The sequence below is a fragment of the Streptomyces iranensis genome (genome assembly GCF_017874715.1).
Classification (GTDB): Bacteria; Actinomycetota; Actinomycetes; order Streptomycetales; family Streptomycetaceae; genus Streptomyces; species Streptomyces iranensis.
The window spans coordinates 285,832-481,338 of record NZ_JAGGLR010000005.1 but is presented as its reverse complement, the minus strand read 5'-3'; the positions used below and the strand labels follow the sequence as shown (position 1 = coordinate 481,338).

At 72.0% G+C, this 195,507-nt stretch carries 168 protein-coding genes and 2 pseudogenes (1 of these 170 only partly in view); 53 read left to right on the top strand and 117 right to left on the bottom strand.

From position 1 onward, the window contains the following. Nucleotides 1–369: 369 nt before the first annotated feature. Nucleotides 370–1,830, bottom strand: a complete 1,461-nt coding sequence (locus J2Z30_RS12090) for an aminotransferase-like domain-containing protein (protein WP_044568669.1) — start codon at nt 1,828–1,830, stop codon at nt 370–372. On the opposite strand from J2Z30_RS12090, the gene J2Z30_RS12085 reads away from it, so the two are divergent. Both J2Z30_RS12085 and J2Z30_RS12080 read left to right on the top strand, forming a co-directional pair. Beyond that, nucleotides 1,829–2,950 (top strand): DMT family transporter, encoded by a 1,122-nt coding sequence (locus J2Z30_RS12085; protein WP_078956532.1) that lies wholly within the window; start codon nt 1,829–1,831, stop codon nt 2,948–2,950. The genes J2Z30_RS12090 and J2Z30_RS12085 overlap by 2 nt on opposite strands. A 49-nt stretch (nt 2,951–2,999) precedes the next feature. Continuing rightward, on the top strand, nt 3,000–3,206 hold the full coding sequence (locus J2Z30_RS12080; protein ID WP_044568670.1) for a DUF1918 domain-containing protein: 207 nt from the start codon (nt 3,000–3,002) through the stop codon (nt 3,204–3,206). Between the two features lie 154 nt (nt 3,207–3,360). Here J2Z30_RS12080 and J2Z30_RS12075 read toward each other — a convergent pair whose 3' ends face one another. Next, nucleotides 3,361–4,593, bottom strand: a complete 1,233-nt coding sequence (locus J2Z30_RS12075) for a glycoside hydrolase family 10-like protein (RefSeq protein WP_044568672.1) — start codon at nt 4,591–4,593, stop codon at nt 3,361–3,363. 258 nt (nt 4,594–4,851) lie between these two features. Between J2Z30_RS12075 and J2Z30_RS12070 the strand changes: the two genes are divergently transcribed. Both J2Z30_RS12070 and J2Z30_RS12065 read left to right on the top strand, forming a co-directional pair. Continuing rightward, nucleotides 4,852–7,170, top strand: a complete 2,319-nt coding sequence (locus J2Z30_RS12070; RefSeq protein WP_345659968.1) for a xyloglucanase — start codon at nt 4,852–4,854, stop codon at nt 7,168–7,170. A 123-nt stretch (nt 7,171–7,293) separates the two neighbouring features. Then, a complete protein-coding gene (locus tag J2Z30_RS12065; protein ID WP_044568673.1) occupies nt 7,294–8,151 on the top strand; it encodes a 3-hydroxybutyryl-CoA dehydrogenase in 858 nt (285 codons plus the stop codon). A 97-nt stretch (nt 8,152–8,248) separates the two neighbouring features. Here the strand turns inward: J2Z30_RS12065 and J2Z30_RS12060 are convergent, their stop codons facing one another. After that, a complete protein-coding gene (locus tag J2Z30_RS12060) occupies nt 8,249–9,043 on the bottom strand; it encodes an MgtC/SapB family protein (protein WP_044568674.1) in 795 nt (264 codons plus the stop codon). 252 nt (nt 9,044–9,295) lie between these two features. On the opposite strand from J2Z30_RS12060, the gene J2Z30_RS12055 reads away from it, so the two are divergent. Beyond that, nucleotides 9,296–9,553 carry a hypothetical protein gene (locus tag J2Z30_RS12055; RefSeq protein WP_044568676.1) on the top strand — a complete coding sequence of 86 codons (258 nt, stop codon included), beginning with the start codon at nt 9,296–9,298 and terminating at the stop codon, nt 9,551–9,553. A 22-nt stretch (nt 9,554–9,575) separates the two neighbouring features. Here J2Z30_RS12055 and J2Z30_RS12050 read toward each other — a convergent pair whose 3' ends face one another. The 3 genes from J2Z30_RS12050 to J2Z30_RS12040 form a co-directional block, all read right to left on the bottom strand. Continuing rightward, entirely contained in the window at nt 9,576–10,106 is a 531-nt protein-coding gene (locus tag J2Z30_RS12050; protein WP_044568677.1) for an NUDIX hydrolase, read from the bottom strand. An 80-nt stretch (nt 10,107–10,186) separates the two neighbouring features. After that, nucleotides 10,187–11,524, bottom strand: coding sequence for an NsdA family TPR-like regulatory protein (locus J2Z30_RS12045; protein ID WP_044568678.1), 1,338 nt, complete (start codon nt 11,522–11,524; stop codon nt 10,187–10,189). A gap of 524 nt (nt 11,525–12,048) precedes the next feature. Then, complete coding sequence (locus J2Z30_RS12040; protein WP_044568679.1) at nt 12,049–13,266, bottom strand: PP2C family protein-serine/threonine phosphatase; 1,218 nt, start codon at nt 13,264–13,266, stop codon at nt 12,049–12,051. A gap of 317 nt (nt 13,267–13,583) precedes the next feature. Between J2Z30_RS12040 and J2Z30_RS12035 the strand changes: the two genes are divergently transcribed. Together J2Z30_RS12035 and J2Z30_RS12030 are read left to right on the top strand one after the other, a co-directional pair. Next, a complete protein-coding gene (locus tag J2Z30_RS12035; protein WP_044568680.1) occupies nt 13,584–17,189 on the top strand; it encodes an nSTAND1 domain-containing NTPase in 3,606 nt (1,201 codons plus the stop codon). Nucleotides 17,190–17,195: 6 nt separating this feature from the next. Further along, nucleotides 17,196–17,552 carry a CU044_2847 family protein gene (locus J2Z30_RS12030; RefSeq protein WP_052701283.1) on the top strand — a complete coding sequence of 119 codons (357 nt, stop codon included), beginning with the start codon at nt 17,196–17,198 and terminating at the stop codon, nt 17,550–17,552. Nucleotides 17,553–17,648: 96 nt separating this feature from the next. Here the strand turns inward: J2Z30_RS12030 and pheT are convergent, their stop codons facing one another. The 7 genes from pheT to infC form a co-directional block, all read right to left on the bottom strand. Then, the gene (pheT, locus tag J2Z30_RS12025) at nt 17,649–20,207 is read right to left on the bottom strand and encodes a phenylalanine--tRNA ligase subunit beta (protein ID WP_044568682.1); all 2,559 of its coding nucleotides are present in this window, start codon (nt 20,205–20,207) and stop codon (nt 17,649–17,651) included. Continuing rightward, nucleotides 20,207–21,337 (bottom strand): phenylalanine--tRNA ligase subunit alpha, encoded by a 1,131-nt coding sequence (gene pheS, locus J2Z30_RS12020; protein ID WP_044568683.1) that lies wholly within the window; start codon nt 21,335–21,337, stop codon nt 20,207–20,209. Before pheS ends, pheT begins: the two co-directional genes overlap by 1 nt. 222 nt (nt 21,338–21,559) lie before the next feature. Then, nucleotides 21,560–22,738, bottom strand: coding sequence for a sensor histidine kinase (locus J2Z30_RS12015; RefSeq protein ID WP_044568684.1), 1,179 nt, complete (start codon nt 22,736–22,738; stop codon nt 21,560–21,562). A 44-nt stretch (nt 22,739–22,782) separates the two neighbouring features. Beyond that, a complete protein-coding gene (locus J2Z30_RS12010; RefSeq protein ID WP_044568685.1) occupies nt 22,783–23,616 on the bottom strand; it encodes a TrmH family RNA methyltransferase in 834 nt (277 codons plus the stop codon). 478 nt (nt 23,617–24,094) lie between these two features. Further along, nucleotides 24,095–24,478, bottom strand: a complete 384-nt coding sequence (rplT, locus tag J2Z30_RS12005) for a 50S ribosomal protein L20 (RefSeq protein ID WP_009713826.1) — start codon at nt 24,476–24,478, stop codon at nt 24,095–24,097. Nucleotides 24,479–24,591: 113 nt separating this feature from the next. Then, the gene (gene rpmI, locus J2Z30_RS12000) at nt 24,592–24,786 is read right to left on the bottom strand and encodes a 50S ribosomal protein L35 (RefSeq protein WP_044568688.1); all 195 of its coding nucleotides are present in this window, start codon (nt 24,784–24,786) and stop codon (nt 24,592–24,594) included. A 144-nt stretch (nt 24,787–24,930) separates the two neighbouring features. Then, entirely contained in the window at nt 24,931–25,572 is a 642-nt protein-coding gene (gene infC / locus J2Z30_RS11995; RefSeq protein ID WP_078957272.1) for a translation initiation factor IF-3, read from the bottom strand. A 438-nt stretch (nt 25,573–26,010) separates the two neighbouring features. On the opposite strand from infC, the gene J2Z30_RS11990 reads away from it, so the two are divergent. Further along, nucleotides 26,011–26,376 (top strand): DUF1844 domain-containing protein, encoded by a 366-nt coding sequence (locus J2Z30_RS11990; protein WP_044568691.1) that lies wholly within the window; start codon nt 26,011–26,013, stop codon nt 26,374–26,376. 127 nt (nt 26,377–26,503) lie between these two features. On the opposite strand, the gene J2Z30_RS11985 is transcribed toward J2Z30_RS11990, so the two are convergent. Together J2Z30_RS11985 and J2Z30_RS11980 are read right to left on the bottom strand one after the other, a co-directional pair. Continuing rightward, complete coding sequence (locus tag J2Z30_RS11985; protein WP_044568692.1) at nt 26,504–27,304, bottom strand: aquaporin; 801 nt, start codon at nt 27,302–27,304, stop codon at nt 26,504–26,506. A 104-nt stretch (nt 27,305–27,408) separates the two neighbouring features. Beyond that, nucleotides 27,409–28,188: an SseB family protein gene (locus J2Z30_RS11980; RefSeq protein WP_044568693.1), complete on the bottom strand. Its 780-nt coding sequence runs from the start codon at nt 28,186–28,188 to the stop codon at nt 27,409–27,411. 84 nt (nt 28,189–28,272) lie between these two features. On the opposite strand from J2Z30_RS11980, the gene J2Z30_RS11975 reads away from it, so the two are divergent. Continuing rightward, nucleotides 28,273–29,094, top strand: coding sequence for a serine hydrolase (locus tag J2Z30_RS11975; RefSeq protein ID WP_308279913.1), 822 nt, complete (start codon nt 28,273–28,275; stop codon nt 29,092–29,094). 205 nt (nt 29,095–29,299) lie between these two features. Here the strand turns inward: J2Z30_RS11975 and mycP are convergent, their stop codons facing one another. Together mycP and J2Z30_RS11965 are read right to left on the bottom strand one after the other, a co-directional pair. After that, complete coding sequence (mycP, locus tag J2Z30_RS11970; protein WP_044568694.1) at nt 29,300–30,517, bottom strand: type VII secretion-associated serine protease mycosin; 1,218 nt, start codon at nt 30,515–30,517, stop codon at nt 29,300–29,302. Continuing rightward, nucleotides 30,514–31,572, bottom strand: a complete 1,059-nt coding sequence (locus J2Z30_RS11965; RefSeq protein WP_245387867.1) for a hypothetical protein — start codon at nt 31,570–31,572, stop codon at nt 30,514–30,516. Before J2Z30_RS11965 ends, mycP begins: the two co-directional genes overlap by 4 nt. A gap of 213 nt (nt 31,573–31,785) precedes the next feature. Here J2Z30_RS11965 and J2Z30_RS11960 point away from each other — a divergent pair, with 213 nt between their 5' ends. Continuing rightward, nucleotides 31,786–32,982, top strand: coding sequence for an alanine racemase (locus tag J2Z30_RS11960; RefSeq protein ID WP_044568696.1), 1,197 nt, complete (start codon nt 31,786–31,788; stop codon nt 32,980–32,982). A gap of 37 nt (nt 32,983–33,019) precedes the next feature. Here the strand turns inward: J2Z30_RS11960 and J2Z30_RS11955 are convergent, their stop codons facing one another. From J2Z30_RS11955 to J2Z30_RS11940, 4 genes are all read right to left on the bottom strand, one after another. Then, nucleotides 33,020–33,985, bottom strand: a complete 966-nt coding sequence (locus J2Z30_RS11955; RefSeq protein ID WP_044568697.1) for a DUF2510 domain-containing protein — start codon at nt 33,983–33,985, stop codon at nt 33,020–33,022. A 68-nt stretch (nt 33,986–34,053) separates the two neighbouring features. Further along, a complete protein-coding gene (locus tag J2Z30_RS11950) occupies nt 34,054–34,836 on the bottom strand; it encodes a 3-oxoacyl-ACP reductase (protein ID WP_107073259.1) in 783 nt (260 codons plus the stop codon). A 1-nt stretch (nt 34,837) separates the two neighbouring features. Next, complete coding sequence (locus tag J2Z30_RS11945; RefSeq protein WP_044568701.1) at nt 34,838–36,220, bottom strand: aldehyde dehydrogenase family protein; 1,383 nt, start codon at nt 36,218–36,220, stop codon at nt 34,838–34,840. Nucleotides 36,221–36,231: 11 nt separating this feature from the next. Further along, nucleotides 36,232–37,599 carry a glutamine synthetase family protein gene (locus J2Z30_RS11940; protein ID WP_044568703.1) on the bottom strand — a complete coding sequence of 456 codons (1,368 nt, stop codon included), beginning with the start codon at nt 37,597–37,599 and terminating at the stop codon, nt 36,232–36,234. Nucleotides 37,600–37,722: 123 nt separating this feature from the next. Between J2Z30_RS11940 and J2Z30_RS11935 the strand changes: the two genes are divergently transcribed. From J2Z30_RS11935 to J2Z30_RS11925, 3 genes are all read left to right on the top strand, one after another. Next, the gene (locus J2Z30_RS11935) at nt 37,723–38,475 is read left to right on the top strand and encodes a FadR/GntR family transcriptional regulator (protein WP_044568705.1); all 753 of its coding nucleotides are present in this window, start codon (nt 37,723–37,725) and stop codon (nt 38,473–38,475) included. Nucleotides 38,476–38,623: 148 nt separating this feature from the next. Further along, nucleotides 38,624–40,120: an ethanolamine permease gene (gene eat / locus J2Z30_RS11930; RefSeq protein ID WP_044568707.1), complete on the top strand. Its 1,497-nt coding sequence runs from the start codon at nt 38,624–38,626 to the stop codon at nt 40,118–40,120. Between the two features lie 145 nt (nt 40,121–40,265). Continuing rightward, on the top strand, nt 40,266–40,958 hold the full coding sequence (locus J2Z30_RS11925) for a gamma-glutamyl-gamma-aminobutyrate hydrolase family protein (RefSeq protein WP_044568708.1): 693 nt from the start codon (nt 40,266–40,268) through the stop codon (nt 40,956–40,958). Nucleotides 40,959–40,978: 20 nt separating this feature from the next. On the opposite strand, the gene J2Z30_RS11920 is transcribed toward J2Z30_RS11925, so the two are convergent. The 7 genes from J2Z30_RS11920 to J2Z30_RS11890 form a co-directional block, all read right to left on the bottom strand. Then, on the bottom strand, nt 40,979–41,695 hold the full coding sequence (locus tag J2Z30_RS11920) for an alpha/beta hydrolase (protein ID WP_044568709.1): 717 nt from the start codon (nt 41,693–41,695) through the stop codon (nt 40,979–40,981). Nucleotides 41,696–41,792: 97 nt separating this feature from the next. After that, nucleotides 41,793–42,659 carry a chitosanase gene (locus tag J2Z30_RS11915; protein WP_107073260.1) on the bottom strand — a complete coding sequence of 289 codons (867 nt, stop codon included), beginning with the start codon at nt 42,657–42,659 and terminating at the stop codon, nt 41,793–41,795. 219 nt (nt 42,660–42,878) lie between these two features. Beyond that, the gene (locus tag J2Z30_RS11910; protein WP_044568710.1) at nt 42,879–44,138 is read right to left on the bottom strand and encodes an MBL fold metallo-hydrolase; all 1,260 of its coding nucleotides are present in this window, start codon (nt 44,136–44,138) and stop codon (nt 42,879–42,881) included. Between the two features lie 69 nt (nt 44,139–44,207). Next, the gene (locus J2Z30_RS11905) at nt 44,208–45,080 is read right to left on the bottom strand and encodes a GNAT family N-acetyltransferase (protein WP_044568711.1); all 873 of its coding nucleotides are present in this window, start codon (nt 45,078–45,080) and stop codon (nt 44,208–44,210) included. Nucleotides 45,081–45,183: 103 nt separating this feature from the next. Next, on the bottom strand, nt 45,184–45,999 hold the full coding sequence (locus tag J2Z30_RS11900) for a chitinase (protein WP_063790878.1): 816 nt from the start codon (nt 45,997–45,999) through the stop codon (nt 45,184–45,186). Nucleotides 46,000–46,171: 172 nt separating this feature from the next. Further along, nucleotides 46,172–47,296, bottom strand: a complete 1,125-nt coding sequence (locus tag J2Z30_RS11895) for a DUF6745 domain-containing protein (RefSeq protein ID WP_044568712.1) — start codon at nt 47,294–47,296, stop codon at nt 46,172–46,174. 53 nt (nt 47,297–47,349) lie between these two features. After that, a complete protein-coding gene (locus J2Z30_RS11890; protein WP_044568713.1) occupies nt 47,350–47,676 on the bottom strand; it encodes a DUF8820 family protein in 327 nt (108 codons plus the stop codon). A gap of 201 nt (nt 47,677–47,877) precedes the next feature. Between J2Z30_RS11890 and J2Z30_RS11885 the strand changes: the two genes are divergently transcribed. The 5 genes from J2Z30_RS11885 to J2Z30_RS11865 are packed head-to-tail and all read left to right on the top strand — an operon-like array spanning nt 47,878 to nt 53,135. Next, on the top strand, nt 47,878–48,816 hold the full coding sequence (locus J2Z30_RS11885; RefSeq protein WP_044568714.1) for an STM4015 family protein: 939 nt from the start codon (nt 47,878–47,880) through the stop codon (nt 48,814–48,816). Nucleotides 48,817–48,834: 18 nt separating this feature from the next. After that, on the top strand, nt 48,835–49,962 hold the full coding sequence (locus J2Z30_RS11880) for an STM4014 family protein (RefSeq protein ID WP_044568715.1): 1,128 nt from the start codon (nt 48,835–48,837) through the stop codon (nt 49,960–49,962). Nucleotides 49,963–49,969: 7 nt separating this feature from the next. Then, nucleotides 49,970–50,773: an STM4013/SEN3800 family hydrolase gene (locus tag J2Z30_RS11875; RefSeq protein WP_044568717.1), complete on the top strand. Its 804-nt coding sequence runs from the start codon at nt 49,970–49,972 to the stop codon at nt 50,771–50,773. Then, on the top strand, nt 50,770–52,140 hold the full coding sequence (locus J2Z30_RS11870) for an STM4012 family radical SAM protein (RefSeq protein WP_044568719.1): 1,371 nt from the start codon (nt 50,770–50,772) through the stop codon (nt 52,138–52,140). Before J2Z30_RS11875 ends, J2Z30_RS11870 begins: the two co-directional genes overlap by 4 nt. 11 nt (nt 52,141–52,151) lie before the next feature. Next, nucleotides 52,152–53,135, top strand: coding sequence for an STM4011 family radical SAM protein (locus tag J2Z30_RS11865; RefSeq protein ID WP_044581165.1), 984 nt, complete (start codon nt 52,152–52,154; stop codon nt 53,133–53,135). On the opposite strand, the gene J2Z30_RS11860 is transcribed toward J2Z30_RS11865, so the two are convergent. Next, nucleotides 53,089–53,340: a DUF397 domain-containing protein gene (locus J2Z30_RS11860; protein WP_078956534.1), complete on the bottom strand. Its 252-nt coding sequence runs from the start codon at nt 53,338–53,340 to the stop codon at nt 53,089–53,091. The two genes, J2Z30_RS11865 and J2Z30_RS11860, sit on opposite strands and share 47 nt — an antisense overlap. 3 nt (nt 53,341–53,343) lie before the next feature. Beyond that, the gene (locus tag J2Z30_RS11855) at nt 53,344–54,210 is read right to left on the bottom strand and encodes a Sco1979 family transcriptional regulator (protein WP_044568720.1); all 867 of its coding nucleotides are present in this window, start codon (nt 54,208–54,210) and stop codon (nt 53,344–53,346) included. A gap of 136 nt (nt 54,211–54,346) precedes the next feature. On the opposite strand from J2Z30_RS11855, the gene J2Z30_RS11850 reads away from it, so the two are divergent. Next, nucleotides 54,347–54,790 carry an ATP-binding protein gene (locus tag J2Z30_RS11850; protein ID WP_243146363.1) on the top strand — a complete coding sequence of 148 codons (444 nt, stop codon included), beginning with the start codon at nt 54,347–54,349 and terminating at the stop codon, nt 54,788–54,790. 151 nt (nt 54,791–54,941) lie between these two features. Here the strand turns inward: J2Z30_RS11850 and J2Z30_RS11845 are convergent, their stop codons facing one another. After that, the gene (locus tag J2Z30_RS11845) at nt 54,942–55,739 is read right to left on the bottom strand and encodes an SGNH/GDSL hydrolase family protein (RefSeq protein WP_044568721.1); all 798 of its coding nucleotides are present in this window, start codon (nt 55,737–55,739) and stop codon (nt 54,942–54,944) included. A 79-nt stretch (nt 55,740–55,818) separates the two neighbouring features. Continuing rightward, entirely contained in the window at nt 55,819–57,930 is a 2,112-nt protein-coding gene (locus tag J2Z30_RS11840; RefSeq protein WP_044568722.1) for an alpha-galactosidase, read from the bottom strand. 166 nt (nt 57,931–58,096) lie between these two features. On the opposite strand from J2Z30_RS11840, the gene J2Z30_RS11835 reads away from it, so the two are divergent. Further along, the gene (locus tag J2Z30_RS11835; RefSeq protein ID WP_044568723.1) at nt 58,097–58,921 is read left to right on the top strand and encodes a tyrosine-protein phosphatase; all 825 of its coding nucleotides are present in this window, start codon (nt 58,097–58,099) and stop codon (nt 58,919–58,921) included. Between the two features lie 91 nt (nt 58,922–59,012). On the opposite strand, the gene J2Z30_RS11830 is transcribed toward J2Z30_RS11835, so the two are convergent. The 29 genes from J2Z30_RS11830 to J2Z30_RS11690 all read right to left on the bottom strand — a co-directional run bounded on the left by J2Z30_RS11830 (nt 59,013) and on the right by J2Z30_RS11690 (nt 99,911). After that, nucleotides 59,013–60,206, bottom strand: a complete 1,194-nt coding sequence (locus J2Z30_RS11830) for a serpin family protein (protein ID WP_044568724.1) — start codon at nt 60,204–60,206, stop codon at nt 59,013–59,015. A gap of 17 nt (nt 60,207–60,223) precedes the next feature. Next, complete coding sequence (locus J2Z30_RS11825; RefSeq protein ID WP_044568725.1) at nt 60,224–61,633, bottom strand: aspartate aminotransferase family protein; 1,410 nt, start codon at nt 61,631–61,633, stop codon at nt 60,224–60,226. After that, nucleotides 61,630–63,597: a 1-deoxy-D-xylulose-5-phosphate synthase gene (gene dxs / locus J2Z30_RS11820; RefSeq protein ID WP_044568726.1), complete on the bottom strand. Its 1,968-nt coding sequence runs from the start codon at nt 63,595–63,597 to the stop codon at nt 61,630–61,632. The genes J2Z30_RS11825 and dxs overlap by 4 nt, the downstream gene beginning before the upstream one ends. 23 nt (nt 63,598–63,620) lie before the next feature. Continuing rightward, nucleotides 63,621–64,811, bottom strand: a complete 1,191-nt coding sequence (gene ispG / locus J2Z30_RS11815; RefSeq protein WP_209468645.1) for a flavodoxin-dependent (E)-4-hydroxy-3-methylbut-2-enyl-diphosphate synthase — start codon at nt 64,809–64,811, stop codon at nt 63,621–63,623. A gap of 4 nt (nt 64,812–64,815) precedes the next feature. Continuing rightward, the gene (hpnH, locus tag J2Z30_RS11810; protein ID WP_044568727.1) at nt 64,816–65,841 is read right to left on the bottom strand and encodes an adenosyl-hopene transferase HpnH; all 1,026 of its coding nucleotides are present in this window, start codon (nt 65,839–65,841) and stop codon (nt 64,816–64,818) included. Then, nucleotides 65,792–66,532, bottom strand: a complete 741-nt coding sequence (locus J2Z30_RS11805) for a phosphorylase family protein (protein ID WP_044568728.1) — start codon at nt 66,530–66,532, stop codon at nt 65,792–65,794. Before J2Z30_RS11805 ends, hpnH begins: the two co-directional genes overlap by 50 nt. After that, entirely contained in the window at nt 66,532–68,478 is a 1,947-nt protein-coding gene (shc, locus tag J2Z30_RS11800) for a squalene--hopene cyclase (RefSeq protein ID WP_044568729.1), read from the bottom strand. Before shc ends, J2Z30_RS11805 begins: the two co-directional genes overlap by 1 nt. Nucleotides 68,479–68,582: 104 nt before the next feature. Next, on the bottom strand, nt 68,583–69,680 hold the full coding sequence (locus tag J2Z30_RS11795) for a polyprenyl synthetase family protein (protein WP_044568730.1): 1,098 nt from the start codon (nt 69,678–69,680) through the stop codon (nt 68,583–68,585). Then, a complete protein-coding gene (gene hpnE / locus J2Z30_RS11790; RefSeq protein WP_078956537.1) occupies nt 69,677–71,161 on the bottom strand; it encodes a hydroxysqualene dehydroxylase HpnE in 1,485 nt (494 codons plus the stop codon). The genes J2Z30_RS11795 and hpnE overlap by 4 nt, the downstream gene beginning before the upstream one ends. Then, nucleotides 71,158–72,120, bottom strand: a complete 963-nt coding sequence (gene hpnD / locus J2Z30_RS11785) for a presqualene diphosphate synthase HpnD (RefSeq protein WP_372453262.1) — start codon at nt 72,118–72,120, stop codon at nt 71,158–71,160. Before hpnD ends, hpnE begins: the two co-directional genes overlap by 4 nt. Then, the gene (hpnC, locus tag J2Z30_RS11780) at nt 72,117–72,980 is read right to left on the bottom strand and encodes a squalene synthase HpnC (protein WP_044568731.1); all 864 of its coding nucleotides are present in this window, start codon (nt 72,978–72,980) and stop codon (nt 72,117–72,119) included. The genes hpnD and hpnC overlap by 4 nt, the downstream gene beginning before the upstream one ends. Nucleotides 72,981–73,419: 439 nt before the next feature. Further along, nucleotides 73,420–74,160, bottom strand: coding sequence for a TetR/AcrR family transcriptional regulator (locus J2Z30_RS11775; protein ID WP_044568732.1), 741 nt, complete (start codon nt 74,158–74,160; stop codon nt 73,420–73,422). A 730-nt stretch (nt 74,161–74,890) separates the two neighbouring features. Continuing rightward, the gene (locus J2Z30_RS11770) at nt 74,891–76,324 is read right to left on the bottom strand and encodes a cytochrome P450 (RefSeq protein WP_052701284.1); all 1,434 of its coding nucleotides are present in this window, start codon (nt 76,322–76,324) and stop codon (nt 74,891–74,893) included. After that, nucleotides 76,321–77,247 carry an SDR family NAD(P)-dependent oxidoreductase gene (locus J2Z30_RS11765; RefSeq protein ID WP_044568733.1) on the bottom strand — a complete coding sequence of 309 codons (927 nt, stop codon included), beginning with the start codon at nt 77,245–77,247 and terminating at the stop codon, nt 76,321–76,323. The genes J2Z30_RS11770 and J2Z30_RS11765 overlap by 4 nt, the downstream gene beginning before the upstream one ends. Next, the gene (locus tag J2Z30_RS11760; RefSeq protein WP_044568735.1) at nt 77,244–77,681 is read right to left on the bottom strand and encodes an ester cyclase; all 438 of its coding nucleotides are present in this window, start codon (nt 77,679–77,681) and stop codon (nt 77,244–77,246) included. Before J2Z30_RS11760 ends, J2Z30_RS11765 begins: the two co-directional genes overlap by 4 nt. 28 nt (nt 77,682–77,709) lie before the next feature. Beyond that, entirely contained in the window at nt 77,710–80,112 is a 2,403-nt protein-coding gene (locus tag J2Z30_RS11755; protein ID WP_052701285.1) for an SDR family NAD(P)-dependent oxidoreductase, read from the bottom strand. Next, on the bottom strand, nt 80,109–86,141 hold the full coding sequence (locus tag J2Z30_RS11750; protein WP_044568736.1) for an SDR family oxidoreductase: 6,033 nt from the start codon (nt 86,139–86,141) through the stop codon (nt 80,109–80,111). The genes J2Z30_RS11755 and J2Z30_RS11750 overlap by 4 nt, the downstream gene beginning before the upstream one ends. Nucleotides 86,142–86,177: 36 nt before the next feature. After that, the gene (locus tag J2Z30_RS11745) at nt 86,178–87,731 is read right to left on the bottom strand and encodes an acyltransferase domain-containing protein (RefSeq protein WP_044568737.1); all 1,554 of its coding nucleotides are present in this window, start codon (nt 87,729–87,731) and stop codon (nt 86,178–86,180) included. 390 nt (nt 87,732–88,121) lie between these two features. After that, nucleotides 88,122–89,495 (bottom strand): NAD(P)/FAD-dependent oxidoreductase, encoded by a 1,374-nt coding sequence (locus tag J2Z30_RS11740; protein ID WP_209468644.1) that lies wholly within the window; start codon nt 89,493–89,495, stop codon nt 88,122–88,124. Between the two features lie 81 nt (nt 89,496–89,576). After that, nucleotides 89,577–91,040 (bottom strand): MFS transporter, encoded by a 1,464-nt coding sequence (locus J2Z30_RS11735; protein ID WP_044568738.1) that lies wholly within the window; start codon nt 91,038–91,040, stop codon nt 89,577–89,579. Nucleotides 91,041–91,131: 91 nt separating this feature from the next. Then, nucleotides 91,132–91,434, bottom strand: a complete 303-nt coding sequence (locus J2Z30_RS11730; RefSeq protein WP_078956540.1) for a response regulator transcription factor — start codon at nt 91,432–91,434, stop codon at nt 91,132–91,134. Nucleotides 91,435–91,624: 190 nt separating this feature from the next. After that, the gene (locus J2Z30_RS50875; RefSeq protein ID WP_308279912.1) at nt 91,625–92,434 is read right to left on the bottom strand and encodes an IclR family transcriptional regulator; all 810 of its coding nucleotides are present in this window, start codon (nt 92,432–92,434) and stop codon (nt 91,625–91,627) included. Between the two features lie 178 nt (nt 92,435–92,612). After that, complete coding sequence (locus J2Z30_RS11720) at nt 92,613–93,446, bottom strand: ABC transporter ATP-binding protein (protein WP_209468643.1); 834 nt, start codon at nt 93,444–93,446, stop codon at nt 92,613–92,615. Further along, on the bottom strand, nt 93,439–94,374 hold the full coding sequence (locus J2Z30_RS11715; protein WP_044568741.1) for an ABC transporter permease: 936 nt from the start codon (nt 94,372–94,374) through the stop codon (nt 93,439–93,441). The genes J2Z30_RS11720 and J2Z30_RS11715 overlap by 8 nt, the downstream gene beginning before the upstream one ends. 79 nt (nt 94,375–94,453) lie before the next feature. Beyond that, nucleotides 94,454–95,326 carry a glycosyltransferase family 2 protein gene (locus tag J2Z30_RS11710; protein ID WP_044581179.1) on the bottom strand — a complete coding sequence of 291 codons (873 nt, stop codon included), beginning with the start codon at nt 95,324–95,326 and terminating at the stop codon, nt 94,454–94,456. Between the two features lie 11 nt (nt 95,327–95,337). Beyond that, nucleotides 95,338–96,129 (bottom strand): CDP-alcohol phosphatidyltransferase family protein, encoded by a 792-nt coding sequence (locus J2Z30_RS11705; RefSeq protein ID WP_078956541.1) that lies wholly within the window; start codon nt 96,127–96,129, stop codon nt 95,338–95,340. Continuing rightward, nucleotides 96,095–97,168 carry an iron-containing alcohol dehydrogenase family protein gene (locus tag J2Z30_RS11700; RefSeq protein WP_044568743.1) on the bottom strand — a complete coding sequence of 358 codons (1,074 nt, stop codon included), beginning with the start codon at nt 97,166–97,168 and terminating at the stop codon, nt 96,095–96,097. The genes J2Z30_RS11705 and J2Z30_RS11700 overlap by 35 nt, the downstream gene beginning before the upstream one ends. Further along, nucleotides 97,156–97,893, bottom strand: coding sequence for a phosphocholine cytidylyltransferase family protein (locus J2Z30_RS11695; protein WP_044568744.1), 738 nt, complete (start codon nt 97,891–97,893; stop codon nt 97,156–97,158). Before J2Z30_RS11695 ends, J2Z30_RS11700 begins: the two co-directional genes overlap by 13 nt. Further along, entirely contained in the window at nt 97,890–99,911 is a 2,022-nt protein-coding gene (locus J2Z30_RS11690) for a DUF5941 domain-containing protein (RefSeq protein ID WP_044568745.1), read from the bottom strand. The genes J2Z30_RS11695 and J2Z30_RS11690 overlap by 4 nt, the downstream gene beginning before the upstream one ends. A 347-nt stretch (nt 99,912–100,258) precedes the next feature. On the opposite strand from J2Z30_RS11690, the gene galE reads away from it, so the two are divergent. The 3 genes from galE to idi all read left to right on the top strand — a co-directional run bounded on the left by galE (nt 100,259) and on the right by idi (nt 103,012). Then, entirely contained in the window at nt 100,259–101,245 is a 987-nt protein-coding gene (gene galE, locus J2Z30_RS11685; RefSeq protein WP_044568747.1) for a UDP-glucose 4-epimerase GalE, read from the top strand. Between the two features lie 167 nt (nt 101,246–101,412). Next, nucleotides 101,413–102,336 carry a cation diffusion facilitator family transporter gene (locus tag J2Z30_RS11680; protein WP_044568749.1) on the top strand — a complete coding sequence of 308 codons (924 nt, stop codon included), beginning with the start codon at nt 101,413–101,415 and terminating at the stop codon, nt 102,334–102,336. A 64-nt stretch (nt 102,337–102,400) separates the two neighbouring features. Next, the gene (gene idi / locus J2Z30_RS11675; protein WP_044568750.1) at nt 102,401–103,012 is read left to right on the top strand and encodes an isopentenyl-diphosphate Delta-isomerase; all 612 of its coding nucleotides are present in this window, start codon (nt 102,401–102,403) and stop codon (nt 103,010–103,012) included. On the opposite strand, the gene J2Z30_RS11670 is transcribed toward idi, so the two are convergent. Then, on the bottom strand, nt 102,987–103,493 hold the full coding sequence (locus tag J2Z30_RS11670; protein ID WP_044568752.1) for an ATP-binding protein: 507 nt from the start codon (nt 103,491–103,493) through the stop codon (nt 102,987–102,989). The two genes, idi and J2Z30_RS11670, sit on opposite strands and share 26 nt — an antisense overlap. A gap of 273 nt (nt 103,494–103,766) precedes the next feature. Here J2Z30_RS11670 and J2Z30_RS11665 point away from each other — a divergent pair, with 273 nt between their 5' ends. The 4 genes from J2Z30_RS11665 to J2Z30_RS11650 all read left to right on the top strand — a co-directional run bounded on the left by J2Z30_RS11665 (nt 103,767) and on the right by J2Z30_RS11650 (nt 108,550). Next, nucleotides 103,767–104,525, top strand: coding sequence for an enoyl-CoA hydratase/isomerase family protein (locus tag J2Z30_RS11665; protein WP_044568754.1), 759 nt, complete (start codon nt 103,767–103,769; stop codon nt 104,523–104,525). Nucleotides 104,526–104,730: 205 nt separating this feature from the next. Then, nucleotides 104,731–105,594 (top strand): SCO6745 family protein, encoded by an 864-nt coding sequence (locus tag J2Z30_RS11660; RefSeq protein ID WP_044568756.1) that lies wholly within the window; start codon nt 104,731–104,733, stop codon nt 105,592–105,594. 274 nt (nt 105,595–105,868) lie between these two features. After that, the gene (locus J2Z30_RS11655) at nt 105,869–106,009 is read left to right on the top strand and encodes an LPFR motif small protein (protein WP_157857073.1); all 141 of its coding nucleotides are present in this window, start codon (nt 105,869–105,871) and stop codon (nt 106,007–106,009) included. A gap of 141 nt (nt 106,010–106,150) precedes the next feature. Continuing rightward, the gene (locus J2Z30_RS11650) at nt 106,151–108,550 is read left to right on the top strand and encodes a Tex family protein (RefSeq protein ID WP_044581180.1); all 2,400 of its coding nucleotides are present in this window, start codon (nt 106,151–106,153) and stop codon (nt 108,548–108,550) included. A gap of 133 nt (nt 108,551–108,683) precedes the next feature. On the opposite strand, the gene J2Z30_RS11645 is transcribed toward J2Z30_RS11650, so the two are convergent. After that, entirely contained in the window at nt 108,684–110,321 is a 1,638-nt protein-coding gene (locus J2Z30_RS11645) for an ABC-F family ATP-binding cassette domain-containing protein (RefSeq protein ID WP_044568758.1), read from the bottom strand. Between the two features lie 185 nt (nt 110,322–110,506). Beyond that, nucleotides 110,507–111,538, bottom strand: a complete 1,032-nt coding sequence (locus J2Z30_RS11640) for a hypothetical protein (protein WP_044568761.1) — start codon at nt 111,536–111,538, stop codon at nt 110,507–110,509. Between the two features lie 153 nt (nt 111,539–111,691). Here J2Z30_RS11640 and J2Z30_RS11635 point away from each other — a divergent pair, with 153 nt between their 5' ends. Then, the gene (locus J2Z30_RS11635) at nt 111,692–112,648 is read left to right on the top strand and encodes an FAD-dependent oxidoreductase (protein ID WP_044568763.1); all 957 of its coding nucleotides are present in this window, start codon (nt 111,692–111,694) and stop codon (nt 112,646–112,648) included. 48 nt (nt 112,649–112,696) lie between these two features. Here the strand turns inward: J2Z30_RS11635 and J2Z30_RS11630 are convergent, their stop codons facing one another. From J2Z30_RS11630 to J2Z30_RS11620, 3 genes are all read right to left on the bottom strand, one after another. Next, nucleotides 112,697–114,475, bottom strand: a complete 1,779-nt coding sequence (locus J2Z30_RS11630) for a BCCT family transporter (RefSeq protein WP_044568765.1) — start codon at nt 114,473–114,475, stop codon at nt 112,697–112,699. Nucleotides 114,476–114,589: 114 nt separating this feature from the next. After that, on the bottom strand, nt 114,590–115,912 hold the full coding sequence (locus J2Z30_RS11625; protein WP_044568766.1) for a M14 family metallopeptidase: 1,323 nt from the start codon (nt 115,910–115,912) through the stop codon (nt 114,590–114,592). Nucleotides 115,913–116,020: 108 nt separating this feature from the next. Then, a complete protein-coding gene (locus J2Z30_RS11620) occupies nt 116,021–118,039 on the bottom strand; it encodes a Xaa-Pro dipeptidyl-peptidase (protein ID WP_308279911.1) in 2,019 nt (672 codons plus the stop codon). Nucleotides 118,040–118,224: 185 nt separating this feature from the next. Here J2Z30_RS11620 and J2Z30_RS11615 point away from each other — a divergent pair, with 185 nt between their 5' ends. Then, nucleotides 118,225–119,715, top strand: coding sequence for a M1 family metallopeptidase (locus J2Z30_RS11615; RefSeq protein ID WP_044568768.1), 1,491 nt, complete (start codon nt 118,225–118,227; stop codon nt 119,713–119,715). Between the two features lie 138 nt (nt 119,716–119,853). On the opposite strand, the gene J2Z30_RS11610 is transcribed toward J2Z30_RS11615, so the two are convergent. The 6 genes from J2Z30_RS11610 to J2Z30_RS11585 all read right to left on the bottom strand — a co-directional run bounded on the left by J2Z30_RS11610 (nt 119,854) and on the right by J2Z30_RS11585 (nt 128,017). Next, complete coding sequence (locus J2Z30_RS11610) at nt 119,854–120,663, bottom strand: ABC transporter permease (protein WP_044568769.1); 810 nt, start codon at nt 120,661–120,663, stop codon at nt 119,854–119,856. Continuing rightward, on the bottom strand, nt 120,660–121,649 hold the full coding sequence (locus J2Z30_RS11605; RefSeq protein WP_044568770.1) for a daunorubicin resistance protein DrrA family ABC transporter ATP-binding protein: 990 nt from the start codon (nt 121,647–121,649) through the stop codon (nt 120,660–120,662). Before J2Z30_RS11605 ends, J2Z30_RS11610 begins: the two co-directional genes overlap by 4 nt. A 72-nt stretch (nt 121,650–121,721) precedes the next feature. Further along, nucleotides 121,722–122,558, bottom strand: a complete 837-nt coding sequence (locus J2Z30_RS11600) for a DUF4097 family beta strand repeat-containing protein (RefSeq protein ID WP_044568771.1) — start codon at nt 122,556–122,558, stop codon at nt 121,722–121,724. Nucleotides 122,559–122,641: 83 nt separating this feature from the next. Continuing rightward, nucleotides 122,642–123,187 carry a toxin-antitoxin system HicB family antitoxin gene (locus J2Z30_RS11595; protein WP_044568772.1) on the bottom strand — a complete coding sequence of 182 codons (546 nt, stop codon included), beginning with the start codon at nt 123,185–123,187 and terminating at the stop codon, nt 122,642–122,644. Nucleotides 123,188–123,366: 179 nt separating this feature from the next. Beyond that, nucleotides 123,367–124,227: an oxygenase MpaB family protein gene (locus J2Z30_RS11590; protein WP_044568774.1), complete on the bottom strand. Its 861-nt coding sequence runs from the start codon at nt 124,225–124,227 to the stop codon at nt 123,367–123,369. A gap of 19 nt (nt 124,228–124,246) precedes the next feature. Continuing rightward, nucleotides 124,247–128,017: a glycoside hydrolase family 2 TIM barrel-domain containing protein gene (locus J2Z30_RS11585; RefSeq protein WP_245387864.1), complete on the bottom strand. Its 3,771-nt coding sequence runs from the start codon at nt 128,015–128,017 to the stop codon at nt 124,247–124,249. 243 nt (nt 128,018–128,260) lie between these two features. Between J2Z30_RS11585 and J2Z30_RS11580 the strand changes: the two genes are divergently transcribed. Beyond that, on the top strand, nt 128,261–129,004 hold the full coding sequence (locus J2Z30_RS11580; protein ID WP_044568775.1) for a MerR family transcriptional regulator: 744 nt from the start codon (nt 128,261–128,263) through the stop codon (nt 129,002–129,004). Nucleotides 129,005–129,177: 173 nt separating this feature from the next. On the opposite strand, the gene J2Z30_RS11575 is transcribed toward J2Z30_RS11580, so the two are convergent. Then, nucleotides 129,178–130,071 (bottom strand): alpha/beta hydrolase, encoded by an 894-nt coding sequence (locus J2Z30_RS11575; RefSeq protein ID WP_044568776.1) that lies wholly within the window; start codon nt 130,069–130,071, stop codon nt 129,178–129,180. A gap of 99 nt (nt 130,072–130,170) precedes the next feature. Between J2Z30_RS11575 and J2Z30_RS11570 the strand changes: the two genes are divergently transcribed. Beyond that, nucleotides 130,171–131,109: a LysR family transcriptional regulator gene (locus J2Z30_RS11570; protein ID WP_044568777.1), complete on the top strand. Its 939-nt coding sequence runs from the start codon at nt 130,171–130,173 to the stop codon at nt 131,107–131,109. A gap of 89 nt (nt 131,110–131,198) precedes the next feature. Here J2Z30_RS11570 and J2Z30_RS11565 read toward each other — a convergent pair whose 3' ends face one another. From J2Z30_RS11565 to J2Z30_RS11535, 7 genes are all read right to left on the bottom strand, one after another. Continuing rightward, complete coding sequence (locus tag J2Z30_RS11565; RefSeq protein ID WP_044568779.1) at nt 131,199–132,563, bottom strand: LLM class flavin-dependent oxidoreductase; 1,365 nt, start codon at nt 132,561–132,563, stop codon at nt 131,199–131,201. Continuing rightward, a complete protein-coding gene (locus J2Z30_RS11560) occupies nt 132,560–132,889 on the bottom strand; it encodes an LLM class oxidoreductase (protein WP_044568780.1) in 330 nt (109 codons plus the stop codon). Before J2Z30_RS11560 ends, J2Z30_RS11565 begins: the two co-directional genes overlap by 4 nt. A gap of 164 nt (nt 132,890–133,053) precedes the next feature. Then, entirely contained in the window at nt 133,054–135,270 is a 2,217-nt protein-coding gene (locus J2Z30_RS11555; RefSeq protein ID WP_044568782.1) for a 3-hydroxyacyl-CoA dehydrogenase NAD-binding domain-containing protein, read from the bottom strand. A gap of 113 nt (nt 135,271–135,383) precedes the next feature. Next, complete coding sequence (locus tag J2Z30_RS11550) at nt 135,384–136,598, bottom strand: acetyl-CoA C-acetyltransferase (RefSeq protein ID WP_044568783.1); 1,215 nt, start codon at nt 136,596–136,598, stop codon at nt 135,384–135,386. Between the two features lie 72 nt (nt 136,599–136,670). Continuing rightward, nucleotides 136,671–137,816: a CaiB/BaiF CoA transferase family protein gene (locus J2Z30_RS11545; RefSeq protein ID WP_044568784.1), complete on the bottom strand. Its 1,146-nt coding sequence runs from the start codon at nt 137,814–137,816 to the stop codon at nt 136,671–136,673. Nucleotides 137,817–137,991: 175 nt separating this feature from the next. Then, on the bottom strand, nt 137,992–139,449 hold the full coding sequence (locus J2Z30_RS11540; RefSeq protein WP_044568785.1) for a sialate:H+ symport family MFS transporter: 1,458 nt from the start codon (nt 139,447–139,449) through the stop codon (nt 137,992–137,994). Next, entirely contained in the window at nt 139,446–140,384 is a 939-nt protein-coding gene (locus J2Z30_RS11535; RefSeq protein WP_044568786.1) for a dihydrodipicolinate synthase family protein, read from the bottom strand. Before J2Z30_RS11535 ends, J2Z30_RS11540 begins: the two co-directional genes overlap by 4 nt. Before the next feature lie 163 nt (nt 140,385–140,547). On the opposite strand from J2Z30_RS11535, the gene J2Z30_RS11530 reads away from it, so the two are divergent. Further along, on the top strand, nt 140,548–141,039 hold the full coding sequence (locus J2Z30_RS11530; protein WP_044568787.1) for a DUF1203 domain-containing protein: 492 nt from the start codon (nt 140,548–140,550) through the stop codon (nt 141,037–141,039). A 118-nt stretch (nt 141,040–141,157) separates the two neighbouring features. Here the strand turns inward: J2Z30_RS11530 and J2Z30_RS11525 are convergent. The 4 genes and pseudogenes from J2Z30_RS11525 to J2Z30_RS11510 all read right to left on the bottom strand — a co-directional run. Further along, nucleotides 141,158–141,319: pseudogene (locus tag J2Z30_RS11525) on the bottom strand (endonuclease V); the annotation flags it as partial. A gap of 90 nt (nt 141,320–141,409) precedes the next feature. Then, on the bottom strand, nt 141,410–141,607 hold the full coding sequence (locus tag J2Z30_RS11520) for a DUF397 domain-containing protein (RefSeq protein ID WP_044568788.1): 198 nt from the start codon (nt 141,605–141,607) through the stop codon (nt 141,410–141,412). Next, nucleotides 141,546–142,436 (bottom strand): helix-turn-helix domain-containing protein, encoded by an 891-nt coding sequence (locus tag J2Z30_RS11515; protein ID WP_044568789.1) that lies wholly within the window; start codon nt 142,434–142,436, stop codon nt 141,546–141,548. Before J2Z30_RS11515 ends, J2Z30_RS11520 begins: the two co-directional genes overlap by 62 nt. 151 nt (nt 142,437–142,587) lie before the next feature. Beyond that, a complete protein-coding gene (locus tag J2Z30_RS11510; RefSeq protein ID WP_044568790.1) occupies nt 142,588–143,502 on the bottom strand; it encodes a LysR family transcriptional regulator in 915 nt (304 codons plus the stop codon). 891 nt (nt 143,503–144,393) lie between these two features. Here J2Z30_RS11510 and J2Z30_RS11505 point away from each other — a divergent pair. Continuing rightward, on the top strand, nt 144,394–144,615 hold the full coding sequence (locus tag J2Z30_RS11505) for a hypothetical protein (protein WP_020867293.1): 222 nt from the start codon (nt 144,394–144,396) through the stop codon (nt 144,613–144,615). A 166-nt stretch (nt 144,616–144,781) separates the two neighbouring features. On the opposite strand, the gene J2Z30_RS11500 is transcribed toward J2Z30_RS11505, so the two are convergent. Beyond that, entirely contained in the window at nt 144,782–146,245 is a 1,464-nt protein-coding gene (locus tag J2Z30_RS11500; RefSeq protein WP_052701287.1) for a hypothetical protein, read from the bottom strand. A 228-nt stretch (nt 146,246–146,473) separates the two neighbouring features. Here J2Z30_RS11500 and ssgD point away from each other — a divergent pair, with 228 nt between their 5' ends. After that, nucleotides 146,474–146,887 carry a spore wall synthesis regulator SsgD gene (gene ssgD / locus J2Z30_RS11495; protein WP_044568791.1) on the top strand — a complete coding sequence of 138 codons (414 nt, stop codon included), beginning with the start codon at nt 146,474–146,476 and terminating at the stop codon, nt 146,885–146,887. 124 nt (nt 146,888–147,011) lie between these two features. Here ssgD and J2Z30_RS11490 read toward each other — a convergent pair whose 3' ends face one another. Further along, nucleotides 147,012–147,692: a GOLPH3/VPS74 family protein gene (locus tag J2Z30_RS11490; protein ID WP_044568793.1), complete on the bottom strand. Its 681-nt coding sequence runs from the start codon at nt 147,690–147,692 to the stop codon at nt 147,012–147,014. Between the two features lie 550 nt (nt 147,693–148,242). Beyond that, complete coding sequence (locus tag J2Z30_RS11485; protein WP_044568794.1) at nt 148,243–148,932, bottom strand: hypothetical protein; 690 nt, start codon at nt 148,930–148,932, stop codon at nt 148,243–148,245. Nucleotides 148,933–149,177: 245 nt separating this feature from the next. Between J2Z30_RS11485 and J2Z30_RS50870 the strand changes: the two genes are divergently transcribed. After that, entirely contained in the window at nt 149,178–150,959 is a 1,782-nt protein-coding gene (locus J2Z30_RS50870) for a helix-turn-helix domain-containing protein (protein ID WP_044581184.1), read from the top strand. Between the two features lie 107 nt (nt 150,960–151,066). Here the strand turns inward: J2Z30_RS50870 and J2Z30_RS50865 are convergent, their stop codons facing one another. Next, nucleotides 151,067–154,795, bottom strand: coding sequence for a hypothetical protein (locus J2Z30_RS50865; RefSeq protein WP_281062686.1), 3,729 nt, complete (start codon nt 154,793–154,795; stop codon nt 151,067–151,069). 273 nt (nt 154,796–155,068) lie between these two features. Here J2Z30_RS50865 and J2Z30_RS11465 point away from each other — a divergent pair, with 273 nt between their 5' ends. The 3 genes from J2Z30_RS11465 (at nt 155,069) to J2Z30_RS11455 (ending at nt 159,703) form a co-directional block, all read left to right on the top strand. Then, nucleotides 155,069–156,538, top strand: coding sequence for an aldehyde dehydrogenase family protein (locus J2Z30_RS11465; protein ID WP_044568795.1), 1,470 nt, complete (start codon nt 155,069–155,071; stop codon nt 156,536–156,538). After that, nucleotides 156,535–158,085 carry an APC family permease gene (locus tag J2Z30_RS11460; RefSeq protein WP_044568796.1) on the top strand — a complete coding sequence of 517 codons (1,551 nt, stop codon included), beginning with the start codon at nt 156,535–156,537 and terminating at the stop codon, nt 158,083–158,085. The genes J2Z30_RS11465 and J2Z30_RS11460 overlap by 4 nt, the downstream gene beginning before the upstream one ends. A 61-nt stretch (nt 158,086–158,146) precedes the next feature. Then, entirely contained in the window at nt 158,147–159,703 is a 1,557-nt protein-coding gene (locus J2Z30_RS11455) for a GMC family oxidoreductase (RefSeq protein WP_078956544.1), read from the top strand. Nucleotides 159,704–159,711: 8 nt separating this feature from the next. Here the strand turns inward: J2Z30_RS11455 and J2Z30_RS11450 are convergent, their stop codons facing one another. Next, nucleotides 159,712–160,059: a VOC family protein gene (locus J2Z30_RS11450; protein WP_044581187.1), complete on the bottom strand. Its 348-nt coding sequence runs from the start codon at nt 160,057–160,059 to the stop codon at nt 159,712–159,714. Nucleotides 160,060–160,217: 158 nt separating this feature from the next. Next, a complete protein-coding gene (locus J2Z30_RS11445) occupies nt 160,218–161,012 on the bottom strand; it encodes an IclR family transcriptional regulator (RefSeq protein ID WP_044568798.1) in 795 nt (264 codons plus the stop codon). A 114-nt stretch (nt 161,013–161,126) separates the two neighbouring features. On the opposite strand from J2Z30_RS11445, the gene J2Z30_RS11440 reads away from it, so the two are divergent. Beyond that, a complete protein-coding gene (locus J2Z30_RS11440; protein WP_044568799.1) occupies nt 161,127–162,092 on the top strand; it encodes an LLM class F420-dependent oxidoreductase in 966 nt (321 codons plus the stop codon). On the opposite strand, the gene J2Z30_RS11435 is transcribed toward J2Z30_RS11440, so the two are convergent. Further along, nucleotides 162,079–163,008: a LysR family transcriptional regulator gene (locus tag J2Z30_RS11435; RefSeq protein ID WP_044568800.1), complete on the bottom strand. Its 930-nt coding sequence runs from the start codon at nt 163,006–163,008 to the stop codon at nt 162,079–162,081. The genes J2Z30_RS11440 and J2Z30_RS11435 overlap by 14 nt on opposite strands. 659 nt (nt 163,009–163,667) lie before the next feature. On the opposite strand from J2Z30_RS11435, the gene ssuE reads away from it, so the two are divergent. Genes ssuE through J2Z30_RS11420 form a run of 3 tightly spaced genes read left to right on the top strand, consistent with a single transcriptional unit; the run spans nt 163,668 to nt 166,566 of the window. Beyond that, entirely contained in the window at nt 163,668–164,222 is a 555-nt protein-coding gene (gene ssuE, locus J2Z30_RS11430) for an NADPH-dependent FMN reductase (protein WP_044568802.1), read from the top strand. 2 nt (nt 164,223–164,224) lie between these two features. Continuing rightward, the gene (locus J2Z30_RS11425; protein ID WP_044568803.1) at nt 164,225–165,424 is read left to right on the top strand and encodes an SfnB family sulfur acquisition oxidoreductase; all 1,200 of its coding nucleotides are present in this window, start codon (nt 164,225–164,227) and stop codon (nt 165,422–165,424) included. Nucleotides 165,425–165,456: 32 nt separating this feature from the next. Next, nucleotides 165,457–166,566 carry an LLM class flavin-dependent oxidoreductase gene (locus J2Z30_RS11420; RefSeq protein WP_044568804.1) on the top strand — a complete coding sequence of 370 codons (1,110 nt, stop codon included), beginning with the start codon at nt 165,457–165,459 and terminating at the stop codon, nt 166,564–166,566. Between the two features lie 21 nt (nt 166,567–166,587). Here the strand turns inward: J2Z30_RS11420 and J2Z30_RS11415 are convergent, their stop codons facing one another. Both J2Z30_RS11415 and J2Z30_RS11410 read right to left on the bottom strand, forming a co-directional pair. After that, on the bottom strand, nt 166,588–166,773 hold the full coding sequence (locus J2Z30_RS11415) for a DUF397 domain-containing protein (protein WP_044568806.1): 186 nt from the start codon (nt 166,771–166,773) through the stop codon (nt 166,588–166,590). After that, nucleotides 166,770–167,627, bottom strand: a complete 858-nt coding sequence (locus J2Z30_RS11410) for a helix-turn-helix domain-containing protein (protein ID WP_044568808.1) — start codon at nt 167,625–167,627, stop codon at nt 166,770–166,772. Before J2Z30_RS11410 ends, J2Z30_RS11415 begins: the two co-directional genes overlap by 4 nt. A 162-nt stretch (nt 167,628–167,789) precedes the next feature. Between J2Z30_RS11410 and J2Z30_RS11405 the strand changes: the two genes are divergently transcribed. Continuing rightward, nucleotides 167,790–168,293, top strand: coding sequence for an ATP-binding protein (locus J2Z30_RS11405; RefSeq protein ID WP_245387863.1), 504 nt, complete (start codon nt 167,790–167,792; stop codon nt 168,291–168,293). Nucleotides 168,294–168,542: 249 nt separating this feature from the next. Here J2Z30_RS11405 and J2Z30_RS50860 read toward each other — a convergent pair whose 3' ends face one another. Next, the gene (locus J2Z30_RS50860) at nt 168,543–168,671 is read right to left on the bottom strand and encodes a hypothetical protein (RefSeq protein ID WP_281062685.1); all 129 of its coding nucleotides are present in this window, start codon (nt 168,669–168,671) and stop codon (nt 168,543–168,545) included. A gap of 760 nt (nt 168,672–169,431) precedes the next feature. On the opposite strand from J2Z30_RS50860, the pseudogene J2Z30_RS11400 reads away from it, so the two are divergent. Next, nucleotides 169,432–169,810 (top strand): annotated as a pseudogene (locus tag J2Z30_RS11400) (radical SAM protein); the annotation flags it as partial. A gap of 42 nt (nt 169,811–169,852) precedes the next feature. Here the strand turns inward: J2Z30_RS11400 and J2Z30_RS11395 are convergent. The 6 genes from J2Z30_RS11395 to J2Z30_RS11370 are packed head-to-tail and all read right to left on the bottom strand — an operon-like array spanning nt 169,853 to nt 176,410. Next, a complete protein-coding gene (locus tag J2Z30_RS11395) occupies nt 169,853–170,710 on the bottom strand; it encodes an ABC transporter ATP-binding protein (RefSeq protein ID WP_044568810.1) in 858 nt (285 codons plus the stop codon). Continuing rightward, entirely contained in the window at nt 170,707–171,714 is a 1,008-nt protein-coding gene (locus J2Z30_RS11390; RefSeq protein WP_044568811.1) for an ABC transporter ATP-binding protein, read from the bottom strand. The genes J2Z30_RS11395 and J2Z30_RS11390 overlap by 4 nt, the downstream gene beginning before the upstream one ends. 6 nt (nt 171,715–171,720) lie before the next feature. After that, nucleotides 171,721–172,572, bottom strand: a complete 852-nt coding sequence (locus J2Z30_RS11385) for an ABC transporter permease (protein ID WP_107073262.1) — start codon at nt 172,570–172,572, stop codon at nt 171,721–171,723. Then, a complete protein-coding gene (locus tag J2Z30_RS11380) occupies nt 172,569–173,543 on the bottom strand; it encodes an ABC transporter permease (RefSeq protein WP_044568812.1) in 975 nt (324 codons plus the stop codon). The genes J2Z30_RS11385 and J2Z30_RS11380 overlap by 4 nt, the downstream gene beginning before the upstream one ends. Nucleotides 173,544–173,547: 4 nt before the next feature. Beyond that, the gene (locus J2Z30_RS11375) at nt 173,548–175,197 is read right to left on the bottom strand and encodes an ABC transporter substrate-binding protein (RefSeq protein WP_044568813.1); all 1,650 of its coding nucleotides are present in this window, start codon (nt 175,195–175,197) and stop codon (nt 173,548–173,550) included. 40 nt (nt 175,198–175,237) lie between these two features. Next, nucleotides 175,238–176,410 (bottom strand): acyl-CoA--6-aminopenicillanic acid acyltransferase, encoded by a 1,173-nt coding sequence (locus tag J2Z30_RS11370; RefSeq protein WP_044568814.1) that lies wholly within the window; start codon nt 176,408–176,410, stop codon nt 175,238–175,240. 121 nt (nt 176,411–176,531) lie between these two features. Here J2Z30_RS11370 and J2Z30_RS11365 point away from each other — a divergent pair, with 121 nt between their 5' ends. Next, entirely contained in the window at nt 176,532–177,434 is a 903-nt protein-coding gene (locus J2Z30_RS11365; protein WP_044568816.1) for a MurR/RpiR family transcriptional regulator, read from the top strand. 16 nt (nt 177,435–177,450) lie between these two features. Here J2Z30_RS11365 and J2Z30_RS11360 read toward each other — a convergent pair whose 3' ends face one another. The 8 genes from J2Z30_RS11360 to J2Z30_RS11325 form a co-directional block, all read right to left on the bottom strand. Next, nucleotides 177,451–177,834 (bottom strand): gas vesicle protein K, encoded by a 384-nt coding sequence (locus J2Z30_RS11360; protein WP_245387898.1) that lies wholly within the window; start codon nt 177,832–177,834, stop codon nt 177,451–177,453. A 9-nt stretch (nt 177,835–177,843) separates the two neighbouring features. Further along, on the bottom strand, nt 177,844–178,053 hold the full coding sequence (locus tag J2Z30_RS11355; protein WP_044568826.1) for a gas vesicle protein: 210 nt from the start codon (nt 178,051–178,053) through the stop codon (nt 177,844–177,846). Next, nucleotides 178,050–178,961 carry a GvpL/GvpF family gas vesicle protein gene (locus J2Z30_RS11350; RefSeq protein WP_245387862.1) on the bottom strand — a complete coding sequence of 304 codons (912 nt, stop codon included), beginning with the start codon at nt 178,959–178,961 and terminating at the stop codon, nt 178,050–178,052. The genes J2Z30_RS11355 and J2Z30_RS11350 overlap by 4 nt, the downstream gene beginning before the upstream one ends. Continuing rightward, nucleotides 178,958–179,350, bottom strand: a complete 393-nt coding sequence (locus J2Z30_RS11345) for a gas vesicle protein (protein WP_052701289.1) — start codon at nt 179,348–179,350, stop codon at nt 178,958–178,960. Before J2Z30_RS11345 ends, J2Z30_RS11350 begins: the two co-directional genes overlap by 4 nt. Continuing rightward, nucleotides 179,347–179,610 (bottom strand): gas vesicle protein GvpG, encoded by a 264-nt coding sequence (locus J2Z30_RS11340; protein WP_044568828.1) that lies wholly within the window; start codon nt 179,608–179,610, stop codon nt 179,347–179,349. The genes J2Z30_RS11345 and J2Z30_RS11340 overlap by 4 nt, the downstream gene beginning before the upstream one ends. A 13-nt stretch (nt 179,611–179,623) precedes the next feature. Further along, nucleotides 179,624–180,373, bottom strand: coding sequence for a GvpL/GvpF family gas vesicle protein (locus tag J2Z30_RS11335; protein ID WP_044568829.1), 750 nt, complete (start codon nt 180,371–180,373; stop codon nt 179,624–179,626). Nucleotides 180,374–180,375: 2 nt separating this feature from the next. Further along, the gene (gvpJ, locus tag J2Z30_RS11330) at nt 180,376–180,747 is read right to left on the bottom strand and encodes a gas vesicle protein GvpJ (RefSeq protein WP_078957276.1); all 372 of its coding nucleotides are present in this window, start codon (nt 180,745–180,747) and stop codon (nt 180,376–180,378) included. 207 nt (nt 180,748–180,954) lie between these two features. Continuing rightward, nucleotides 180,955–181,278: a gas vesicle protein GvpO gene (locus tag J2Z30_RS11325; RefSeq protein WP_052701291.1), complete on the bottom strand. Its 324-nt coding sequence runs from the start codon at nt 181,276–181,278 to the stop codon at nt 180,955–180,957. Between the two features lie 806 nt (nt 181,279–182,084). Here J2Z30_RS11325 and J2Z30_RS11320 point away from each other — a divergent pair. Next, nucleotides 182,085–182,489 (top strand): SAV_915 family protein, encoded by a 405-nt coding sequence (locus tag J2Z30_RS11320; RefSeq protein ID WP_044568830.1) that lies wholly within the window; start codon nt 182,085–182,087, stop codon nt 182,487–182,489. 11 nt (nt 182,490–182,500) lie between these two features. Further along, on the top strand, nt 182,501–183,856 hold the full coding sequence (lysA, locus tag J2Z30_RS11315) for a diaminopimelate decarboxylase (RefSeq protein ID WP_245387861.1): 1,356 nt from the start codon (nt 182,501–182,503) through the stop codon (nt 183,854–183,856). 99 nt (nt 183,857–183,955) lie between these two features. Here the strand turns inward: lysA and J2Z30_RS11310 are convergent, their stop codons facing one another. Continuing rightward, on the bottom strand, nt 183,956–184,363 hold the full coding sequence (locus J2Z30_RS11310; RefSeq protein ID WP_044568831.1) for a tautomerase family protein: 408 nt from the start codon (nt 184,361–184,363) through the stop codon (nt 183,956–183,958). A 114-nt stretch (nt 184,364–184,477) separates the two neighbouring features. On the opposite strand from J2Z30_RS11310, the gene J2Z30_RS11305 reads away from it, so the two are divergent. After that, complete coding sequence (locus J2Z30_RS11305; RefSeq protein ID WP_044581195.1) at nt 184,478–185,395, top strand: LysR family transcriptional regulator; 918 nt, start codon at nt 184,478–184,480, stop codon at nt 185,393–185,395. Nucleotides 185,396–185,550: 155 nt separating this feature from the next. After that, nucleotides 185,551–185,922, top strand: a complete 372-nt coding sequence (locus J2Z30_RS11300) for a hypothetical protein (RefSeq protein WP_209468642.1) — start codon at nt 185,551–185,553, stop codon at nt 185,920–185,922. An 80-nt stretch (nt 185,923–186,002) separates the two neighbouring features. Here J2Z30_RS11300 and J2Z30_RS11295 read toward each other — a convergent pair whose 3' ends face one another. The 4 genes from J2Z30_RS11295 to J2Z30_RS51325 all read right to left on the bottom strand — a co-directional run bounded on the left by J2Z30_RS11295 (nt 186,003) and on the right by J2Z30_RS51325 (nt 189,952). Next, nucleotides 186,003–186,965 (bottom strand): hypothetical protein, encoded by a 963-nt coding sequence (locus tag J2Z30_RS11295; RefSeq protein WP_044568833.1) that lies wholly within the window; start codon nt 186,963–186,965, stop codon nt 186,003–186,005. Nucleotides 186,966–186,985: 20 nt separating this feature from the next. Continuing rightward, nucleotides 186,986–187,558 (bottom strand): carboxymuconolactone decarboxylase family protein, encoded by a 573-nt coding sequence (locus J2Z30_RS11290; protein ID WP_044568834.1) that lies wholly within the window; start codon nt 187,556–187,558, stop codon nt 186,986–186,988. Nucleotides 187,559–187,580: 22 nt separating this feature from the next. Next, on the bottom strand, nt 187,581–188,015 hold the full coding sequence (locus tag J2Z30_RS11285) for a carboxymuconolactone decarboxylase family protein (protein ID WP_209468641.1): 435 nt from the start codon (nt 188,013–188,015) through the stop codon (nt 187,581–187,583). Nucleotides 188,016–188,215: 200 nt separating this feature from the next. Further along, nucleotides 188,216–189,952 carry a thiamine pyrophosphate-binding protein gene (locus tag J2Z30_RS51325; RefSeq protein WP_078956546.1) on the bottom strand — a complete coding sequence of 579 codons (1,737 nt, stop codon included), beginning with the start codon at nt 189,950–189,952 and terminating at the stop codon, nt 188,216–188,218. 120 nt (nt 189,953–190,072) lie between these two features. On the opposite strand from J2Z30_RS51325, the gene J2Z30_RS11275 reads away from it, so the two are divergent. The 3 genes from J2Z30_RS11275 to J2Z30_RS11265 all read left to right on the top strand — a co-directional run bounded on the left by J2Z30_RS11275 (nt 190,073) and on the right by J2Z30_RS11265 (nt 192,221). Next, nucleotides 190,073–190,675, top strand: a complete 603-nt coding sequence (locus J2Z30_RS11275) for a TetR/AcrR family transcriptional regulator (protein ID WP_044568839.1) — start codon at nt 190,073–190,075, stop codon at nt 190,673–190,675. 33 nt (nt 190,676–190,708) lie between these two features. Continuing rightward, nucleotides 190,709–191,311 (top strand): TetR/AcrR family transcriptional regulator, encoded by a 603-nt coding sequence (locus J2Z30_RS11270; RefSeq protein WP_044568840.1) that lies wholly within the window; start codon nt 190,709–190,711, stop codon nt 191,309–191,311. Nucleotides 191,312–191,456: 145 nt separating this feature from the next. Then, nucleotides 191,457–192,221 (top strand): SDR family NAD(P)-dependent oxidoreductase, encoded by a 765-nt coding sequence (locus J2Z30_RS11265; RefSeq protein WP_044568841.1) that lies wholly within the window; start codon nt 191,457–191,459, stop codon nt 192,219–192,221. A gap of 76 nt (nt 192,222–192,297) precedes the next feature. Here the strand turns inward: J2Z30_RS11265 and J2Z30_RS11260 are convergent, their stop codons facing one another. Together J2Z30_RS11260 and J2Z30_RS11255 are read right to left on the bottom strand one after the other, a co-directional pair. Next, a complete protein-coding gene (locus J2Z30_RS11260) occupies nt 192,298–193,272 on the bottom strand; it encodes a zinc-binding alcohol dehydrogenase family protein (protein ID WP_044568842.1) in 975 nt (324 codons plus the stop codon). A 114-nt stretch (nt 193,273–193,386) separates the two neighbouring features. After that, nucleotides 193,387–194,214 carry an alpha/beta fold hydrolase gene (locus J2Z30_RS11255; RefSeq protein ID WP_044568844.1) on the bottom strand — a complete coding sequence of 276 codons (828 nt, stop codon included), beginning with the start codon at nt 194,212–194,214 and terminating at the stop codon, nt 193,387–193,389. 71 nt (nt 194,215–194,285) lie between these two features. On the opposite strand from J2Z30_RS11255, the gene J2Z30_RS11250 reads away from it, so the two are divergent. Next, on the top strand, nt 194,286–195,239 hold the full coding sequence (locus J2Z30_RS11250) for a GlxA family transcriptional regulator (RefSeq protein ID WP_044568846.1): 954 nt from the start codon (nt 194,286–194,288) through the stop codon (nt 195,237–195,239). Nucleotides 195,240–195,355: 116 nt separating this feature from the next. Here J2Z30_RS11250 and J2Z30_RS11245 read toward each other — a convergent pair whose 3' ends face one another. Further along, nucleotides 195,356–195,507, bottom strand: the final stretch of a protein-coding gene (locus tag J2Z30_RS11245) for a DNA-3-methyladenine glycosylase I (protein WP_044568848.1). Its footprint extends 409 nt past the window's final position; the window shows 152 of its 561 coding nt (coding positions 410–561); its start codon lies off the right edge, out of view; the stop codon is at nt 195,356–195,358.

Below are 195,507 nucleotides of genomic sequence, written 5' to 3'. Positions count from 1 at the left end.
AACCCCAGCCCGAGACCTGAGGCGCAACCCCGGGCCGGGATCTGGGGCGCAGCCCCGGTTTCGGGGTCTGGGGCGCAGCCCCGGACTGGGGTCTGAGGCGCAGCCCCGGTTTCGGGGTCTGAGGCCCAACCCCAGCCCGAGACCTGAGGCGCAACCCCGGGCCGGGATCTGGGGCGCAGCCCCGGTTTCGGGGTCTGGGGCGCAGCCCCGGACTGGGGTCTGGGGCGCAGCCCCGGACTGGGGTCTGGGGCGCAGCCCCGGGCCGAGACCTGAGGCGCAGCCCCGGGCCGGGGCCCGGGGTGGAGACCCGGTTTCGGGGAGGGGCGGGGAAGGGGGCAGCCCGCCGCAGGCGTTACGTGCCGTCGGACATCACACCTGGGGCCCCGCCAGCACCTCCTCGCACGCGGTGCGCAACCGCCGCGCCCCCTCGGCCAGTTCGCCGGTGCCCGCCACCGACGCGAAGCTCAGCCGCACATGGGGCGCGGGCGGTTCGGCGCAGAAGTACGGGCGGCCGGGGGCGACGGCGACTCCGGCCCGCAGCGCGGCGGAGGCCAGGGCGGCCTCGTCGGTGCCCTGGGGCAGCCGCAGCCACAGGTGGTAGCCGCCGGGTGGGACATGGCGCAGCTCAAGCGCGGGCAGCTCCCGCCGTACGGCGGTGACGAGCGCCTCGCGGCGGGTGTGCAATTCGGCGGCCACGGTGCGCAGATGGCGGGGCCAGGAGGGCGCGCCGACGAGTTCCAGGGCGGTCTCCTGGAGCGGGCGGGGCACGAAGAAGCTGTCGACCACCTGGATCGCGCGCAGCCGCTCCAGTACGGGGCCACGGGCGGCGAGCGCGGCCACTCGCAGACTGGGCGAGGTGGCCTTGGTGAGCGAGCAGACGTGGACCACCACCCCGTCGGGGTCGTCGGCGGCGAGGGTGGCGGGCAGCAGGGGCGCATCCTCGTGGACGAGCCGGCGCGCGAAGTCGTCCTCCACCACGAACGCGCCCGCCGCACGGGCGATCGCGAGCACCTCGCGGCGCCGTTCGGCGGAGAGCGTCGCACCGGTGGGGTTCTGGAACAGCGGCTGGCAGACGAAGACCCGGGCGCCGGTCGCCCGCAGCGCCTCGGCGAGCAGATCGGGGCGCACCCCGTCGGCGTCCACCGGGACGGGGACGGGGCGCTGCCCGGAGGCGCGGGCGGCGGCGAGTATCCCGGGATAGGTCGGGGATTCGACGAGGACGGGCGCGCCGGGCGGGGCGAGGGCGCGCAGCGCGCTGGTGAGCGCGGACTGGCCGCCCGCGGTGACCAGGACGTCGGCGGCGCCGAGGGCCCCGGCCGGGCCGCCGATCTCCCGGGCGAACCAGGCGCGCAGTTCGGGGAGCCCCTCCACCGGCGGGCGGCCCCAGGCCCCCGGCCGCCGCCCGGCGCGGGCCAGGGCGGCGGCCAGCGCCCGCTCGGGCTGGAGCGAGGAGTGCAGATAGCCGTTGTTGAACTCCAGGATCCCGGGCGGTGGGGCGGCGAGCGTGGCCAGGACGCCGGAGGCGTCCACCGAGCGCGGCACCGACTCACCGGCCGTCTCCACGCTGAGCGCGACCTCCTGCCAGGAGGTGTCCCCGGGCCGGGGCGCCCCGGCCCGGGGACGCTCGGCGCGGAAGGCACCGGCGCCCGGACGGGTGACCACCAGCCCTTCGGCGGCCAGTGCGGCGAGGGCGCGGGAGACGGTCACCGGGCTCACCCGGTGGCGCTCGACCAGGGCCCGGCTGGACGGCAGCTTCTCTCCGGGTGAGTAGCGGTTCAGATCCTTCCGCAGCGATTCCGCGAGATCGACCACACTGCTACGCTGTTGCATGAGAGCACAGGATAGCGCTACTGACAGCAGTGCGATAGCGGTGAGCGGCGGCCCCACCCCGGGCCGGGACGACACCCCAGCGGCCCCGACCTCCTCGGCCCCGGCCTCCCCGACCTCCGCCTCCCCGGCGCCGTCCGCCACCGGCACCGTGCTCGCCGCGCTCGGCGTGGCCGCCTTCTCCCTCACCTTCCCCGCCACCGCCTGGGCGCTCACCGGCCTCGGCCCCTGGTCGGTGACCACCTGCCGAGTGGTGCTCGCCGCGCTGATCGCGGGCGGGGCGCTGGCCGCCCTGCGGGTCCCGGTGCCGGACCGCCGCCACTGGCCGGGGCTGCTGGTGGTCACGGCCGGGGTCGTCGTGGGCTTCCCGCTGCTGACCACGCTCGCCCTTCAGACCTCCACCACCGCACACGCGGCCGTGGTGGTCGGTCTGCTGCCGCTCACCACCGCCGCCTTCTCGACCGTACGCACCGGGGTGCGGCCCTCACGGCTGTTCTGGGCCGCGGCGCTGGCCGGGGCGGCCGTGGTGATCGCCTTCGCGGTGCAGCAGAGCGGCGGCGCGCCCACCACCGGCGATCTGTATCTGTTCGGCGCGCTGCTGATGTGCGCCGCGGGCTACACCGAGGGCGGCCGGCTGGCCGGCCATATGCCGGGCTGGCAGGTGATCGGCTGGGCGCTGGTGGGCTGTCTGCCGCTGTCGGTGCCGGGCGCGGTGCTCGCGCTGTCGGCCGAGGACGTCCATCTCGGCGGCCGCGCGGTGGCCGGACTGCTGTGGCTGGCGGTGGGTTCGCAGTTCGTGGGCATGGTCGTCTGGTACCGGGGGATGGCCGCCATCGGGGTGACCAGGGCCAGTCAGCTCCAACTGGCCCAGCCGCTGCTCACCCTGGTGTGGTCGGTCCTGCTGCTCGGCGAGACGCTGACCCCTGCCGCCCCGATCGCCGCCGTCGCGGTGCTGGTGTGCATCGGGGTGACACAGCGGGCCCGGGTCCCGGCGGGCGTGGTACGGGCTTCCAGCCCCGGCCGGACGCGTAAGTCCGAAACCCCCGAAGGGGCCGACCGGCTCGCCGAAGCGGTGGACCGGAATCACTCCCCGGCGGGGGCAAACCAGGACAACCAGCCATAGACTGGCCTCAGGGATCGCATTGCCCTCCAGCGGACGGGAGGTCACGCACATGGAGGCGACCGTAGGCGACAAGCTGCTGGTGCACGGCAGGGTTGTCGGAATTCACGATCGTGTAGCGGAGATCATCGAAGTGCTCGGGGACAGCGGGGAACCGCCCTACCGCGTGCGTTACGAGGACGACGGACACGAGTGCCTGTTCTCCCCCGGGCCCGACTCGGTCGTCCGCCACCTGGCCGCCGGACCCGGGCAGCGTTAGGGAGTGTCCGACGGATCTTGACGCCCGCGGCGGATCTTTCCCCTCCCCACCCCTTCCCCCGGCATCAATACGCGGCTCCGCCGCTCGGCCCGCAGGGCACCCCGCGGCCGTCCCCGCGGGGCAGGGACCCGGGTCAGCGGGGCAGGGGCCCAGGTCAGCGGGGCGGACGTACGCGATACGGATAGTGGTCGGCGACCACACGCGCCATGGCGCCGTTGCGGTCGGCGGCCACTTCCTTCGCCGAGAAGTACACATTGCCGCGCACCTGGGGAAAGCCCCGGTCGAAGGTGAGGTGCCGGGACAGCTCCGCCGGGTCCTGCCAGGGCGCCGGCTGCGCCGGATCGCCCGCCTTGTAGAGCGCCTCGCCGATGTAGAGGTTCACCCCGGTGCCCCGGACCGCCTCCGACCACCAGGGGACGAGCGCGGCGTAGTCGGCGGCGGCGAAGCCGATGTTCCAGTAGACCTGCGGGACGATGTAATCCAGCCATCCCCGCCGCACCCAGCCACGGGTGTCCGCGTAGAGGTCGTCGTAGGTCTGCACCCCGGCCGTGGTGGCGGAGCCAAGCGGGTCGGTGGCCTGGTTGCGCCAGACGCCGAAGGGGCTGATGCCGAACCGTACCCGCCGCCCCCGCCGTTTGACCCGCACGGCCGTCTCGTACACCAGGCGGTCGATGTTGTTCCGCCGCCAGGCCGCGCGGTCCGGGAAGCCCGCGCCGTAGCGCTCGTACGCCGCGTCGTCGTCGAAGACCTGACCGGCCACCGGATACGGGTAGAAGTAGTCGTCCCAGTGGACGGCGTCGATGTCATAGCGCGCGACCGCGTCCAGCATGGCGTCCTGGACGAAGCGGCGGACCTCGGGCAGCCCGGGGTTGTAGTAGAGCTTCCCGCCGTACGGCACCACCCACTCGGGGTGCACCCGGGCCGGATGGGTGGGGATCAGCCGTGAGGGGTCGGTGTGGTTGGCGATCCGGTACGGGTTGAACCAGGCGTGCAGCTCCAGACCGCGCCGGTGCGCCTCGCGCACGGCGGTGCCCAGCGGATCCCAGCCCGGGTCCTTGCCCTGGACGCCGGTGAGGCACTCCGCCCACGGCTCGTACGGTGAGGGCCACAGCGCGTCCGCCGTCGGCCGCACCTGGAAGACCACCGCGTTGAGCCGGCGGCTCACGGCGGTGTCGAGGAAGCCAAGCAGCTCGGCCCGCTGCTGCTCCGCGGGGAGACCGGGCCTGGACGGCCAGTCGCGGTTGGCCACGGTGGCCAGCCACATCCCGCGGAACTCGGGCCGGTGCCCGCCGCCCCGCCCCTCCGCCAGCGCGTCGCCCGCCGTGACGGTGGCGGCCAGGGCTCCGGCGGCCGCCACCGTGAGACTTCTGCGCGTGATCCGACCCATGAAACTCAACTCCTCGCCCCAGGGACCTGCACGGCAACTCCCGCTGATGATGGGGCCCTTGTGGGGCGCCCGGCAATGCTTACCGCGAATCCGGGACGGTCAGGCCCAACCCCCCCTCCAGGACCCCTTGACTTCACCCTTCTCGCACGGCCATACGGCCGCTAGCATCGGATGACGCACGCATGGGAGCGCTCCCAAATACCCTCGCCCGCATGGCCCTCACGCCTCACTACCCCCACGTCCGGAGAGGAAGTTCCCGTGCGCAGCAACGGCAGAAGACCGGTCGGCGCGCTCATGGCCGCGCTGGCACTCGTCGGCGGCTTACTCACCGCGGCGGCCTCCCCCGCCGCGGCCCGCCCCGAAGCCGCCCCCGCCCGGAGCACCGCCCAGGCCGACGCCTACACCTGGAAGAACGTCCGCGTGGACGGCGGCGGCTTCGTCCCCGGCATCGTCTTCAACCGCAAGGAGAGGAATCTCGCCTACGCCCGCACCGACATCGGCGGGGCGTACCGCTGGGACCAGTCCGGCAAGCGGTGGGTGCCGCTGCTGGACTCGCTGGACTGGGACCACTGGGGCTGGACCGGGGTGGTGAGCCTGGCCAGCGACTCGGTGGATCCCGACAAGGTCTATGTGGCGGCCGGTACGTACACCAACAGCTGGGACCCGGGCAACGGCGCGATCCTGCGCTCGTCCAACCGGGGCGCCACCTGGCAGTCCACCACCCTCCCCTTCAAGCTCGGCGGCAACATGCCCGGCCGCGGCATGGGTGAGCGGCTGGCCGTGGACCCCAACCGGAACAGCGTGCTCTACCTCGGCGCGCCGAGCGGCAACGGACTATGGCGCTCCACCGACTCCGGTGTCACCTGGTCGAAGGTGACGTCCTTCCCCAACCCCGGCACATACGTCCAGGACGCGAGCGACACCAGCGGCTATCTGAGCGACAACCAGGGCGTGGTGTGGGTGACCTTCGACGAGCGCACCGGCTCCTCCGGCAGCGCCACGAAGACCATCTACGTGGGCGTGGCCGACAAGGACAACACCGTCTACCGCTCGACGGACGCGGGCGCCACCTGGTCGCGGGTGGCCGGGCAGCCCACCGGCTATCTCTCCCACAAGGGTGTCCTGGACGCCAAGAACGGCTATCTGTACCTGACCACCAGCGACAAGGGCGGCCCGTACGACGGGGAGAAGGGCCAGGTGTGGCGGTACACCACGGCCACCGGGGAGTGGAAGAACATCAGCCCCATGGCGGACGCCGACACCTACTTCGGCTACAGCGGACTCACGGTGGACCGCCAGAAGCCGGGCACGCTGATGGTGACCGGCTACAGCTCCTGGTGGCCGGACACCCAGATCTTCCGCTCCACCGACTCGGGTGCCACCTGGACCCGGGCCTGGGACTTCACCAGCTATCCGAACCGGTCCTTCCGCTACACCCAGGACGTCAGTGCCGTCCCCTGGCTGACCTTCGGCACCAACCCCACCCCGCCCGAAGTCACCCCGAAGCTGGGCTGGATGACCGAGGCGCTGGAGATCGACCCCTTCGACTCCAACCGGATGATGTACGGCACGGGGGCGACGGTCTACGGCACGGAGAACCTCGGAAACTGGGACACGGGCGGTAAAATCGCCATCACGCCCATGGTCAGGGGCCTGGAGGAGACGGCGGTCAACGATCTGGCCAGCCCGCCCACCGGTGCCCCGCTGCTCAGCGCGCTCGGTGACATCGGGGGCTTCCGCCACACCGATCTCGACGCGGTGCCCGCGAGGATGTACACCTCGCCCACGTTCACCACGACCACCAGCCTGGACTACGCCGAGACCAACCCGAACACCGTGGTCCGGGTGGGCAACAACGACTCCGCGCCGCGGATCGCCTTCTCGACCGACAACGGCGCCAACTGGTTCCAGGGCAGCGAGCCGTCCGGGGTGACCGGCGGCGGCACGGTGGCCGCGGCGGCGGACGGCGGCGGCTTCGTCTGGGCCCCGGAGGGCACCCCGGCCGTCTACCACACCACCGGTTTCGGCAACTCGTGGTCCGCGTCGAGCGGCATCCCCGCCGGAGCGGCCGTGGAATCCGACCGCAAGAACCCCAAGAAGTTCTACGGCTTCAAGGCGGGCACCTTCTACGTCTCCACCGACGGCGGCGCCACCTTCACCGCCAGGGCGTCCGCCGGGCTGCCGGCCGACGGCCCGGTGCGGTTCAAGGCGCTGCCGGGCGCCGAGGGCGACATCTGGCTCGCGGGCGGCAGCACGGGCGGGGCGTACGGGCTGTGGCACTCCACGGACTCCGGCGCGACCTTCACCAAGCTGAGCGGTGTCCAGCAGGCGGACACCATCGGCTTCGGCAAGGCGGCGCCGGGCGCCTCGTACCAGACGCTCTACACCAGCGCGAGAATCGGCGGCGTACGCGGCGTCTTCCGCTCCACCGACGCCGGGGCGAGCTGGACCCGGATCAACGACGACGCCCACCAGTGGGGCTGGACGGGCGCCTCGATCACCGGCGACCCACGGGTCTACGGACGGGTCTACATGGCCACCAACGGGCGCGGCATCCTGCGCGGCGACATCTCCTGACGGCGGGGGCGGGCCGGGGCCGGATTCCCGGACCCGGCCCGCCCCCCACCGATAACCGGAAGGTAACGTCTGCGGCGACAGGGGGACGGCACAACGGACAGTTGGACCAGCGAAAGGCACGATGTGACCGACATCGAACGCGTCGGAGTGGTGGGCTGTGGCCAGATGGGTGCGGGCATCGCGGAAGTGTGCGCCCGATCCGGCCTGGACGTCATGGTCGCGGAGACCACGGGCGAGGCCCTGGAGATAGGGCGTACCCGGCTGACCAACTCCCTCGGGAAGGCCGCGGAGCGCGGCAAGATCACCGAGGAGCAGCGCGACGCGACGCTGGACCGGCTGAGCTTCACCACCGATCTGGGGGAATTCTCCGACCGTGATCTGGTGATCGAGGCGGTCGTCGAGAACGAGCAGATCAAGACGGAGATCTTCCAGGTCCTCGACCAGGTGGTGACCCGCCCGGACGCGATCCTGGCCTCCAACACCTCCTCCATCCCGCTGGTCAAGCTGGCCGTCGCCACCTCCCGGCCGGACCAGGTGATCGGCATCCACTTCTTCAACCCGGCGCCGGTGCAGGCGCTGGTGGAGCTGATCCCGGCGCTCACCACCGGTGACGAGACCATCAAGCGCTCCGAGGCGCTGGTCGGCGACATCCTGGGCAAGCACGCCATCCGCGCCCAGGACCGCGCGGGGTTCGTGGTCAACGCGCTGCTCATTCCGTATCTGCTGTCCGCCATCCGGATGTTCGAGTCCGGGATCGCCAGCCGCGAGGACATCGACAACGGCATGGAGCTGGGCTGCGCCCATCCGATGGGCCCGCTGAAGCTGTCCGATCTGATCGGCCTGGACACCATCGTGGCGATCGCCGAATCGATGTACGAGGAGTACAAGGAGCCGCTGTACGCCGCTCCCCCGCTGCTGCTGCGGATGGTGGACGCGGGCCGTATGGGACGCAAGACGGGATCGGGCTTCTACTCGTACTGAGCCTCTCCTCGCACTGAGCCGCACTCGCGCCAGGTGACGGCGAGCCCGGAACATGGGCGTCCACGTCCGCCGCAACGGCGATGGCAACGCGAGGCCGTCAGTCCGAGCCGTCGAGGTCGTGGCCCGCGTCGGCGCCGAGGACGCCGTCCAGCTCGGAGATCTCCCCGACCAGCCGGAGGACGTCCCCGGTGCCCTCGAGTGCGAGCACCACCTCGGCGACCCCCGTATCGGCGGGCCGGGCCTCCTCCTCGGCCCGGACGACCCGGGTGGTGCGGTCCCGGCCCTTCCACGGCGCCCGGTCCACCCGGACCCGGCCCACCTTGTACCCGGCGGCCGTGCACAGCTCCAGCACGCGCGGCAGCAGCCCGGCGCCCACCCGGTACGAGAGCTGCAACTCCACCCGTTCGGCCGACCAGAGGGTCGGCAGCCGGCGGGTGAGCAGCGGATAGCCACGGATCACCAGGAAGTGCACCGCGGTGGCGGCGGTGGCCAGCAGGGCCAGACCACCGCCGCAGGCCATGCCCACCGCACAGGTCAGCCAGACGGTCGCGGCGGTGGTCAGTCCGCGGACGGCGTCCCGCCGGACGAAGATCAGGCCACCGCCGATGAAGCCGATACCGGAGACGATCTGCGCTGCCACCCGCGAGGGGTCAAGGCCGACGTGGTCGCGGAACAGCACATCGCTGAAGCCGTACTGGGAGACCTGCATGAACAGCGCGCTGCCCACACCCACCAGGGTGTGGGTGCGCAGCCCGGCGCTCTTCTGCTGCACCGCCCTCTCGAGCCCGATCAGGGTGGACAGCACCAGCGCGACGCCGAGCTCGGCGAACTGCCGCACTCCCTGGTCGGCGCCGAATGCCCACATCGGAGCGGCGATCAGTGCCACATCCATCCCTTCCGTCCGGTCTGTCCGGCCTGTGGATGGACGCGATCCATCCGGTCCGCCCGCCCCTCGCGGTCCCTTTCCCTCGACCGCCGTCCCCCATGAGTACCCGCTGAGTACCCGCTGAGTACCGCCTTTCGCACGGGGTGTGCGCCGGTGACTCACACACCATCCCCACACACGCTCCCGCACCACCTGGGCATGCGCTTGACTCGGAGCGTCACCACTGCATGGACGTTACATCCGGAAGGGGATCAACCCGTGACCACCGAGCCCGAGCAAGCCGCGTTAGCCGTGGAGCTCGCGGAACTGCGCCGGACCGTCGAAGTGGGCTTCACCCGCGTCGACGGCCGGCTCGCCCTGCTCGACCACCGCGGAGAGCAGGCTGAGGAGGACGTGAACCAACTGGGCGGGCGGATGCGGATACTGGAGCACGGACGCTGGCCGCTACCCTCCATCGCCGCCCTGACCGGGCTGTCCGCCCTGGCCGTCGCGGTATGGCAGGCGGCGGGACACTAGTCCGGACGGCCGGCGGCCCGGCCTAGCCGAGCCTGATGTGGTGGAGCAGCAGCAGCGCGGCCGCCATGTTGGCCGCGGGCACCTCACCCCGCGCCACCAGGTCGGGCACCAGCTTCAGCGGCACCCACTCGCGGCGGTCCGACTCGAAGTCGTCCTCCGGGTGTCCGACGTACGACGCCTCCTCGGCCCAGTAGATGTGGTGCCGTGCGTCGGTGAGCCCGTTGGACGGCTCGACGGAGAGCAGATGGCGCAGCGGGCCGGGCCGCCAGCCGGTCTCCTCCTCCATCTCCCGGGCCGCGGCGTCGGCGATGTCCTCACCGTCCTCGACGACGCCCGCGGCCAGCTCCCAGCCCCAGGCGTCGGTGATGAACCGGTGCCGCCACAGCAGCAGCACCTCGTTGGCCGCGTTCACCGCGGTGGCCACGGCCACCGGGCGCAACCGGATCAGATAGTGATCGAGTTGACGTCCGTCCGGGAGCCGGACATCGGCGAGGTTGACCCGGAACCATCGGTTCTCGTACACGGTCCGCTCCCTGAGGTTCTTCCAGCGCACTGTCAGCCACCTTTCGTCGCACGGGAGGCCATCCTGGGCCACCCGCTGACGAGAGTGCGGACCCGCGAGCGGAACCGCGGTCACAGAGGAACGCGCAGTGCCCCGTCGATGAGTTCGGCGGCCTCGGCCGTCGCGGCGCTTCCGCTGGCCGCGAGGTGTTCCCGTACCGCCCGCAGCCGGTCGCGTAACCGCTGGGACTCCATGCCCCGCGCCCGCTCGGTCATCTCCACCGCGGTGGCGCCCGCCCGGTCCGCCTCGCCCTGGCGCAGCTCGATATGGGTGAGCATGGCGAGCCGGTGCACCCGGCCCCGGTCGTGGGCGGGGGTGCCGACCGCGGCGGCGGCGTGCTCGCGGGCGCCACCGAGGTCGCCGAGGCTCAACAGCGCCTCGGCCACCTGGACGTTCACCAGACCGGGCTGGACATAGCCGGTCTCGTCGGGCTCCTGGCCCGGTCTGATCCGGTCGGCGGCGGTCTCGGCACGCCGGATGCAGGACAGCGCCCCGGCGCCGTCGCCGAGCCGGGCGTACGCCTTGGCCTGCATGGCGTAGAGGTCGGCGGCGAGCGCGGGGGTGATCTGGGAACCCGCCGCGCGCAGCGCCGACTCGGCGAAGGCGACCGCCTGCCGGTACTCCTTCATGAAGAGGGACTGGTTGACCAGCAGCGCTATCACATACGCGCCCAGGCCCCGGTCGCCGCTGGCCTTGGCGAGCCGCAGCGCCTGGTGGAAGTAGCGCTGGGCCAGGCCGTGCGCGTTGGAGTCGTACGCGCAGATCCCGGCGATGGCCACCAGGCCGCCGGTCGTCCGGTGCAGCTGGCGGCCAGTGTCGTCGGCGTACGCGCCGCGCAGCAGCGGCGCGGCCTCGGAGTTGAGGAACCCCACCACCCGGGTCCGGGTCGCGACACCGCCGGCCTTGCGGTACATCTGCTCGTAGTGGGCGCGGGCGGCGCGCAGCGTCTCGATGTCGGTCATGCTGACGCGGGTCAGCCCGCGCCGGGAGACATCGGAGTCCTCGGGAGGGTTCTCCCACTCCCACACCGGGATGACGGCGGGGGTGCCGGTGACCGCCGGGGCCTCGACGACATGCGGGCGCTGCTGTTCGTCCGAGCGCCACAGCGCGGTGGCGCGCTCGACGAATCCGGAGAGCGGGGTGGCGGGGCCGCGGACGCTGCCGGGGGTGCCGAGGCCGATGTCGTCCAGGGTGAGGGCGCGGTGCAGCCGCTCGCCCAGCACCTCGCAGATGAGGTCGGGCACCTGGCCGCGCGGCCGCTGGCCCTTCAGCCACCGGGCCACCGCGGTGTGTTCGTACCGCAGCTTCATCCCCCGGGCCCGGCCCGCCTCGTTGACATGCGCGGCCAGCCCCGCGTGGGAGACTCCGGCCTCGTCGAGCACGGAGTCGAGCAGTGTGTTGGGCTCCATCTCGCCCTCCCGAAGCGCTCGGTGGCGCCAGCGTAATGGAGGGCGATTCGCACGGGGTGTGAATCGGGACGGGGTGGGGCCCAGCGGGGCCGTTCCCCCTTCCCACAACCTCAATATGCCGCTCCGCCACCACCACGTGGCAGGGGTCCCGCCCCTGGCCCCCTGGTGCTTGGGGCGCAGCCCCCGGTCTCGGGAAGGGGCGAAGCCCCGGTTTCGGGGCCTGGGGCAGAGCCCCGGTTTCGGGGCCTGGGGCAGAGCCCCGGTCTCGGGGCCTGGGGCAGAGCCCCGGTCTCGCGAAGGGGCGAAGCCCCAGTATCGGGGCCTGGGGCAGAGCCCCGGTATCGCGAAGGCGCGAAGCCCCAGTATCGGGGCCTGGGGCAGAGCCCCGGTATCGGGAAGGCGCGAAGCCCCAGTATCGGGGCCTGGGGCAGAGCCCCGGTATCGGGGCCTGGGGCAGAGCCCCGGGTATCGGGAAGGGGCGGGGAGGGGAACAGCCCGCCGCAGGCGTTACGACGGGCTCCCCCTCACGCCCGGTGGGCGTCGGCGGCGGGGCGGGTGAGGGCGGTGGGGCTCGAGAGCGGGCAGTGGTCGTAGCGCAGGGCGAGCAGTGCGACGTCGTCGGCGAGCCGGCCGCCGGTGTGGCGCAGCAGCGCCGAGCGCACCCCCGCGACGACCGCCGCGGGCACGAGCGGTCCGGCGCCCGCGGCCTCTGACAGGGCGCGGCGCAGCGGGAAGAACGTGCCGTGGGCGTCGCGGGCGTCCTCGGCGCCGTCGGTGTGCAGCACCAGCGTGTCGCCGGTCCCCAGGGAGCCCCAGCGGACGGTGGGAAGCTCGGCGGGGAGCGGGAAGAGACCGAGCGGCGGCAGCACCTCGCCGGGCGCGGTCTGCCGGGCCAGGGCCGGGCCCACGGGCTGTTCGCGGAGGCGGTGCGGCCAGGGGTGGCCGCAGTTGAGCGTGGTGACCTCGCCGTCCCGGCCCACCTCCAGCAGCAGGACGGTCACGAACTCCTCGTCCACATGGCTGTCCAGCGGGCACTCCCCGTCGGCGGGGGCGCGCAGATGGCGCTCCAGGGCGCGGTCGAGCCGGCGCAGTACCCCGGTGAGCCGGGGTTCCTCATGGGCGGCCTCGCGGAAGCTGCCGAGGACGGCGGCCACGGTGCCGATCGCGGCGAGGCCGTGCCCGCGCACATCGCCGATGACGACGCGGACGCCGTACGGGGTGGCCAGCGCCTCGTAGAGATCGCCGCCGACGGCGGCGCCCCGGCTGGCCGACAGATGGCCGCCCGCCAGCTCGATGCCGTCCAGCCGGGCCGGGAGCGGCCGCAGCACCACGTCCTGCGCCGCGGCGGCCACCGCCCGGAGCTCCTCCAGCTCGCGGACCAGCCGCACCTTGCGGCCCGCCGTGAGATAGCCGCCGAGGGCCACGCCGACGATGGCGCAGCAGGTGACCAGCGGGGCGTGCGGCTCCGTCACCTCGCCGTCGGGCTCCAGGGCGGTCGCGGGGGCGAGGGCGAACAGCAGACCGGCGCCGCCGAGCAACAGAACGCATCCGCGGCGGCCGCCGCTCGCGCAGGCGATGGCGGGTGCCGCGGCGATGAGGGGGACGACCTCGGTGTGGTGCGGGGTCAGCAGCTCCCAGCAGATGACGCCGAGCACCCACAGGCAGGGGACGGCGCGGGCGGCCGCCCGCAGACTCCGTGCCCTCCGTACGAACGCGCCGCCGACTGCCGATGTCCCGATCATGTGTCGCCCCCAAGGCCGGCCAATGAGGCGGTCGGCCGGGCCCGGAGGACGGTCGGTCCCGCATGGGCCGTACGACCGGCACGATTCTTGCGACAGCTTCTGCCAATTGGACCAGTCGCCTCCGCATCTCACCTGATCGGGTGACCGCGCCCCGGGCGCCCACCCGAACACGCCGCCGTACCGCGGACGCGGTGTCGGCTGTTGCCAATTGGATTGCCGTACGGGGTGAGGGGGGTCACACTTGTGTCATTCATCGCTTGGGGGAGGCGGTGCCTACGCGACTGCCCCTCAGCTGTTGACCGAGTGTGGGGGGCCTCGTGAAACAGGACACAGCCGCGCCGAGTGACGCCTCGGTGGTGAGGATTCTGGGCGCCGACGGGCGGCCCGAGGGAGCCGGGTTCCTCAGCGGATACCGTGAAGTGATCACCTGTGCCCATGTCGTGGCCAGAGCGCTGGGCGTCCCGTCCGACACGCTCGCTGAGCCACCGGCCGGGCGATTATGGGTCGACTTCCCGCTGGCGGAGGCCGGTCGGCGCATGGAGGTGGGGATCGCCTCCTGGGCCCCGGTCCGGGCCGATGGGTCCGGAGACGTCGCCGTCCTGCGCCTGCTCACCGATCCGCCCGCCAAGGCGACCGTGGCCCGGCTCGTGGAAGACGTGGCCGAACCGGACCGTCGCGTGCGCACCTTCGGCTTTCCCACCGCCTACGACGACGGCGCGTGGAGCGTCGGCTGGCTGCGCGGGCGGACCGGTGCCGGCTGGTTGCAGTACGACACGGATTCGTCCAGCGAGCACCGCGTACAAACCGGCTTCTCGGGGGCCCCGGTCTGGGATGTGGCCGAGGGCGGCGTGGTCGGTATGGTCGTCGCCGCCGACGACAGGCCGGATGTGCGCACGGCCTACCTCATCCCGACGCAGACGCTGCGCGAGAGCTCCTCGGCGCTGGGCGAAACGGCGCTGCCCGCTTGTCCGTTCCGGGCTCTGGAGCCCTTCGAGGAGCGCGACGCCCGGCTGTTCCACGGCCGGGAGGAGCCGGCCCGGCGCATCGTCGACCTGCTCGGCTACGCACCGGCGATCAGCCTGGTCGGCCCGTCCGGCTGCGGCAAGTCCTCCTTGCTGCACGCCGGGGCGCTGCCGCGGCTGCGCGACCGCCGGGACCTGGAAATCGTCGCCTTCCGCCCCGGACAGCTCGGCCGGAGCCCGCTCACCGCCCTGGCCCTGGCCCTGCTTCCGCGCCTCGAGCCGGACCTGACCGAGACCGCGCGCCTGACCGGGCTGCCCGGACTGACGGACCTGGTGCGCACGGGCCAACTGCCCGCGGTCGTGGACCGGCTGCTGGAACGTCAGGGCAAGGACCGGCTGCTCGTGGTGGCCGACCAGTTCGAAGAAGCGCTCATCGGTACGGAGCAGGCGGAGCTGGACGCCCTGGCGGCCGCGCTCGGGCACGCTCTGCACCCCGGGTCCCGGCTGCGGGTCGTCACGACCCTGCGCGCCGACTTCCTCACCCCCGCCCTCCACCACCCCGGGCTGGCCCCGCTGTTCGCGGGCGACCGGCTGTTCACCGTGGGAGCGATGTCCGACGCGGAACTGCGCGCGGCCATCGAGCGTCCGCTGCACCACACCGGCGTCCGCTACGAACCGGGGCTGGTGGACCGGATCCTGGCCGATCTCGGGAGCGATCCGGGCCGGCTGCCCCTGCTGGAGTTCACCCTCACCAAGCTGTGGGAGCGCCAGCGGCGAGGCGTCATGGGACACGCCGCGTACGAGTCCCTGGGCCGCGTCAACGACGCGCTGGTGACCCACGCGGAACAGATCTGGACCGGCGCCCTCACCGAGGAGGAGCACCGGGCCGCCCGCACGCTGCTCGTCCAGCTCGCCCACCCGGGCGACGGCCGGGTCGAGCCCACCCGCCGCACCCTGACCCGCTCCGAACTGCCGCCTGAGCAATGGCGGATCGCCCAGCGGCTGATGACCACGCGCCTGGTCGTGCCCGGCGAGGAGTACCGCCCCGGCGACGGGCCGCCCGAGGAGACCGTCGAGCTGGCCCACGAGACGCTGCTGACGCACTGGAGCCGGCTGCGCGCGTTCTTCGAGGCCGACCGCGGCTTCCGGGTGTGGCAGGAGGACCTGCGCCGACGCATCTCCCCGTGGGCCGCCGACAGGCGCTCCCGGGGCCGGCTGCTGCGAGGGGCGGATCTGCGGGACGCCCGGGAATGGCACGCGCGACGCCAGGACGAGCTGCTCCCCGCGGAGAAGGAATACATCGAGGCGAGCGTCCGCGGCGCCCAGCGCCGCCGTACCGCGATCGTCGCCCTCGTCGTCGTGCTCTGCCTCATCGGAGGGGCCTTGGGGCTGGCGGTCCGCTCCTGGCAACAGGACGTCACCACGGACTCGGCCACCCGGGCGTCCCGGGTCCTGCTCCAGCAGTCCCGCGACGCCGAGACCGGCGCCACCGACACCGGGGCCGCATACACGGCACTGCTGCTGGCCCTGCGCGCCTACCGCACGCAGGACACCGAGCAGACCCGGGCGCGCCTCGGTGAGATGTACGCACGGTACGGCTTCGCCGACCTGCTCGCCCCTCGGTACCCGTCGGTGAGCGCGCTCCTCACGGACATGACGGGCCCCCTGCCGAGCTCCTCCTTCATCGATTCCGAGGGGCAGGTGATCGCCGCGCGGAACGCCGCCGGCAAGGTGGTCGTGCTGGAACGCACCGACGGCGGGGTACGGCGCCGGCTGCCCGCCGGTCGCGACGCGGACGTCGCGGCGGTCAGCCCGGACGGCTCCCTGGTGGCCATGGCCAAGGCACCACTCTTCTCGGACCCCAGTGGCGGGCAGTCGGCTCCGTCGAACGACCCGCGCGGGCTTCCTGTGCACCTGTACAACGCGCGTACCGGGCAGGACCGGACGCTGGCGCGTCCCGAGAAAGGCGATCCGTTCCCGGACACGTCGCGGGAGATACCGGGCTTCCCCGACCTGGAGTTCCCCGATCTGGAACTCCCCGATATCCCCGGCCTCGCGATGCCGACGACGTACGCGCGGTTGACCTTCTCCCCCGATGGCTCGGTGCTGCTGGGCCAGACCGGCCTCTTCGGCGAAGACGGCCGACTCGTGCTCTGGGACACCGTCACCGGCCGGATCGAGAAGACCATGCCCGGCCTGCCGGAGCCGGTCACCGCACTATGGCTGGACGCCGGTGGGAAACGCCTGATCACGCTGAACGAGACGACGGCGAAGGGGGCGTCTTTGGAGGCGACCCTCTCGGTGAAGCGGTGGGACCTGAGCGGGTCGTCACCACGCGGGCACCAGCTGTTCGCCTTCAAGGTCTCGACCAAGAACGCCGTGGTGGCGGACGTGAGCCCGGACCTCACCCGGGTGGCCGTCACGGAGACCCGGATCGTCGATCTGAAGGCCGACCACCGGCTGTCCGTCTACCAACTGCCGAGCGGACGACTCCTCCGGCAGAAGCGCTCCTCCCAGCAGGACACGGTGACCGGGGTCACCGTGTCCACCGGCGGCTCACGGATCCTGGTCTACGGAGGAATCCCCGACACCCCCGTCCCGTCCTCCTCGTCCACCGCATCCGGCGGCTCCGCGGACGACGGCTTCCTCACCAGAGTGGACAGCCGATGGCAGGTCGACCTCCTCGGCACGGGCGACGCCCCGTCGGCGGTCCTGTCGGAGCGCGGCCTGCTCGCCGTCGTCGGCCCCGGCAAGGGCGATCCGCTGCGCCGGCTGCCCGCACCCGCCACCGGCACCGGCCGCCCCACCGCGACACCGACCACACGCCCGTCGGCTCCCGAGGCCAAGCGGTGGATGGCGCACCTGTGCGACATCCTCGGCGACGAGACGCTGCCGCCGGCCGTCGGCGGGAAGCTGCCCCCCGGTGCGTACCGGGGAGCGTTGTGCACGAGGAAGGGGTAGGGACGCGTGGCCGAGACACAGCTCATCCGGGTGCCGCTGAACGGCTCGGAGGACTCCGACGGCGCCGGAGCGGTGGTGATGGAGGTCGAGCACACCAGCTCCGGCATCGTGCGCGCCGCCCGGCCGGGCGAGGTCGCGGGAACCGCCGCACGGACGCTGAGCGAGAGCTTCGACCAGGTGCGCGCCGCGGCCGCGGCGCTCCTGGACCGGCTGACCACGCTCCCCAGCCCGCCGAGCACGGTCGAGGTCGAACTCGGGGTGAAGATCAACGCTGAGGCCGGAGCGGTGATCGCCAAGACGGCGGCCGAGGGGAACTTCACGGTCAGACTGGTCTGGCAGCGGGACGACGGCCACGGTCCGTAACGGCCATCGTGGAAGCCGACACGGCGATGGGGCGCGTCCCGATGCGGGACGCGCCCCATCGCCGTGTTCACGGCGAGCGGCGGGAGCCGGTCGCCGTCAGGCTCCGCGCAGGCCGGCGCCCGTGCGGTCGGCGGCCGCCGACACCGCGGCGTCGCGGGACGCGGCGATCTCCTCGGCGGTCAGCGTGCGGTCCGGGGCGCGGAAGCGCAGCGCGTAGGCCAGCGACTTCCTGCCCTCGCCGAGCTGCTCACCGGTGAAGACGTCGAACAGGCGGAGGGATTCGAGCAGTTCCCCCGCGCCCTCGCGCAGCGCCGTCTCGACCTCGGCCGCGGGCACGGACGCGTCCACGACCAGCGCGACGTCCTGGGTGGCCACCGGGAAGGTGGAGACGTGGGGCGCCTCCACGCGGCCGGCGCCGGCCTGCTCAAGACGGTCGAGCTCGATCTCCATCGCACAGGTGCGCTCGGGCAGGCCCAGGGCCTTGGTGACCCGGGGGTGGAGCTCACCGGCGTTGCCGACGAGGATCTCCTCGCCGTCGACGACGGCCAGCAGCGCGGCGCAGCGGCCCGGGTGCCACGGGTCCTGCTGGTCCTGGCGGACGATCAGCTCGGCGCCCGCCTCGCGGGCCACGACCCGGCCCGCCTCGACGGCGTCGGCCCAGCTCACCGGGGTGCCCTTGCCCCACCAGCCGGCCTGCTCGCGGTCGCCCGCGAGGACGACGGCGGCGCGGCGCGGCTGGTGCGGCAGCGCCGCGTCGAGCCCGGCGATCTGCTCGTCGGTGGGACGGCGGTCGACGGGCAGGATGGCCGCGGGCGGCTCGTCACCGGTGGCGCGGAAGACCAGACCCGTCTCGAAGAGCGCGAGGTCGTGCTCGCCGCGGCCGGCGTTGCGGCGCAGCGCGCCGAGCAGTCCGGGCAGCAGTGTCGTACGGAGCGCGGGCTCGGTGTCCGACAGCGGGTTGACCAGCCGGACCAGATCGCGCCGCGGGTCGTCGGCGGCCAGCCCGAACTGGTCGAGGACCTCCTCGCCGAGGAACGGGTAGTTCAGCGCCTCGACGTATCCGGCCCCGGCCAGCGCCCGGCCGACCCGGCGGTGCAGCCGCTGACGCTCGGTCAGCCCGCGCCCGGCGGGGGGCTGGGGCAGCGTCGAGGGGAGGTTCTCGTACCCCTCGAGCCGGATGACCTCCTCGGCCAGGTCGTTGGGGTCGGTGAGGTCGGGCCGCCAGCTGGGGACCGTGACGGTGAGGTCGTCGGCGCCGTAGACATCACAGCCGATCTGCTGCAGCCGGCGCACCACGGTCTCGCGGCCGTAGGAGACTCCCGCGACCTTGTCCGGGTGGTCGGCGGGCAGCGTGATGGTGTGCGGGGCGCTGGGCGCGATGATCTCGGTGACGCCCACCTCGGCGGTGCCGCCCGCGAGCAGCACCAGCAGATCGACGGTGCGCTGCGCGGCCGCCGAGGTGGCCTCGGGGTCGACACCGCGCTCGAACCGGCGGGACGCCTCGGAGGACAGCTTGTGGCGGCGGGCGGTGCGGGCGACCGGGACGGGGGCGAAATGGGCTGCCTCGATGACGACCTCGGTGGTGCCCGCCACCTGGCCGGACTCGGGGTCGGCGGCGGTGTCCGCGATCTCGGTGTTGGCACCGCCCATGACACCGGCGAGGCCGATGGGGCCGCTCTCGTCGGTGATGACGAGATCCTCCGCGTCCAGGACGCGCTGGGTGCCGTCGAGGGTGGTGAGCTTCTCGCCCGGCGCCGCGCGGCGCACCCCGATCGCCCCGGTGATCCGGGAGCGGTCGTAGGCGTGCAGCGGCTGGCCCAGTTCGAGCATCACGTAGTTGGTGACGTCAACGGCGAGCGAGACCGGGCGCATCCCGGCCTTCTGGAGCCGGCGCTGCAGCCAGATCGGGGAGTGCGCCTCGGGGTCGAGCCCGGTGACGGTGCGGGCGGTGAAGCGGTCGCAGCCGACCGGGTCGGCGACCTTGACCGGGTAGCCGTGGCTGTTGGGCGCGGGCACGTCGAGGAGGGCCGGGTCGCGCAGCGGCAGCTCGTAGGCGGTCGCGGTCTCGCGGGCGACCCCGCGCATCGACAGGCAGTAGCCCCGGTCCGGGGTGACGGCGATGTCGAGGACCTCGTCGACCAGCTGGAGCAGCTCGATCGCGTCGGTGCCGACCTCGTACTCCGGCGGCAGCACGATGATGCCGTGCGTGCCGTCGTCGCCCATGCCCAGCTCGTCGCTGGAGCAGATCATGCCGTGCGAGACCTTGCCGTAGGTCTTGCGCGCGGAGATCGCGAAGCCGCCGGGCAGCTCGGCTCCGGGCAGCACGACCACGACCTTGTCGCCGACCGCGAAGTTCCGGGCGCCGCAGACGATCTCCTGCGGCTCACCGGTTCCTCCCCCAGAGCCTTCGGCCTGGGAGGTGCCCCCCGCCTGGCCCACGTCCACGGTGCAGAAGCGGATCGGCTTCTTGAAGCCCTCCAGCTCCTCGATGGTCAGCACCTGCCCGACGACCAGGGGGCCCTTGAGCCCGGCGCCGAGCTGCTCGACGGTCTCGACCTCGAGCCCGGCCGAGACGAGTTTGGCCTGTACGTCACGGCCGGTCTCACCGGCGGGCAGGTCGACGTACTCCCGCAGCCAAGAAAGCGGGACCCGCATCAGATCTCCATCCCGAAGGGCCGGGTGAAGCGCACATCACCCTCGACCATGTCTCGCATGTCTTCCACGTTGTGCCGGAACATCAGCATCCGCTCGATGCCGAAGCCGAAGGCGAAGCCGCTGTACCTGTCCGGGTCGACACCGCAGGCGATGAGCACCCGCGGGTTGACCATCCCGCAGCCGCCCAGCTCGATCCAGCCCTCGCTGGAGCAGGTGCGGCAGGGCCGGTCCGGGTTGCCCACGGACTCGCCGCGGCACACGTAGCACAGCATGTCCATCTCGGCGGACGGCTCGGTGAACGGGAAGAAGTTCGGCCGCAGCCGGGTGGACATGCCCTCGCCGAACAGCGCCCGCACCATGTGGTCGAGCGTGCCCTTGAGGTCGGCCATGGTCAGGCCCTCGTCGATGGCGAGCAGCTCGACCTGGTTGAAGACGGGGGTGTGGGTGGCGTCCAGCTCATCGGTGCGGTAGGTGCGCCCCGGGCAGATCACATAGATGGGCGGCTCGCGGTCGATCATCGACCGGATCTGCACCGGCGAGGTGTGGGTGCGCAGCACCACACCGGACCCCTCGCCGTCCTTGTCGCCCTTCACGCCGCGCACGAAGAAGGTGTCCTGCATCTCGCGGGCGGGGTGGTCGGGCGGGAAGTTGAGCGCGTCGAAGTTGAACCACTCGGCCTCCGCCTCGGGGCCCTCGGCCACCTCGTAGCCCATCGCCACGAAGACGTCCTCGATGCGCTCGGAGAACGTGGTGATCGGGTGGCGGGCGCCGGCCGGGGTGCGGTCGTACGGCAGGGTGACGTCCACCGCCTCCTCGACCAGCACCCGGGCGTCACGCTCCGCCTCCAGCTCCTCCTGCCGGGTCTTCAGCGCCTGGTTGACCTGGCCGCGGGCCTGACCGACACGCTTGCCCGCGTCCGCCTTGGCGTGCGGCGGCAGGGCGCCGATCTCGCGGTTGGCGAGTGCCAGCGGCGAGCGGTCACCGGTGTGGGCGACCTTCACCTCGCGCAGCGCCTCGAGGTCCCCGGCAGCGGCGATGGCGGCGAGCGCCTCGTCCCGCCTGCGGGCGATCTCTTCCGGTTTCAGTGCCTCGACCTCGACAGGGTCGTACGACTTATTGGGTGCCGACATCTCTTCCCGTGCTTCCGTTTGTCTCCCAGCTACCGCTGGGAGGTGCCCCCCGGCTGCGCGACCCCGGCTCGACCGGCTGCGACCGCTGCGCCCCATGCAGGGGACGCCAAAGGTGCCAAAGCCCGAGTCTAAGGGGCGCGAGAGGGGTGCTGTTCCGGGGGACGCCGCGCGACGGCCGCCGCGCTCGGGGTCCGCCCCGTGCTGGAGAAGCCCGCGGGTGGATCAGGCCAGATAGGCCGGGGTGCCCACGGGCAGGGTAAATCGGAACTCCGCGCCGCCGCCGCGGGCCCGGTCGACGGTGATCGCGCCGCCGTGGGCCTCGACGATGCCCTTGACGATGTAGAGCCCCAGGCCGGTGCCGCCGCGCTTGCTGCCCCGCCAGAAGCGGGTGAAGACGCGGCTCATCGACTCCTCCGGGATACCGGGGCCCTCGTCGCTCACGGTGACGGCCGTCCTTTCGACAGTGGGGCCTTCAGTGGGGCCTTCCGCGACCGGCTTGGCCGGTGCGGGCGCTATGTCAATGGTGACCGTTCCCTCGCCGTGGCGCACCGCGTTTTCCAGCAGGTTGCCCAGCACCTGATCGATCTTGTCCGGATCTGCCCACAGCCTGGGCAGCGGCCCCCTGACCCTGATCAGGAACCGCTCGGCGGTGTGCCCGGCCGCGGTGAGCGCCTGCACATGGCGGCGGACGGCGGCGGCGAGATCCACCGGCTGGCGGCGCACCTCCAGCCGGCCGGAGTCGATCCGGGAGATGTCCAGCAGCTCGGCGATCAGCCGGGTGACCCGGTTGGCGTCGGCGTCCACGGTCTCCAGCATCAGCCGCTTCTGGTCGTCGGTGAACCGCTCCCACTTGGCCAGCAGCGTGGCCGTGAACCCCTTCACTGACGTCAGCGGCGAACGCAGCTCATGGGCGACGGTCGCGATCAGCTCGGCATGGCTGCGCTCGGTACGGCGGCGCGCCTCGGTGCCGCGCAGACAGACCACCACCCGGCGCACCGGCCCGGTCGGCCGCTCGCGCACATAGCGGGCCGAGACCAGCACCTCGCGGCCGCCCGGCAGCAGCAGGTTCCGCTCGGGCTGACCGGCCCGGATGGCCAGCCCACCATAGGGATCGGTCAGCGCCCACCAGCGCCGGCCGTCCAGGTCCTCTAACGGCAGGGCCACCTCGAGCCGACGGCCGATCGCGTCCGCGGGGTCGGTGGCGGTGATGCGGGCCGCCGCCGCGTTGAAGCAGGTGACCAGGCCGGTCTCGTCGGCCACGACCAGGCCGTCGGGCAGATCGTCGGGGTGCGGTCCGAGCGCGTCCGGCGCGCCGCCGGGGTCCTCCCCGGTGGACGGGCGGCCGTGCCCGCCGGACGCATGGGCTTCGGCCGCCCTGGCGCCGGAAGTCCTGACGTCCATCCCCACACCCCCTCTCGGGTCCCCTCCCAGAGGGGGCAACCCTACTAGGTCGATGTGACGGAGCGGCACCCTGCGGGAGCGCGCTGCGCACGAGCGGAGGCATAGAGGCACACGGCGGCGGCCGTGGCGAGGTTGAGGCTCTCGGCCCTGCCGTGAATCGGAACGCGCACCACCTCGTCCGCGAGTGCGCGGGTAGCCTCCGGCAGGCCCCATGCCTCATTGCCGAAGATCCAGGCGGTGGGGGCACCCAGCAGACCGTCGTCCAGCTCCGAGTCCAGGTCCCGCTCCCCCGCCCCGTCCGCGGCCAGCACCCGCGCCCCGGCCTCCCGCAGCCCGCTCACCGCGCGCTCGACGGGCACGCCGACGGCGACGGGAAGATGGAAGAGGGAGCCGACGGAGGCGCGTACGGCCTTGGGGTTGTACGGGTCCACGGAGGCGTCCGTCAGCACGACCGCGTCCGCCCCGGCGGCGTCGGCGCACCGCAGCACGGTGCCGGCGTTGCCGGGGTCGCGGACGTTCGCGAGCACGGCGACAAGCTTCGGCCGGGCGGCCAGGATCTCCTCGAACGGCGAGTCCAGGAAGCGGCACAGCCCGACGATGCCCTGCGGGGTGACCGTGTCGGACATCTCCGCGACGACGTCATCGGTCGCGGAGAACACGGGGATGCCCGCTGCGCGGGCGGCGTCGAGGATCTCCTGGTGCCGCCCGGCGGCCTCGGGGGTGGCGTACACCTCCACGAGATGCGCGATGGCCTCCCGTACGGCCTGCGGCCCCTCGACGATGAACCGCCGCTCCTTGCCGCGGAAGCTGCGCTTGGCCAGTCGGCGGGCCGCGGTGACGCGTGGCGATCGCAGGGACGTCAATTCGGGGGTCGCCATGGGGTGCGTGCGCTTTCTCGTGTGGTGTGTTGGTTGCGCGGGCCGGTCTTCCCCCACCCCGCCCCTCCCCGAAACCGGGAGCAAGCCCCCGGACCCCCGGGAGGAGCGGCGGCGCGGCGCCGCGAGCCCCGCAGGGGCAGCGCCGCCCCCGCCTGCGGGCGGCCGCCCCGCAGGGCAGAACGCACCCCGTTGTGGGCAATCGTCCCGCAGGGCGGCTCGCACCCTGTTGTGGGCAATCGTCCCGCGGGGCGGGACGGGTGGGCACAACCCGGCCACCGACCCGCACCCGGAAACGAGACCCCAGGGGGCACAACCCAGCCACCAGCCCGCGCCCGGAAGCAAGACCCCAGGGGGCACAACCCAGCCACCGGGCCGCGCCCGGAAGCAAGAGCCCAGCGGGCACAACCCGGCCCACATGCGCGGACCCGCAGGTGATGCGTTCACCTGCGGGTCCACCCGGCAATGCTCAGCGCAGCGCTTACGCGGCCTTCGGCGCGTTCACATCGCTCGGCAGCGCCTTCTGCGCGGCCTCCACCAGCGCCGCGAACGCGTTCGCGTCGTTGACCGCGAGGTCCGCCAGAATCTTGCGGTCGACCTCGATGTTCGCCGCCTTCAGACCCTGGATGAAGCGGTTGTACGTCATGCCATTGGCGCGGGCAGCGGCGTTGATGCGCTGGATCCACAGCTGGCGGAAGTCGCCCTTGCGCTTCTTGCGGTCGTTGTAGTTGTAGACCAGAGAGTGGGTGACCTGCTCCTTGGCCTTGCGGTACAGGCGGGAGCGCTGGCCCCGGTAGCCGCTGGCCTGCTCGAGGATCGCCCGGCGCTTCTTGTGGGCGTTGACTGCCCGCTTGACGCGTGCCACTTGTTTAACTCCTTGTACGGGGCCGCGGGTGACTCACGCGGCCCGGAAACGAATAGGTCCCGGTGGGTCCCGGTCTGGCGCTCGCCTCACCCCGCCGGAGCGGGGCAGGGGCGTCACTTGCCGAGAAGCTTCTTGATCTTCTTGGCGTCGGACGGGGCCATCTCGACCTTTCCGGCCAGGCGGCGCGTCAGCGTGGACGGCTTGTGCTCGAGAAGGTGGCGGCGACCGGCGCGCTGGCGCACCACCTTGCCGGAGCCGGTGAGCTTGAAGCGCTTGCTGGCACCGCTGTGCGTCTTGTTCTTCGGCATGTCGCCGTTCTCTCCTCGTCGGGGCGCTTCCGCCCCATCCGGGCGTGGCGCGATCGGGCCGCGGCCGGTGTGCGCGGAAGCGTCTGTTATGTCGGTCTGGGTCGGGACCAGGGTCCCGGGGGTCGAGGCTGGCGCCTCGAAACATCAGGCCTCGGCGGGCTCCTCGGCCGGCTGCTCCGCGGACGCGTCCGGAGACTGGTCCAGGTGGGGAGCGCCCTGACGCTCCGCCTTGCGGGCTGCCTGCGCCTCGCGGGCTTCGGCCATCGCCTCGGTCTTCTTCTTGTGCGGACCGAGAACCATGATCATGTTTCGGCCGTCCTGCTTGGGGTTGGACTCCACGAAGCCCAGCTCCTGGACGTCCTCAGCGAGCCGCTGTAGCAGCCGGTAGCCGAGCTCGGGCCGGGACTGCTCACGGCCACGGAACATGATCGTAATCTTGACCTTGTCGCCCTGCTTGAGGAACCGGACGACGTGACCCTTCTTGGTGTCATAGTCGTGCGGGTCGATCTTCGGCCGGAGCTTCATCTCCTTGATGACCGTGTGCGCCTGGTTCTTGCGCGCCTCACGGGCCTTCATGGCCGACTCGTATTTGAACTTTCCGTAGTCCATGAGCTTGCAGACCGGCGGACGGGCGGTCGCCGCCACCTCGACCAGGTCGAGGTCGTACTCCTGCGCAAGCTCCAGGGCCTTGGCAAGCGGCACAATGCCGACCTGCTCGCCACTGGGACCGACGAGTCGCACCTCGGGGACGCGAATCCGGTCGTTGATGCGGGGCTCGGCGCTGATGGATCCTCCTCGGTTACACCACGCGACCGCCTGGCGGACTGCCGCGTAAGTCTGTTTCGGTTGAGACCACCGCGCCGTGACGCACAAAACGCCCCGGACGGTACACAGGCGGGGCTCCTCATTGACCGGGAGCACCGCCGCGATATCACCGCGGGGCGCAGCCTGACCGATGACCTGCCAACCCCGGGGGTCGGAAGGTGGGAGCTGGGGAGCCTCCACTTGTGGGCCGGACACACACGTGACCGGCCGGTCGTTTATCTACGATACCAGCACCCGCACGGGATGCTCACCCACCGCGTCCCCGGCATCCGCCGTTCCCGCCGTCCCTCGTCCTCTCACTTCTCCTGTTCCTGTGAACTCGCCCGCCCCGTGCGTACGGTGCCGGGCGGACGCCTAGGCTGGGGCACACCGTCCATCAGGAAGTGAGCCCCGACCACCATGAGTGACGCCAACGCCGGGCAGCCGCCGGCCCCCGACTTCGACCGGATGACCCGGGACATCGCGGATGTGCCCGCCGTCGAGGTGATCACCACGGTCGCGGTGCACCTGATGAGCGCCGCCGCGGTCAATCTGGGCCTGGCCGAGGAGGGCCCCCAGCACAAGGACCTGGACGAGGCGCGGAAGCTGATCAACGCCCTGGCGGGGCTGGTCACGGCCAGCGCCACGGAGATCAGCTCCTTCCACGCGGCTCCGCTGCGGGACGGTCTGAAGTCGCTCCAGCTCGCCTTCCGTGAGGCTTCGGTGGTGCCGGACGAGCCGGGGCAGGGGCCCGGCGAGAAGTTCACCGGCCCGATCTTCGGCTGACCGGCCGCCGTCTTCGGCTGACCGGCCGCCCCCTTACGGCCGGGCCCCGGCATCGGCATCGGCATCGGCATCGGCTCGGGCCGTCCGGGCCCCTTGTCGCTCGGACCGCCTCCGCACCCCTTGTCGCTCAGGCCGCCTCCGGGCCCTTGGACTCCGGGCCGCCCGCCTCGGGGCGGTGGCCGCCACGCATGCGTCCCCACGGCCCGGTCGCCGGGGGCGGATGCGCCTCCTCCCGTTCGGCCTGGCCCGCCGGATGGAGATGGGTGAACCGGTGCACCGCCGCGGCGAGCACGCCGCCGACCAGCGGCGCCACGATGAACAGCCACAGCTGGCCCAGCGCATCGCCGCCCGCGAAGATCGCGGGGCCGAAGCTGCGCGCCGGATTGACCGAGGCCCAGGTCAGCGGGATGCCGATCAGATTGACCGCGGCGAGGGCGAGGCCCACCGGGACCGGTTCGGCGCCGACCATCGGCACCGCGTGGGTCACCGTGAGGAAGACGAAGACCAGCAGGAAGGTCAGCAGCACCTCGGCGAGGAAGGCCCCGCCCGCGCCCATGCCCACCGGTGAGCGGCCGCCGTAGCCATTGCTGCCGAAGGCGCCGGCCGTCTGGAGCCGGGGCACCTGGTTGGCGAGCAGGAAGAGTATCGCCGCGCCCACGATCGCGCCGACGAACTGCGCGACCCAGTACTGGACGGCCGTACGGATGTCGATGCGCCTGGCCAGCAGCACACCGAGGGTCACCGCCGGGTTGATGTGGCAGCCCGAGATGCGTCCGAGCGCAAAGGCGATCGCGATCAGCGTGAAGCCGAAGGCGAGCGAGATCCCGAGGGCGTTGATGTAGTCGCCCGCCAGGACCAGCGAACCGACTCCGAAGAGGACCAGCATCGCGGTCCCGATGAACTCCGCTACGACCGTTCTCGTCTCCATGGCGCTCTCCTCACACAGATTCCGACCGCCAGTCGCCTAAGCATTGTGGGCGGAATCGGGAGGATTCGCCTGTTGGTCCGAATGGGAAGGGCCGGGCCCGGCCCTCAGCGGGTGAAGAGCGGCTCGCCGGGGACCTGCGCGTCCGGCGGCAGCAGTGCCAGGGTCAGCCCGCGCACCAGCCGCGCCCGCAGCACCTCGTCGGCGGCCAGGGCGCCCGCCACCCGGTGCGCCGTCTCGCGCGCGGGCGCCTCCGGCGCCAGGGCGAGCGCGAGCATCCCGTCAGCGTCCGCCGCCGGGGCCAGATGAGCCCGGAGCACCTCCGGCTCGGCGGCCAGCACGGTACACACCGCCTCGGTCACGGCCGGGTCGGCGAGCGGATCGGCGCTGGTCCGCCCCTCGGCGAGGGCCAGCAGCGCGGGCCCGGTCAGCTGGTACGGCACCGGGCCCGCGAGGTCCAGGACCAGGGTGTCCGCCTTCTCATGGGCGGTGGCCTCCAGCGCCTGGCGCAGCGGTACGGCCACGGGCCGGGCGTCCGGGCGCCAGCGGGCCAGCGTCTCGAGCGAGGTGAACGCGGGCAGCGCGCGTCGGCCGTCGGGGGCCTGAAGCGTGGGCACCGCCATATCGCTGGTCTTGTCACGGCGCAGCCCGCCCGCCCGTCTCCCACCACCCTCAACGGACGCTTCGCGCGGCTCGGATTCCACCACTTCCGCCTCGCCGAGGATCGCCACCACGGGGACGAGCAGACGGGCGTCGGTGAGCGCGGCGAGCACCTCCGGTTCGGCCGAGCGGTCATCGGCCCAGGCGGCGAGCGCCGCGGTCAGCCGGGGGTCGGCGGAGCCGTCGTCGCCGGAGAAGCCGGGGTCGGGAATGTTCTTGAGCGCCACGCCATGAGGGTACCGACAGCGAGGAGACCGAGATCCCCGCACCCCCACCCGCCCCGGGGCAGGGGCGGCAGTGAAGGAGACGGCGTGGAACGCGTGAACGACGGCGGCCCGGCACCGTCCGCCCTGTCCGGTGCGGGCGGGCCGAGGGGGTTGAGCGGGCCGAGGGGGCTGAGCGGGCTGGGCGGCGCGCTCGCCGACGCGCTCGCGCCCGTGGCCGCGGGCTCCACCGCGGACTTCTCGGTCGCCGTCCTGGAGCCCGGGTCGGGGGCGACCGGGTCCCACGGCGACGGCTCGTACGCCACGGCGAGCGTCGTCAAGGTCGGCATCCTCGCGGCGCTGCTGCTCGGGGCGCAGGACGAGGGGCGGCGGCTGACGGCTCAGGAGCGCTCGTACGCGGGCGTGATGATCGAGCGGAGCGACAACGACGCGGCGACGGCGCTGTGGGGGCCGATCGGCGGGGCGAAGGGCCTCGAGGCCGCGCTCGGACGGCTCGGGCTGACCGATACCCACGCCGACGACCGCGGACGCTGGGGTCTGACGCACACCACCGCGTCCGACCAGTTGGCCCTGCTGCGCGCGGTCTTCCTGGACGGCTCCCCCCTGGGCGCGCCCGCCCAGGCGTATCTGCGGACGCTGATGGGCCGCGTCATCGCCGGTCAGACGTGGGGCATCTCGGCCGCCGCGGACGGCACCGGCGCCGGAACGCGGCTCAAGAACGGCTGGATGCCCCGCGATGCCACCGGACTGTGGGTCGTCAACAGCATCGGCGAGGTGACGGCAAACGGTCGGCCCTGTCTGATCGCGGTGCTGTCCGAGGGCAGCACGGACCGGGAGGGCGGGGTGGCGCTGGTGGAAGAGGTGGCACGGACGGCCGTGGCGGCGACCGCCGCGCACGCATCGGGGTGAGCGGCCCGCTCCGGAGCGCCAACGCCCCCCAGCCGACGATCGCCGCGGTGCCCCGGGCCCGCCCGGCACCCCGCGAGCCCCGGCGACCGGCGCGCCCAGCGCGCCGCCCCGACAACCGCCGTCGTGCTTCTGCGCGTACGGCGTACGGATCCCCACGAACGGGCGCACACACCGGGCCCGGACCGACGCGGCGGCCGGGCGCCGCTCAGCGCGTACGCATCCCCGTCAGCAGTGACCGCAGTCGCGGGGGCACCCGTAGGGGGCCCGAGCCGCGCCATAGGGATATCGCGGCGACGACCAGGGCCGTGCCGGCGAGGCCGGCGAGGAGGGCCATCTGATTGGGGCCGGAGTCGTCGTGGGCGCCCTGGGTGTGGCCGGGGCCGTTGCCGAAGTAGCGGTTCGGGGAGGCCGCCGCGGCGGGCGGCTGCGCCCCGGGCTTCAGCTTGTCGCCCGCGGTGATCGCGGCCGCCGGGTTCACCAGGCCCGCGCCGAGGTCGTCGCTGCGGCCGCCCTGGGGGACGTCCTGGGCGGTCCGGGTGAGGAGCCCGCGGATCTGGCGCGGGCTCAGGTCGGGGTGGGCGGCGCGGACGAGGGCGACGGAGCCGGAGACGAAGGCGGCGGCCGCGCTGGTGCCCCAGCCCTCGTAGTAGCGCTTGTCGGGGTCGGCGATGACCACGTCCACGCCGGGTGCGCAGACGGTGGCGTACCAGCGGCGGGTGGAGAAGGCGGCGCGGGAGCCGTAGCGGTCCACGGCGGTCACGGCGATCACCCCGGGGTAGGCGGCCGGGTAGGAGACCCGGTCGCCCTTCTCGCCGCCGTTGCCCGCGGAGGCGACCACGACCGCGCCCTTGCGCAGCGCGTACTGCACGGCGGCGTCCTCGGCGGCCTCGGGGTGGGCGGAGGCGCTGTCGTCGCCGAGCGAGAGGTTGATGACGTCGGCGCCGTGGTCGGCCGCCCAGCGGATCCCGGCGGCGAGCGCGCCGCCACGGGTCGAGCGGGCCTTCTTACGGTCGGGATCGGAGTCCTCGAGGATCACCCGCACCGGCAGGATCCGGGCCTTCGGGGCGACACCCAGCACGCCCTCGCCGCCGGAGGCGCCATGGCCGTGCCCGGCGATGATCCCGGCCATGGCGGTGCCGTGGCGGGCCCAGGCGCGTTCGCCGCGCCGGGCGCCGAAGCCGATGAGGTCCTTCCCCGGCAGCACCTGGCCTTCGAGGTCCGGGTGGCCGTCGTCGACGCCGGTGTCGAGGACGGCGACGGTGATCCCGGAGCCCTTGGTGGTCTGCCATGCCTCGCGGGCGTGGAGGGTGTCCAGCGCCCATTCCTGGGCCTGTATGCCGTCGGCGTATCCGGGCGCGGCGGGCACCAGGGTCAGCCCGGCGGCGGCGAGGGCCACGGCGAGGCGCCGCCCGATCCCGGTCATGACGTGGTCTCCGTGAACGTGGCCAGGGCCCGGCGGAATCCGGTCTCGATCGCGTCGGCGATGCCCCGGGCGTCGTTGCCGAGGCCGGACTGCGCGGGGGCCGAGGTGGCGCCGCGCTGGGTCGCCTCGCCCGCCGACTGCGGGTCGGTGACCTCACGTCCGTCGGCGAAGCCGGTGACGGTGTAGATGACGGCGGGTGCGTCGGTGAGGATCCGGATCCGCCAGCTGGCGCGCTGGTCGTCGCCGAATCCGGCCGCGGCGGTGTCCTTGGCGGCGTATGTGCGGGGCATCAGATCGGTGCGCTCGTCCAGCTTCTCGGTGACGAAGCGCTGCTGCAGCGCCCGCATTCCGGTGGGTCCTGAGGTGGTGATCAGCACTCCGACGGTGGTGACGCTGGTGCTGGTGGCGTCGGTGTACGTGGCGCGCACCAGCCGTTTGCAGCCCACCGGGGCCAGCGCCTTGGCGAGCAGCGGATCGAATCCGCCGCCGCAGCTGCTGTCGGGGGCGACGGCTATCCGGGTCCAGACGCGGTCGGCGCCGCCGGGGCCCTCGCCCTTGCCGCGCAGGGTGCGCGGGAAGAGGTCGTCCACGGGGATGCTGTGCCAGGCGGAGCGGGCGTGGGCGTAGGTGTCGGCGGTGGACGGCGGGGCGCCGGGGTCGTCGCCCAGCCAGCTTCCGGCCGCCGCCCCGCCGAGCAGCCCGAGCCCGAGGACGAGACTCGCGGCGGCGGCCGCCGTACGGCTGGGGGGACGGCGCCGGCCGCCCGGCCCGCCGGACGCGAAGAGCCCGCCGGTGCGCGGAGGCACGGACGGGCGCGGCGGTGTCGAGGGCTGCGGGGGCACCCGGGTGCCGGACGCCCCGGCGGTGCCCGGGGAGAACGGGGCCTTCGCCCGTACGCCGAGGACGGGCGTCTCCGGATCGGGGATGAACCCGGGCGCGTTGGTGGGGCGCGGTGGGGGCGCGGAAGGCCGCTCGGGCGCCGTGCGCGGGGGTTGTGCGGGGCGTGGTGGGGGCGTGCCGTGGGGTGAGTGCGCCTGTTCCGCGTCGGTGCTCACCTGCACCCCCTCGCACCCGTCGAGACCTGCTTCACCTGGCTCCGTCCGGTTCGCCGCGCCACCGCACCGCCTTTCGGGCAGCCGGGCCCGTATACGGACAACCCGCCGCTGACCTGCCGGTCGTGGCGTGCGCGACACTCTACGGCCAGCCGGGGGCCCTGCGCACCGGCCGCCCTCTACCCAGTGGTAATGGCGGTCTGGCAAGCTTCGTCCATGTCCGCTGCCGCCGCTGACCGGGCCCGGTACGACCGGGCCACCGCCCATCTCGAAGCGCCCGTGGCGATTGTCGATCTGGGAGCCTTCGACGACAACGCACGGGATCTGGTCCGCCGGGCGGGAGGCAAACCGATCCGCGTGGCCAGCAAATCGGTGCGCTGCCGCGCGATGTTGGAGCGGGTGCTCGCGTACGACGGCTTCGCGGGGATCATGAGCTTCACCCTCCCGGAGTCGCTGTGGCTGGCCCGCGAGGGGTTCGACGACGTCCTGCTCGCCTATCCCTCCGCCGACCGGGAGGGCTTCGCCACCCTGACCGGCGACCCCAAGCTGGCCGAGGCCGTGACCGTCATGGTGGACGACCTCTCCCAGCTCGATCTGATCGACAGCGTTCGCGCCGGGACCGAAGAGGTCCGGGTCTGCCTGGAATTGGACACCTCGCTGCGGATGCTCGGGGGACGGGTGCGAGTCGGGGCGCTGCGCTCACCGCTGCGCGAACCGGAGCAACTGGCCGCCCTGGCGCGGGCGATCGCCGACCGCCCCGGCTTCCGGCTGGTCGGGCTGATGGCGTACGAGGGGCATGTGGCGGGCGTGGGCGACGCGGTGCCCGGGAGCCCGCTGCGCTCGCGCGCCATCCGGCTGATGCAGTCCGTGGCGCGCCGGGAGCTCGCGGCGCGCCGGGCCGCGGCCGTACGGGCGGTACGGGCCGTGGCGGACCTGGAGTTCGTCAACGGCGGCGGTACGGGCAGTGTGCAGCACACCGCCGCGGAAGACGCGGTGACCGAGATCGCCGCCGGGTCCGGGCTCTACCAGCCGCGCCTGTTCGACCACTACACCTCCTTCCACGGCCGCCCGGCGGCCCTGTTCGCCCAGCCGGTGGTGCGCCGCCCCGGGGTCGGCGTGGTGACGGTGCTCGGCGGCGGCTATCCGGCGTCGGGCGCGGCGGGCCGGGACCGGCTGCCGGTGCCGTATCTGCCGGAGGGGCTCGGGTACGACTCGATGGAGGGGCCGGGCGAGGTGCAGACCCCGCTGCTGGGCACGGCCGCCGACGATCTGCTGATCGGCGACAAGGTGTGGTTCCGGCATGCCAAGGCCGGTGAGCTGTGCGAGCGGTTCGACACGCTGCGGCTGATCGAGGGGGACCGGGTGGTGGCCGAGGTGCCGACGTACCGGGGCGAGGGCAGGACGTTCCTCTGACGGCTGGGAACGTGTCTATCCGACGGCTGGAACGCGCCTAGATGGACCGGCCGTCGCCCGCCAGCCCCTCGATGCCCTTGACGATCTTGTCCATGTCGCTGAGCGGCGGCGCCTTGTCGCTCTCGTCGAACCCGAAGCGCACCACGACCATCGTGTCCGGCATGGTGGGCGAGGGGAACGCCACCGACTGCACGACGCCGTCGTCGCCCTTCTTCGTCACCACCTTCCAGCGGACCAGATAGCCCTTCTTGCCCGCGACCTCGACCGCCGAAGCCTTCAGCTGCTTGTGGGAGGTGATCCCCCCGTACGCCTTGCGGTCGGTGTCCTTGTCGGTGCCGTAGGACTCCTCGGCGTTCTGCGCGATGTCCTCCTTGGCTATGCCCTTGGCGGAGGTGGCCTTGTAGCCCTCGGCGGTCCGGGAGAAGGCACCGCCGCGCACACAGTCGGTGGACGGGTCACCCGGGCAGGGGTAGCGGGAGGTGGTGACGCCCGCGCCGCCGGAGCTGCTACGCCCCGCCTGCCAGCCGGAGAGCACCGGCAGGCTGATGCCGTTGCCCTGGTCCGGGGCGGTGTCCGGGTCGTAGCTGGGCGGTGCGCCGGGGCTCTCGGTGGGCCCCTCCGAGGGGTCGTCCGGGGTGGGGAGGTCCGGGGCCGGGTTGCCGCCGTCGTCCGGCGCGGAGGTGCTGGGGGCGGGCCCGGTCTGGGCGTTCCCACCGCCGTCGCCGCCGTCGCCCAGCAGCACGATGCCACCGGCTATCGCGGCGACGACGACGGCCACGGCGACGGAGAGCGCCGCGATCCTCGGCCCGCGGCCCCGGCTGTGACCGTGTCCCCCCTGCCGCCCTGGCAGGTAGGGGGGTGGCGGCGGGCCGAAGGCCGGGTCCGCGGCCCCCGAGGCATCACGGGTGTACTCGGTCCAGGCCGAGCCGTCCCACCACCGTTCCATGGCGGGGCCGTTACCTGCGTAGCCGGGATCGGGGTACCAGCCGGGGGGCGTGTTCATGGTCACACGGTCAGCCTATGGCCAGGGGTGGGGTCCGTACACCGCGGATGGCGGGACTGCGCACGGGACTACAACGGCGTGACATATGCCCCGGCGATCCCGCCGTCCACGAGGAACTCGGCGGCGTTGACGAAGGACGCGTCATCGCTGGCCAGGAAGGCCACGGCGGAGGCGATCTCCTCCGGCTCGGCGAACCGGCCCACCGGTACGTGCACCAGCCGGCGCTGGGCCCGCTCCGGGTCCTTGGCGAACAGCTCCTTCAGCAGCGGGGTGTTGACCGGCCCCGGGCACAGCGCGTTGACCCGGATGCCCTCGCGGGCGAACTGCACGCCCAGCTCCCGGGACATGGCCAGCACCCCGCCCTTGGAGGCGGTGTAGCTGATCTGGGAGGTGGCGGCGCCCATCACGGCCACGAACGAGGCGGTGTTGATGATGGAGCCCCGGCCCTGCTGCCGCATGTACGGCAGCGCGGCCTTGCAGCACAGATAGACGGAGGTGAGGTTGACCTCCTGGACCCGCTTCCAGGCGTCGAGCCCGGTGGTGAGGATCGAGTCGTCGTCGGGCGGGGAGATCCCGGCGTTGTTGAAGGCGATGTCCACCGAACCGTAGGTGTCGAAGGCGGTCTTGAAGAGCGCCTCGACCTCGTCGGGATCGGTCACGTCCACCCGGACGAAGAGTCCGCCGACCTCGTCGGCGGCGGCCTTGCCCGCGCTCTCGTCGATATCGGCGCAGACGACCTGCGCGCCCTCGGAGGCCAGGCGGCGCGCGGTGGCCAGGCCGATGCCGCTGCCCGCTCCGGTGACGACGGCGGTACGGCCCACCAGGCGGCGGCACACGGGGGTCTCGGTCACGTCACTGCTCCTCGGTGCTGATGAAGACGTTCTTGGTCTCGGTGAAGGCGGCAAGGGCGTCGGGGCCCAGCTCCCGGCCCAGGCCGGACTGCTTGTAGCCGCCGAAGGGGGTGGCGTACCGCACGCTGCTGTGCGAGTTGACGGACAGGTTCCCGGCGGCGACGGCGCGCGAGACCCGGACCGCGCGGCCCACGTCGCGGGTCCAGATCGAACCGGACAGGCCGTAGTCGGTGGCGTTGGCCAGCCGTACGGCGTCGGCCTCGTCCTCGAAGGGGAGGACGACCGCGACGGGGCCGAAGATCTCCTCCACGGCGGTGCGGTCACCGGGGCCGGTCGCCTCCAGCACGGTGGCCGGGTACCAGAACCCCTTGCCCTCCGGGGCCTCGCCGCGGATCGCGGCGGGCGCGTCCTCGGGTACGTAGGACCGTACGCGCTCCCGCTGGGCGGCCGAGATCAGCGGGCCCATGGCGGTGGCGGGGTCGGCCGGGTCGCCGACCGCGAAGGAGGTCACGGCGGGCGCCAGCAGCTCCATGAACCGGTCGTAGACGCTTCGCTGCACCAGGATGCGGCTGCGGGCGCAGCAGTCCTGTCCGGTGTTGTCCAGGAAGGAGCCGGGCGCGGCGGCCGCAGCGCGCTCCAGGTCGGCGTCGGCGAAGACGACGTTCGGGCTCTTGCCGCCGAGTTCGAGGGTCACCCGCTTCACGCCCGCGGCGCATTTGGCCATGATCTCCTTGCCGACCGCGGTGGAGCCGGTGAAGACGACCTTGGCGACGCCGGGGTGCTCGACCAGCGCGGCGCCCGCGACCGGCCCGGCCCCGGGCAGCACCTGGAAGAGCCCCTCCGGCAGGCCCGCCTCCAGGGCGAGCCCGGCCAGCCGGAGCGCGGTGAGCGGGGTGGTCTCGGCCGGTTTGAGGACGACGGCGTTTCCGGCGGCCAGGGCGGGCGCGGTGCCCCAGGCGGCGATCGGCATGGGGAAGTTCCACGGCGCGATGACCGCGACCACGCCCAGCGGCTCATGGAAGGTGACGTTCAGACCGCCGGCCACCGGGATCTGGGCGCCGCTCAGCCGTTCCGCTCCCCCGGCCGCGTAGTCCAGCAGATCGCGCACGTTTCCCGCCTCCCAGCGGGCGTTGCCGATCGGATGGCCCGCCTCGCGGACCTCGAGGGCGGCGAGCTCCTCGAGGTGCCCGTCCACGGCGGCGGCGAAGCGGCGCAGCAGCCGGGCGCGGTCGGCGGGCGCGAGCGCCGCCCAGCCGCGCTGCGCCTCGGTGGCGCGGGCCACGGCGGCGGCCACCTCGTCCGGGGTGGCGGCGGGGACGGTGGCGATGACCTCCTCGGTGGCCGGGTTGAGGATGTGGTGTTCGTGGGGGTGTTCGGTGCTCACTCGCTGGTTCCTCACATGCGCTCGAAGGACCGGAAGCGCTCCCAGTCCGTGACGGCGGTGTCATAGGCGTCCTGCTCGACGCGCGCCATGTTGAGGTAGTGCTCGACCACCTCGTCGCCGAAGGCGGCCCGCGCTATGGGGCTGTTCCGCCACAGCTCGGCGGCGTCGCGCAGCGAGGTCGGGACGTGCTCGGCGTCTCCGGTGTAGGCGTTGCCGGTACAGACCTCGGGGAGCTCCAGCTCCTGCTCCACGCCGTGAAGCCCGGCGGCCACCATCCCGGCCACGGCCAGGTACGGGTTGACGTCGCCGCCGGGGAGCCGGTTCTCCAGCCGGTGGGATGGGCCGTGGCCGATGATCCGCAGCGCGCAGGTGCGGTTGTCCGGGCCCCAGGCGACGGCGGTGGGCGCGAAGGAGCCGGGGCGGAACCGTTTGTAGGAGTTGATGTTCGGGGCGTAGAGCAGGGTGAAGTCGCGCATCGCCGCGATCTGTCCGGCGAGGAAGTGGCGCATGGTCTTCGACATGCCGTACGGGCCGTCGTCGTCGGCGAGCACAGGGTGCCCGGCCTCGTCGCGCAGCGAGAGGTGGATATGGCAGGAGTTGCCCTCGCGCTCGTCGTACTTGGCCATGAAGGTCAGCGCCATGCCCTCCTGGGCGGCGATCTCCTTGGCTCCGGTCTTGTAGACCGCGTGCTGGTCACAGGTGGTCAGGGCGTCGGCGTAGCGGAAGGCGATCTCGTGCTGGCCGAGGTTGCACTCCCCCTTGGCCGACTCGACGGTCATCCCGGCGGCGCCCATCTCGTTGCGGATGCGGCGCAGCAGGGGCTCGACCCGGCCGGTGCCGAGGACGGAGTAGTCGACGTTGTACTGGTTGGCGGGGGTCAGCCCGCGGTAGCCGGTGTTCCACGCCTGCTCGTAGCTGTCCCTGAAGACCATGAACTCCAGCTCGGTGCCGGTGTACGCGGTCCAGCCGCGCTCGGCGAGCCGGTCGAGCTGACGGCGCAGGATCTGGCGCGGCGAGGCGACCACCGGGCTGCCGTCGTGCCAGGCGAGATCGGCGGTGAGGAGGGCGGTGCCGGGGTTCCAGGGGGTGCGGCGCAGGGTGGCGGTGTCGCCGTGCATGGCGAAGTCGCCGTAGCCGCGCTCCCAGGAGGACATGGCGTAGCCGTCGACGGTGTTCATCTCGGTGTCGACGGCGAGGAGGTAGTTGCAGCCCTCGGTGCCGTGTGCCAGGACGTCGTCGAGGAAGAAGCGGGCGGCGAACCGCTTGCCCTGGAGCCTTCCCTGCATATCGGTGAAGGCCAGGACGACGGTGTCGATCTCCCCGGCGGCGACCAGTCTGGTCAGCTCGTCGACCGAGAGCGGGGGCGTGCGGTCTGCCACGGTGGGGCCTCCTGCGTCGGAGAATTCGGGGGGCGGAGGGTGCGGAGAGGGGGTTGGGGGGCGTGGGGTGGCCTTAAGGTAATACCGCAGACCATTGGTTGGGAAGTAGGTGCGGACGGTTCGATGAGCGAGAGCGGGAGTGGGCGCGGGAGCGCGGCGGACGACCGGCTGGCGCCGGTGCTGCGCCCGGTGCGCGCGGGAAACGGCTTCGAGGAGGCGCTGGAGCAGATACTCCAGGTACTGCGGCTGGGGCTGGTCCCCGACGGCGGCCGGCTCCCGGCCGAGCGGGAGCTGGCCGACCGGCTGCGGATCAGCCGGGTGACCCTGCGCGAGGTGCTGAAGGTGCTCCAGGACCAGGGGCTGGTGGAGAGCCGCCGCGGCCGCTACGGCGGCACCTTCGTCCGGGCCAGGCCCGAGCCCGCCGAGGGCGGCGGCGAGGACGAGCTGCGGCGCCGGGTCGAGGCGGTCGACGTCGAGGACACCCTGCGGTTCCGCGAGGTCCTGGAGGTGGGTGCGGCTGGGCTGTGCGCCGCGCACGGGCTGGACGCGGGGCAGACGCGGCGGCTGCGGGCGGCCCTGGACGCGACGCGGGACGCCCCGCTCACGGACTACCGCCGCCTGGACACGATGCTCCACCTCACGCTCGCGGAGCTGGCGGGCTCACCGTCGCTGGCCGCCCAGTACGCGGCCGTCCGCGCGACCGTCAACGACCTGCTGGACTGCATCCCGCTGCTGGTCAAGAACCTCGAGCACTCCCAGGCCCAGCACGGGGCGCTGGTCGAGGCGGTGCTGGACGGGGACGCGGACGGGGCGCGCGAGGTGATGCGGGAGCACTGCGAGGGCACGGCGGCGCTGCTGCGCGGCTTCCTGGTCTGAGTGCGCGGCTTCCCGGTCTGACCGGCCGGTCCCGGGGGCCCTTGACCACGGTTTTACGCAGAGGTCTTGCGCATCGCCGACCGGAAGACAAAGGTATGGCCCCACACCTTTGCCATCGCCCCCTCGTGTGGAGCAGGAGTGTCCCCCCATGGCCGACGGTACCGAATCCGCCCGCACCGAGTCCGCCAGTGCCTCCGTGGGCGGCGCCCCGCCGGGCGGCGGCCCGGCGCCGTCCCCCGAGGACGCGTATCTGGAGCGCCGCACCCTGCGGCGCGGCAGCGCGGGCCCGCTGCTGCTGACCGGCCTCGGCGTCGCCTATGTCGTCTCCGGCGACTTCTCCGGCTGGAACTTCGGCCTGGCGGAGGGCGGCTTCGGCGGTCTGGCCATCGCCGCCCTGCTGATGGGCCTGATGTACGCCTGCATGGTGTTCGCCCTGGCGGAGCTGGCCGCGATCCTCCCCACCGCGGGCGGCGGCTACGGCTTCGCCCGGCGCGCCCTCGGCCCCTGGGGCGGCTTCCTCACGGGGACGGCGATCCTCATCGAGTACGTCCTGGCGCCCGCCGCCATCTCCATCTTCATCGGCGACTACGTCGAGTCGCTCGGGCTCTTCGGCCTGGAGTCCGGCTGGCCGGTCTATCTGGCGTGTTTCGTCATCTTCATCGGCATCCATCTGTGGGGCGTGGGCGAGGCCCTGCGGTTCAGCCTGGTCGTGACCGCCATCGCCGTCGCCGCGCTGCTGGTCTTCGCCGTGGGCGCCCTCACCGACTTCGACGCGGGCTCGCTCAACAACATCCCGGCGGACCACTCCTCCTTCGGCGCGAGCTCCTGGCTGCCGTTCGGGCTGCTCGGCATCTGGTCGGCGTTCCCCTTCGGCATGTGGTTCTTCCTGGGGGTGGAGGGGGTGCCGCTGGCGGCCGAGGAGACCCGGGACCCGGCCCGTACGCTGCCGAAGGCCATGGCCTGGTCCATGGGCATCCTGCTGCTCCTCGCCCTGCTGACCTTCCTCGCGGCGACGGGGGCGCGCGGCCCGAACGCCGTACAGGACGCGGGCAACCCGCTGGTCGAGGCGCTGCAGCCGGACGGCAAGGCCACCGTGTTGTCCCGTATCGTCAACTACGCGGGCCTCGCCGGGCTCGTGGCCTCCTTCTTCTCCCTGATCTTCGCCGGTTCGCGCCAGTTGTTCGCGCTCTCCCGGGCCGGGTATCTGCCCCGCTTCCTCTCGCTGACCAGCCGCCGCAAGGCCCCCTTCCTGGGCCTGCTGGTCCCGGGCGCCATCGGCTTCACCCTCGCGGCGTGGACCGGCGACGGCGCCCGGATGCTCAACACCGCGGTCTTCGGCGCCACCATCTCGTACGCCCTGATGTCGCTCTCCCACATCGTCCTGCGCCGCCGTGAACCGGGCCTGGAGCGTCCCTACCGCACCCCCGGCGGCACGGTGACGTCGTCCCTCGCCTTCGTCCTGGCCTGCTCCGCGCTGGTGGCCACCTTCCTGGTGGACAAGGACGCGGCCTTCATCGCACTCGGTGTCTACGCGGTGGCGCTGGCCTACTTCGCCTTCTACAGCCGCCACCGCCTGGTCGCGGCCGCGCCGGAGGAGGAGTTCGCGGCGCTGGCGGAGGCCGAGGCGGAACTGTCCCGCGACTGAGACCGTTCCTGCGACGGGAGAACCGTCCCACGACCGAGCACCGTTCCACGACCGAGCACCGTTCCGCGGCGGAGAGCGGTCACCGCGGCCGAGCACCGTCCCGCGACCGAGCGGATCCACGAAGACACGAAGATCGGAGTCCCCGGTGTCCAAGCCCCTGATCGGCGTCAGCACCTATCTCGAACCCTCGGCGAGCTGGGGCGTGTGGAACCTCCCCGCCGCGCTGCTGCCCTCGGGCTACCACCTGCTCATCCAGCGCGCGGGCGGCCTGGCGGCGATGCTGCCACCGGACGAGGACCCGGCCGCCGCCGCGGCCGTCGTCTCCCGCCTCGACGGGCTCGTCATCTCCGGCGGCCCGGATGTGGAACCGGTGCGGTACGGGGCCGAGGTGGAGCCGCGCACCGGGCCGCCCGCGCGGGAGCGGGACGCCTGGGAGCTGGCCCTGATCGAGGCGGCCCTGGCGTCGGGCACTCCCCTGCTCGGCATCTGCCGCGGCCACCAGCTCCTGAACGTCTCCCTGGGCGGCACCCTCGTCCAGCACCTGGACGGCCATGTGGGCCCGCCCGGCGTCTTCGACCACCACGAGGTGAAGCCGGTCCCGGGCACGCGCCTCGCCGGGATCCTCCCGGAGCCGGTGTCCGTCCCCACCTTCCACCACCAGTCCGTCGCCCACCTGGGCAAGGGCCTGACCCCCTCGGCGCACGCCACGGACGACGGAACGGTGGAGGCGGTGGAGCTGCCGGACGCGGCGGCGTTCGTGCTGGGGGTCCAGTGGCATCCGGAGGCGGGCGACGACGTGCGGGTCATGCGCGCCCTGGTGACGGCGGCGTCGGGCTGAGGAGCCGAGAGGGGACCGGCTCAGCCGAGCTTGAGCAGCAGTTCGGTGAGTTCGGCGGGCATGGTGATCATGCAGTCGTGGCCGGTCGCCAATTCCCACACCTGTGACGGGCTGCCGTTGCGCTGGACGGCGGGGACGGGGCGCCGGGTGATGCCCTCCGGGAAGTCGGTGGCGCAGTGGATATGCGTCCGCGGGATCGTGTTCACAGCCGGGTTGTCCAGCCGGACCGGCTGCTGGAGGCAGCCGACCGGCTGATCCGACAGCATCGACCGCAGCCACTCCAGATCCGCGGGTTCGGTGACCCCGAACAGACCGAAGGGCGGTTCCGGCGGCGGAACCCGCCAGCCGCCCTCGGACGCCATGGCCTGGTCGATCATGCCCTGGCTGATGGGCAGAATATCGGCCGCGCTCTCACCGTCCTCCGGGACCATCGCATCGAGATAGACCAGCTGCCCGATCCGCTCCGGGACCCGGTTGGCCGCGGACGATATGACCAGTCCGGCGTAGCTGTGCCCGACGAGCACCACGTCGGTGAGGTCCTCCTCGGTGATCAGCCCGACGATGTCGTCGACATGCGTATCCAGCCCCACCTCCGGGCCCGCCAGGTGCACCGTGTCGCCGTAGCCGGTCAGCGTCGGCGCCAGCACCCGATGCCCGGCCGCCGTCAGCAGCGGGACCACCCGCTCCCAGCACTGCCCACTGTGCCAGGCACCGTGCACCAGCAGATATGTCGACATGGTTCCGCTCTCCATCCGCGCGCAAATAAACGGGACACTGCCCCGATCGAAGATGTGGGACAGTGTACCGCTTAGCGAGCAGGGACCGGCGCGGCGGTCAGGAGTTGATCTCGTACGGGTCGCCGTAGACCTGCCACTTCAACGGGGGCGCCAGGTCGAAGTTCTTCTCATTGAGGAACTTCCGCTGCTCGGTGTCGACCCGGCTGGTGTCGCTGTGCGCCTCCTCGCTCTTCATGGCCTCCTTACGGGCGTCGAGGAAGGCGTTGAGGTAGGTGGTCTCATTGCCGCCCTGCGCCGGGGGCTTGGCCTTGGACAGGGCGGTCTTACGGATGCCACCGAAGCTGTACTTGCTGTCGCCGGGGCCGTGCATCACGATCGCGTCGTAGTAGACGAACTGGCCGAGCGCGCCCAGGCCGTCGTCCTTGCCCTGCTTGACGGCCGGGTTGAAGTAGACGCGGTCGCGCTCGTGCTCCTGGGCGTCCTGGAACGCCTTGTCGGCGGCGGCCTTCTTCCAGTCCTTGGTGAAGTTCGGGTCCAGGCCGTCGTGGGAGTCGCCGCCGTTGACCTCGCGCAGCGCGGGGAGGTACTTGGCCAGGACGTTGCCGGGCTTCTGCTGGGTGTAGTACTCGACGAGTTCCAGCATGTCGCCGGTGCCGGAGCAGAATCCGATGATGCCGGCGGTGTAGCCGCGGCCGTCGCCTATGTCCTCGATGTACTTGAACTGGGCGCGCCAGTCGAGCGAGGAGTTCTCGGCACTGGAGACCAGTTTCATGGCGATCTCCTTCTTCGCCGGGTCGTCCAGGTTGCTCGCCGCCGCCTTGTGCGCCGAGTGGGTGTGGCGCGCGTCCGACGAGGACGGCAGATGGTCGGACGCCTGCCCGATTCCGACGCCGGTGAAGACGAGCGCGGCCGGTACCGTGACGGCCACGGCCGCGAGGCCGATCCTCCTGGGCATGGGGGACATGGGGACTCCGTTCCTTGTCGACTGTGGGGGAAGTGCGCGCGGCCGCCCCAGGGCGCGCCGGGGCAGCCCCGGGTCCTGAGGCGATCCGTTAGGAACCTTTCCTAACCATTCAAGCGAGCACGTCGTGTCCACCACAAGGGTTTCGACGCCATTCAGCGCCATTCGACAAAGAAGCAACCCGTGCCGTACCGCCTCGGAAGGGCGGCACCAACCCCCGTGCTACGACTGGGGGATGGGCATCGCGGGGTCCGCGCCGCCGGTCGCCCCGGGACGCTTTCCGGTCGCCCCCGAAGCCCCGGCGCCGGACGGTCCGGCGGGAACGGCCGGCTCGGCCGCGCCCTCGGCCGCGGCCGGCACCTCCGTCACCGGCCGTGCCGCGATCGCCCGCCACCACGGCTCCAGCGGCAGCCCGCGCTCCGGCTCGAACGGCTGGCCGGGGCGCGGCACGGTCACGGTCGCCCCGGCCTCCTTCGCCGCCCTCACCGTGCCCTCGGCGGGCTCCTCCCACGGATGCGGGGCGAGGTTGAAGGTGCCCCAGTGGATCGGCAGCATGATCCCCCGCGCCGGGTCCCCGCCCTGGAGATCGAGATGGGCCCGCATGCCCTCCTCGGGGGTCATGTGGATGTCGGGCCAGTAATCGGAGTAGGCACCGATCTGGATCATGGTCGCGTCGAACGGCCCGTACGCCGCGCCGATCTCCGCGAAGCCGGAGAAGTAGCCGGTGTCCCCGCTGTGGTAGATCCGGCGCCCGGAACCGGCCACCACCCAGGAGGCCCACAGGGTGTGCTGGGTGTTGCGCAGCCCGCGACCGCAGAAGTGGCGGGCGGGGGTGGCGGTGAGCGTGAGCCCGGCGACCTCGGTGGACTCGTGCCAGTCCAGCTCGGTCGTCCGCTCGGCCGGGACGCCCCAGCGCTCCAGATGAGCCCCCACCCCGAGCGGCACGACGAACATCGCGTGGCTCCGTACCAGCGCCCGGATCGTGGGCATGTCCAGATGGTCGTAGTGGTCATGGGAGATGACCACTACGTCCACCGGCCCCAGCTCCCGCAGCGGCACCGGCACCGGGTGCAACCGCTTGGGCCCCACCATCGAGAAGGGCGAACAGCGCTGTCCCCAGACGGGGTCGAACAGCACCCGCCGCCCGTCGATCTCCGCGAACACGCTGGAGTGCCCCATCCAGGTCAGCCGCAGCCCGGAGGCGGGCGGGGCGGCCAGATCGGCGACGGTGGTGGGGTGCACCGGCACGGTCCCGGCCGGGGCCCGGCGGACGCGCTCCTCCTTGCGGAAGTAGGTGGACGCGAACTTCAGCATCGAGCCGGACGGGGCGGTGCGGGCCCCCACCGGGTTGACGAACACACCGTTCGCGAAGTTCGGCGACCGCCGGATGCGCTCCATCCGCTCCCCGCTGGGATCCGCTCCGAAGGCGGCGGGGCGCAGGGCGGCGGTGAGCCGGGAACGTGTCGGATGGGAGCCGGTCACGGGGCCTCCAGGGTGAGAGGACGGGAGCACTCCAACGCGCGGTGCCGTTGGGCTGCAATGACACAACTCTTACGAGGGGGGACCTTGTTCCGCGGAGAAGGACAGCACCAGACGGTCCTCCATCGGGCGGTAGCCGAGACGCTGATAGAGGGCGTTGCTGGTGGGGTTGTCGAGATCGGTGAAGAGCAGGATCTCCTTCACCCCGGCGGCCCGCGCGGCCCCGCTCACGGCGGCCGTGGCGGCACCCGCGTAACCGCGTCCGCGCAGCTCGGGCGGGGTGTAGACCAGTGCGATCCGGGCCATGTCGGCGATCGTACGGCTGATCCCGGCGCAGGCCACCGGCCGGCCGTCGAGCTCCCACACCGTGATCCCGTCGTGGCCGAGCCTGTCGTCCACCTGCGCGGCGGCATTCCCGCTCAGCGCGCCGGCCTCGCGGGCGAACCCCTCGCACCAGGTGACCAGCAGGTCCCGGTCGGCGGTGGTGGCGGTCCGGGGCCGCCCCGGTGGGGCCGGATCGGGCGGGGTGAGGGCATCGAGTCGATAGAGCCGGTGGGTCTGCCCGACGGTGCTCACCGCACCGGTGAGGTCCTGCCAGGCGGTGGCGAAGGTCTCGGCGGTCTCGCGCCCCGCGTTCACCCCGGTGACCTTCGGCTCACCGTCCTGGGCGAGGGTGCGGGCGAGGCCCCGGGCCGCCTCGCCGGAGAGGGCGGAGAGCAGCAGGGGGTGGGGCGGGGTGCACAGGAACGCGCCCTCCGCCGGACCCTTCCCCTCCCCGGTCCACCAGCCGTAGACCGGCGGCTCGTCGCCGTATCTGCCGCTGCCCGCCACTGCCAGGGAAGAGACCACCGTGAGCAAAATGGTGTTCCGGGCCGGGTGGGCGCGCAGGAAGCCACCCGCCGCGACCCGGAACTCATCGAGGTCGTACGTCACCGTCCACGCCATGTGCTCCAGGCTGACGCGGAGCGGCGGAGCGGCGCACCTCAATTTCCTCGCTTCCGACCGGACGGCCGCTCGGCGCCGGTCAGCGGCGGTCAGCGGCGGCCGGTCAGCAGCTCAGGTTGGAGCCGGGGGTGGTGCCGAGTATCTGGACGAACCGCTGGTAGGCGTCTATTCGGCTCTGCACCTGGCCGGGGTTGCCGCCGTTGCACTCGATGCTGCCGTTGATGCTGCGGATGGTCTCGCCGAAGCCCCGCTGGTTGACCATGGCGTCGTGCGGGGTCATCGAACCGGCCCCGGTCTGGGTGTTCCAGAACCACAGCGCGGTCTTCCAGGACACCGCGGCGTCCTGCTCCACCAGCCAGGGGTTGCCGAGCAGATCGATGCCGAGCGCGTCGCCCGCGGCCTTGTAGTTGAAGTTCCAGCTGAGCTGGATCGGTCCGCGGCCGTAGTACGCCGCCTGGCCCGCGGGGCAGCCGTAGGGCTGGTTCCAGTCGCAGTAGTGCGGGTAGTTGGAGGTGTTCTGCTCCACGATGTGGACCAGGCCGCCGGTCTCGTGGTTGACGTTCGCCAGGAAGGCCGCCGCCTCCTGCTTCTTGACGGTGTCGCTGCCGGTGTTGGCGAAGCCGGGGTAGGCGCTCAGGGCGGCGGTCAGGCCCTGGTAGGTGTAGAACGAGTTCCGGTTCGGGAACATCTGGTTGAACTGCGCCTCGGTCACCACGAAGGCGGCCGCGCGCTTGGTCTCGGCACCGCACCGGCCGATGTCGCCGGTGGCGGCCGCCTTGTCCGCCGTCAGGCTCGGGGAATCGCACGCCGCCCGGTCGGTCGTCCCTGCCGTCGAGGCCGAGGCCATGGGCATGACAAGAACACTCGTGCACACCGCCGCGGTCGCCGCGAGCGGCACCAGAACACGTCGTCTCAACATGGGGCCGATCTCCTTCGTGTGGGGGGACTTGGAACTCCGAGGGACACTCAAGCGGTTTGGTCTATACCAGTCAAGGTATAGACCAAACCTTTGTGCCGGGATGAGCAATTGAGCCGCCCCCGGAGCGTTCCCGGGCGCAATTCCGAGCGTACGAAGGTGATCTGACGCAGGGTCAGGTCTCGCGCTCGGGGCGGTAGGTGTCGGCGTCCACCCCGAAGGTCCAGGCGACGCCCTCGCGGGCGGTCCGGACCTGGGGCGGCACGCGCAGCCAGTATGTGCGGTGGGTACCGTCCGGCTCCGGCGTGGAGTTGACCACCTCCACCATCGCCACCGGCTCGTCCCCGTCCAGCTCGATGCGCCACAGGACCCCGGTCTCGTCGCGGTGCACCGGCCGCGCCCCGGACTCGTCGAGATAGCGCTCATAGCCGTAGTGCTCCAGCATCACCCGGCGCAGCTCCGCGTTCTCCTCCTCGCGGATGCGGTCCGGGGTCAGCTCGCCGAGCTGCTGCAGGAAGGCCGCGGGCACCGGCATGCCCCGCCAGGCGTACAGCGCGAAGCCGTCGGGGAAGGCGAGGGCGGGGCCGTCGCCGCGGTCCAGACGGCCCGCCTCGTCGCGGTGCAGCTCCACCGGGCGCTCCGCGACGATCACGGCCTTCTCGTACGGCCACCACCAGCCGGCGGCGCGGGCGACCGCGGCGAGGCCGGCCAGCGGGTCGGACTCCGCCCCGTCCGCCACGGCGGCCAGCCAGGGTGCGTCATGCTGCCCCAGCACCGCGTCCAGCAGGGCGAGCCGGACGGCCGCGCCCTGGCCCGAGTCCGGATCCGGCGCCAGGGCCTCGACGACCCCGGTGCGGACGCGCTCGGTGAGGGCGCGGGTGACCTCCCACAGCGGCGCCGCCGCGAGCGCCCACCGCCCGGCCCAGCCGGCCGGGCCCAGGGCGTCATGGAGCCGCCGCCTGGCGCGCGCCCACGGATGGGTGCGCACGGCCTCCCGCACCGAGGCGCCCACGGCGCTCGCGACCGGCTCGACCCCGGCCGCCCGCAGCATGTCCGCCGCCCGCTCGGCGACCTCCCGGGGCAGCCGCTCCTCCTGCCCGGTCAGCAGCAGCACCGCCGCCGTGGCCGCCAGCGGGGAACCGGCCCACACGATCCGCTCGGGCGCGCTGAGCCCGGCCTGCTCATAGGCGCGGCGGAGGCCCGCCTCGGCCGTCTCCCGGTCGGCCGGGCCGGTGGCCGCGGCGACCGCGCGCCAGCGCGCCGCCCGGTCCTCGTCCACGAGCGTGTTCGCCCCATTCATTCCGCTCTCCACCACCGTCGCAGTCGCCGTCGTCATCGTCCGCTCCCCCGCTCTCAGTCCGCCACGACGCGCACGGCGCCCGGCGCGTACTCCCGCTGACGCACCACGCGGTACCAGCCCTTGGGCAGCGGTATCGCCGCATGCTCCTCGTGCACCACCCGCCCACCGTCGGGGAGATGGAGGTAGGAGACGCCGAACGGATCCGACTCGCGCACCAGCGTGCCCGGCCCGACCACCGCATGGGCGTGCCCGGTCACCTCGCCGAGCGCCAGCACCAGCCGGCCCCGCCCGTCCCTCGGCTGCCGCGGCAGCGCGTCGATGCCCGGGGGCAGCGCCTCCGCCGCCACCGGAACGATCAGGACGTCGCCCTGTCGGTACATGCCAATTCCCTTTCACCAAAGCCGTGTTGACCCACCGAGCCACGCGAGGGCCGGTCGATGATCATGACGCTACAGGGAGGCACCGACAACGCCGTCCCCGGCAACGCCCACCGGAACGGCTGTCGGTGGCGCTTGATACAACTCTTCGCACGCCATACGGAATCAGGCACGCCCACGCGAACACATCAGGAGATACCGCTCATGTCAATCCTGGACCACCTGAACGAATTCCACGGCCTTCCGGCCTTCGACGTCCCGCTGCCCGACAAGGAGGTCTCGCTGCCCGAGCCGGACACCGTCGCCTGGCGGATCTCCGCCCCCGCCGATGGGAAATACGATTTCGATGAGCGTTTCCACCACTTCCTGACCTCGGTGGCCCCCCACCGGGTGCGCGCGCTGATCATCGGTCAATGGGACGAGATCTACGAAAGCGATGCCGACGCAGTCATCGAGCCGCTCCTCATGGCCAAAGACCGGCTGACCTCGCTGGAGGCGGTCTTCATCGGCGACATGACCGCGGAGGAGTCGGAGATCTCCTGGATCGAGCAGTCCGATGTGACACCGCTCCTCCATGCCTATCCCGGCCTGCGCGAGTTGAGCGTCCGCGGTGGGAGCAAGCTGTCCTTCCCCGCCGTGACCCATGCCAACCTGCGCACGCTCCGCTTCGAGACCGGCGGGCTGCCCGGCGCGGTGGTGCGCGGGGTCGCCGCCAGCGACCTTCCCGCGCTCGAGCACCTGGAGATGTGGCTCGGTGTGGAAGAGTACGGGGGCGATGCCACCGTCGCCGACCTCGCCCCGATCCTGAGCGCCGGTAGGTTCCCCGCGCTGCGCCACCTGGGCGTGCAGAACAGCGAGATCCAGGACGAGATCGCGGTCGCCATGGCGGCGGCCCCTGTGGTCGCCCAGCTCGAATCCCTCGCCCTGTCCATGGGGGTGCTCACCGACGAGGGCGCGGCGGCGCTGCTCGACGGGCAGCCGCTCACCCACCTGCAGCGGCTCGATCTGGACCACAACTGGGTCTCCGCACCCATGGAGCAGCGGCTGCGCGGGGCCCTGGAGCCGTCCGGGGTGAAGGTCGAGATGTCCGTGAAGCCCTACGAGTACGCGAGCGGCGACCGCTACACCGCCGCCAACGAGTGACCGGGAAGGCTCCCGTTCATGAATGAGACGCGCTTCGCCGTGGTCGGCAATCCGGGCGGCCGACGGGTGGAGATGTTCACCGACGCCGTCGTGACCGCCGGGCTGCCCCCGCCCCGGATGCTGGCTTGGCGCGACGTACTGACCGACGGCGCCGCGTTCGAGCCCGCCGAGATCGTACGGATCGACTCGCCGGGCGAGGACGAGGAGGTGGAGTGGCTGCTGCGCGGCGCCTGCGACCCCACCCGGGTCGAGGGCACCGGCCGCTGGTACGCGCGGTTCACCGAGGCCGTCCGGGGTATCGCGGCGGCGGCGCGCACGGCCGGGGCCACGCTGCTGAACGACCCGGGCGAGCTGGCCGTCCTGTTCGACAAGCGGCTGTGCCACGGGGTACTGGACGCCGCGGGCGTCCCGGTCCCGCCCTCGCCGACCTCCGGGCCGCAGGCGCCGCCGGTGCGCGGCTGGGACGATGTGCGGGCCGCGCTCGGCACCTCGGGGCTGCGGCGCGCCTTCGTGAAACTGGCCCACGGCTCGTCCGCGTCCGGGGTGCTCGCCATGGAGACGGCGGGCCCCGGCCGGGTGCGGGCCACCACCTCCGTGGAGCGCACGGAGGACGGCCGGCTGTTCAACTCGCTGCGGGTGCGGCGGTACGACAGCGAGGCGGAGATCGCCGCCATCGTCGACACCCTGGCGCCGGACGGGCTGCACATCGAGCGCTGGCTGCCCAAGGCGGCCCAGGACAAGCGGGTGGCCGATCTGCGGGTCGTGGTGGTGGGAGGCAGGGCCACCCATGCCGTGGTGCGCACCAGCCGCTCCCCCATGACCAATCTCCATCTCGGCGGGGTGCGCGGCGATCTGGCCGCCGCCCGCGCGGCGGCGGAGGCGGCCGGGGTGGCCTGGAGCGAGGTGCTGGGCACCGCGGAGCGGGCGGCGGAGCGCTTCCCGCGCACCATGTGCGTCGGGGTGGATCTGCTGCCCGGCACGGGGTGGCGGCGGTTCGCCGTGGGCGAGGTCAACGCGTTCGGCGATCTGCTGCCCCGGCTGACCGGTCTGCCCGTCAGTGGCGCGGAGGGTCTTGACACCTATGCGGCCCAGGTCGCCGCCGTGCTCCGCGCCCGCGAGGAGGCCCACCCCGATGCCGTTGTCTGAGCCCGATATGAACGAGGTGGTGGGCAGCCACGACCTGCTGCTGCTCACCCTCGACACCCTGCGCCACGACGTGGCGGCCGAACTGGCGGCCGCCGGACGGACCCCGCACCTCAGCGCCCGGATGCCGGGCGGCGTCTGGGATGAGCGGCATGCCCCCGGCAGCTTCACCTACGCCTCCCACCAGGCGATGTTCGCGGGTTTCCTGCCGACCCCGGCCGCCCCCGGACCGCACCGCCGGCTGTTCGCGGCCCGCTTCGCGGGCAGCGAGACCACCGCGGCGGGCACCTATGTCTTCGAGACCCCCGATCTGGTGTCGGGGCTCGCGGCGGCCGGGTATCACACGGTGTGCGTCGGCGGGGTCGGCTTCTTCAACCAGCGGGGGCCGCTGGGTTCGGTGCTGCCCGGCTACTTCCAGGAGAGCCACTGGGAGCCGGAGTTCGGCGTCACCTCCGCCACCTCCTTCGAGGCGCAGATCGACCGCGCCGAGCAGGTGATCGCCGGTCTGGACCCCGGCCGCCGGCTGTTCCTCTTCGTCAATGTCTCGGCGCTGCACCAGCCCAACTGGTTCCATCTGCCCGGGGCCACCCGCGAGGCGGGCGACACCCGCGCCACCCACGCCGCCGCGCTGGAGTACGTCGATAGCCATGTCGACCGGCTGCTGGCCGCCCTGAGCCGCCGTGGTCCCGCCTTCGCGATCGTCTGCTCCGACCACGGCACCGCGTACGGCGACGACGGCTACACCGGCCACCGGCTCGGCCATGAGGCCGTCTGGACCGTGCCGTACACCCACTTCTTCCTCGAGGCCCGATGAACATCAGCACGCTCGACTCCACCGTCCGCCCCTACCAGTCGTACGTCTACGCCTATCCGCACAAGACCGCCTACCGGCCGCTCGTGGAGCGCCCCGCGCTGCGCGAGCTGTGGGCGGCCGAGCCGAGGGACGCGCTGTCGCTCTATCTGCACATCCCCTTCTGCGAGGTGCGCTGCGGCTTCTGCAACCTCTTCACCCGGATCGGCGCCCCCGAGGGGCTGGTGACCGCCTATCTGGACGCGCTGGAGCGGCAGGCGGGGGCGGTGCGCGAGGCGCTCGGCGCGGACGCCCGGTTCGCCGCCGCGGCGTTCGGCGGCGGCACCCCGACGTTCCTGGAGGCGGCCGAGCTGGAGCGGCTCTGCGACATCGCCGAGAAGGGGATGGGCGCGGACCTGGGCGCGGTGCCGCTCTCGGTCGAGGCGTCCCCGGCCACCGCCACGGCCGACCGGCTGGCGGTGCTGGCCGGGCGCGGCGCCACCCGGCTGAGCCTGGGGGTGCAGAGCTTCGTCGACGCGGAGGCGCGCTCGGCGGTGCGGCCGCAGCGCCGGGCCGATGTGGAGGCGGCACTGGGCCGGATCCGGGAGGCGGGCATCCCGGTGCTCAACATCGATCTGATCTACGGCATCGACGGTCAGACCGCGGACAGCTGGCGCCATTCCCTGGACGCCGCCCTGGCCTGGCGCCCGGAGGAGCTGTATCTCTATCCCCTCTATGTCCGCCCGCTGACCGGGCTCGGCCGTAAGGAGGCCAGGGAGCCGGAGGCGGAGTGGGACCCGGCGTGGGACCCGGAGTGGGACGAGCGGCGGCTGCGGCTGTACCGCGCGGGCCGCGACCATCTGCTCGCCCACGGCTATGAGCAGGTCTCGATGCGGATGTTCCGCGCCCCGGGCGCGCCCGCCACCGGCGGGGAGGACCACGCCTGCCAGACGGACGGCATGGTCGGCCTCGGCTGCGGCGCCCGCTCCTACACCTCCGCCCTGCACTACTCGTTCGACTACGCGGTCGACATGCGGGAGATACGCGGCATCGTCGACGACTATGTCTCCCGGCCCGCGGCCGACTTCGCCCGCGCCGAGCACGGCCGGTGGATGACGGGCGACGAGGCCCGCCGGCGCCATCTGCTGCAGTCCGTCCTCCAGGCCGAGGGCATGGCGGCGGCGGAGTACCGGGCCCGGTTCGGCACCGATCCGGCCGAGGACTTCCCCGCCGAGCTGGCCCGGTTCCGGGGCCGCGGCTGGCTGGACCCGGACGCGGCCCCCGGACACCTGCGGCTGTCCCCCGAGGGGCTGGCGCACTCCGACGCCCTGGGCCCCGAGCTGTTCTCGCCTGCCGTGCGCGCCGCCATGGCCGCGTACGACCTGAAGTGAGGGGCGTGGGCGTGGACTTGACCATTCTGTACCGGGGTCCGCTCGCCTCGTGCGACTACGACTGTCCGTACTGCCCGTTCGCCAAGCGCCGGGACAGCCCGGAGCGGCTGCGCGCCGACCGCGCCGCGCTGGAGCGGTTCACGGCCTGGGCGGCGGAGCAGACCGGCGACCGGCTGTCGGTGCTGTTCACCCCGTGGGGCGAGGGGCTGGTGCGCTCCTGGTACCGCCGGGCGCTCATCGAGCTCAGCCATCTGCCGCATGTCCAGCGGGTGGCCATCCAGACCAATCTGAGCTGCCGTACCGGCTGGACGGCCGAGGCGGACCCCGCCACCCTCGCCCTGTGGTGCACCTACCACCCGGACCAGACGCCGTACGACCGGTTCCTCGCCAAGTGCGGGGAGCTGGCCACGCGCGGGGTGCGCCACAGCGTCGGCATCGTGGGGCTGCCCGCCCATCTGGACCAGGCCCGCCGACTCCGCGCAGACCTGCCCGAGCAGGTGTATCTGTGGGTGAACGCGGCCGAGGGCCATACCTACACCGACGCCGAGGCGGCCGAGTGGACCGAGCTGGACCCGCTCTTCGGCTACAGCCGCCATCCGCACCGAAGCGCCGGTCTGCCATGCCGGACCGGCGCCTCGGTGATCTCGGTGGACGGCGACGGCACGGTGCGCCGCTGCCATTTCGTCCCTGCCGAACTGGGCAATCTCTACGACGGGTCGTACCGCGCGGCGCTACGGCCCCGCCGGTGCCCACGGGCCGTCTGCGACTGCCATATCGGCTATGTGCACCTGGAGTCGCTTCCGCTGTACGACGTGTTCGCGGGCGGTGTGCTGGAACGCGTCCCGGCGCCGCCCCCGCCGGTCACTTCATGGTCGGTCGGTCACACTGTTTCCCCCTCGATCCCCCTGGTCACGACGAGCGTCACAGAACCGGACGTCCCGGAGGACATCACAGAAACAAAAAGTCCGCTTCCCCGGCCTTCGCACTCTGGATGAAGCGTTTCATCTCCAGATGGGTGTAGATCAGGGCCGGTCCGTCCGGGTCGGTCGACTGGCGCAGCGCCACCCGTCCGTCCGTCAGTCTCATCGCCTCGACGCAGCTTCCCCCATTGCCACCGCTCCACGGCTTGTGCCAGCCCTCGCTGCCGAGGTCCCTTGCCGGCATGCCACTGTAGACGCGGCTCCCGCATATGCGATCCATCGTTCAGATCTCCTTGCGAATGCGACTCAGAATCGCCTGAGTCGTCTGTGCAGGCGCGGCCTGCGCGCACATCCGGTCCAGGGCCTCCAGGAACGCCGATACGTCATCGCGCTGGTCGAAGTAGGAGCCGCTGACGAGCGTCTCCGTGTACGCGATATCGGGCAGCTCCGGGATCGGGAACCGGAAGATATGGAAGGGCCCGTACATCGCCGGGTGCGGACCGGCGTCGAACGGCATGATCTGCAGGCGGATATGAGGCGCCTCGGCCTCCTCGATGAGCCGTGTGATCTGGGCACGCATGGTCTCGGCGCCGCCGATGGGGCGGCGCACCACCGTCTCGTCCATGACCACCCACAGCATCGGCGGGTTGTCCCGGGCGAGCAGCGCCTGGCGCTCCATCCGGAGGGCCACGTTGCGCTCGATCTCCGATTCGGGCGCATGCGGCATGCCCGCGCGGAGCACCGCGCGGGCGTAGCCCTCGGTCTGCAGCAGCCCTGGGATGTAGTGCGGCTCGTAGGCCCGGACCAGATTGGCCTCGACCTCCAGGCTGACGAAGGTGTTGAACCACTCCGGCAGGACGTCGCGGAACCGGTGCCACCAGCCGGCCTTGTTGGCCTCGCGCGCGAGGGAGAGGAACCCCTCGACCTCCTCGGGGTCGGCGACGCCGTACGTCCGCAGCAGCTTCTCGACGTACGGGAGCTTCAGGCCGACCTCGGCCTTCTCCATCCGCCGGATCGTGGCATGGGTGACGTCCAGGGCGCGCCCGGCCTGTTCGAACGACAGCCCGGCCTTCTCCCGAAGGTCCTGGAGCCGTTTGCCGAGCACGACTCGCAGGACGGTCGGGGCTCCGCCCGCCCGCGCATCCGCCACTACCGTCCCCCTCCAAGTACCTTCACGACACAGCAGTCTGGCATGGGCTCAGCATTCCGAACAGCCTGCGCTTGCGATTCTGTAATTTACAGATTGAACCTTGCCATACGCGAGCGTGACAGAGCATAGTGTCGGCGTGGCTCCTTCCTATGAGGCTCTCCGGTTAGGGCGCGGCGGCACCGTGGTCGCTCCGCCCCGCCACGACGTGTTTCGTCTGCCGGCGCTGAGTACGTCCGTCGCCGAGGCGAGAAGGCATGTCGTCCGGCGGCTGGGCTCATGGGGCATCGACCAGGACACCCGGGACAGCGCGGAGTTGATCGTCTCCGAGCTCTTCACCAACGCGGTGCGCCACACCTCCAGCGAGGACGTTCGCTGCTCACTCCAGCTCATAGGCACCCGGCTGCGGCTGGAGGTGGCCGACCAGGGTTGTGCGCGCACGGTGCCCGAGGCCCGGTCGGTGAGCGCCGACCAGGAGGGCGGCCGCGGGCTGATGCTGGTGGAGGCCATGTCGGAGGCCTGGGGGGTCAGGCCGAACCAGGGGGGCGCGGGCCGCGCCGTCTGGGCCTACCTGGCGATATAGCGCCCCTGCGGCGACGACACGACGGACGAGCGGTGCCGAGGGAATAGGGGCAGCGACAGCGCACCGGGCGGTCAGCCTCGGGGCGCCAACGGGGGTCTGCCCCTATTCCTCCGGGACCGCTTCGGGTCACGGATCGTTCGTCACGGATCGTTCAGGGCCGCAGCGGCAGCAGATCGGGCCGCTTGGCCTCCACATGGTCACCCGACGACTCTCCGCGCAGCCGCCGGCCGATCCAGGGCACCAGATATTCGCGCGCCCAGTGGATGTTGTCCCGGCGCACCTCGGCCGCGGTGCGCTGCCCCTCCGGGGGCCAGGGCTGATCGGGATCGGCCGGGACGTCCAGGCCGAGCACCTGACCGGCTCTCAGCGCGATCCGGGTGTGCCCGTCCGGCGACAGATGCAGCCGGTCGGCGTCCCAGGCCCGGCGGTCCTGCACCGAGCGCAGCGACCACAGGTCGAGCACCGGGCAGCCGTGGCGGTCGGCGATCGCCCGCACATGCGCCGTATACGTGGCGATCTTGCCCCGCAGATGGCGCAGCACCGGCACCCCTCTGGTGTCGAAGCCGGTGCACACCAGCACGGTGCCCACCCGCGCCCGGAGGTCGGCGACGGCCGCCTCATAGCGCTCGGCCACATCGTCGGGGTCGCTGCCGGGGCGCAGGATGTCATTGCCCCCCGCACAGAAGGTGACCAGATCCGGGCCGAGTTCGATGGCGCGGGCCACCTGCTCGGCCACGATCTGGTCAAGGAGTCGACCGCGTACGGCCAGATTGGCGTAGCGGAAATCGTCGTGGGGTCGTTGGTCGGACAGCAGGACGGCGAGCCGGTCGGCCCAGCCGACGAACACCCCGTCAGGGCCGGGGTCGCCGACGCCCTCGGTGAAGCTGTCTCCGACGGCTGCGTACGACCCGATGGAACCGTTGCTGAATCTCTCCTTATCGTCTGCCACGTCGGGACATCATTCACCCGATCGCGTGACCTACGCCACCGTAACCAGGCCTTGACGTGGGGTGATCTATCCCACCTGGTCAGTTTCGGCGAAGGTGGAATACGGCGGCGTCCAGGTCGCCGCTCAGCCCGGTGCGCAAGCCCCGGTGGGCGAGCACCGCTCCCCGGTGCACCTCCCCGGTCTCCAGATCCCGGTACGCGGCCGCCGGGTCGAGCCCGCGCAGCCGCAGCGGAAGCTGTGCCCGGCCGTGGTGCTGCGCCTGGAGCCAGGCCAGCACGACGGTCTCCGCACCCCGGACGTACTGCACCGCGCTGAGCCCGTCGCCCTCCGGCGGCCGCAGCCGGTACAGCTCACCGTGCTGGACGACCGGGCGCACCCGCTTGTAGAGCGCCACCCAGTCGCGGGCCTCGGCGAGTTCGGCCTCGCTCCAGCGGGTCAGGTCGCCACCCACGCCCAGCACCCCGGCCATCGCGCTGACGAAGCGGAAGCGCAGCGAGCTGACCCGGGCGTTGCCCATGGCGTTGGGGCTGTCGGTGACCCAGGCGGCCATCACCCGGGCCGGGTGGAGCTGACCGAAGCCGTGCTGGATGGCCAGCCGGTCCAGTGGATCGGTGTTGTCCGAGGTCCACACCTGGTCGGTCAGGCCCAGGACGCCGAGGTCGATCCGGCCGCCGCCACCCGAGCAGGACTCGAAGGCGACCCCGGGGTGGGCGGCGCGCAGCCGCTCCAGCAGCTCGTACAGCCCGCGTACATGGTCGATCCACAGCCGCCGCGGATAGGGGTCGCCGGGCCAGCCGGCGTCCGCGAAGGAGCGGTTGAAGTCCCATTTCACATAGTCGACGGGCGCGCCGCTCAGCAGGGTGTCCAGCCGCTCCCACAGATAGCCGCGCACCTCGGGGCGGGCGAGGTTGAGCACGAGCTGGTTGCGGAACTCGGTGCGGGCCCGGCCGGGGTGGTGCTGCACCCAGTCGGGGTGGGCGCGGTAGAGGTCGCTGTCGGGGTTGACCATCTCCGGCTCGACCCAGATGCCGAACCGCATCCCGAGCGTGTGCACCTCGTCGGCCAGCGGCTTCAGCCCGTACGGAAAGCGGTCCGGGTTGGGCGTCCAGTCGCCGAGCCCGGCCCGGTCGCTGGTGCGCGCCCCGAACCAGCCGTCGTCCACGACGAACAGCTCGACGCCCATGTCGGCGGCCAGCCGCGCGAGCGAACGCTGCTGCTCCTCGCTCACCTCGAACTCGGTGGCCTCCCACGAGTTGTAGAGCACCGGCCGGGACCGGTCGGCGCCGGGGACCACATGCGCGAGCTGCCAGGCGTGCCAGGCGCGGCTCGCGGCCCCGAAGCCGCCGTCGGTCCACAGCCCCGCGAAGACGGGCGTGGTGAAGGACTCGCCCGGCGCGAGGAGCAGCTGGCCCGCGTCGTCGTGGCCGACCCCGCCCACCGCCTGGACGGCGCCGTCGCTCAGCAGCTGGACGGCGATCCGCCAGGCCCCGGACCAGGCGAGCGCGCAGCTGTGCACCTCGCCGCTCTCCTCGGTGGCCGCCCCGCCGTCCAGGGCGATCCAGGGCAGATGGTGATGGCTGGTGTGGCCCCGGCGGCTGCCGATCACCTTCTCACCGGGGGTGAGCTCGGTGCGGGCGAGCCGGCTCTCGGCGGCCCAGCGGCCGTGCAGATGGGACAGCCGCCAGCGGTCGCGCGCCGGGAGCGACCAGGCGGCGGAGTCGGCGCGCAGCAGCTCCACCGGCTCCTGCCCGGCGGTGCCGGTGTGGGCGAGGGTGGTCCAGCGCTCGATGACATCGCCGTCGTCCCGCATCCGGTAGTGGAGGGTGATGTCGAGGTGGTGCAGCGGATCGTGGAAGCGCAGCCGCAGCTCCTCACCGGTGCCGGGGTCGAGGACGGCGCCGCCGTCGAAGCGCCACTCGGTGCCGCGTACGCCCCCGGCGTGTACGGACAGGGCGGGGCGGACGAAGCGCGGACCGCCCTCCACGGGGTACTCCTCGCGCCCGTCCAGCGGTGATTCGAACGGCCAGTCGGGCGGCCCCGGCTCGGCGGCGAGGGCCTCGGCGTCCTCGACCGCGATCCTCGGCCCCCAGTGGAGATGGAGCAGCTCATCACCGTCGGTGAGGCGCAGGGCATAGCTACTGTGCCGCCCCGAGAGCACCCAGAGCCGACCGCTTCCACCGGTTTCGATCATCGCACTCCCCAGTTCTCCACAGGTATCAACATGATCGGGGAGGGTGGACGGTGCGGCAATGCCCGCACCCTCACGAGACCGATTGCCCGCTGCACGCATGTCGTATGGTCAGCTTCAGCCGCCTCGTCGACGAGCCGCGTCGGCGGCCGATGGTGAAGGAGAGCCCGTGACGCAGCAGTCGCAGTCGCCGCAGGTCCCCCAGACCGAAAGCCGACTGGTGGGGGTACGCAATTTCCGTGATCTCGGTGGACTGCCGGCTGCCGACGGCCGCCGCGTACGGCCCGGAGTGCTGTTCCGCAGCGGCCATCTCGCCCATGCCACCGAGGCGGACACGGTCTACCTCGACTCGCTCGGCCTGCATACCGTCTTCGACTTCCGCAACGCAGCCGACATCAAGCTGGAGGGCCCGGACGTCACGCTCCGCGGGGTCCGCAACGTCAATCTGCCACTGTCCGACCCGGCCGACGGCGCCGGGTTCTGGACGATGGTGCGCGAGGGCGATCTGAAGACCCTGCGCGAGCTGCTCTCCGAGGGCCGGGCCGAGAAGCGCATGATCGGCTCCTACCGCTCCATCGTCACCAACCGGCTCGTCGAGCACGGCCGGATCCTCCGCGATCTGGCCGAGGACAGCTCACCGGTGCTGATGCACTGTTCGGCGGGCAAGGACCGGGCCGGGCTGTCCATCGCGGTGACCCTGCTGGCCCTCGGCGTCACCCAGGAGGCCATCGAGGCCGACTACCTCGAGTCGGCCGCCGCCCACCGGCGCTACAAGATCTGGCGCAAGGGCGCTCCGGGTGACGGCTCCGACCCCATGTCGCCCGAGATCATGGCGCTGCTGCTGCCGCTGTTCGACGCGCGCGCCGAATATCTGGCGGCGGCCATCACGACGATCGAGGAGACCTGGGGCGGCACCGAGCGCTATCTCGCCGAGGGGCTCGGCCTCGCCCCCGAGCAGCGCGACCGGCTCCGCGAGCGGCTGCTCACCGGCTGACGGGCCCGCTCCGGGCTGACGGGCCCCTCCGGGCTGAAGGGCTCACGGGCTGAGCGGCCGTGGGTGCTGAACGGCCGCGGGTTCACGGGCCTCACCACATGGTGTCGGCCCCGGCCTCCGGCTCGGTGACCCAGCCCGCCGTCAGCACCAGACCGGTGGCGCGGTGCACGGCCAGGAAGCCGAACGGCCGCTCGTACCGCACGCTGATCAGCTTCGCCGTCCGCTGCGGCGGCGCCGAACCGGGTGCCATGGCGAACGCGGTCACCGCCGCCGCGAGGAAGCCCTCGGCGCTGAACGAGGCGGTCATGGACTGCTCCGCCGACGACAGCGCCAGCGCGGCGGGGCTGATCCCCGGAAAGTGGCCGCGCGCGGCGTCCTGGGCGGTGCGCAGCCCGAACAGCTCGGCCCTGCGCAGCAGATCGTGCCGCGCCGTCACGGTGAACTGCGGGGTGGTGAGCGTCGCCCGGGGTGTGGGGTCCCAGCTCGGGACCTCCATCACCCGAACCCCGGGCCCGGCCTCGCCCGGCGGCAGCGCCGAGCCGGGCCATCCCGCGTAACCCCCGGCCACCGCGCCGATCCCGGCCTCCAGCACCTCGCCGCCCGGGGCGTCCTCGGCGCCGAGGACCAGATGCACATCCAGTCCGTTGCCGCCCGCGACCCCGGACAGGGTGAGCGGACCGGCCGGGGTGTCGGGGACGACCCGCAGCACCCCGTCGAGGTCGTCCGTGGACCGGGTGAGCCCGGCCAGCGACCGGTCCCGCCAGGGTCCGCTCGCCGGCCTCAGCAGGCCCGGCTGGAACGGCTGGAGCCATGCCGTCTCCACCGTGAGCGCTCCGGCCAGCACCAGCCGGGTGTCGGGGGTGAGCGGTACGGGCATCTCGGCGATCGCGCCCCGGGTGCGCCGGGCCGCCCAGCCATCCAGCTCCTTGCGGTCGCGCTCGGCGTCCCCGGTCAGCGTGGACCGTACGCCCGGGGGCAGCGCGGCCTCCCACTCGGGCCGGATCGGCAGGTCCTGGCGGGTCCACAGCCCGGTGGCCGCGTGGACACCGTCCATGGCGTCCAGCGCCCCGAGCGTCTGCCCGCCGAGCGCCGTCGCGCCGTCCGCGCCGACGCCCAGCGCGCCCTCCAGCTCCTGCCGGGCCGGGCCGTCGGCACCGCCCGTGAGCAGGGCGAGCAGCGGCCAGACCCCGGTGGCGGCGAAGGCCGTGCCCTCGTCCGCCACGGCCGCCCGCGCCCACCTCGCCGTCAGTGTGTTCACGGCCCGTACGGCGGTCGCGTCGATCATGCGGGGTCCCCCATCGGTCAGCGGCCTGCCACCGCCTGTTTGACGAGCGTCCGGCCGAAGTCCCAGATCAGGCCGCCGCCGTCGTGTGCGTCGTCCATGACCGCTGTGAACGCCTCGACGAAACGGTCCACTTCCCGCTCGCCGATGATCAGCGGCGGGATCAGCTTAATGACCTCCAGATGGTCGCCGGACACCTGGGTGAGGATGCGATGGCGCCGCAGCAGCGGGACGACGACCATCTGCGCGAACAGCCCCTTGCGCGCCGCCTGGAGCATCGCCCACCGGCTGCGCAGCCCCAGTGAGCTGGGTCTGCCGAACTCGATGCCGATCATCAGCCCCCGGCCGCGGACATCGTGCAGCAGCTCGTAGCGGTCCACCAGCGCGGCGAGGCGGTCGCGCAGCAGCTCACCGGTGCGGCGGGCGTTGGCCACGACCTCCTCGTCCTCCATGACGGCGAGGACGGCGAGCCCGGCCGCCATGGCCTGGGCGTTGGACCCGAAGCTGGCCGAGTGGACCAGCACCCGGTCCATCGACGAATAGACCCGTCTGAAGATCCAGTCCTTGCCGAGGGTCGCGCCGACCGGCACATAGCCCCCGGAGAGGGCCTTGGCCACGCACACCAGATCCGGTTCGACGCCGTCCTCGTGGCCGTAGGCGAAGAAGTCCCCGGTGCGGCCGAGGCCGGTCTGCACCTCGTCCGCGATGAGCAGGGCCTTGTGGCGGTGGAGCAACTCCTGTGCGGCGCGCAGGAAGCCGGGCGGGGTCTCGTGCACCCCCTTGCCCTGGATGGGCTCCACCACGAACCCCGCCACGTCCCCGCGCGCCAGCTCCCGCTCCAGCGCGTCGAGGTCGCCCATCTCGATCGGGGTGTCGGGCAGCAGCGGGGCGAACCCCTTGCGGAAGCCGTCCTCACCGTTGACCGACAGCGAGCCGGTGGTCAGCCCGTGGAAGGCGTGGGCGCAGTACAGGACGCGCGGCTTGCGAGTGGCGTAGCGGGCGAACTTCAGGGCCGTCTCGACGGCCTCGGTGCCGCTGTTGCCGAAGAAGACCCGGTCCAGATGGGGGGCGTGGGTCAGCAGCCGCTCGGCCAGCAGACCGGGCAGCGGCTGGCAGTCGAAGCGGGTCAGATCGGCCAGGTCGGCGTCCAGGACGTCGTGCAGCGCCTTGCGGACCACGGGGTGGTGGCGGCCCAGGCCCATCACCCCGAAACCGGCGAGCATATCGAGGTAGTCCTGGCCCTCGTCGTCCCAGAAGTACGCGCCCTCGGCCCGCTCGTAGACCTTGTCGAACCCGATGGTGCGCAGCATCCGCGGCAGCTGGTGGTTGAGGTGCCGGGTGTGCAGGTCGTACCGCTCCGACGCGCGCTCGGCCAGCAGCTTCCCGAGGTCGAAGCCCGAACGCCGCTGCTGCTGCTCGGCTGCTGTCATGCCTGGCTCTCCTTGGCGGCGGTACGGGTCCCGGCGGGGGTACGGGCCCCGGCGGCGGTACGCGCCCCGGCGAGGGCGCCCGCCCGCTCCGGGCGGGCCGCCCCGATACGGGTCAGGGCCGCCCCGATCCGGCCCGCGATCTCGGCGGGGGTGAGCCCGATGTCGGCGAGCACCTCACCGCGCTTGGCATGCGCCAGGAACTCCTCGGGGATGCCGAACGTCCGCACCGGCAGGTCGACTTCGGCGTCCCGCAGCGCCTGGGCGACCGCCGCGCCCACCCCGCCGGAGCGCACATTGTCCTCCACAACCGCCACCAGCCGGTGGCGCGCCGCGAGCCCGGGGAGCTCGGGATCGACGGGCTTGACCCAGCGCGGATCCAGGACCGTGCAGCCGATGTCGCGCCCGGCCAGCAGCTCGGCGGCGCGCAGCGCGACGGGGGCCATGACCCCGGCCGCCACGAGGAGGAGGTCCTCGCCCCGGCGCAGGACGTCCATCCCGCCCACCCGGTCGATCGCCGGAATCGGCTCCCCCACCGACTCCTGGGGGAAGCGGATGACGGTCGGCGCGTCGTCCACGCCGACCGCCTCGCGCAGCTGGGCACGGAGCTGGTCGGCGTCGCGCGGGGCGGCGATCCGCAGCCCCGGCACCACCTGGAGGACGGACATGTCCCACATGCCGTTGTGGCTCGGGCCGTCGGTGCCGGTGACACCGGACCGGTCCAGGACGAACGTCACGCCGCACTTGTGCAGGGCGACATCCATCAGCAGCTGGTCGAAGGCGCGGTTGAGGAAGGTGGCGTAGACAGCGAGGACCGGGTGGAGTCCGCCGGTGGCGAGCCCGGCCGCCGAGACCGCCGCGTGCTGCTCGGCGATGCCCACGTCCCACACCCGCTCGGGGTACGCCTCGGCGAACGCCCGCAGGCCGACCGGCTCCAGCATCGCCGCCGTGATGGCCACCACGTCCGGCCGCTCGGCGCCGAGCCGCACCATCTCCTCGCCGAACACCGAGGTCCACGACCGTCCGCCGGACGGGACGAGGGGCGCGCAGGTGAGCGGGTCCATCGCGGCCACGGTGCGGAAATGGTCCGCCTCGTCCTCCAGCGCGGGCGGGTAGCCCCGCCCCTTCTCGGTGAGGCAGTGGACGAGGACCGGGCCGTGGAACCGCTTGGCCCGGCGCAGGGCCGACTCGACCGCCTCGGTGTCATGGCCGTCGATGGGGCCGACGTACTTCAGCCCCAGGTCCTCGAACATGCCCTGCGGCGCGAAGGCGTCCTTGAACCCCTTCTTGGCGCCGTGCAGCGACCCGTACAGCGGCCGGCCGACCACGGGGGCGCGCTGGAGCATGTCCTTGCCCCAGGCCAGGAAGCGCTCGTAGCCGTCGGTGGTGCGCAGGGTGGCGAGGTGGCCGGCGAGCCCGCCGACGGTCGGCGGGTACGAGCGCTCGTTGTCGTTGACGACGATGATCAGCGGCCGGTCCCGGGCGGCGGCGATGTTGTTGAGCGCCTCCCAGGCCATCCCGCCGGTCAGTGCCCCGTCGCCGATGACGGCCACCACATGGTCGGTGCCGCCGTGCACCGCATTGGCCTTGGCGAGGCCGTCGGCCCAGCCCAGCACGGTGGAGGCATGGCTGTTCTCGATGATGTCGTGCTCGGACTCGGCCCGTGACGGATAGCCGGACAGCCCGCCCTTGTGGCGGAGCTTGGAGAAGTCCTGGCGTCCGGTGAGCAGTTTGTGGACGTAGGACTGGTGGCCGGTGTCCCACAGGATGCGATCGGCGGGCGAGTCGAAGACGCGGTGCAGGGCTATGGACAGCTCGACCACGCCGAGGTTCGGTCCCAGATGGCCCCCGGTCCTGGCCACCGCGTCGATCAGGAACTCCCTGATCTCCTGTGCGAGCGCGGCCAGTTCCGCACCGGTCAGCGCCTTGAGGTCGTGCGGGCCCCGGATGTTCTCCAGCAACGGCACGGTCGGTTCCCCTCCTCGGTGTATCAGCTCACGGTGACGTCCGGGGTACCCGACGGGACCCCCTCGTCCTCCATGCGCCGCGCGATGTTCATTGCCTCCTCGATCAGGGTCTCCACGATCTTCGACTCCGGCACGGTCTTGATGACCTCGCCCTTGACGAAGATCTGCCCCTTGCCATTGCCGGAGGCGACACCCAGGTCCGCCTCACGCGCCTCACCCGGACCGTTGACGACACACCCCATGACCGCCACCCGCAACGGAACCTCCATACCCTCCAGACCGGCCGTCACCTGATCCGCGAGCTTGTACACATCCACCTGCGCCCGACCGCACGACGGACACGAGACGATCTCCAGCCGCCGCTGCCGCAGATTCAGCGACTCCAGAATCTGAATCCCGACCTTCACCTCCTCCACCGGAGGCGCCGACAACGACACCCGGATCGTGTCCCCGATCCCCTCACTCAACAGCGCACCGAACGCCACCGCCGACTTGATCGTCCCCTGGAACGCCGGACCCGCCTCCGTCACCCCCAGATGCAACGGATAGTCACACCGAGCCGCCAGCTGACGATAGGCATTGACCATCACCACCGGATCGTTGTGCTTCACCGAGATCTTGATATCCCGGAACCCGTGCTCCTCGAACAGCGAACACTCCCACAACGCCGACTCCACCAACGCCTCCGGCGTCGCCTTGCCGTACTTCTCCAGCAACCGCTTGTCCAGCGACCCCGCGTTCACCCCGATACGAATCGGCACACCCGCACCCGACGCCGCCTTCGCGATCTCCTTGACCCTGTCGTCGAACTGCCGGATGTTCCCCGGATTCACCCGCACCGCCGCACACCCGGCATCAATCGCCGCGAACACATACTTCGGCTGGAAATGAATATCGGCGATCACCGGGATCTGCGACTTCTTCGCGATCACCGGCAACGCATCCGCGTCATCCTGCGACGGACACGCCACCCGCACGATCTGGCACCCCGACGCCGTCAACTCCGCGATCTGCTGCAACGTCGCACCAATGTCCGCCGTCACCGTCGTCGTCATCGACTGCACCGAGACCGGAGCGTCACCACCCACCGCCACCGACCCGACCTGGAGGCGGCGTGAGACCCGGCGCGGCGCGAGGGGCCTGCCCGGCACCGCGGGCAGGCCGAGTGCGACCGGTTCCGCCGCACTCGGCCCGGCTGGTTCCGCCGTGCTCATCCCGTCACCCATGACTTCCGGTGGCGGTCTCCCGGGCGGCGCGCAGCGACTCCTTGAGGGAGCCCATGGTCGCCAGGACCGCGGTGGGTTCATAGCCGCAGTGGGCCATGCAGTTGTCGCAGCGCGGATCCTTGCCGCGGCCGTAAGCGTCCCAGTCGGTCTCCTCCACCAGCTGTCGGTAGGTCGGGACATAGCCGTCGCTCATCAGATAGCAGGGGCGCTGCCAGCCGAAGAGGGAGTAGTTGGGGATGCCCCAGGCGGTGCACGGGAAGTCCGTCTTGCCCTCGAGGAAGTCGAGGAAGAGCGGGCTGTGGTTGAGCCGCCAGCGGCGCCGGTTGCCTCCGGCGAACGCCTTGCGGAACAGCTCGCGGGTCTGCTCGACGCCCAGGAAGTGCTCCTGGTCGGGCGCCTTCTCGTACGCGTAGGCGGGCGAGATCATCATCTCGTCCACCTCGAGCTCGTCATTGAGGAAGTCGAGCACGTCGATGATGGTCTGGGGGGTGTCGGTATTGAAGAAGGTGGAATTGGTGGTGACCCGGAAGCCGCGCCGCTTGGCCTCCTTGATGGCCTCCACCGCCTCGTCGAACACCCCCTCCTTCGCCACCGATTCGTCATGCCGCTCCCGCAGCCCGTCGATGTGCACCGCGAAGGCGAAGTACGGGGACGGCTTGAACAGATGCATCTTCTTCCGCAACAGCATCGCGTTGGTGCAGAGGAAGACGTACTTCTTCCGCGCCACCAGCTGTCGTGCGATCTCGTCGATCTGCGGGTGCATCAGGGGTTCGCCGCCCGCGATGGACACCATCGGGGCGCCCGACTCCAGCACCGCGCCCACCGCCTGGGCGACCGGCATGCGCTGTTTGAGCACCCCGGCCGGATGCTGGATCTTCCCGCAGCCCTCGCACTTGAGATTGCAAGCGAACAGCGGCTCGAGCTCGACGATCAACGGGAACTTGTCGCGCCGCTTGATCATCTTCTGTTCAAAGAGATACGTCGCGACCCGGATGGTCTGGCGGAGAGGCATGGCCATCTAGCTCACCTCCTGGGAGCAGCGAATAACGGTGCCAGTGAAAGAAAGCGGGAAGAACGGTCCGAAGAACCCGGAAAGCCGATATTCCACCGCGTAGCGTGCCGATACGGACGAGTTCATGTTCAGGAGCGTCCACGACCACCCGGACGGCCGCAACCGGACGGACGCCGTGGCCGACGGCGGTGCGCAGGGTCGCGGCGGACTCCATGTCCACCGCGATGGCGCCGGTGCTGTGCAGCGCGGCCCGCTCCGCGCCGCGCACCACATGGTCCGAGCCCACGACCGGACCGATATGGACGGCCCGGCGGGGACCGCCGGGGAGGGGATGTGACAGGGCGTCGGCGAGGATCCGGGTGCCGGTGCACACGGTGCGGCCCGCCGGATCGCGGGTCTCGTCGGCCACGACGAGGTCCCCGGGGTGCATCCCCGGGGCCAGCCCGGCGCAGAAGCCGGTGGCGATGACGGCGGTGGACCGCCCCCCGGGCTCACCGGGCTGACCGGGCTCACCGGACCTTCCGGTGAGCGCCCGGGTCACGGCGCGCTCGGCCGACTGCGGCCCCATGCCCGTGCGCAGCACGGTCACGGCGGCGGCGCCGAGGTCGGCGCCGCGCAGGGCGAACCGCTCGATGCCGAGCGCACAGGCGATCAGCAGCGCCGCACCACCGGCCTCCGCGGCCGGATCGGCGGCCATCAACCGCTCCGCGGTCGCGCCCCGGTGGGCTCGCCGTGGACATACCGGCCCAGTGCCGTCACCGGGAAGACCTGCCGGTACAGGTGGTAGTTGATGGAGAAGTCCCAGGGGAAGCCGGTGCCGGTGAAGTACGGCTCGTCCCAGGAGCCGTCCGGCCGCTGGGTCCCGGCGAGCCAGGTGACCCCGCGCTCGACGGCCTCGCCGTCCCGCTCCCCCGCCGCCAGCAGCGCGAGCAGCGCCCACGCCGTCTGCGAGGCGGTGGAGGCACCCCGGCCCATCCACTCGGCGTCGAGGTAGGAGCGCTGGTCCTCGCCCCAGCCGCCGTCCTCGTTCTGGACGCTCTCCAGCCAGCGGACGGCCCGGCGGACCGCCGGATGGGAGGCGGGGACACCGGCGGCGATCAGCGCCGGGACGACGGAGCCGGTGCCGTAGACGTAGTTGGTGCCCCAGCGGCCGAACCAGGCGCCGCTCGGCTCCTGCTCGGACAGCAGCCAGGAGATACCGCGCCGGGTGCGGGCGTCGTACGTCCGCCCCTCGTGCGCGAGCATCTCCACGACATGCGCGGTGACATCGGCCGACGGCGGGTCGATCACCTCGCCGAAGTCGCAGAACGGCAGCTTGTTGGGGAGCGGGCTGGTGTTGTCGACGTCGAACGCGCCCCACGCCCCGTTCTTGGACTGCATGCCCAGGGTCCAGCGCATGGCGCGCCGCACGGCCGCCTCGATCCGCTCGGGCTCGGGGTGGTCGACCCGGCGCAGCGCCAGGATGACCTCGGCGGTGTCGTCGATGTCGGGGTAGTTGTCGTTGTGGAATTCGAACGCCCAGCCGCCGGAGGGCAGTCCGGGCCGCCGAACCGACCAGTCGCCGGGCCGGTCGATCTGCTCGGTCAGCATCCAGTCGGCGGCCTTGACCAGCGCCGGGTGGTCGGCGGCGAGACCGGCGTCGGCGAGCGCGATGGCGGCCAGGCAGGTGTCCCAGACCGGGGACTGACAGGCCTCGATCATCCGGCTGCCGTCCTCGCGCCACACCGCGAACCGGTCCAGCGACTCCAGACCGGCGCGCATCACGGGGTGGTCGAGGTCGTAGCCGAGCAGATGGAGGGCGATGACGGAGTAGACGGCGGGTGGCTGGATGCCGCCCCAGCAGCCGTCGTTCTCCTGCCGCTCCACGATCCAGCGGGCGCAGGAGCGCAGCGCGGCCCGGCGCAGCGGGCGGAAGGCGACCTTGTGGTAGGCGTGCAGCGCCCGGTCCAGCCGCTGGAAGGCACCGTCCCAGGAGGCGACGGGGGCGAGCGGGCGTGGCGGATTGGGCCTGCGGGGGTCGGTGTGGAGCTCGTCGAGGGGGAAGGGGGCCGGGCGCACGGGGCGTTTGGCCGAGACGATGGTGAGGGGCACGATGGTCTGCCGGGCCCAGCAGCCGAAGTCGTAGATGTTGAGCGGAAGCCACTTCGGGAAGTAGATGATCTCCGGTGGCAGCTCGGGCAGATCCTCCCAGCGCCACCAGCCGAAGAGGGCCAGCCAGATCCGGGTGAACACCCGACTGCTCGCGATCCCGCCCCGGGAGCGCACCCACGCGGAGGCGGTGGCCATATGGGGCGCGTCGGGCTCGTCGCCGGCCAGCCGCAGGGCGACATACGCCTCGATGGTGGCGGAGAGCTCGGGGGGACCGCCGTGGAAGGTGGCCCAGGTGCCGTCGGTGGCCTGCTGGGAGCGGAGATAGCGGGCCGCGGCGTCGAGGGTGTCGGGGTCCTGGATGCCGAGGAACTGGCGGAGCATCAGGTCCTCGGCGTCCATGGTGACGTTGGTCTCCAGGTCGCCCTTCCACCAGCCCCGCTCGTCCTGGCGGGACAGCAGGTGGTCCACGGCGCGGGCCGTCGCCTCACGGGCGACGCCTAAGGTCTTGGACTCGGATGACTCGGAGGGTTGGACGGTCGGTGTCGCTGTCATGGCTTCCCCTCTGCAGTGTGCTCATCTGCCGTCTTTGGGGCTTCCGTCGGCCGGCACCCCGGCTGGGTGCCGGCCGGCGACTGCGAACTAGCGGTCCATGGCGATCATCTCTCTCGTACGACGACGAAGTCGGCGAGCGCCACGAACCGCGTCCGGATCTCGGCGGGCATGTCCACCGAGCCCAGCGCCTCCATGGCGGTCGCATGCTGTCTGCGGGCCTCCTGAGAGGTCCAGTCCCGGCCACCTGCTTGCTCGATCAGCGCGGCGCGGACGGCGAACTCCTCCTCCGAGAAGTCGGCGAACTCCTCCTCCGGCTTGTGCGCGTCGGCCGCGAGGATCTGGGCGAGCCGTTCGGAGTCGGGGCCGCCGGCGTCGAGCGCGGCGACCACGGGGAGGGATTTCTTGCGCTGGCGCAGATCGCTCCAGGTCCGCTTGCCGGTCGCCTCCGGGTCGCCCCAGATGCCGAGCAGGTCGTCGACGGCCTGGAAGGCGAGGCCCAGGTGGTAGCCGTAGCGCTCCAGGGTGTCGGCGGTGCGGTCGTCGGCGCCGCCGAGCACGGCGCCGATGGAGGCGGCGCAGGCGAGCAGGGCACCGGTCTTGTTGCCCTCCATCTCCAGGCACTCCTCGACGGTGACCCGCTCGCGGTGCTCGTAGGAGATGTCCTGGGCCTGGCCGTCGATCAGCTTCCGGGTGGCGGCGGTGAGCCGGCGGGTGGCCCGCCCGGCTTCGGCGGTGCCGATCTCCAGCAGTATCTCGTTGGCCAGCGCGAACAGGGCGTCACCGACCAGGATGGCCTGGGCCGGGCCGTGCACCTTCCAGACGGTGTCGCGGTGGCGGCGCTGCTCGTCCCCGTCCATGAGGTCGTCGTGGAGCAGCGAGAAGTTGTGCACCAGCTCGACCGCGACCGCGCCGGGCGCCCCGGCCTCGGGGGCGGCGCCCGCCGCCTCGGCGGACAGCAGGGCGAGCGCGGGGCGGACGGCCTTGCCGCCGTCGCCCTCGGCCGGGTTGCCCTCGGCGTCGATCCAGCCGAAGTGGTACGCGGCGACGGTGTTCATGGGCGGGGCCAACCGGTCCACGGCGGCGCGCAGCACCGGCGTGGCGAGCGTACGGCCGCGGTCCAGCAGCGCCATGACGCCTGCGGTGTCGACACCTGGGGTCGCCGGGGTCACGGTCTCTCCTCTGTTCTTGGTGGTGGTGCTCATGCCGCCTCCTCGGGCGTCCCCCCGCCCGGGGCGGGGAGAGAGTTCACATGCTGGCGGCCGAGGTCGGTGAGGGCCGCGCGGGCGGCGGAAAGACCGCTGCGCACGGCGCCCTCCATGGTCGCGGGCCAGCCGGTGGCGGTCCACGCACCGGCCAGGTAGAGGCCGGGCGCGTCGGTCGGGGCGGAGGGCCTGAGGAGGCCGACGCCGGGGACGGGGGCGAAGGTGGCGGTGCGCTCCCGGGTGACGAAGAAGTCGCGCACCCGCGCCCCGCGGGCGACCGGCAGCAGCCGCTCCAGCTCGGGCAGATAGCGGGCGCGCAGCTCGGCCACCGGGCGGTCGATGTCGTCGTACGCGGCGGACTGCGACACCGCCAGGTACTGGCTGTCCCCGGCCCCGGGCGCGTCCCTCAGCCCCGAGGCGTCCGTCCGGTCGAAGACCCACTGGACGGGGGAGCCGATCGCGGCGAAGAAGGGGCGGCGCAGCACCGTGCGGTCGTAGATCACATGCAGATTGAGGATGGGCGCGGTGCCGATGCGCAGCAGCCGGCCGGGGTCCTTCAGGGCGCCGTCGGGCAGCAGGGCGTGCGCCTCGCGCTGCGGTACGGCCAGCACCAGTACGTCCGCCTCGGCCCGCGGCTCCTCCCCCGGCCGCCCGGCGGTGGCCGCGCTCCAGCGGCCCCCGGGGGTGCGGGTGACGGCGGTCACCCGGGTACGCAGGTCGGTCCGCACGCCCGCCGCGTCCAGGGCGCGGTGGGCGTGGGCGTGGTGCAGTTCGCCGAGCGGGGCGCGGGCCCAGCCGATGTCGGCGGCGCCGGGCCGGGAGAGCAGCCCGGTCTTGAAGACCATCGCGGCCAGGCCCAGCGAGACATTGGGCGCGGTGGCGTTGAGCGTGGCCACGCCGACCAGGTCCCACAGCGCCTCGACGGCGCGCGGCGACTGGCCGTGGCGGCGCAGCCAGCCGGCGAAGTCCACCCCGTCCAGCTCCGGGTCCTCGGGGTCCAGCCGCCCCAGGGCGAGCGCGGCGCGGCCCACCTGGGCGCGCTCGGCGAGGGAGAGATGGGGGTAGGTGGCCAGGCTCGCGGACAGATGGAGCGGCACCGGCAGGGCGGTGCGGCGCAGCCGGCCGAGCCGCCGCCCCTCGCGCCCCCGGGCGTCGAGGACGGGGACGTCCAACCGGCCCTGGAGCGGGGCGAGTCGGGCGGCGCCGACCCGCTCCAGGAACCACTGGTAGTCGGTGCAGCAGCGCAGATACACATGCTGGCCGTTGTCGACGCTGAGCACACCCGCCGGGGAGGAGCGGTGGAAGGAGAAGGCGAGGCCGCCGAGGCGGGGGCGGCCCTCGACCAGGGTGACCCGCAGCCCGGCGTCGGCCAGCGCGAGCGCGGCCGTCGTACCGGCGAGCCCGCCGCCGATCACCAGGGCGCTCCGCCCGGCGGGGCGTCGCCCGGCGGCCGGGGCGGGGTCCAGGGTCGAGTGGGTCACACCGGCCTCCCGGTGGAGCGGCGCTCGACGGCGCGGGTGTCAAGACCGGCCAGCCCGCGCACCGCCACATACGCCTTCTCATGGCCGGGCAGCGAGACGCGGCCGCGCAGGACGGCCGCGGGGTCCTTGGCGATCCGGTCCAGGAGCCTGCGGTAGATGCCCGCCATGGCGGACACGCACGCGCCGCTGCGCCGGTCCAGCAGGGGGAGCAGCCGGAAGCCCTCGGCGAACAGGGCTCTGGCCCGCCGCACCTCGAAGTGGACCAGACCGGTGAAGTCGGCGTCCGGCGGTGCGGTGGAGCCGCGGAACGCGTCGGTGCAGCCGAATTTGGCCAGGTCGTCGGCGGGCAGATAGGTACGCCCGGTGGCGGCGTCCTCACGGACGTCGCGCAGGATGTTGGTCAGCTGCAGGGCGAGCCCGAGGGTGTCGGCGTAAGCCGGGGCGCGCTCGAGCTCGTCCTCGCTGTGGCCGGTGCCGGGGGCGGTCCCGAAGACGCCGAGCGACAGCCGTCCGATGGCGCCCGCCACACAGCGGCAGTAGCCCTTGAGGTCGTCCCAGGTCTCGTAGGTCTGCCCGGCCACGTCCATCAGCACGCCGTCGATCAGCTCGTCCAGCGCGTCCAGCGGGATCGGGAAGCGGTGTGCGGCATGGGCGAGGGCGACGGCGACGGGGTCGGTGTCGTCCTCCTCGATACCGCCGCCCCGCATCCGGTCCAGCAGGGCACGGGTGTCCGCCAGCCGGGCGCGCTTGGCCTCCGGGTCGAGGGGGCCGTCGCCGATGTCGTCGACCCGGCGGGAGAAGGCGTACAGGGCCGACATCGCATGGCGCTTCTCCGTCGGCAGCAGCCTGATGCCGTAGGCGAAGTTGCGGGCCTGGTGGCCGGTCACGGCCTCGCAGTAGCGGTACGCCGCGAGCACTGGCGCGGACGCGTGCGGAGATCCCTTCACGGTCCGGCTCACCCCTCTCTTCGCAGTGTCGCCCCCACCTCGCGCAGCAGGCTGAGCTTGGTGGGCCTGGGCGGTCCAGGGAGTACGTCATGTCCCGCGGCCGCGACCGCCCGCAAAGCGGCCCGCCCCCCGGCCACGAATCCGGCGAGCAGCACCTTGAGCCTGCCGTGGACGCTACCCACCAGGGGGGTGCCTTCATTCAGCAGGGCAGCGGCGCGTTCCGCCTCCTTCGCGACCAGCGCGCGCAACCGTACGCCGCCCCTGGGGGCGGCGAGGTCGGCCTCGGTCACTCCGAAGCGTTTCATGTCCTCGGCGGGCAGATAGACGCGGTCCCTGCGGAGGTCCTCGGCCACGTCCTGAAGGTGCTCGATGATCTGCAGGGCGGTGCAGATGGCGTCCGAGCGGCGGGTCCGCTCGGGGCTCGCGGTGCCGGTGATGCCGAGGACGAGCCGTCCGACCGGGTTGGCGGACAGCTCGCAGTAGTCGAGGAGATCCTGGTAGGTGGCGTACCGCCGGATCCGCTGGTCCTGGCGGTTGGCCTCGATCAGCCCCAGGAAGGGCTCTTGGTCAAGCCCATGGCGGTGGACGGTGGGGCACAGGGCCCGCAGCAGCGGATGGCGCGGCTCCGCGGCGGGCTGGAAGACCCGGCGGAGATCGGTCTCGAACGCGTCCAGCATCGCGAGCGCGTCGTCCGCCCGGTCGCGCTCAAGACCGAGCAGTTCGGCGTCGGCGCCGCCGGGGGCCAGATCGCCGTCGCCGATGTCGTCGACCAGCCGGGCGTAGCCGTAGACGGCCATCAGATCGGTGCGCCAGGCGCGGGGGAGGAAGAAGGGGGCCACGGGGAAGTTCTCGTGGGCGGCCTTGTCGAGCACGGCGCGGGCGGCTTCCTGCCCGCCGCTCCGGCCGCTCGACGTGGTATGGGACCCGCTGCGCTCGTCCTCGACGGTCACCGTGGACAGCCAGGCGTACGGGCGAGACCCAGGACGCCACGTGGGTCCCGGCGACCGGGCCCCCCGGGAGCGCTGGAGATGGGCCGTGTAGCCAATGCCGTCACATCCCCCGTTCTACACCGGTTACCAGGGTCCGCACGATCCGGACACGCCGCTCCGTCTTGTCAACGGGCCCCGGCCCCTAGCCCCCGAACAGGCGACAAGGGCCCGGCTCCGGCATGATCCGGACGGGCATTGCCACAGCTTACGCCTCTCGGTGTACACATGTACGGAGCGATACCCCGATGTGACCTTCTACGGGGCGCCGGGCAGATGACCGGCGAACGCCCCCGGGCCGGTGTCCGGGGGCCTTCGGATGACCTCAGACGACCTCTTCGTAGAACTCCGAGATGTCCAGCACCCGGCACAGGTCGCGGAGCTCGAACTCGAAGAAGTGCTGGCCCTCGGAGAGCGCGAAGGACATATGGCCGAGCGCCTCCATGGAGATCACCCCGTACAGCCGCACCCAGCAGCGGAGCATCACGGCGATGGCTCCGGGGGGCATGTCGACGTCCTGGTCCTCGCTGAGCGCGGTGAGGGTGCGCGCGAGGCCGGGGTCGAGCTCCTCGACCTCGGGGGCGGGGAAGCCCCGCACCCGCCACAGGTCGGCGACCAGATCGGAGAAGACGGAGCCGAAGACCCAGCTCATATGGCGCTCGGGCTTGGTCTCCTCGCGGCCGAGCCCCGGGGCCCACGGGCCGAGGATCAGCCCGAACTCATGGGGGTGCTTGATCGCCCAGACGCGCAGCGCACGGGCGCCGCTGATCCACCGGCGGCCCGGCTCCTCCTCGGGGTGCTGGCCGAGGACGCCGCGCATGAAGCGGGCCATCTCCTCGAAAATGTCCACACGCAGCTGAAGGATCAGCGCATCCCGGCTACTGAAGTAGCGGTAGACGGCCGGCGCGGTCATGCCCATCTCACGGGCGATGGCCCGGATGGTCACATTCTCCGGGCCCTCCTGAACCAGGAGCGTCCGGGCGACGTCCTTGATTTCACGGATGGTCGCGATGCGCAGCCGCTCGCGCCGTGAGTACGGTGCGACGTGCGCTTCCCCTGGCGACACGCGTCCCCCTCCCTGATGCTGCGCCGCTCGACAACCCGGCGTACACGCACACGATACAGCGCCTCCGTTTAGTGAACAGCGGCGGTGACAGTGCCTCTGGTTCAACTGCTAGCCCCCTGACCCTGCCACAGATCCGCGGGGTTGCCCCGCCGGATGGCTCAGCGACCACCATCCGGGTCACCCGGGGCGCGGGGGAGCGTCCGTACATACGTCGGACATTCATTCGGAGGCATTGTGCGCGAGTGCTCCGGGGGCGGACGGGGGGCGGTGGACGGCCGCACTGGGCGCCACCTGGGAGTAAACGGCCGTAGCGATCGTGAAATGAAGTTCTTGCCCGTCCCGGCGCACCCGGGGAAAGGGTCCGTCCCACCCCTTCCACCAGGAGCATCAAGAAAACCGACCGGTCGGCGCGGTGGATTTCCGACCCGGCCCGGGGACGGTTTCCGCGGCCCGCCGGAGGGCGTCGCCCCGGCACCGGAGCGCTGCCGCGCGGTCGGCTCGGGCCTCGCCCTTCGCGCCCCGCCGCACATCTTCCGCATTCTCGTCCGCAACCCCGCGGGACGCGTTTTCCCTGAAAAGCGCCCGCGTCCCGGGGATAACGATCCACCGCCACGGATCCCTGCTTCTGACGGTGTGCCGGGTTTCCCGGGCCGGGGCGCGCGGGTCAAATCGGGAAAGGCCACGGCGTCGGCCCGGCCCGGAACTCCGATTCCGCTTCCACCCTCGCGGACTACGGGTGGTGGGGGCAGGCGGCGGGGGCGGCGGGAGCGGTCCGGCGGGACGGGCGGGGTGCGGCGGTGGATCGCTCGCGCGAAGTCACCGTCACCATCACGTCCTCGAGCGGCCGCAGCGAGATCACCGGTGAGCCGTACCGCAGTTCGGTTCCCGGGATCCGGCTGATCCGGAAGCGCTGGTTCACCATGGCCACGATGATGCGCAGCTCCAGCAGCGCCATGAAGTTGCCGACGCACTGCCGGGGCCCCGAGCCGAACGGGAGATACGCCATCCGCGGCCGCTCCTTGATGGCCTGCGGGGTGAACCGGTACGGGTCGAAGGCCAGCGGGTTGTCCCAGTGGCGCGGGTTGTGGTGGGAGACCAGCGGGGACAGCAGGATCGAGGAGCCCGGTTCGATGCCGTAGCCGCCGAGGGTGTCCGCCTCGACCGCCGCCCGGGGGAAGATCCAGATGGGCGGGTGCATCCGCAGACTCTCGTCGACGACCATCTTGGTGTACGTCAGCGCCTCGGCGCTCTCCGCGTCCGGCAGCCCGCCGCCGAGCACCGTGGCGATCTCGGCGTCCAGCTCCTCCTGCACGCCGGGGTGGGCGGCGACCGACAGCAGCGTCCAGCACAGGGAGACGGCGGTGGTCTCATGGCCGGCCAGATAGACCGTGAGCAGCTCGTCCTTGATCTGCTGATCGGTCCAGGGCTCACCGGTGGCCGGGTCGGTGGCCCGCTCCATCAGCGCGATCAGCGGCCCCTCCCCCGTCTCCGCGTAACTCCGGCGCACATCGGCCACGATGCGGTCGAAGACCCGGTGGATCCTGAGGATCTTGCGCTGACGGTCCGTCGGCACCCAGGAGGGCAGCATCTCGGTGGCGGTGCCGCGGCGGAACATCACCTCCACCACATCGTCCACGATCGTCTTCAGCAGGGCCGAGTCCGGCTTGATGTCGTAGGCGAACAGCGAGCGGGAGAGGGTGACCAGGGTCAGCCGCAGCATGTCGGTCATCAGGTCGACCGGTTCACCGGCGGCGGCCTTGCGCTCCCAGGTCTCCAGCATCTCCTCGGTGGCCCGGATGATGTTGGGGATGATGTCGGTGATGGCGTTCTTGAGGAAGACCGGCTGCACCGCCCGCCGGTGGGCGCGCCAGAACTCGCCGTCGGTGGTGAGCAGTCCCTTGCCCATGACGACGCCGAACTGCTCGTAGAGCGGGCCGCGGACGTAGTTGCCGTTGTTCTCCACCAGCACCCGGCGCACCGCCTCGGGCTCGGTCACCTGGTGCACCAGGAAGGGGCCGAGTCGCATCCGGACGATCTCGCCGTGGTCGCGCTGCAGACCGAGCAGGAATTCGGCGGTGTTCCGCTTCCAGGGGCCCAGACTGCCCAGCAGCGGGGCGCCCTTGGGGCCGGGTGCGATGCGCGGCGCGGAGGTCGCTGTGGTCATCGGTGGTCTCCTTGCTTTCGCGGCCGCGGCCCGCGGGGCACCGGAAACAGGCGGCGCACGAAGAGATGGTCGAAAAGGACGTCGGAGGTGAGGCGCCGCAGGGCGATGGTGCTGTGGGCGAGGAGTCCGACGGGGTAGCGGGCGCGCGGCCGGGAGCCGCGGGCGCCCTTGGCCACCACCTTCGCCACCCGGCGGGCCACATCGTCCGGCTGGATCGCGAAAGTGCCCGCCAGGGTCCGGCGGCGGCCGGTGTAGATCGCCTCGAAGTACTCGGCGCTCTCCCGGCGGAAGGTCTCGTACGTCCGGCTCACCGGCCGCAGATTGGCCACGTAGGTGGCGCCGAAGCGGGTGGTGCGCACCGGGCCCGGCTCGACGAGGACGACCCGCACCCCGAAGTCGGCCACCTCGTTCCGCAGCGAGTCGCTTAAGCCCTCCACGGCGTGCTTGGTGGCGTTGTAGAAGCCCGAGCCGGGGACGGCGTAACGGCCGAAGATGGAGGAGACGTTGACGATGGTGCCGCCGCCGTGGGCGCGCATCGCGGGCAGCACCAGCTGGCTGAGCCGGACCAGGCCGTACACATTGGTCTCGAACTGCTCGCGCACCTCGGCCAGGGAGGCCTCCTCGATACAGCCCGACATGGCGTAGCCCGCACTGTTGACCAGCGCCCCGACCGCGCCGTGCGCCGCCTCGACCTTCGCGACGGCGGTGGCCATGGACTCCTCGTCGGTGACGTCGAGCGCCATGGTGCGGACGCCGAGCGCCGCGAGCTCCGCCAGCGTCTCGGGCCGCCGCGCGGTGGCGTACACGGCGTGCCCGGCCCGGTGCAGCCGCAGCGCGCACGCGCGGCCGATTCCGGAGGAGCAGCCGGTGATGAGGACCGGGATGCCGGCCCCGGAGCCCGGGGCCGGCTCATGGCCGGTCATGCGGGGGGCGCGTCGAACGCCCCGAGCTGGGTGGCGAGGTCGTAGGAGTCCATGGAGAACCAGCTCTCCACGATCTTGCCCTCGCCGTTGAACTCGTCGATGACGATGCCGGGGATCTCCAGCTTGCGGCCTTGCGCCGGGATGAGGCCCGCGTAGTCGTCGCCGGTGTGGGTGCCGCGCGCGGTGAAGCGGCTGACGACCTTGTTCCCCTCCAGGATCCAGTCGTCCACGGTGACGTGGAGGTCGGGGAAGGAGGCGCGCTGGAGCCGCACCCACTCCTTCAGGTGCTCCACGCCCTCCTTGCCGTTGGCGGCGGTGCCGTGGCTGATGTGGTCCTCGGTGGCGCCCTCGTAGATGACGTCGAGATTGCCCTTGTTGAGGCACTCCTCGTAGTAGCGCTCGAGGACGGCCTTGTTCTGCTCGGGAGTGGACATGAACTGCCTTTCTCTTCTGTCGTGCTGTCTATTCCGTCGTGTTTCCCAGCGGGCCGGAGAGTCCCGAGACGGTCGCCACGGGGTCCCCGGAGTCTGCGTCGGTGATCCGCCAGACGCCGAGCGAGGGATCGCCCTCGACACGGGTGGGCCCGCGCTCGGCGGAGTGCGGTGCGATCCGGCCGAGGATCAGGGGGTCGGCGGTGACCGAGAGGCCGTCGCCCTGGGTGGTGCACCGCCGCACCACGTTCTCCAGCGCGGCGACGGGGAGGGCCGTCCCGGGCACGTACGGCGTCGCCCACAGGTCGACCGGCAGGCAGCGCGGGACCTCGGTCACCAGGCGGCCCTCCGGCGCCACCGTCCATGCGGAGAGCGGCAGCACGGCGCCGCGCCAGTGGAGGAAGGGCGGCCCGGAGCGGAGGGTGGTGGTCTGCGGCACGTCGGGGCGCGGCGGGGCGGGCGGCCGTGTCGCGCCGGTCTCGTGGACGATGCGCAGGCTCGCCTCCGGGCCGTCCCCACCGCCCTCGTGGCGGTAGCGGACCTCCACGATCCAGTCGTGCCCCTGGTGGAAGCCGCGGATCTCGCGGACCAGCCGGATCGCGGGGCCGTCGAGACGCAGCAGCGCGAGCGGCACCACGATCTCCTCCAGCGCACCGGCCCGCAGCGCCGGGAAGTCCTCCGGGACGATCCATTCGGCGGCCCGCAGGGCGTTCTCCAGCAGCAGGGAGGGCGGCAGCGCGGGGGTGCCGTCGATGCGGAAGTCGCCGAGCGCGGGGGTGTGTTCGGGGTCGAGGACGACGCGTGCCGTCAGCTGGGCGTGCGGCTGGTAGGAGGTCACCTCGCCGAGGTGGAAGACCTTCGGATACGCGGCGGCGAAGCCGGGCAGCGCGGGGACCACCGGATAGCCGATGGCCTGTCCCGGGTCGATGGCCTTGCCCAGCGGCCCGACGAAGGTGACCTCGCCCTCGGAGCCCGCCAGCAGTTCGGCCCGCCAGCGCTCAAGACCGTCCGCCACGTCGATCGCGGCCATGTAGCGCAGGGTGGCGGCGAAGTTGGCGATCAGCCCGATGCGGTCCCAGGTGGGCCAGGCGAGGGTCATCACGGGGAACGCGGCCCGGCGGGCGGCCCACTGGCCGAGCCGCGCGAGACCGTCGTTGGCCGCCGCGTATTCGAGCTGGCCGACCATGCCGCCGAGCCGTCCGGTGAGAGAGCCGACGCTGCAGAAGAACTTCAGGTCGCGGCTCCGCACCTCCTCGAAGACGTTGAGGAAGCCGTCGATCTTGACCTCGACGGTGCGGAGGATCTCCTCGTCGGTCTTCTTCGGCAGCCGGGCGGAGGTGTCCACCCCGGCGTTGTGCACCACCCCGGCGAGCCGGCCGCCCTCCAGCGCGTCCTCGCGCCGGATGAGCTCGCGCACCTGGGCGCGGTCGGTGAAGTCGCAGCGCGCGTACTCGATGCGCAGCCCCTCGCGCCGGGCGGAGGTCACATGGGTGGCCAGTTCCCACAGCCGGCGGGTGCGGGCCAGCCGGCCGCGGACCACGGCGGGCGACTCGCCCTTGGCGCGGCCCGCCCAGACCTGCTTCTCGTAACGCTTCCACCCGGCCTCGTCCACGCCGAACCAGGGCTCGTCCCCGCCGGGGAACGGCTCCCGGCCGGTCACCACGACCCGTACGCCGTGCCGGGCGGCCAGCGACCTGGCCAGTTCCCAGCCGATGCCCCGGCCGCCGCCGGAGATCAGCACGGTGTCCTCGGGGCCGAGGGTGAGGGCGGGCGCGGCCACGGGCCGGTCCTCGGGGGTGAGGGTGTACCGGCGGCCGTCGCGGTAGCCGACCTCGATCTCACCGGTGCCGCCGAGTTCGGCGGCGACGATGCCGGGCAGTTCGGCGGAGGCGGCCAGGTCGATGTCGACGACGCGGGCGGCCACGTTGGGGAACTCCCGGTGCAGGGTCTTGGCGAGCCCCGCCCAGATGCCGCCGAGCGGCTGCTCGAGACCGTCCCGCGGATGCTGGCCCATCCCGCCGCCGAGGTAGCTGACGGCGAGATAGCACAGCCGGTGCGCGGCGGTCTCGGCCGCCCAGTCGTCGTAAGTGCCGCGCAGCGCGGTCACGGTCTCGGTCAGCGCCCGCCGCCAGGCCCCGGCGGAGGCGGCCCGGTCCGGGTCGTACGCCCGGCCCACGGTGAGGTCGACGATGGCGTCCACGGGGCCGGGGCCGTCCGGCTCCCGGCGCACCAGCGCGCCGTGCTCCTTCAGTTCGCGCTCCACACCGGCGGCGATGTCCTCCTCGCCGCCGATCAGCAGCACCCGCAGCCCGGCCGGCATTGGGCGCGGCCCGGCGGGGCGGGGCAGCTCGGTGAGCCGCCACACCATCCGGGCCACCGGCTGGACCGGCGCGTCCTCCTGGGTCACGGTCATGTCCGGCTGAGCCGCGGTCATGTCCGGTCCTCCCCCGCCGGTGCCCGCTCCAGGGGGACGGCCTCACCGGTCTCGGCGTCGATGTAGCCGATGAGGGTGGCCCGCATGTCCTTCATCTGGAGCAGCATCCGGCCGTCGGGCCGCACCGCCACGAAGCGGTTGCTGATGGTGTCGGCCGTCAGATCGAAGCCGGGCGGGGTGACGAAGAGGTCGATGTCCTCTCCGGACGCGGCCAGGTCGTGGTCGCTGATCTCCTCGTACAGATCGATCCGGCGGATGGACAGCGGTGCGGCCACCGGCACCAGATGCCCGTCGACCAGATCCAGCACCCCCACCCGGGCCAGCCCGTCGAGCAGGATGCTCGGCACGGTGAAGCGGGACCACACCGGATCACCGGCCGGGACGTCGGGCGCGTAGCGGGCGCGCTTGCCCCGGGGGTGGATCCGGGTGTCGGTGGTGGAGACGAAGGGGCCGGTCAGCCGCACCGGGGAGCCGGGCTGGTGGTACGGGTCGGGGACCGGGGTCTCCTCCCCCGCCGGCCACTCCTCCCAGCGCGGCGCGGTGGGCGCCTCGGTGTCGAGCAGCACCCGGGCCATGAAGTGCACCCGGTCCTTGACCAGGACCACCCCGCTGGGCGCGACCACGTCCTCGGTGATCCGCACCTGGACGACGGTCACCTCCCCGGGGCTGTCCACCAGTTCGGCGCGGATACGCCTGGGACCGGCCGGGATGTCGCGGTAGACCCGCAGGAAGTGCTCGAAGCGCAGATCCTCGAAGGCGATCACCCGCTTGCCGGGGGCCAGGGTCCGGGCGGCCTCGGCGGCCAGTTCGGTGACGAAGGTGCCGGGCAGGGTGGCTTCGCCGCGCACCGTGTGGTGTTCGAGATAGGCGTCGGTGTCCAGGTCGAAGGGGCACTCGTAGACCACGGACCGCTCGTCGGACTCCACCGGCCGGCGCAGGAAGAACCCGGGCCGCTGGTCCAGGTAGCCGGGGTAGAAGCGCTCCACCGTGGCGCGTTCGGCGTCGCCGAGGTGGACCACGGACGGGCGCCGCACGGGGGCGTGGAGCTCCTGGACGAAGTGGTGGATGCCCTCGGCGATGGCCATGTTGCTGTACGAGCCCGCGCGCTCGTAGTACGCCTTGGTCAGCTCGTTGGCCCCCATGCCGACGCCTTCCCACAGCGTCCAGCCGATGGTGAACTCGTCCGTCGGCGAATCGGTGGCGCGGGTGTGGGTCGCGGCGGCGGCCAGGAAGTCGTTGGCCGCGGCGTAGTCGGCCTCCCCCAGCTGGCCGAAGTAGCCCAGCAGCGAGCCGAAGTTGCACCACAGCCGGGGCGGTGCGGTGCGCAGGGCGCGCTTGAGGTGGAGGTAGGAGTCCAGCTTCAGATCGCGGATGGAGCTGAACTCGGCGAAGCTCTTGTCCTTGATCAGCCCGGAGCACTGCAGCCCGGCGGCGTTGACCAGCAGGTCGATCCGCCCCCGCTCGTCCAGCACCCGGCCGATCGCCCGGTCCACCGCCGCGCCGTCGCGCATGTCGCAGGCGAGGTAGGTGACCCGGCCGGTGCCGCTGTGGGCGGCCATCTCGTCCAGGTTGCGCTTCGCCCGGCGGGCGTTGACCATGCGGTCGAAGGCGCGGTTGATGTCGGCCACGGTGCGGCCGTCGCGCCGGGCGATCTCCGTCTTGATGTACCCGGCTCGGCGGGCGGCGAACTCCTCGTCGGTGCCCTGGTACGTCTCCGGCGGGTAGTCGTCGAGGGAGTTGCTGCCCAGGACGTAGATCCGGGGCCGGAAGTGCTCGGCGACCGCCTTGACCACCTCGGCCGTGATGCCCCGGGCGCCCCCGGCGACCACCACGACCGAGTCCGGGCCGAGGGCGGCGGGCGCCCCCGCTCCCAGGTCGTGCGGCTCGTCGGAGAGCAGATACGCCTTGCGTACGCCGTCGAGGTCGAACACCGCCGGGAAGACCCGCTCGGCCGCGCTCTCCTCCTCGGCGCGGGCCATCGCCTCGGTGAGGTCGGTGGCCGAGGTGCACAGCGTGAAGGCGAGGCAGGCGTCGCGCTCCAGGGCCACGGTCTTCCACAGCCCGGTGAAGAGCCCGGTGTACGGATGCGGGATTCCGCCCGGCGCGGCGCCCAGCAGCAGCGCCACGGCCGAGGAGCCGGGGTCGCCCAGGTCGTCGTAGAGGTGCTGGAGGGTCAGATAGGCGGCGTCGTGCAGGGCGGTGAGGGCGGGCGCGGGGCCGTCCGGGGCCGCCCGGCCGGGGTCACCCACCACCCTGAGGTGGGTGACCCCGGGGCCCGCGCCCGCCAGGGCCCGGCGGACCGACTCCTCGGTGACCTCGGGCAGGTGGTGCCAGCCGGGGCGCGGGGCCGCGAGCGGCGCCGTGGACAGGACGGTGAGGTCCGCGTCCGGCGGCGCGGCGGCGGCGAGCGGCTCGGGGGCGTCGGTGAGCACCACCGCCCCGGCGGGCAGGAACGGGACGCGCTCGCGCACGGTGCGCGCGGGCAGCTCGGTCAGGACGGGCACCTGGCGGCGGACCCGTACCGGGGTGCCGTCCGCGAGCCGTCCGCCGGTGGTGAACGCGGCGGGCAGCGCGGCCGGGACCGCCTCCGGGACCGCGGACTCCGGGCCGTCGGACTTCCGGCCGTGGGACTTCCGGCCGTGGGGTTCGGGGCCGTCGCCCGGGATGGTCAGCCGGAGCCGGGCCCCGGCTGCGCCCTCGCTCTCGTCGGTGGCGATCTCCACGGTCCCCGAGGGCCGGTGCAGCGCCCTGAGGACGGCGAGACCACCGGCCGCGCCCAGATAGCGGGCGTGCTCGGGCGTGGGCGCGCCGCACAGCAGGATCTCGTCCGCGGCCTGTTCCCCGCGCCCCGCCTCGACGGCACCGAGCGGTTCGTCCACGTACGCGAGCACCTCGAGCCCGGCGGCGCGAGCCCGCTCCTCGGTGGTGAGGGCGAACAGGAAGGCTCCCTCGGCGAGTTCCCGGGCCTCCGGGGGCAGCAGCTCGCCGATCAGCGTCCGGTATTCGGGGAGGCTGTTGCCGTTGATCCCGCCCGCGAGTGCGAAGTCCAGCTCACCGGTGCGCAGATAGCGGCCCGCGGAGGTGATGGAGGAGACGGCGGAGGCGAAGCCGGAGTCCATCGTCATGTTCGGGCCGTTGAGGTCGAAGTAGTTCGCCACCCGGGCCGAGATGATGTTGGGCATCTGGCCGGGGAAGGAGTCCTCGTTGGAGGCCGGGATCATGCCGCGTACGCGGTCGCCGAGCCGCTCCAGGACACCGGGCAGGGCGTCGGAGGGCAGTTCGCCCAGCGCCTCGGCGATGTCGTCGAGGTAGCAGCGGTTGGCGTAGAGCATCGCGGCGCGGGTCGGGCCCATATGGCCGACGAACACCCCGGTCTTGAGCGCCCGCTCCTGCCAGAAGTCCGGCATCTGGTCGCGCAGTTGATGGGCGCACTCCACGATCATCAGCTGGCAGCGGTCCAGGGCGCGGATGGTCTTGGGAGGCAGCCGGACCTTGCTGAACGGCGGCGCCGGGTACTCGTCGCCGAAGCTGTCGCGGGGACGCGGACCGCCGCCCAGCCAGCGGGTGACCTCCTCACGGCCCGCCAGCCCCGGCAGATGGGCCGACCAGCCGACGATCGCCACCCGGCTGCCGGTGTCCGGGACCTTGGTGACGGTCGCGGGAGCCCGGTCGGTGGCGGTGGCGTTCGCGGCGGCGGGGCGCGCCCGGTGCTCGGAGACGATCAGATGGGCGTTGGTGCCGCCGAAGCCGAAGCCCGACACCGCGGCCAGCCGCGGGCCACCGGTCTGCTCCGGCCAGCCCTTGTGCCCGGGGGTGATCTCCAGTCCGGTCTCGGCGAGCCGGAAGTCCTCGCGGGGCTTGGAGAAGCGGAACTGACCGGGGATGGTGTGCTCGGCCAGGCCCAGCAGGTTCTCGATGAGCGAGACCACGCCCGCCGCCCAGCCGGTGTGGCCGATCAGGGACTTGTTGGAGGTGACCGCGGCGGGTCCGGCGGTGCCGTAGTACTCCCGCAGCGTGGTGAACTCGGCGAGGTCACCGGCCGGGGTGCCGGTGGCGTGGGCGTTGACCCAGCTCACCGCGGAGCCCTCGACCTCGCCCGTCTCCAGGGCGCGCCGCACGGCCAGGCTCTGACCGGCGGCGTTGGGGGCGTAGATGGCCTTGCCCTTGCCGTCGGAGGACGAGCCGAAGGCGCGGAGCACCCCGAGCACCTCGTCGCCGTCGGCCCGCGCCCGGCTCAGCCGCTTGAGGACGACAAGCGCGGCGCCGTCGGCGAAGATCACGCCATCGGCGTCCTCGTCCAGCGCGTGCACCTCACCGCGCTTGGAGAGCCCCTGGAGCTTGGAGAAGAGCACGGTGCCGCGCGGGGCGAGCGCGAAGGCGCCGCCGCAGACGGCGATGTCCTGCTTGCCCATCAGCAGGCCCTTGGCCGCGATGTCGATCGCGTACAGCGACGAGGAGCAGGCGGTGTCCACCATGTGCAGCTCGGTGGAGGGCGGCAGCAGACCGCGCATCGCCAGCTCTCCGACGCGGTGCGGCAGGAAGCGCGAGCGGTCCCGGCCGGCGCGCCGGTAGCGGCGGTTCAGGGCCGCCTCGATGTCGCCGCCGAGGGTGGTGCGCTCATCGTCGTCCAGCGGCAGGTCCCCGAGGATGTCGTGAGTCATCCGGGTGACGCTGTCCAGCACCCCGGCCTCTTCCAGGTGCTGGCTGCCGTCGGGGGTGTAGCCGACGACGAAGGAGCAGCGGTCGGAGTCCTGGTGGCGCACTCCGTCCAGGGCCTGGACCAGGCTGTGGCGCAGCCACATGGTGGTGAGCTCGTGGTCGTCCGCGCCCTCGGCCATGCTGTCGACGGAGCCGGGGGCGGCCTGGAAGTCGGTGATGAAGACGCAGCGGTCGGCGTACGCCTTGTCCTCGGCGGCGGTGTCGGCGGCGTGGAAGTTCTCGTGCCGCCAGCGGTCCCGGGGGATCTTGACGAACAGCTCGTCACCGGTCGTACGGAGCTTCCAGAACTCCTCGGGGCTGTTCGCCCCGGCGACCGCCAGGCCCATGCCGACGACGGCGATCGCGTCGTCGGGGACGTCGGGGACGTCGGTGGCCTCGGTGACCTCGGGGACCTCGGGGGGCAGGTCGGAGCCGGGCGCGTCCACGGCCCCGGCGGCGGCTGCGGCGGGCTTCGGCTCGGGCGCCAGGACGGGTTCGGGCGTCACGACGGGTTCCGGCTCCGGTGCGGCCTCCTCCCGTACGGGGGCCGCGGCGGGCGGCGACATGAGGGCGGCGCCCAGCGTCAGCCCCCCGTCGGCGAGCACCACCTGCCCGGTGATCCACCGCGAGGCGTCGGAGGCCAGGAAGGCGACCACGTCGGCGAACTCCTCCGGAGTGCCCAGCCGTCCGAAGGGGGTCGCCCTCGCGATCACCTCCCGCATCTCCCGGGCCCGGGGGAACTTGTCCGCGACCTCGCTCTCCAGCATGGCGGCCGAGGCGGTGTTCACCCGGATGCCCAGCGGGGCGTACTCCACGGCGAGATAGCGGGTGGCCGCCTCGGCGGCCGCCTTGGCGGGGGCGCAGGCCGAGTAGTTGGCCATCACCATCTGCGAGCCGCCGAGCGCCGAGACGGTGACGATCGACCCGCCGCCGCCCCGCGCCATCAGCGGGGCCGCGGCGCGGGCGCAGCGCAGTCCGCCCTTGTAGTTGGTGTCGATGGCCTTGGCGATGTCCTCGTCGGTCACCTCGGCCAGGGGCAACAGGGCCCCGTTGGCGGCGCTGTTGACCAGGATGTCCAGCCGCCCGTGGCGCTCCTCGATCTCGGCGAACATCCGGTCGACCTGCTCCTGCCGGGCCACCGAGGCGCGGGCGAGCTCGACCCGGGCACCGCTTGCCACCAGTTCGTCCCTGGTGCGCTTGGCCTGGTCGTGCGAGTGGAAGTAGTTGAGGACGACATCGGCGCCGCGGGCCGCGAGGGTCCGCGCGATCGCCTTGCCCACGCCCTTGGAACCCCCGGTGACCAGGGCCACCTTCCCCGTGAGGTCTTTCATGGGAACGACTGACTCCTTCTGCGACGAGGGGGCGCTTCAGCCCGTGGCGGAGGCCGGTGCGTGGGCCCCTTGGTCGTTGAGCTGCTGGAGCACAAAGTCGGTGATCTTGCCCATGGTGTTGTAGGTGGCCAGCCGGAAGCCGGACTCGCGCGGCGGCAGCCCGTAGCGGCTGGAGACCCTGGACAGGAGTTCGACCTGCTTGACGGAGTCGACTCCCAGTTCCGCCTCCAGCTGCACCTCGTCCTCGAAGACGTCCTCGGGGTATTCGAGCGCCTCGGCGTAGAGGGTCCGCAGCTCCTCGAAGAGCCGGTCGCGGCCGTACCCCTCGGGCCGCGAACCGGACCCGGAGACCGCAGGAGCCTCCGGTGCGGGCGCGGGAGCGGCCTCGGCGGCGGGCTCCGACCCGGCGGCCGCCGCGGGCCGCGGCTCGGGCTCGGCGGCGTCCCCGCCCTCGGTGGACTTGCGGAAGGCGTCCAGTTCGGTGCGGACCAGCTCCAGCACCATGTGGCCGCGCTCGCTCCAGTACGCCGCGAAGAGGTCCGCGGGCACCGAGGGGGCCAGCAGCTCGGCGAGCCCGCCGCGCTCGGGCGCCGCCAGACCGGCCTCGCGCAGCGCGTCGAGGGTCCCGTCGAGCGCGAGCCGCCCGCCGGTCACGGCCAGCGTGGGCAGCGACCGCACCGCGGAGCCGTCGGTCACCTTGGCGACCAGCTTGGAGAGCGCGGCGCGCCCACCCGCCTCCACGAACACCTCGGCACCGGTCTCCCGCAGGTGCCGTACGGCCGCGGCGAACCCCACCGGCCGGGTGAAGTGCTCGGCCAGCAGCTCGGCGAGGGCGTCGTCCGGCTCGTAGTAGCGCTGCAGGATCGGCGAGTAGACCGGGCGGTTCAGCGGACGCTGGTCCAACTTCCGTACGTACGCGGCGAACTCGGGGGCGGCGGGGGCGAGCGCCGGGGTGTGGAAGGGGAAGGGGGTGTCGATCTCGATGGCGCCCACGTCCAGCTGCCCGGCGATCGCCACGACCCGGTCCAGGATTCCCGCGGGGCCGCTGACCACGGTCTGCTCGTCGTGGTTCTCGGTGGCGACGGCCAGCAGCGGCTCGTCCACCAGCTCCAGCAGCTTGCGGGTGCGCTCGGCGCTCGCGGCCAGGGCCACCATGCGGCCGTCGACCCCGCCCTGCCGCTCGATCACGGCCACGCGCCGGGCGACGATCCGGACCCCGTCCTCGACCGAGAAGGCCCCGGCCGCCACCAGGGCGGTGATCTCGCCGAGGCTGTGCCCGGCCAGGACGTCGGGGGCGACGCCCTGGGCGGCGAGGATCTCGTAGGCGGCCAGACCGGCGCCGTAGATGGCGACCTGGGAGGCCCAGGGGTCGTTGTCGAGCAGATCGCGCAGGTCGGCCTTGCGCTCGCCGAAGAGCACCTCGGAGATGCGGCTGCCGTAGAGCTCCTCGGTCACGGTGTCGAGCCGCTCGAAGACCCGGCCGATCTGGGGATGGCGCTCCTTGGCACGGCGGAGCGCCTCGCCGTCGAAGCCGCCTTGTCCGGGGAAGAGGAACGCCGTCGTGACGCCGGGGGACGGATTGCTGGACATGCCGATGCCTCCATGGCTGTGGTGGTGACGGTGGGTGAGGTGCGCCACCCGCGCGGGTGGCGCGGCGCTGTGGACGGCCGAAGGCCGTTTGTGAGGTGCGGGCGTGCGGGTGGGCGCGTCCGCGGGTGAGCCCGGCTGCATCGATATGCGGCTCCGCCGCGTGGGGGGCTTCGCCCCTGGGCCCCGGACGCCCTTCGGGCGTGTCCTCAATCTCCCCCAGCTACCGCTGGGAGGTGCCCCCTGACGGGCTGAAATCAGCCCCTCCGGCGATTGAGGAGCGGGGTCTGGGGCGGAGCCCCGCACGCGGCGGAGCCGCATATCGTCAGGTGTCGGGAAGGGGCGGGGAGGGGAGCAGCCCGCCGCAGGCGTACGCGTACCGTCGGACACCCCCTAAGCCACGCGGGCGACCGGGGAGTCGAGCAGGAAGGTGCCCATGCTTCCGAGGTTGGCGGCGATCAGCCGGTCGGCGAGCCGGGTCGCCGGGGGCAGATGCCGGGGGGCACCGCGGACGAGCCAGCGCACCATCCGGATCTTCCAGCCCGGCCCGGAGCCCGGCGGGATGTGGTCGAAGAGGGCATGGATATTGGCCGGGGAGTAGAACTCGGCGGGCGGGACGATGGTGGCGAACATCCCGACCATGCCGCTGCCGTGGTGCGGGCTGCGTGCCATCGCCCGGATGAACTCCAGCTCCTCGCGGTTGTAGTCGGCGATCGCGGCGTGGTCGCGGGTGTACTGGAAGTGGCCGCTCACCAGGGCGTCGCGGCGCCGGGCGTAGCCGGCGAGGGCGGGGGCGAGGTCGCGGTCCCCGGCCAGGGCCGGCTCCACGGCCTCCACCAGCAGTTCGGCACCGCGCAGCGAGTCGGTGATACCGGCGGCGGTGATGGGGTCGCGGGTGTAGCCCGCGTCGCCGACCAGGGCCCAGCCGGGTCCGTGACAGTGGCGCAGGAAGTTGGGGACCGCGCCGGTCATCCACTTGTCGACGCGCCGGGTCTCCCGCAGCCGCGCCGCGAACTCCGGGTCGACCTCCTCGAAGGCGGAGACGACCGTGGCGTCGCGCTCCCGGTCGGCGGCCGCCTTGAAGTCCTTGACCGGCAGGGCGAGTCCGACGATGGTCAGGCCGTCGTGGGTGGGCCAGGTGAAGGCGTGCTGATGGCGGTGGCGGTAGGTGCGCACCTTGCCGTCGTGCGGCAGATCGGCCCAGTACGACCAGTGGCTCTTGTTGAGCACCGGGTGGGAGTCGTACTTCTCGGCCCCCACCAGCCGGGCGACGGTGGAGTTCGAGCCGTCGGCGCCCACGACCAGCCGGGCGTGCTCGACGATGGGGGTGCGGTCCCCGGTCTCGGCCCGGACGCCGATGACGGTGCCCCGGGCGTCCGTCAGCAGCTCCCGCAGCGCGACCTGCTCCCGCAGCTCCGCCCCGGCCTTGACGGCGGCCTCCAGCAGGATCTCGTCCAGCTTGCGGCGCTCCGGGGAGTACGCCTCGGCCACGCCCTCGACGGCGGGCAGTTCGGCCATCAGCCGGACGGGGCCGCTCTGCAGACCGTAGGAGTGAATGGGCGGGCAGCCGGTGGCCGCCACCTCGTCCAGCAGCCCCCAGCGCTTCAGCCGGAGAATTCCCGGAGGATGGACCAGATTGGTGGCGGCCCCCTTACCGCCGGGGAATTTCGCCCGGTCGAGGAGAAGGACCCGGTACCCCGCTCTCGCCAGGAGCATCGCGGTCGATGAACCGCTGATGCGCGCTCCTACCACAATGACGTCGTACATAGCGTCCCCCATACCCAACGGTCATCCGGGATCCGGGGACCGGTGGATCATCTTGTTCGCTCTGACTTCGCTCTGTCGATATTAGTTGCGCGACCGGCTCGGAAGGTTTCCCTGGTATGAATCCTCGACGGCTCCCGAAGAAATCACCTTCGTTTCGGCCGGTGCGGTGCGGCCGCGCGGTGCCATGAGAATGGCGAGACAGCCGACGGCGGCGATTCCGGCGCCGATCCAGGCGGCGGGCCGCAGCCCGTCCACGAATTCCTGGGGCGAGCCATATCCGCCCAGCGTGGTGAATACAGAGGTGAGCACCGCGACGCCGAGTGCGCCGCCGAGCTCCCGGAAGGTGTTGTTGGCGCCCGAGGCGATTCCCTGGTCGCGGGGCGCGACGACGTTCATCGCCATTTCCGCGACGGGCGAGAAGAACAGCCCCAGGCCGATTCCGCCGAGCACCAGGCCGGGCACCTGGTCGGCGTAGGCGGTGTCCGCGCTCACCACGGACGCCAGCCAGCCAAGGCCCGCGGCCTCGAACAGCAGGCCCGCGGCGACCACCAGACGGTTGCCGAGCCGGGCGGTCAGCAGCGCCGCCAGCGGGGCGACGACGACCGGCATCGCCGTCCACGGCAGCATCTTCACGCCCGCCTCCAGCGGCGAGAAGCCCTGGATGTTCTGCATGAACTGGGTGAGCAGGAAGACCAGTCCGAACATGGCCGCGAACATCAGCAGGCTGGCCGCGTTGACCGCGCTGAACGCGCGGTTGCCGAACAGCCGCATCGGCAGCATCGGTTCGGCCGTGCGCAGCTCCCAGCCGACGAAGAGCGCGAGCACCACCAGGCCACCGGCCAGGAAGCCGAGCACCCGGCCGCTGGACCAGCCGTGTTCGGTGGTGGACACCAGCGCGTAGACCACGCCGAACACCCCGAGGCTGACCAGGACGGTGCCCACCGGGTCCAGCGAGGTGTCCGGGCGGGTGGACTCGGCCAGCTTCCACAGGCCGAGCACCAGCACCACCACACCGATCGGCACATTGACCCAGAAGATCCACTCCCAGGAGATCTTCTCCACCACGGCCCCGCCGATCAGCGGGCCGAGCGCGACCGCGAGCCCGCTGAGGGCGCCCCAGACGCCCAGCGCGACACCGCGCCGGCGCTCGGGGACGGCCACGGTCAGCAGGGTGAGCGTCAGCGGCATCACCACGGCCGCACCGAGGCCCTGTACGGCACGGGCGGCGATCAGGGTCTCCGCGCTGCCGGACAGCGCCGCGGCGGCGGAGGCCCCGGTGAAGACGACGAGGCCGGCCAGGAACACCCGGCGGCGGCCGAACCGGTCACCGGCGGCCGCACCGGCCATCAGGAAGACCGAGAAGGTGAGGGTGTAGCCGTTCACCGTCCACTCCAGGTCCTGGAGGCTGGTGCCCAGGTCCTTCTGAATGGCGGGCAGCGCGGTGATGACGACGAGGTTGTCCAAGGCGGCCATGAAGACGGTGAGTCCGGACACCACCAGCGTCCACACGGGGTTCATTCCGCTCGGGCCGGAACGGTCAGTCATGAATACCTTTCCTATGACGGCGCGAATGCTGTGCGACAGGTTGGTTCACGTCGTTATCCGGCCGACGGATAAACGGGCAGACGGGGCAACGCTAACCGGCCACGACCCTTCCCGGAACTGTACTTTGGTACAGGTGGCGGTAGCTGAGCGCGACCAGACCGGCCTGTAGCCGCGATTCCACCTGCAGTTTCGCGAGTATTGACGCCACATGTGCCTTCACCGTGCGCTCGGTCACTTGAAGCCGCAGCGCGATACGGCGGTTTGACCAGCCCGCGCCGAGCAGCGCAAACGTCTGGCCCTCCCTGGCTGATAACAACGGCACACGTTCCAGCTCCCGCGCCCAGTTGGGTACGGGAATATCGGGCACGACGGCGAGACCGCCCCTGTCGGACACGGTGACATTTCCCCCTAGTTAGGCGGCCCTTCGAGCCGCCGATCATGCAAGAATCAGACTTGATTGCCCTCTTGATTATTGCGGCCGCACGCCCGTACGAGTCAAGGATTTCCGACCCTTTCTCGCCTCGCGAGAAAGGGCTGGTGAAGCACGGAGAATGCGCTTCACGTTTACTCCTGTTACCGTAAATTTACTTCGTTCTCGTATCGTTGCCATCCGACCCGGCGGGACGGCCCCGCCCCAGGTCGGCCAGGTCCGCCGCCGTCCGCTCCACCGCCTCGATGACGGTCACCGGACACCGCGTCATGATCTGTTTGGGCTTCATCACCAGCACCGCGCCCATCACCAGCCCGTCCCAGGTGACCGGCGCCGCGCACTCGTTCCACCCCGCCGCGCACTCCTCGTGGCCCAGGGCGTACCCCCGCGCCCTGATCCGGTCCAGCGAGGCCAGGAGCCGCACATCGTCCTGGTAGGCGCCGGGACCCGCCTCGGCGGGCACCGGCCGGTCCAGCACCTCCGACTGGATGGTCTCCGGCAGATACGCCAGGATGGCCCGCCCCGCGGCCCCCACCCGCAGTGAGTGCTCGACGGCATGCACCGCGCGCGGCGTCATCCCCAGCTCCGTCAGATCGGAGTCGCCGACGGCCATGTCGACGCACTGCCGGTGCGCACCGCCGAAGGGTGCCAGCAGATAGAGGAAGGCCAGCCCCCCGGTGGCCCGGCGCAGCGCCTCCAGAAGGGCGTGGGCGGCCTCCGGCGCGGGCGAGTGGGCCAGGGCCTTGAGACCGAGCTGCGGGGCCGCCGAGCCCAGCCGGTAGAGACCCCGGCCCTCGCGGACGAAGATGCCCTGGTGCACCCCGGACTGGAGGATCCGGTAGACGGTCGAGTCGTCCAGATCCGCCGCTCTGGCCAGCGCCCCGGGCCCATGGGCCCGTCCGCCGAGCTGGGTGAAGGCCCGCTGCACGCGGAACACCCTCTCGGCATGACTGCTTCCGCCCACGGCACCAGTGTTGGCCACCCCGTCAGCCCCCCGTGCAGATTCCCCCGTCGCCCTGCCCAACGTGCCACGGTTCCACACCCATTCCCATCCGGGGTGCTTGGTCCGGTTGTGGACAACAAGACCCCGCCGGGTTGCCCGGCGGGGTCTGATGGTTTATGGGGCGGCGTTCGCCGAGCGGCTACTTGCCGGTCTCCTTCTCGTACGCCTTGATGACCTCGTCGGTCGGGCCGTCCATCAGCAGCTCGCCCTTCTCCAGCCACAGCACCCGGTCACAGGTGTCCCGGATGGACTTGTTGTTGTGGCTGACGAGGAAGACCGTGCCGGCGTCCTGGCGGAGCTCCCGGATCCGGGCCTCGGAGCGCTTCTGGAACTTCCTGTCACCGGTGGCCAGCGCCTCGTCGATCATCAGCACATCGTGGTCCTTGGCCGCGGCGATGGAGAACCGCAGCCGGGCCCCCATACCGGAGGAGTACGTACGCATCGGCAGGGTGATGAAGTCACCCTTCTCATTGATGCCCGAGAAGTCCACGATGCCCTGGTAGCGCTCCCGGACCTGCTCACGCGACATACCCATGGCCAGACCGCCGAGGATCACGTTCCGCTCACCGGTCAGGTCGTTCATCATCGCCGCGTTCACACCGAGCAGCGACGGCTGACCGTTGGTGTAGACCTTGCCGCGCTCGGTGGGCAGCAGCCCCGCCACCGCCTTCAGCAGGGTCGACTTACCCGAGCCATTGGACCCGATCAGACCGATCGACTCGCCCTTGTACGCCACGAAGGTGACCCCGCGCACCGCGTGCACTTCACGCATGCCCGGGGCGCTCTTACGGCCCAGCAAGCGGCTGAGGGCGGCGGTGGCACTGCCCTTCCCCTTGGGGCCGCCGTTGACCCGGTAGACGATGTGGACGTCGTCGGCGATGACGGTGGGCACCCGCGCCGGCGCGGAAGCCGTCTGAGCGGCCTGGTCGGCCCGCTCCGCCTGGGCACCTTTGTCGAGGGTTTGCTCAGCCACGGCCGTACTGCTCCTCTGCCTTCCAGAAGTACACGAATCCCCCGGCCCCCACCAGTACCGCCCACCCCAGCGCCAGCGCCCAGACATGCGGCGGCAGACTCGACGAGGGGTAGTCGTTGATCAGGGCGTACCGCATCAGGTCCATGTAGACCGCCGCCGGGTTGGCCAGCAGAAGGTCGGAGACCCAGGAGTGCGCCCCAGCCTTCTGCAGCATGTGCTCCAGCGGGTACATCACACCGGAGGCGTACATCCACGTACGCAGGATGAACGGCAGCAGCTGGGCGAGGTCCGGGGTCTTGGCCCCCATCCGGGCCAGGACCAGGGCCAGACCGGTGTTGAAGACGAACTGCAGCGCCAGGGCCGGGATGACCAGGATCCACGCGAAGGCCGGGAAGTGCCCGAAGCCCAGCAACACGACGACCAGCACGATCATCGAGAAGAGCAGCTGCTGGAGCTGCTGGAGCGCGAACGAGATGGGGAGCGAGGCCCGCGGGAAGTGCAGGGCCCGCACCAGCCCCAGGTTCCCGGAGATGGCGCGCACCCCGGCCATCGCGGAGTTCTGCGAGAAGGTGAAGACGAACACACCCGTCACCAGGAACGGGATGTACATGTCGTTCTCCATCCCGCCCCTGCCGCCCAGCAGCAGACCGAAGATGAAGAAGTACACCGCCGCGTTGAGCAGCGGGGTCACCACCTGCCACAGCTGACCCAGCTTGGCCTGGCTGTACTGAGCGGTGAGCTTGGCCGACGAGAAGGCCACGATGAAGTGACGACGGCCCCACATCTGGTGGAGGTACTCGCCGAGGCCCACCCGGGCGCCGCTCACCGACAGCTCGTACTTCCGCGCCAGCTCGGCCGGGGACAGGCCGTCGTCGGCTGATGGCGGGCCACTCACGGCTACCGCACCGTCGTGCGTAGTCTCGCTCACAGTTGACACTTTCGTCTTCAGGGTGCGCTGAGCGGGGCCGCGCCCCGGGTCGCGCCCGATGCTCTTCGTTACGAGCTTGTCAGATGACAGGAGGTCGGCCCAGTCGGGTCAGGCGCCATACCGTACGCCACTTCATGGGGTGGCGTGGACCACACGGTGTCTTCCAGCCTTCCCGGAACCCTCCGAACCAGGCTCGAAGTGCGGTTTTCGACGGACGCCTGGCCAGGGTGAGCAGCAGCCAGACGCCCAGATAGACGGGGACGAGCAGCGCAGGAAGGTTACGCCGGGCCAGCCAGACCCGGTTGCGCGCCACCATGCGGTGGTAGACCGCGTGCCTGCTCGGGGCGGTGGTCGGATGGTGCAGCACCATGTCCGACCGGTAATCGATCATCCATCCGGCGTCCAGCGCCCGCCAGGCCAGATCGGTCTCCTCATGGGCGTAGAAGAAGTCGTCCGGCAACCCTCCGACCTGCTGGAACACCGTGGTACGCACCGCGTTGGCACCGCCCAGGAAGGTGGTCACCCGGGAGGACCGCAGGGGGTCGGAGGCGCGCAGCCGGGGCACATGGCGACGCTGGGTGACACCGGTGTCGGGGTCGGCGATGCGGAACGAGATGATGCCCAGCTTCGGGTCGGCGGCGAACGCCTGGCGGCACAGCTCGGCGGTGTCGGTGCCCGGGAGCAGCCCGTCGTCGTCGAGGAACAGCAGCACATCGACGTCCGACCCGCCGGGTCCGAACGCCTCGATGCCCACGTTGCGGCCCGCCGGAATGCCCACGTTCTCGGGCAGCTCGACGGTCCGGACGCCCTCGGGGAGCGTGGGCAGCGGCGAACCGTTGCCCACGACGACCACCTCGACCTGGTCGCCGTCCTGCTTGGCGACCGAGTCGAGGAGTGCGCGCAGCTCCTCGGGGCGATTGCCCATCGTCAGGACGACCGCTCCGAGCTTCATCGTGCCCATGCTCACTTCAGCCTGCTCGACGCGAGGATGGACACGAGGTGAAGCAGGGTTTGCAGCAGGGCGATACCGGCCAGTACGGCAACGCCCAGCCTGGTGAAGAACAGATCGCCGCGCACCTGGTCCACGACCGCCACCACGAGGATCAGCAGCGACGCCTCGACCCCGAGGACCAGCCGGTGGAACTTCAGCGCCGCGGCCGCCCTGCGGGCCAGCGCCACACCGGACGAGCGCGGCTCGGCGGCCGCCTCCTTGACCGGCGGCAGACCGCCCTGGTGCCGGGCGACCCCGACGAGGTCGGTCTCGGCCTTGATCAGGATGGCACCGAGCGCGGCGAGGGTGCCGAGGAACGCCCACAGCCAGTCGATCCGCCCGGAGCCCCACAGGTCGGCGGCGCGCAGACCGAAGCCGACGAGCACCGCGGCGTCGCACAGATAGGCGCCGACCCGGTCCAGATACACACCGCCCAGCGAGAACTGCTTCTTCCAGCGGGCTATCTCGCCGTCGACGCAGTCCAGCAGCAGGTAGAGCTGGACCATCAGCACCCCGAGCACGGCGCCCGCGATCCCCGGCACCAGCAGGGCCGGGGCCGAGAGGGCGCCGAAGACGGTCATCACATACGTCAGCTGGTTGGGCGTGACCCGCGTGTTCACCAGGTGCCGGTCGCAGCGCAGCGAGATCTCGCGCATGTAGAGGCGCCCGGCCCAGTGCTCACCGCTCCGCCGGTCCTTCACCCCCGCGGGGTGGACGACCGGGCGGAGTTCAGCCACTGATGGCTTGACTGACTGCTTTGGCATAGTCGGCGTATGCGTCCCTGATCGCGTCGGATGAGAGGTCGAGGTGCTCGAGGATCGTGTAGCGGCCGGGGCGGGTCTTCGGAGCGAACTCCACGACCTGGACGAACTCGTCCACGGTGAAGCCGATCTCCTCGGGCAGCACGGGCAGCCCGTGCCGGTGCAGCACCTCGGCCATGTGCGCCGCCTCCTCGTGCGCCCCGCGCAGCCGCATCGCGAAGGCGGCGGCCAGGCCGCACTGCTCGCCATGGCTGGCGGCGCGCTTGGGGAAGAGGAGGTCGAAGGCGTGGTTGATCTCGTGGCAGGCACCGGAGGCCGGGCGGGAGTCCCCCGCGACCGACATCGAGATGCCGGTGAGCACCAGTCCCTCGGCCAGCACCTGGAGGAAGCCGTCGTCGCCGACCCCGCCGGGGTGGCGCAGCACGGCCTCACCGGCCTGGCGCGCCATCGCGGCCGCGAGGCCGTCGATCTGCTCGCCGGTCTCCCGGTTGGACAGCTCCCAGTCGGCGACCGCGGAGATGTTGGACAGGGCGTCGCCGATACCGGAGCGGACGAAGCGGACCGGCGCCTCCCGGATCACATCGAGGTCGATGACCACGGCGATCGGGTTGGGCACCCCGTACGAGCCGCGGCCCGCGTCGTTGTCGAGGGTCGCGACCGGGGAGCACAGACCGTCGTGCGAGAGGTTGGTGGCGACGGCGACCAGCGGGAGGCCGATGCGCGCCGCGGCGAACTTCGCACAGTCGATGATCTTTCCGCCACCCAGCCCCACGACGGCGTCGTAGTGCCCCGACTTCATGCGGTCGGCGAGCTTGATCGCGTCGTCCAGGGTGCCGCCGTCGACCTCGTACCAGCTCGCGCCCGGCAGCGCCGGCGCCAGCCGCTCGCGCAGCAGGGCGCCGGAGCCGCCGCTGATGGCGATGGCCAGCTTGCCGGAGGAGGAGATCCGCTGGTCGGCGAGGACCCCCGCGAGATCCTCCAGGGCGCCCGCGCGGATGTCGACGACCAGCGGCGAGGGGATGAGCCTCGTCAGTACTGGCACGCGATCTCACGGCCCTTCGCCAGATCGTCGTGGTTGTCGATCTCGACCCACTTGATGTCGCCGATGGGGGCCACGTCCACCTTGAAGCCGCGGTTGACCAGCTCCTGGTAGCCGTCCTCGTAGTAGAGGTCGGGGTCGCGCTCGAAGGTGGTCTTCAGCGCGTCCGCGAGCTCCGCGGCGGCCTCGCCCTCGATCAGGGTGACGCCGATGTACTCACCGGTCGCCTCGGCCGGGTCCATCAGCTTGGTGATCTTCTGGACGCCCTTGTCGGGGTCGGCGACGACCTTCATCTCCTCGTCGGCGAGCTGCTTGACCGTGTCGAGGGCGAGGATGATCTTCTGTCCGTTGCCGCGCGCGGCCAGCAGGGTCTTCTCGACCGAGACCGGGTGCACGGTGTCGCCGTTGGCGAGGATCACGGTGTGCTGGATCGCGTCACGGGCGCACCAGAGGGAGTAGGCGTTGTTCCACTCCTCGGCCTTGTCGTTGTCGATCAGCGTGAGCTTGACGCCGTAACGCTGCTCCAGGGCCTCCTTGCGCTCGTACACGGCCTCCTTGCGGTAGCCGACCACGATGGCGACCTCGGTCAGACCGACCTCCGCGAAGTTGCCGAGGGTCAGGTCGAGGACGGTGGTCTCACCGTCCACGGGCACCAGGGCCTTGGGAAGCGTGTCGGTGTAGGGGCGCAGACGCCGTCCGGCGCCGGCCGCGAGCACGAGGCCGATCATGCGGGTTCTCCTGATTCGTCGTGTACAGCGGGTGCTCCTGAGGACACCCAGAAGCGGATGCTCTCGATGAGCACCGCCAGCGCGAGGGCCGCCGCCAAAGCGGTCAACGCGATGGTGAAACCTTGGTTCTGGTGGTGCAGCAGGGCAGCGGCGGCCGTGACCGCCACCGTCCGCCCCTCGTGCCCGCCGATCGCCCGCACCAGCCGGTGGGGGGGCGCTCCCGTGCCGCCGCGGATGCGGTACACCGTGTCGTAGTGATGGTAGGCGACCGCCGCAACGAGCCCGAAAGCCGCCGGCAAGGCGCCGTTCACCTCCGAGCAAGCCGCCAGGATCAGGATGGTGCCGTATTCGGCCGCGCGGAAGAGCGGCGGCACCAGCCAGTCGAGGGGGCCCTGGAGGGGCGCGGTGACGGCGACGCCCGCGAGGACCGCGTAGAGCACGGCGCAGCCGACCGGCACCCAGGAGCCGAAACCGGCGGCCGCGGTGCCGGCCAGGACGGCCGCCGCGCCGAGGGCGGCCGCCAGCGGGGCGCGATACGAACTCATCCCGCGGGGGGCGGCCCTGGCGACCAGCTCGGCCAGCGGGCCGGAGTCGGTCAGCTCGGCGAGGGCACGGACCGCTCGGTCGGTGCGCTCCGCCCGGCGGGTCAGCGAGCGCAGCACCCGGCCCGCGGTGGTGTAGCAGGCGGCCAGCGCACAGCCGACGAGCAGTGCGTAGAAGGTGATACGGGGCGTGGTGAACGCCGTCAGCACGGCGATCATCGCCCAGCGCTCACCGATCGGCAGCACGATCATGCGGCGCACCCAGACCGTCCAGCCGACGCTGTCGAGGCGGCCGGAGAGGGCGGCGGTGGGGCTGGTGTTGCCGGTGGCGTCGTGGTTGGCCTCGTTGAAGGCGAAGTCCACGACATGGCGGCAGGTCTGCAGCACCATGGCGCCGAGCGCGAGCGCCCAGATGTCGTCGCCGTCGGCGCGGGCGGCGCCGAGCGCGAGGCCCGCGTAGTAGGCGTACTCCTTGGCCCGGTCGAACGTGGCGTCCAGCCAGGCGCCGAGCGTGGAGTACTGGAGCGAGTAGCGGGCCAACTGCCCGTCGGTGCAGTCGAGTACGAACGAGGCGATCAGCAGCACACCGGCCGAGACGAACCCGGGCCGGGTGCCGGTGGCGGCGCAGGCCGCCGCGATGAGGGCCGTGATGAGGGAGGCGGTGGTGACCTGATTGGGGGTCAGCCCGCGCCGGGCGCACCAGCGGGCGATGTAGCGGGAGTACGGGCTGATGCAGAAGGTCGTGAAGAAGCCGTCCCGCGACTTCACGGCCGACCGCAGCCGCACCCGCTCGTCGTCCACCACGTCCACGGCGTCCCGCGCCGCGGCCCGCGCGGCGGCGTCCGCGGGCACGGCGGCCACGAGCACGCCGAGCTCGGGCCGGTGCACGGGGACGCCTTCGGCGTCGAGGGCCGCGGCGAGGTCGTCCACGTGGGAGTGGGCGTCGGCGGCGCCATGCATGGCCGCCTCCGCGGCCACGGACCGCGACGGTGCGGCGAAGCCGTCGGCGGCCTGCCCTGCGCCGACCGTCTCACCGGCCCGCGTGGCGGACCCGGGAGCCACGGCCGCTCCGGACAGGTCCGCGCCGGGGCCCGGGGCCGGGCCGAAGGGCGGCTGCGCCTCGCCCGCCCGGTCGGGCACGGTGGCGGGCACCACTGCCGGCGCGGCCTCGCGCTCCAGGCTCGCGGCGGAGCCGAGGGCCCGCGCGGGGGCGGCGGTGGGCGCCCCACCTCCGTTCCCGGAGGTCCACGCCGTGGCATCGGCAGCCGTCACCGCGCGGGCCAGGGCCGGTCGCGCCTCCGGCTGGGCCGTCAGCGCGCCGCGCACCGTGGCGGCGGGGAAGCGGGGGTCGGTGAGGGCGAGCCGCAGGGCATGGACATGGCCGACGAAGCGGGGGTCCACGAGGGCCACCCGCTCATCCGCAGGGACGGCGGCGAGCTCCGCCGTGACCCCGGCGGCGTCGGTCGCCGTACGCACGGCGAAGCCCAGCGACCGCAGGTCGTCCTCGAGGGACGAGCCGGCGACCGGCGCACCGGTGAGAATCGCGGTCGACAGACGAACTCACTCCTTGGCAGCTGACATGGTGGCCGCGCCGCTGATGGCACTGGCCTGGGGCCCTCCGGGCCATGGGCATCGCACGCCCTGGCCCCGTGGGGCTGGCGCCACGTCCGGCAGAGGCTATCGGATCGACGGAAGCCGCCGTTCACCGCACATTCACCACACGATCGGGGGAACGACCACTTCCGCGCGCCGCCGATCATCATGGTGGATGGCGGCTGTCCTCCACAAACGGCGATCGCCCCGCCATGGATAGGGTGCGGGGCATGACATGGCTGATCACAGGTGGTGCCGGATATATCGGGTCGCATGTCGTGCGGGCCATGGCCGAGGCGGGCGAGTCCGTGGCCGTGCTCGACGATCTGACCAGCGGCGTCCGGGCGCGGCTGCCCGAGGACGTGCCGCTGGTGTGCGGCTCCACCCTGGACCGTGAGCTGCTGGACCGCACGTTCGCCGAGCTGGAGGTCACCGGTGTGGTGCATCTCGCGGCGAAGAAGCAGGTCGGGGAGTCCGTGGAGCAGCCACTCCGCTACTACCGCGAGAATGTGCACGGGCTCACGGTGCTGCTGGAGGCGGCGGTCGCGGCCGGTGTCAGCCGCTTCCTCTTCTCCTCCTCCGCCGCCGTCTACGGCACGCCCGATGTGGAACTCGTCACCGAGGACACCCCGTGCCTGCCGATCAATCCGTACGGAGAGACCAAACTGGCCGGAGAATGGCTGGTCAGGGCGGCGGGCGTGGCCCACTCCCTCTCCACGGCCTGTCTGCGCTACTTCAATGTGGCGGGTGCCACGCGCCCCGAGCTGGCCGACACCGGAGTCTTCAACGTCATCCCGATGATGTTCGAGCGGATCACCGACGGAGAGCCGCCGCGGATCTTCGGTGATGACTACGACACCCCCGACGGCACCTGTGTCCGCGACTACATCCATGTCGAGGATCTGGCCTCCGCCCATCTGGCCGTGGCCCGTCGGCTGGCCGCGCAGCCGGAGCCGGGCGATCTCACGGTGAACATCGGCACCGGCCGGGGCGTTTCGGTACGGGAGATGTCCGATCTGATCGGCGAGATCACCGGCCGCCCGGAGCTCGCCCCCGTGGTGGGACCGCGCCGGGCGGGCGATCCGGCCCGGGTCGTCGGATCCACCGAACTGATCGCCAAGGAGCTGGGCTGGAGCGCCCGGCACGATGTGCGGGCGATGGTGGAGTCGGCGTGGGAGGGCTGGTGCCTGCACCACCCCGGGGCCCGGCGCGGCTGACCGGGGCCACCGGCCTCACGGGACACCGGCGCCGCCGACCGGGCACGGCGCACCGCCCGCCGCGCACCGCCCGCCGGGCATCGGCGCGGCTGACCCGGCCCCGCCCCGGCGCCGTAGTTCACTGGTGAGCCAAGGGACCGCGGCGCCGGGAGGAGGCCCCTACGCACATGGGCGCAGGTCATGACCACGCCCGCGGCCGGCCCACCGCGGGCGCCGCCCACCGGTGGCGGCTGCGGATCGCCCTGGCCATCACCCTCACAGTGATGGCCGTGGAGATCATCGGCGGTCTGCTGGCCGGCTCGCTCGCCCTGCTCGCGGACGCCGGCCATATGGCGACGGACGCGCTCGGGCTCGCGATGGCGCTGCTGGCGATCCACTTCGCGGGCCGTCCCCCGAGCCCGCACCGGACCTACGGCTACGCCCGTGCCGAGATCCTGGCGGCCCTGGCCAACTGTCTGCTGCTGTTCGGCGTCGGCGGCTACATCCTCTATGAGGCGGTGCTGCGGTTCCTCACCCCGACCGCCACCGAGGGCGGGCTGACCGTCGTCTTCGGCGCCGTCGGCCTGGCGGCGAACCTGGTGTCGCTGGCCCTGCTCCGGGGCGGCCAGCGCACCAGCCTGAACGTCCGGGGCGCGTTCCTGGAGGTCGCCGCGGACGCGCTGGGCTCGGTCGCGGTACTGGTCTCCGCCGGGATCATCCTCGCGACCGGCTGGCAGACGGCCGACCCCATCGCCTCCCTGGTGATCGGCCTCATGATCGTCCCGCGGACGTACAAGCTGCTGCGCGAGACGCTGAACGTGCTGCTGGAGGCGGCGCCGCGGAATGTCGACATGGCGGCCGTACGCGCCCACATCCTCGGCCTGCCCGGGGTCGAGGGGCTGCACGACCTCCACGTCTGGACCATCACCTCGGGAATGCCGGTGCTCTCCGCGCATGTGGTGGTCGCTCCGGGGGCCCTGGACGCGATGGGCCACGAGCGGATGCTGCACGCCCTCCAGGGATGTCTCGGGGAGCACTTCGACGTCGGGCACTGCACGTTCCAGCTGGAACCGGGGGGGCATGCTGATCACGAAGTCAAGCTGTGCCACTGACACAGACGAGGGGCACATGTGCGGCAGACTTGGACGTTCACGAGTCGGAACTTTGAGGATGGTCATGCCGATCACACCTGCCAACGGCGGCTCCGCCGAGACCGCCGAGACCGCCGCGCCGAGCGGTTCCGCAGAACGGATCATGCTCGAGCTGGTCGACGAGGACGGTACGACGATCGGCACCGCGGAGAAGCTCTCCGCTCATCTCGCGCCCGGACGGCTGCACCGGGCGTTCTCCGTCTTCCTCTTCGACGACGAGGGGCGGCTGCTGCTCCAGCGCCGCGCGCTGGGCAAGTACCACTCCCCCGGGGTCTGGTCCAACACCTGCTGCGGCCACCCCTACCCCGGTGAGCCGCCGTTCGTGGCTGCCGCCCGGCGCACCGCCGAGGAACTGGGCGTGGCGCCCGCGCTGCTGCGGGAGGCGGGCACGGTCCGCTACAACCACCCGGACCCGGCCTCGGGCCTGGTGGAGCAGGAGTACAACCACCTCTTCGCGGGGCTGGTGCGGGCGACCCCGCGCCCGGACCCCGAGGAGATCGGCGAGATCGCCTTCGTCACCCCCGACGAGCTGGAGAAGCTGCGTGCCGAGGGGCCGTTCTCGGCGTGGTTCATGACCGTGCTGGACGCGGCCCGCCCGGCGGTCCGTGAGCTCACCGGGACGGCGGCCGGCTGGTAGCGGCGCCGGGCAGCGGAAGGGCGGCCCAGACCACCTTGCCGCCGCTCGCCGTGTGGTCCACGTCGTAGACCCCGCCCGCCTCCTCCGTGATCGCCGTCACCAGCAGCAGTCCCCGCCCACCGGTCCCGCCCTGGTCCGCCACCAGCGCGACGGGCCGGTAGGGGTGGTTGTCCTCGACGGCGATCCGGACCCAGTCCCGGCTCAGGGAGACCTCGACGGCGATCTCGGGGGAGAGCAGCGCGGCGTGCCGCACCGCGTTGGTGACCAGCTCGGAGACGATCAGGAGCAGACTCTCCATCAGTTCGCCGTTCACCGGGACCCGCTGATGGGCCAGCAGCTCGCGCACGGCGTGCCGGGCCTGTGGCACGGAGGAGTCCAGGGCCGGTGCAGTGAACCGCCAGGTCCCCTCGTAGCCGACCGGGGGCGGGGGCGCGGGCGGGGCGTGTCCCGTTTCGGAGGGGACTCTCCCGACGATCTCCATGTGCGATACCAACCCCTCGCCGCGGCCCGACCACTCGTATCGAGTGTTGGGAAGCTCTGGTACTGACCGAAGGACTACGCACAACTTGACGCTTATCGAGCGTCTTTGATCGTTGGCGTATGCCACGGTCACGCGCTCGACTGTTCCTGCTCGCTTGGATTCCGTGCATTGACTCTGTGGATTCCGAGCCTTGCCTCAGCCGTGACCGGCTTGTACGGCCGGGCCCCAGCCGGGCCCGGCCCGGATCTGAGCGGCCCGGATACGATCCGCCACATGGAGCCCTCTCTGGAGCACGAGGTCGCGGACGGCATAGCGACCGTCGTCATCCGCCACCCCGCCAAGCGCAACGCGATGACCCCCGGGATGTGGCGGGCGCTGCCCCCACTGCTGGCCCGGCTCGCCGCCGATCCCGCCGTACAGGCACTGGTGCTCACCGGCGACGGAGACACCTTCTGCGCGGGCGCCGACATCGGCTCGCTGAGCGCCACGTACGAGGAGACCGCCGGGGTCGCGCTGCCCGCCGAGGAGGCGCTGGCCGCCTTCCCCAAGCCGACCCTGGCCGCGGTGCGCGGCTACTGCGTGGGCGGCGGCTGCCAGCTCGCGGCCGCGTGCGATCTGCGGTTCACCGAGGAGGGCGCCCAGTTCGGGATCACCCCGGCCAAGCTGGGAATCGTCTACGCCCCGAGCTCGACCCGCCGGCTGGTCGAGCTGGTGGGACCGGCCACCGCCAAGTTCCTGCTGTTCTCGGGCGAGCTGATCGACACCGAGCGGGCGCTGCGCACCGGTCTGGTGGACGAGGTGCTGCCGGCGGGCGGCCTCGACAAGCGGGTGGCGGAGTTCACGCGGGTGCTGGTCTCCCGGTCGCAGCTCACCCAGGCCGCGGTCAAGGAGTTCGCGGCCGGGCCCGTCGAGCCGGACAGGGTCGCGTACTGGCAGGAGCAGGCGGGGGACAGCGAGGAGACCGCCGAGGGCATCGCGGCCTTCTTCGAGCGCCGCCCGCCGCGGTTCCGCTGGACCCCACCGGCCGGCTGACCACGGCGGGACGCGGCCGGATCGGGCGGGGTCCATGGGATCCGTAAGGGCGTCACGGCGGCCGGGGCGCGGGCCGGACCGGCCGGGCCGATGGGATCCGTAAGGGCGTCACGGCGGTCAGCGAGTGGCCGGATCCGGCGGGACCGATGAGGACTGGTGAGACCCGGGCTACCGGGGGTGCCTACCTGTCGGTAACGTGCGGTCCATGACCACTCTCCCCGAGCTTGCCGCCCGTCGCTGTTACAGCGTCGTCAACCCGCTCCACTCCGCCATCTACTTCGCCCCCGACTTCGGCGAGGAACTCGCCGAGCTGGGGCTGAAGGACGGCGCGGCCGCGTACTTCGTCGGCCGCGCGGCGCCCCTGGGACGCGTGTGCGCGGGCACCGTCACCGCGACCTTCTTCAACTTCAGCCACGACCTGGTCGCCCGCCACATTCCGGCCGCGTGGGACGTGGTCTCCCCCGAGGTCGCCCTGGAGGCCCGGCTGCGGGCCGCCGACTCGGTGCTGCGGCGGGTGCTGGGCGAGGAGGTCATCGCCTCCAAGGAGCTGGCCGAGGCCGCGGAGCTGGCCCTGCGCGCCACGGAGGCCTGCTCGCGCCTGGCGCGCCCGCTGTACGCCGCCCACGCCGAGCTGCCCGTCCCGGACGCCCCGCACCTGGCGCTGTGGCACGCCGCCACGCTGCTGCGCGAACACCGCGGCGACGCCCATCTGATGACCCTGGTCGGCGCCGGGCTGGACGCGGTCGAGGCGCTGGCCTCCCACACCGCGACGGGTCAGGGCATGTCCACCAAGTGGATCCTGCGCACGCGCGGCTACAGCGCCGAGGAGTGGGAGGCGGGCCGCCGGCGGCTGCGCGACCGCGGCCTGCTCACCGCCGACAACGAGCTGACGGAGGCCGGTGAGCGGCTGCGCCGGGACCTGGAGGCCGAGACCGACCGCCTGGACGCGGCGCCGTACGAGCACCTGGGCGCCGAGGGCGTGTCCCGGCTCACCGAGCTCGCCACCGCCTTCTCCACAACCGCCCGCGAAAACGGCGCCTTCCCGGCCGACCTCCGCGGCAAGAGCTGACGGACGGCTCCTTGGGCCGCCCGTCCGGGGCCGAGCCTCCCGGCGAGGCTCGGCCCCGGACACGTGCCCGGCACAGCGCGCCGATCAGCGGCTCCGCCGTGGGTCGAGTTTGGCAGGGGCACATCGGGATACCCGCTTGTTGTGCGCGATCGGCCGTCTGACAACCGGGCGCCCACACCGCGCGCCGCGTACGCCGGCAACAGCCCGTGCGCCGCGTAGCGAACGGTGCCCGGCGGCCGCCGCCGAGCCGCCACCGATGAACAGGAGGTATCCCGTGTTCCGTGCCATCGCCGACGTGCTCCGTGCCATCGGTGCCGCCATCGCGACCGTGGTGACGCTTCCCTTCCGCGCTGTTGCCCGCCTCTTCGGCGGTGCCTCCGACGCGGCGAGCGGACCGCGCCGCAGGCGGGTGTGATGACCGTTTCCGGCTGATACCGGTGTCCGCCCGGCCCGTACCCGGGCCTCCCCGGCCCGCCGAAAGCGTCGGCCGCGACCGCTTCGTCAGTGCCACCTGCCACAATGCAGGAGCAGTGCAGACCGAAAGCGGAGCGTGATCGTGACGACGTCCATCGAAGGCAGGATCGCCGAGGAACTCGGCGTACGGGAACGGCAGGTCAAAGCCGCCGTCGAGCTGCTCGACGGCGGCTCTACCGTGCCGTTCATCGCGCGCTACCGCAAGGAAGCGACGGAGATGCTCGACGACGCGCAGCTGCGCTCCCTGGAGGAGCGGCTGCGCTATTTGCGGGAGCTGGAGGAGCGGCGCAGCGCGATCCTCGACTCGATCCGCTCCCAGGGCAAGCTGGACGAGGCCCTGGAGGCGCAGATCCTCGCCGCGGACTCCAAGGCCCGGCTGGAGGACATCTACCTCCCCTACAAGCCCAAGCGGCGCACGAAGGCGCAGATCGCCCGCGAGGCCGGGCTCGAGCCGCTCGCCGAAGGGCTGCTGGGCGACCCGGCCGTGGAGCCCACGGCCGCCGCGGCGGCCTTCGTGGACGCCGAGAAGGGCGTCGCGGACGCCGCCGCCGCGCTGGAGGGCGCGCGGGCCATCCTGACCGAGCGGTTCAGCGAGGATGCGGACCTCATCGGCGAGCTGCGTGAGCGCATGTGGGAGCGCGGCCGGGTGGCCACCAAGGTGCGCGAGGGCAAGGAGGAGGCGGGCGCCAAGTTCGCCGACTACTTCGACTTCGCCGAGCCGTTCACCGAGCTGCCCTCGCACCGGGTGCTGGCGATGTTCCGCGGTGAGAAGGAGGAGGTCCTCGACCTCGCACTGGAGCCGGAGGGGCCCTCCGAGGAGACCGGCCCCACCTCCTACGAGCGCTCCATCGCCCACCGCTTCGGCATCGCGGACCGCGGCCGCCCCGCCGACAAGTGGCTGGCCGACACGGTGCGCTGGGCCTGGCGCACCCGCGTCCTGGTCCACCTCGGCATCGATCTGCGGCTGCGGCTGCGGCAGGCCGCCGAGGACGAGGCCGTCCGCGTCTTCGCCGCCAACCTCCGCGATCTGCTGCTCGCCGCCCCGGCCGGGACGCGCGCCACGATGGGCCTCGACCCCGGCTTCCGTACGGGCGTGAAGGTGGCCGTGGTCGACGCGACCGGCAAGGTGGCGGCCACGGACACGATCTACCCGCACGTCCCCCGCAACCAGTGGGACGAGGCCCTGGACAAGCTGGCCCGGCTGGCGCGTGAGCACAAGGTGGAGCTCATCGCGATCGGCAACGGCACGGCGTCCCGCGAGACCGACAAGCTGGCGGGCGACCTGTGCGGCAAGCACCCCGAGCTGAAGCTCACCAAGGTGATGGTCTCGGAGGCCGGCGCCTCCGTGTACTCGGCCTCCGCCTTCGCCTCGCAGGAGCTGCCGGAGCTCGATGTCTCGCTGCGCGGCGCCGTCTCCATCGCGCGGCGGCTGCAGGATCCGCTGGCCGAGCTGGTGAAGATCGATCCGAAGTCGATCGGCGTCGGTCAGTACCAGCACGACCTGTCCGAGGTGAAGCTCTCCCGCTCGCTCGACGCGGTCGTCGAGGACTGTGTGAACGGTGTCGGGGTGGACGTCAACACGGCCTCCGCCCCACTGCTCAGCCGGGTCTCGGGCATCGGCACCGGCCTCGCGGAGAACATCGTCTCGCACCGCGACACCAACGGCCCGTTCCGCAACCGTAAGGCGCTCAAGGACGTGGCCCGGCTCGGCCCCAAGGCCTATGAGCAGTGCGCGGGCTTCCTGCGCATCCGCGGCGGCGACGACCCGCTGGACGGGTCGAGCGTGCACCCCGAGGCGTATCCGGTGGTGCGGCGGATGGCCACCACGGCGGGCGGCGACGTGACCACCCTGATCGGCAACACCTCGGTGCTGCGCGGCCTGCGGCCGAACGAGTTCGTGGACGACGCCTTCGGTCTGCCGACCGTCTCCGACATCCTCAAGGAGCTGGAGAAGCCGGGCCGCGACCCGCGTCCCGGCTTCAAGACGGCGACCTTCAAGGAGGGCGTCGAGAAGATCGGCGACCTGTCGGCCGGGATGATCCTGGAGGGCGTCGTCACCAATGTCGCGGCGTTCGGCGCGTTCGTCGACGTCGGTGTGCACCAGGACGGTCTGGTGCATGTCTCCGCGATGTCCAAGACGTTCGTCAAGGACCCGCGGGACGTGGTCAAGCCCGGTGACATCGTGCGGGTGAAGGTCCTGGACGTCGACATCCCGCGCAAGCGGATCTCGCTGACGCTCCGGCTCGACGACGAGGCGGGCGCCCCGTCCGGCGGCGGCCGCGACCGCAACCGCTCCGACGACGGCCGCAACCGCTCCGACGACGGCCGCGGGCAGCGCGGCGGGGGCCGTCGCGGCGCGCCCCAGCAGCGCCAGGGCGGCAGCCGTGGCCAGCGTGGCGGCGGCCGCGACGCGGCCCCGGTGAACGACGCGATGGCCGACGCCCTGCGGAGGGCGGGCCTGCTCGACCCCAAGAAGCGGTAGCCCGCCGGGCTGGGCGCGCCCTGGCCGCGGTGGAGCCCCCGGGCTCGCACCGCGGCCAGGGCGCGCCAACCGGTCCGCGGATGCCGCGTGTTGTGGCCCTCGGGCCCGGCGGGCGCGGGGCCGGGTCGGCGGGTCAGGCCTCGATGACGCGGCCTTCGGAGACCGCGAGGCGGCGGGTGGTGTGGACCGCGTCGAGCATGCGGCGGTCGTGGGTGACCAGGAGCAGGGTGCCGGTGTAGGAGGCCAGTGCCGACTCGAGTTGCTCGATGGCCGCCAGGTCCAGGTGGTTGGTGGGCTCGTCGAGAACCAGCAGGTTGACCCCGCGCGCCTGGAGGAGCGCCAGTGCCGAACGGGTCCGCTCCCCGGGGGACAGCGTGGCCGCTGACCGCACCACATGGTCCGCCTTGAGGCCGAACTTGGCCAGGAGCGTCCGTACGTCCGCGGGCGCCAGCTCCGGCACCGCGGCGCCGAAGGCCTCCAGCAGCGACTCGCCGCCGAAGAAGAGCGCGCGTGCCTGGTCGACCTCGCCGACCACCACACCGGGGCCGAGCGCCGCCGCACCCGCGTCCAGTGGGAGGCGGCCGAGGAGGGCGGCGAGCAGGGTGGACTTGCCGGAGCCGTTCACTCCGGTGACCGCGACCCGGTCGGCCCAGTCGATCTGGAGGTCGACCGGGCCGAAGCGGAAGTCGCCGCGCCGTACCTCGGCGCCACGCAGGGTCGCCACGACCGCACCCGCGCGCGGCGCCGCGGCGATCTCCATCCGCAGCTCCCACTCCTTGCGCGGCTCCTCGACCACGTCCAGCCGCTCGATCAGCCGGTCGGTCTGGCGCGCCTTGGCAGCCTGCTTCTCGGTGGCCTCGACCCGGGCGTTGCGCCCGATCTTGTCGCCGTCGGTGGCCTTGCGGCGGGCGTTCTTGACGCCCTTCTCCATCCAGGCGCGCTGGGTGCGGGCCCGCGCCTCCAGGGTGGCGCGGGTGTCCGCGTACTCCTCGTAGCGTTCGCGGGCGTGGCGGCGGGCCGTCTCCCGCTCCTCCAGATAGGCCTCGTAGCCGCCGCCGTAGAGGTTGACCCGCTGCTGGGCGAGGTCGAGTTCGAGCACCTTGTCGACCGTGCGGGCGAGGAATTCACGGTCGTGGCTGACGAGCACCGTACCGGCGCGCAGCCCACCGACGAAGATCTCGAGGCGCTGGAGTCCGTCGAGGTCGAGGTCGTTGGTGGGCTCGTCGAGCAGGAAGACGTCGTACCGGGAGAGGAGGAGCGAGGCGAGCCCGGCGCGCGCCGCCTGTCCCCCCGAAAGGGCGGCCATGGGGCGGTCCAGGGAGACGTCGAACCCGAGCGAAGCGGCGACTTCGTCGGCCCGCTCGTCGAGGTCGGCGGCGCCCAGGGAGAGCCAGCGCTCCAGGGCGGTGGCGTATGCGTCGTCCGCGCCCGGCGCGGCGTCCATGAGTGCCTGGGTGGCGGCGTCGAGTTCGGCCTGCGCGGCCGCGACCCCGGTGCGGCGGGCCAGGAAGCCCCGTACGGTCTCCCCCGGCCGCCGCTCGGGCTCCTGCGGGAGGTGGCCCACAGTGGCGTGCGGCGGGCTGAGGCGTACGGCCCCCTGCTCGGGATCGGTGAGGCCGGCGAGCAGGCGCAGCAGGGTGGACTTGCCCGCACCGTTGACGCCGACGAGCCCGATGACTTCGCCGGGGGCGACGACGAGGTCGAGCCCGGAGAAGAGGGTGCGGTCGCCGTGTGCGGCGGCGAGATCCTTGGCGACGAGAGTGGCAGTCATCAGAGGGCCGATCCTAGTGCCGCGTCGGCTCCTGGTGCCGCGTCGGCTCCTGGTGCCGCGTCGGCCAAGGTTCGCCCCGAACCCCTCGCTCCTCAACCGGCCGCAAGGGCGGACGCGTTTCCAGCGTTCGAGGGGCACGCCCCAGACCGGGGAACCGGGCCCGGGAGCGAGCCCGGGAGCGAGCCCTATCGGCGCGCCACCGGCGTCACCAGAACCACGTCGTTCGTGCTGGCCACCACGAACGACTGGCCCCGCACCGCCCTCGCCGCCAGGGGAATCCGATGGATCCCCGGCTCCACCGAGGCGTCGAAGAGCTCATGCGCATGGGTGCGGGAGAGCCGGTCGAGCCGGTGGGCGACCAGCCTCACCCGGCACTCGGAGGCCACCTCCACCACCGCCTCGCCGCCGCCCGCCGTGAGGCCGACGAGGCGGCGGTCGCAGGGGGTGCGTTCCAGGGCCTGTTCGACCTGGGCGACGAGCACGGGGACGATGGGGGCGAGCGCGGTGACCAGGACCGCCTGGGAACGCGCGGCCGCGAAGGCGTCCCGTACGGCGTCGCGCTCCTCCTGGCCGACCGTGCGGCCGAAGACCACCGCTCGGTACTTCCGCAGCTCCTCGGCGAGCGCCCCCACCGCGTCAAGAGTGATCTCGGCGCCGATGCCGATGCGCCGCAGCGCCGCGGCGAGTCTGGCGAGAACGGCCGCGCGCTGCCCGATCAGCAACACCCGGGGGCCGGTCGGGACCTCGTGCGCGCCGTCGGTGAGCAGCAGCCGCTCCAGGGCGGCGCGGTACTGCTCGCCGCGGAAGCGGTACGGGCCGATGCCGTGGTAGCCGTTGAGGTCGATGTCGGGGCTCTCGTCCGTCTGCCAGACGAAATCCCGCCAGACGAAGTCCGCCCCGTCGCGCTCGATCACCGCGGTGACGGCGCCGCACTCCAGCCCCTCGCACTCCGGGCAGCCGTAGACGACGAACCGGCCGCCCTCCAACGGCGCGTCGGTCTCCAGCAACAGCCTGCGGACCTGTTCGGTGAAGATGGACGGGCCGAGCCCGGAAGCGAGCGGCGAGACCGCGTCGAGATGGGCGAGGCGTCGCAGCAGCGGTCGGCCGTCCACCACGAAGTCCAGGAAATCGCGGTGTATGTGGTACGTGCCGTTGGCCAGGACACCGCCGGCGCGCACCGCCGGCGTCAGCCCGAAGGTCACGTACGTGGGGTTCATGGTCCAAGTATTCCCGCTTTGCGACACCATGGCCGCGACTCGCCCTGCGCACACCGCTACAAGGGATGAATCCGGAGCGCGGGGACGGACGGGAGGCGGGCCGGTGCCATGGAGGGCCGACGGGTCCCGCCACCCCGGGGATAGCCTCCGCACATGACATGGGATGCGATCGTCGTCGGCGCTGGGGTCATCGGCCTGACCAGCGCCATCGTGCTGGCCGAGGGCGGCCTGCGGGTAGCGGTGTGGACCCGCGACCCGACCGGGCGCACCACGTCGGCCGTGGCCGGAGGGCTGTGGTGGCCGTACCGCATCGAGCCGGAGGAGCAGGTGACGACCTGGTCCGTACGGACGCTGCACACCCTGACCGCACTGGCCCGGCGTCCGGCGGAGACCGGCGTCCGCCAGGTCGAGGGGGTTCAGGCGGGCATCGGCACCGGGGACCTGGGGCCGTGGGCGGCTGCGGTGCCGGGGCTGCGGCAGGGGCGCCCCGACGAGCTGCCGGACGGCTTCGCGGTGGGCCTGCGGGCCCGCGTCCCGCTGGTCGACATGCCGGCCTACCTCGGCTATCTGCGGCGGCGCCTTACGGCCGCGGGCGGCAGGGTCGAGGAGCGGGCCGTGACCTCACTCGCCGAGGCCGGCCGGGCCGCTCCGCTCGTCGTCAACTGCACGGGCCTGGGCGCGCGGGAGCTGGTGCCCGACACCGAGGTGCACCCGGTGCAGGGGCAGCTCGTGGTCGTGGAGAACCCGGGCGTGACGGAGTGGCTGGTGGCCGCGGACCCCCACTCGCCGGACACGCTGTACGCGCTGCCGCAGCCCTACGGCCTGGTGCTCGGCGGCACCGCACGGGAGAACGCCTGGAGCCTGGAGCCCGATCCCGCGACGGCGGAGGCGATCGTGGCGCGCTGCGCCCGCGTCCACCCCCAGGTGGCCCACGCCCGCGTGCTGGCCCATCGAGTGGGGCTGCGGCCGGCGCGGTCGCGGGTGCGGCTGGAGAGGGAAGAGCTGCCGGGCGGCGGAGCCTGCGTCCACAACTACGGCCACGGCGGCGCGGGCGTCACGGTCGCCTGGGGCTGCGCCGAAGAGGCATTCCGGCTGCTGATAGGTCGGTGAACGAGCGGAGGGCCGGTCCGACCGAATCGGCCCGGCCCTCCCGAGGAGCTACTTCTTCTCCGGTGCGGTGGCAGGCTGCTTCCCGCCACTGTCCTCTCCGGCGGCGGCGTCACCGAGAGCGCCGTCGCCGTTCCTCACCGGGCCGATACGGATCTCGAACTCGCCGTCGTACTTCTCGTGACCAGCGATGACCGCCATCTCGACGGCCTCCTCGCCCCGCTCGCCCCGCACGATCAGCGGATCGCGGCGCAGATCCTTCATCAGCGCCCAGCACAGCCCCACCATCACCAGGGTGAAGGGCGCCGCCACCAGGATCGTCAGGTTCTGCAACCCGGTGAGGGCATCGTCCTCACCACCGCCGATCAGCAGCATGACGGCCGCCACCGCGCCGGTGACCACGCCCCAGAAGACGACGACGAAGCGGGTCGGCTCGAAGGTGCCCTTCTGCGAGAGCGTGCCCATCACGATGGACGCCGCGTCGGCGCCGGAGACGAAGAAGATGCCGACGAGGATCATGACCAGGACGCTCATGACCGTGGCGATCGGGTACTCGTGCAGCACCGCGAACAGCCGGCCTTCGGGGGTGGAGTCGTCGCCGAGCCGGCCCATGTCCTGCAGCTTCATCGCCGAGCTGCCGAAGATGGCGAACCAGATCAGGCTGACCGTGCTCGGCACCAGGATGACGCCGCCCACGAACTGCCGGATGGTGCGGCCCCGGCTGATCCGGGCGATGAACATGCCGACGAACGGCGTCCACGAGATCCACCAGGCCCAGTAGAAGACGGTCCAGTCGCCCAGCCACGACGCGACCGACTCGCCGCCGGTCGCCTCGGTGCGGCCGGCCAGCTGTGCCAGGTCGCCGACGTAGGAGGCCACGGAGGTCGGAACCATATCGAGGATGATGATGGTCGGCCCGGCCACGAAGACGAAGACCGCGAGGAAGAGCGCGAGCACCATATTGATGTTGGACAGCCACTGGATGCCCTTGGCGACACCGGAGACGGCGGACGCGATGAAGGCCACCGTCAGGACCGCGATGACGGTGACCAGCAGCCCGGTGCCCACGTCGTTCTTCCAGCCCAGCACCTCGATACCGCTGCCGATCTGCAGCGCGCCGAGGCCGAGCGAGGCGGCGGAGCCGAAGAGCGTGGCGAAGATGGCCAGTATGTCGATGACCCGGCCGCCCCAGCCGTTGGCGTTCTTGGAGCCCATGAGGGGCGTGAAGACCGCGCTGATGGTCTGCCGGCGGCCGCGGCGGAAGGTGCTGTACGCGATGGCCAGGCCGACTACCGCGTAGATGGCCCAGGGGTGCAGCGTCCAGTGGAAGAGCGTGGTGGACATCGCGGTCTGCATCTTCTCGGCCGAGGTCCCGGGGTCGGTCCCGGGCGGCGGGGTCATGAAGTGCGACAGCGGCTCGCTCACGCCGTAGAACATCAAACCGATGCCCATGCCCGCGCTGAACATCATCGCGACCCATGAGACGGTGCGGAATTCGGGTTCCTCGCCCTCCTTTCCGAGGGTGATCTTGCCGTAGCGGCTCATGGCCAGCCAGAGGGCGAAGATCACGAATCCCGACGCGGTCAGGACGAAGGCCCATCCACCGTTGTGGATCAGCCCGGAGAGCATGCTGTTGGAGACGCTCTCCAGGGTGTCGGTGGCCACCGCCCCCCAGATGACGAAGGCCAGCGTGAGCGCGGCGGAGACGCCGAAGACCACGCGGTCCGTCTGGGGGGTCCGATGACCGGCGGCGGGGTCGGAGCCGGGAGAATCCTTGGTCCCCGGGGGATCGCCGCTGACGTCCCCCGTGGGTGTACCTGTCTGCGGCACGCAAGAGCCCTTTCACTGGAGGTTTATCTGACGGATTTTCGGCTACCCAGGACTCTGGGATGCATGCCAACCGGCCATGGGGCCGGTGTTTTCCCATGCCGTCAATGCGTTATGTCAGCATATGTCCACTGGCTGCCCCGCGGTGAGGTGGTACGCGGCGCGGCCGTCCAGCAGCAGCGGCACCAGCGCGCGGGCCGACTGGCGCAGCGGTACGAAGGCGCTGCCATCGCGCTTGACGGGCCGCGCCTTCACCCCGTGCAGGGCCAGTTCGTCCCGCACCTCGCCGTAGCTCTCGGCGTCCAGCCAGTAGCCGCACGGCGGATCCTGGAGGACCGTGTCCTCCTCCGGCGGTTCGTTGTCGGCGCCGCCCAGGTAGACCGGGCCCCGGTCGGCGTAACCGGCCAGCCGCGCCGCCGTCGTGGCCGCCTCGATCCGGGCGCGCCGCTGAGCGATGAAGTCGAAGGTGCCGTTCAGGGCCGCCAGATGGGAGCCCACCCGGCGGCGGTTGTTGAGGGCGGGGTCGGCCTTCTCGGCGTCGGTGAGCGGATCGACCCGGGTCTCGACCAGCAGCCCGACGGCAGTCTTGACGCCCGCGGTGTTGCGCAGGATCCGCTCCTGGCCGTCGCCCGCCACCTGCTTGACCGGCTCGCCGGTCTCGGGGTCGGTCCAGATGCCGTAGACGCCGGTGGTGTGTCCCGCGGCCTCGACGCCGGGGCGCACATAGGCGTCCGACAGGGTCCGCGCCTCGCGGTGCACCGGGCCTGAAGTGTTGAGGTTGCGCGGCCACAGCGCCAGCAGGTCCTTCACGTAGTACGGCTCGGTCGCCCCGTACTCGTGCAGGTCGTGGACGGTGTCCGGGCGCCAGTCGCGGATGACGCCCGCCATCGCGCGGGACTCGGCGGTGGAGAGCGCGATGTGGTCGCGGTTGATGTCCACGCCGTCGGAGTTGCCGCGGGTGTCGGCGGCACGGCCGTCGGGGTTGGCGGTCGGGACGACGAGCACCTGGGTGCGCTCCAGGAAGCGCCGCGTCCGGCCGTCCTTGGCGTAGGCGAGGTCGCGGATGGTGGACAGACACGCCTCGCGGCCTGAGGGCTCGTCGCCGTGCTGGGAGCAGATCAGCAGCAGGACGTTGCCGCGCGCCGCCCGGACCGGATCGGCGGGCGCGGCCGGTGCGCCGATCCGCACCAGCCGCAGCGGCCGCCCCTGCGCGGTGGCGCCGATCCGGTCGACGGCGACGCGCGGTGCGGCCTTGTCGACGGCCGTGAGGAAGTCCGCCTCCTCGGCCTGGGTGGTCCACCGTGCGCCATGGCTGACCTCGAACCCCGTACGCGGCGGGCGCTGTTCGGCCCGCGCGGGCGCGCTGAGGAACGACCCGGTCAGCAGCGCACCGATCGCGCCGCAAGTGGCGCTGCGGATGAGGGGTGACCGCGAGAACACGAAGGACCTCCTGGGGTGAGGGGATGCGGGGGCGATATCGGTGATGGCGTCCTGCCGGGACCGCCGCCGGTGGGCCCCGCGCGGCGGCGGGGACCCACCGGCGCGGGTTCAGCCGCGGGTGGACATGGACGGGAGCGGGGTCCGGTGGTGCGGGGCCCGTACGCCCTTCAGGGGCGGTGTGGCCGCCGTGCGCGAGGGGGCGGCCGCGGCCTTCGGGGCGCCGCCGACCAGCGGCAGACGGGCCGAGGTGCGGGGCAGGTCCAGGGTGAGCCGCGGGGTGGTGGACGGCGGTTCGAGGAGGCCCGCGTCGGTACCGGCGATGATCAAGCCGAGGCGGTGACCGGCCGGGACGACATGGTCGGTCGCCGCGAGGTCGAGGGTGATGGTGTACGCCTTGCCGGGGGTCAGCGGGCGGCCCTTGCCGTCGTCCGCGGAGTGACCAAGGTCGGCCCAGCCCCGGCTGAAGACCGTGTAGTCCACGTCCTCCTTGTCGGCGGCGGTCTCCTTGAAGCAGGCGCTGTCGCCCTCCGTGCTGCTGCCCCAGCAGGTGCGCCGGTCGAGGGTGGTGATCCCCTCGCCCGCCGCCGTGTAGTCGCGGATGGTGGCCGGTCCGAGGTCGACCAGGACCGCGGAGAGATGGGCGCTGGTGGTGGAGGGCGTGGCGGTGACGGTGACCGTGCCGGAGCCGGACAGCCGCAGGTCCTTCTCGAGTGGACCGGTGGTGAAGCCCGCCTTGCCGGGCGTCGAGGTGTCGATCGCCGCGGACCAGTCGGCCTCGCTCAGCGCGGGGTCGTCGGTGAACGTCTCGGTCGCGCCGGGCCCGGCCCGCTCGGTGCCGAGCACGCCCACTCCCGCCGTGGCGCCGCCGCGCGGGCGCAGGGTGGTCTGCTGGGTGCCGGAGGGGGGCCAGACCCGGTCGGTGGACCACTGGTCGGGGGCGCGCTCGACATCGGCCATCGGCTCGCGCTCGATGCCGTTGTCGACGCCGAGGAGGTAGTGGTCGAACCAGCGGTGCAGGGTGCGCACCCACTCCCCGCGCCGGTAGTCGAACGGGTCGACATGCCCGGTCTGCGAGAGCCAGATCTTGCGCTCGACGCCCGCGTCGGCGAGGGCGTTCCACCACTGTCCGAGGTGCTTGGTGCGGACGTTGAGGTCCTGCGCCCCGTGGACGGCGAAGACGCTGGCCCGCACCTTGTCCACGGCCGGTACGTAAGTGCGGTCGGTCCACAGACCGGTCCAGTCGCCGTTCCGCGGGGCGCCCTCGACCAGGCGTTTCTGTACGGCGGCGCAGCGGGCGTGGGCGTCATCGCTCTCAACGGCGGCCGAGAGCCCGTCGGGGCCGGAGCCGAAGAGCGCGGCGCCCTTGGCGAAGTAGTAGTCGTACCAGGAGGAGATGGCGCCGATGGGCACGATGGTCTTGAGCCCCTTGACGCCGGTGGCGGCGACCCCGTTGGCGATGGTGCCGTCGTAGCTCTTGCCGATCATGCCGGTGGCGCCGTTGGACCAGCTCGCCTTGATCCGCTCCCCGCCGGTGCGGGCGCTGTACGCGGCGGCGCGGCCGTTCAGCCAGTCGACCACGGCCTTGGCGGAGAGGATGTCGGAGCGGCCGCCGACGTCCACACAGCCGTCGGAGCGGTTGGTTCCGGCGAGGTCGACCAGGACGGTGGCGTAGCCGCGCGGTACGAAGTAGTTGTCGTAGAAGAGCGGGAATTGGACCGGATTCCCGGCCGCGTCATAGGTCTTGGTCTGGCTCTCGTTGCCGCGCCCGCAGCAGGAGTAGTACGGGCTGGCGTCCATGATGACGGGGACGCGGCGGCCCTGAGCGGCGGGTTCGCGTGGCCGCACGATGTCGACGGCGACCCGGTCGGTCCGTCCGTCCGCGTCGCCGTCGATCGTGGTGTCCACCCATACGGATTCGCGGATGGCGTTCTCGTAGGAGTAGACGGGTCTGCTTTCTGATGGGCCGCCCGGTCCGCCGTCCGATCTGCTCTGCGCGGCGGAGGCGGCGTGGGCGGCCGGGGCGCCGAGCGGTGGCAGCAGCGATATGACGGCGGCGACCAGCGCGGTGACCGCCGACAGCACGAGTGTGGTCCAGGGGATGCGGGATCTCCGCGTCTGTAGCAGCACGGGCGGACGGTAGCGCGAGTCAACTCCTGTACAGAAGAGGGCGATACGGGTCCTGGGCGTGTCCGAGTCGATGCCCATTGCGTCCGGATGTCGATTGGATGTCGGACGGCGTGATGGACGTGAGGTGCGAGTGAGGAGTACATAAGGTCACGAGTGATCGTTCTCCCCTACGAGTTGGAGGACTCGTGCGTCACCACAGACTCCTCGTCCCGGGCGCGGCCGCGGCCTGCCTGCTGCTGGCGATCCCGGCATCGGCGGCCGATGCCACGCCGGGCGCCCCCGGCATCGGGGACTCCTACTACCCCTCTTACGGCAACGGCGGGTACGACGTCTCCCATTACGACCTGCGGCTGAAATACCAGCCGAAGACGGACCGGCTGGAGGGCACGGCGACGATCGTGGCCGACGCCCGGCAGGATCTGTCCCGGTTCAACCTGGACTTCGCGCTCGATGTGAGCGAGGTGCTGGTGGGCGGGAAGAAGGCCGCCTTCAAGGCAACCGGCGATCATGAACTGGAGATCACCCCGGCCGCGCCGCTGACCTCCGGCCGCCCCTTCACCGTGGTCGTGCGCTACAGCGGTACGCCCTCGAAGGTCGTGGCGAACGGTTTCACCTCCTGGCTGCGCACCCCGGACGGCGGGATCGCGGCCAATGAGCCGGAGTCGGCGTGGTGGTGGTTCCCGAGCAATGACCATCCGCTGGACAAGGCCACCTACGACGTATCGGTGGCGGTGCCGGACGGAACGCAGGCGATCAGCAACGGCACCCTGCAGTCGACCAGTTCCCAACTGGGCTGGACCCGCTACAACTGGCGCTCCAGCAAGCCGCAGGCCACCTATCTGGCCACGCTGGCGGTAGGCAAGTTCGACATCACGACGGACACCACCGCCAACGGTCTGCCGGTGATCAACGCCTACAGCAAGGACCTCGGGGACAACGCGGGGGCGGCGCGGGCCAGCGTGGAGCGGTCGGCGGAGATCGTGGACTGGGAGTCCACGGTCTTCGGACCGTACCCCTTCGACGCGCTGGGCGGCTATGTGCCCAATGTGCCCACGGGCTACGCGCTGGAGACCCAGACCCGGCCGTTCTACAGCCCGAAGGGGTTCGCCAAGGGCGCGAACACCTCGCTGATCGTGCATGAGCTGGCCCATCAGTGGTTCGGCGACAGCGTCTCGCTGAAGGACTGGCGCGACATCTGGATCAACGAGGGCTTCGCCAGCTATGCGCAGTGGCTGTGGTCGGAGAAGGAGGGCGAGGGCACCGCGCAGGAACTGGCGGACTACACCTACGCCTCCTACCCGGCCGACGACCCCTTCTGGAAGGTCGAGCCGGGCAACCCGGGGGCGGAGAACCAGTTCCATGACGCGGTGTACGACCGGGGCGCGCTGGCCCTCCAGGCGCTGCGGAACCACATCGGCGACAAGGACTTCTTCGCGATCCTGAAGGGCTGGACGGCGGAGCACCGGTACGGGAACGCCTCCGTCAAGGACTTCGTGACCTATGCGGAGAAGGTGTCGGGCAAGCCGCTGGCCTCGCTCTTCGACACCTGGCTGTTCACCCCGTCGAAGCCGGCCGCCGAGCAGGCGCGGGCGGCGGAGGTGAGCCCGGCCAAGGCGCCGGTGCGGCCGAAGTCGTGGCAGCGGATCCAGGACACCCACAGCGCCCACGGACGCTGAGCCACCCGGGCCCCGGCCGGGTCCCCCACCCCGGCCGGGGCCTGGCGCCTCCGCGACGCGGCGGCGCTGTCTCGTACGGCCCGCCGCTTAGCGTGGCGTCTCGTACGGTCCGCCGCATCCCGTGGCGTCTTGTACGGCCTACCGCCTCGCGGAGCGCTGGTAGGCCGTCCGCGCCCAGAGATAGCCGCCGACCGTCAGGGCGGCGCACCAGGCGAGGGAGATGACAGCGCTGTTGCCGATCTCCGTGCCCATCAGCAGACCCCGCAATGTCTCGATGACCGGGGTGAAGGGCTGGTAATCGGCGAACAGGCGCAGCCCGTCGGGCATGGACTCCGTGGGAACGATGGCGCTGCCCATGAAGGGGAGGAACTGCAGGGGCAAGGGTATGTTGCTTGCGGACTCGGGGGTCTTGGCCATCAGGCCGATCGCCGCCGCGACCCAGGTGAGCGCCAGCGTGACCAGGGCGAGCAGCCCGGCGACCGCGAGCCATTCGACGGGGTTGGCATCCGGCCGGAAGCCGATGAGCAGCGCGATGCCGATGACGAAGGCGATGCTGATCAGCGTCTGGATCACACTGCCCACGACATGCCCGGTGAGGAAGGACGCCCGGGAGATCGCCATGGTGCGGAAGCGGTTGACGATGCCCTCGGTCATATCGACGCAGATGCCCACCGCGGTGACCAGGGCCCCGGAGGTCGCGGCCATCAGGATGATGCCCGGCGCGACATAGTCGATATAGCGATCGCTTCCCCCGCCGCCGGTGCCGCCGCCGGCCATCCCGCCGATTCCGGCGCCGAGGGCCCCGCCGAAGGCGTAGTTGAACAGCAGCAGCATCAGCACGGGCATCGCCACGACGGAGGCCGTCATGGAGGGATAGCGCTGTGCGTGCTTCAGATTGCGGCGCAGCATTGTCAGCGAGTCGCGGGCGGCGTAGGACAGGGCGGTCATCGGATGCTCTCCTTCGCGGCTCCGGCGGGCTCGCCGGAGCCGGAGTGGCCGGTGAGGGTGAGGAAGACGTCGTCGAGATCGGGGGTGTGCACGGTCAGCCCCTCGGGCTCGATCGACGCGTCGTCCAGGACGGCGAGGACGGCCCGCAGGGTGGGGATGCCGCCGTCGCTGGGGATCTGAAGGGTGAGCGCTTCACGGTCGGGTGCGGCGACGCCGAAGAGGTCGGTGGCCACGTCGAGTCCGGCCGTATCGGCGAACCGGAGGCGGATATGGCCACCGGGGATCCGTCGCTTCAGCTCCTCCGCGGTGCCCTCGGCGACCAGCGTGCCATGGTCCAGGACGGCGACGCGGTCGGCGAGTTGGTCGGCCTCTTCCAGATACTGCGTGGTCAGGAAGATGGTGACGCCCTCGTCGGCGACCAGGCCGCGGATGATCTCCCACATGGTGCGGCGGCTGCGCGGATCGAGTCCGGTGGTGGGCTCGTCGAGGAAGATGATGCGCGGATCGCCGACCAGGGTCATCGCCAGGTCGAGCTTGCGGCGCATACCGCCCGAGAAGGTGACGACGGGCTTGCGGGCGGCCTCGGCGAGATCGAAGCGGCGCAGCAGTTCGGCGGCGCGCCGCCGTCCCTCGCGGCGGTCCAGATGGTGCAGATCCGCCATGAGGAGCAGGTTCTCCTCGGCGGTCAGCAGATTGTCCACGGCCGAGAACTGCCCGGTGACACCGATCGCGGCGCGTACGGCATCGGCGTCGTGGACCAGATCGTGGCCCGCGACCCGGGCCTGACCGGAGTCGGCGGATATCAGCGTGGAGAGGATCTGCACGGTGGTGGTCTTGCCCGCGCCGTTGGGCCCGAGCATGGCGAAGACCGTGCCCTCTGGGATGCTCAGGTCGATGCCCTTGAGCACCGGCTTGTCACCGTAGGACTTGGTCAGTCCGGTGGCCGTGATCGCCGCCGGAAGGGTGGATGTGGAAGACGCGGTCATGGCGGTCCTGTCTCTTCCAAGGGCTGTCATGGGCTGTCATGGGCTGTGAGTCATCGAGGTGCGGGAGGGTCGTCAGGCGCGGCGGATCACGATGTCGCCGAACGCGGTACGGGCGCGGATCTCGACCGTCTCCTCGGAGGCTTCGGGACCCTCGGCCGGTCCGAGGGAGGTGTGCACGGTGCCGAACCGGGTGTGGACGTCGAGCCAGGCGGCGGTGGACTCGCGGACGCCGACCTCGACATCGCCCGTGGCGGCCTGGAGCACGATCTGCCCGCGCACCGCCTCGTCGATCCGGATGCTGCCGTTGGCCGACTTGGCGTCCACTCCCGCATGGGCGACGCCGACGGAGATGAGCCCGTTGGAGGAGGTGGCCCCCAACTCGCCGGAGACCTCGCCGACGATGGTGTCCCCATTGCCGTTCTTGACCGTGGCCGCGCCCGCGACCGTGCCTATCTCGACCCGGCCGGAGCCGACGACATCGGCCTCTCCCGTGGCGCGGGCCAGGCGGACATCGCCGTGCGAGGTCCGGAGATGGGCGGTCGCCGCCTCGTCGACCTGGATGTCGCCGACCGAGGTCTTGACCCGGCAGTCCCCGAGACGGCCCTCGCAGAGGAAGTCCGCCAGCGGGGAGGTGGCCTGGAGGTCCGAGCCCGCCGGGAGCTCGATGGTCACCTCGACCGAGCCGGGCTTGCCGAACAGGCCGCGCTTCTTGGGCCCCTTGACCATCAGGGTGCCGCCCGAGCAGTTGACCTTGGTCTGCTCGGCGGCCCGGATGTCGGCCTCCTCGGCGGCGTCGTGCGGCCGGACCTCGACGACCGTGTCCAGGCGCTTTCCGGCGGTGATCCGGGCGGCGCCCATGTCGAATTCCAGGGTCACGGAGAGCGGTTCGGGTGTGTCGAAAGCAGGCATGGCTGTCCCGTCCTCATGGCGGTCGTACGCGTTCCCGCTGGTCGCGCGGGTGAGATGGAATGTGGTGCGCTACTGCTGCGGAGTCAGCGAACCCAGCCCTTGTAGCTCTGCCGGCCCTTGGGGCGGCCATGAGCGGCCGCGGCCGGGCGGGCCCGGTCGGTGGGCTCGAGCGCGGCGGCGACGGCCCGGACCAGCCAGGCGTTGACCGAGAGACCCTCGGCTCCGGCGGCCTCCTCGGCCCGGGTCTTGAGATGGGTGGGGAGGCGGAGGTTGATGCGCGCCGTGCCGCCCTCGTCGGCCTCGGCGGGGACCGGCGGTATGGGCGCCTGGGCGGCGTCACCCGGCAGCTCCTCCGGCTCCCCGGCCTCCTCGTACGCCACCGCGAGCCGCGGGGGTGTCACCACGAACTCGGGGTCGAGCCCGCGTAGCCGCACATCGACCGAGCCGGGCGCGAGCTCACGGGTCACCTCGTCCATGGCGGCGGACAGGGCGTTGAGCAGGGTGAGCCGGACGGCCGACTCCAGAGGTGTGGTGAGCCGCTCGGCCAGGGCGCGGGCTTCGTCGCCGCCCGCGTCCGCGGCCACCGCGAGCTCATGGCGGAGATTGTCGACGTACCGGGTGAGGTCCATGGCACCATCATGGCACATCATTGGCGCCACGTCGAGACTGAATGGCATCACGCGTGCCAACGATGGCACCACCGTGGCCCTGTGCGTGACATAGTCCCTGGTCACGGCCTCACAACGCGGCGCCAAGCCTGAGCCAAGCCATGCATCACACCCTGCGCCACGCCGCGGAAAGCCATTGGTCACGGCCGTCCGGCGCGGGCGCGGTGGCGGGCCTCGCGGGCGATGGGGAGATAGCGGAGCCGCTCGGGCAGCAGCGGGACCAGCACCCGCGCGGCCCTCCCGAACCACCGCAGCCGCCGCTCCTGCCCCCGCGTCCACTCCAGCCCTATCGCCTCCCGCGCGTCCGGCGGCATCAGCCCGACCGTGAGGAACGCGCGGAAGCGGGTGAACAGCGGGCGCAGCAGCGGCCACGGCAGACGGAGCGGCAGCGCGTCCGGCGCGGGCACGGCCGCGTCGGCCGCGGCCAGTTCACGGGCGACGACGGTCGGCTCCAGCCGTTCCCGCACCATCGTGCGGTAGTAGGGCCAGAACTCCTCGACGGATTCCGGCATCTCGCGCTCGTCGACGCCCAGCACCCGCCCGATCCGCAGCCACTCCCCGTACAGCTGCCGCTCCTCGGCCGCGGTGAAGGGGCGGGTGCCCAGATAGCGCTGGGCGCGCAGATAGACGGGATAGCCGGTGGCGTGCACCCACGCGTAGACGGGCGGGTCCAGCGCCCGGTAGGGGCGGCCGTGCGCGTCCACGCCCTGTATGGACTCGTGGAGCCTTCGCAGCCGGTGGCCCTCCGCCTCGGCCTCCGCGCCGCCGTACACCCACAGCTGCACCGACCGCAGCGAGCGCTCCCCGCGCCCCCAGGGGTCGGTGCGGAAGACGGAGTGCTGGTCCACGCCCGCCCCGACGGCCGGATGCGCCACCTGCATGGTCATGGCGGCCGGCAGGGCGAGCACACTGCGCAGCTCCCCCGCCACGGCCCACAGGATGCCGCCCACAGGGGGCGGACCGTGGCCTTCGGCGGTGTGGCGGGGGCTCTGCGTGCTCATGGGTCCATCGGTGGTGCGGTTACTTCCCTCCTGTTCCAGTGTGCGCGCTCGCGCCGCCGTCGAGCGGGCGCAGGGTGAGCGTGTAGTCGTAGGCGCCGTCGGCCTTCACCCGGTACTGGTCGCGCACCGGGTTGGGGGTGTCGCCCACGCCGGTGACCGCGTGGTCGGCGTGCAGGGTGTTCCAGCCGTCGTTGCGCTTCAGGAAGTGTGGGTAGGCGGCGCGGTCGAGCTCGTCGTACGCGCTGGCGCCCGCCTCCAGATCGCCGGAGACCAGCAGTCCGGCGCCGCCGCGGTCGGTCAGGGACGCCCAGCGCACATCGTCGTGGTTGCCGTGGTCCTGGGGCTTCAGATACTCCACGTACTGGTCCTCGACCGAGGAGGACCAGACGCCCATGGGGGTGCCGTCCTTACGGTCGTTGAGGTTCTCCACCGGTCCGCGCCCGTACCAGCGGAAGGTGCCGTACCGCTCGGGAACCTTCAGCTTGAGGCCGATCCTGGGCAGATAGGGCAGGGTGCGGAAGTCGCCGCGCGCCTCGGCCTGGTGCCGGATCCGGACCTGGCCCGCGCCGTCGACCCGGTAGGCCACGGTCTGGCCGAAGGACGCGCCGGTCACATCGGGCGCGGCGGCCGTGGAGCGGACGGTGACGGTGACCGCGCCGTCGTCGCCGGGGGTCACCTCGACCCCGTCGACGGTGGTGCGCAGCCGGTCAAGACCCAGGGAGCGCCAGCGCTTGCCCTCGGCGGTGCCCCAGTCGGAGCGCTCATTGCTGATCGGGGCGCGCCAGGCGTCCAGTTCGGGGCCGGAGCGGAGCAGTTCGCGGCCCGCCACGCGCATCGAGGTGAGTGTGCCCTCCTTCTTGCCGAAGGTGTAGCGGAAGCCCTCGCCGCTGACCCGTACGGCCTCGCCGCTCTCGACGGCCTTGGCGGGGCTTTCGGCGGCCGGGGCGGGGGCCGGCTCGGGCACCTTGTCGCCGCCGACCGCGAACTGGCCGAAGGAGACCACATGCCCGGCCTCGGCCCAGTCGGTGGAGTGCGCGGTGACGGCCCGTACGGTCAGATGGCGCTCATGGCCGCCGGGGTTGGCGGGCGGGGCCGGGAGCTGGACCACGGCGCTCTCGCCGGGCCCGACGTCCAGGGCGCAGGTGCCGCTCGCGACGGTCCGCGCGCCCTCGGTCACCGTCCAGCGCAGCCGGAGGTCGTCGGTGCCGGTGAAGGCGCGCTCATTGGTGACCTTCACCTTGCCGGTGCGGGCGCCCTCGTCGCCCGGGTCGGTGATGCGGATGGGCGCCTGCACCCAGGCCAGCTGGGCGGTCTCGGGCTCCGGGTCGCGGTCGGCGGTGACCAGGCCGTCCACACCGGATTCATAGAGCCCGTAGGAGAGATAGCTGCCCTTACGGGTGAAGTCGTCGAAGTTCAGGGCGATCAGGGCCTCGCGCTCCGGGTCCTGGCCGGCGGCGAGCGGCTCCGCGCCGAGCGCCGTGTCATAGACCCGGACCTGGTCGATGGTGCCCTTGGCGGTCCGGCCGGTCCAGCCGTCCTCCATGGTGTCGTTGTTCCGGCCGACGCCGAGGTCGAAGCCGGTGTAGTCGATATGCCCGCTCCACTCGGTCCTGGCGAGCTCCTTACCGTCGGCATAGAGGCGCAGCGCGCTGCCGTCGTAGGTGCCGGTGACCCGGTGCCAGGCGCCGGTCCAGCCGCCGGGCACGGGGGCGGTGACGGTGCGGGGCTTGCCGCCGCTGGTGATGGTGAATTCGAGGGTGTTCTCGTCCTTCATCCGCAGGACGTACTGGTCGCCCTTGCTGACGATGGTGAAGTCCCCGGTCCAGGGCTCGGCCGGTTTGACGCGGGCGTCGAGGGTGACGGCGGTGCCGGTGAGGTCGAGCTTCGGGTCGCGGTAGGTCTCGACGAAGTCGTCAAGACCGGACAGATACAGCGCCTTGCCCTTGCCCCCGTAGCCGTCGACCACCTTGGGCTTGCCGGACAGGGAGGCGGCGATGTCATGGCCGGAGGAGTCGGGGGTGGTGATCAGCGGACGGCGGATGTTCTGCTCGGCCCAGTCCCAGATGAAGCCGCCCTGGGCGCTGGGGTAGGCGCGCATCACCTCCCAGAACTCGCGGAAGTTGCCCAGGCTGTTGCCCATGGCGTGGGCGTATTCGCCCATCACGATGGGCTTGGTGAAGGTCTTGGCCTTGGTTTCGAGGGAGGCCGGGGTGGGATAGCGGGGCCCGGCGATGTCCGCGTAGGGAGCGTCGCCGTCGGGGCTGTTGGACTGGTGGTAGAGCGGGCGGGTGGGCTCGTTCGCCCGGGTCCACTTCGCCATCGCGTAGTGCGCCTTGCCCAGTCCGGCCTCGTTCCCGGTGTCCCACATGATCACGCTGGGGTGGTTCTTGTCGCGCTCCACCATGCCCTGGTGGCGCTCGAGGAACGCCTTCTGCCATTCGGGGCGCTCGGCCAGGCAGTCGTCCGGACAGTTCTCGTGGCTGTGGGTCTCGACCTCCATCTCGTCGTCGATCAGGATGCCCTCGCGGTCGGCGAGCTCATAGAGGTACGGGTCCGAGGGGTAGTGCGAGGTGCGGATCGCGTTGACGTTCAGCCGCTTCATCAGCCGGATGTCCTGCTCCATCCGGGCGCGGGTGGCATGGCGTCCGGTGGCCGGGTCGGTCTCGGCGCGGTTGACGCCGCGGATCAGGATGCGTTTGCCGTTGAGCGTGAGCTGCTTGTCCTTGACCTCGATCTCACGGAATCCGACGCTCTGACGTACGGTCTGGATCGCCTTGCCCTCCGGATCGCGCAGGGTGAGCACCAGCGCATAGAGGTTCGGCGTCTCGTCGGACCACTTGGCGGGGTTGGCGATCTGCCCCGTCAGCTCCGCCTTCCCGGCCTTCTCCTCAGCCGTCAGCCGCCGTACCTCACGCCCCTTGGGGTCGTAGAGCACCCCGGTGACCTGATGGGGTCCGCTCTTGTCGCTTCCGGTACGCGCGATGTCCACTTCGGTTCGCAGGGTGGCGTCCCGGTAGGAGGCGTCGAGATCGGTGGTGACGTACGCGTCCTCCATGCGGGTCGTCGGCGTGGAGTACAGCGATACGGAGCGGAAGATGCCCGCGTAGCGCCACTGGTCGTAGTCCTCCAGATACGAACCCGCGCTCCAGCGATGCGCCTGGACGGCGATCCGGTTGGTGGCGCCGGGCCGCAGATAGTCGGTCACATCGAACTCGGCGGGCACATAGCCGCCCTGGTCGTAGCCGACGTAGTGGCCGTTGACCCACAGGAACCAGCCGGAGGTGACCCCGTCGAAGCGGATCACCTGCCGCCGCCCGTCCCAGTTCCGGGGCACCGCGATGTCCCGGATGTAGGCCCCGGTCGGATTGGTGTCACGGGGCACCTTGGGCGGATCGTCCGGCGACATCTCGCTCTGGACGTTGCGGAACACCGGATGGTCGAGGTCGTCGGTCTGCCAGGTGTGCGGGACCTGGACGCGCTGCCATGCCGAGGCGTCGTAGCCGTCCTTCCAGAAGCCGCTCGGGGCGTCCTCCGGGCGGTCGGCCAGGGCGAACCGCCAGGATCCGTCCAGGTTGCGCTCCCACTGCGCGCGGTCCGGCCCGTCCGGCCGCAGCCGGGTGTGCGGGGGCTCCTGGCCCTCGCCGGTGCGCTCCGGGTCCTCGAGGTAGGTGTGCACATCGGCGGGGAATTTGCCCGCGTCCGACGACCTCCCGACGGCCGTGTCCGCGGCCGTGAGACCGAGGCCGACGGCGGTGGTCATGGCCAGCACCGCCCCGATCAATCGCCGCATTCGATACCTGCCGCGTTCCGAGCTCAATCCGACCCCACCTCACAGATTCGGAAGAAAACCAACACAGCTGAACGGCGTCGCACGCTATTCATCGGTAAAGAGAGCGTCAACAGGTCCTACCGATCCCGGTGTTCACCGTGTGGCGGTGGGAGGTTTCACAGCGATGATGCGACAGCAATACTGATGAACCCGATCGGGCAGCAGCACAGCGGAGCAGGACAACGCGGAAGCGAGGCACGACCGATGACCACCCCCGGCACCGAGGAACCCACCCTCACCGTCGACGAGCTGGCGGCCCGCGCCGGGGTGACCGTGCGCACCGTGCGCTTCTACAGCACCCGCGGGCTGCTGCCGCCACCGGCGATCGGCCCGCGCCGGGTCGGCCACTACGGCGGCGAGCACCTCTCCCGGCTCGCGCTGATCGAACAGTTGCAGCGCCACGGCATGACCCTGTCCGCCATCGAGCGCTATCTGAGCCACTTGCCACCGGATCTGAGCGAGAACGATCTGGCCATCCACAGCGCCCTGGTCGCCTCCTGGGGCCCGGACGCCCCCGAGGAGGCGACCCGCGAGCAACTGGACCGGCGGGCCGGGCGGGCGCTCGCCGAGGAGGACATCGACCGGCTGGCCGCACTGGACGCGCTGGAGCGCACCGACGACCCGGATCGGTTCCGGATCGACCCCAAGGCGCTCCATCTGGGGCTGCGGCTCCTGGAGGTGCCGATCGAGCTGGAGACGATACGCACCGCCCACGCGGTCGTCCTGGAGCACACCCGCTCCGCGGCGCGCGAGCTCAGCCGGCTGTTCCGGGACGAGGTGTGGGGGCCCGAGCGCGATCACGAGTCCGGGAGCGGACCCGAGCGGATACAGGCGAAGAAGTCGCTGTCGGCCCATATGCAGCCACTGGTGGTGGAGGCGCTGGTGATCGCGTTCCAACGGTCGATGAAGCAGGAGCTGCGGGCCTGGTACGGGCAGGACGCGGACTGAGCGGGCCGACCCGGGGCGGCCCGGAGCGGCCCGGCATCCGCCCCGGGGTTGCGGGGGAACCGGCTGGTCAGTGGAGGCCGGTGAACTGGTCGGGGACGCCGGTGAACGGGTCGGGGCCGCCGGTGAACTGGTCAGGACCGTCGGTGCGTGGTTGCCGACCGCCGGTGAGCGGGTCAGCGGCCGCCGGTCAGCGCGGCGGCGAGCTCCTCGGGGCGGGCGGCGAACGGCGAGTGGCCGCCCGGCAGGGGCCGCACGGTGAATGGCCGATCCGGCATGGCCGCGTCGGCCTCCGCGATCATCAGATCCTGCATCGCGGGGGTGCACGCCCAGTCCTCGGCGCACCGGATGAAGGTGCGCGGTATCCGGCCCCACCGCTCCCGGGTCAGGGTGATCGGGGTGGTCGGCACCGCGAAGGGCAGATCCGGGCTCAGGGCCCGGTACCAGCGGGCGAAGGACTCGGCGGGAACGTCGTCGTAGAAGGCCAGCCGCAGCTCCTCCACATACGCCGGATCGGCGGAGCACGGATTGATCCGGAACGCGCCGATGGCCTCCGGGTCGCCCAGCATCAGCCCCTGCCCCCGCGCGGTCGCCGTCTGCTCGGGGGACGTCAGATAGTCGGCGAAGCGCGGGCGCCCGGCGGGTACGAAGGACGAGAGATGGATCAGCTCGTCGACGAGCTCGGGCGCCCGCTCCGCGGCCAGGGACGCGGGGGCGCCACCGGCGCTGTGCGAGACCAGGGCGACCTTCGGATACCGGCGGACCGACCGCAGCGCGGTGACGACGGCCTCCGCGCACTCCTCCAGGGTCACCCCGGCCAGCGCCGACTTCTCGGTCGCCAGACCCGGCTGACCTGGGAGGAGAAGACCCGAGGGCAGCGGGGCCTCGAAGCCGTGCCCCGGCAGATCGACGGCGAGACTGGCCGCGCCGAGCCGGGCCAGGGCGCGCTGGGTGGACGCCCACTGCCAGGAGGCGTGCCAGGCGCCGTGGACCAGCACGAACACGGTGCCGGACGGAACCGGGCCGGGGTGGGAATCGGTGAGAGGGGTTCTGGGGCTCGTGGCACTCATGGGGACAGTCCACCGGCACGGCCAGCCGTTATCCACCCTCATATCTGACAACCCCACCGCCGATATGTTCTGAATATCGACTCGGCTATCCTCGGTCCGATGGAGTCACGTCATCTGCGCTACGCCCTGGCGCTGGCCGAGCATCAGCACTTCGGACGGGCGGCGGCCGCCCTCGGCATCGCCCAGCCGCCGCTGTCCCAGCAGATCGCCGCGCTGGAGCGGGAGCTGGGCGCGCGGCTCTTCGACCGTACGGCGCGCGGGGTGTTCCCGACCACCGCGGGCGAGGCGTTCCTGGCCAGGGCGCGCCGGGCGCTGGCCGAGATGTCGGCCGCCGTGTCGGACGCGGGCCGGGCCGCCCGGGGCGAGACGGGGCGGCTGCGGCTCGGCTTCATCGGCTCGGCGCTGCTGGAGCTTCTGCCGTCCGTGCTGGGCACGTTCATCCGCGACCGCCCCGAGGTGCGGCTGGGGCTGCAGGAGATGTCCACGCGCCGGTCCACGGCGGCGCTGCTCGCGGGCGAGCTGGACCTCGCCATCGGGCGTGGTGCGCCCCGGGGCGCCGGTGCCGAGGATCTGGTGTCGGTCACGGTCGGCCGGGACCATCTGGTGGCGGTCGTCGGGGCCGCCCATCCCTTCGCCGGGCAGGCCAGGGTCAGCCTCGAGCAGCTCAAGGGGCAGCATCTGATCGTCGCGCCCGCGGAGGAGGAGCCGACGGTCGCCGCCTGGCTGGCCGGGCTGCTGGGCGAGGGCGCCGAGGTGCCCGCGCGGGCCGGTGGGGTCACGGAGGCATGGGACGCGCACACCATCATCGGGCTGGCCTCGTGCGGGGTCGGGGTGGGGCTCGGCCCGGCGTGTCTGCGGGTGGCGGCGCGGCCGGACGTCCGGGTGTGCGAGGTGAGTCCGCGGGTGGAACTGCCGGAGCTGGTGATGTCGTTCCGCGCCCAGGACCGCTCCCCCGTACTGGCGGCCTTCCTGGACATCACCCGGGAGCGGTGCCCGGGGGTGGCCGAGCGGCTCGAACGCCATCTCGGCGCGCGCTGACGGACGACATCACCGTCCAGCTGGACGCCCGCTACGACTCCGACAGGGCTCACGCCCTACTCGACGAACGCGGCGGCCCGCGCGACCGCTTAGCCTCTCAGCGAGGAGGACTCCTCCTCGCGGGCCTTCGTGTAGCGGTTTTCCGGTACCGGGAGGCCCAGGTTGCCGCGGAGGGTGGTGGCCTCGTACTCGGTGCGGACGATGCCGCGTTCCTGGAGGATCGGAACGACCTCCTCGCGGAAGCGCCGCCACTGGCTGGGGTGCCCGATGGGGTAGTTGAAGCCATCGAGGGCGCGGCCCTCGAACCACTCCTGAAGCCGAGTGGCCACCGTTTCCGGCGATCCCGCGAACGGGGTCGGGCGCGGGCTCGAGATGAACTCCACGGTCTGGCGGAGCGTCCAGCCCTTTTCCTTCGCCTTGCCGGCGATCTTCTCGGCGTTGGTACGGAAGCCGCGCTCCGCGTGGGCGAGGGCCTGTTGCGGGAACGGGGCGTCCAAGTCGTACTGGCGGAAGTCGTGCCAGCCGAACGGGCGGCCGAGTCCCGCCAGGGCTTGGCCGAAGTCCCTGTCGCTGGTATGGATCTCGTGCTCGATCTCCCTGGCCTGGGCGTCCGTGTCGCCGACGAATACCGAGGCACCGGGCATGACGACGATGTGCCGCGGGTCGCGGCCCTTCTTCGCCGCCCGAGTCTTGATGTCGTTGTAGAACGCCTGGCCCGCCTCGATGGACGAAGCGTTGGTGAAGATGGCCTCGCCGATCGTGGCGCCGAGGTCACGGCCCTGCTCGGAGTCGCCTGCCTGGAAGATGACCGGCCGGCCCTGCGGGGAACGGGAGACGTTCAGCGGGCCCACGACCTGGAAGTGCTCGCCCTTGTGGTTCAGGGCGTGCTGCCTGGCCGGGTCGAGGAAGGTACGCGTGGCACGGTCGCGCGGGAACGCGTCCTGCTCGTAGGAGTCCCACAGTCCCTGGGCGACCTGGACGAACTCCAGGCCCCTGGCGTAGCGGGTGTCGTAGTCGTAGTGCTCGTCGCGGGAGAAATTGCCCGCGGCGCCCGCGTCGCCGGTGGTGACCACGTTCCAGCCGGACCGGCCGCCGGAGATGAGCTCCAGGGAGGCGAGGCTGCGGGCGATGTTGAACGGGTCGTTGTAGGAGGTGGTCACGGTGGCGACCAGACCCAGGTGGCTGGTGTTGACCGCCAGGGCCGACAGCAGGGTCAGCGGCTCAAGGCGGTTGAGGTAGTGCGGCGCCGAGTCCGCGGTGATGAACAGACCGTCGACGATGAAGACCAGGTCGAACTTGGCCTCCTCGGCCAGGCGGGCCTGCTCGACGTACCAGTTGACGCTGATGCTGGCATCGACCGGAAGGTCCTCGTCGAGCCAGAGGTAGGGCTGGCCGGGGCCGCCGGCGCCCATCGTGATCGCGCCCAGCTTGAGCTGCCGCTTCTGGGCGCTCATGCCGCCGCTCCCGCGCTCTCCGCAAGAGGCTCGCCCCACGGGGCGTAGGTGTCGGCGTGCTTGCCGCCGACCCGGTGGGCCGCCTCGGACAAGCCGCCGAAGTGCGGCCTGACCCTCGGCTGCTGGGCCGACTCGACGCCGGAGTAGTGGATGTGCGCCGCGATCCGGCCGCCGGTGAACTGGTCCATCGGCACCCGGTCGAACCCGGTGTCCCCGTGGGCGCGGGCGAACTTCCCTGTTAAGTCCTTGTCGATGACCGGGCCGCCGTCCAGCCTTATCTCCGAGTGGTCCATGGTGCTGATCATGCCACTGAACTCGACAGGCATGCGGTTGGTTCCTCCCTGGTACCGCTGACTTCTTCTCGTAACTGCTGCTTGCCCGGCTTGTCGTGAGGCGCTCAGCCTAGCGGTCGCGCAGATTGGCATGTGCTCATGGTCGGCGAACGGCCCGGCGCTCGTGGCAGCGGGCGAGGCGGTGGAAGGCGTTCTGCCTAATCCGTGAAGCGCTCCCCGCGCTCCGCCTTCTCCACCAGCAGCGCGGGCGGGGCGAACCGCTCCCCGTACGCCGCCTCCAGCTGCCGGGCACGGGCCGTGAAACCGGCCACGCCGCCCTCGTATCCGTTGATGTACTGCAGCACCCCGCCCGTCCAGCCGGGGAAGCCGATGCCGAGGATGGAGCCGATGTTGGCGTCGGCGACGGAGGTCAGCACGCCCTCCTCCAGCAGCCGCACCGTGTCGATGGCCTCGCAGAAGAGCATCCGCTCCTTCATGTCCTCGAAGGGGATACGGGTGCCCTCACGCACAGCGTCTCCGGAACCGCCGGAGCCCCCCGCTGCGAAGTGCTCGCGCAGCCCCGGCCACAGCCCGGCGCGCTTGCCGGTCGTCGCGTCGTAGTCGTAGAAGCCCGCGCCGCCGCTGCGGCCGGGGCGCCCGAACTCCTCCACCATGCGGTCGATGACCGCGTCGGCCGGATGCGGCCGCCACTCGCCGCCCGCCTCCTCGGTCGCCCGGCGCGTCTCCTCGCGGATCTTGCGCGGCAGGGTGAGCGTCAGCTCGTCCATCAGGGAGAGCACCTTGGCCGGGTATCCGGCCTGGGCGGCGGCCTGCTCCACGGAGGCCGGGTCGATGCCCTCCCCCACCATCGCCACGCCCTCGTTGAGGAAGTGGCCGATGACGCGGGAGGTGAAGAAGCCGCGGGAGTCATTGACCACGATCGGGGTCTTGCTGATCTGCCGCACCAGGTCGAAGGCGCGGGCCAGCGCCTTGTCGCCGGTGCGCTCGCCCTTGATGATCTCGACCAGCGGCATCTTGTCGACGGGCGAGAAGAAGTGCAGCCCGATGAAGTCGTCGGCGCGCTGCACCCCCTCCGCGAGCAGGGTGATGGGGAGGGTGGAGGTGTTCGAGCAGAGCAAAGCGTCGGGGGTGATGACGCCCTCGATCTCCTGGAACACCTTGTGCTTGAGCGCCGGGTCCTCGAAGACCGCCTCGATGACCGCGTCACAGCCCTCGAGGTCGCGCGGATCGGCGGTCGGGGTGATCCGGGCCAGCAGCTGGTCCCGCTTGGCCTCGGTGGTCCGGCCCTTGGCCAGCACCTTGGCCAGCAGCCCCTCGGAGTACGCCTTGCCCTTGGCGGCGGCCTCCACGGACACGTCCTTCAGGACTACCTCGATGCCCGCCTTGGCGCACGCGAACGCGATGCCCGCGCCCATCATCCCGGCGCCGAGCACCGCCACCTTGCGGACCTGGCTGGGCTCGGTCCCCTGCGGCCGGTTGGCACCGGAGTTGACCGCCTGCAGTTCGAAGAAGAACGCCTGAATCATGTTCTTGGCGGTCTGGCCGACGACCAGCTCGGTGAAGTACCGGGCCTCGATGGTCTGCGCGGTCTCGAAGTCCACCTGGGACCCCTCGACGGCGGCGGCCAGGATATTGCGCTGCGCAGGGTAGGGGGCGCCGTTCAGCTGCTTCCGCAGATTGGCGGGGAAGGCGGGCAGATTGACGGCGAACTTCGGCTGCGCCGGGGTGCCGCCCGGAATCCGGTAGTCCTTGTCGTCCCAGGGCTGGGCCGACTCGGGGTGGGCGGCGATGAAGGCGCGCGCCCGGGTCAGCAGCTCCTCGCGGGAGGTCACCACGTCATGCACCAGCCCCGCCTCCTGGGCGCGCAGAGGGCTGTATCGCGTGCCCTGGAGCAGCCACTTGAGCAGCGCGTCGGTGACGCCGAGCAGCCGTACGGTACGGGCGACACCCCCGCTGCCGGGGAGCAGGCCCAGGGTGACCTCGGGGAAGCCGATGCGGGCCCCGGGGGCGTCGAGGGCGATGCGGTGGTGGCAGGCGAGCGCGATCTCCAGCCCGCCGCCGAGCGCCGCGCCGTTGATCGCGGCCACCACGGGCTTGCCGAGGGTCTCGATCCGGCGCAGCGCGCGCTTGATGCGGAGGTTCTTCTCGTAGACCTCCTGGGCCTGGCCGGGCCCGACCCGGATGAGGTCGTTGAGGTCGCCACCGGCGAAGAAGGTCTTCTTGGCGGAGGTGACGATGATGCCGCGGATGGCGTCCCGCTCGGCCTCGACACGGTCGGCGATCGCGTCGAGGGAGTCGATGAACGCGGCGTTCATGGTGTTGGCGGACTGGCCGGGGTCGTCGAGCACCAGGGTGACGACGCCTTCGTCGTCCTGCTCCCAGCGGATGGTCGAGGCGGTGGTGGGGTGGGTCATCTCAGGTCTCCAGGGCGAAGGTGCGTGGGGAGGGGGGAAGGAGGGGGAACGGCAGCGTCTTGAGAGCCACTCCGCTGCGGTGTCGTGCGACTTGGAGCCGGTCCAGGGCTGCTCTAGAGCCGCTCGACCACCGTCGCGATGCCCATCCCGCCTCCCACGCACAGCGTCACCAGCCCGAACCGCCCGCCGCGCCGCTCCAGCTCGTCGATCACCGTGCCGAGGATCATCGCGCCGGTGGCGCCCAGCGGATGGCCCATCGCGATCGCGCCGCCGTTGACGTTGACCTTGTCCAGGCTCAGCCCCATGTCGTCCACGAAACGCAGCACCACCGCCGCGAACGCCTCGTTGATCTCGACCAGATCGATGTCGTCGATGGTCAGCCCGGCCTTGCCGAGCGCCTTACGGGTGGCGGGAGCCGGGCCGGTGAGCATGATGGTGGGGTCGGCGCCGGAGACGGCGGCGGAGACGATCCGGGCGCGCGGCGTCAGCCCGAAGCGCTCACCGACCTCACGGCTGCCGATGGCGACCAGGGCGGCGCCGTCCACCATGCCCGAGGAGTTGCCCGCGTGGTGGACATGGTCGATCGCCTCGACCCAGTGGTACCTCTGCAGCGCCACCGCGTCGAAGCCGCCCGCCTCGCCGATGGCGGCGAACGACGGCTTCAGTCCGGCCAGGGTCTCGGGGGTGGTGCCGGGGCGGATGTGCTCGTCCTGGTCGAGGACGGTCAGCCCGCTGCGGTCGCGGACCGGGACCACGGAGCGGTCGAAGTACCCCTCCTTCCAGGCGCGGGCGGCCCGCTCCTGGGAGAGCGCGGCGTAGCTGTCCACGTCATGGCGGCTGTAGCCGCCGACGGTGGCGATGAGGTCGGCCCCGATGCCCTGCGGTACGAAACCGGTCTCGTAGTTGGTCATCGGGTCCGCGAACCAGGCCCCGCCGTCGGAGCCCATCTTCACGCGGGACATCGACTCGACCCCGCCCGCGAGCACCAGGTCCTCCCAGCCGGAACGGACCTTGGCCGCGGCCAGGTTGACGGCCTCCAGGCCCGAGGCACAGAAGCGGTTCTCCTGGACGCCCGCGACGGTGTCCGGGAGCCCGGCCGCGATGGCCGCGATCTTGGCGATGTCGGAGCCCTGGTCGCCGAGGGGGCTGACGACGCCGAGGACCACGTCGTCGATCGCCGCCGGATCGACCTCGGGGAACCGCCGCCGCAGCTCATGGATGAGGCCCACCACCAGGTCGACGGGCTTGGTGCCGTGCAGGGCACCGTCGGCCTTCCCGCGCCCGCGCGGGGTGCGGATGGCGTCGTACACATACGCTTCGGTGCTCACGTCAGCGGCCTTTCAGGGGAGGGTTGGCGCGGGGACGGCTCAGTGGTCCGGCGGGAAGCGGAGACATGGGGCTCATGACGGGTTTCCCTCGATGAGCGAGGTGACTCCCCATTCGTGGGCGACCTCGTCGGTGTCCGCCCCGGGCCGGGCGGGCCCGCGGCGCACCGCGCCCGGGGTGGCGGAGAAGCGCGGGGCGGGCGCGGGCTGGGTGATCCCGCCGTGGTCGAGGAAGGTGGAGCGGGCGGCGAGGTGCGGATGGGACGGGGCCTCCCGCAGCGACAGGACGGGGGCGACGCAGGCGTCCGAGCCGCCGAAGACGGCGGTCCACTCCTCGCGGGTGCGCTCCTTGAAGCGGTCGGCGATGGCGTCGCTCAGCGCGGCCCAGCTGTCGAAGTCATCGCGGGCCGGGGCCTTGTCGGCGATCCCCAGCAGCTCGATGAACTCCGTGTAGAACTTGCGCTCCAGGGGCCCGACCGCCATATAGCCGCCGTCGGCGGTCTCATAGGTGCCGTAGAAGGGGCAGCCGCCGTCGAGGAGGTTGGTGCCGCGCTGGTCCCGCCAGCCGCCGGCGGCCATCATGCCGTGGGTGACGGCGGTCAGATGGGCGGTGCCGTCGACGATCGCGGCGTCCACGACCTGGCCGGGGCCGCCCGCGCGAGCGTGGTGCAGGGCGGCGAGGAGGCCGATGGCGAGATAGAGCGAGCCTCCCGCGTAGTCCCCCAGGAGGTTGACGGGGGCGACGGGCGGGCCGTCGGCGGCGCCGATCATGCTGAGGGCGCCGGTGACGGCGATATAGCCGATGTCATGGCCGGCGGTCCGGGCGAGCGGGCCCTCCTGCCCCCAGCCGGTCATCCGGCCGTAGACCAGCTTGGGGTTACGGGCCAGGCAGTCGTCCGGGCCGAGGCCCAGCTTCTCGGCGACCCCCGGGCGGTAGCCCTCGATGAGGATGTCGGCACGCTCGACGAGGTCGAGCACGACGGCCGTGCCCCCGTCGGCCTTGAGGTCGATCAGCACCGAGCGCTTGTTGCGGTTGGCGAGGTCGTAGTCCGGGTCGATCCGCAGACCCCCGGCGCCCTCGGGGCGGTCGACGCGCACGACATCGGCTCCCATGTCGGCGAGGACCATGGCGGCGAACGGGCCCGGCCCGATCCCGGCCAGCTCCACCACTCGCACCCCGGCCAGCGGGCCGCTCGCCGCCCCTTCCTCCGCCACCGTCATTCCGTCCCCCAATCGTGTGACACCACCGCTGTAACACCGCCGATGCTAAGAACGCGTCAAGCATTCCACAAGCCCTCTCCTGGGCCTGTGGACAACCAAACCCCGGGACCGGAAAGGGGGTTCGGCCGTGCGGACGCGCGGCGGGCCGGGTGTGGCGCCGACCGGGCTTTTCGGATCAGGTCTTCTTCAGGTCGGGCCCCGCCATCGACAGCGGCTGTCCGGGCACGAGATGGTCCTCGTCGCCCTCCGGATCGGTCAGCCGGCCCAGCCGGCGCGGCACATCGGCGCCGACCAGCACGATCACCACCAGCGTCAGCCCGAAGGTGAGCACCGCCAGCGCCCGGCCGAGGGACATGCCCTCGGCCAGATGGGCGCCGAGCACCGGTGCCACCGCGCCGCCGAGCGCCCCGGTGTTGTAGACGAAGCCGAGCGAGGCCGCCCGGCTCCCGGTCGGGAAGTGGCCCGCGATGTACTTCGGCAGGATGCCGGAGATCCCCTGGCTCAGCGCGAGCAGGAAGAACAGCAGTACTCCCAGCCCGACCAGCGAGTCCTGCACCGCGAACACCGGGAAGACGAAGGCCAGCGAGGCGAGCAGGGTCACGGCGTAGGCGCGCCGGGTGCCGAGCCAGTCGCCCACGAAGCCCGCCAGCCAGCAGCCGGCCATGGTCCCGAACCCGGCGTAGAACATCACATCGGTGACCTCGGAAGGGGAGTACTCGAGCTGCTCCTTCAGATAGGTGGGCAGCAGCGCCTGGATCGGCCAGCTGTAGAGGAACGCGCAGAAGACCGTGCACATCAGGGACACGTACAGCGGCCAGCGGCGCCGTCCGCCGAGCTGGGCCGCGAAGGCGAACAGGCACCCCGCCGCCAGGATCGACAGCGGCCAGCGCCAGCCCGCGCCCGCCGGGGTGAAGACCAGGAACAGCGCGACGCTCGCGACCACGGCCAGCGCCGTGTTGACGCTCGCTCGGATGCGTTTGGCGAACAGCGGCCGGAAGGGGTTCGGCCGCGCTCGCGCCGCCGCCACCTCCTCGTGCCAGTCCCCAGCCTCCGGGAGCGCGCGCCGCACCCACAGGGCGACCAGCACCGGCACCACACCGATCCAGAACATCCAGCGCCAGCCCCAGTGGGGCACCACCCACTTGTAGAGCTCGGAGGCGATGACGGTGCCGCCCGAGTAGCCCGAGATGAGGAAGCCGGAGGCGCGGTTGCGCAGCCGCGCGGGCCAGCTCTCCAGGACGTATGTGGCGCTTGCGCTGTACTCGCCAGCCATGCCCATGCCAATCACCAGGCGGGCCGCGAACAGGCTGATGTAGTTCCAGGCGAACCCGCAGGCGAAGGTGCCCAGCGAGTAGAGCAGAATGCTGACGATCATGGCGGCCTTGCGCCCGTAGCGGTCACCCAGCGCGCCCAGCACCGCCCCGCCGAGCCAGCGGGTGATGAAGGCGCCCGAGACCAGGCTCGCCGCCGACGCCGTGCTCAGGTCGAACTCGTCGGCTATCTCGGTCAGCACGAGCGTGATCAGCACAAAGTCGAAACCGTCGAGCAGATAGCCGATCCAGGCGGCGAACAGGGACTTCCACTGACCGGGTGAGACCTCGCGGTACCAGGGCACCTTGGCGGCTTCGGTCACGACAACAGCCCTCCCTCCTCCAGAAGTTGACGTACGGTCTTGACGGCCGCCTCGCCCAGCGGCACCTGGGGCGCGGCGGTGTCCGCGCACTCGATCACGCCCATCAGCCGCAGCGCGGCCTTGAAACCGCCCAGGCCCGAGGAACTGCCGCCCATGAGGGTGGGATCCCCGGCGCCGGTGATGGCGAAGAGCGCGGCCAGCCGGTCCTGTTCGGCGGCCGCCTGCTCCCAGCGCCCCGCGCGCGCGTGCTCGTACAGCCGGACGAACCCGGCCGGATCGACGTTGGCCAGCCCCGGGACGACGCCATGGGCGCCCGCCAGCAGGGCGCCGTCCACCGACAGTTCGGAGCCGGTGAGCACGGTGAAGGTGTCGCCGAGGCCGCGCCGGCGGACCTCGACCAGCAGTCGCCGCAGCGCCCCGTCGTCCCCGCTGCTGTCCTTGACCCCGGCCAGCGTGGCGTCGGCGGCCAGCGGCAGCAGGATCGAGGGCGTCAGCTTGGAGTGGACGGAGACCGGGATGTCATACGCGAACAGCGGCCTGTCCACACCGGCGCGCAGCCGCCGGAAGTGGTCGGCGGCCTCCAGGGGGTGGGTGCGGGTGTAGAAGGGCGCGGTGGCCACGATGGCGTCCGCGCCGAGCTCCGCCGCCGTACGGGCGTGATCGAGCACCCGCGCGGTCGTCATGTCGATCGCCCCCGCGAGCACGGGAACGCGGCCGTCGGCGGCCTCGATGACCGCCGTAAGGGCCGTACGGCGGCTGCGGTCGGTCAGATAGGCGGCCTCTCCGCTGGAGCCGAGCGCGAACAGCGCGCTCACCCCCGCGTCGATGAGCCGCTCGGCGAGCACGGCGAGGGAACGCGTGTCGACCTCGCCCGTGGGCGTGAGCGGAGTACACAGGGGCGGAACGACACCGGTAAGGGGAGCCGGAAGACTCATCGACATCCAGCCTTCTGGATAGCAGGACAATATGGACGTGGGACGTCCTATGTTCGGGCCCGAATCTGACGGAGTGCCATCGCCCTGTCAAGTACATTCCCGCCTCAGCGCCTCGTCCGAATCCCGCCAGCGCGCCGCGAGCCCACCGGCCAGGCTTGACCGCATGGACGAAAACTATGAAATGCGGGCCATCGCGCCCGAGGTGCTGAAGCAGCTGCGGATCACCGATGACGCGGGCAACGCTCCGCGCGTGGTGGTGGAGGACGCGGAGGGCGGCAACCCGATGCGCTGCTGCCTGGGCCGGAGCCGGCCGCACGAGACCATCGCGCTCGTCTCCTACGCCCCGCTGCGCCGCTGGGCGCGGGAGACGGGTGCCACGCCCGGCCCGTACAACGAGGTCGGACCGGTCTTCATCCATCCCGAGGAGTGCGACGGCTGGACCGGCCCCGGCATCGCGGACGGCATCCGGGGCCGGCGGCGGGTGCTGCGGGCGTACACGGCCGAGGGCAACATCCTCGGCGGGCGGCTGCTGAACGACGGCGAGCCGACGATCGAGGAGGGGCTGGCCGAGCTGTACGGGGACCCGCGGGTGGCGGTGGTGCATGTGCGGGCCGTCGAGTTCGGCTGCTTCCTGGCCGAGACGCGGCGGGTCTGAGGCATCCGGCACCCCGGGGGCAGGCGACGCCGGGGGGTACAGGGGTTCGCCCGGCGCCGCGCCCGGAGTGCCGCGTGCACAGCCGCCACGTTCGGACGTCGGGCTCACCACACCGCGTTCAGAGCGTGGCGGCTTTCAGGGCCCGGCGGCACAGCGCGTCCGCGCGCCGTGTCGTCTCGGGCTGCCGGAAGTCGCGGGCCAGGTGCAGGGTGTACGCGCAGGCGTCCGCGATGGTCACCCGATGGCCGACGGAGACGAAGAGCGGCTTCACCGCTCGCCTCCGGCCCTAAGCACCGAGTTCCTGGCCACCCGTACGGCCCCCGCGCTCGCCGATTACCGCCAGCAGCGGCCGTAAGGAGCCCGTTTCGGCTTATGCCTTGAGGGCGGCTATGAACGTGGCCCACGATCCGGCGGGGAACAGGATCGCGGGGCCGTCGGGGTTCTTGGAGTCGCGGACGGGGACGAGGCCCGGGAGGTTGTCGGCGACCTCCACGCATTCGCCCCCGTCACCGTTGCTGTAACTGCTCTTGCGCCACGCGGCAGTGCTCAGGTCCGGGTTGATCGGCATGGGTCCAGTCCTTCATGACGGCTCGGATCATCGCCTCCGAGTCGCGAGGCGAGAGGGCCATGGCCCTGAGCAGATCGTAGTTCTCCCGGCGCACTGCGACTCCCTCCCGGTCCTCGATGATGCTCCCGGATCGACTGCCTTCCTCGTAGGCCACTTGTGGTCCCTCAAGCACCGTGTAGAGCGTCAGCGCGCCACCCAGCATCTCTGGGTGCTCACCCACTGCGAAGGGGAGCACCTGGATGGTCACGTGCGACTCTGTCCCTCGCCGGATCAGAGACGCCAACTGATCGCGCATTGCCTCTGGCCCCCCAACGGGGCGGCGTAGTACTGCCTCGTCAAGGATGAACCAGCAGCGTGGCGGCTTGGGTCGATCCAGCAATGCCTGCCGGTCGATACGGGCCTTGACCATCGCTTCGATCTCCGCGTACGGCGCATGCGGGTGGACACCGCTCATCAATGACTCCGCATACTTCGGTGTCTGGAGCAGTCCGGAAGCACTTCCGCTGATGTACTGCTCGATGACGACCGCCCGGCTTTCGATCTCCACCACCCGCCGGTATTTGCCGGGAAACGGCTCGTTCTTCGCGAGTGCGTACAGCCGCGCGAACATCCCATCCGTGCCGAAGCACGCGTCCAGCTTCGCCGGTAGGTCGTCGTACGGCAGCGACTCCGCCGCCTCGATCCGCGCGAGGTGGGACTTGCTGTAGTTCAGCACCTCGGACAGCCGCCGCAGCGACATGTCCGCCTTCTCCCGGTGGCGGCGGATCTCCGCGCCGAACAGGTCGCGTGCGGAGCGGTCGGGGAAGAGTTCGCGTGGCTGGAACGGCATTGGTCCATCCCTCCTGGTCCCGCTGTCCGGCTAGGACCGCTGGCTTGTTTTTAGCTTACGCTCCGGAGGGCAACACACTTGACACGTTCCGTAATTGAACCCCCAGGTTCGCCATGAGTTGTCGCTTTTCAATGTGTGCGCTCGGAAGGCGCTATCTGTCGCGGTGGCTGCCTTGCTCGGTGACTGGCAGGGTGACGGTGCCGCCACGGGCGAAGCGCGCCGCTCGCCGGAGGGCGGCGATGGTCGGGCGCTCGTCGTCGGCTCGTGTGATGACGGCGATCTCCGGGGCCGCTCCCTCCAGGGGAACGAACCGCACATCGGGGCGCGGATAGAAGTCGCGTGCCGCTTCCGCGTGCAGCGCGATGTATCCGCTGGTGGCGACGGCGGTCGGGATAGCGGCCGGCTGACGGACGACCGGTGCGTTCGGCCCCGGCTCGGCGGCGGGCCCGAGCCATTCGCGCATCACCGGGCTCAGGGGCGGAGTCGCCAGCCATGGCCCGTCGGCGACATCGTCCATGGTCAGTGACGTGGCGTCGGCAAGCTGCGACCGGGCGGGCACCACCGCGGCGCGGGGTGACGACAGGACGACGTCGGACCGCAACCCGTCCACCGAACCGGCGTGCCACATGATCCCGGCGTCCACGGTGCGGTCGAGCACGGCGCGATATTGCGTGGACAAGTCCAGGTCGGCGTACTCGATGCGTAACCCGGGCACCTGAGCGTTCAGCGCCGCACGCAGGTCATCCCACCTCTGCCCCGCTCCGAATCCGAGCACCCCGAGGCGCAGCGTCTGCTCGTCCCGTCCCGCGCCCTCGGACCGGGCGCGCTCGGCAAGCTGGTCCACCGCGTCGAGCAGTACCCGGGCCTCGGCCACGAGCCGCACGCCCGCCGGGGTCGGGGTCACCCGTCGGCTGGTCCGCTCGAAGAGCGGAGCGCCTACCTCGTGCTCGAGACGCCGGATGTACTGCCCGAAGGGCTGCTGCGAAATGTGATGCCGCTTGGCCGCCCGTCCGAAATGCAGTTCCTCTGCCAAAGTCACCACGTAACGCAGAAGGCGTATCTCCATCGGACCTCCATCGGACCTCCGTTTAGTGCCACCTCCACTCGGTACCACGCTCGGGTCTGTGCCACGAGGAAATGCCGGTTCAGAAGGCGTTCGTCTGATGGTCGCAGGCTCGTACCCGTGTCCGACCACCGTCTTGTCCCCACGCTGTAACAACGAGGCGGGTCAACTCCCGCGGGATCGGCATCCCGCTCGCGCCATGACTCCGACTGCGCTGCCCCATACCTTGTTGAACAAGCCAGGCATAGCCCGACACGCCATTGGTCCAGAACTATTTCAGCCGTAGATCGCGGCAGGCGTTCGTGATGTCCTGATGCGGCCGCCCACGGAGATGGCCACCATCCACCTCGCCAAGCCACCCCTGAGGGTCCTCGGGCCCGGCCGGGCATCCGGCCAAGTGTGGGCAGGGCAGGTGGTTTCGGTTACGGCGCAACAATACCGAGGCGAATGCCCGCCGTTGGGCTGCTCGAAGGACAACCGCAATCGGCAGACAACAATCGTCGCTGTCTGCTGCTGATTTCTGGAGGAAACATGCTGGTTCGCAAGGCTATCGTCACGCTCGGATGCGTGGCAGCGATCGGAATGGCGGGTGCGGGGGCGGCTTCGGCGGATGCCTCGCGGTATATCGCGTCGTACCCCACACATGACCAGTGCGAAAGGGCAGCGCATATGATCACCCCTGGCTACGGCGACAACTGGAGCTGCCGGTCAAACAACGGCGGTCCGTATAAGCTGTACGTTTGGTGACGTTTGCCGGCAGACCAGCGAGTGACCTGCAAATGCAGATGGACCAAGGCGCGTGAAGTGCCGTCGCCCGCTTTCAATGCGCCCGCGAGCCGATGCGCGGAATCGCCGTGGCATCGGCATGGGGTGTAACACGGAGAAGGAGTACACATGAAGTTTCGTAAGCTCGCTGTGACGCTGACCGCCGGCGCCGCTTTCGCTATGGCCGGGGCAAGTGCCGCGCAGGCGACGCCCTGGCAGTTCGTCGGCTCGTTCCCGACCAAGGCCGCCTGTGAGAAGAAAGCCCAGAAGATGCACAAGGCGGGGAAGATCGACGACCACTACTGCTCCCCGAGCAGGAGGGGCTACGACCTGGGGGTCCACTTCCGCTGACGGGGCACGGCCTTGGCGCTGCAGCGATATGGATGTTTCGTTGCAGCACGAGGTCAAGAAGATGTCGATGCGCTCCACCGGGCGAAGCCGGTGGAGCGCACAGGGCGGTTGCAAGTTCCGCCGCGAGTCCCGCTCGATCAAAACCTGCGGGATCGCCGACGAGGCCTTAGTGGGAGACGCAGAGCCGGACCACCAGCGAGACGCAGCCCCGGGAGTCGCCGGAGTCGGAGCCGGAGTCGGAGCCGGAGTCGGTCGGCTTGGCCGTGGGCCGCTGCGTCGGCTCGTCCGTGGGCTGCCGCGTCGGCTGCCCGCTCGGGGTGCCCTCCGGATCCGACGTGGCGCCGTCCGTCGGCTTCTGGGTCGGTTCGTCCGTGGGCCGGTGCGACGGCCCATTCGACGCGGAGGACGACGAGGGAGAAGACGGCCGCGACGAGGGTGATTCGGATGAACCGGACGCCGGCGCCTTGCGGGAGGGGGATACGGCGCTGGACGGCACATCCGTCGGGGAGTGCCCGGTGGGCACGCTCGCGGTGGACGGCCGGTTCCGGGACGCCTCCCCCGGAACGCCCGCCCGTGAGCCCTCCGAGTGCCGCGAGGCGCCCGACGTGGCCGCAGAAGGGGAAGAAGAATCGGCGGAGTCGGATGTATCCGATATGGACGGCTGCGAGGCCGCCGCCGGTTGCTGTGCCGCCGCCGAGCCGCCGTCCGTCAGCGCCAGCCCCGTCATGACCGCCGCCCCCGCGACCAGCAGCACACCGCCCGCGGCCGCCGCGACCGCCACCGGCCCCGCCTGGCGCACCTGCCCGCGGACGAGGTGGTGCATGGAACGGCGGGAGGAGACCAGCGGCCCGTTCGAGGGCGCCGCGTGCGCACCGCCGCCCGCGGCCAGGGCACCCGCTCCGGCGGCCCCCGCGGCACCCACCGCACCGGCGGCGGCCAGCGGCGCCAGGAAGCGCGCCATGTCCCGGTCGTACAGCGCGAGCAGCGCCGGGCCGGTCAGCGCGGGCAGCCGGTCGTCGGCCGCGACCAGCTGCTCCATCCGGCCCCGGCAGTCCGGGCAGCCGTCGATGTGGACGGCGATCTGCTCGGCCTGGTGCGGGGAGTCCGCGCCCCGCACATGGTCGGGCAGTCCCTCCCAGTGCCCACCGCACGCGGCGCTCGCCGGATAGCCGGGCTGGGCGCGCAGGAACTCCTGGCGCACGCTCTCCCGGACGCGCTCCACCAGGGCCGCCGCACCGTCCGGGCTCGCCCCGGTCCGCCACGCCACCTCCTCCGGCGGGAGCCCGTCCACCTCGGCGAGCCACAGCGCCTTGACCCAGCGCTGCGGCAGCTCGTCGAGGACCTGGACGAGCGGTTCGAGGTACGACGCCCGCTGCGACGGACCCCCGTTCCCCACCCCAGCCGACAGCGCCCTTACGGCGCTCGTCAGCTCGGCCGGGACGGCGTCGGCACCGAGAGGATGCCCGGCGCGGATCCGACGCCACACGCTGTAGTGCGCCTCGGCCACCAGGTCCCCCGCAACCCAGGGGTTGCCGGTGAGAGTTCGGGCATATCCGCACAGACGCGAATATTCGGCTTCGTAGATTCGACTGTAGGCGGCCGTGTCGAGCGCCGCGTGACCTTCGGTCATGGTGGAACAACCCCTGGGGTGGGTGCCTCGTCATTGCCGACGTTTCTGTAACAGCTCCGCACGGCGCCCGAGACCTTGCATGGATTGGCAAGCCTAAATGCCCTATGTCCCCTCGAAAAAACAGTCGTGACGCACGTCACGTCGAAAGTGGGTGCACTGGCCTGATCGCCCAAACGTCTTAACGGTCGTAAGGGCGACGTGCCCCGCACCGATCGCAAGGGAGCCGACGTGACCACTGTCATCGACCAAGCCGTCCAGGCACAGCTCATCGCGTCGACCCCCGAGTCGCGCGCGATTCCGGCCTGCCTACGCTACGAGCGGGACGACCCGTTCGCCGTCCGTGTCTCCTTCCCGCCCTCCGCGTCCCTCGACGGCTCCGCGGTGGAGTGGACGTTCGGGCGCGAGTTGCTCGCAGCCGGGCTGCGTGGCCCCGCGGGAAGCGGGGATGTCCAGATGTGGCCGAGCGGACCACAGGGGACGGTCCTGGAGTTCCATGCCCCCGAGGGCATGGCCATGGTCCAGTTCGACACCGGCGATCTCCTCAGATTCCTCGGCCGGTCGTACGCGGTCGTCCCCGAGGGCAGCGAGGCCGGGGAGCTCGACCTGGACGAGGGGCTGGTGTCGCTGCTGAGAGACGCCTGAAGTCCGTATGGAAGCCCCGGGCCGGTACGGAGGCTCGGGCCCGTACGGGCACCTGGGTCCAGCCCGTACGGGCACCTGGGTCCGGCCCGTACGGGCGCTTGAGCGCGTCCTTACCGGTGAGGGGTCAGGTGGCGGTCACGGCCGTGGTCGACGCCAGCATGGCCGTGACGACGGCGGTGGCGAGCGCCGTCCGCACCTGGGCGATCACCTTCTCCAGCACCGGGCCCATGCCCCCGCAGCGCTCCCCCAGCTCCAGGATCCGGCGCTTGCGGACCTTGGCGTCCGTGGCCGTCACCACGGACCTCAGCTCACCCGCCGCCGCCAGGGTGACCAACGCCGCGTCCCGTTCGGACACTTCGGCCGCCGGCTGCTCACCGTGCAGCACGCGCACCGCGTCGTCCCGCATCCCGGCCACCTGATCGGGCCGTTCCAGCACGTACTCCTTGGCCGGGAACAGCCCCAGCATCCGTTTCCCCTTCGCCCGCACATATCCGGCCGCCACCATCTGGTCGCGGACCGCGTGCTCGGTCAGCCGCGGCTGATGCCCCACCCAGATCTGCCAGCTGCGCGGCCGGGATTCGCCGATCAGCTCCAGCAGTCCGTCGAGTGTTTGGTCGCCGGTGGCGGCGTCGGCCACGGGGCAGGGGCTGCCGTCGGCGTCGGTGAGCATGCCGCGCTGAACCAGCTCGGTGAGGGCGGCGGCGCGGACGAGGAGGGCGGTGTGAGCACCGGCGGGCCGGCCGGTCTCGAGGTCGTAGGAGAGCAGGTAGAGCGAGGCGGCTAGGGAGAGCGATCCGTTCGGCACGGGAAACCTCCGACGGTCGGGCGTCCGGTGGGGCGGCGTGCTTCGACCATATCGGCCACGTGCCCTCATGATCGACCCTCCGCCACGGGGTCTCCGCGGCTGCTGGGAACTTGTCACCTGGGCGAGGCCCGGTTGGCAGTGGGTTGCCAGGAACACGTCATCTCCCCCGGTCTTGGCAGCCCCCGGGTAGATGGCCCCTCCTGGACACGGTGGTCCCCAGGACGGCGGCCCCGGGACATGCGGAGGTGGCGGCGACGCGTACCCCCGTGTGTACGCGTGGCCGCCACCGGTCCCCGCCCCCGTCGGCCCCCCTCGGGCCGCATCCCCCATCGGCCCCCCTCGGGCCGTATCCCCCGTCCCCCGTCCCCCGTCGGCCCCGAGCCATGTCACCCCCGTGACTCGCTCGGGTCCGCGTCCCCGTCAGGGCACGTCCCCCGTCCCCCGACAGCTCCCCTCGGGCCGCATCCCCCGCCAGCCCCTCCCCTCGGCCGCCCTCGGCCCCGGGCCACGTGCCCCCGTCAGACCCCGTCAGACCCCCGTCAGACCCTGCTCACGGGTGGTACAGCTTGACCACGGCAGTCGTGGCGGTGCGCTTGAAGTCGGCCAGCGGTGCCAGCTCGTAGCCGCCCATCTCGCCCCACGTCACGACGGTGACGGTCCGGCCGTCGCGGCCCACGCCGAAGAGGTGGATGCCGGGCTCCGAGTCCGGGTACGAGGTGTGGACGCCGTAGACATGGGCGCCGTCCTCAGCCGTCAGGGCGCCGTAGTCCCGCCATGAGGCGGTGCCCTCCGGGAACTGGCTCTCCCAGTCGGCGGCGCAGTTCTGGATCTTCTTCTCGGCCGCGGCGGCGAGCTTGCGGGCCGCCTCCACCGTGCCGGTCCTGACCACGATCTGGGTGGCGCCGGTGTCGTACTCGGTCCAGAAGGTGCGGTGGGTCGCCCCGGCCGACGGGAAGGTCTTCTCCACGCAGAACGGAGGGGTCTCGGGCAGACCCTTGGTGACATCACTCGCGTACCAGTCGGAGCTCGGATGCGGCGGGAGCTCCCTCGGCACGAGGTGGCCGGGGGTGCGTTGGGGCACGGCCGCCCCCGCCCCCGCCCGAGCCTGGGCCTGAGCCTGAGCCGACGGTGCATGGGCCTGGGCCGACCCGGTCCCGGCCACGGCCACGGCCACGACCCCGACGGCCGCTGCCGCGACGCCGAGCGCGGCGCCGCGGAATGAGTGCGTGGGCTTGCGCATGAGGTGTTTCCCCGTCTCTTCCCGATCTCAGGGTTTCAGCATGTCGCCGTCGCACCGGGAGGTCGCGGCGGCAGGACAAGCCTGTGTGCCACCTGGCCGTCGCCGCTACGACCGGCGGGGCATTCGGGACGCTGGAACGCCTGCACGTACGCTGACTTGGGGGTATGACAACACCCTGGAACGCGCTCGTGGGACGCCCACGGGACGACTCGCGCTGCCGGGGACGATATTGGGGGGTGGTGGGCGTGGGGAACGCCAAAGAGGTCGAGGACTTCGCCGAGAGACTGCGGGCGCTGAAGGAGCGCTCGGGCCGCAGTTACGGCTCGCTGGCCACACGACTGCACGTCAGCACGTCCACGCTGCACCGCTACTGCAACGGCGACGCGGTCCCGACGGACTACGCCCCCGTCGAGCGCTTCGCGCGGCTGTGCGGCGCCACCCCGGAGGAGCTGGTCGCCCTCCACCGCCGCTGGATCCTCGCGGACGCCGCCAAGCGCCGCGCGCGCGAGGCCGACCGCGAGGCCGTGTCGTCGGCCCCGCGCCGGGGCGACGACCCCGCGCCGGACGCGTCCGGGACGATCGCGACGCCCGCCGTGCCTCACCTGGACGCGGCCACGGCTACCGGCCCGGCCGGAGACAGCAGCACCGGGCCGGAGGCGGGTGGCCGCTCACCCGACGCTCAGCCGCGCGCGGCGGCTGATGAGCGACCAGCGGCCGACGAACGACCAGCCGCCGACGAACGACCAGAGGAGCGACACGACACCGCCGACCCGGCCGACGCGTCAAGGGCCACTCCGATGCCCGACGCCCGCCCGGCCGGACACCACACATCCGCCGAGCACTCCGCACCGGTCCGGGCCGACGGCGACCGGACCCACCCACCCGGCGCGCTCGCGGCCGAGGCCGGGTTGACGGCCACGGCCAAATCCGCAACCGCGGCCAAGGCCGACCCCCCAGCCACCGGCAAGACCGGACCCGCCCCCACGGACAAGACCCCACCCCCGCCCGCCAAGCGAGCCCGTTTACGGGCCGTGGCGGCAAACGCCGCGGACACCGCCACCGCCGCCGCCACCGCCTCACGCGCACGGCGGCCGTGGGCACTGCTCGCCGGGGCCGCCGCCGTTGTCGTGCTCGCCGTCACGGCGGTCGAGGTACGGCCGCCCGGGGAGGACGGCCGTAAGGACACCGCGGCCGTGCCTCCCTCCGCCGCGCCCACCTCCACGCCGCCCGCCGGGCCGACCGCCCGGGGCCATCTGGACCGTCAGAAGACGGACGGCGACAAGGAGTCCGGCGCGGCGCGCGGCGACGACGGCAAAGGCGAGCGCGACAAGGAGCGGAGGGCCAAGGGGGACGCCTCCGGCTCGCCGACGCCCGGCGCGACCAAGGAGACGGGCCACGGCGGATCCACCCAGGTCCCGCTCACCCTCTCCACCCGTTCCCATGTCTGGGAGAACGGCTGCGGCCACCGGTATCTCATCGACCGGCCCCCGGCCCAGGTCGCCCCGCCGCCCACCGAGCAGGACGCCCCGACGTGGGCCGCCGCCCATGACGCGGTGCACGGCGGGACCACCAATGTGGAGGTCACGGTGCAGGGCCGGGCCTCGTCGGCCGTCGTCCTGCAGGCCCTGCACGTACGGGTCGTGGGCCGCCGCACCCCGCTCGCGTGGTCGTCGTTCGCCATGGACAACGGCTGCGGGGGCTCCCTCACCCCGCGCGCCTTCTCGGTGAATCTGGACGCCGCCCGTCCGCTGGCCCGCCCAACGGACGGCAATGACGCGGGCAAGCCGATCCCCGCCGTCCAATTCCCCTACCGCGTCTCGGCCTCGGACCCGGAGGTGTTACTGGTCAACGCCCGGACGGCGGGCTGCGACTGCAGCTGGTACCTGGAGCTCGACTGGTCGAGCGGCGGCCGCTCCGGGACGGTGCGGATCGACGACCGCGGCTCGCCGTTCCGCACCAGCAGCGTCAAGGGGCGCCCCGCCTACGCGTATGACTACGCCGACGGCACCTGGCACAAGAGCGACTGACCCCGGGGGCCCTGGACCCCCAAGGCCCTGGCCCCCCAGCCCCCTCCATCCCGAGGCCCTGGACCCCTCCACCCCCACGGCCCTGGACCCCCGGCCGCACCGACGCCTCACTCCACCGTCGTCGTCAGCCGCAGCGCCGCGTCCCGCACATCCGCGTGCGGATGGCCGCGCAGCGTGCGCAGCCGCTCCCGCCAGGGCCCCGCCCAATCCGTACGGGCCCCGGCCACCTCCGTAAGGGTCGCGGCGAACAGCCCGGAGGCGTGGCCGCCGTTCTCGTCGAGTTCCCGCGCGGCGCGCAGCAGGGCCGCGTCGGAGCCCGGCCGCGTGGCGGTGTTCAGCCGTCGGCGCAGGGCGTCGGCGGTACGGACGGCGAGCGCGGGGCGGGTGGTGTGCAGCCGGGCGAGGCGGGCGAGGGCGGCGGTCAGCGGGCCGGGGCGGGCGTCCAGGTCGAGGGCGTGCACCAGCACATGGGCGGCCTCCTGGACGAACGCCTCGTATCCGGCAAGGAGTTCACCGGCGGCCCGCGCGGTCCGCCGGGTCACCCGGGGCCGCATCCGGGCCCGGTTGGCGAGCCGGTCGGCGAGGTGCCGGATGCGGCGGTGGGCGGGGCGGTCCCGGTCCGGTTCGGCGTCGGGGCCGCCGGGCCGGGCGTCGGCGGTGGCGAGCGCGGCGAGCGCCCAGGCCAGCGGATTGTCACCGGGCGACCCGTCAGGCGCCGCGGCCATCAGCTCCAGCAGGGCGTCGGCGGCGGGCCGCCAGCTCGCCCGGTTGCCCAGGTCGGTGACCGCCGCCACCAGCACGGCCGCCGCGTCCGGCGCCCACGGCGACCAGCGGGCCAGCGCCCCGTACCCGGCCGCCGCCACCTCGGGGTCGTCGGTGTCGCAGACGGCGCGTATGAGCTGGGCGTAGCGGCCGCGGTGTGCCTCGGGGAGGTCCAGCGGGCGGGTGCGCAGCACGGCGTGGCGCAGCTCGCGCCGTCCGCTCGCGGCGGCGTTCAGCAGCTCCCAGGCGCGTTTGGTGTCGAGCAGCCCGGTGGCGAAGGCGACACAGGCGGCCTGCACATCGGGGTGCTGGCCGGGCAGTTCGAAGGCGTCGGCGAGCAGCGCGGCGGCGTCGGCCACCGGGAGCAGGGTGGCGGCGAGCCGGACGGCCTCCTTGCGGCTGGTGACCTTCGCGGGGACGGGCGGTACGGCGGTGGCGACCCCGTCCGGTGCGAGCACCCCGCGCACCAGCCACCCCAGCCGTGACGGCTCGACGTACCGGGACGCTCGGGTGGCCGCGTACATCGCCACCCGCGCCCGGTCGTCGCCCGCGTGGGCGAACAGGGCGGGCAGGGCATCGCCGGGGCGGTCGGTGCGGGCGAGGGCGGCGAACGCGGCCTCGGCCACGACCACATCGTCGGTGTCCGTCCAGGTCCGGACGGTGGCCGCGCCGTGGCCGGGGATCGGCGCGGCGTCGGCGACGGCGGCCGCCCGCTGCCCCGGCCGCAGGGAGGTGTCGGCGGCGGCCCGGTCCAGGACGCGGGCGGCGGCGGCCTGCTGACGGGGCAGCCAGCGGCCGGCGTCCCGCCCGGTGGGCGGGGTCCAGTGGGTGCCGGGGGTCAGAAAGCGCCCGTACGGCGGGGTGTCGCCGAGGACGAGGTCGAGCAGATCGGTGCGACGGCGGGTCAGCACGGCCAGGACGGGCGGCAGCACGGCCGCCGAGGGCTCGTGCGCGAGCAGCTCGGCCACGCGGGCGTCCCGCTCGGCCGGTGGTTCCAGCCACAGCCCGATGGCGGTGCGGGCCGTCGCGTCGCTGCCGAACGAGATGGCCTGCCACAGGAGTTCCTGGAGTTCGGGGAGGGTGTGGGCGCGCCGCCCGAGGGAGCGGGCGAGGGCGAAGGTCAGCTCGTGGTCGACCCGTTCGGCGCCCGCCTCCAGCCAGGGCCGCAGCGCCTCGAACACCCCCTGTTCCTGACCGCGCCGCAGCTGGTGGTCGAGGCGGCCCAGGGCGGCGGCGCCGACGCTGCCCGCGAGCCGGGTGAGGGTGCGCAGCGCCCAGCCCAGCAGCTGCCGCCGCCCGGTGACGGCGTGTTCGCGCAGCAGCGCCGCGGCCAGGTGGCGCAGCGCCTGGCGGGTGGCGGAGGACGAGTCGCGGGCGGCGATCGCGTCGGCGGCGATCCGGTCCAGATGCTCGGCGGCGTCGTCGGTGAACAGCGCGGGGTGGGTGTGGGCGAGCGCGCCGAGCGCCGCGGAGCGCACCGGGTCCTGCTCATTGCGCAGCCGCTCCAGCAGGCGCAGCAGCTCGGTGAGGGCGTCCGGGTCGCCTGAGCGGGCGACGCACCGGATCAGCAGCGGATGGGCCAGGGCACGGTCCTCGGCCGAGGAACGGCGCACGGCGGCCGCCAGCTCCTCGCGCGCCTCCTCGACCGGCAGATGGGCCACCGACTCCAGAACGGTGGTCCAGGGCGCGCCGCGCTCGCGCGCCTGGACCGCCATCCGGCGGGCCTCGGCCTGGCGGCGGGGGCGCGGCAGGACTTCGAGCACGGCGGGTTCGATGACGGAGTGGTCGCCCACGGCGTGGTCGGAGTCGCGTCCGCGGGTGGCCTGGCCATGGACGGCCTGGCCGTGGACGGCCTGGCCATGGGTGGCCCGGCCGTCGGCGGCCCGGCCGTAGGCCCAGTCGGCGGTGGCCTGACCCGAGGTGGCCTGGCGGTAAGTGGCCCAGTCGGCAGCGGCCCGGTCGGCGGCGGCCTGACCCGAGGTGGCCTGACCCGAGGTGGCCCAGTCGTAGGTGGCCTGGTCGTAGAACGCGGAGCGGCGGGCGGGCGGCAGCGCGGCCAGCAGTCGGGCGAGGGCGTCGGGGTCCGCGGCATGCCGCAGGGCCCGGCCCAGCTCGGCGAGCTCGGGCGGGTCGGCGCGGACGAACCGGCGCAGCACGGCCCGGTCCAGCCGCCGCCGGGTGCCGCTGTGCTCGGGGGCCAGCAGCAGCCGCAGCGTACGACTCGGGTCGGCGGCCACCAGCGCGGACAGCCGGGAGCGTACGGGGGTCGGCAGCGGGCCCTGGCCGTAGTCCTCCAGCAGCTCCAGCACCCGCTCGGGCTCGACCGGCGCGGCGAGCGCGACACAGGGCGCGTAGCGGGTCCACCAGTCGGCGCGCAGCGGCGCGGGCAGGGCGGCGAGCTGACGCGCCGCCTCGTCCAGGACGGCGAGCGGATGCCGGGAGACGAGGGGCCGCCAGCCGCGGACGGCGTGGAACAGCCCGGGTAGCAGCCGTGCCACGGTGTCCGCACCGCATCCGGGGAGCAGCCGGGCGGCCTCGCCGTCGCCCCAGCGCTCGCGGAACGGCTCGATCAGCCGGTCCGCGAGCACGGTGCGCCGCCCGGCCACGACGGTGCGCTCCAGTTCGCGCCGTACGGTGGCGGGCGCGTCCTCGAAGGCCGCCTCCAGCGCGTCGTCCGGGACCGCGCCGGGGCCGCCGCGGCGAGCGGTGTCGAGGGCGCGGTGCCGCACAACGGGGTCCGGGTCGGCGAGCCGCGCCGCGAGATGGCCGGTGCGTCCGCCGGCGGCCGCGGCCACGGCCGCCAGCCGCCGCTCGTACGTGCCGCGCCGCTCCAACTCCTCGATCAGTGCGCCCAGCCGCCCCTCGGCACTGGCCGCCCTCGCCCGCCCGGCCAGCTCCCGCATCCGGCGCGGAAAGGGCAGCGGATCGAGGGCGCCGAGCAGCTCGTCGACGAGGGCGCGCCGGGGATCGGGGGCGCCGTCGGCTTCGGGGGCGCCGTCGGCTTCGGGGGCGCCGTGGGCTTGGGGAGCGCGGGGAGGCTCGGGGCCGCGATGGGCTTCGGACGCGTTGACCATGCCAGGGATTGTGCCGCTCACACGCCCGATCACACGTCCCGCCGGAAGAAGCTTTCCCGGGACACCCGTCGCCCCAACGCCTCGCGCCCGGCCGCACCCCGCCACGCCCGCTCACACCCCCACCGCACCCACTCGCTCGCGTCCCCGCCGCCCCGTGCCCTCCCTACGCCGTGCGAGGGGGACCGGTGCCACTTACGCTCGGTGTGTGGGCCGGACGGGTGCGTCGATGGATCCACTCGGGACCGGCCCTGTCGTCCGAGCCCGGAGGAACCCATGCCGGAGCTGTTCATCGGCGGCCACTGGACGACCGCCCTCGACGGACACAGCCGCGAGATCCGCTGCCCGGCGGACGGTTCGCTGGTCGCCGTGGTCGACGAGGCGGGGCCGAAGGACGCCGCCGCGGCGGTGGCGGCCGCCCGGGACGCCTTCGACCGCGGGTCATGGCCCGGCACCCCGGCCGGTGACCGGGGCGGGCTGCTGCTGCGGGTGGCCGAGCTGCTGGAGCGCGAGAAGCCGACGCTCGCACGGGCCGAGTCCCTGGACACCGGGAAGCGGCTGGTCGAGAGCGAGTACGACCTCGACGACATCGCGAATTGCTTCCGCTATTTCGGCACCCTCGCCTCCTCCGGGAGCGGCGGCCGCGTGGTGGAGGTGGGCAGTCCGGAGATCGACAGCAGGGTGGTGCACGAACCGGTCGGGGTGTGTGTGCTGATCACGCCGTGGAACTACCCGCTGCTGCAGACGGCCTGGAAGGTGGCACCCGCGCTGGCCGCCGGGAACACCTTCGTCCTCAAGCCCAGCGAGCTGACCCCGCACACCGCGATCCATCTGATGCGGCTGCTGACCGAGGCCGGGCTGCCGGGCGGGGCGGCCAATCTGATCCTGGGCTCGGGGGCCACCGCGGGCGCGCCGCTGGTCACGGACGAACGCGTGGACCTGGTGTCCTTCACCGGCGGCGTGGTCACCGGACGCTGGATCATGTCGGCCGTCGCGCCCACGGTGAAGAAGCTGGCCCTGGAGCTGGGCGGCAAGAACCCCAATATCGTCTTCACCGACTGCGATTTCGACACCGCGGTCGACTACGCGCTCACGGCGGTGTTCCTGCACTCCGGACAGGTCTGCTCGGCCGGTGCCCGGCTGCTGGTGCAGGAGCAGCTGCATGACGCGTTCGTCGACGAGATCGTCCACCGGGCCCGGAACATCCGGCTGGGCGGGCCGTTCGACGAGAACGCCCGCGCCGGGCCGCTGATCTCCGCCGAGCACCGCCAGAAGATCACCGACTATGTGGCGGCGGGGATCGACGAGGGCGCGGTGCTGCGCTGCGGCGGGACCCGGCCCGACGACCCGGACCTGGTGAAGGGCTTCTACTACCCGCCGACCGTGCTGGACGACTGCACCCCGGACATGTCGGTGGTGCAGGACGAGTCGTTCGGCCCGGTGCTCACCGTGGAGCGGTTCCGGGACGAGGCCGAGGCGGTGGCGCTCGCCAACGACACGGTGTACGGCCTGGCGGGCGGGGTGTGGACGCAGGACACCGAGAAGGCGCAGCGGGTGGCGTCCCGGCTGCGGGCCGGGACCGTGTGGATCAACGACTTCCATCCGTATGTCCCGCAGGCCGAGTGGGGCGGGATGAAGCAGTCCGGTGTCGGCCGGGAGCTGGGCCCGTCGGGGCTGCACGAGTACCAGGAGCTCAAGCACATCTGGCGGAACACCGCGCCCCGTCCGCAGCGGTGGTTCGAGTGACGGCCACCGAGCCGCCGGCCGGACCACCGCCGGAGCCACGGCCGGAGGGTTCGCACGACGACGACTCGCTCGCCGAGCTCGGCTACCGCCCGGAACTCAAGCGCACCCTGGGCAACTTCCACACCTTCGCCGCCGGGATCAGCTACATCTCCATCCTGACCGGCACCTTCCAGCTCTTCTACTTCGGTGTGGCGCACGGCGGCCCGGCGTACTGGTGGTCGTGGCCGATGGTGTTCACCGGGCAGCTGATGGTGGCGCTGTGCTTCGCCGAGCTGGCCGGCCGCTATCCGGTGGCCGGTTCGGTCTACAACTGGTCCAAGCTGCTGGGCGGTCCGCATGTGGGCTGGCTGGGCGGCTGGATGATGATGACGGCGACGATGGTGTCGCTGGCGGCCGTCGCGCTCGCCTACCAGGTGACGCTGCCGCAGATCTCGGCGTGGTTCCAGCTGATCGGCGACGGCTCCACCGGGACCGAGCGCGCGGCCAACGCGGTGCTGCTCGGCAGTGTGCTGGTCCTGTTCACCACGCTGGTCAACGGCTTCGGGGTGAAGCTGATGGCCCGTATCAACTCGGCGGGCGTGGCCATCGAGCTGGTCGCCACCGTCGTACTGATCCTGCTGCTGGCCGCGCACATCACCCGTGGCCCGTCCGTGGCGCTGGACACCTTCGGTCGTGGCCACGGGGAATCGCTGGGCTATCTCGGCGCGTTCCTCACCGCCTCGCTCGCCTCGGCGTATGTGATGTACGGGTTCGACACGGCGTCCTCGCTGGGCGAGGAGTCCCTGAACCCGGGCCGCAACGCGCCGCGCGCCATCCTGCGGGCGCTGGTGGCGTCGTTCGCCCTCGGCGGGTTCATTCTGCTCTTCGCGCTCATGGCCGTGCCCAACCTCCACGACAGCCGGCTGGCGGCGGACGGTCTGCAGTTCGTGGTGCTCTCCTCGCTCGGCCACGGTGTGGGCCTGATGGTGCTGTGGTGTGTGGTCATCGCGATCACCGTGTGCGCGCTGGCCGTGCACACCGCGGGGATCCGGCTGATGTTCGCCATGGCCCGGGACAACAACCTGCCCGGCGGCTCCCGGCTGGCCCGGGTCCATCCGCGGTTCCGGACACCACTGCTGCCGGCGATCCTGATCGGGGTGGTGGCGGTCGCGATCCTGGTCCTCAACATCAACCAGCCGCAGATCTTCTCCGTGGTCACCAGCATCGCGATCATCATGATCTACTTCGCGTATCTGATGGTCACCCTGCCCATGCTGGTACGGCGCCTGAGGGGCCGATGGCGCCCGGCCGAGGGCCGCTTCTCGCTGGGGCGGCTGGGGCTGCCGGTCAACGCGCTGGCCGTGCTGTGGGGCACCGCGATGACCGTCAACCTCGCCTGGCCCCGCGCCCAGGTCTACAACGCCACCGGACCGCAGCACTGGTATCTGCGCTGGGGCGCGGTCCTGTTCGTCGGCGCGGTCGCGCTGGGCGGCTTCACCTACTACTGGTTCGTCCAGCGGGCCCGTACGGGTGTGCTCGCCGAACACGCGGCCGCCACCACCCCGTGAGGACGTGAGGACGAGGACGTGAGGACGTGAGGACGAGGACGTGAGACGTGAGGAGAGGCCCGTGGACCAGTTCGACTACGTGGTGGTCGGCGGCGGTACGGCCGGATCGGTGGTCGCCTCCCGGCTGTCCGAGGACCCCTCGGTGAGCGTCTGCCTGCTGGAGGCGGGCCCGTCGGACATCGGGGACGACAACGTGCTGCGGCTGAACCGCTGGATGGGGCTGCTGGGCTCCGGCTACGACTGGGACTACCCCGTCGAACCGCAGGAGAAGGGCAACAGCTTTCTGCGCCACGCCCGCGCCAAGGTGCTCGGCGGCTGCTCCTCGCACAACTCCTGCATCGCCTTCTGGGCCCCCGCAGAAGACCTCGACGAATGGGCCGCCATGGGCCTGGACGGCTGGTCGGCCGCCGACTGCTTCCCGCTCTACCGGCGCCTGGAGGACAACGACGCGCCCGGCGACCACCACGGCCGCGGCGGCCCGGTCCGGATCCGCACCGTGCCGCCCGAGGACCCGTGCGGCAGGGCGGTGCTGGCGGCCTGTGAGGAGGTGGGCATCCCCATCGCCCCGTTCAACACCGGGACGACGGTGGTGCGCGGAGCCCACTGGTTCCAGATCAACGCCCGCGAGGACGGCACCCGCTGCTCCGCCTCGGTGGCCTATCTCCACCCCGTCATGGACTCCCGGCCCAATCTGGAGGTGCGCACCGGACTCCAGGCCAGACGGCTGGTCCTGGACGAGGACCGGCGCTGTACCGGGGTCGACTGCCTCTCCCCCGATCTGATCCACACCCTGAGGGTGCACGCCCGGCGTGAGGTCATCGTCTCGTGCGGCGCCATCGACACCCCGAAGCTGCTGATGCTCTCCGGGATCGGTCCGGGCGGACATCTGCGGGAGACGGGGGTGGAGGTGCTCGTCGACTCCCCCGGGGTCGGTGGCAACCTCCAGGACCACCCCGAGGGCGTCATCATGTGGAACGCCGAGCAGCCCATGATCAGAAGCTCCACCCAGTGGTGGGAGATCGGCGTCTTCACCGCCACCGAACCCGACCTGGACCGCCCGGACCTGATGTTCCACTACGGTGCGACGCCCTTCGACATGAACACCTACCGCCGTGGCTACCCGACGTCGGAGAACGCCTTCTGCCTCACCCCGAACGTCACCCGGGCCCGCTCCCGCGGCACCGTGCGGCTGGCCAGCCGCGACTTCCGCGACAAGGCGCGCGTCGATCCCCGCTACTTCACCGACTCCTACGACATGGAGATCATGACCCGTGGTCTGCTGCTGGCGCGCAAGATCGCCGCCCGGCCCGCGCTGGCCATGTGGGCGGGCGCAGAACTGGCCCCCGGGCCCGATGTGAACAGCGGCGACGAGCTGGCCGGCTACATCCGCGAGACCCACAACACCGTCTACCACCCGGCGTGCACGGTGCGGATGGGCGCGCCCGACGACCCGGACGCCCCGCTGGATCCGGAGCTGAGGGTCAAGGGGGTGACGGGGCTGCGGGTGGCGGACGGCTCGGCGATGCCGTATCTCATCGCCGTCAATCCGTGCGTCACGACGATGATGATCGGCGAGAAGTGCGCGGACATGATCAAGGGGCGGCAGACCGGCCCGTGACCCGCGGTTCAGGCCACCGGGTTCTCCAGCAGGGTGACCCGGTTCCCATCGGGGTCCTCCAGGGCCGCGAACCGGGTGCGCACACCGCCGGTCCCCACCGGTCCCGCGGTCAGGCCACGCCCGGCGAGCTCGGCCAGGGCCCGGTCCAGCTCGGGCACCTCCAGATTGAGCAGCGTCGAGCCGGCGTGCTGCGGATCTTCGAACACCTGAAGCCAACCACCCGCGGTGAGGTGCCAGTCGGCCAGCGACGGCATCGGACGGGTGTCGGCCGGGCGGCCCAGCAGCCGTTCGTACCAAGCCACCGCGATGTCGATCTCCCGTACTGGAGCGACCATCAGTACCCGCGCGACGTGCATGCGGATCACCTGCTTCCGGAGTGCGATTTCCGTGCTTCTCCTTATGCAGACCGCCGACGGACCCGGAACTCATCGCAACGAGCTCGTACACCGGCTCCGGGGGGTGCGGGAGCTCCACCGGGCTACGGGACCGGGCTACGGGACGGGAACCTCCCCGGCTACGGGCGCCACTGCGGGCCCGTACCGGTCCCCCTCGGCGCAACCGCCTCGATCTTCGCCCGGATCTCCCGCAGCACCGCGACGATCCGCTCCTCCCGCCCGTCCGTCAGCCGGGCCGTCGGCACCGAGCAGCTGATCGCGTCCACCGCCGGGGCGTCGTACCGCAGGGCGAGACCGAAGCCCACGATGCCCAGGACCCCCTCCTCCCGGTCGATCGCGTGGCCCCGCTCCCGCACCCGCTTCAGATCGGCCAGGAGCGAGCCGCGGGTGCGGTGGGTGTTGGGCGTCGCCTGCTCCAACTCCTCGCTCATCAGCGGAAGTTCACCGTCGATCCGCTCGGCGAGCAGCGCCTTCCCCAGGGCTCCCACATGGGCCGGGAGCCGCCGCCCGACGCGGCTGAAGGGGCGCAGGTACTCATGCGACTCCCGCGTGGCGAGGTAGACGACGTCACCACCGTCCAGCCGGGCGAAGTGAATGGTCTCGCCCAGCGCGTCGGACGCCTCGTCCAGATACGGCCGCGCCGCCCGCACCCGTGGATCGCTGTCCAGATAGCTGGTGCCGGTGAGCAGCGCACGGATGCCGATGCCGTACAGCGAGCCGGTGACGTCGGTGCGCACCCAGCCGCGGTCGATCAGGGTCTTGAGGAGGGCGTACATACTGCTGCGCGGGACGCCGAGCTCCTCGGCGAGCTCGCGCAGCCGGGCCGGCTGGTCGCCGCGCGCGGCGAGCAGCTCCAGCAGTTCCACGGTGCGGCCCGCGGACTTCACTTCGCGCACCCCACCGGTTTCCGCCATGGCTCACATCGTAACCGTCGCCGCATCCGGGCCTACCGCAGGTGAGCCGCCACGACCCACGGTGACCAGCCGTTTGTCCCGTTTGGACGGCGCGGTGAACGGTACTCGGGAGTCATGGTTCGATGGGGATACACGATGATGACCGAGCAGGCCGGACCACGTCAGCTCGTCGACGACGTGGTCCGGGCCGAGCAGGTCGGGTTCGACTTCTCGGTGACCTCCGACCACTACTTCCCGTGGCTGGACTCCCAGGGGCACGCCCCGTACGCCTGGAGCGTGCTGGGGGCCGCCGCGCAGGCCACCTCCTCGATCCCGCTGACCACGTATGTCACCTGCCCCACCGTGCGCTATCACCCGGCGGTGGTGGCGCAGAAGGCGGCGACGCTCCAGCTGCTGTCCGAGGGGCGGTTCCGGCTGGGGCTCGGGTCCGGCGAGAACCTGAACGAGCATGTGGTCGGGCAGGGCTGGCCGTCGGCGGATGTGCGGCACGAGATGCTGGAAGAGGCGATCGAGATCATCCGGGCGCTGTTCGGCGGTGGCTATGTCACCCACCACGGCACCCACTACGACGTCGACTCGGCGAAGCTGTGGGATCTGCCGGACCAGCCGCCGCCCATCGGCGTGGCCGTCTCCGGGCCGCGGTCCTGCGGACTGGCCGGGCGGCTGGCCGACATCCTGATCGCCACGGAGCCCAAGTCCGAGCTGGTGGAGGGGTTCGAGGCGAACGGCGGCGGCGGGAAGCCACGGATCGGCCAGATCCCGGTCTGTTACGACCCCGACCGGGACGCGGCGATCGCCCGCGCCCATGACCAGTTCCGCTGGTTCGGGGGCGGCTGGAAGGTCAACTCGGAGCTGCCGGGGACCGCCTCCTTCGCCGGCGCCACCCAGTTCGTCCGGCCCGAGGACGTGGCCGCGTCCATTCCGTGCGGCGACGATGTCGAGGAGTTCACGGAGCTGATCCGGCCCTTCGTGGACGCGGGCTTCACCGATGTCGCCCTCGTTCAGATCGGCGGCGACCATCAGCGGCCGTTCCTGGACTGGGCCGAGAAGCGGCTGCTGCCCGCGCTCAGGGAGCTGTAGCCCGGGGAGTTCCAGGAGTGTCCGCGCGCCGTACGAAGAGCTCGTGCAGATCGCGTACGGCGCGCGGCACCGAGCCCGAGCGGCGGCGCTGGATCATCAGCAGCACCTCGGTGGCCTCACCGTCCGCGAGCGGCCGGTGAGTGATCGCGCCCCCGCGTTCCAGGGGGTCGCCGATGACGCTGAAGTCGGGGAGCACGGTGACGCCGAGCCCCTCGGCCACCATCAGCTTGCCCATCTCGGCCCCGTCGGTGGAGTACGAGAAGGACGGGGTGCGCCCGGCCAGCAGCCGGTGGATGAAGCGGTGCATCAGATAGCCGGAGCGCATCACGATCAGCGGCTCCCGCCCGTCCAGCAGATCCGCCGCGCTCACCGTCGGCCGGGCGGCCAGCGGGCTGTCCGGGCGCAGACAGACCACCGGGCGGCCCCGCAGCAGCTCGGTGGACTCCAGAGTGGGCGGCACGTCGTCCCCCTGGAGGCAGTTGACCAAACCAAGGTCGAAACTCCCCTCCAGCAGCGCCCGGTGGATCTCGGCCTGCTGCGCGCCCACCACCTCGACCTGGGTCACCGGGTGGGTGGCGCGGAACTCCCGGACGGCCGGGACCAGCAGCGGGACGGTCGCGGTGTTGACCGTGCCCAGCCTGATCATCCGGCTGACCCGGTGCTGGTCACCGGCGGCGCCGCGCAGCCGGTCGACGGCCTCGATGACGCTGGCTATATGCGGCAGCAGCTCCCGTCCCTCCGCGCTGATCGTCGCGCCGGAGCGCTTGCGCTCCAGCAGATCCACACCGAGTTCGCGTTCGAGATTGCGCACCGTCTCGCTGAGCGCCGGCTGGGACAGATGCAGTTCCTCGGCGGCGCGGCGGAGCGATCCGAGGCGGGTGACGGCGGCGATGTATTCCAGCTGTTCAATTCGCACGCTCCGTACCCTGCCCGCGCGGGCCCGCCCGCTTCAAGGGGATCCCTATCACGGTCTCATGAATACCGACTCACTCCCCGGCCCGCCTCCCGGGTAATCTCGAAGCGGGCGCCGCGGAATTCCGCCGCCCGGCCCGCACGTCCGGGAGATGGAATGGCTCCCGGGCCTTCTTGACCGGCAGGACTTCCCCCTGGTTGGATCGGTGACATGAAGCGACAGGACCTCACGCGGCGACGCCATGTCGACCTCGCGCGTGTCTCCAGCGCGTCCTGTTGCTGTCCGGTCTGACCCGCCGTACGGGTCCGAGCGAGCCCTGAGGGACCGCCTCCGCTTCGCTCCCCGTCGCCTCCCATGATCGGGAAAGGCTTTTAGCCGCCGCCACCGAGGAATCGCGGCCGCGCGGCCCCGCCTTCGGCGCCCTTTCGCGCTCCCGGTCTTTCCGCGCCCCTGCCACGGTGAATTCCGCTCGCCGCCGGGGCGCCGATTCCCCATGCCCGTAATTGCTCCACCGGGAGTTCCCCATGCCCGCAGAACCCCTCCGTTTCGCCTATTGGGTGCCCAATGTCAGCGGCGGTCCGGTCACCAGCACCCACCGGTGACCGCCACCGTTCCCACCGGCTCCCACCCCACCGCCTGAACCGCATCACGAAGGGTTGCCCATGGCCACCGTCCTGTCCCTCTCCGGCTCTCCCTCCGCCACCTCACGCACCGCCCGGCTGCTGCGCCATCTGGACGCCCGGCTGACCGCCCAGGGCCATCATGTGGTGCCGCTCGACGTCCGCAGCCTGCCCGCCGCCGCGCTGCTCGGCGCGGACTTCTCGCACCCGGCCATCGTCCGGGCCAAGGCGCTGGTCGAGCAGGCGGACGGGCTCGTGGTGGGGACGCCGGTCTACAAGGCCGCCTACTCCGGGCTGCTGAAGTCCCTGCTGGACCTGCTGCCGCAGTACGCGCTCACGGGCAAGACCGTGCTGCCGCTGGCCACCGGTGGCAGCACCGCCCACGTCCTGGCCATCGACTACGCGCTGCGGCCGGTGCTGTCCTCCATGGGCGCGGCCCATATCGTCCAGGGCTGGTTCACCCTGGACAAGGACATCACGGTGGAGCCGGACGGCGGGGTGAGCGTGACCGCCGGGGCCGCCGAGGCGCTGGAGCAGGTGGTCGACCAGTTCTCGGTGGCGCTCGGCCGCCCCACCGTGCTGGCCGCGGCGAGCTGACCATGTCGTCCCTGCCCGAGCCTGCCCATGTCATCGCCGATGACACCGAGGCGCTGAAGGTGGCCGCGGCGCTGGCCGAGGAGTTCCGTACGGGCGCCGCCGAGCGCGACGCGCAACGCAGGCTGCCGCGGGCCGAACTGGACCGGCTGTCCGCGTCCGGGCTCCTGGCCATCACCGTCCCGGCCGGGCACGGCGGCGCGGATGTGTCCGCCGTGGCCCTCGCCGAGGTGTTCCGGCTGCTCGCGGCCGCCGACGCCAGCATCGCCCAGATCCCGCAGAGCCACTTCTCCTACGTCAATGTGCTGCGCCGTCAGGGCACCGAGGCCCAGCAGGCGTTCTTCTTCGGCGAGGTGCTGGCCGGGAAGCGGTTCGGCAACGCCCAGTCGGAGGCGGGCACCAAGCACCTCCAGGACATCCGCACCCGCCTCACCCCGGCCGCCGACGGCTCGTACACCCTGACCGGTGTCAAGCACTACTCCACCGGCGCGCTGTTCGCCGACTGGATCCCGGTGTCGGCCCGTGCGGAGAACGACGAACTCCATGTGGCCTATGTGCCACGGGACGCGCCCGGTCTGACCGTCGTGGACGACTGGGACGGCATGGGCCAGCGGACGACCGCGAGCGGCACCGTCCGGCTGGCGGCCGTGCCGGTGCCGGCCGACCGGGTCGTACCGCACCACCTCACCTTCCGCGGGCCCCAACTGCACGGAGCCGCCGCGCAGTTGCTGCACGCGGCCATCGACTCGGGGGTCGCCTCGGGGGCACTGGCGGAGGCGGTGACGTTCGTCCGCACCAAGAGCCGCCCCTGGTTCGAGAGCGGCTTCGAGACCGCCGCCGAGGATCCGCTGCTCATCCAGCGCTTCGGTGAGCTGGCGCTCCAGGTCCGGGGCGCCGAGGCGCTGCTGTCCGCCGCCGCGCGGGCCGTGGACACCGCCCGTGGCCATCTCGACGACGACACCGCCGCCGAGGCGTCGATCGCGGTGGCCGCGGCGAAGGTGGCGGCGGCCAACGCGGCCGTGGAGACGGGCAGTTCGCTGTTCGAGGTGTCCGGCACCCGCTCGGCCCTGGACGCCCTGGGCCTGCACCGCCACTGGCGGGACGCCCGTACGCACACCCTGCACGACCCGGCCCGCTGGAAGGTCCAGCACATCGGCCGCTATGTGCTGAACGGAATGAAACCTCCCCGCCACGGCCTCCTGTAGTCCCCCCGCCCCCCCCTGAACGGAGCCGCACCATGTCCCTCACCTTCCACTGGTTCCTGCCCACCAACGGCGACAGCCGACATGTCGTCGGCGGTGGCCATGGCACCCCCGTCACCTCGGCCGGAGGGGACCGCCCGCCGTCCGTCGGCTATCTCTCCCAGATCGCCCGCGCCGCCGAACACCTCGGCTTCGAGGGCGCCCTGACCCCGACCGGTGCCTGGTGCGAGGACGCCTGGCTGACCACCGCGATGGTCAGCCAGCACACCGAGCGGCTGAAGTTCCTGGTGGCCTTCCGCCCCGGCTTCCTCTCCCCCACCTTCGCCGCCCAGATGGCCTCCACCTACCAGCGGCAGACCGGCGGACGGCTGATGCTCAACGTGGTCACCGGCGGTGAGAGCCAGGAGCAGCGCGGCTACGGCGACTTCCTCGACAAGGAGGCCCGCTACGCCCGCACCGGCGAGTTCCTGGGCATCGTCCGCGACCTGTGGGACGGCAAGACCGTCGATCTCGCCGGGGAACACCTCCATGTCGAGGGCGCCAAGCTGGCCCGGCTCCCCGACCCGATCCCCCAGGTCTACTTCGGCGGCTCGTCCCCCGCCGCCGGTCAGGTCGCCGCCCGCCACTCCGATGTCTACCTCACCTGGGGCGAACCCCCCGCCCAGGTGGCCGAGAAGATCGCCTGGATCCGCTCCCTCGCCGCCGAGCAGGGCCGTACGATCCGCTTCGGCATCCGGCTGCACGTCATCACCCGCGACACCGCCGAGCAGGCATGGGCCGAGGCGCGCCGGCTGCTCGACGGCTTCGACCCGGAGACCGTGCGCTCCGTCCAGAACGGCCTCGGCCGCAGCGAGTCCGAGGGCCAGCGGCGCATGCTCGCCCTGCACGGCGGCAGCCTGGACAACCTCGAGATCTACCCCAACCTCTGGGCCGGTGTCGGCCTGGTGCGCGGCGGTGCGGGCACGGCCCTGGTGGGCAGCCACGCCGAGGTGGCCGAGCGGATCGCCGAGTACCACCGCCTCGGCATCGACGAGTTCATCCTGTCCGGCTATCCGCACCTGGAGGAGGCGTACTGGTTCGGCGAGGGCGTCCTGCCGCTGCTGCGCAAGCAGGGGCTATGGGCCCACCCGGCGCGCCCGCGATGAATTCGCGGGCGCGCCTCCGGCTCAGCCGTGCGCGGCGAACCGGATGAACCGCGCCCAGCCGTCACGGCTGACGGCGAGACCGGCGCGCGCCGTGTCCTTGGAGTCCCGTACGTGGACGGCCCCTTCGGTGACGGCGACCTCAACGCAGTCGTCTCCCTGACTGCCGCTGTAACTGGACTTGAACCAAGCAAATTCCGTCGCGCTCATAGCTCTCCTCGCAGTCGCTCCAGCAAGCCCCGCGAGTCTTGGGGCGTCAGGGCTTGCGAGCGCAGTGTGTCATAGCGCTGACAGAGCAGGCTCACCTCTTTCCGGTCGGCGATCAGCCGTCCGTTCTGCTGCCCTTCGGAGTACGCGAGGCGCCGCCCCTCCGGCGTTTCCAAGAGCCGAACAGGACCGTCCAGGCAGGCGTGCAACTCAGCTTCCAGCGGTACCACTTGCAGCTTCACATTGCGCGGTGCGCTGTGCTCCAGTACGTGGTCGAGCAAGGCCCGCCGCTGCTCCCTGTCGCCGAACCCGCGCCGGAACACGGCCTCCTCCACGATGAAGCTGAACGGGACGTGCGGCCGCTCGTGCAGCATCTTCTGCCGCTCGGTCCGCGCCACAAGCTGGGCCTCCAACTGCTCATCCGTCAGCAGAGGGATGGTGCCATCGAAGACCGCCCGCGCGTAGTCCTCCGGCTGCAACAGCCCCGGCACCAGCCGACACTCATACGTGTACAGGCTCACCGCCACCCGCTCCAGCCGCGCCCACCGCCGGAACCACGCCGCAAGACCCGGCTCGCCGCGCGACAGATGCTGGGCCGCCTTCCGTAGCGCGCCCGTGTTGCCCAGGACCTCCTCCGCCCGCTCCACGAACGAGTCGTCCGGCATGCGCCGCCCCAGCTCCACCGACGCCACGGTGTGCTTCGAGAATCGGACCAGCTCCCCGAACTGAGCCCGGGTGAGGCCCGCGTGTTCGCGGAGGGCCTGGACCACGGCCCCGAAAGTCCGCAGACTGTCGGAGGGGTCGGGTTCCCGTTCCCAGTCACCGTCCCCGGCCATACAGGTGTTGTCGGTCGTCATACGCGGACACCTCCAGGTGTGTACGTGCGAGGGCCCCCGCGCTCGACTCACCCAGAGTGACGGATCAACGGCTGTACCGTCCACCGAACGCGCATGTACGCTGACGCTGCGTACGCGGCGCGGTGCTGGCGAAGGTCGAAGATCACCCGCCACCGTGGCCCCATGAACGCAAGCACGCCCCAACTCCCCGCCACGAGCTGGACCTTTACCCAGCGTCTGTCCGCCACGCGGCGCGGGGCCCGGCTGGCCCGGCTGCTCGCCGTGGAACAGCTCCGCGTCTGGCCCGTGTCACCCGACGTCGCCGACCGCGCCGTGGCGGTCATCGCCGAACTGAGCGCCAACGCGGCGCTGCACGGGCGCGTACCGGGCCGCGACTTCCGGCTCGGCCTCGTCCTCGACGGCGCCACGGAAACCCTCCGCATCGAGGTCACCGACACACGGGGCGAACGGCAGCCCGCCCTCCAGCCGACCGCCCCTCCCCCGGACCGCGAAACCGGGCGCGGCCTGCTGCTGGTGGACGCGCTCGCCGACCGCTGGGGCACCGAGCCGCACCATCCGGTGGGCAAGACGGTGTGGGCGGAGCTGGGCTCCCGCCCCGGCGCCCCGACCGAGGGGGCAGCTTCCCGTCGCGGTGGGCGGCGCGTCTCGTCTGACCGAGGCGTTTAGGCGAGGAAATAGGGATCTCCTCGTGCTACAGCGCCGCCGGAACAGGCTCCACGGTGACCTGAGCCAGGTATAGTTCTCTCGTGTCGATCGGGGGATGCCAACCGCCCAGTCCCGAGCGACACTGGAGGGCCCGACCCGGGAGGCACCCCGAGCCAGACCCTCCCACGCGGTTCACAAGCCCGGTCGCCTAACTACCGACCGGGCTTCTGCGTACGAAGCTCGGTCCCGACCGTCTCGTGTGTGGGACTTCTACTGCGCGAACTGTCCCACAACGGCGATGATGGCCACGATCAACCCTGCCGCCGCCAGATAGACCTGCCAACGCTCGGCATCGGTCCAACCTCGTCGGCGAGGCTTGACATCGTCTGCATCACCCACGTCCCACCCCCATTCGATCTTCGAGCAGGTCCGTCGAGGGTTCTCGGCGAACCTGCCGCGATGATCGCGGGAGGTGCGGAGCGCGTACGAAGTATGTCATGGGGCACCCGCCCCAGTGCACCGGAACATCACGATTGATCTGAGCTTTTCTTGAGCTTGGTGCAGGTCAGAGATCCGCATCGCAGGATCCATCGTGATCATTTCCGGCGGTGCAGCGCATCTGCCAGCGGTAGAGCAACGCGGTGTTCTCGTGGCCCGCGTTGTGTATCACCACCGTGATGCAGCGCAGCACGCCCCCGATCAACGGCGCGACACGGAGTCGGTTGGTTGTGGGCGATCATCGTGGGAGTCGTCCTGGGTCTGACGCGAGTGCAGATGGGCGCCATGCGGTGGATGGCGCAGGAGCAACAGTCGATGACGTGACATCACTTGTAGGCCATATCCCTCATCTGCACCGGTGAACTGGAAGTCGTAGCGCTGCATGTCGATCGACCATGAGCGGTCGCCCACCACCTAGATCACTCGGTCCACACCCTCGATCAGATCATCCGTCGGCAGCCTGGCCAGGTCCGCCCGCAGCGAAGTGAGGGCCACGTACTGCAGGCACGCAAGCCCGCCTGCAGTCGCCTGACCGGCAGGCCGACCGCCGACTCGTTGAACCGGAAGTTGTTCAGCGAAGTACTCGACGGGGTAGACGCCGTCCCCGAACAAGTCGGCAACAGCCGTGTCGCCGGATCCACCTCGCGGATGTACCACATCCGTGCGGCTCGCTGCGAGACCGACGCCATCCGTTTCGTATCGATCAGTCGATCTGCGGGGCTCGCTGACCGACCGGTGCAATCTGCGCTGTACGTACTGCATGCCCGAAGAGGGCCTGCAGTGGCTGGCCAAGCCCGACCTGGCATCGGCCTCAAGCGCACGGCGACGGCCCCTGAAGGCGGCGGGCCCCGGACCGGGCGAACATCTCCCTGGTCACCCTCCGCCCGGACGTCTTCAAGACCCTCACCCGCCCGGGGTCGGCACAAGGACGTCATTGAGGGCCTGGAGGCCGCCCGCGACGCGGGCCTGACCCCCGGTCAAGGTCAACACCGTTCTGATGCCGGAAGCTGAACGAGGACGAGGCCCCGGACCTGCTCGCACGGGGGAGCACAACTAGGAACTGCGCTTCATCGGGCAGATGCTCACAGCTCGGCGAGTTCCGCGCGCAGCCGTACCGTCTCCGCCGGGTCCCAGCCGTCGTGCGGCACCGACGACAGCAGGAGCCGGGTGTACGGATCCTCCGGGGTGTCCAGAACCCGGGCCGTCGGGCCCGTCTCGACCGCGCGGCCGCGCCGCATCACCAGCGTGTCGTCCGTGATGTGCCGTACGACGGCCAGGTCATGGCTGACGAAGACCAGGGCCACGCCGGTGTCCCGGCGGATGTCGGCGAGCAGCCGGAGGATCTGCGCCTGGATGGACACGTCCAGCGCCGCCACCGCCTCGTCCAGCACCAGCACCTCGGGTTCCACGGCGAGCGCACGGGCGATGGCCAGCCGCTGGCGCTGCCCGCCCGACAGACCGCGTGGGCGGGCGTCGCCCTCCCGCTTGCCGAGGCCCACCTGGTCCAGCAGCTCCTCGATCCGGCCGGCGGCGGCCTGCCCCTCGTACCGGCCGTGCAGCCGCAGCGCGGTGTGCAGACACTGACGCGCGGTCAGCCGCGGGTCGAGCGATACGTACGGGTCCTGGAAGACGATCTGGATCTCGCGGGCGCGGCCCAGCCGGGCCGCCCGGCGCGCACCCGGTCCGAGCGGCAGCCCACCGCCCCGCCGCCCCGGTGTGCGCTCCCGCCCGTTCACCGTGATGGTCCCCGCGTCCGGGCGTACGAGGTCCACCAGGATCCGGGCCACCGTGGTCTTGCCGGAGCCGGACTCCCCGACGATGCCCAGCGAGCCGCCGGCCGGGACGGAGAACGAGACGTCGTCCACGGCCGTGGTCCGGCCACCGCCCGGGAGCGCGTAGTCCTTGCGCAGCCCCTCCACGACGAGTGCGGGCTCGGTCATGCGCTGCTCCTCGATACGAGTTCCAGTCGGCGGCAGGCCGCGAAGCCGTACCTCTCCGATCCGTCGCCGTCGCCGCCTAGGGGGACGGCCACCGGCGCCCAGGTCTCGCACTCCGCCTCGGCCCGTGCGCAGCGCGGGAGGAAGGGGCAGCCGGTGAGGGCGTCGGACAGGGAGGGCGGGCGGCCGGGGATGGGCCGCGGCTCGCGGTCGTCCCCCAGGCTGGGCGAGCATTCCAGCAGACCGCGGGTGTAGGGGTGTTTCGGGTCGGCGAACAGCCCGCGGGCGGGCTGCTGCTCCACCACACGGCCCGCGTACATCACGTACACGCGGTCGCAGTAGGCGGCCGCGAGCGGCAGGTCGTGGGTGATGAAGAGCGTTCCGATGCCGCTTCCGGCCCGCCGCCGCTCCTCCTGGATGGACCGCAGCAGGGCCAGCACCTCCGCCTGGGTGGTCGCGTCCAGCGCGCTCGTCGCCTCGTCGGCGAGGAGGAGGTCCGGGTCGGTGGACAGGGCGGCGGCGATCACGACCCGTTGCAGCATCCCGCCGGACAGCTCGTGCGGGCGCTGCCGCATCCGGCGCTCGGGGTCGGACAGCCCCACCGAGGCCAGCAGCTCCGCCGCCTTCACCACCGCGTCGCGCCGGGACAGGCCCAGGACCCGGGTGAGCGGATCGGTGAGGAAGTCACCGATCCGGCGGACCGGGTTCATCGCGGAGCGCGGGTCCTGGAAGATCATGGAGACGGTTCGGGACCGGTGCCGGCGCAGCCGGGCCGGGTCCATGGCGAGCACGTCCTCACCGTCCACCCGTACCGAGCCGGAGGCCCGCGCCCCCTCGGGGAGCATGCGCAGCACCGCCCGTGCCGTCGTGGACTTGCCCGAGCCGGACTCGCCCACCAGGCCGACCACTTCGCCCCGGCCGACCCTCAGCGACACCTCGGCGAGCATCGGCCGGGCGGCGGCACCGGCCGGCAGTTCGATGGTGAGATCCTCGATGTCCAGCAGCATCGCCGCCTACCTCCCCTTGCCCAGCCGGTCCGAGACCCGGACCCCGACGATGTTGAAGGCCACCACGACGACGGCGATGGCCGTACCCGGTACGAGGGCCGGCAGCAGCGCCCCCTGCACCACGGCGTCCTGCCCCTCCTGCACCATCAGCCCCCAGTCGATCGAGGGCGATCCGGCGCCGAAGCCCAGATAGCTGAGGGTGGCCAGGCTCATCAGCCCCTCGCCGAAGAGCACCACGAGATAGCCGACGATCGCCCCGGCCAGATTGGGCACCAGATGGCGCACGCAGATCCGGGTCCCGCTCATGCCCTGCACCCGGTAGGCGTCGATATACGGCTTGGACCGCTCGGCGAGGGCGAGGCTGCGGGTGTACCGCGCGATGGTGGGCGCGTACGCGAGCCCCAGGGCGAAGATCGACGTGGTGAGGCCGTCGCCGAAGACCGCGATCACCAGGACCACGAACAGCAGGCCGGGGAAGGCGTACATCACATCGGTCACCCGCGAGAGCAGGGTGTCCACCCAGCCGCCGCGCCACGCCGCGACCGTGCCCATCGTGACGCCGAGCAGCGCGGCCAGCGCGAGCAGCGCCAGGGGTGCCAGCAGGCTCGACCGAGCGCCGTACAGCACCCGGGAGAGCAGATCCTGCCCCGAGGCGTCGGTGCCCAGCGGATGCTGGGAGGTGGTCCCCGCGAGCGAGGCGGACAGGTCGACCGCGTCCGGCGCGTGCGGGGCGATCAGGGGTGCGCACACCGCCGCCACCACGACCAGGGCGAGGAAGCCACCCGCGATCATCACCGGTACCGGGCGCCGGGCCCGGACCCGTACCGGGATCAGTGCCCCGGCCGTCACCGTCGTCATGCGGTCTTTCCTTCCGGCTTGCTACGCGGCTTCCCGCCCGGCGCGACCCGGGGGTCGATCAGCGGATGGACCAGGTCGACCAGCGTCGTCACCACGACATAGCCGATGACCATCAGCAGCAGCACCGCCTGGGTGACCGGGAAGTCATGCGTGGTGATCGCGCTGACCAGCAGTGAGCCGATCCCGCTGAGCCCGAAGGCGGTCTCGACCACCACCGTTCCGGCGAGCATGCCCGCCATGACGAGCCCGCACATGGTGACGATCGGGCCGAGCGCGTTGCGCAGCACATGCTGGACGACGATCTGGCGCTCCGACTGTCCGGAGGCGCGGGCCGCCTCCACATGGTCGGAGGCGTACGCCTCGGCCATGGCCTGCCGGGTGACCCGGCTGATCACGGCGAGGGCGCTGAGGGCGAGGGCGAACGCGGGGAGCGTGAGGTGGTGCAGCCGCCCGGCGAGCCCCTCGCCCTGGCCCGTCACCGGGAACCAGCCAAGCCGCACCCCGAACAGCGAGACCAGCGCGATGGCCGCCACGAAGGCGGGCACCGAGGCGGCGAGCGTGGTGCCGCCGACCACCGCCGAGTCCACCCAGCCGCGGCGCAGCGCCGCCAGCACTCCGGAGCCGACGCCCAGCACCACGAAGAACACCGTGGCGTAGGCGACGAGCTCCAGGGTGGTCGGCAGCCGCGCCCCGATCAGGTCGGCCACATGGTCGCGGTACTGGAACGACCGGCCCAGGTCGCCCTGGAGGCCGTCCCACAGCCACCGGCCGTACTGGACGACGAGCGGCTCGTCGAGGTGGTGCTCCGCGCGGACCGCCGCGAGCTTCTCCGGGGTGAGCTCCTGTCGGCTGCCGGAGAGGAGGACGGCGGGGTCCCCGGGGGCCGCGTAGACGGCGGCGAAGATGATGAACGAGGCGGCGAGCAGCGTGGCGAACAGGCCGGCGATCCGCCGCGGCAGTCCGCGGATCATGGCGTCAGCCCTTCTTCGTGCCGAGGTCGGCGGCCCACGGGTAGTACATCGACACCATGGACGCCGGCGGGCCGGTGTACTTGTCGCCGAGCACCATCACCGACGGCACCTGCACCAGCGGGATCCACACCGCGTCGTCGGCGAACTTGGTCTGCGCGTCGATGACCAGCTTCGCGCGCTCGCGGTCGTCGATGGTCTGCTGGGCCTTGCCGACGAGGGCGTCATAGCCCTTGTCCGAGTAGCCGAGCCAGTTGTTGGCGTTGCCGGATATGCCGTTGTCGTAGAAGCCCGCCGGATCGGCCTTGGAGATGTACCAGTCGACCGGGATCAGGTCGAAGCCGTTCCGGGACCCCGGGTCGGAGAAGAACTCGTCGTAACGGCTCGACGCGATCGTCTTGACGGTGACCTTCAGCCCGATCTTCTGGGCCGCGCCGCGCACCGCGTTGGTGATGACGGTCTGGCTCTCGCTGCCGTCGCTGGAGACGACGATCGGCTTCGAGGGCGCCCCGGCCCGCTCGACCAGCTTCTTCGCCCGGTCGATGTCGTCCGCCGAGGGCGAGACGGTGTAGGCGGTGGAGTGCTCGAGGTCCTTCTGCGCCTTCTGGAACGCGGCCTTCTCATAGCCCCAGGCCCCGGGGCCCACCGGGGTCGCCCAGGGTTCGGCGAGGCCGTTGAAGCCGGACTTGGCGATGCCCTTGCGGTCCATGGCCAGCGACAGCGCCTTGCGCAGCCGCGCGTCCCCCAGCCCGCCGCCCTTGGTGGGACTCAGCGACCAGGCGGTGGTGGACTGCCCGTAGTAGGCGCGCACGCCCTTCTTCTTGGACAGCACGGCGGCGGGGCCGGTGGCGGTCAGATAGGCGCCGTCCGCGGCGCCCGTGGAGATGGAGTTGACCAGGGCGCTGCCGGAAGCCCAGCGGAAGACGACCTCCTTCGTCAGCGGGCGGACGCTCTTGTCCCAGTAGTCCGCGGAGCGCTCGATGGTGAGGGAGGAGCCGGAGTTCCAGCTCTTCAGCCGGTACGGTCCGGTGCAGGCGTCGGGGTGGCCGGGGGTGCCGAAGTCGTCGCCCTGCTTCTCCACCGCCTTGCGCTCCATGATGATCCCGGCGTCACCGGCGAGGGCCTTGGTGAACAGGGCGCTCGGCTTCTTGAAGGTGACGGTGACCTGGTTCGCGCCGGTCTTGGCGATCGTGTCGACGTCCTCGTACTCGTCCGACTCGTTCATCTCCGGCCGGGCGTGCCGCTTGAGGCTCCACACCACGTCGTCGGCGGTCATCCGGGCGCCGTCGTGGAAGGTGACGTCGTCGCGGAGGGTGAGGACGAGCTTCTTGTCGCCGGTGTACTCGGCCTTCTCCGCCAGCCGCGGCGCGGTGGTCATATCGGGCTCGAGCAGGAGCAGCCGCTCGCAGATGTTGGCCAGCACGGTACGGGTGCTGCTGCCGCCCTGGGCGTCCATGTCCAGGGTGGCGGGCTCCTGTTCCACGAGCCAGTTCACCGTGGTGGCCGCGCCGGATGCCTTGGGGGTGGTGTCGGTGAGCTTGAGCTTCGCGGGGTCGACGGACGCGCCGCCGGACCCGGAGGTCGCCCCGGAGCACCCTGCGGTGAACAGCAGGGCACCCACAAAGCCGACTGCGGTGGTACAGAGCTTGGTTCTCATGGCAGGCTCTCTGGTCGTTCGTGCGGACGTGAGGGAGGCGTCAGTTGGGGGCGTGCGGACCGTCGTAGAGGTTCCAGGGCAGCTGCTGGTACTCGTGGTCGCAGGGGGTTCCGGGGGTCACGTGGTAGTCACCGGTGGTCAGGTCCACGCAGGAGGACAGCAGCGTCGTCCACCATTTGACCTCGGGCTGCCGGGTGTCGGGGTGGGTGCACAGGCCCTCGGGGTGGCCGAGGTGGTCGGACATGGCCTGGTGGATCAGCTTGCGGGACTCGTCCGGCGCACCGGCCTCGCGCAGCAGGCGCAGCCCGGCCTCGGCCCGGGGCACCCGGATCAGGGAGTCGGAGGACTCGGGGCGGTAGCGGGCCGCGAGCTGGACGGGGACGGTGGTCTGGTAGTGGTTGCCGTGGACGAGCAGCCCCCGCGTCGGATACATCCAGCCGTGTGCGCCCGGAGTGGTCTCCAGGTCGAGGGCGAAGCCCTCGCGGCAGGTCAGCAGGGCGTTGCTGGCGATGTGGCCGCGGGTGCGGCACAGTACGTCGACCGCGTCGCTGATCGACACGCTGTCCAGGACCCGGCGGCGGATCACGGTCTGGGGCAGCCCCACGGCGTCGTCGAAACGGCCGCCGAGGCCGTTGGCGTTGAGGGCGATGCCCGCGGAGTTGGCGCCCTGGCGGCCGACCTGCCCGGCCTCCACCTGCATGATCACGGTGGGGTGCGGGGGCTGGACGATCCGGAGCATCAGGACGGTGTCCGCGACGCCCGCCCGCCAGTCCCAGTTCTGGCCGCAGTAGACGTGGCCGTCGCCGCTCGCCTCGCCCAGTACGGCGAAGGACGTGCAGCCGTCGGTCACCTCCCGGTCGTCCGTGACGTCCGCGACGGCGTCCGTCCGGGCCCGCATCCGGGCGAAGGTCTGGTCGTAGATGATCTCGCCGCGGGCGTTGAGCGCGAGCACGTCCAGGAGCCCGACGCCCGCCCCCTCGGCGATCCCGCCCATCTCCTCGACGAGCTCGGGGGCGTAGGCGCGCACCGGCTCCAGCCAGCGCTCGGCGCGCGCGGTGACCTGGTCCCAGGTGAGCCCCGAGGATTCGCCGAACGCCTCCTCGTAGTAGGCGAGCGCCCTGCCGATGCTGTCGCGCGCCGCCTCGCCGTACTGGCGGCCGCGCTCGGCCGGCGGGCCGGAGATCTCGACGGTGGGGATGGTGGCGGCTGTCATGGCACTCCTGTGTTCTGAGGCCCGGACCCACGAGGGGCTGTAATGTGTGTTTCAGAAATCAGCGTTCTTGGAACGGTGAGCCCAGATAGTAATGTCCACCACAGGGAAGTCAATAGCTGTAATGAGCGAACCGAGAAGCGTTACCGGGACGACACGGCTCGCCGCCGCGGTCCGGGACATGTGGGGTGAGCTGTCCGCTTCCGAGCGGGTGGTGGCCCAGTATCTGGTCAGCGCCCCGCCGGAGAATCTGCTGTTCGCGAGCGCACAGGAACTGGGCGCGGCCAGTGGCACCAGCAACGCCACCGTCGTCCGCGCCCTGCAGCGCCTCGGCTACGCCGGCCTGCCCGCGCTCAAGAGGGAGCTGGCCGCCGGCTTCACCTCCGCGACCGCCCCCGAGGAGCGGCTCAAGCAGCGCATCGCCCGCGTCGGCCACGACCTGGACGAGGTCAAGGACCGGGTCTTCGACGAGGCCACGGAGCGTCTCGAGCAGTGCCGCCGCCTACTGGAGACGGATGTGCTGAAGCAAGCGGTGCAAACGCTGGCGGACGCGCGTGAGGTGGTCGCCTACGGCGTGGGCGCCTCCGAGCTGGCCGCCCGGCATGTGGTGCTGAAGCTGCGCCGGGCCGGCCGCCGGGCGCGCTTCATCGGCGCCACCGGCTTCACCATGGCCGACGAACTGCTCAGCCTCGGCCGCGGGGACGCGGTGGTGATCCTCCACCCCGGCCGCCGGCTGCGGGAGTTCACCGTGCTCACGGATCGGGCGCGGGCGGTCGGCGCGAGCGTGGTGCTGGTCACCGACGTCCCCACGGGGCCGCTGGCCACCCACGCCGATGTGGTGATCAGCGCCCCGCACACGCCCACCGGCATCACCGCGGAATCCCTGGCGGGGATCGTCGTCATGGACGCCCTCGTACTGGCCCTCGCCTCCCTGGACGAGCCACGGGCGGTCGAAGCGTCCCACCAACTCACCGTACTGAGGGGGCAGTTGATCGACCGGTCCGAGCCGCGGCCGCGCAAGAGCTGACCCGGCGCGGGGTCTCCTACCGGGAGGCCGGGCCCGCCGGGGAGCCCGCCGGGGAGAGCAGGGTGCCGAGCGGGCCGAGGTCGAGGTTGAGATCCTCCATCCGCAGATCGTGACGGGCGCACATCTCCTCCATGCGCTGCTGGAGGATCATCAGCGTCATGCCGACGCGCTCCTCCTGCTCCTCGGTCAGATCACCCTTGTCGACGCGGTGGAGCGCTTGGCGCTCCATCAGCTGACGCAGCAGCTCGACCACGGTCAGCACCAGCTTGGCCAGATCGCGCTCGACCGTGTCCGCGTCGGTGCGCAGCCGCTGGGCGGCGGCGCCGGAGGAGGCTGACATGCGCGGGTTTCCTTTCGTCGGGGCCTTTCGCCAGGGCCTTGCGTCAGGGCCTTGTGTCAGGGCCTTGCGTCAGAGCGGCAGCGGGGCGGGGTGTTCGGCGTCGACCGGAGCGATGACCGCGCGCAGATCGATCCGTACGAGATCGACGTCCGCGATGGACAGGACGAGGTCACCGGCGAGCACGACCCCGCCCTGGAGCAGCCGGTCCAGCAGGTCGATCAAGGCGACCTCGCGGCCCGCGAGCGCCCGCGCGTCCTCCTCGTCCAGCGCGCCGCTCATACGGGCTCCGGCCGGGCGGCCGGCTCGGGCGGAAGGGCGAAGGAGTACGGCGCCCAGGGGCCGGTCACCTCGACGCGCACCCCGGGCTGCCCCTCGGCGGCGGCCAGGACGCGGGAGCGGAACTCCTCGGCGCGGTCGGCGGACACCAGATACGCGTCGTTGGCGATGTTCTCGCCACCGGGCTTCCCGCCACCCGCCGTCCCGCCACCGGGCATCTGGGCGAGTTCGCCGCGCTGCGGCTGGTGGGCGACCCTGCCCACCGCCAGGCACCCGGCCTCCTCGGCGATGCGCGCGGCCGTCCGGGCCGCCGTCTGCCAGGCTTCCTCGGCGCCGCGCCGCCGTCGGCGGCGGGCGGCGAGATAGGCCCGGCCCGGACTGAGGGCCTCCTCCCCGCCCATGGCCCCGCCCGTGGCCCCGGCGGGCACCGCCGCGTCACTCGCCAGGGAGCCGGTGGGGTCGGTGGGATCGGTGGGATCGGTGGGATCGGTGGGATCGGTGTAGACCTTGACGCCCCATTCGACATGCCCGGCGAGCCGTTCCAGCAGCGGCAGGAACTGGTCGCGGCGCTCCTGGAGCACCTGCCGCACCCGGTCCTCGTCCCGGTAGACGGTGGCCAGCCGCAGCGGCAGTACGGCGCCGAGCGGGGCCAGCCCCGCCACCACCCCGTGGTGACCGCGGGCCAGCGCCTCCAGCCGGGGCAGCTCCTCCAGGCCCGCCTTCAGCGCGCCCTCCTCGAACTCCTCGGCCGGGACCGGGCCTACGGCCGCCGCCAGATCGCCGGTCTCCACGAGTCCCACCTGCTCGTCCGCGACCCCGCGCAGTACGGCCACCGCCCGCGCGGCCTCCGGGGTGGGGCGCAGCACCGCGTAGGCGTACACCATGTGCTGTCGCTGTGCGCTCTCGGTCAACCGTCCACGCTCCTGTCCTCGGCCCGTGCCCGCAACGCCGCGATCTCGGCGCGCAGCCGGGCGTTCTCCTCGGTGAGGGACCGCTCTGCGTCGTCGTCCTGTACGGCCCGGGTGCGGGCGCGGGAGGACAGCGACGGATCGTGCTCCCACCAGTCGATGCCCATCTCCTTCGCCTTGTCGACGGAGGCCACGAGCAGCCGGAGCTTGATGGTGAGCAGCTCGATGTCCAGCAGGTTGATGCGGATGTCGCCCGCGATCACCACGCCCTTGTCCAGGACCCGCTCCAGGATGTCGGCGAGCGACGGGGCGCCCTCGGCGCCCTGACCGTACGGGGTGGCGGGCAGGCGTGGCGGGCCCAGCCCGCCCGCCACCGGTTCTGTCGTCGTCACGGGGCTCGTCTCCGCTCGTCCGGCCGTTCCCGGCGTTCCGGCTGTGCCAGCCGGTCGAGCAACTCGTCCTCGCGGCGGTCGTACGCGTCCTCGTCGATCCGCCCGGCCAGCAGATCCTGCTCCAGTTCGGCGAGGGCGCGCCGGACCGGCGCCGGGTCGTAGTACTCGCGCTCGGCGGCCGCGGCCATCTGCTCGGCGGCCCAGACGGTGGCGCGCACCGGCGCCAGCGGAAAGGTGAGCAGCCCGGTCAGCAGTCCCATGGCACCCCCGCCCTCAGGCCACGAAGCTGTACGGCGGCAAGGGGCCGCGCAGCCGGAAGTCGTAGCCCTCTCCGTAGCCCTGCGCGAGCTGCCGCGCGGCCCGGGAGAACTCCTCGGCGCGCCCCCGCTCCACCAGGAACGAGGCGTTGAGGAAGTCCTCCCCGGCCGGGGCGGCCACCACTTTGCCGCGGGCCATCTCCGACAGCCGCCCGACGACCTGGTCGGCCAACAGCCCCTGTCGCACGTCCAGTTGACGTGCGACCAGCTCGCCGAGGGCCACCCGGTCCGCGTAGGTGCCACCGCCGTCGCGGGTGCGCTCGTTGAGGCGCCGGGCGTCGTCGGACTCGGTGAGCACCTCCCGCAGCAGGTCGTCCTGCGAACGGGCCGCCTTCAGGTTGAACTCCGCGGTGGCGTGCAACTCCTCGAGCCTGCGGACGTATTCGGCGCGCCTGCCGTCCAGCGCCGCCACCACCCCGGCGTCGTCGGGCGCCAGCATGCCGAACCGCATCGGCAGTACCGCGCCGTCCGCCATCAGCCGCTCCTGGACCTCCTGGTGGGCGGCGAGATCACGGCGCTTGGGGCGCAGCTCCGGTGGCGCCGGGCTCACCACGCAGGCCAGCGGCCCGCCGGTGACCGCGCGCAGAACGCCGGACACGCCGCCCACGGCCCGCAGTCCCTCCAGCCGCAGCGGATGATCGGACCCGGTGATCGCGTAGATGTAGAGGGACGGACCGGGAGCCGGAGCCGGGGACGTGGTCGACATGGTCACTTGTCCTTGTCGTCGTCGCGGTCGAAGACATCGCTGATGGCCCCGAGGGCCCCGCTGATCGCTCCCTCGGTCTTGCCCCGGGCGCCGCCCTCGACGATGTTGCCGACGATGTCGCTCAGCTTGTCCGGGGCCTTGCGGCCCGATTCCAGGTCGAGGCGGTTGCACGCCTCGGCGAAGCGCAGATACGTGTCCACGCTGGCGATCACGATCCGGATGTCGATCTTCAAGATCTCAATGCCGACGAGGGAGACCCGGATGAACACGTCGATGACGAGGCCACGGTCCAGGATGAGTTCGAGGATGTCGAAGAGGCTTCCGGTCCCTGAACCGGTCGATGCGGTGGCAGGCAGCCCGCCGGTCTGCGTCATCACGGTCACGTGTGCTTCCTCTCGGTCGCGCTCGGTCGCCTGTCCGCGTCTGATACGGGCGCGGTGGCGGCGGCGTTCACCGATGTCGGCACGGGTGACACATGGGCGCGCGGGCATGGAACGGCCCCGCGCCGCGGACATCACCGGCGCGGGGCCGCAGGAGGAAACCCGGCAAAAGAACGGCCGTGCCTGGTCCGGCTCCGGCGTCTAACGCCCGCGGTCGAGCTGACCCCGGGCGTAGCGGTGTTGCCGCTCATAGCCGAGGAGTTGGCCCTGTGAGTCGAGGGTCACACGGTAGGTGGCCATGATGGTCATGGTCTCCGGCACCCGCACCAGCTCCACCACCTCCACGTCGGCCACCCATCCGTCCGGCGTCGGCTGCATCGCGGAAACCGCCTCCGGCGCGGTGCCCAACAACTCCCCCAACTGCTGGGCGGCGCCCCGCATGGCCTGCGCCACGGGCACGCGGCGGGGCCGCTGGGTGTTCTCGGGGGTGTCCGTGGGCGGTGTGTCCGGATCAATGCTCGTCATGGTCCCACCGTGCCAAGTCCTGCGGGTGCGTGGTGCGCGGATCCCCAAAGCGGCGACGCGGACGCAGAGTTTCCCCTACCCGCCCCTCCCCGAACCAGGGGCTCCGCCCCCTGCCCCCCGAACGCCCTCCGGGCGTGTCCTCAATCGCCGGACGGGCTGGATTCACCCCACCCGCACACCGGACAAGAAGCCCGGGGCCGGGCCCTGGGCTGCGGCTGTGCCCTCCCGTCCGGCGACCGAAGACCAGGGGCTGGGAACGAGCCCCAGGTTGCGGCGACCCACCCCGCCAGCGAAGGAAGACCCGGGCTCGGGACGGAGCACTGAGCTGCAGCTATCCAGCCCGCCCAGCAATCGAGGACCCAGGCCCGGCGCGGAGAACCGGGCTGCGGCAATCCAGCCCGTCCGGCGATTGAGGACCCAGGCCCGGTGCGGAGAACCGGGCTGCCGCAATCCAGCCCGCCCAGCAATCGAGGACCCAGGCCCGGCGCGGAGAACCGGGCTGCCGCAATCCAGCCCGTCCGGCGATTGAGGACCCAGGCCCGGCGCGGAGGACCGGGCTGCGGCAATCCAGCCCGTCCGGCGATTGAGGACCGGGGGCCGGGGCGGAGCCCCGGTTGTGGGGAGGGGCGGGGTGGGGGAAGGGCCACCGGAGGTGGTGGGTGCCAGCGGCGCGTCAAGACTTGGCGTTCTCGCGTCAGTGTCCCGTCAGGGACATGGGCCCACCCCAGGGTGCGGGAATTAGCGTCCTGTTCCGGCCCCGGACCCACTGTCCGGTCCGGGGCTCCTCTCGCCCCTGGAGGCACGTCATGAACGACCGTCTGTACGGAGACGACCCCGAGCCCGACGAACCCGTCCCGGCCGGACGCGTCCTGTACGTCCCCGTCCGGCCGGGACCCGTCGGCTGCGCCGTGCGCCTCTTCCGTACGCCCCGTGGCGGCCGTACCGCCGTCGGTTTCTCCACCCGGGGGCGGCTGGCCGCGGTCCTCGGTGCCCGGCAGCCGTGGATCCGGCTCGGCGAACCGGCGCTGCGCGCCCTCGCCGAGCCGCTCGGCGCCACCTCGCTCACCGTGGACCCGCGGCTCGCGGTCCGCGAGATCGCACCGCCGGAGCCGGAGCGCCACCACGACTCCGTACTCGCGGGAGCGGTCCGCGCCGTGCGCGTGGCGGGGGCCGCCGCCCTCGTCGGGGGCCTCGGCGCATGGCTCGGCTGAGGGAGGACGCCATGGTCACGCCGCTGGTCCCGGGCACCGGGCCACGCACACCCCGCACCACGCGCCGCGACGGCGCGCTCTCCGTCTGGCCCGGCTCCACCGTCCCGCTCGACGACGGCGACCTGGCCGTCGGCGGAGTGTCGCTCACCGAGCTCGCGGACCGTTTCGGCACCCCGGTGTACCTCCTCGACGAGGCCGAGGTGCGGGCCCGCTGCCGCGTCTACCGGGAGGCCTTCCCGGAGGCCGCCGTCCTCTACGCCGCCAAGGCGTTCCTGTGCCGCGCGATGGCGCACTGGGCGGAGGAGGAGGGCCTGGGCCTGGACGTGTGCTCGGCCGGTGAGCTGGAGCTCGCGGTCACCACCGGTTTCCCGCCCGAGCACATCGTGCTGCACGGCAACGCCAAGAGCCCGTACGACCTCCAGGCCGCCCTGCGCCTCGGGGTCGGGCGCATCGTCATCGACAGCCCCTCGGAGATCGCCCGGCTGGCCGTCGCCGTGCCCGGGGGCAGCCGTCAGAAGGTCATGGTCCGGGTCGCGCCGGGCATCGCCGCGGGCGGCCACGCCAAGGTCCGTACCGGCACCGACGACCAGAAGTTCGGTCTGTCGCTCACCGATGGCTCGGCGCATCACGCCATCGCCCGGATCCTCGACCAGCCGCGCCTGGAACTGGTCGGCCTGCACTGCCACTTGGGCTCCCAGATCACCTCCGCCAAGCCCTATCTGGCGGCGGTACGGCGCATGGTCGGGCTGCTGGCGAGGGTCCGGGACCAGCACGGGGTCACCCTCCCCGAGCTGGATATGGGCGGTGGGCACGGCATCGCCTACCGCCCCGGCGAGCCCGCCCTCGACATCGCCGCCCTCGGGCCCCGGCTGCGCGCCGAACTGGCCGACAGCTGCGCGGCGGCCGGGCTGCCCGTGCCACGGCTGATCATCGAACCGGGCCGAGCCGTCGTCGGACCGGCCGGGGTCGCGCTGTACCGGGTCCTGGCCGTCAAGCGCACCGGACACCGCACCTTCGTGGCCGTGGACGGCGGGATGAGCGACAACCCCCGCCCGGCGCTGTACGGAGTGCGCTACGCGCCCCGGCTCGTGGGCCGCGCCACCACGGCGCCGCTCGCCCCCGCCACCGTGGCCGGACGCCACTGCGAGGCCGGGGACGTGCTGGCGGGCGAGGCGGAGCTGCCGGGCGACGTCCGCCCCGGCGATCTGCTCGCGGTGCCGGTGGCGGGCGCGTACCACCTCTCCATGGCGTCCGGCTACAACCTGGTCGGCCGCCCGCCGGTGGTCGCCGTGGCCGACGGCAGGGCGCGGCTGCTGGTCCGGCGTGAGTCGCTGGACGACATCCGCGGCCGCGACGTCGGTCTGTAGCCAGGACAGCGCAGGGGGGAGGGGCGGCGATCCCGCCGTCCCTCCCCCGGGCCGGGCGCCGTGAGCGCCCGGCCCGCGGCTCCGTTCGCTCCTCGATGGTCAATCGATGTCCATGCGCTCGTCGTAGCCCGTCCGGGGGTTGACGGTCCGCCCGGCCGCCCACCAGTTCTCGCTGTTCGTCTCGACCGCGCACAGGAGGATGTCCTCCTCGGGGACGTCCGCGTACAGCCGGAGGTTGCCGCGGATGGCCGCGAACAGCTCCGCCTTCTGCTGGGGATCGCGGTCGTTGAAGAAGAGCTGGATGAACATCGTGCGGTCGCCGCGGCGGATGCCGAAGAACACCGGCTGCGTCTGGACGTTCTCGGGCTTGAGTTCGTGGATGAGGTGGAACTGGTCGTCCTGCGGGATCTTCAGGACGTCCACCATGGACCGGTGGATGCCCAGCGAGACATTCCGGCGGTACTCCGGGGTGGTGCCCTCGCGCAGGTAGATGTTGACCAGAGGCATGGTGTGTCGTTTCCGTTCTGCTGTGGTGTGCCCATCACGCTAGGAACACCCACGACATTCCGCCAACGAATGTCTCGCATGGCCGGTATGCTGCGTGCGCATGGACGTGCGTTCATGGACATGACCCTGGTCGGGCTGCGGGTGCTGCGCGAGGTGGCGGAGCGGGGCACGATCACCGCCGCGGCGGAGACACTCGGGTACACCCAGTCGGCCGTCTCCCGACAGGTGGCCGCGCTGGAGCAGGCGGCCGGTGCCCGGCTCTTCGACCGCCACCCGGGCGGTGTGCGGCTGACCACCGAGGGGCGCGCCCTGCTGCGGCACGCCGTGGTCGCGCTGGACGCGCTCGACGCGGCCGACCGTGAGTTGCGCGGGGCCGAGGCGGAGGACGGCCCGGTCCGGCTCGGGTTCTTCCCCACCGCCGGAGCGGTGATCGTGTCCCGTGCGCTGGCCACCCTGCGCCGGGAGCACCCCCGGATCCGGGTGAGCACACGGGAGGGCACCACACCATCGCTGGTACGGGCGCTGCGCACCGGCACACTCGATGTCGCCGTGCTGTCGTCCAGGCCACCCCACCGCTCCCCCGACACCGATGCCCCGCCGCTGCGTGTGGAGCCGCTGTTCGAGACCCGGCTGGCCGTGGCGGTGGCGGCGAGCGGCCGGTTCGCCGGACGCGACAGCGTCACGGCCGAGGAGATCGCGGACGAGCCGTGGATCGCCAGCCCGGCCGTCGCGGAGGAGCCGCTGCTCGGTGTCTGGCCGGGGCTGCCGGGACGGCCCCGGGTCCGCCACACCGTCCGCGACTGGCTGACGAAGCTGCATCTGGTGGCGGCCGGGGCGGGCATCACCACGGCCCCGCCGGCACTGCTTCCCGCCGTCCCGCCCGGTGTGCGTCTCGTCGCCGTCGAGGGCGTGGCGGAGGAGTGGCGACGCGTCAGCCTCGTACACGCGCCGAGCCCCGCCACGGCATCGGCGAACGCGGTGGCACACGCCCTGCGGCAGGAGGCCGCCGAACTGGCCGATACCCCCGGGTGACGGTCCGGGCTGCCGACCTCGTTGACGACCTCTTTGATGTTTTCGGCGGCGGCACGTTAGTCATACGGCAGCGAACGTTAGGTGCTGGTTAGTCGGTCATTACTGCCGCCGGACAAGGTGGCAATCGAGTCGTTTTCCGACACGATGGAGATGCTGTGAGTAACCAGTTCGTTCGGCGTATCGCTTTCGGTGCAATGGGTCTGGCCGGTATTGCCGGCGCGTTCGCCGTGACCGCTCCAGCCGCCTCGGCCGCGCCGGCGGCCGCCGGTAAGATGCGTGTCTGCAACCACGCGAGTGGCTACAGTTCGTTCGTCGCCTTCACCACAAACGCGCACACCAACGCGATCGCCCCTGGCCACTGCACTCGTTGGCGGCCTTCGATCAAGGTCGGCAAATTGGTGTATGTCCAGGGCAAGAAGGGGCGCGACATTTTCCAGATGGGATCGTACAAGGTGCCCACTGGTACCTATCAGGTGGACACCCGCGGAACCCGCGCGAACCCGACGTTCCGGATCGTCCGCAGGTAATCCACTGCTCGCCAGTCGGAACACTGTCCTGCCGGGTACGTACCCGGCAGGACAGTTTCGCATCGTGTGATCGAAGACATCTAGCGCGGTAGTTCCATGCGCAGGACCCTCGAGCGGCGCGCACGGCCGTCCGGAGGCGGTGCGGTGGTCCCGCCGTCGGTGATGAGGTAGGCCACGCGTCCGTACTCACCGGGCCCGCGCCCCCAGGCGATGCTCGACGGCCCCAGGAGGCGCAGGTCCAGGGGGTCGCCGATGACGATGTCCCGGGGCTGGTCCGGCGGCCCGTCCAGCAGCACACGGTCGAGGGTGTTCTGACGGTGCGTGGTGACGTAGGCAACGCCCGCGTCCTCGTCGAGGCAGAAGTCGTCGGCCATCGTGCCACCACCGACATGCTCCGGCGCTCCGGCCGGGTCGAGGGTGTCGGGGTCGACCGGCACCCGCATGAACAACCGCTGCGCCGTGGAGGTGTAGTACAGGTGGTGGGTCCGCTCCGCATAACGCACACCGTTGATGCCCGGCTGGAGCGGCCTCATGGTGCTGAGCGGGTCGTGCTCCATGCTCGGGTGGGCGAGCCAGACGTCGGCGACCGCCGGGCCGCCGGCGGCGGACAGGTCGACACGCCAGACGAAGCCGCCGAAGCAGTCGGCCAGCAGCAGGACACCGGGAGCGATCGCACAGCCCCCGTTCAGGGCCCGCACCCGGGAGTCGAAGGTGAGGACCGTCTCGACCGCGGGGGCGGCGCCGGGTAGCCGGCCCCGCAGATCGACTCGGCTCAGATACGACGCGTGTGTGGTGTAGCCGTCACTGAGGGCCACGTGGAACACATCCGGCTCGGTCTCCACGACCGCCGAGACGAGGTGGTCGTAGGTGTGCAGGAGGATCGGCTCGACCCGGGTGTCCGCCGCGCCGGAAGCCGGAATCAGCCACAGCTGCTTGTGGTTGAGCGATGTCACGACGATCGAGTTGTCGCTTCGCACCGCGAGGTTCTCCAGGAAGGAGTGCTCGGGGAACTCGGCGACGGTGTGCAGAGTTGCGGTTTCCATGGTCGTCCTTCCTCGGGGTCTCACTGGTCCAGGCCGACCGCGTTCGACGGCACGTCGAACGCGGCGAGGGTCAGCGACACACCGGTGAACCAGCCCATCAGCACGGTGACGTCGACGATGCCCGCGTCGCCGATCGTCTCCTTGGCCCGGCGGTACAGCCCGACGGGAACGACACGCCGTCCCACCAGCGATGACGCGAGTTCGTACACGAGCTGCTGCCGTAGGTCGTCGAAGGAGGTGGGACGGCCGGCGACGATGGCCGCCACCTTCGTCGGGTCAAGGCCGCCCAGCGCCACGCCGATCTTCTCGTGCTCGTAGGCGGCGTAGGCCGAGCGCCAGTGGCCGGTGACGACGTTCGTGACAATCTCGATCTCCGCCTTGGACAGCGACGAGTCCGTCTGGAAGTACGCACCCGTCGGCACGATCGCCGTCAGCAGCCGGGGGTTGGCCAGCCAGATCTTGTGCGGGCCGGGCACCAGGCCGCGCAACCGCCGGGTGTACTCGTACGCGCCGCGCATCTCCGGTGGCATGGCGTCGACCGGTGTCTCCACGTAGCGGCCGAACGTCCCGAAGTCCTCGGGGTCCTCGAACATGGGGTTTCTCCTCCTTGCGGGGCTACTTCCGCGGGGCCGGGCTTCCCGCCGGCACGTCGTACGCGTTGAGGACGACTCCCAACGCCAGGTAGTGGACGGTCACGAAGACGATCGCGTCGAGGGCCTCCTGCCCCAGCGTCCTGACGGCCGTGTCGTACAGCGGCCCTGGCAGGGAGCCTGGCCCGGTCAGGGCGGTCGCGACGTCGGCCGCGAGCACCTCCTCCTCGGTGAGGCCGGACGGGCGGCCGCCCGCGCACAGCGTGGCCACCTGATTCGGCCGCAGCCCGGCCCGCGCCCCCAGCCGGGCGTGCGCGTACAGCTCGTACGCCACGTCGAAGCGCGCTCCGATCGTCAGGACGACGACCTGTCGGGCCCGCTCGGAGAGTCCGGGAAGCCGCTGGGCGAGGTCGATGAACCGGGCGAGCGCCTGTCCCAGCTCCGGGAAGTGGAGCATCACCCCCCCACGGTCCGACGAACGCTCCCCCGGCGTCGCGGACCTCCAATCCCGCGTATTCGTCGGCCTTCACCATGGCGTCGAAGGCGTCGTACAGACCCCGCTGTTCCGGGGCCAGTTCCTCACGATGGAGCAGCGGCAGCCGCATGGCCATCTCCTCTCTTCCGCGACTCTCTTCCACGACAACGAGCACGACGACGAGATCAGACGTCCCTGATCAGCCGGGTGTCGAAGGTGGTGACCGGAGCGACGCGCTCCTTGCTGACGACGACGTCGATCAGCGCCGGGCGGGCAGTGGCGATCGCCTTCTCCAGGGCGCTCCGGAAGGCGCCGGCCGAGTCGACGCGGGCCGCGAACACCCCGTACGCCGCCGCGAGCTTGGCGTGGTCGACGTCGAGGAAGTCGCAGACCTCCGACACGGGCTCCCCGCCGAGGGCGTGCTTGAACCCGACGTGTTCGTAGGCGAGGCTCGCGTTGTTCAGGACGATGGTCACCGCGGGAATGTCCAGCCGCAGCGCGGTCTCCAGGTCCCCGACGTGGTAGCCGAAGCCACCGTCGCCCACGAGCGCGAACGCACGGCGTTCCGCCCCCGTCGCGAGCTGTGCCCCGAGGACCGCCGGGAACGCCCAGCCGAGCGTGCCGGCGGCGCGCAGGAACGTCCGGCCGGGCGCGTGGACGGGAAACAGCGCGCCTCCCCAGGCCCCCATGAACCCAGTGTCCGCGACGAGCAGATCACGGTCGTCCGCCAGCTCGCGCAGGATGGCCACGACGGCTTCGGGCCGGACATGCCCGGCGGCGGGGCGGCGCGCGACGGCATGGAACGCCTGCTGCCAGGCCGCGCATCTGCTCCGCACCGCCTCGCGCCATGTGTGGTGCGCACGGTTGCCGGACTCCGAGGGCGCCGCCACCGCAAGGGCTCGGCACAGCTCGCCCGCGTCGGCGACCACTCCCGCGCCGACCGCGCGGGTCCGGCCGATGTGCTCTGCCATTACGTCGACCTGGACCACGTCCGCGTCCGCCGAGGGCAGGGTGTAGGTGTCGGTCGCGAGGCCGCCGAGGTCGGTGCCGATCGCGAGGACGAAGTCGGCCTCGCGCGCGATCTCGTTCGCCACCTTGCTCGCGTAGCGTCCCGCCACGCCGACCGACAGCGGATGGTTCTCGGCGATCGAACCCTTCCCGCCCAGGGTCGTGAGGACCGGAACACCCGCGGTTTCCGCGAGTCGGGTGAGGTCTTCGGCGGCGTCGGCGGTCAGGACCCCGTTGCCGGCCAGGAGCACCGGTCGCAGGCTCCGGGCGAGGCGGTCGGCGATATCGGCCACGGCGGCGGCCGAGGGAGCCGGCGGGGTCGGGCGACGGATCAGCGTGCAGGTGGCGTCGGCGTGCGTCGGTGCGGCTTCCGCCGCGAGGTTGTCGGACGGTGCCGCTTCGGCGGCGAGGAGGTCGCACGGGATGTCGATGTGCACCGGACCCGGGGCCCCCGCGCCCGCGACGCGCAACGCCTGGGCGACGAGTTCACCGGCGCGGTCCGCCCGCGCGACCCGCGCCTGCCACTTCGTCACCGACTGGAACATGGGCGGCTGGTCGAGCTCCTGGTACTCGTATTTGTACTCGACCCGCGTCGAGACGGTGCTGGTGAGCGCCACGAGCGGGCTGTGGGCCCACCGGGCGTCCGCGAGCGCGGCGGCGACGTTCGCCGCTCCCGGCCCCCACTGCCCGTACACGACGGCGGGCCTGCCGGTGACCCGGGCGTAGGCATCGGCCATCACCACGGACGCGGCCTCGCTGCGGGCCAGGCACATCTCGATGCCGTGATCGCGCAGGGCGCGCCAGAGCCACAGATCACCACCGGTGATCAGGAAGACCCGGTCGACGCCGCCGTCCTTCAGGGCGCGAGCGACATCATGCGCGACCCGGGGCACGACTCCACTGGCTGTCGCCACAAGCGTTCTCCTGTCTAAAAAAACGAATGACCGTTCTCTTATTTCGCCACACTGCCCCGCCCGCCATCCGCTGTCAAGAGGAAGGCGAACGATCGATCACTTTTGCGGTAGCCTGGCGCCATGCCGAAGGTGAGCCAGGAGTACCTCGACGCCCGCAGAGCGGAGATCCTGACCGCGGCGAGGCGCTGCTTCGTCCGGGACGGTTTCCATGAGACGTCGATGCAGGATCTGCTCGCCGAGGCCGGGGTGTCCTCGGGGTCGATCTACCGGTATTTCCCCAGCAAGCAGGACATGATCATCGCGATCGCGGAGGAGAACCTGGCCGAGGTGGTGCACGAGGCCCGCCGCCAGGCCGAGCGCAGGCCCGCCGCCGGGGTCGGCGAGGCGATCGCCGATCTCCTGGAGGTCATCAGGGCGAAGCACGCGGAGAACGGATTCGCCGCCATCGCGCTACTGACCTGGTCCGAATCCCTGCGCAACCCGGCGCTCGCCGAGCGGCTCCGGACCGCCCTCACCGAGGCGACGGCCGACCTCGCCGCCATCGTGCGGGAGCATCAGGACTTCGGCCATCTGCCGCCGGACGCCGCGACGGACTCACTCGCCCAACTGATCACCTCCACGGTGCCCGGCTACATCCTCCAGCTCGCCACGCTCGGCCCGGACGCGGTCGACGGCCTGCCCGGGGCCGCGCGGGCGCTCTGGCCGGCACCAGAGGCGCAATAGGCTGGACCAGCCGGTCCAATCGAGAGGGGCGCCATGCACAAGGAGCTGACGGCGAAGGGGAAGGCCACCCGGAACCGGATCATCGAGGGCGCGGCCGCGGTGCTGCGCGAGAAGGACGTGTCGGTGGCCACGCTCGACGACGTCATGGCGCGCACGCGCACCAGCAAGAGCCAGCTGTTCCACTACTTCCCCGAGGGGAAGGACGAACTGCTGCTGGCGGTCGCGCACCACGAGGCCGACCAGGTCCTGGAGGACCAGCAGCCGTATCTGGGCTGCCTGGACTCCTGGGAGGCGTGGCAGCGGTGGCGCGACCAGGTGGTCAAGCGCTATGCGGAGCAGGGTGAGGAGTGTCCGCTGGGCTCGCTGGTCCTCCATCTGGGCCGCTCCACCCCGGGCGCACGGGATGTCGTGGTGACGTTGATGCGGCAGTGGCAGGAGAGCCTGGCCACCGGCATCCGGGCCCTCCAGACGGCCGGGCAGCTGCCCGCCGAGCTGGATGTCGAGCACCGCGCGGCCGCCCTGCTGGCGGGCATCCAGGGCGGTGTGCTGATCCTCCAGTCGACCGGCCGGGCCGACCATCTGCGGGCCGCGCTCGATCAGGGCATCGGGGATCTGCGGCGCGCCGCGGCGGTCTGAGCGGCCACCGATGAGCGCACCGCGGCGGCCCGAGCGGCCCCGGATACTGGACTTGCAAGTCCATTTTTTTCTTCGCACAGTGGCATGGCCCCGGCGGACATGCGGGGCATCCATGGTGCGGTGAACGAGCGTGCGGGAGTGCGTGATGAGTGGACGGCTGCAGGGCAAGAGGGCGCTGGTGACCGGTGCGACCAGCAACATCGGGCGGGCGATCGCGGAGCGGTTCGCCGCCGAGGGCGCGCATGTGGTGGTGTCCGGCCGCAGCGCGGAGCGGGGTACGGAGGTGGTCGACGCCATTCGCGCGCGGGGCGGCCGGGCCGACTTCGTACAGGCGGATCTGGACGGAAGCGCGGCGGCCTCCCGCGCCCTGGCCGAGGAGGCGGGGTCCGTTCTGGGCGGAGGCATCGACGTCCTGGTCAACAACGCCGGGATCTACCCCGGTGACAGCACCGCGGACACCGACGAGAAGTCCTTCGACCAGGTCTACGCGGTGAATGTGAAGGCGCCGTTCTTCCTGACCGCCGCGATCGCTCCGGCGATGGCCGAGGCCGGTGGCGGGGCGATCATCAACCTGGGGTCGTGGATCGCCCGGCTGGGCATCCCCATCGGCGCGCTCTACAGCTCCAGCAAGGGCGCGATGGAGACCCTGACGCGGGCCTGGGCCGCCGAGTTCGGCCCGCGCGGTGTGCGGGTGAACGCGATCTCTCCCGGAGTGGTCCACACTCCCGTACCCGGCGAGGCGCACCCGGGCGAGGCCATGATGAACGGCACCCCGGCCGGGGGCGTCGGCAGTCCGGAGGCCATCGCGCACGCGGCGGTCTATCTCGCGGGCGACGAGGCCGCTTTCGTCCACGGCACCGTGCTGGACGTCGACGGCGGCCGCACCACGGCGGCCGTCATCGCGGCGTAGCGTCACGTGTTTCGGCTGGTGGGCATGGGGCCGCGTCGGCGATGTGTGGCACTACCCCGCCAGAGGCAGCCCGCGCTCAGTCGAGGACGACCACCATCTTGCCCTTGGCCTCGCCCGCCTCCATCACACGGTGTGCCTCATGGATGTCCTCGAAGCGGAACACCCGCGAGGGCTTCGCCCGGAGGCGGCCCGCCGCCACCTGCTCCGCGATCGTCTGGAGCGGCACATCGGACAGCGGGAAGCCCGGCGTCCCGAAGACGAAGCTCCCGAAGAAGGTCAGATAGACGCCGCTTGCCATCTGCAGCAGGGGGTTGAAGTCCCTGATCGGATCGAGACCGCCGAGCCAGCCCGCCAGGCAGGCGCGGCCGCCTCGGCGCAGCATGGCGAGGGAGTCGAGGATGGTGCTGTTGCCCACCAGGTCGAGCACCGCGTCGACGCGCTTGGCCTCGGGGATCCGCCCGGAGAGCTCAGGGCCCTCCAACTCGGCGCGCTCCACGCCGAGTTGTTCCAGCAGTGCGAATCGCTCCCGGCTGCGGGAGGTGCCGATGACGTGTGCGCCGGCGTTCACCGCGAGGTTGACGGCGGCCTGGCCGAAGGCCGAGGTGGCGCCCCGGATGACCAGGGTTTCGCCGGGCGCGATCTCCAGATTGCGGAACAGGCAGGTCCAGGCGGTCGCGTAGGTTTCCGGGACGACGGCCAGCTCGGCCCACGGCAGGTCGGATTCGATGGTGGCGACGTTCGACGCGGGCGCCCGGGTGTATTCGGCGTAGCTGCCGTTGATGGTGCGTCCGAGACCGCCCATCAGCGCGGCGACCTTCGTACCGACGGAGAACTCACCGCCGGGGCACGCCTTCACCAGCCCGACGCACTCGATCCCGCTGACCTTCGCGGCCTCCGCCCACTCGCCCCTGCGCATATGCATCTCGGCGTGGTTGAGGCCGAACGCCTTGATGTCGATGACGACGTGTCCGGCCTTGGGCTCGGGCTCCGGCAGCTCCGCGTAGACGAGGCCTTCCGGTCCGCCGAACTTCTCGATCACGATGGCACGCACAATGTCGCTCCGGGTGTCGGCGAAACCCCCTCTCACCGTAGCCCCGCGGGTGGCCGTTCGCGATCGACGCGCGTGCCCGGCACCCCACGCCTGGCCGAGGGCCGGGAAACATGCCTAGGTGGCGAAGAAGCCGATGAGCGAGCGGGCGATGGTGCCGGGCGCGTTCTCCATGGGGATGTGGTCCGCGTCGGGGATGCGTACGAGCGTGGTGTGCGGCACCTCCGCGGCGAACCGCTCGGCGTACGCCACCTTCTCGTGGCCGTCGTCCTCGCCCCAGAGCAGCAGCTTGGGCGTCGTCGACCGGCGCAGCGCGGGTACCAGGTCGAGGGTGTGGCGGCTGTCGGCCGCGCCCGCCAGGGCCGTCCAGGAGCGGCGCACCCGCGGGTCGGTCCACGGGGCCAGGTAGTCCGCGACGCGCTGCTCGGTGGCGGCGCCGGCCAGCGCCGCCGTCACCGCCTGTCGGCGGGCGGCGAGAACGTCCTCCGCGGTGGCGTCCGGGCCGCGGAAGCGGGCCACGTGGGGCGCCGGCCAGGAGTCGTAGGTGACCGAGTTGACCAGGGCCAGCCGGGACACCTCCAGCCGGTCGTGAACGAGGAGATGCTGGGCGATGGCGCCGCCGATGTCATGGCCCGCCACGGGGACCGCTCCACGGATGCCCACCGCGGACGCGAATCGCGCCACCCAGTCCGCGAGGGCCGGGACCGTGGCCGTTTCCGGGGTGAGCTCGCCTCCGGAGCGTCCCAGCCCGGGGAGGTCCACCGCGAGCGGCCGCAGCCCCGCGTCGGCGAGACGGGCCACCACCGGCAGCCAGACCCGGCTCCAGTACGTCCCGTGCAGCAGCAGCACGGCCGGGCCGTCCCGCTCCACGGTCAGGTAGCTGGCCGCCTCCCCGTCCACCTGGACCGCGGTCCTCAGCACTTCCGTTTCGGTGGTGTCACTCATGGGACCACTGTGACCGGGGCCGGTCTCCCCGGCCCAGAGTCCGGAAAGACGCCCGCGGGTACATTCCTGCCATGAGCCTCCACCGGATAGTGGCCCTGCTCACCGAGCCGCAGTCGCCCTTCGAGGTCGCCTGCGCCGCCGAGGTCTTCGGCGCGGACGTACCCGAGGTGCCGGCCCGCTACAGCTTCCGGGTCTGCGCCGAGCGACCCGGCCTCCTGCGGACCACCGTCGGCTACTCGATGCTCGTCGATGCGGGGCTGGACGCCGTGCGGGAGGCGGACACCGTGGTCATCCCCGGCTGGCAGCAGCCGGGGGCCGCACCGGTGTCACCGGCCGTCACCGAGGCGCTGCGGGCCGCCCACGCGCGCGGGGCGCGGATCGTCGCCATCTGCACGGGCGCGTTCGTCCTCGCCCGGACCGGGCTGCTCGACGGCCGCCGCGCCACCACCCACTGGCGCAGCACGGCCCGGCTCGCGGCCGCCTTCCCCGAGGTGCGGGTGGACACCAACGTGCTCTTCGTGGACCACGGCGACGTGGCGACCAGCGCCGGCACCGGCGCGGGTATCGACCTGTGCCTCCACCTCATACGTACGGACCATGGCGCGGCCTACGCCGCCCGGATCGCCCGAAGCATGGTCCTGCCACCGCACCGCGAGGGCAGCCAGCTCCAGTACGCCACACCACCCGTACCGGCCAAGGCGGACGCATCCCTGGCGCCGGTGCTGGAGTGGGCCACGGCGCACCTCGGCAGCCGGCTGACCCTCGACCGCCTCGCCGAGCGCGCGGGACTGTCCAACCGCACGCTTGCCCGCCGGTTCACCGAACAGCTCGGCACCAGCCCGGGACAGTGGCTGCTCACCCAGCGCGTCAACGCGGCCCGGGTACTGCTGGAGCAGACCGACCTGCCAGTCGAAGCCATCGCCACCCGGGTCGGCCTCGCCTCGGCGGTCAACCTGCGCCGCCGCTTCAGGGCACACCTCGGCACCACACCCGGCGCCTACCGGCGCGCCTTCGGCGAAACATGACGCTCTCGCCGCACACCCGCTTGTCAGGCCCGGGATGACCTCGCTGACCGGCCTGCGCCACCTCACCACGCTCCGCGCCCGCTCTCGACCACCCACGGCCAACAGGCATCACTCGTCTAGCCCGATTTGGCGGGGCAGCCGTCGACATGGTCGTCCACCACTCCCACCGCCTGGAGATAGGCGTAGACGATCGTGGTGCCGACAAAGGTGAAACCACGGCGTTTGAGGTCCTTGCCGATGCGGTCGGACAGCTCGGTACTGCCCGGCA

What these genes read in the sequence shown, in the direction of transcription:
- J2Z30_RS12085 (WP_078956532.1), top strand. Translation starts at nt 1,829, where the DNA reads ATGAGAGCACAGGATAGCGCTACTGACAGCAGTGCGATAGCGGTGAGC.
- J2Z30_RS12090 (WP_044568669.1), bottom strand. Translation starts at nt 1,830, where the DNA reads ATGCAACAGCGTAGCAGTGTGGTCGATCTCGCGGAATCGCTGCGGAAG.
- J2Z30_RS12080 (WP_044568670.1), top strand. Translation starts at nt 3,000, where the DNA reads ATGGAGGCGACCGTAGGCGACAAGCTGCTGGTGCACGGCAGGGTTGTC.
- J2Z30_RS12075 (WP_044568672.1), bottom strand. Translation starts at nt 4,593, where the DNA reads ATGGGTCGGATCACGCGCAGAAGTCTCACGGTGGCGGCCGCCGGAGCC.
- J2Z30_RS12060 (WP_044568674.1), bottom strand. Translation starts at nt 9,043, where the DNA reads ATGGATGTGGCACTGATCGCCGCTCCGATGTGGGCATTCGGCGCCGAC.
- J2Z30_RS12045 (WP_044568678.1), bottom strand. Translation starts at nt 11,524, where the DNA reads ATGGAGCCCAACACACTGCTCGACTCCGTGCTCGACGAGGCCGGAGTC.
- J2Z30_RS12040 (WP_044568679.1), bottom strand. Translation starts at nt 13,266, where the DNA reads ATGATCGGGACATCGGCAGTCGGCGGCGCGTTCGTACGGAGGGCACGG.
- pheT (WP_044568682.1), bottom strand. Translation starts at nt 20,207, where the DNA reads ATGCGGGTCCCGCTTTCTTGGCTGCGGGAGTACGTCGACCTGCCCGCC.
- pheS (WP_044568683.1), bottom strand. Translation starts at nt 21,337, where the DNA reads ATGTCGGCACCCAATAAGTCGTACGACCCTGTCGAGGTCGAGGCACTG.
- J2Z30_RS12015 (WP_044568684.1), bottom strand. Translation starts at nt 22,738, where the DNA reads ATGGACGTCAGGACTTCCGGCGCCAGGGCGGCCGAAGCCCATGCGTCC.
- J2Z30_RS12010 (WP_044568685.1), bottom strand. Translation starts at nt 23,616, where the DNA reads ATGGCGACCCCCGAATTGACGTCCCTGCGATCGCCACGCGTCACCGCG.
- rpmI (WP_044568688.1), bottom strand. Translation starts at nt 24,786, where the DNA reads ATGCCGAAGAACAAGACGCACAGCGGTGCCAGCAAGCGCTTCAAGCTC.
- J2Z30_RS11990 (WP_044568691.1), top strand. Translation starts at nt 26,011, where the DNA reads ATGAGTGACGCCAACGCCGGGCAGCCGCCGGCCCCCGACTTCGACCGG.
- J2Z30_RS11985 (WP_044568692.1), bottom strand. Translation starts at nt 27,304, where the DNA reads ATGGAGACGAGAACGGTCGTAGCGGAGTTCATCGGGACCGCGATGCTG.
- mycP (WP_044568694.1), bottom strand. Translation starts at nt 30,517, where the DNA reads ATGACCGGGATCGGGCGGCGCCTCGCCGTGGCCCTCGCCGCCGCCGGG.
- J2Z30_RS11960 (WP_044568696.1), top strand. Translation starts at nt 31,786, where the DNA reads ATGTCCGCTGCCGCCGCTGACCGGGCCCGGTACGACCGGGCCACCGCC.
- J2Z30_RS11955 (WP_044568697.1), bottom strand. Translation starts at nt 33,985, where the DNA reads ATGAACACGCCCCCCGGCTGGTACCCCGATCCCGGCTACGCAGGTAAC.
- J2Z30_RS11935 (WP_044568705.1), top strand. Translation starts at nt 37,723, where the DNA reads ATGAGCGAGAGCGGGAGTGGGCGCGGGAGCGCGGCGGACGACCGGCTG.
- eat (WP_044568707.1), top strand. Translation starts at nt 38,624, where the DNA reads ATGGCCGACGGTACCGAATCCGCCCGCACCGAGTCCGCCAGTGCCTCC.
- J2Z30_RS11920 (WP_044568709.1), bottom strand. Translation starts at nt 41,695, where the DNA reads ATGTCGACATATCTGCTGGTGCACGGTGCCTGGCACAGTGGGCAGTGC.
- J2Z30_RS11915 (WP_107073260.1), bottom strand. Translation starts at nt 42,659, where the DNA reads ATGTCCCCCATGCCCAGGAGGATCGGCCTCGCGGCCGTGGCCGTCACG.
- J2Z30_RS11905 (WP_044568711.1), bottom strand. Translation starts at nt 45,080, where the DNA reads ATGGCGTGGACGGTGACGTACGACCTCGATGAGTTCCGGGTCGCGGCG.
- J2Z30_RS11900 (WP_063790878.1), bottom strand. Translation starts at nt 45,999, where the DNA reads ATGTTGAGACGACGTGTTCTGGTGCCGCTCGCGGCGACCGCGGCGGTG.
- J2Z30_RS11895 (WP_044568712.1), bottom strand. Translation starts at nt 47,296, where the DNA reads ATGAATGGGGCGAACACGCTCGTGGACGAGGACCGGGCGGCGCGCTGG.
- J2Z30_RS11890 (WP_044568713.1), bottom strand. Translation starts at nt 47,676, where the DNA reads ATGTACCGACAGGGCGACGTCCTGATCGTTCCGGTGGCGGCGGAGGCG.
- J2Z30_RS11885 (WP_044568714.1), top strand. Translation starts at nt 47,878, where the DNA reads ATGTCAATCCTGGACCACCTGAACGAATTCCACGGCCTTCCGGCCTTC.
- J2Z30_RS11880 (WP_044568715.1), top strand. Translation starts at nt 48,835, where the DNA reads ATGAATGAGACGCGCTTCGCCGTGGTCGGCAATCCGGGCGGCCGACGG.
- J2Z30_RS11875 (WP_044568717.1), top strand. Translation starts at nt 49,970, where the DNA reads ATGAACGAGGTGGTGGGCAGCCACGACCTGCTGCTGCTCACCCTCGAC.
- J2Z30_RS11870 (WP_044568719.1), top strand. Translation starts at nt 50,770, where the DNA reads ATGAACATCAGCACGCTCGACTCCACCGTCCGCCCCTACCAGTCGTAC.
- J2Z30_RS11860 (WP_078956534.1), bottom strand. Translation starts at nt 53,340, where the DNA reads ATGGATCGCATATGCGGGAGCCGCGTCTACAGTGGCATGCCGGCAAGG.
- J2Z30_RS11840 (WP_044568722.1), bottom strand. Translation starts at nt 57,930, where the DNA reads ATGATCGAAACCGGTGGAAGCGGTCGGCTCTGGGTGCTCTCGGGGCGG.
- J2Z30_RS11830 (WP_044568724.1), bottom strand. Translation starts at nt 60,206, where the DNA reads ATGATCGACGCGACCGCCGTACGGGCCGTGAACACACTGACGGCGAGG.
- J2Z30_RS11825 (WP_044568725.1), bottom strand. Translation starts at nt 61,633, where the DNA reads ATGACAGCAGCCGAGCAGCAGCAGCGGCGTTCGGGCTTCGACCTCGGG.
- ispG (WP_209468645.1), bottom strand. Translation starts at nt 64,811, where the DNA reads ATGAGCACGGCGGAACCAGCCGGGCCGAGTGCGGCGGAACCGGTCGCA.
- hpnH (WP_044568727.1), bottom strand. Translation starts at nt 65,841, where the DNA reads ATGGCCATGCCTCTCCGCCAGACCATCCGGGTCGCGACGTATCTCTTT.
- J2Z30_RS11805 (WP_044568728.1), bottom strand. Translation starts at nt 66,532, where the DNA reads ATGGCCGCCGATCCGGCCGCGGAGGCCGGTGGTGCGGCGCTGCTGATC.
- shc (WP_044568729.1), bottom strand. Translation starts at nt 68,478, where the DNA reads ATGACAGCGACACCGACCGTCCAACCCTCCGAGTCATCCGAGTCCAAG.
- J2Z30_RS11795 (WP_044568730.1), bottom strand. Translation starts at nt 69,680, where the DNA reads ATGAGCACCACCACCAAGAACAGAGGAGAGACCGTGACCCCGGCGACC.
- J2Z30_RS11770 (WP_052701284.1), bottom strand. Translation starts at nt 76,324, where the DNA reads ATGACCACAGCGACCTCCGCGCCGCGCATCGCACCCGGCCCCAAGGGC.
- J2Z30_RS11765 (WP_044568733.1), bottom strand. Translation starts at nt 77,247, where the DNA reads ATGACCGGCCATGAGCCGGCCCCGGGCTCCGGGGCCGGCATCCCGGTC.
- J2Z30_RS11760 (WP_044568735.1), bottom strand. Translation starts at nt 77,681, where the DNA reads ATGTCCACTCCCGAGCAGAACAAGGCCGTCCTCGAGCGCTACTACGAG.
- J2Z30_RS11755 (WP_052701285.1), bottom strand. Translation starts at nt 80,112, where the DNA reads ATGACCGCGGCTCAGCCGGACATGACCGTGACCCAGGAGGACGCGCCG.
- J2Z30_RS11750 (WP_044568736.1), bottom strand. Translation starts at nt 86,141, where the DNA reads ATGAAAGACCTCACGGGGAAGGTGGCCCTGGTCACCGGGGGTTCCAAG.
- J2Z30_RS11745 (WP_044568737.1), bottom strand. Translation starts at nt 87,731, where the DNA reads ATGTCCAGCAATCCGTCCCCCGGCGTCACGACGGCGTTCCTCTTCCCC.
- J2Z30_RS11740 (WP_209468644.1), bottom strand. Translation starts at nt 89,495, where the DNA reads ATGTACGACGTCATTGTGGTAGGAGCGCGCATCAGCGGTTCATCGACC.
- J2Z30_RS11735 (WP_044568738.1), bottom strand. Translation starts at nt 91,040, where the DNA reads ATGACTGACCGTTCCGGCCCGAGCGGAATGAACCCCGTGTGGACGCTG.
- J2Z30_RS11710 (WP_044581179.1), bottom strand. Translation starts at nt 95,326, where the DNA reads ATGAAGCTCGGAGCGGTCGTCCTGACGATGGGCAATCGCCCCGAGGAG.
- J2Z30_RS11705 (WP_078956541.1), bottom strand. Translation starts at nt 96,129, where the DNA reads ATGCCAAAGCAGTCAGTCAAGCCATCAGTGGCTGAACTCCGCCCGGTC.
- J2Z30_RS11695 (WP_044568744.1), bottom strand. Translation starts at nt 97,893, where the DNA reads ATGATCGGCCTCGTGCTCGCGGCCGGCGCCGGACGGCGTCTGCGCCCC.
- galE (WP_044568747.1), top strand. Translation starts at nt 100,259, where the DNA reads ATGACATGGCTGATCACAGGTGGTGCCGGATATATCGGGTCGCATGTC.
- J2Z30_RS11680 (WP_044568749.1), top strand. Translation starts at nt 101,413, where the DNA reads ATGGGCGCAGGTCATGACCACGCCCGCGGCCGGCCCACCGCGGGCGCC.
- idi (WP_044568750.1), top strand. Translation starts at nt 102,401, where the DNA reads ATGCCGATCACACCTGCCAACGGCGGCTCCGCCGAGACCGCCGAGACC.
- J2Z30_RS11670 (WP_044568752.1), bottom strand. Translation starts at nt 103,493, where the DNA reads ATGGAGATCGTCGGGAGAGTCCCCTCCGAAACGGGACACGCCCCGCCC.
- J2Z30_RS11665 (WP_044568754.1), top strand. Translation starts at nt 103,767, where the DNA reads ATGGAGCCCTCTCTGGAGCACGAGGTCGCGGACGGCATAGCGACCGTC.
- J2Z30_RS11660 (WP_044568756.1), top strand. Translation starts at nt 104,731, where the DNA reads ATGACCACTCTCCCCGAGCTTGCCGCCCGTCGCTGTTACAGCGTCGTC.
- J2Z30_RS11645 (WP_044568758.1), bottom strand. Translation starts at nt 110,321, where the DNA reads ATGACTGCCACTCTCGTCGCCAAGGATCTCGCCGCCGCACACGGCGAC.
- J2Z30_RS11640 (WP_044568761.1), bottom strand. Translation starts at nt 111,538, where the DNA reads ATGAACCCCACGTACGTGACCTTCGGGCTGACGCCGGCGGTGCGCGCC.
- J2Z30_RS11635 (WP_044568763.1), top strand. Translation starts at nt 111,692, where the DNA reads ATGACATGGGATGCGATCGTCGTCGGCGCTGGGGTCATCGGCCTGACC.
- J2Z30_RS11610 (WP_044568769.1), bottom strand. Translation starts at nt 120,663, where the DNA reads ATGACCGCCCTGTCCTACGCCGCCCGCGACTCGCTGACAATGCTGCGC.
- J2Z30_RS11605 (WP_044568770.1), bottom strand. Translation starts at nt 121,649, where the DNA reads ATGACCGCGTCTTCCACATCCACCCTTCCGGCGGCGATCACGGCCACC.
- J2Z30_RS11600 (WP_044568771.1), bottom strand. Translation starts at nt 122,558, where the DNA reads ATGCCTGCTTTCGACACACCCGAACCGCTCTCCGTGACCCTGGAATTC.
- J2Z30_RS11595 (WP_044568772.1), bottom strand. Translation starts at nt 123,187, where the DNA reads ATGGACCTCACCCGGTACGTCGACAATCTCCGCCATGAGCTCGCGGTG.
- J2Z30_RS11590 (WP_044568774.1), bottom strand. Translation starts at nt 124,227, where the DNA reads ATGAGCACGCAGAGCCCCCGCCACACCGCCGAAGGCCACGGTCCGCCC.
- J2Z30_RS11585 (WP_245387864.1), bottom strand. Translation starts at nt 128,017, where the DNA reads ATGCGGCGATTGATCGGGGCGGTGCTGGCCATGACCACCGCCGTCGGC.
- J2Z30_RS11580 (WP_044568775.1), top strand. Translation starts at nt 128,261, where the DNA reads ATGACCACCCCCGGCACCGAGGAACCCACCCTCACCGTCGACGAGCTG.
- J2Z30_RS11575 (WP_044568776.1), bottom strand. Translation starts at nt 130,071, where the DNA reads ATGAGTGCCACGAGCCCCAGAACCCCTCTCACCGATTCCCACCCCGGC.
- J2Z30_RS11570 (WP_044568777.1), top strand. Translation starts at nt 130,171, where the DNA reads ATGGAGTCACGTCATCTGCGCTACGCCCTGGCGCTGGCCGAGCATCAG.
- J2Z30_RS11565 (WP_044568779.1), bottom strand. Translation starts at nt 132,563, where the DNA reads ATGAGCGCCCAGAAGCGGCAGCTCAAGCTGGGCGCGATCACGATGGGC.
- J2Z30_RS11560 (WP_044568780.1), bottom strand. Translation starts at nt 132,889, where the DNA reads ATGCCTGTCGAGTTCAGTGGCATGATCAGCACCATGGACCACTCGGAG.
- J2Z30_RS11555 (WP_044568782.1), bottom strand. Translation starts at nt 135,270, where the DNA reads ATGACCCACCCCACCACCGCCTCGACCATCCGCTGGGAGCAGGACGAC.
- J2Z30_RS11545 (WP_044568784.1), bottom strand. Translation starts at nt 137,816, where the DNA reads ATGACGGTGGCGGAGGAAGGGGCGGCGAGCGGCCCGCTGGCCGGGGTG.
- J2Z30_RS11535 (WP_044568786.1), bottom strand. Translation starts at nt 140,384, where the DNA reads ATGAGTCTTCCGGCTCCCCTTACCGGTGTCGTTCCGCCCCTGTGTACT.
- J2Z30_RS11530 (WP_044568787.1), top strand. Translation starts at nt 140,548, where the DNA reads ATGGACGAAAACTATGAAATGCGGGCCATCGCGCCCGAGGTGCTGAAG.
- J2Z30_RS11520 (WP_044568788.1), bottom strand. Translation starts at nt 141,607, where the DNA reads ATGCCGATCAACCCGGACCTGAGCACTGCCGCGTGGCGCAAGAGCAGT.
- J2Z30_RS11515 (WP_044568789.1), bottom strand. Translation starts at nt 142,436, where the DNA reads ATGCCGTTCCAGCCACGCGAACTCTTCCCCGACCGCTCCGCACGCGAC.
- J2Z30_RS11510 (WP_044568790.1), bottom strand. Translation starts at nt 143,502, where the DNA reads ATGGAGATACGCCTTCTGCGTTACGTGGTGACTTTGGCAGAGGAACTG.
- J2Z30_RS11505 (WP_020867293.1), top strand. Translation starts at nt 144,394, where the DNA reads ATGAAGTTTCGTAAGCTCGCTGTGACGCTGACCGCCGGCGCCGCTTTC.
- J2Z30_RS11500 (WP_052701287.1), bottom strand. Translation starts at nt 146,245, where the DNA reads ATGACCGAAGGTCACGCGGCGCTCGACACGGCCGCCTACAGTCGAATC.
- J2Z30_RS11485 (WP_044568794.1), bottom strand. Translation starts at nt 148,932, where the DNA reads ATGCGCAAGCCCACGCACTCATTCCGCGGCGCCGCGCTCGGCGTCGCG.
- J2Z30_RS50865 (WP_281062686.1), bottom strand. Translation starts at nt 154,795, where the DNA reads ATGGTCAACGCGTCCGAAGCCCATCGCGGCCCCGAGCCTCCCCGCGCT.
- J2Z30_RS11465 (WP_044568795.1), top strand. Translation starts at nt 155,069, where the DNA reads ATGCCGGAGCTGTTCATCGGCGGCCACTGGACGACCGCCCTCGACGGA.
- J2Z30_RS11450 (WP_044581187.1), bottom strand. Translation starts at nt 160,059, where the DNA reads ATGCACGTCGCGCGGGTACTGATGGTCGCTCCAGTACGGGAGATCGAC.
- J2Z30_RS11445 (WP_044568798.1), bottom strand. Translation starts at nt 161,012, where the DNA reads ATGGCGGAAACCGGTGGGGTGCGCGAAGTGAAGTCCGCGGGCCGCACC.
- J2Z30_RS11440 (WP_044568799.1), top strand. Translation starts at nt 161,127, where the DNA reads ATGGTTCGATGGGGATACACGATGATGACCGAGCAGGCCGGACCACGT.
- ssuE (WP_044568802.1), top strand. Translation starts at nt 163,668, where the DNA reads ATGGCCACCGTCCTGTCCCTCTCCGGCTCTCCCTCCGCCACCTCACGC.
- J2Z30_RS11425 (WP_044568803.1), top strand. Translation starts at nt 164,225, where the DNA reads ATGTCGTCCCTGCCCGAGCCTGCCCATGTCATCGCCGATGACACCGAG.
- J2Z30_RS11420 (WP_044568804.1), top strand. Translation starts at nt 165,457, where the DNA reads ATGTCCCTCACCTTCCACTGGTTCCTGCCCACCAACGGCGACAGCCGA.
- J2Z30_RS11415 (WP_044568806.1), bottom strand. Translation starts at nt 166,773, where the DNA reads ATGAGCGCGACGGAATTTGCTTGGTTCAAGTCCAGTTACAGCGGCAGT.
- J2Z30_RS11410 (WP_044568808.1), bottom strand. Translation starts at nt 167,627, where the DNA reads ATGACGACCGACAACACCTGTATGGCCGGGGACGGTGACTGGGAACGG.
- J2Z30_RS11405 (WP_245387863.1), top strand. Translation starts at nt 167,790, where the DNA reads ATGAACGCAAGCACGCCCCAACTCCCCGCCACGAGCTGGACCTTTACC.
- J2Z30_RS11395 (WP_044568810.1), bottom strand. Translation starts at nt 170,710, where the DNA reads ATGACCGAGCCCGCACTCGTCGTGGAGGGGCTGCGCAAGGACTACGCG.
- J2Z30_RS11390 (WP_044568811.1), bottom strand. Translation starts at nt 171,714, where the DNA reads ATGCTGCTGGACATCGAGGATCTCACCATCGAACTGCCGGCCGGTGCC.
- J2Z30_RS11385 (WP_107073262.1), bottom strand. Translation starts at nt 172,572, where the DNA reads ATGACGACGGTGACGGCCGGGGCACTGATCCCGGTACGGGTCCGGGCC.
- J2Z30_RS11380 (WP_044568812.1), bottom strand. Translation starts at nt 173,543, where the DNA reads ATGATCCGCGGACTGCCGCGGCGGATCGCCGGCCTGTTCGCCACGCTG.
- J2Z30_RS11375 (WP_044568813.1), bottom strand. Translation starts at nt 175,197, where the DNA reads ATGAGAACCAAGCTCTGTACCACCGCAGTCGGCTTTGTGGGTGCCCTG.
- J2Z30_RS11370 (WP_044568814.1), bottom strand. Translation starts at nt 176,410, where the DNA reads ATGACAGCCGCCACCATCCCCACCGTCGAGATCTCCGGCCCGCCGGCC.
- J2Z30_RS11365 (WP_044568816.1), top strand. Translation starts at nt 176,532, where the DNA reads ATGAGCGAACCGAGAAGCGTTACCGGGACGACACGGCTCGCCGCCGCG.
- J2Z30_RS11355 (WP_044568826.1), bottom strand. Translation starts at nt 178,053, where the DNA reads ATGAGCGGCGCGCTGGACGAGGAGGACGCGCGGGCGCTCGCGGGCCGC.
- J2Z30_RS11340 (WP_044568828.1), bottom strand. Translation starts at nt 179,610, where the DNA reads ATGGGACTGCTGACCGGGCTGCTCACCTTTCCGCTGGCGCCGGTGCGC.
- J2Z30_RS11335 (WP_044568829.1), bottom strand. Translation starts at nt 180,373, where the DNA reads ATGTCGACCACGTCCCCGGCTCCGGCTCCCGGTCCGTCCCTCTACATC.
- gvpJ (WP_078957276.1), bottom strand. Translation starts at nt 180,747, where the DNA reads ATGACGCAGACCGGCGGGCTGCCTGCCACCGCATCGACCGGTTCAGGG.
- J2Z30_RS11325 (WP_052701291.1), bottom strand. Translation starts at nt 181,278, where the DNA reads ATGACGAGCATTGATCCGGACACACCGCCCACGGACACCCCCGAGAAC.
- J2Z30_RS11320 (WP_044568830.1), top strand. Translation starts at nt 182,085, where the DNA reads ATGAACGACCGTCTGTACGGAGACGACCCCGAGCCCGACGAACCCGTC.
- lysA (WP_245387861.1), top strand. Translation starts at nt 182,501, where the DNA reads ATGGTCACGCCGCTGGTCCCGGGCACCGGGCCACGCACACCCCGCACC.
- J2Z30_RS11310 (WP_044568831.1), bottom strand. Translation starts at nt 184,363, where the DNA reads ATGCCTCTGGTCAACATCTACCTGCGCGAGGGCACCACCCCGGAGTAC.
- J2Z30_RS11305 (WP_044581195.1), top strand. Translation starts at nt 184,478, where the DNA reads ATGGACATGACCCTGGTCGGGCTGCGGGTGCTGCGCGAGGTGGCGGAG.
- J2Z30_RS11295 (WP_044568833.1), bottom strand. Translation starts at nt 186,965, where the DNA reads ATGGAAACCGCAACTCTGCACACCGTCGCCGAGTTCCCCGAGCACTCC.
- J2Z30_RS11290 (WP_044568834.1), bottom strand. Translation starts at nt 187,558, where the DNA reads ATGTTCGAGGACCCCGAGGACTTCGGGACGTTCGGCCGCTACGTGGAG.
- J2Z30_RS11275 (WP_044568839.1), top strand. Translation starts at nt 190,073, where the DNA reads ATGCCGAAGGTGAGCCAGGAGTACCTCGACGCCCGCAGAGCGGAGATC.
- J2Z30_RS11270 (WP_044568840.1), top strand. Translation starts at nt 190,709, where the DNA reads ATGCACAAGGAGCTGACGGCGAAGGGGAAGGCCACCCGGAACCGGATC.
- J2Z30_RS11265 (WP_044568841.1), top strand. Translation starts at nt 191,457, where the DNA reads ATGAGTGGACGGCTGCAGGGCAAGAGGGCGCTGGTGACCGGTGCGACC.
- J2Z30_RS11255 (WP_044568844.1), bottom strand. Translation starts at nt 194,214, where the DNA reads ATGAGTGACACCACCGAAACGGAAGTGCTGAGGACCGCGGTCCAGGTG.
- J2Z30_RS11250 (WP_044568846.1), top strand. Translation starts at nt 194,286, where the DNA reads ATGAGCCTCCACCGGATAGTGGCCCTGCTCACCGAGCCGCAGTCGCCC.